The sequence below is a fragment of the Enterobacter hormaechei subsp. xiangfangensis genome (assembly GCF_001729785.1).
GTDB classification, from domain to species: domain Bacteria; phylum Pseudomonadota; class Gammaproteobacteria; order Enterobacterales; family Enterobacteriaceae; genus Enterobacter; species Enterobacter hormaechei_C.
Genome location: NZ_CP017183.1, coordinates 226,577 through 456,577, shown reverse-complemented (window position 1 = coordinate 456,577; position 230,001 = coordinate 226,577). Strand labels below are relative to the sequence as shown.

The 230,001-nt window shown below is 55.7% G+C and carries 205 protein-coding genes, 10 tRNA genes, 6 rRNA genes and 1 riboswitch (1 of these 222 running past the window's edge); of the genes, 94 read left to right on the top strand and 127 right to left on the bottom strand.

What is annotated here, in order from left to right:
- Nucleotides 1-501, top strand: partial view of an OapA family protein gene (locus BFV63_RS02225; protein ID WP_023315270.1) — the 3' portion only. 138 nt of this gene lie to the left of the window's left edge; the window shows 501 of its 639 coding nt (coding positions 139-639); its start codon lies off the left edge, out of view; the stop codon is at nt 499-501.
- A gap of 46 nt (nt 502-547) precedes the next feature.
- On the opposite strand, the gene BFV63_RS02220 is transcribed toward BFV63_RS02225, so the two are convergent.
- From BFV63_RS02220 to rpsF, 5 genes are all read right to left on the bottom strand, one after another.
- Nucleotides 548-1,477 carry a DMT family transporter gene (locus tag BFV63_RS02220; RefSeq protein ID WP_017383942.1) on the bottom strand — a complete coding sequence of 310 codons (930 nt, stop codon included), beginning with the start codon at nt 1,475-1,477 and terminating at the stop codon, nt 548-550.
- A gap of 152 nt (nt 1,478-1,629) precedes the next feature.
- The gene (gene rplI, locus BFV63_RS02215; RefSeq protein WP_003856039.1) at nt 1,630-2,079 is read right to left on the bottom strand and encodes a 50S ribosomal protein L9; all 450 of its coding nucleotides are present in this window, start codon (nt 2,077-2,079) and stop codon (nt 1,630-1,632) included.
- A gap of 41 nt (nt 2,080-2,120) precedes the next feature.
- A complete protein-coding gene (rpsR, locus tag BFV63_RS02210; protein WP_000135199.1) occupies nt 2,121-2,348 on the bottom strand; it encodes a 30S ribosomal protein S18 in 228 nt (75 codons plus the stop codon).
- 4 nt (nt 2,349-2,352) lie between these two features.
- Nucleotides 2,353-2,667 carry a primosomal replication protein N gene (gene priB / locus BFV63_RS02205; RefSeq protein WP_003856035.1) on the bottom strand — a complete coding sequence of 105 codons (315 nt, stop codon included), beginning with the start codon at nt 2,665-2,667 and terminating at the stop codon, nt 2,353-2,355.
- A gap of 6 nt (nt 2,668-2,673) precedes the next feature.
- A complete protein-coding gene (gene rpsF / locus BFV63_RS02200) occupies nt 2,674-3,069 on the bottom strand; it encodes a 30S ribosomal protein S6 (protein WP_003856034.1) in 396 nt (131 codons plus the stop codon).
- A 340-nt stretch (nt 3,070-3,409) separates the two neighbouring features.
- Here rpsF and yjfY point away from each other — a divergent pair, with 340 nt between their 5' ends.
- The gene (yjfY, locus tag BFV63_RS02195; protein ID WP_023324048.1) at nt 3,410-3,685 is read left to right on the top strand and encodes a DUF1471 family protein YjfY; all 276 of its coding nucleotides are present in this window, start codon (nt 3,410-3,412) and stop codon (nt 3,683-3,685) included.
- A gap of 134 nt (nt 3,686-3,819) precedes the next feature.
- On the opposite strand, the gene BFV63_RS02190 is transcribed toward yjfY, so the two are convergent.
- From BFV63_RS02190 to ulaA, 6 genes are read right to left on the bottom strand one after another with little or no spacing between them, the layout of a single operon-like run.
- A complete protein-coding gene (locus BFV63_RS02190) occupies nt 3,820-4,506 on the bottom strand; it encodes an L-ribulose-5-phosphate 4-epimerase (protein WP_048241509.1) in 687 nt (228 codons plus the stop codon).
- Complete coding sequence (locus tag BFV63_RS02185) at nt 4,499-5,359, bottom strand: L-ribulose-5-phosphate 3-epimerase (protein WP_023324046.1); 861 nt, start codon at nt 5,357-5,359, stop codon at nt 4,499-4,501. Before BFV63_RS02185 ends, BFV63_RS02190 begins: the two co-directional genes overlap by 8 nt.
- Before the next feature lie 9 nt (nt 5,360-5,368).
- Nucleotides 5,369-6,019: a 3-keto-L-gulonate-6-phosphate decarboxylase UlaD gene (ulaD, locus tag BFV63_RS02180; RefSeq protein ID WP_003856025.1), complete on the bottom strand. Its 651-nt coding sequence runs from the start codon at nt 6,017-6,019 to the stop codon at nt 5,369-5,371.
- 12 nt (nt 6,020-6,031) lie between these two features.
- On the bottom strand, nt 6,032-6,499 hold the full coding sequence (gene ulaC, locus BFV63_RS02175) for a PTS ascorbate transporter subunit IIA (protein ID WP_003856024.1): 468 nt from the start codon (nt 6,497-6,499) through the stop codon (nt 6,032-6,034).
- Between the two features lie 9 nt (nt 6,500-6,508).
- Nucleotides 6,509-6,814: a PTS ascorbate transporter subunit IIB gene (gene ulaB, locus BFV63_RS02170; protein WP_003856022.1), complete on the bottom strand. Its 306-nt coding sequence runs from the start codon at nt 6,812-6,814 to the stop codon at nt 6,509-6,511.
- A gap of 12 nt (nt 6,815-6,826) precedes the next feature.
- The gene (gene ulaA, locus BFV63_RS02165) at nt 6,827-8,227 is read right to left on the bottom strand and encodes a PTS ascorbate transporter subunit IIC (RefSeq protein ID WP_003856019.1); all 1,401 of its coding nucleotides are present in this window, start codon (nt 8,225-8,227) and stop codon (nt 6,827-6,829) included.
- Nucleotides 8,228-8,586: 359 nt separating this feature from the next.
- Here ulaA and ulaG point away from each other — a divergent pair, with 359 nt between their 5' ends.
- Both ulaG and ulaR read left to right on the top strand, forming a co-directional pair.
- A complete protein-coding gene (gene ulaG / locus BFV63_RS02160) occupies nt 8,587-9,651 on the top strand; it encodes an L-ascorbate 6-phosphate lactonase (RefSeq protein ID WP_006810379.1) in 1,065 nt (354 codons plus the stop codon).
- Between the two features lie 110 nt (nt 9,652-9,761).
- Nucleotides 9,762-10,517, top strand: a complete 756-nt coding sequence (gene ulaR, locus BFV63_RS02155; protein WP_003856014.1) for an HTH-type transcriptional regulator UlaR — start codon at nt 9,762-9,764, stop codon at nt 10,515-10,517.
- Here the strand turns inward: ulaR and yjfP are convergent.
- On the bottom strand, nt 10,514-11,236 hold the full coding sequence (gene yjfP / locus BFV63_RS02150) for an esterase (RefSeq protein ID WP_048241511.1): 723 nt from the start codon (nt 11,234-11,236) through the stop codon (nt 10,514-10,516). The genes ulaR and yjfP overlap by 4 nt on opposite strands.
- A gap of 137 nt (nt 11,237-11,373) precedes the next feature.
- Here yjfP and bsmA point away from each other — a divergent pair, with 137 nt between their 5' ends.
- From bsmA to BFV63_RS02135, 3 genes are all read left to right on the top strand, one after another.
- Nucleotides 11,374-11,703, top strand: a complete 330-nt coding sequence (bsmA, locus tag BFV63_RS02145) for a biofilm peroxide resistance protein BsmA (RefSeq protein WP_003856011.1) — start codon at nt 11,374-11,376, stop codon at nt 11,701-11,703.
- Nucleotides 11,704-11,851: 148 nt separating this feature from the next.
- Nucleotides 11,852-12,127, top strand: a complete 276-nt coding sequence (gene yjfN, locus BFV63_RS02140) for a DUF1471 family protease activator YjfN (RefSeq protein ID WP_003856009.1) — start codon at nt 11,852-11,854, stop codon at nt 12,125-12,127.
- A gap of 170 nt (nt 12,128-12,297) precedes the next feature.
- Nucleotides 12,298-14,229 (top strand): methyl-accepting chemotaxis protein, encoded by a 1,932-nt coding sequence (locus tag BFV63_RS02135; RefSeq protein WP_045336764.1) that lies wholly within the window; start codon nt 12,298-12,300, stop codon nt 14,227-14,229.
- Here the strand turns inward: BFV63_RS02135 and BFV63_RS02130 are convergent.
- Nucleotides 14,226-15,848 (bottom strand): isovaleryl-CoA dehydrogenase, encoded by a 1,623-nt coding sequence (locus BFV63_RS02130; protein ID WP_032661267.1) that lies wholly within the window; start codon nt 15,846-15,848, stop codon nt 14,226-14,228. The two genes, BFV63_RS02135 and BFV63_RS02130, sit on opposite strands and share 4 nt — an antisense overlap.
- Before the next feature lie 195 nt (nt 15,849-16,043).
- Here BFV63_RS02130 and BFV63_RS02125 point away from each other — a divergent pair, with 195 nt between their 5' ends.
- Nucleotides 16,044-17,318: an MFS transporter gene (locus BFV63_RS02125; protein WP_048241513.1), complete on the top strand. Its 1,275-nt coding sequence runs from the start codon at nt 16,044-16,046 to the stop codon at nt 17,316-17,318.
- A gap of 91 nt (nt 17,319-17,409) precedes the next feature.
- Here BFV63_RS02125 and rlmB read toward each other — a convergent pair whose 3' ends face one another.
- The 14 genes from rlmB to nnr all read right to left on the bottom strand — a co-directional run bounded on the left by rlmB (nt 17,410) and on the right by nnr (nt 33,181).
- On the bottom strand, nt 17,410-18,141 hold the full coding sequence (gene rlmB, locus BFV63_RS02120) for a 23S rRNA (guanosine(2251)-2'-O)-methyltransferase RlmB (RefSeq protein ID WP_003856001.1): 732 nt from the start codon (nt 18,139-18,141) through the stop codon (nt 17,410-17,412).
- Between the two features lie 63 nt (nt 18,142-18,204).
- Complete coding sequence (gene rnr / locus BFV63_RS02115; RefSeq protein WP_032104769.1) at nt 18,205-20,646, bottom strand: ribonuclease R; 2,442 nt, start codon at nt 20,644-20,646, stop codon at nt 18,205-18,207.
- Nucleotides 20,647-20,684: 38 nt separating this feature from the next.
- Nucleotides 20,685-21,110: a nitric oxide-sensing transcriptional repressor NsrR gene (gene nsrR / locus BFV63_RS02110; protein ID WP_003855998.1), complete on the bottom strand. Its 426-nt coding sequence runs from the start codon at nt 21,108-21,110 to the stop codon at nt 20,685-20,687.
- Nucleotides 21,111-21,302: 192 nt separating this feature from the next.
- The gene (locus BFV63_RS02105; RefSeq protein WP_003855997.1) at nt 21,303-22,601 is read right to left on the bottom strand and encodes an adenylosuccinate synthase; all 1,299 of its coding nucleotides are present in this window, start codon (nt 22,599-22,601) and stop codon (nt 21,303-21,305) included.
- Nucleotides 22,602-22,705: 104 nt separating this feature from the next.
- Entirely contained in the window at nt 22,706-22,903 is a 198-nt protein-coding gene (locus tag BFV63_RS02100) for a DUF2065 domain-containing protein (RefSeq protein WP_003855996.1), read from the bottom strand.
- 71 nt (nt 22,904-22,974) lie between these two features.
- Nucleotides 22,975-23,979 carry a protease modulator HflC gene (gene hflC, locus BFV63_RS02095; RefSeq protein ID WP_003855994.1) on the bottom strand — a complete coding sequence of 335 codons (1,005 nt, stop codon included), beginning with the start codon at nt 23,977-23,979 and terminating at the stop codon, nt 22,975-22,977.
- 2 nt (nt 23,980-23,981) lie between these two features.
- Entirely contained in the window at nt 23,982-25,241 is a 1,260-nt protein-coding gene (gene hflK / locus BFV63_RS02090) for an FtsH protease activity modulator HflK (protein WP_003855992.1), read from the bottom strand.
- A gap of 56 nt (nt 25,242-25,297) precedes the next feature.
- Nucleotides 25,298-26,578, bottom strand: a complete 1,281-nt coding sequence (gene hflX, locus BFV63_RS02085) for a ribosome rescue GTPase HflX (RefSeq protein ID WP_003855991.1) — start codon at nt 26,576-26,578, stop codon at nt 25,298-25,300.
- A gap of 74 nt (nt 26,579-26,652) precedes the next feature.
- Nucleotides 26,653-26,964 (bottom strand): RNA chaperone Hfq, encoded by a 312-nt coding sequence (gene hfq / locus BFV63_RS02080; protein ID WP_003855990.1) that lies wholly within the window; start codon nt 26,962-26,964, stop codon nt 26,653-26,655.
- Between the two features lie 85 nt (nt 26,965-27,049).
- Nucleotides 27,050-28,000 (bottom strand): tRNA (adenosine(37)-N6)-dimethylallyltransferase MiaA, encoded by a 951-nt coding sequence (miaA, locus tag BFV63_RS02075; RefSeq protein ID WP_048241514.1) that lies wholly within the window; start codon nt 27,998-28,000, stop codon nt 27,050-27,052.
- Nucleotides 27,993-29,837 (bottom strand): DNA mismatch repair endonuclease MutL, encoded by a 1,845-nt coding sequence (gene mutL / locus BFV63_RS02070; RefSeq protein ID WP_048241516.1) that lies wholly within the window; start codon nt 29,835-29,837, stop codon nt 27,993-27,995. The genes miaA and mutL overlap by 8 nt, the downstream gene beginning before the upstream one ends.
- Before the next feature lie 9 nt (nt 29,838-29,846).
- On the bottom strand, nt 29,847-31,187 hold the full coding sequence (gene amiB / locus BFV63_RS02065; RefSeq protein WP_003855985.1) for an N-acetylmuramoyl-L-alanine amidase AmiB: 1,341 nt from the start codon (nt 31,185-31,187) through the stop codon (nt 29,847-29,849).
- A 16-nt stretch (nt 31,188-31,203) separates the two neighbouring features.
- The gene (gene tsaE / locus BFV63_RS02060) at nt 31,204-31,665 is read right to left on the bottom strand and encodes a tRNA (adenosine(37)-N6)-threonylcarbamoyltransferase complex ATPase subunit type 1 TsaE (RefSeq protein WP_003855970.1); all 462 of its coding nucleotides are present in this window, start codon (nt 31,663-31,665) and stop codon (nt 31,204-31,206) included.
- Nucleotides 31,658-33,181, bottom strand: a complete 1,524-nt coding sequence (gene nnr, locus BFV63_RS02055; protein WP_048241518.1) for a bifunctional ADP-dependent NAD(P)H-hydrate dehydratase/NAD(P)H-hydrate epimerase — start codon at nt 33,179-33,181, stop codon at nt 31,658-31,660. Before nnr ends, tsaE begins: the two co-directional genes overlap by 8 nt.
- Here nnr and queG point away from each other — a divergent pair.
- On the top strand, nt 33,180-34,319 hold the full coding sequence (gene queG, locus BFV63_RS02050; protein ID WP_003855966.1) for a tRNA epoxyqueuosine(34) reductase QueG: 1,140 nt from the start codon (nt 33,180-33,182) through the stop codon (nt 34,317-34,319). The genes nnr and queG overlap by 2 nt on opposite strands.
- Nucleotides 34,320-34,589: 270 nt before the next feature.
- Here the strand turns inward: queG and BFV63_RS02045 are convergent.
- From BFV63_RS02045 to orn, 4 genes are all read right to left on the bottom strand, one after another.
- Nucleotides 34,590-34,665 (bottom strand) — tRNA-Gly (locus tag BFV63_RS02045).
- Nucleotides 34,666-34,710: 45 nt separating this feature from the next.
- A tRNA-Gly gene (locus tag BFV63_RS02040) sits at nt 34,711-34,786 on the bottom strand.
- A gap of 45 nt (nt 34,787-34,831) precedes the next feature.
- A tRNA-Gly gene (locus BFV63_RS02035) sits at nt 34,832-34,907 on the bottom strand.
- A 196-nt stretch (nt 34,908-35,103) separates the two neighbouring features.
- The gene (orn, locus tag BFV63_RS02030; protein ID WP_003855965.1) at nt 35,104-35,649 is read right to left on the bottom strand and encodes an oligoribonuclease; all 546 of its coding nucleotides are present in this window, start codon (nt 35,647-35,649) and stop codon (nt 35,104-35,106) included.
- 107 nt (nt 35,650-35,756) lie between these two features.
- On the opposite strand from orn, the gene rsgA reads away from it, so the two are divergent.
- The 3 genes from rsgA to mscM all read left to right on the top strand — a co-directional run bounded on the left by rsgA (nt 35,757) and on the right by mscM (nt 41,218).
- On the top strand, nt 35,757-36,809 hold the full coding sequence (rsgA, locus tag BFV63_RS02025) for a small ribosomal subunit biogenesis GTPase RsgA (RefSeq protein ID WP_003855964.1): 1,053 nt from the start codon (nt 35,757-35,759) through the stop codon (nt 36,807-36,809).
- Nucleotides 36,810-36,906: 97 nt separating this feature from the next.
- Entirely contained in the window at nt 36,907-37,875 is a 969-nt protein-coding gene (gene asd / locus BFV63_RS02020) for an archaetidylserine decarboxylase (RefSeq protein ID WP_032645928.1), read from the top strand.
- A 19-nt stretch (nt 37,876-37,894) separates the two neighbouring features.
- The gene (gene mscM / locus BFV63_RS02015; RefSeq protein WP_045331826.1) at nt 37,895-41,218 is read left to right on the top strand and encodes a miniconductance mechanosensitive channel MscM; all 3,324 of its coding nucleotides are present in this window, start codon (nt 37,895-37,897) and stop codon (nt 41,216-41,218) included.
- A 36-nt stretch (nt 41,219-41,254) separates the two neighbouring features.
- Here mscM and yjeM read toward each other — a convergent pair whose 3' ends face one another.
- Together yjeM and epmA are read right to left on the bottom strand one after the other, a co-directional pair.
- On the bottom strand, nt 41,255-42,754 hold the full coding sequence (yjeM, locus tag BFV63_RS02010; RefSeq protein ID WP_003855961.1) for a glutamate/gamma-aminobutyrate family transporter YjeM: 1,500 nt from the start codon (nt 42,752-42,754) through the stop codon (nt 41,255-41,257).
- Between the two features lie 178 nt (nt 42,755-42,932).
- Complete coding sequence (epmA, locus tag BFV63_RS02005) at nt 42,933-43,910, bottom strand: elongation factor P--(R)-beta-lysine ligase (RefSeq protein WP_003855960.1); 978 nt, start codon at nt 43,908-43,910, stop codon at nt 42,933-42,935.
- Between the two features lie 310 nt (nt 43,911-44,220).
- Between epmA and frdA the strand changes: the two genes are divergently transcribed.
- From frdA to frdD, 4 genes are read left to right on the top strand one after another with little or no spacing between them, the layout of a single operon-like run.
- On the top strand, nt 44,221-46,011 hold the full coding sequence (frdA, locus tag BFV63_RS02000) for a fumarate reductase (quinol) flavoprotein subunit (protein ID WP_023324036.1): 1,791 nt from the start codon (nt 44,221-44,223) through the stop codon (nt 46,009-46,011).
- The gene (locus BFV63_RS01995; RefSeq protein WP_003855955.1) at nt 46,004-46,738 is read left to right on the top strand and encodes a succinate dehydrogenase/fumarate reductase iron-sulfur subunit; all 735 of its coding nucleotides are present in this window, start codon (nt 46,004-46,006) and stop codon (nt 46,736-46,738) included. Before frdA ends, BFV63_RS01995 begins: the two co-directional genes overlap by 8 nt.
- 10 nt (nt 46,739-46,748) lie before the next feature.
- Nucleotides 46,749-47,144, top strand: a complete 396-nt coding sequence (gene frdC / locus BFV63_RS01990; RefSeq protein ID WP_003855953.1) for a fumarate reductase subunit FrdC — start codon at nt 46,749-46,751, stop codon at nt 47,142-47,144.
- 10 nt (nt 47,145-47,154) lie between these two features.
- Nucleotides 47,155-47,514, top strand: coding sequence for a fumarate reductase subunit FrdD (gene frdD, locus BFV63_RS01985; RefSeq protein WP_000609653.1), 360 nt, complete (start codon nt 47,155-47,157; stop codon nt 47,512-47,514).
- Between the two features lie 29 nt (nt 47,515-47,543).
- Here frdD and ampR read toward each other — a convergent pair whose 3' ends face one another.
- Complete coding sequence (ampR, locus tag BFV63_RS01980) at nt 47,544-48,419, bottom strand: LysR family transcriptional regulator AmpR (protein ID WP_003855952.1); 876 nt, start codon at nt 48,417-48,419, stop codon at nt 47,544-47,546.
- A 132-nt stretch (nt 48,420-48,551) separates the two neighbouring features.
- Here ampR and BFV63_RS01975 point away from each other — a divergent pair, with 132 nt between their 5' ends.
- Nucleotides 48,552-49,697 carry a cephalosporin-hydrolyzing class C beta-lactamase ACT-25 gene (locus BFV63_RS01975; protein ID WP_045351092.1) on the top strand — a complete coding sequence of 382 codons (1,146 nt, stop codon included), beginning with the start codon at nt 48,552-48,554 and terminating at the stop codon, nt 49,695-49,697.
- A 158-nt stretch (nt 49,698-49,855) separates the two neighbouring features.
- A complete protein-coding gene (locus BFV63_RS01970) occupies nt 49,856-50,386 on the top strand; it encodes a lipocalin family protein (RefSeq protein WP_032661242.1) in 531 nt (176 codons plus the stop codon).
- On the opposite strand, the gene sugE is transcribed toward BFV63_RS01970, so the two are convergent.
- A complete protein-coding gene (gene sugE / locus BFV63_RS01965; protein ID WP_003855944.1) occupies nt 50,383-50,700 on the bottom strand; it encodes a quaternary ammonium compound efflux SMR transporter SugE in 318 nt (105 codons plus the stop codon). The genes BFV63_RS01970 and sugE overlap by 4 nt on opposite strands.
- A 262-nt stretch (nt 50,701-50,962) precedes the next feature.
- Between sugE and BFV63_RS01960 the strand changes: the two genes are divergently transcribed.
- The gene (locus BFV63_RS01960) at nt 50,963-51,562 is read left to right on the top strand and encodes a helix-turn-helix transcriptional regulator (protein ID WP_022650247.1); all 600 of its coding nucleotides are present in this window, start codon (nt 50,963-50,965) and stop codon (nt 51,560-51,562) included.
- Nucleotides 51,563-51,599: 37 nt separating this feature from the next.
- On the opposite strand, the gene ecnB is transcribed toward BFV63_RS01960, so the two are convergent.
- The 3 genes from ecnB to efp form a co-directional block, all read right to left on the bottom strand.
- Nucleotides 51,600-51,746, bottom strand: a complete 147-nt coding sequence (gene ecnB, locus BFV63_RS01955) for a lipoprotein toxin entericidin B (RefSeq protein WP_003855942.1) — start codon at nt 51,744-51,746, stop codon at nt 51,600-51,602.
- A gap of 108 nt (nt 51,747-51,854) precedes the next feature.
- Nucleotides 51,855-51,986, bottom strand: a complete 132-nt coding sequence (locus tag BFV63_RS01950) for an entericidin A/B family lipoprotein (RefSeq protein WP_003855941.1) — start codon at nt 51,984-51,986, stop codon at nt 51,855-51,857.
- Between the two features lie 57 nt (nt 51,987-52,043).
- Nucleotides 52,044-52,610: an elongation factor P gene (gene efp / locus BFV63_RS01945; RefSeq protein WP_003855940.1), complete on the bottom strand. Its 567-nt coding sequence runs from the start codon at nt 52,608-52,610 to the stop codon at nt 52,044-52,046.
- A 40-nt stretch (nt 52,611-52,650) separates the two neighbouring features.
- Between efp and epmB the strand changes: the two genes are divergently transcribed.
- The gene (gene epmB, locus BFV63_RS01940; RefSeq protein WP_023315249.1) at nt 52,651-53,679 is read left to right on the top strand and encodes an EF-P beta-lysylation protein EpmB; all 1,029 of its coding nucleotides are present in this window, start codon (nt 52,651-52,653) and stop codon (nt 53,677-53,679) included.
- A 65-nt stretch (nt 53,680-53,744) separates the two neighbouring features.
- Here epmB and BFV63_RS01935 read toward each other — a convergent pair whose 3' ends face one another.
- The gene (locus tag BFV63_RS01935; protein ID WP_003855938.1) at nt 53,745-54,098 is read right to left on the bottom strand and encodes a DUF4156 domain-containing protein; all 354 of its coding nucleotides are present in this window, start codon (nt 54,096-54,098) and stop codon (nt 53,745-53,747) included.
- A gap of 233 nt (nt 54,099-54,331) precedes the next feature.
- On the opposite strand from BFV63_RS01935, the gene BFV63_RS01930 reads away from it, so the two are divergent.
- From BFV63_RS01930 to iadA, 3 genes are read left to right on the top strand one after another with little or no spacing between them, the layout of a single operon-like run.
- Nucleotides 54,332-54,979: a nucleoside recognition domain-containing protein gene (locus tag BFV63_RS01930; protein WP_022650246.1), complete on the top strand. Its 648-nt coding sequence runs from the start codon at nt 54,332-54,334 to the stop codon at nt 54,977-54,979.
- Entirely contained in the window at nt 54,976-55,437 is a 462-nt protein-coding gene (locus BFV63_RS01925; protein WP_032661233.1) for a YjiG family protein, read from the top strand. The genes BFV63_RS01930 and BFV63_RS01925 overlap by 4 nt, the downstream gene beginning before the upstream one ends.
- Nucleotides 55,438-55,447: 10 nt before the next feature.
- Nucleotides 55,448-56,611: a beta-aspartyl-peptidase gene (gene iadA / locus BFV63_RS01920; RefSeq protein WP_069597427.1), complete on the top strand. Its 1,164-nt coding sequence runs from the start codon at nt 55,448-55,450 to the stop codon at nt 56,609-56,611.
- A gap of 65 nt (nt 56,612-56,676) precedes the next feature.
- Here the strand turns inward: iadA and groL are convergent, their stop codons facing one another.
- Nucleotides 56,677-58,323 (bottom strand): chaperonin GroEL, encoded by a 1,647-nt coding sequence (gene groL, locus BFV63_RS01915; protein ID WP_003855930.1) that lies wholly within the window; start codon nt 58,321-58,323, stop codon nt 56,677-56,679.
- A 40-nt stretch (nt 58,324-58,363) separates the two neighbouring features.
- On the bottom strand, nt 58,364-58,657 hold the full coding sequence (locus BFV63_RS01910) for a co-chaperone GroES (protein ID WP_003855929.1): 294 nt from the start codon (nt 58,655-58,657) through the stop codon (nt 58,364-58,366).
- A gap of 178 nt (nt 58,658-58,835) precedes the next feature.
- Between BFV63_RS01910 and yjeH the strand changes: the two genes are divergently transcribed.
- Nucleotides 58,836-60,083 carry an L-methionine/branched-chain amino acid transporter gene (gene yjeH / locus BFV63_RS01905; RefSeq protein WP_003855927.1) on the top strand — a complete coding sequence of 416 codons (1,248 nt, stop codon included), beginning with the start codon at nt 58,836-58,838 and terminating at the stop codon, nt 60,081-60,083.
- A 23-nt stretch (nt 60,084-60,106) separates the two neighbouring features.
- Here yjeH and BFV63_RS01900 read toward each other — a convergent pair whose 3' ends face one another.
- Complete coding sequence (locus BFV63_RS01900; protein WP_003855925.1) at nt 60,107-60,571, bottom strand: FxsA family protein; 465 nt, start codon at nt 60,569-60,571, stop codon at nt 60,107-60,109.
- A 335-nt stretch (nt 60,572-60,906) separates the two neighbouring features.
- Here BFV63_RS01900 and aspA point away from each other — a divergent pair, with 335 nt between their 5' ends.
- The 5 genes from aspA (at nt 60,907) to BFV63_RS01875 (ending at nt 66,508) form a co-directional block, all read left to right on the top strand.
- Entirely contained in the window at nt 60,907-62,343 is a 1,437-nt protein-coding gene (aspA, locus tag BFV63_RS01895; protein WP_003855923.1) for an aspartate ammonia-lyase, read from the top strand.
- Nucleotides 62,344-62,459: 116 nt separating this feature from the next.
- Complete coding sequence (locus BFV63_RS01890; RefSeq protein WP_003855921.1) at nt 62,460-63,761, top strand: anaerobic C4-dicarboxylate transporter; 1,302 nt, start codon at nt 62,460-62,462, stop codon at nt 63,759-63,761.
- A 113-nt stretch (nt 63,762-63,874) separates the two neighbouring features.
- Nucleotides 63,875-64,198, top strand: coding sequence for a divalent cation tolerance protein CutA (cutA, locus tag BFV63_RS01885; protein ID WP_003855908.1), 324 nt, complete (start codon nt 63,875-63,877; stop codon nt 64,196-64,198).
- Complete coding sequence (locus tag BFV63_RS01880; RefSeq protein ID WP_048241521.1) at nt 64,174-65,883, top strand: protein-disulfide reductase DsbD; 1,710 nt, start codon at nt 64,174-64,176, stop codon at nt 65,881-65,883. Before cutA ends, BFV63_RS01880 begins: the two co-directional genes overlap by 25 nt.
- A gap of 49 nt (nt 65,884-65,932) precedes the next feature.
- Entirely contained in the window at nt 65,933-66,508 is a 576-nt protein-coding gene (locus BFV63_RS01875; protein ID WP_003855905.1) for a transcriptional regulator, read from the top strand.
- Here the strand turns inward: BFV63_RS01875 and BFV63_RS01870 are convergent.
- A complete protein-coding gene (locus BFV63_RS01870) occupies nt 66,505-66,882 on the bottom strand; it encodes a LysE family translocator (protein ID WP_071957440.1) in 378 nt (125 codons plus the stop codon). The two genes, BFV63_RS01875 and BFV63_RS01870, sit on opposite strands and share 4 nt — an antisense overlap.
- Before the next feature lie 164 nt (nt 66,883-67,046).
- Here BFV63_RS01870 and BFV63_RS01865 point away from each other — a divergent pair.
- Together BFV63_RS01865 and BFV63_RS01860 are read left to right on the top strand one after the other, a co-directional pair.
- Nucleotides 67,047-67,122 (top strand) — tRNA-Phe (locus BFV63_RS01865).
- Between the two features lie 113 nt (nt 67,123-67,235).
- On the top strand, nt 67,236-67,856 hold the full coding sequence (locus BFV63_RS01860; protein ID WP_032608268.1) for a DUF2238 domain-containing protein: 621 nt from the start codon (nt 67,236-67,238) through the stop codon (nt 67,854-67,856).
- A 95-nt stretch (nt 67,857-67,951) separates the two neighbouring features.
- Here the strand turns inward: BFV63_RS01860 and rrf (BFV63_RS01855) are convergent.
- The 3 genes from rrf (BFV63_RS01855) to BFV63_RS01845 form a co-directional block, all read right to left on the bottom strand.
- Nucleotides 67,952-68,067: ribosomal RNA gene (gene rrf / locus BFV63_RS01855) — 5S ribosomal RNA — on the bottom strand.
- Between the two features lie 188 nt (nt 68,068-68,255).
- Nucleotides 68,256-71,159, bottom strand: a 23S ribosomal RNA gene (locus BFV63_RS01850).
- A 200-nt stretch (nt 71,160-71,359) separates the two neighbouring features.
- Nucleotides 71,360-72,901: ribosomal RNA gene (locus BFV63_RS01845) — 16S ribosomal RNA — on the bottom strand.
- Together the 16S, 23S and 5S rRNA genes form the textbook arrangement of a ribosomal RNA operon.
- Before the next feature lie 485 nt (nt 72,902-73,386).
- On the opposite strand from BFV63_RS01845, the gene BFV63_RS01840 reads away from it, so the two are divergent.
- Nucleotides 73,387-74,340 carry a nickel/cobalt transporter gene (locus tag BFV63_RS01840; RefSeq protein WP_032608267.1) on the top strand — a complete coding sequence of 318 codons (954 nt, stop codon included), beginning with the start codon at nt 73,387-73,389 and terminating at the stop codon, nt 74,338-74,340.
- 33 nt (nt 74,341-74,373) lie between these two features.
- On the opposite strand, the gene proP is transcribed toward BFV63_RS01840, so the two are convergent.
- The gene (gene proP / locus BFV63_RS01835) at nt 74,374-75,876 is read right to left on the bottom strand and encodes a glycine betaine/L-proline transporter ProP (protein ID WP_003860199.1); all 1,503 of its coding nucleotides are present in this window, start codon (nt 75,874-75,876) and stop codon (nt 74,374-74,376) included.
- A gap of 645 nt (nt 75,877-76,521) precedes the next feature.
- Between proP and kdgT the strand changes: the two genes are divergently transcribed.
- Nucleotides 76,522-77,514 (top strand): 2-keto-3-deoxygluconate transporter, encoded by a 993-nt coding sequence (gene kdgT / locus BFV63_RS01830; protein ID WP_003860201.1) that lies wholly within the window; start codon nt 76,522-76,524, stop codon nt 77,512-77,514.
- A gap of 35 nt (nt 77,515-77,549) precedes the next feature.
- On the opposite strand, the gene BFV63_RS01825 is transcribed toward kdgT, so the two are convergent.
- On the bottom strand, nt 77,550-78,428 hold the full coding sequence (locus BFV63_RS01825; RefSeq protein WP_048209967.1) for a diguanylate cyclase regulator RdcB family protein: 879 nt from the start codon (nt 78,426-78,428) through the stop codon (nt 77,550-77,552).
- Nucleotides 78,425-80,779, bottom strand: coding sequence for a clamp-binding protein CrfC (gene crfC / locus BFV63_RS01820; protein WP_032608264.1), 2,355 nt, complete (start codon nt 80,777-80,779; stop codon nt 78,425-78,427). The genes BFV63_RS01825 and crfC overlap by 4 nt, the downstream gene beginning before the upstream one ends.
- 591 nt (nt 80,780-81,370) lie before the next feature.
- On the opposite strand from crfC, the gene BFV63_RS01815 reads away from it, so the two are divergent.
- The 16 genes from BFV63_RS01815 (at nt 81,371) to phnP (ending at nt 93,052) form a co-directional block, all read left to right on the top strand.
- Entirely contained in the window at nt 81,371-81,706 is a 336-nt protein-coding gene (locus BFV63_RS01815) for a zinc ribbon domain-containing protein YjdM (RefSeq protein ID WP_003860206.1), read from the top strand.
- Nucleotides 81,707-81,786: 80 nt separating this feature from the next.
- Entirely contained in the window at nt 81,787-82,218 is a 432-nt protein-coding gene (yjdN, locus tag BFV63_RS01810) for a VOC family metalloprotein YjdN (protein ID WP_003860208.1), read from the top strand.
- A gap of 173 nt (nt 82,219-82,391) precedes the next feature.
- Nucleotides 82,392-83,180, top strand: coding sequence for a phosphonate ABC transporter ATP-binding protein (phnC, locus tag BFV63_RS01805; protein WP_032608263.1), 789 nt, complete (start codon nt 82,392-82,394; stop codon nt 83,178-83,180).
- Between the two features lie 22 nt (nt 83,181-83,202).
- Complete coding sequence (phnD, locus tag BFV63_RS01800) at nt 83,203-84,219, top strand: phosphonate ABC transporter substrate-binding protein (protein WP_023324026.1); 1,017 nt, start codon at nt 83,203-83,205, stop codon at nt 84,217-84,219.
- Between the two features lie 53 nt (nt 84,220-84,272).
- Nucleotides 84,273-85,052, top strand: a complete 780-nt coding sequence (phnE, locus tag BFV63_RS01795) for a phosphonate ABC transporter, permease protein PhnE (protein ID WP_048241524.1) — start codon at nt 84,273-84,275, stop codon at nt 85,050-85,052.
- A gap of 20 nt (nt 85,053-85,072) precedes the next feature.
- Nucleotides 85,073-85,798 carry a phosphonate metabolism transcriptional regulator PhnF gene (gene phnF / locus BFV63_RS01790; RefSeq protein ID WP_003860215.1) on the top strand — a complete coding sequence of 242 codons (726 nt, stop codon included), beginning with the start codon at nt 85,073-85,075 and terminating at the stop codon, nt 85,796-85,798.
- Nucleotides 85,799-86,251: a phosphonate C-P lyase system protein PhnG gene (gene phnG, locus BFV63_RS01785; RefSeq protein ID WP_045331407.1), complete on the top strand. Its 453-nt coding sequence runs from the start codon at nt 85,799-85,801 to the stop codon at nt 86,249-86,251.
- On the top strand, nt 86,248-86,832 hold the full coding sequence (phnH, locus tag BFV63_RS01780; protein ID WP_003860219.1) for a phosphonate C-P lyase system protein PhnH: 585 nt from the start codon (nt 86,248-86,250) through the stop codon (nt 86,830-86,832). Before phnG ends, phnH begins: the two co-directional genes overlap by 4 nt.
- Complete coding sequence (locus tag BFV63_RS01775) at nt 86,832-87,896, top strand: carbon-phosphorus lyase complex subunit (protein WP_048241526.1); 1,065 nt, start codon at nt 86,832-86,834, stop codon at nt 87,894-87,896. The genes phnH and BFV63_RS01775 overlap by 1 nt, the downstream gene beginning before the upstream one ends.
- Nucleotides 87,889-88,734, top strand: coding sequence for an alpha-D-ribose 1-methylphosphonate 5-phosphate C-P-lyase PhnJ (gene phnJ, locus BFV63_RS01770; RefSeq protein WP_006810438.1), 846 nt, complete (start codon nt 87,889-87,891; stop codon nt 88,732-88,734). The genes BFV63_RS01775 and phnJ overlap by 8 nt, the downstream gene beginning before the upstream one ends.
- Nucleotides 88,731-89,486: a phosphonate C-P lyase system protein PhnK gene (phnK, locus tag BFV63_RS01765; protein ID WP_003860225.1), complete on the top strand. Its 756-nt coding sequence runs from the start codon at nt 88,731-88,733 to the stop codon at nt 89,484-89,486. The genes phnJ and phnK overlap by 4 nt, the downstream gene beginning before the upstream one ends.
- Nucleotides 89,487-89,495: 9 nt before the next feature.
- Complete coding sequence (phnL, locus tag BFV63_RS01760) at nt 89,496-90,176, top strand: phosphonate C-P lyase system protein PhnL (RefSeq protein ID WP_003860227.1); 681 nt, start codon at nt 89,496-89,498, stop codon at nt 90,174-90,176.
- Nucleotides 90,173-91,309, top strand: coding sequence for an alpha-D-ribose 1-methylphosphonate 5-triphosphate diphosphatase (gene phnM / locus BFV63_RS01755; RefSeq protein ID WP_003860229.1), 1,137 nt, complete (start codon nt 90,173-90,175; stop codon nt 91,307-91,309). The genes phnL and phnM overlap by 4 nt, the downstream gene beginning before the upstream one ends.
- Nucleotides 91,306-91,857: a ribose 1,5-bisphosphokinase gene (gene phnN / locus BFV63_RS01750; RefSeq protein ID WP_086527943.1), complete on the top strand. Its 552-nt coding sequence runs from the start codon at nt 91,306-91,308 to the stop codon at nt 91,855-91,857. The genes phnM and phnN overlap by 4 nt, the downstream gene beginning before the upstream one ends.
- On the top strand, nt 91,850-92,284 hold the full coding sequence (phnO, locus tag BFV63_RS01745; protein ID WP_015570217.1) for an aminoalkylphosphonate N-acetyltransferase: 435 nt from the start codon (nt 91,850-91,852) through the stop codon (nt 92,282-92,284). Before phnN ends, phnO begins: the two co-directional genes overlap by 8 nt.
- Before the next feature lie 9 nt (nt 92,285-92,293).
- Nucleotides 92,294-93,052 (top strand): phosphonate metabolism protein PhnP, encoded by a 759-nt coding sequence (gene phnP / locus BFV63_RS01740; RefSeq protein ID WP_045343506.1) that lies wholly within the window; start codon nt 92,294-92,296, stop codon nt 93,050-93,052.
- Nucleotides 93,053-93,104: 52 nt separating this feature from the next.
- On the opposite strand, the gene yjdP is transcribed toward phnP, so the two are convergent.
- Together yjdP and BFV63_RS01730 are read right to left on the bottom strand one after the other, a co-directional pair.
- Nucleotides 93,105-93,428, bottom strand: a complete 324-nt coding sequence (yjdP, locus tag BFV63_RS01735) for a DDRRRQL repeat protein YjdP (protein WP_045343505.1) — start codon at nt 93,426-93,428, stop codon at nt 93,105-93,107.
- 69 nt (nt 93,429-93,497) lie between these two features.
- On the bottom strand, nt 93,498-95,777 hold the full coding sequence (locus BFV63_RS01730) for a hybrid sensor histidine kinase/response regulator (RefSeq protein ID WP_023315235.1): 2,280 nt from the start codon (nt 95,775-95,777) through the stop codon (nt 93,498-93,500).
- Between the two features lie 182 nt (nt 95,778-95,959).
- Between BFV63_RS01730 and BFV63_RS01725 the strand changes: the two genes are divergently transcribed.
- Genes BFV63_RS01725 through BFV63_RS01700 form a run of 6 tightly spaced genes read left to right on the top strand, consistent with a single transcriptional unit; the run spans nt 95,960 to nt 102,068 of the window.
- On the top strand, nt 95,960-97,474 hold the full coding sequence (locus BFV63_RS01725; RefSeq protein ID WP_003860238.1) for a sugar ABC transporter ATP-binding protein: 1,515 nt from the start codon (nt 95,960-95,962) through the stop codon (nt 97,472-97,474).
- A 2-nt stretch (nt 97,475-97,476) separates the two neighbouring features.
- Nucleotides 97,477-98,472: an ABC transporter permease subunit gene (locus BFV63_RS01720; RefSeq protein WP_003860239.1), complete on the top strand. Its 996-nt coding sequence runs from the start codon at nt 97,477-97,479 to the stop codon at nt 98,470-98,472.
- A gap of 28 nt (nt 98,473-98,500) precedes the next feature.
- Nucleotides 98,501-99,442, top strand: a complete 942-nt coding sequence (locus BFV63_RS01715) for an ABC transporter substrate-binding protein (RefSeq protein WP_003860240.1) — start codon at nt 98,501-98,503, stop codon at nt 99,440-99,442.
- A gap of 49 nt (nt 99,443-99,491) precedes the next feature.
- Entirely contained in the window at nt 99,492-100,178 is a 687-nt protein-coding gene (locus BFV63_RS01710; RefSeq protein ID WP_048209963.1) for a D-lyxose/D-mannose isomerase, read from the top strand.
- A 10-nt stretch (nt 100,179-100,188) separates the two neighbouring features.
- Nucleotides 100,189-101,049 carry a ketose 1,6-bisphosphate aldolase gene (locus tag BFV63_RS01705; protein WP_048241528.1) on the top strand — a complete coding sequence of 287 codons (861 nt, stop codon included), beginning with the start codon at nt 100,189-100,191 and terminating at the stop codon, nt 101,047-101,049.
- Entirely contained in the window at nt 101,049-102,068 is a 1,020-nt protein-coding gene (locus BFV63_RS01700) for a carbohydrate kinase family protein (protein ID WP_023315232.1), read from the top strand. Before BFV63_RS01705 ends, BFV63_RS01700 begins: the two co-directional genes overlap by 1 nt.
- Here the strand turns inward: BFV63_RS01700 and BFV63_RS01695 are convergent.
- Nucleotides 102,050-102,781 (bottom strand): response regulator, encoded by a 732-nt coding sequence (locus tag BFV63_RS01695; protein WP_003860246.1) that lies wholly within the window; start codon nt 102,779-102,781, stop codon nt 102,050-102,052. The genes BFV63_RS01700 and BFV63_RS01695 overlap by 19 nt on opposite strands.
- Before the next feature lie 256 nt (nt 102,782-103,037).
- Between BFV63_RS01695 and fdhF the strand changes: the two genes are divergently transcribed.
- The 3 genes from fdhF (at nt 103,038) to BFV63_RS01675 (ending at nt 106,455) form a co-directional block, all read left to right on the top strand.
- A complete protein-coding gene (fdhF, locus tag BFV63_RS01685) occupies nt 103,038-105,185 on the top strand; it encodes a formate dehydrogenase subunit alpha (RefSeq protein WP_080395889.1) in 2,148 nt (715 codons plus the stop codon).
- Nucleotides 105,186-105,506: 321 nt separating this feature from the next.
- Nucleotides 105,507-105,659 carry a Hok/Gef family protein gene (locus tag BFV63_RS01680; protein ID WP_003860252.1) on the top strand — a complete coding sequence of 51 codons (153 nt, stop codon included), beginning with the start codon at nt 105,507-105,509 and terminating at the stop codon, nt 105,657-105,659.
- A gap of 121 nt (nt 105,660-105,780) precedes the next feature.
- Nucleotides 105,781-106,455 carry a tetratricopeptide repeat protein gene (locus tag BFV63_RS01675; RefSeq protein WP_003860254.1) on the top strand — a complete coding sequence of 225 codons (675 nt, stop codon included), beginning with the start codon at nt 105,781-105,783 and terminating at the stop codon, nt 106,453-106,455.
- Between the two features lie 83 nt (nt 106,456-106,538).
- On the opposite strand, the gene gltP is transcribed toward BFV63_RS01675, so the two are convergent.
- Entirely contained in the window at nt 106,539-107,852 is a 1,314-nt protein-coding gene (gltP, locus tag BFV63_RS01670) for a glutamate/aspartate:proton symporter GltP (RefSeq protein WP_048241532.1), read from the bottom strand.
- 423 nt (nt 107,853-108,275) lie between these two features.
- On the opposite strand from gltP, the gene acs reads away from it, so the two are divergent.
- The 3 genes from acs (at nt 108,276) to actP (ending at nt 112,284) form a co-directional block, all read left to right on the top strand.
- Entirely contained in the window at nt 108,276-110,234 is a 1,959-nt protein-coding gene (gene acs, locus BFV63_RS01665; RefSeq protein ID WP_022650235.1) for an acetate--CoA ligase, read from the top strand.
- A gap of 89 nt (nt 110,235-110,323) precedes the next feature.
- Nucleotides 110,324-110,638 carry a DUF485 domain-containing protein gene (locus BFV63_RS01660; RefSeq protein WP_032608251.1) on the top strand — a complete coding sequence of 105 codons (315 nt, stop codon included), beginning with the start codon at nt 110,324-110,326 and terminating at the stop codon, nt 110,636-110,638.
- On the top strand, nt 110,635-112,284 hold the full coding sequence (gene actP, locus BFV63_RS01655; RefSeq protein ID WP_048241534.1) for a cation/acetate symporter ActP: 1,650 nt from the start codon (nt 110,635-110,637) through the stop codon (nt 112,282-112,284). The genes BFV63_RS01660 and actP overlap by 4 nt, the downstream gene beginning before the upstream one ends.
- A gap of 33 nt (nt 112,285-112,317) precedes the next feature.
- On the opposite strand, the gene BFV63_RS01650 is transcribed toward actP, so the two are convergent.
- The gene (locus tag BFV63_RS01650; protein WP_022650232.1) at nt 112,318-113,007 is read right to left on the bottom strand and encodes an LrgB family protein; all 690 of its coding nucleotides are present in this window, start codon (nt 113,005-113,007) and stop codon (nt 112,318-112,320) included.
- Nucleotides 113,000-113,410 (bottom strand): CidA/LrgA family protein, encoded by a 411-nt coding sequence (locus BFV63_RS01645; protein ID WP_022650231.1) that lies wholly within the window; start codon nt 113,408-113,410, stop codon nt 113,000-113,002. Before BFV63_RS01645 ends, BFV63_RS01650 begins: the two co-directional genes overlap by 8 nt.
- 102 nt (nt 113,411-113,512) lie before the next feature.
- On the opposite strand from BFV63_RS01645, the gene BFV63_RS01640 reads away from it, so the two are divergent.
- On the top strand, nt 113,513-114,394 hold the full coding sequence (locus tag BFV63_RS01640; protein ID WP_023324015.1) for a LysR family transcriptional regulator: 882 nt from the start codon (nt 113,513-113,515) through the stop codon (nt 114,392-114,394).
- Between the two features lie 59 nt (nt 114,395-114,453).
- On the opposite strand, the gene BFV63_RS01635 is transcribed toward BFV63_RS01640, so the two are convergent.
- The 4 genes from BFV63_RS01635 to soxR all read right to left on the bottom strand — a co-directional run bounded on the left by BFV63_RS01635 (nt 114,454) and on the right by soxR (nt 119,337).
- Nucleotides 114,454-116,100: a Na+/H+ antiporter gene (locus tag BFV63_RS01635; RefSeq protein WP_003860270.1), complete on the bottom strand. Its 1,647-nt coding sequence runs from the start codon at nt 116,098-116,100 to the stop codon at nt 114,454-114,456.
- 152 nt (nt 116,101-116,252) lie between these two features.
- On the bottom strand, nt 116,253-117,602 hold the full coding sequence (ghxP, locus tag BFV63_RS01630; protein WP_023315228.1) for a guanine/hypoxanthine transporter GhxP: 1,350 nt from the start codon (nt 117,600-117,602) through the stop codon (nt 116,253-116,255).
- Nucleotides 117,603-117,896: 294 nt separating this feature from the next.
- Nucleotides 117,897-118,568, bottom strand: a complete 672-nt coding sequence (locus BFV63_RS01625; protein ID WP_003860274.1) for a glutathione S-transferase family protein — start codon at nt 118,566-118,568, stop codon at nt 117,897-117,899.
- A gap of 310 nt (nt 118,569-118,878) precedes the next feature.
- Nucleotides 118,879-119,337, bottom strand: a complete 459-nt coding sequence (gene soxR / locus BFV63_RS01620; RefSeq protein ID WP_032661173.1) for a redox-sensitive transcriptional activator SoxR — start codon at nt 119,335-119,337, stop codon at nt 118,879-118,881.
- 98 nt (nt 119,338-119,435) lie between these two features.
- Here soxR and soxS point away from each other — a divergent pair, with 98 nt between their 5' ends.
- Nucleotides 119,436-119,762, top strand: a complete 327-nt coding sequence (gene soxS / locus BFV63_RS01615; RefSeq protein WP_003860277.1) for a superoxide response transcriptional regulator SoxS — start codon at nt 119,436-119,438, stop codon at nt 119,760-119,762.
- A gap of 6 nt (nt 119,763-119,768) precedes the next feature.
- On the opposite strand, the gene BFV63_RS01610 is transcribed toward soxS, so the two are convergent.
- Both BFV63_RS01610 and BFV63_RS01605 read right to left on the bottom strand, forming a co-directional pair.
- Nucleotides 119,769-121,334 carry a cyclic di-3',5'-guanosine monophosphate phosphodiesterase PdeC gene (locus BFV63_RS01610; RefSeq protein ID WP_003860279.1) on the bottom strand — a complete coding sequence of 522 codons (1,566 nt, stop codon included), beginning with the start codon at nt 121,332-121,334 and terminating at the stop codon, nt 119,769-119,771.
- A gap of 265 nt (nt 121,335-121,599) precedes the next feature.
- Entirely contained in the window at nt 121,600-123,000 is a 1,401-nt protein-coding gene (locus BFV63_RS01605; RefSeq protein ID WP_003860281.1) for a sensor domain-containing diguanylate cyclase, read from the bottom strand.
- A gap of 443 nt (nt 123,001-123,443) precedes the next feature.
- Between BFV63_RS01605 and BFV63_RS01600 the strand changes: the two genes are divergently transcribed.
- Nucleotides 123,444-123,725: a YjcB family protein gene (locus BFV63_RS01600; RefSeq protein WP_003860282.1), complete on the top strand. Its 282-nt coding sequence runs from the start codon at nt 123,444-123,446 to the stop codon at nt 123,723-123,725.
- 61 nt (nt 123,726-123,786) lie between these two features.
- On the opposite strand, the gene ssb1 is transcribed toward BFV63_RS01600, so the two are convergent.
- The gene (ssb1, locus tag BFV63_RS01595) at nt 123,787-124,311 is read right to left on the bottom strand and encodes a single-stranded DNA-binding protein SSB1 (RefSeq protein WP_003860284.1); all 525 of its coding nucleotides are present in this window, start codon (nt 124,309-124,311) and stop codon (nt 123,787-123,789) included.
- A 251-nt stretch (nt 124,312-124,562) separates the two neighbouring features.
- On the opposite strand from ssb1, the gene uvrA reads away from it, so the two are divergent.
- The gene (gene uvrA, locus BFV63_RS01590) at nt 124,563-127,385 is read left to right on the top strand and encodes an excinuclease ABC subunit UvrA (RefSeq protein WP_069597426.1); all 2,823 of its coding nucleotides are present in this window, start codon (nt 124,563-124,565) and stop codon (nt 127,383-127,385) included.
- Between the two features lie 3 nt (nt 127,386-127,388).
- Here uvrA and BFV63_RS01585 read toward each other — a convergent pair whose 3' ends face one another.
- From BFV63_RS01585 to dnaB, 6 genes are all read right to left on the bottom strand, one after another.
- Nucleotides 127,389-127,742: an MmcQ/YjbR family DNA-binding protein gene (locus BFV63_RS01585; RefSeq protein WP_003860288.1), complete on the bottom strand. Its 354-nt coding sequence runs from the start codon at nt 127,740-127,742 to the stop codon at nt 127,389-127,391.
- 2 nt (nt 127,743-127,744) lie between these two features.
- On the bottom strand, nt 127,745-128,161 hold the full coding sequence (locus BFV63_RS01580) for a secondary thiamine-phosphate synthase enzyme YjbQ (protein ID WP_032672110.1): 417 nt from the start codon (nt 128,159-128,161) through the stop codon (nt 127,745-127,747).
- 112 nt (nt 128,162-128,273) lie between these two features.
- On the bottom strand, nt 128,274-128,987 hold the full coding sequence (gene aphA, locus BFV63_RS01575) for an acid phosphatase AphA (RefSeq protein ID WP_003860292.1): 714 nt from the start codon (nt 128,985-128,987) through the stop codon (nt 128,274-128,276).
- Nucleotides 128,988-129,246: 259 nt separating this feature from the next.
- The gene (tyrB, locus tag BFV63_RS01570; protein ID WP_023315226.1) at nt 129,247-130,440 is read right to left on the bottom strand and encodes an aromatic amino acid transaminase; all 1,194 of its coding nucleotides are present in this window, start codon (nt 130,438-130,440) and stop codon (nt 129,247-129,249) included.
- Between the two features lie 109 nt (nt 130,441-130,549).
- Nucleotides 130,550-131,629, bottom strand: a complete 1,080-nt coding sequence (gene alr / locus BFV63_RS01565; protein WP_048241541.1) for an alanine racemase — start codon at nt 131,627-131,629, stop codon at nt 130,550-130,552.
- 16 nt (nt 131,630-131,645) lie between these two features.
- Nucleotides 131,646-133,058 (bottom strand): replicative DNA helicase, encoded by a 1,413-nt coding sequence (gene dnaB, locus BFV63_RS01560; RefSeq protein WP_003860298.1) that lies wholly within the window; start codon nt 133,056-133,058, stop codon nt 131,646-131,648.
- Between the two features lie 60 nt (nt 133,059-133,118).
- Here dnaB and BFV63_RS01555 point away from each other — a divergent pair, with 60 nt between their 5' ends.
- Nucleotides 133,119-134,102, top strand: a complete 984-nt coding sequence (locus BFV63_RS01555; RefSeq protein ID WP_003860300.1) for a quinone oxidoreductase — start codon at nt 133,119-133,121, stop codon at nt 134,100-134,102.
- A gap of 184 nt (nt 134,103-134,286) precedes the next feature.
- On the opposite strand, the gene pspG is transcribed toward BFV63_RS01555, so the two are convergent.
- The 4 genes from pspG to BFV63_RS01535 all read right to left on the bottom strand — a co-directional run bounded on the left by pspG (nt 134,287) and on the right by BFV63_RS01535 (nt 137,711).
- A complete protein-coding gene (gene pspG / locus BFV63_RS01550) occupies nt 134,287-134,529 on the bottom strand; it encodes an envelope stress response protein PspG (protein ID WP_003860302.1) in 243 nt (80 codons plus the stop codon).
- 136 nt (nt 134,530-134,665) lie between these two features.
- Nucleotides 134,666-135,661, bottom strand: coding sequence for a tRNA dihydrouridine(20/20a) synthase DusA (dusA, locus tag BFV63_RS01545; RefSeq protein ID WP_003860304.1), 996 nt, complete (start codon nt 135,659-135,661; stop codon nt 134,666-134,668).
- 82 nt (nt 135,662-135,743) lie between these two features.
- Complete coding sequence (locus tag BFV63_RS01540; RefSeq protein ID WP_225535938.1) at nt 135,744-137,030, bottom strand: conjugal transfer protein TraF; 1,287 nt, start codon at nt 137,028-137,030, stop codon at nt 135,744-135,746.
- Between the two features lie 192 nt (nt 137,031-137,222).
- On the bottom strand, nt 137,223-137,711 hold the full coding sequence (locus BFV63_RS01535) for a cupin domain-containing protein (protein WP_003860307.1): 489 nt from the start codon (nt 137,709-137,711) through the stop codon (nt 137,223-137,225).
- Between the two features lie 117 nt (nt 137,712-137,828).
- On the opposite strand from BFV63_RS01535, the gene zur reads away from it, so the two are divergent.
- Nucleotides 137,829-138,341 (top strand): zinc uptake transcriptional repressor Zur, encoded by a 513-nt coding sequence (gene zur, locus BFV63_RS01530; protein WP_003860309.1) that lies wholly within the window; start codon nt 137,829-137,831, stop codon nt 138,339-138,341.
- A gap of 47 nt (nt 138,342-138,388) precedes the next feature.
- Here the strand turns inward: zur and BFV63_RS01525 are convergent, their stop codons facing one another.
- The 4 genes from BFV63_RS01525 to BFV63_RS01510 all read right to left on the bottom strand — a co-directional run bounded on the left by BFV63_RS01525 (nt 138,389) and on the right by BFV63_RS01510 (nt 141,204).
- The gene (locus BFV63_RS01525) at nt 138,389-138,598 is read right to left on the bottom strand and encodes a CsbD family protein (protein WP_003860314.1); all 210 of its coding nucleotides are present in this window, start codon (nt 138,596-138,598) and stop codon (nt 138,389-138,391) included.
- A gap of 119 nt (nt 138,599-138,717) precedes the next feature.
- Nucleotides 138,718-140,055, bottom strand: coding sequence for an MATE family efflux transporter DinF (gene dinF / locus BFV63_RS01520; RefSeq protein WP_032661154.1), 1,338 nt, complete (start codon nt 140,053-140,055; stop codon nt 138,718-138,720).
- A gap of 63 nt (nt 140,056-140,118) precedes the next feature.
- Entirely contained in the window at nt 140,119-140,727 is a 609-nt protein-coding gene (gene lexA, locus BFV63_RS01515; protein WP_003860318.1) for a transcriptional repressor LexA, read from the bottom strand.
- A gap of 108 nt (nt 140,728-140,835) precedes the next feature.
- The gene (locus BFV63_RS01510; RefSeq protein WP_003860321.1) at nt 140,836-141,204 is read right to left on the bottom strand and encodes a diacylglycerol kinase; all 369 of its coding nucleotides are present in this window, start codon (nt 141,202-141,204) and stop codon (nt 140,836-140,838) included.
- 154 nt (nt 141,205-141,358) lie between these two features.
- Here BFV63_RS01510 and plsB point away from each other — a divergent pair, with 154 nt between their 5' ends.
- Nucleotides 141,359-143,779, top strand: coding sequence for a glycerol-3-phosphate 1-O-acyltransferase PlsB (gene plsB, locus BFV63_RS01505; protein WP_003860322.1), 2,421 nt, complete (start codon nt 141,359-141,361; stop codon nt 143,777-143,779).
- Nucleotides 143,780-143,868: 89 nt separating this feature from the next.
- On the opposite strand, the gene ubiA is transcribed toward plsB, so the two are convergent.
- The 5 genes from ubiA to malK form a co-directional block, all read right to left on the bottom strand.
- Entirely contained in the window at nt 143,869-144,738 is an 870-nt protein-coding gene (gene ubiA, locus BFV63_RS01500; RefSeq protein ID WP_023315219.1) for a 4-hydroxybenzoate octaprenyltransferase, read from the bottom strand.
- 12 nt (nt 144,739-144,750) lie between these two features.
- The gene (gene ubiC / locus BFV63_RS01495; protein ID WP_022646736.1) at nt 144,751-145,248 is read right to left on the bottom strand and encodes a chorismate lyase; all 498 of its coding nucleotides are present in this window, start codon (nt 145,246-145,248) and stop codon (nt 144,751-144,753) included.
- Nucleotides 145,249-145,420: 172 nt separating this feature from the next.
- On the bottom strand, nt 145,421-146,359 hold the full coding sequence (gene malM / locus BFV63_RS01490; protein ID WP_069597425.1) for a maltose operon protein MalM: 939 nt from the start codon (nt 146,357-146,359) through the stop codon (nt 145,421-145,423).
- Between the two features lie 114 nt (nt 146,360-146,473).
- A complete protein-coding gene (locus BFV63_RS01485) occupies nt 146,474-147,784 on the bottom strand; it encodes a maltoporin (RefSeq protein WP_048241914.1) in 1,311 nt (436 codons plus the stop codon).
- 42 nt (nt 147,785-147,826) lie between these two features.
- Entirely contained in the window at nt 147,827-148,936 is a 1,110-nt protein-coding gene (gene malK, locus BFV63_RS01480; protein ID WP_003860329.1) for a maltose/maltodextrin ABC transporter ATP-binding protein MalK, read from the bottom strand.
- Nucleotides 148,937-149,307: 371 nt separating this feature from the next.
- Between malK and malE the strand changes: the two genes are divergently transcribed.
- The 3 genes from malE to malG all read left to right on the top strand — a co-directional run bounded on the left by malE (nt 149,308) and on the right by malG (nt 153,069).
- Complete coding sequence (gene malE / locus BFV63_RS01475; protein ID WP_003860330.1) at nt 149,308-150,498, top strand: maltose/maltodextrin ABC transporter substrate-binding protein MalE; 1,191 nt, start codon at nt 149,308-149,310, stop codon at nt 150,496-150,498.
- A 121-nt stretch (nt 150,499-150,619) separates the two neighbouring features.
- A complete protein-coding gene (malF, locus tag BFV63_RS01470; RefSeq protein ID WP_048241547.1) occupies nt 150,620-152,164 on the top strand; it encodes a maltose ABC transporter permease MalF in 1,545 nt (514 codons plus the stop codon).
- Between the two features lie 14 nt (nt 152,165-152,178).
- On the top strand, nt 152,179-153,069 hold the full coding sequence (malG, locus tag BFV63_RS01465; RefSeq protein ID WP_003860332.1) for a maltose ABC transporter permease MalG: 891 nt from the start codon (nt 152,179-152,181) through the stop codon (nt 153,067-153,069).
- A 96-nt stretch (nt 153,070-153,165) separates the two neighbouring features.
- Here the strand turns inward: malG and psiE are convergent, their stop codons facing one another.
- The 6 genes from psiE to pgi form a co-directional block, all read right to left on the bottom strand.
- On the bottom strand, nt 153,166-153,576 hold the full coding sequence (gene psiE, locus BFV63_RS01460; RefSeq protein ID WP_000202963.1) for a phosphate-starvation-inducible protein PsiE: 411 nt from the start codon (nt 153,574-153,576) through the stop codon (nt 153,166-153,168).
- Nucleotides 153,577-153,738: 162 nt separating this feature from the next.
- Nucleotides 153,739-155,835, bottom strand: a complete 2,097-nt coding sequence (locus tag BFV63_RS01455) for a YjbH domain-containing protein (RefSeq protein WP_003860333.1) — start codon at nt 155,833-155,835, stop codon at nt 153,739-153,741.
- On the bottom strand, nt 155,835-156,572 hold the full coding sequence (locus tag BFV63_RS01450; protein ID WP_048241549.1) for a capsule biosynthesis GfcC family protein: 738 nt from the start codon (nt 156,570-156,572) through the stop codon (nt 155,835-155,837). Before BFV63_RS01450 ends, BFV63_RS01455 begins: the two co-directional genes overlap by 1 nt.
- Nucleotides 156,569-157,207, bottom strand: a complete 639-nt coding sequence (locus BFV63_RS01445; protein WP_003860339.1) for a YjbF family lipoprotein — start codon at nt 157,205-157,207, stop codon at nt 156,569-156,571. Before BFV63_RS01445 ends, BFV63_RS01450 begins: the two co-directional genes overlap by 4 nt.
- 63 nt (nt 157,208-157,270) lie before the next feature.
- Entirely contained in the window at nt 157,271-157,513 is a 243-nt protein-coding gene (yjbE, locus tag BFV63_RS01440; protein WP_003860341.1) for an exopolysaccharide production protein YjbE, read from the bottom strand.
- A 366-nt stretch (nt 157,514-157,879) separates the two neighbouring features.
- The gene (gene pgi, locus BFV63_RS01435) at nt 157,880-159,529 is read right to left on the bottom strand and encodes a glucose-6-phosphate isomerase (RefSeq protein ID WP_003860343.1); all 1,650 of its coding nucleotides are present in this window, start codon (nt 159,527-159,529) and stop codon (nt 157,880-157,882) included.
- 374 nt (nt 159,530-159,903) lie between these two features.
- Between pgi and lysC the strand changes: the two genes are divergently transcribed.
- The 3 genes from lysC to BFV63_RS01420 all read left to right on the top strand — a co-directional run bounded on the left by lysC (nt 159,904) and on the right by BFV63_RS01420 (nt 162,614).
- Nucleotides 159,904-161,253 carry a lysine-sensitive aspartokinase 3 gene (gene lysC, locus BFV63_RS01430; protein ID WP_045895713.1) on the top strand — a complete coding sequence of 450 codons (1,350 nt, stop codon included), beginning with the start codon at nt 159,904-159,906 and terminating at the stop codon, nt 161,251-161,253.
- A 93-nt stretch (nt 161,254-161,346) separates the two neighbouring features.
- Nucleotides 161,347-162,291 (top strand): ketopantoate/pantoate/pantothenate transporter PanS, encoded by a 945-nt coding sequence (panS, locus tag BFV63_RS01425; protein WP_022650218.1) that lies wholly within the window; start codon nt 161,347-161,349, stop codon nt 162,289-162,291.
- 50 nt (nt 162,292-162,341) lie between these two features.
- The gene (locus BFV63_RS01420; protein WP_003860346.1) at nt 162,342-162,614 is read left to right on the top strand and encodes a YjbD family protein; all 273 of its coding nucleotides are present in this window, start codon (nt 162,342-162,344) and stop codon (nt 162,612-162,614) included.
- Here the strand turns inward: BFV63_RS01420 and rluF are convergent, their stop codons facing one another.
- Nucleotides 162,615-163,487, bottom strand: a complete 873-nt coding sequence (rluF, locus tag BFV63_RS01415) for a 23S rRNA pseudouridine(2604) synthase RluF (protein WP_045346556.1) — start codon at nt 163,485-163,487, stop codon at nt 162,615-162,617.
- Between the two features lie 197 nt (nt 163,488-163,684).
- Here rluF and BFV63_RS01410 point away from each other — a divergent pair, with 197 nt between their 5' ends.
- Nucleotides 163,685-163,987, top strand: a complete 303-nt coding sequence (locus BFV63_RS01410) for a type II toxin-antitoxin system RelE/ParE family toxin (RefSeq protein WP_023315213.1) — start codon at nt 163,685-163,687, stop codon at nt 163,985-163,987.
- A gap of 6 nt (nt 163,988-163,993) precedes the next feature.
- Nucleotides 163,994-164,281 (top strand): addiction module antidote protein, encoded by a 288-nt coding sequence (locus BFV63_RS01405; RefSeq protein WP_022650216.1) that lies wholly within the window; start codon nt 163,994-163,996, stop codon nt 164,279-164,281.
- Here BFV63_RS01405 and BFV63_RS01400 read toward each other — a convergent pair.
- The gene (locus tag BFV63_RS01400) at nt 164,278-165,909 is read right to left on the bottom strand and encodes a Na/Pi cotransporter family protein (protein ID WP_003860350.1); all 1,632 of its coding nucleotides are present in this window, start codon (nt 165,907-165,909) and stop codon (nt 164,278-164,280) included. The genes BFV63_RS01405 and BFV63_RS01400 overlap by 4 nt on opposite strands.
- A 116-nt stretch (nt 165,910-166,025) precedes the next feature.
- A complete protein-coding gene (metH, locus tag BFV63_RS01395; RefSeq protein WP_048241552.1) occupies nt 166,026-169,709 on the bottom strand; it encodes a methionine synthase in 3,684 nt (1,227 codons plus the stop codon).
- Between the two features lie 193 nt (nt 169,710-169,902).
- Between metH and iclR the strand changes: the two genes are divergently transcribed.
- Nucleotides 169,903-170,730 carry a glyoxylate bypass operon transcriptional repressor IclR gene (iclR, locus tag BFV63_RS01390; protein WP_003860353.1) on the top strand — a complete coding sequence of 276 codons (828 nt, stop codon included), beginning with the start codon at nt 169,903-169,905 and terminating at the stop codon, nt 170,728-170,730.
- A 23-nt stretch (nt 170,731-170,753) separates the two neighbouring features.
- On the opposite strand, the gene aceK is transcribed toward iclR, so the two are convergent.
- From aceK to BFV63_RS01350, 8 genes are all read right to left on the bottom strand, one after another.
- A complete protein-coding gene (gene aceK / locus BFV63_RS01385; protein WP_048241554.1) occupies nt 170,754-172,505 on the bottom strand; it encodes a bifunctional isocitrate dehydrogenase kinase/phosphatase in 1,752 nt (583 codons plus the stop codon).
- A gap of 51 nt (nt 172,506-172,556) precedes the next feature.
- Complete coding sequence (aceA, locus tag BFV63_RS01380; RefSeq protein ID WP_003860356.1) at nt 172,557-173,861, bottom strand: isocitrate lyase; 1,305 nt, start codon at nt 173,859-173,861, stop codon at nt 172,557-172,559.
- A 31-nt stretch (nt 173,862-173,892) separates the two neighbouring features.
- Nucleotides 173,893-175,494, bottom strand: coding sequence for a malate synthase A (gene aceB / locus BFV63_RS01375; protein WP_045331332.1), 1,602 nt, complete (start codon nt 175,492-175,494; stop codon nt 173,893-173,895).
- Nucleotides 175,495-175,764: 270 nt separating this feature from the next.
- Nucleotides 175,765-176,694 carry a homoserine O-acetyltransferase MetA gene (gene metA, locus BFV63_RS01370; protein ID WP_003860360.1) on the bottom strand — a complete coding sequence of 310 codons (930 nt, stop codon included), beginning with the start codon at nt 176,692-176,694 and terminating at the stop codon, nt 175,765-175,767.
- 224 nt (nt 176,695-176,918) lie between these two features.
- A 5S ribosomal RNA gene (gene rrf, locus BFV63_RS01365) occupies nt 176,919-177,034 on the bottom strand.
- 72 nt (nt 177,035-177,106) lie between these two features.
- Nucleotides 177,107-180,011: ribosomal RNA gene (locus tag BFV63_RS01360) — 23S ribosomal RNA — on the bottom strand.
- A gap of 182 nt (nt 180,012-180,193) precedes the next feature.
- A tRNA-Glu gene (locus BFV63_RS01355) sits at nt 180,194-180,269 on the bottom strand.
- An 84-nt stretch (nt 180,270-180,353) separates the two neighbouring features.
- Nucleotides 180,354-181,895, bottom strand: a 16S ribosomal RNA gene (locus tag BFV63_RS01350).
- Between the two features lie 563 nt (nt 181,896-182,458).
- Between BFV63_RS01350 and purH the strand changes: the two genes are divergently transcribed.
- Together purH and purD are read left to right on the top strand one after the other, a co-directional pair.
- Nucleotides 182,459-184,048 carry a bifunctional phosphoribosylaminoimidazolecarboxamide formyltransferase/IMP cyclohydrolase gene (purH, locus tag BFV63_RS01345; protein WP_022650212.1) on the top strand — a complete coding sequence of 530 codons (1,590 nt, stop codon included), beginning with the start codon at nt 182,459-182,461 and terminating at the stop codon, nt 184,046-184,048.
- Nucleotides 184,049-184,063: 15 nt separating this feature from the next.
- A complete protein-coding gene (gene purD / locus BFV63_RS01340; protein WP_045337492.1) occupies nt 184,064-185,356 on the top strand; it encodes a phosphoribosylamine--glycine ligase in 1,293 nt (430 codons plus the stop codon).
- Between the two features lie 46 nt (nt 185,357-185,402).
- Here the strand turns inward: purD and BFV63_RS01335 are convergent, their stop codons facing one another.
- The 6 genes from BFV63_RS01335 to nudC form a co-directional block, all read right to left on the bottom strand.
- Nucleotides 185,403-186,095, bottom strand: coding sequence for a DUF1481 domain-containing protein (locus BFV63_RS01335; RefSeq protein WP_022646713.1), 693 nt, complete (start codon nt 186,093-186,095; stop codon nt 185,403-185,405).
- 11 nt (nt 186,096-186,106) lie between these two features.
- Nucleotides 186,107-186,379, bottom strand: a complete 273-nt coding sequence (gene hupA, locus BFV63_RS01330) for a nucleoid-associated protein HU-alpha (RefSeq protein WP_002445246.1) — start codon at nt 186,377-186,379, stop codon at nt 186,107-186,109.
- Between the two features lie 186 nt (nt 186,380-186,565).
- Nucleotides 186,566-187,156 (bottom strand): YjaG family protein, encoded by a 591-nt coding sequence (locus tag BFV63_RS01325; protein WP_003862310.1) that lies wholly within the window; start codon nt 187,154-187,156, stop codon nt 186,566-186,568.
- A 41-nt stretch (nt 187,157-187,197) separates the two neighbouring features.
- The gene (gene nfi / locus BFV63_RS01320; protein WP_003862312.1) at nt 187,198-187,869 is read right to left on the bottom strand and encodes a deoxyribonuclease V; all 672 of its coding nucleotides are present in this window, start codon (nt 187,867-187,869) and stop codon (nt 187,198-187,200) included.
- A 9-nt stretch (nt 187,870-187,878) separates the two neighbouring features.
- Entirely contained in the window at nt 187,879-188,943 is a 1,065-nt protein-coding gene (gene hemE, locus BFV63_RS01315) for a uroporphyrinogen decarboxylase (RefSeq protein WP_045347370.1), read from the bottom strand.
- Nucleotides 188,944-188,981: 38 nt separating this feature from the next.
- Nucleotides 188,982-189,755 carry an NAD(+) diphosphatase gene (gene nudC / locus BFV63_RS01310; RefSeq protein ID WP_022650208.1) on the bottom strand — a complete coding sequence of 258 codons (774 nt, stop codon included), beginning with the start codon at nt 189,753-189,755 and terminating at the stop codon, nt 188,982-188,984.
- Nucleotides 189,756-189,850: 95 nt separating this feature from the next.
- On the opposite strand from nudC, the gene BFV63_RS01305 reads away from it, so the two are divergent.
- The 10 genes from BFV63_RS01305 (at nt 189,851) to BFV63_RS01260 (ending at nt 198,637) form a co-directional block, all read left to right on the top strand.
- Nucleotides 189,851-190,348, top strand: a complete 498-nt coding sequence (locus BFV63_RS01305) for an Rsd/AlgQ family anti-sigma factor (protein ID WP_022650207.1) — start codon at nt 189,851-189,853, stop codon at nt 190,346-190,348.
- Between the two features lie 54 nt (nt 190,349-190,402).
- A riboswitch (TPP riboswitch) is annotated at nt 190,403-190,512 on the top strand.
- A gap of 79 nt (nt 190,513-190,591) precedes the next feature.
- Entirely contained in the window at nt 190,592-192,487 is a 1,896-nt protein-coding gene (thiC, locus tag BFV63_RS01300) for a phosphomethylpyrimidine synthase ThiC (protein WP_023315206.1), read from the top strand.
- Nucleotides 192,487-193,128, top strand: coding sequence for a thiamine phosphate synthase (thiE, locus tag BFV63_RS01295; protein ID WP_003862319.1), 642 nt, complete (start codon nt 192,487-192,489; stop codon nt 193,126-193,128). Before thiC ends, thiE begins: the two co-directional genes overlap by 1 nt.
- On the top strand, nt 193,115-193,870 hold the full coding sequence (thiF, locus tag BFV63_RS01290) for a thiazole biosynthesis adenylyltransferase ThiF (RefSeq protein ID WP_045347365.1): 756 nt from the start codon (nt 193,115-193,117) through the stop codon (nt 193,868-193,870). The genes thiE and thiF overlap by 14 nt, the downstream gene beginning before the upstream one ends.
- Entirely contained in the window at nt 193,854-194,054 is a 201-nt protein-coding gene (gene thiS, locus BFV63_RS01285; protein ID WP_003862324.1) for a sulfur carrier protein ThiS, read from the top strand. The genes thiF and thiS overlap by 17 nt, the downstream gene beginning before the upstream one ends.
- Before the next feature lies 1 nt (nt 194,055).
- Entirely contained in the window at nt 194,056-194,823 is a 768-nt protein-coding gene (gene thiG / locus BFV63_RS01280; RefSeq protein ID WP_022650203.1) for a thiazole synthase, read from the top strand.
- Nucleotides 194,823-195,950, top strand: coding sequence for a 2-iminoacetate synthase ThiH (gene thiH / locus BFV63_RS01275; RefSeq protein ID WP_022650202.1), 1,128 nt, complete (start codon nt 194,823-194,825; stop codon nt 195,948-195,950). The genes thiG and thiH overlap by 1 nt, the downstream gene beginning before the upstream one ends.
- Before the next feature lie 339 nt (nt 195,951-196,289).
- Complete coding sequence (locus BFV63_RS01270; protein WP_023315203.1) at nt 196,290-197,831, top strand: sensor domain-containing diguanylate cyclase; 1,542 nt, start codon at nt 196,290-196,292, stop codon at nt 197,829-197,831.
- A gap of 180 nt (nt 197,832-198,011) precedes the next feature.
- The gene (locus tag BFV63_RS01265) at nt 198,012-198,320 is read left to right on the top strand and encodes a PTS sugar transporter subunit IIB (protein ID WP_010425948.1); all 309 of its coding nucleotides are present in this window, start codon (nt 198,012-198,014) and stop codon (nt 198,318-198,320) included.
- Nucleotides 198,320-198,637, top strand: coding sequence for a PTS lactose/cellobiose transporter subunit IIA (locus BFV63_RS01260; protein ID WP_003862327.1), 318 nt, complete (start codon nt 198,320-198,322; stop codon nt 198,635-198,637). Before BFV63_RS01265 ends, BFV63_RS01260 begins: the two co-directional genes overlap by 1 nt.
- A gap of 56 nt (nt 198,638-198,693) precedes the next feature.
- On the opposite strand, the gene rpoC is transcribed toward BFV63_RS01260, so the two are convergent.
- The 13 genes from rpoC to BFV63_RS01195 form a co-directional block, all read right to left on the bottom strand.
- The gene (rpoC, locus tag BFV63_RS01255) at nt 198,694-202,917 is read right to left on the bottom strand and encodes a DNA-directed RNA polymerase subunit beta' (RefSeq protein WP_022650200.1); all 4,224 of its coding nucleotides are present in this window, start codon (nt 202,915-202,917) and stop codon (nt 198,694-198,696) included.
- Nucleotides 202,918-202,993: 76 nt separating this feature from the next.
- The gene (gene rpoB / locus BFV63_RS01250; RefSeq protein WP_008503453.1) at nt 202,994-207,022 is read right to left on the bottom strand and encodes a DNA-directed RNA polymerase subunit beta; all 4,029 of its coding nucleotides are present in this window, start codon (nt 207,020-207,022) and stop codon (nt 202,994-202,996) included.
- Nucleotides 207,023-207,341: 319 nt separating this feature from the next.
- Nucleotides 207,342-207,707: a 50S ribosomal protein L7/L12 gene (rplL, locus tag BFV63_RS01245; protein ID WP_002445276.1), complete on the bottom strand. Its 366-nt coding sequence runs from the start codon at nt 207,705-207,707 to the stop codon at nt 207,342-207,344.
- 66 nt (nt 207,708-207,773) lie between these two features.
- On the bottom strand, nt 207,774-208,271 hold the full coding sequence (gene rplJ, locus BFV63_RS01240) for a 50S ribosomal protein L10 (RefSeq protein WP_003862338.1): 498 nt from the start codon (nt 208,269-208,271) through the stop codon (nt 207,774-207,776).
- A 289-nt stretch (nt 208,272-208,560) separates the two neighbouring features.
- Complete coding sequence (gene rplA / locus BFV63_RS01235; RefSeq protein WP_006810530.1) at nt 208,561-209,265, bottom strand: 50S ribosomal protein L1; 705 nt, start codon at nt 209,263-209,265, stop codon at nt 208,561-208,563.
- A gap of 3 nt (nt 209,266-209,268) precedes the next feature.
- A complete protein-coding gene (gene rplK / locus BFV63_RS01230) occupies nt 209,269-209,697 on the bottom strand; it encodes a 50S ribosomal protein L11 (RefSeq protein WP_003862340.1) in 429 nt (142 codons plus the stop codon).
- A 156-nt stretch (nt 209,698-209,853) separates the two neighbouring features.
- Nucleotides 209,854-210,399: a transcription termination/antitermination protein NusG gene (nusG, locus tag BFV63_RS01225; RefSeq protein WP_003862341.1), complete on the bottom strand. Its 546-nt coding sequence runs from the start codon at nt 210,397-210,399 to the stop codon at nt 209,854-209,856.
- A 1-nt stretch (nt 210,400) separates the two neighbouring features.
- Complete coding sequence (secE, locus tag BFV63_RS01220) at nt 210,401-210,784, bottom strand: preprotein translocase subunit SecE (protein ID WP_003862342.1); 384 nt, start codon at nt 210,782-210,784, stop codon at nt 210,401-210,403.
- Nucleotides 210,785-211,011: 227 nt separating this feature from the next.
- Nucleotides 211,012-212,196, bottom strand: coding sequence for an elongation factor Tu (tuf, locus tag BFV63_RS01215; protein ID WP_023323999.1), 1,185 nt, complete (start codon nt 212,194-212,196; stop codon nt 211,012-211,014).
- A 118-nt stretch (nt 212,197-212,314) separates the two neighbouring features.
- Nucleotides 212,315-212,390 (bottom strand) — tRNA-Thr (locus BFV63_RS01210).
- 6 nt (nt 212,391-212,396) lie between these two features.
- A tRNA-Gly gene (locus tag BFV63_RS01205) sits at nt 212,397-212,471 on the bottom strand.
- 116 nt (nt 212,472-212,587) lie between these two features.
- Nucleotides 212,588-212,672, bottom strand: a tRNA-Tyr gene (locus BFV63_RS01200).
- Between the two features lie 8 nt (nt 212,673-212,680).
- A tRNA-Thr gene (locus BFV63_RS01195) sits at nt 212,681-212,756 on the bottom strand.
- Between the two features lie 317 nt (nt 212,757-213,073).
- Here BFV63_RS01195 and coaA point away from each other — a divergent pair.
- Nucleotides 213,074-214,024, top strand: coding sequence for a type I pantothenate kinase (gene coaA / locus BFV63_RS01190; protein WP_015569977.1), 951 nt, complete (start codon nt 213,074-213,076; stop codon nt 214,022-214,024).
- Between the two features lie 43 nt (nt 214,025-214,067).
- Here coaA and dppF read toward each other — a convergent pair whose 3' ends face one another.
- From dppF to BFV63_RS01145, 9 genes are all read right to left on the bottom strand, one after another.
- On the bottom strand, nt 214,068-215,081 hold the full coding sequence (gene dppF / locus BFV63_RS01185) for a dipeptide ABC transporter ATP-binding subunit DppF (protein ID WP_023315202.1): 1,014 nt from the start codon (nt 215,079-215,081) through the stop codon (nt 214,068-214,070).
- Nucleotides 215,078-216,061 carry a dipeptide ABC transporter ATP-binding protein gene (gene dppD / locus BFV63_RS01180; RefSeq protein ID WP_022650197.1) on the bottom strand — a complete coding sequence of 328 codons (984 nt, stop codon included), beginning with the start codon at nt 216,059-216,061 and terminating at the stop codon, nt 215,078-215,080. Before dppD ends, dppF begins: the two co-directional genes overlap by 4 nt.
- A 10-nt stretch (nt 216,062-216,071) precedes the next feature.
- Nucleotides 216,072-216,974, bottom strand: a complete 903-nt coding sequence (dppC, locus tag BFV63_RS01175; protein ID WP_003862349.1) for a dipeptide ABC transporter permease DppC — start codon at nt 216,972-216,974, stop codon at nt 216,072-216,074.
- Nucleotides 216,975-216,983: 9 nt separating this feature from the next.
- Nucleotides 216,984-218,003, bottom strand: a complete 1,020-nt coding sequence (gene dppB, locus BFV63_RS01170; protein ID WP_006810536.1) for a dipeptide ABC transporter permease DppB — start codon at nt 218,001-218,003, stop codon at nt 216,984-216,986.
- Nucleotides 218,004-218,164: 161 nt separating this feature from the next.
- On the bottom strand, nt 218,165-219,772 hold the full coding sequence (gene dppA / locus BFV63_RS01165) for a dipeptide ABC transporter periplasmic-binding protein DppA (protein WP_003860756.1): 1,608 nt from the start codon (nt 219,770-219,772) through the stop codon (nt 218,165-218,167).
- 621 nt (nt 219,773-220,393) lie between these two features.
- Nucleotides 220,394-220,470: transfer RNA gene (locus tag BFV63_RS01160), tRNA-Pro, on the bottom strand.
- A gap of 91 nt (nt 220,471-220,561) precedes the next feature.
- Entirely contained in the window at nt 220,562-222,256 is a 1,695-nt protein-coding gene (gene eptB, locus BFV63_RS01155; RefSeq protein WP_023323998.1) for a kdo(2)-lipid A phosphoethanolamine 7''-transferase, read from the bottom strand.
- A gap of 239 nt (nt 222,257-222,495) precedes the next feature.
- Entirely contained in the window at nt 222,496-223,698 is a 1,203-nt protein-coding gene (locus BFV63_RS01150) for an L-lactate MFS transporter (protein WP_022650195.1), read from the bottom strand.
- A gap of 238 nt (nt 223,699-223,936) precedes the next feature.
- Nucleotides 223,937-224,479, bottom strand: a complete 543-nt coding sequence (locus BFV63_RS01145; RefSeq protein ID WP_023323997.1) for a lipase — start codon at nt 224,477-224,479, stop codon at nt 223,937-223,939.
- Nucleotides 224,480-224,639: 160 nt separating this feature from the next.
- Here BFV63_RS01145 and tag point away from each other — a divergent pair, with 160 nt between their 5' ends.
- Both tag and BFV63_RS01135 read left to right on the top strand, forming a co-directional pair.
- Complete coding sequence (gene tag, locus BFV63_RS01140) at nt 224,640-225,221, top strand: DNA-3-methyladenine glycosylase I (RefSeq protein WP_022650193.1); 582 nt, start codon at nt 224,640-224,642, stop codon at nt 225,219-225,221.
- A complete protein-coding gene (locus BFV63_RS01135) occupies nt 225,199-225,639 on the top strand; it encodes an N-acetyltransferase (RefSeq protein WP_022650192.1) in 441 nt (146 codons plus the stop codon). Before tag ends, BFV63_RS01135 begins: the two co-directional genes overlap by 23 nt.
- Here the strand turns inward: BFV63_RS01135 and BFV63_RS01130 are convergent.
- Nucleotides 225,608-227,977, bottom strand: a complete 2,370-nt coding sequence (locus BFV63_RS01130) for a molybdopterin guanine dinucleotide-containing S/N-oxide reductase (protein WP_071957461.1) — start codon at nt 227,975-227,977, stop codon at nt 225,608-225,610. The two genes, BFV63_RS01135 and BFV63_RS01130, sit on opposite strands and share 32 nt — an antisense overlap.
- A 122-nt stretch (nt 227,978-228,099) precedes the next feature.
- Here BFV63_RS01130 and BFV63_RS01125 point away from each other — a divergent pair, with 122 nt between their 5' ends.
- The gene (locus tag BFV63_RS01125) at nt 228,100-228,762 is read left to right on the top strand and encodes an OmpA family lipoprotein (protein ID WP_022650190.1); all 663 of its coding nucleotides are present in this window, start codon (nt 228,100-228,102) and stop codon (nt 228,760-228,762) included.
- A 157-nt stretch (nt 228,763-228,919) separates the two neighbouring features.
- The gene (locus BFV63_RS01120; RefSeq protein ID WP_023323995.1) at nt 228,920-229,936 is read left to right on the top strand and encodes a LacI family DNA-binding transcriptional regulator; all 1,017 of its coding nucleotides are present in this window, start codon (nt 228,920-228,922) and stop codon (nt 229,934-229,936) included.
- Nucleotides 229,937-230,001 lie beyond the last annotated feature (65 nt).

Below are 230,001 nucleotides of genomic sequence, written 5' to 3'. Positions count from 1 at the left end.
CTGCTTCCTTCCGGCAGTGACAACGTTGATACCGCGCCGGTCAGCCGGAATGCTGAGCTGGATATCCAGTCGCAAAGCCAGCCGCAGCCTGGTTCACAGCCGATGCAGACGCAGCTGGTCACACCGTCTAACGATCCGGGCCAGGTTGCGCCGGTTGAACCTGAACCGGTTCAGGAAGATCAGGAGCAGGCCGCCACCCCTTCAGAGCCACAGGCGCAACAGCCCACCGGCATTGAGCAGCAGTGGCGTTCGTATCGCGTAGAGCCTGGGAAAACTCTTGCCCAGCTGTTCCGCGACCACAATTTGCCAGCAACGGATGTGTATGCCATGGCGCAAGTCGAGGGGGCAGGCAAGCCGCTCAGCAACCTGCAAAATGGTCAGATGGTGCAGATCCGTCAGAATGCCAGCGGCGTGGTGACCGGGTTAACGATCGATACCGGAAACGGGCAGCAGGTACTGTTTACCCGCCAGCCGGACGGCAGTTTCATCAGAGCACGTTAATGGCCCAGGCCGGGTAAGGCGATGCCGCCACCCGGCACTTTTGTTCTCAGGCACGCCGTTTATTCACCCACCAGATCCCCGAGCAGACCAGCACCAGCGCAATCGCGTATTTGATGTCCAGAATGTTTTCGCCGAGGAAGATGGCGGAGAGCACCGTCCCTGCTACAGGTATGACAAAGTTGAACGGGGCAATCATACTCACGCGGTTTACTTTCAGCAGCGCGCTCCACAGGGCGAACGCCACGGATGAGAGCAGCGTCAGATACCCCAGCACGGCGACGGCTTTCATGCTGTGCACCTCCAGCGTCCCGCCCGTGGCATAGCCTCCCGCAACCAGTGCCGCCCCGCCTATCCCCAGCTGCCATCCCGTCATCACCGTCGGGTCAACGGTCTGGGAAATGCGTTTCCCGTAAAGCGTGGCCGCAGAGAGAATAAAGGCGGCCAGCACCACAAATCCGTCACCTTTCCACACAAACTGGAACTCACTTAACCCGCTGTGGAAGTTCACCAGCATCACCCCGGCAAAGCCCAGAACACACCCCAGCGTTTTGTTATAGCTGAGTTTGTCGTTGTGGTAGATAAAGTGCGCCAGCAGCACGCTGAAGAAGGTCCCGGTGGCATTCATGATGGAGCCGTTCACCCCGGTCGTGTAGGCCAGGCCGATATAAAAGAAGGTGTACTGGAGGGAGGTCTGGGTCAGTCCGAGGATCGTGAGCTGGCCAAACTGCGTGGGCGTGAGCCTGCCAATCGGTTTTCGCTGGGCCAGGGCAAAAAGCAGCAGCAACGCGCCGGCAAACAGAAAACGGTATCCGGCAAAGACGACTTTGGAGGGGATATCATCGGTCGCGATCTGAAAGAGTTCGTAGCCACTTTTAATGGCCGGGTACGAGCTTCCCCAAAGCAGACAGCAGAGCGTGGCGCAGGCATAGGCCACATTTCGACGGGCAAAGACGGGCGTGGGCAGAGCAGTATCCATGACAAATCTCATAAATAAAATTGCGTTTCAATTTATTATCAGAGAATGCGTCAGGAATAGCGACCTTACAAGAGCAAAAGATGACGCAGGGTCACGCTAAAAAGCAAAACGCCGGCACAAGGCCGGCGCTTCGACGCGAGCAGAGTAAAAAATTACTCAGCTACTACGTTAACAACCAGTTTAGCGAACACTTCGCTGTGAACCTGGAAGTCAACTTCGTGCTCACCAGTGGTACGCAGAACGCCGTTCGGCAGACGAACTTCGCTCTTAGCCACTTTAACGCCTGCCGCAGTAACTGCATCAGCGATATCGCGGGTACCGATGGAACCGAACAGTTTACCTTCGTCGCCAGCTTTGGACGCGATGGTAACGGTGCCCAGTGCGTTGATTGCTTCAGCGCGAGCGTTAGCAGCCGCCAGAACGTCAGCCAGTTTGGCTTCCAGTTCAGCACGACGTGCTTCGAAAAACTCTACGTTTTTCTTAGTAGCTGGAACAGCTTTACCCTGTGGAACCAGGAAGTTACGAGCGTAACCCGCTTTAACGTTTACCTGATCACCCAGGCTGCCCAGGTTTGCTACTTTATCAAGCAGAATAACTTGCATTACCTTATCCTCTTAAAGTCGTATTAATGGACCGTGCCCGATTACTGATGACGATCAGTGTACGGCAGCAGAGACAGGTAGCGAGCGCGTTTGATAGCGCGAGCCAGCTGACGCTGATATTTTGCACGAGTACCGGTGATACGGCTTGGGACAATCTTACCGCTTTCGGTGATGTAGTTTTTCAGCGTTGCGATATCTTTATAGTCGATCTCTTGAACGCCTTCCGCGGTGAAACGGCAGAACTTGCGACGACGGAAATAACGTGCCATATGGCTAGTCTCCAGAATCTATCAAATCAATCTGCTCGGCATGCAGAACCATTTTGCTCAGGCCGTTCTTTGCCTTGTGGCAAGAAATGAACCCCTGAACGATTACTGCGCTACCGACCGTTAAACTGTGAGTAATGGCCTGGTTTTCGTGTCCGCTAATAATTACGGGCATTTGGCACCACGCCTGCCGGTGAAACCCGGCTTCCTCTTGCACAGAACGATGCTCAAGCACGAACTGGCAATGCGGAATTCCTGATGGGCTGACCTTTCGAAGGGGGGTCCTGCACACGGTGCCGGACAACACCAGACGGTTGGTCATCAGAAATTACTCTTCAGAATCCCCAGCATCAGAATCATCTGCGGTTTCGTTTGCGAAATCATCGCGACGCTCACGGCGCTCGTCTTTCGCTTTAACCATCGGAGATGCTTCGGTCACTGCGTGTTTGGTACGCATAACCATGCTGCGGATAACGGCATCGTTGAAGCGGAAGGTAGTTTCCAGCTCATCGATCACTTCCTGCGGAGCTTCAACGTTCATCAGAACGTAGTGTGCTTTGTGCAGTTTGTTGATCGGGTAAGCCAGCTGACGGCGGCCCCAGTCTTCCAGACGGTGGATCGTGCCTTCTGCACCAGTGATGGCAGCAGAGTAACGCTCGATCATGCCCGGAACCTGTTCGCTCTGGTCAGGGTGGACCATAAAAACGATTTCGTAATGACGCATCGAATTGCTCCTTACGGATTATTCAGCCTCCTGTCTGGGTCAGCCGAGGCCCGGGGAGGCAAGGAACGTGTTAAAGGTCGGCTGAAAAATTGACGCGTCATAATACTTGCGCCCCCCAGGAAACTCAAGCTGATTGCACAAATAATTCGCACAAAGGGTAAAGCTGTTCTAAGTGGGTGATTTAAAATCGCACTCATCAGAAGCGCTGTTTTTTTGAACAACATCATCAGAAATGGTCACCCATCCCAACCCGGGTAGCGATTACACTTTAATCAGAAACCCTGAACAGAGAAGGAGAGCATTCCCCCGTATCACAGCACGCAGTCGTGGAGCGCATATCATGAAAAGAATCGCAATCGCCATTTTGGCTGCGCTTTTGCTCAGTGCAAACGCGATGGCAGCCATCAGAATAGACAGCCAACAGGCCAGAAACATGGATGATGTGCAGAGCTTAGGCGTTATTTACATCAATCATAACTTCGCCACTGAAAGTGAAGCAGATCAGGCGCTTAATGAAGAAACCGATGCGCATGGCGCAAAATACTATCACGTCATGCTGACACGTGAGCCCGGCAGCAACGGTAATATGCACGCCAGTGCAGATATTTACCAGTAACGCTTTATCGCTAGCACCAGGAAAGCCAAAGAAAATCAAAGCCATATATAATTTGCCCCCTGCCCGGGGGCTTTTTTATGAATGGCTCCGGAATACCACCGGTTACAACTGTTTCGGTATTCCAGAGCACTTATTCACTTCTGCCCGTAATAAGCATTCGGGCCGTGCTTACGCATGAAATGCTTGTTCATCAGATAATCATCAATGCCCTGAAGCTGTGGGTTAATGCCGCGCGCAATCCACGCCATTCTGGCCACCTCTTCCATCACCACCGCGTTATGCACGGCGTCATGCGCATCTTTACCCCAGGAGAATGGACCATGCTGGTACACCACAATACCCGGCGTATGCAGTGGTTCCGTCTCACCCAGCGTTTCGATAATGACCCTGCCGGTGTTAAGTTCGTACTCGCCTTCGACCTCAGTCTGCGTTAACGCCCGCGTGCAGGGAATATCACCGAAGAAGTAGTCCGCGTGCGTTGTACCCAAAGTAGGGATCGCCAGCCCGGCCTGTGCCCAGGCGGTGGCGTGCGTGGAATGGGTATGTACAATCCCCCCCAAGGACGGGTAACGCTGGTACAGCGCCAGATGGGTTGCCGTATCAGAAGAGGGACGCCATTTGCCTTCAACGACCTGACCTTCCAGGTCAACCACCACCATATCGTCCGCTTTCATGGCGTCATAGGCCACGCCGCTCGGCTTAATCACCACCAGCCCCTGCTCGCGATCGATGGCGCTTACGTTGCCCCAGGTAAACGTCACCAGTCCATAGCGCGGGAGATCCATATTGGCTTCAAAGACCTGCTGTTTCAGCTTAAGCATGTTCCGCCTCCATCAGTCCTGCCCGCGCCATGCGCTCGCACACCCAGTCCCGGGCTTTCGCCACTTCTGCCGCCGGATCGTCCGCGGTTTCGCTCCACATCTCAATCAGGTAAGGCCCGCAATAACCTGTCTGTTTGAGCGTCTGGAAGCACCGCTCGAAATCCACCACCCCGGTGCCGAACGGTACGTTTTTAAACACGCCGGGACGGGTATCTTTAACGTGCACCGCCACGATATGCCCGATGCCCGCCTGAAGCTCCATCTGTACGTCGTTATCCCATGCCGACAGGTTGCCGATATCCGGATAAAGCTGGAACCACGGGTTATTCAGATAGTGCGCGTAGCCCAGCGCCTTGCTGATGGAGTTCATCAACGGATAATCCATGATCTCCATCGCCAGCGTCACCTGCGCACGGCTGGCCATCTCAACGCTCTCTTTCAGACCATCACGGAAACGACGGCGCGTTTCATCGTTAGCTTCCTGATAGTAAACGTCATAACCCGCCAGCTGGATCACGCGGATACCCACGTCCTGCGCAAAGCGGATGGCTTTACGCATGATCTCCAGCCCCTGCGCGCGCACGGCATCATCTTCGCTGCCGAGCGGAAAACGACGATGAGCGCTCAGGCACATGGACGGCACGCGCACGCCCGTTTCCGCGATGGCGCTTACCAGTGCCAGGCGCTGGTCGCGGCTCCAGTCGAGGCGAGAAAGACGCTCGTCCGTCTCATCCACCGACATTTCGACAAAATCGAAGCCCAGCTGCTTCGCCAGCTGTAACCGCTCCAGCCAGCACTCCCCCGCAGGGAGTGCCTTTTCATAGATGCCAAGCGGGACCTGTTTTGACAACATACCCGCTCCTTAACCCCAAAGCTGAGCGATTGAGCGTTTAAACTGACGCGCAGCTTCCACCGGAGATTCCGCATCGCGAATGCTACGACCGGCAATAAAGACGTGAATTGGAATCCCCTTGAACAGCGGCAGATCTTCCAGCGCCAGGCCACCGGTTACGGTCACTTTGAAGCCCATATCGGCCAGACGTTTGATCGCGCTGATATCGGCTTCACCCCACGCCACGCCTGCGGCCTGCGCATCACGGCTGCGGTGATAAACCACCTGCTGGATACCTGCTTCGCGCCACTCCTGCGCCTGCTCCCAGGTCCAGAAACCGGTCAGTTCAATCTGCACGTCGCCATTGAACTCCTTCGCCACGTCCAGCGCGCCTTTCGCAGTGTTGATATCCGCACAGCAGATCACGGTGACCCAGTCGGCGTTGGCTTCAAAGCACATGCGAGAGAGAATTTTGCCCGCATCGGCGATTTTGGCATCCGCCAGCACGATTTTATGCGGATAGAGCGCCTTCAGGTCACGAACCGCACGAACGCCTTCGCCCACGCACAGAATGGTGCCGACTTCGATGATGTCCACTTCTTCCGCAATCAGACGGGTGGTTTCGTAAGCGTGAGACAGAGTCTGGTTATCCAGCGCGACCTGCAACATTGGTAATGACATTTTAAATTCCTCTTAAACGGCCGCCGCAGTGGCGTTATCAATTAAATCCAGCACGTCCTGCGCGGTACGGCAGGCGCGTAAACGGTCAAAATTAGCTTCATCATCAAACAGATTGACGATCTGCATGATGCCCACCTCCTGGTGGGTATTGGCATCGACAGCCGCCATAGTGATAAGGATGTCGACCGGGTCGTTATCTTCGTGGTTGAACACCAGCGGGGTTTTCAGCGTCACCAGCGCGAAGCCGGTTTTCTTGACGCCCTCTTCCGGGCGGCCATGCGGCATCGCCAGGCCTGGCGCAATCACAAAGTAAGGGCCATGCTGCGCCACGCCATCCAGAATCGCCTGGTAGTAACGCGGCTCGACAACGTCAGCCTTAACCAGCAGATCCACGCTCAGCTTCACCGCTTCCTGCCAGGTGCTTGCTTCGGCCTGTAAAAGGATGGAGTTATTCTCTGCCAGCGAATCACGTAGTTTCATGTGGCATCCTTACTTCACGTCTTGTGGGAAGTGTTCTTTGATCACTTCCAGCAGCTTTGGTCCGAAATCCGCAGGCGACAGCATGTTGCGTACGCCTACCACGTATTTGTTGCCCGACACGCTAATCTCGCCGGCAATGTGCGTTGAGGCGATGATGATGTCCGCGCCGTTCAGTTCACTTTTGTATTCACCCACTGCGCAGCTGTTCACCGTGTGGTCAATGTTTGACTGGGTTAAAAACTGGTCCACTTTCATCTTCATGATCATGGAGCTACCTTGCCCATTGCCACACACAGCCAGGATACGTACGGTCATAATCGAAACTCCTTAATGAGCAGACACTTCTGCTGTTTGTTTTTCCGCATCTTCTTCAGCCCGCAGCGAACGGCCAGCGAAGAACATATAAGCCAGGGCAATCAGGATGATGACGGCCATAAAGACCAGCCCGACGGACGCAAAGCCCTGCATCATCGGCGGCGCCAGAATTGACCAGTCCGCCATGCCCATCCAGGCGCTCATGCCGGTGAGCTTGACCGCCCACACGCACCCGAAGATTTCAACCATGCCCATCACCAGGCAGATCTTGAGCGCTGCGCGCCATCCGCCGAAGTGGTTAGCAAACACGCCGATAGTGGCGTTGGAGAAGAACATCGGGATAAAGCCAGGAATAATCAGGATTGAGGAGCCACAGCCCACCAGGATGCCGACCGCAATCAGCTGGCCGATGGTGCCCCACATAAAGCCCCAGACGACGGCGTTTGGCGCAAAGCTATAGATAGCCGCACAGTCAATCGCCAGCACCGCGCCAGGGATCAGGCGCTGGGAGATGCCGTTAAACGCTTCCGACAGTTCGGCGACGAACATACGCACGCCCTGGGTGATGATGAAAATAGCAACAGCGAAGGAGAAACCGGTTTGCAGGATATAGACCGTCCAGTGGGTTTTACCCGCCATCGCCTGCACCACGTCAATGCCAAAGGAGAGCAGGATGGCGCCGAAGAAGATGGTCATCACAATTGCCGTGGAGACGATGTTGTCGTGGAAGATATTCAGCCAGCCAGGCAATTTGAGATCTTCAACACTCTCCTCTTTTTTGCCCAGGTACGGCGCGACTTTGTAAGCAATCCAGGAGGCGAACTGCTGCTGGTGACCGATGGAGAAACCGCAGCCGTCCGTAACGTCCTGCGTTGGCTTATACATCATGTTGGAGGTGATGCCCCAGTAAAGTGAGACCAGCACTGCCGTGCAGATGACCGTGGTCCACATTGGGTAGCCGAAGATATAGAGAGAAACGGCAATCAGACCCGCCTGCTGGAACATGATGTGCCCGGTGAGCATGATGGTGCGAATACCGGTGATACGGCGCAGGAGCACGTAAATGATGTTCAGCGCCAGCGCGAGCAGTACCGCATACCCAACCCAGCTGTATGCATCTCCCATGCGATCGATGGTGGCCATCATGGACGCGTAAGTGTCAGAGATGGCGCCGTTAATGCCGTACACCTCTGACATTTTGGCAACAACCGGCTTAAACGTGCTGGTCAGAATGCCAGACCCCGCCTGCAACAGCATAAAACCAATGATGGTTTTGATGGTGCCTTTGATAATCACGCTGACGCTTTTGCGCAGCAGGATGTACCCCAGGCACGTCACGATACCCAGCAACAGCGGGGCGTTGGTCATTACCTGATTAAAGAAAACGGTAAAGACGTTGTAGAGGATCTCCATAACTCTCTCCAGAAAATGAGAACACGAGGGGCAATCCCTGTGTGGTTGGTGTCATCACTCTATTAATCACAAATAATCATCACAAGATTGCATTTGATTATTTGTGACGGATCACGCAATTTATTTCCATGGCGTTAGTAATGATTTTCACTACCGAACTAATTCAATAAATAAATTCTTAATTTTCAGTACATTAATCATTTATAGCGGTTATCTTATCAACGTCATGATGTTTTTTCTGTGATGTGTCGAGGGGAATTTTCCGTAAATAAGCCATTGCAAATCGATTTAAACAGTGCCAGCATTAATCACAACAAGTCACAGTATGATTACTTTTGATTAAAACCAGGAGTCAAACGATGAGTAAAGTGAAAACCATCACCCGTGAATCATGGATTCTGAGTACCTTTCCGGAGTGGGGTAGCTGGCTGAACGAAGAGATCGAGCAGGAACAGGTTGCTCCTGGCACATTTGCGATGTGGTGGCTGGGCTGCACCGGGATCTGGCTGAAATCAGAAGGCGGCGCCAACATTTGCGTTGATTTCTGGTGCGGCACCGGCAAACAGAGCCACGGCAATCCACTGATGAAAAAAGGCCACCAGATGCAGCGTATGGCCGGCGTTGAAAAGCTCCAGCCGAACCTGCGCACCACGCCTTTTGTGCTTGATCCTTTTGCCATTCGCCAGATCGACGCCGTTCTCTCTACCCACGATCACAACGATCATATCGACGTGAACGTGGCGGCAGCGGTTATGCAAAACTGCGCGGACGACGTACCGTTTATCGGGCCGCAGACCTGCGTGGATTTGTGGATTGGCTGGGGCGTGCCAAAAGAGCGCTGCATCGTGATGAAGCCGGGCGACGTGGTGAAAATCAAAGATATTGAGATTCACGCGCTGGATGCCTTTGACCGCACCGCGCTGATCACCCTGCCTGCCGATCAGAAAGCCGCAGGCGTACTGCCAGACGGGATGGACGAGCGCGCAGTGAACTATCTGTTCAAAACGCCTGGCGGTTCCCTATATCACAGCGGTGACTCCCACTACTCCAACTACTACGCGAAGCACGGTAACGAGCACCAGATTGACGTGGCGCTTGGCTCTTACGGTGAAAACCCGCGCGGGATCACCGACAAAATGACCAGCGCGGATATGCTGCGTATGGCCGAAGCGCTGAACACCAAAGTGGTGATCCCGTTCCACCATGATATCTGGTCAAACTTCCAGGCCGATCCGCAAGAGATCCGCGTCCTGTGGGAGATGAAAAAAGACCGCCTCAAGTATGGCTTCAAGCCGTTCATCTGGCAGGTTGGCGGCAAGTTCACCTGGCCGCTGGATAAAGACAATCTTGAGTATCACTACCCGCGTGGTTTCGATGATTGCTTTACGATTGAACCCGATCTGCCGTTCAAGTCCTTCCTCTGATACCGAGGCCCAATCGCCAGACCCTGCGTCTGGCGATGTCATTTTTATTTTAGTAATTTCACGCTATTTCAAATATCATCTTTTCAAATCAATTCTTATCGGAATAGCTCATGACGGAAGCGCAACGGCATCAAATTTTACTGGAACTCCTGGCGCAAACAGGGTTTATCACCGTCGAGAAAGTGATCGAACGTTTAGGGATCTCCCCCGCTACCGCGCGACGGGATATCAACAAGCTGGATGAGAGCGGCAAGCTGAAAAAAGTCCGCAATGGCGCAGAGGCCATCAGCCAGCAGCGGCCACGCTGGACGCCGATGAACATCCACCAGGCGCAGAATCACGATGAAAAGGTGCGGATTGCCAGAGCGGCGTCACAGCTGGTGAATCCCGGGGAGAGCGTGGTGATCAACTGCGGTTCGACGGCGTTTCTGCTGGGCCGTGAAATGTGCGGCAAGCCGGTGCAAATCATTACCAACTATCTGCCGCTGGCCAATTATCTCATTGACCAGGAACATGAAAGCGTGGTGATCATGGGCGGCCAGTATAACAAGAGCCAGTCCATCACCCTGAGCCCGCAGGACAGTGAAAACAGCCTCTACGCCGGGCACTGGATGTTTACCAGCGGCAAAGGCCTGACGGCGGATGGACTGTATAAAACCGATATGCTCACCGCAATGGCAGAGCAGAACATGCTTAACGTGGTGGGCAAGCTGGTGGTGCTGGTCGACAGCAGCAAGGTCGGTGAACGTGCCGGCATGCTTTTCAGCCGCGCCGAGCAAATCAGCATGGTGATCACCGGCAAAAACGCCAACCCCGAGATCCTCAGCAAGCTGGAGGATCAGGGTGTCACGGTGCTGCGCGTTTAAAGGTGCTGGCGGAAGAATTCCACGGTTGCTTCCAGCGCGGCCGGGGTAATACGGTGCCGGACACCTGCTCCCCACAGGCAGGTCAGATTGCTGTCCAGCCCTTCACGCTGTAGCGCCTGTTGCAGGCGGAACGTTTCACCGGGCGGTACGACGTCATCGGCGTCCCCATGCCACAGAAGCAGCGGACGATCGGCCAGCTGCGAAAGCGCATGGCTGACGTCCCATTCTGACAACAGGGCCTCAATCTCCTGAGGGGCCTGCGGCGGGAACAGCGTCTTTGCCAGTGACGTAAAGTAGCCCGATCCCATCAGGCAAGCCACGGACGTCACCTCCGGATGCCTGGCCATGATCCCCAGCGCCGTCATTCCGCCCATTGATGCGCCTGCGACCGCCAGCCGTTTCCCCTCCACCAGCCCGGCCTGCAAGAGCGCGTCACGCAGCCCGGCGAACTCGGTCAGATTGCCGTGCAGCGTTTGCCAGAACAGCCCCAGCCGCGCCTGCTCATCGCCCGTAAAGCGTGCCCCATGATTCGGCGCATCAGGCATGACCACCCGGAAACCGGCCTGCGCCAGCGCGACGGCAAAATAGCTGTAGACCAGCTTCGAGGAGAGAAAGCCATGATAGAAAACTACCGTCGGCAGCGGCTGTTCACCTTTACCAGCCGGAAAAGCATGGATGATTTCATGCTCACTCAGCTGGCGAGTTACAATTTCAATCATTGTCGATCCTGTGCTGATGAATGATTCATAATGTTGAGAGCTGGATTACGGTTTCACGATATTTTCATTCGAAATCTACGTCCCAGATAACACTTCGGGAACATTCCCCCAAAACTAAATTCGCAGACAACTACACTATGGCTATCAGGAAAAGAGACAGGTTTATGCGCAGGCTTACCGCTTTATTGCTGGTCTCGCTGCTCAGCGGATGTTCCGTATTGCAGGGTACGCCAGAACCGGCGCCGCCGGTTACCGATCATCCTCAGGAAATTCGTCGTAATCAGACGGAAGGATTACAACGCCTGGGTACCGTATCCGCGATGGTTCGTGGTTCCCCGGATGATGCAGAAGACGCAATTGAAGCGCAGGCCGTTGCCGCAAAAGCAGATTATTACGTCATCACGATGATTGATGAAACCATTATTACGGGACAGTGGTACGCCCAGGGCATTTTGTACCGTAAGTAAGCATCATCATTTGAACGACTTTTACACTGCTTTGCGTCCGTAGACATTTTCCTGTCCACAATAAACTCCATGCCAGCAACAATGGAAATGAGTTTATTCGCGAAGGATTGCCCGGCGGATACCGGAGACACGTGAAAAGGAGCTGACGATGAAACGAACCCTTGCTTTAACGACGCTATTGCTTTCAGCGGGCCTGCTGAGCACCACGGCGCAGTCGGCCGAATTTGCCAGCGCGGATTGCGTCACGGGCCTGAACGAGATTGGTCAGATCTCCGTCAATAATATCACGGGGAGTCCGCAAGACGTTGAACGTGTCGTCGCTCTGAAGGCCGATGAACAGGGCGCATCCTGGTATCGCATCGTTCAGATGCAGGAAGATCACCATGTTAATCACTGGCGCGTGCAGGCCATTCTTTATGCCTAGTCCCTTCCGATAAAAGCCACTTAATTTTAGTGGCTTTTCACTTTTGCAAATTTTTTATCTCTCCCAAAACCTTACGAAAACAAACATGTAACATTAAGTTACATTAAAGAGGTAAACGTTATCTCTGCTCTGCCGTTGAACAGCCATCACTTTTCAATAATGAGCAATTTATGATCACCTTTTTCCGCCTGGCAGGTCTGGGCACGAAGCTATCGCTGCTAACAGGTGCCAGTGTCGCCACGCTTTTTTTGCTGTTCACTTTTCTGTTGAGCCACAACGCCAGCCAGCAGCTTGAAGATCTTGCGGTTGAAGACCTGCATAACCAGTCTACCGGCATGGTGGATATGGTAGAGATGTTCAACACCAGCCTGAGCGAAGAGGTCGAGAGCTATACCCGCCTGTTCACCACCTTTTTGCCACAGCCATTGAACAGCGACAGCAGCCAGAGCCGGACCATTAACGGCCTTACCGTTCCTCTGCTGAAGGGCGGTGAAACGGAGTTGCATGAAAACAATACGCTTTCTGATGACTTCCTGAGCCGAACGGGGGCCATCTCGACGCTGTTTGTCCGCAGCGGTAACGATTTTATCCGCGTGGCCACGTCGCTGCGCAAAGAGAATGGCGACCGCGCCATCGGAACCGTTCTTGATAGCACCAGCCCGGCATTTGCGGCTGTCACCAAAGGGGAGGTCTATCGCGGCCTCGCGCTGCTGTTCGGCAAGCGCTATATCACGCAGTACCAGCCTGTTAAAAATGCGGAAGGCCAGGTTATCGGGATTATCTTTGTTGGCGTCGACATCACCCATTCCTGGAACGTCATGCGCGAGAAAATCCTTAACCGTCGTCTGGGCAAGAGCGGTCACTTCTTTGTACTGGATCGCAGCAGCGGTAAAACGCGCGGACAGTATCTGTTCCATGCCAGCGAAGAGGGCAAACTGCCCAACTGGGACACGGCGACACAGCAGCAGCTTCTGAGTGATAAAGCCGGCACGCTGGAACGCGTGAGCGCGGATGGCCGTACGCTCAAAGTCGCCTACACGCCGCTGCCGGGCTGGAACTGGACCATCGTGGGTGAAGTGGATAAAGCCGTACTGCTTTCAAGCGTCACCACGCTGCGCGATCGCTTCCTGATGGCGGGCGTGGTGCTATCCGCGCTCTTCGCGGGCCTGTTCGTTATCCTCATTCGCCGGATGCTAACCCGCCCACTGCGCGCAGTGATCGCGCTTGCCCGGCAGTATGCCGCAGGCGATCTTCGCGCCAGCCTGCCGGTAACCCGCCAGGATGAAGTCGGCCAGCTGATTGATGCCATCAACGGGATCGGGGGCGGCCTGCAAAAAATTGTGTTGCAGGTCCGCGAGGCCGCAAGCGAAATCCATCTGGGGACTAACGCGCTGGCTTCAGATACCGGCGAGATCTCTGAACAAATCAACAAACAGGCCAGCAGCGTTGAGGAGACCTCCGCCAGCATGGAGCAATTAGCCGCCACCGTGCAGCAAAATGCCGCCAACATGGAGCAAACTCAGCAGCTGGTGGGGGAAACCTCGCGCGCGGTGCATCAGGGTGGAGAGACGGTGACCCACGCAGTTTCCACCATGGATGATATTCGTGATGCATCGAAACGCATTGAAGACATCACCCGCGTGATTGAGTCCATCGCTTTCCAGACCAATATCCTGGCGCTCAATGCGGCGGTTGAAGCGGCGCGGGCGGGCGAGCACGGGAAAGGTTTCGCAGTGGTGGCGCAAGAGGTGCGCGCCCTGGCCGCACGCAGCGCCAACGCGGTAAAAGAGATTGAGCAGCTGATTGGCGACACGCTGAACAAGGTGAGCGAAGGCCATGCGCTTTCTGAGCAGACGCGTCTGGCGATGGATGCCATCATTGTTCATATCGATAACATCAGCCAGCTTGTTACCGAGATCAACCACGCCTCCCGCGAGCAGTCTGCGGGGATTGGTCAGGTGAATCTGGCGATGACGCACATCGGTGAGGCATCGCACATCAATGCCGATCGTATCTCACGCAGCGAGCAGACGGCGCAGACGCTGCGCGAGAAGGGTTCACATCTCACCCGGCTGGTGAGCCTGTTCCAGCTTAAAGCTTAACCGACCCGGCCCGTGGCGCGCAGCAGCAGGTCGTTTTGCACCTGTTCGCTCATCAGCGTGCCGCCCCGGGTATCCAGCATCATGCGGCACCACGCCTGCGCCACGGGCGGCGTTGCGTGCCGCAGCATCTGGCTTCCGGCCCCGAGTAAAAAGAGCTGCCGCGCGATCTCCCTGCCCTGCGCTTCCTGCGGTTTACGCAGCTTCTGCTGTAGCTGCCGCCAGCTGCGATCGAAGTGCCTGTCCTGGCCTTTTACCTGCGCGAAATCATCGGCGAGCAGGTCGAGAATGCCCGACTGCTTCGCCAGTACGCGCAGTACATCCAGGCACATAATATTGCCAGAGCCTTCCCAGATGCTGTTGACGGGCATTTCACGGTACAACCGCGGAAGCTCACTCTCTTCGCAATAGCCTGCGCCGCCCAGCACCTCCATTGCCTCTGCCACAAACGGTATGCCCGCTTTGCAGACGCTGTATTTTGCCGCCGGAGTGAATAGCCGCGCCCATGCGGCTTCCTGCGGGTCGGTGCGGTTATCCCACGCCCGGGCGAGTCGGAACAGCAGTGCCGTGTGTCCCTCCAGCACCAGCGCCATACGGCTTAGCACGTCGCGCATTAACGGCTGGTCGATAAGATTTTTGCCGAAGGTCTGCCGCTGATGGGCATGATAAAGCGCCACCGAGAGCGCACGGCGCATCAGTCCGTGGCTACCAAGCGCGCAGTCAAAGCGCGTCAGCCCGCCCATCTTCAGAATTTGCCGGACACCTTCACCCTCTTCGCCCAGCAGCCAGCCGTAAGCATCAAGGAACTCAGCCTCACTGCTGGCATTTGAACGGTTACCGAGCTTGTCCTTCAGACGCTCAAGGCGCACGGCATTGCGTTGCCCGTCGGGTAAGAAACGCGGGACAAAAAAGCAGGACAACCCGCCCTTCGCCTGCGCGAGCACCAGATGCGCATCGCTCTGCGGCACGGAGAAAAACCATTTGTGCCCCACCAGCCGGTAACTGCCATCACTGCATTTCTCTGCTTTGGTGGTATTACTGAGTACGTCCGAACCGCCCTGCTTTTCCGTCATCCCCATGCCGATCAGCAGGCCGCGCTTTTGCGCCCCCGGTGCGAGATGGGGATCGTAGCGATCGCTCATCAGCGGCGTTAACCAGTCGTGAAACGGTTTGGGTAGCGACTGTAGCAACAGCGGCGTGGCCGCAAAGGTCATGGTCACCGGGCATAGCGTTCCCGCCTCCACCTGAGCATGCAGCACAAAACGCGCGGCCCTGGCGACGAACGATCCTTTCCGCGCCTCCTCCTCCCACGCCAGGTTGTGCACCCGGTTGGCGCAAAGCCCCTGCATCAGAAGATGCCATGCCGGATGAAAGCGGACGTCGTCCAGCCGCACTCCCGTGGCGTCATAACGCAGCAGCTCCGGCGGATTAACGTTCGCCAGCCTGCCCAGCTCCAGCGACTCCGCCGTACCCAACTGCTGTCCGATGCTGGCAAGAAGATCCACATCCCACTCAGCCCCTTCGCGCGCTACCGCATCGCGCAGGGCGCAATCAGAGAGAAAAAGGTTGCTGTTCGATAGCGGTGCAGGTTGATTAAAAACGGTATGTGTCTGCCAGTGCATGCTGTCTCCCTCCTTTCATTGGCAATAAAGGTAAGTATGGACAGAGGGCATGCACGCTGCATGGGAGGGGGGTCACACGATGACGATCGTGTTGATATCATTCGTGAAATAGCTCACAGAACATAAGAATAAACTATTTCATTACTTCACTAATGCTGAATAATTTATTCTTACCCCGTTTTTGTGAGGATCGTTATGCAACAGGATGCGCACAAGCGTGCATTAATTGCAGGCTCCATCGGTAATTTCATCGAGTGGTATGAATTTGCGGTCTACGGTTTTCTGGCAACGGTGATTGCCAGAAACTTCTTCCAGCTTGAGGGGGAAGCGGAGCTCACCAGCCTGATCCTTACCTGGGCCTCGTTCGCCATCGCTTTCTTCTTCCGTCCGCTGGGTGCGGTGGTCTTTGGCCGCATTGGCGACAGGATTGGCCGCAAACCGACGCTGATTATCGTGCTGGTATTGATGACGCTCGCCACCGCTGCCATCGGTATTGTGCCGGTCTACGCCAGTATCGGGATTGCCGCGCCGCTGATCGTTACACTCCTGCGTATTCTGCAAGGACTGTTCGCGGGCGGTGAGTATGGCGGTGCGGTCTCATTGATGACGGAGTTCGCCCCGCGCGACAAGCGCGGTCTTTACGGGGCATGGCAGTCCTTCACCGTGGCGCTCGGGCTGTTAGCGGGCGCAGGCATTGTCGCGTTGCTCTCTGCCCTGCTCTCCCCTGAAGCCTTGCACGACTGGGGCTGGCGCATTCCGTTCTTCCTGGCGTTGCCGATGGGTGCGGTCGCGCTATGGCTGCGGGTGAGCATGGAAGAGACGCCGAGCTTTGTGCAGCAACGGGAAAAATCGGTTGTTACTCAGGCCACCACCGCCGCCACGTTCAAAACCATCCTGATGGGCATTGGCCGCGTGATGGTCTGGTCTGCGGCGGGATATACCTATCTGGTGATTATGCCGACCTATCTGCAATCTGCGCTGCACACCGGTTTTAACCAGGCGCTGCTGATTGCGGTGATTTCTAACATTGGGTTTGCGCTCACGATCATTCCGTCGGGCATGCTGAGCGACAGGATCGGGCGGCGGACGGTGATGATTATCTCCACCGTGCTCCTGCTGATCCTCGCCCTGCCGCTGCTGAAAATTTTGCAGGCGGAAACCAGTACGCTGGCGATCAAAGCGGTTGTGGTGCTGATTGCGGGGGGTCTGGTTGGGATGCTGGCAGGGCCGGGGCCGGCAATGCTGTCTGAGATGTTCCCGACGCGCGTGCGTTATACCGGGCTGGGGCTGGCCTATTCTCTGTCGAATGCGATCTTCTCGGGCTGTGCGGGGCTGATCATTACCGGGCTGATTAAAGAGACGGGCAATCTGGATATTCCGGCGTACTACGTGATGGCAACGGCGGTGGTGAGTATTTTCGCGCTGATGACGCTGAGGAAGGATGACCATTTACGGTCGTTAGAGGAGTGAGATTGTTGCCCGGTGGCGCTGCGCTTAGCGGGCCTACGTTACCATGCTTTTGTAGGCCGGGTGAGGCGAAGCCGCCACCCGGCACAACAGGCTACCCGCGCTGACGCACCGCTTCGAACAGGCAGATACCCGTCGCAACAGAAACGTTCAGGGACGACACGCTGCCTGCCATCGGGATGCTGATCAGCTCGTCGCAGTGCTCGCGCGTCAGACGACGCATGCCTTCACCTTCTGCCCCCATCACCAGCGCCATGCGGCCGGTCATTTTGCTCTGATACAGGGTGTGATCCGCTTCACCGGCTGTGCCGACGATCCAGATATTCTCTTCCTGCAACAGACGCATGGTGCGCGCCAGGTTAGTCACGCGGATCAGCGGAACGTTTTCCGCCGCGCCGCAGGCAACTTTTTTAGCGGTAGCGTTAAGCTGCGCGGAACGATCTCTTGGCACAATCACCGCATGCACGCCTGCTGCATCGGCGCTACGCAGGCACGCGCCCAGGTTATGCGGGTCGGTTACGCCATCAAGGATCAGGAAGAACGGGTTATCCAGCTCAGCGATCAGATCCGGCAGATCGTTCTCCTGATACTGACGGCCTGGCTTCACGCGCGCGATAATGCCCTGGTGTACAGCTCCTTCGCTTTTCTCATCCAGATACTGGCGGTTCGCCAGTTGGATCACTACGCCCTGCGCTTCCAGCGCGTGGATCAGCGGCATCAGACGTTTATCTTCTCGCCCTTTCAGAATAAAAACTTCCTGAAAACGCTCCGGCGCGCGCTCCAGCAGGGCCTGCACCGCGTGGATGCCGTAAATCATTTCACTCATTGATGGTTCTCGTAATAAATATTTTCCCTCTCCCGTTGGGGAGAGGGTCAGGGTGAGGGGAAATTACTCCGCCTGCTGTTTCTTCGCCGCGCGCTTCGCTTTGGTCGCGGCCGCTATTTTTTGGGTCTTGGTCGACGGTTTTTTCGCTTTACGAGCGTCTTTTTTCGCCGCCTTGGGCTTCTGTTTCTTCTCGCCACGGAAAGCGCTGTCTGGCTCAAAGTTTACTCTTTTACCTGCCTGACGTCGCTTGCCGCCCGCTTTACCGTTGCCACCTTTTTTCGCTTTCTCACGCTCGGTTTTCCCGACGTTACGCGGCGCGCGCTCGCTGGAGATCAGGCTGAAGTCGATTTTACGGTCGTCCATATTCACGGCTTCAACCTTCACTTCCACCCGATCTCCCAGACGGTAGGTCTGGCCGCCGGATTCGCCGATCAGACGTTGTCCGACCTGGTCGAAGCGGTAGTAATCGTTATCGAGGCTGGAAACGTGCACCAGACCGTCGATAAACAGCTCATCCAGACGCACGAAGAAGCCAAAGCCGGTGACGCTGGCAATCACGCCTTTAAAGACGTTACCCACCTGATCCAGCATAAAGTCACACTTCAGCCAGTCCGCCACGTCACGCGTTGCTTCATCCGCACGACGCTCGGTCATGGAACAGTGCTGGCCCAGTTGCAGCATCTCTTCCATAGAGTAGTGATACCCTCCGGTTTCGGTCGTGTTGCCTTTATGACCCTGCTCGTGCGCCAGCAGATACTTGATCGCACGGTGCAGGGACAGATCCGGATAACGGCGGATCGGCGAGGTGAAGTGCGCGTACGACTGTAAGGCCAGGCCAAAGTGGCCCCGGTTTTCCGGATCGTAAATCGCCTGCTTCATGGAGCGCAGCAGCATGGTTTGCAGCATTTCCGCGTCAGGACGATCGCTGATGGATTCCAGCAGCTCGGCGTAATCTCGCGGCTCAGGCTTATTACCGCCAGGCAGCTCCAGGCCGAGTTCAGCCAGCACGGAGCGGAACGAGGTTACGGCTTCCGTGGTTGGCTTATCGTGAATACGGAACAGCGCAGGCTCTTTGGCTTTCTCAACGAAACGTGCCGCCGAGATGTTTGCCAGGATCATACACTCTTCAATCAGCTTGTGCGCATCGTTACGCTGGGTCTGTTCGATACGCTCAATGCGGCGCTCGGCGTTGAAGATAAACTTCGCTTCTTCGCTCTCAAAGGAGATCCCGCCGCGCTCTTCGCGCGCCTGATCCAGCGTTTTGTAGAGGTTGTGCAGCTCTTCGATGTGTTTGACCAGCGGCGCGTACTGTTCGCGCAGATCCTGATCGCCCTGCAACATATGCCAGACCTTGGTATAGGTCAGGCGCGCATGGGAACTCATCACTGCTTCGTAGAACTTATAGCCCGTCAGACGTCCCTTGCTGGAGATGGTCATTTCGCAGACCATACACAGGCGGTCCACCTGCGGGTTGAGGGAACACAGGCCGTTGGAGAGCACTTCTGGCAGCATCGGTACAACCTGCGACGGGAAGTAGACCGATGTACCGCGGCTGCGCGCTTCGTTATCCAGCGGCGTGTGTGGACGTACGTAGTAGCTCACATCCGCGATAGCCACCCACAGACGCCAGCCACCACCACGTTTTTTCTCACAGTACACGGCATCATCGAAGTCACGGGCGTCTTCACCATCAATGGTGACCAGCGGCAGATCGCGCAGATCCACGCGGCCTGCTTTGGACTCTTCCGGCACTTCTTCACGCAGGTTTTCGATCTGGTCTTCAACCGCTTTCGGCCAGACGTACGGAATTTCATGGGTGCGCAGCGCCATATCAACGGCCATGCCGGTGCCCATGTTATCGCCCAGCACTTCGACGATTTTACCTACCGCTTTTGTGCGACGAGTTGGGCGCTGGGTGAGTTCAACCACCACCACAAAGCCCATGCGTGCGCCCATCACCTCTTCAGGCGGGATGAGAATGTCGAAGCTCAGACGGCTGTCGTCCGGCACCACAAAACCTACGCCCGCATCGGTAAAGTAACGGCCAACGATCTGGCTGGTTTTCGGCACCAGCACGCGGACCACGCGCGCTTCGCGGCGGCCTTTACGGTCTGCACCCAGCGGCTGCGCCAGGATCTGGTCGCCGTGAATACACATCTTCATCTGTTCGGATGAGAGGTACAGATCGTCTTTACGGCCTTCCACGCGCAGGAAGCCGAAGCCATCGCGGTGACCAATAACGGTGCCTTTCAGCAGGTCGAGGCGTTCTGGCAGCGCGTAGCACTGGCGACGAGTAAAGACCAGCTGCCCGTCACGCTCCATGGCGCGCAGGCGGCGGCGAAGGGCTTCAATTTGCTCTTCACCTTCAATGTTTAATTCAACGGCAAGTTCTTCACGATTGGCGGGTTTTTCGCGTTTTGTTAAGTGTTCAATGATGAACTCGCGGCTGGGGATAGGATTCGCGTATTTTTCGGCTTCGCGTTCCTGGAAAGGATCTTGTGACATGTCGGTTCCTCCGTTGTCAGCTCCGGTGGAAATTTTCTTCATTCCACCAGCAATAATTTATAAAGCGGTTGATTCTCTTCAACCAAATCGGCCAGCGTGTAGTTATCCAGTTCCTTGAGAAAACTTTGCACGGCCTTTGAAAGCGCCTGTTTCAGGCGGCAAGCGGGCGTAATGTGGCAGAACGCGCTGCTACAGTTCACCAGAGAGAGCGGCTCCAGTTCACGTACCACATCGCCAATACGGATACTCTGTGCCGGTTTACCGAGACGGATCCCTCCATTCTTCCCGCGGACGGCAGCAACGTATCCGGCACGACTAAGTTGATTGATTATTTTGACCATATGATTACGGGACACACCGTACACCTCTGTGACTTCAGAGATGCTGGTCATCTTCCCATCGGGTAACGACGCCATGTAAATCAGCGCGCGTAAGCCGTAATCGGTGAAACTTGTTAACTGCACATCAACCTCAGGAAAAAGGGAAAACGCGGTTAAACCGCAGAGATATTCATTAATGATGATAAACCAGCCAGATAGTTAGCGGCTAATTTATTTGACAGACGGGGCGAAAAAGCGGAGATCCAGGAGCGGTCGCCGGATGGCGCTGCGCTTATCCGGCCTACGGGTTTCCCCGCAGGCCAGCAGTCACGAAGATTATGCGTCGAACGGGTCGCGCAGGATCATCGTTTCAGTACGATCCGGGCCGGTAGAAATAATATCGATCGGCACTTCGGTCAGTTCTTCAATGCGCTTGATGTAGTCCAGCGCGGCTTTTGGCAGGCCACTACGCTCTTTCACACCGAAGGTGGTCTCAGACCAGCCCGGCATGGTTTCGTAGATTGGCTCAATGCCTTCCCAGTCGTCAGCAGCCAGCGGAGTGGTGGTCACTTCGCGGCCATCTGGCATGCGGTAGCCAACGCAGATTTTCACTTCTTTCAGGCCGTCCAGTACGTCCAGCTTGGTCAGGCAGAAGCCAGACAGGGAGTTGATCTGCACTGCGCGACGTACGGCAACGGCGTCCAGCCAGCCGGTACGACGACGACGACCGGTGGTCGCGCCAAACTCGTTACCCTGCTTGCAGAGGAACTCGCCGGTCTCATCAAACAGTTCGGTCGGGAATGGACCTGCACCCACGCGAGTGGAGTACGCTTTGATGATGCCCAGAACGTAATCCACATAACGTGGACCCAGGCCAGAGCCGGTCGCCACGCCACCCGCGGTGGTGTTAGAGGACGTAACGTACGGATAGGTTCCGTGGTCGATGTCCAGCAGGGTACCCTGCGCACCTTCGAACATGACGAAATCGCCACGCTTGCGCGCCTGGTCCAGCAGATCGGACACATCAACAACCATACCGGTCAGAATGTCTGCAATCGCCATGACGTCATCCAGCACTTTCTGGTAGTCAACGGCTTCGGCTTTATAGAAGTTCACCAGCTGGAAGTTGTGATATTCCATCACTTCTTTCAGTTTTTCAGCGAAGGTTGCTTTGTCGAAGAGGTCACCGACGCGCAGACCGCGACGAGCCACTTTATCTTCGTATGCCGGGCCGATGCCACGACCGGTAGTGCCGATCGCTTTCGCGCCACGCGCTTTTTCACGCGCCACGTCCAGCGCCACGTGATAGTCCAGGATCAGCGGGCAGGCTTCGGAGAGCAGCAGACGCTCACGAACAGGGATACCACGGTCTTCCAGACCTTTCATCTCTTTCATCAGCGCAGCAGGAGACAGCACAACGCCGTTACCGATGATGCTGGTGACGTTTTCGCGAAGAATGCCTGATGGAATAAGATGGAGGACGGTTTTTTCACCGTTGATTACGAGAGTATGGCCTGCGTTGTGACCGCCCTGGTAGCGTACAACATATTTAGCCCGTTCAGTCAGAAGATCAACAATCTTCCCTTTACCTTCGTCACCCCATTGGGTGCCCAGTACGACGACGTTGTTACCCATTTTTTTCAAAATCACCGTTTGCTTAAAAATGGATTCTACCATCGCTTTTTCAGATATACAGCACTTTTTGACCCTAAAATATGCCAATTGCGGTTAGTTTTTGATCAGCCAATCGTTTTCCTCAACATGTAGTAGATAACGATACCAGCAACCACAAGACCACCGCCAAAACGACGCAAAATATTATCCGGCAGTTGGCTCATGGTGGCGATCATCCGGCGCCATGCGCGCGGATAAAGCATCGGGCCGAGGCCTTCCAGCACCAAAACCAGGGCCAGCGCGAGCCAGATCGTTGAATTCATTTTTCATCCTTATAAAAGAAAACCACCGCTCCGTGAAGAGCGGTGGTTTGAATACTCAAACGAGCCTGAGTTTATCGCGTTGCGTTGGTCGGCGTCTTCATATAACGGAAGAAATCGCTGTCCGGGCTGAGCACCATCACATCCTGGTTGCTCTTGAAGCTATTCTCGTAAGCGCGCAGGCTACGAATGAAGGCATAGAAGTCCGGATCCTGGCTGAATGCATCAGCAAACAGTTTCGCGGCTTCCGCATCACCTTCACCGCGCAGGATACGACCCTGGCGCTCAGATTCCGCCAGCGTCTTGGTGACTTCATAGTCCGCTGCCGCGCGCAGTTTTTCCGCTTCTTCCTGACCCTGTGAACGGTGACGACGGGCTACCGCTTCACGCTCGGCGCGCATACGGTTGTAGATCGCCTCGGACACTTCCGCTGGCAGGTTGATCTGCTTGATGCGCACATCAACCACTTCGATGCCCAGCGCCGCCATACTGTTCGGGTTGATCACCGGCACTTTACCGTTGGTTTCAGCCTGAACACGTTCAGCCGCTTTGGCAATCGCATCGTCTGCCGCCGGGGTTTCAACTTCATCCTCGGTGCCCGCAGAGCCGGAGTTCAGCGCATCACGCACTTCCAGCGTCAGACGACCACGGGAGTCGGTCACAATGTCTTTCACATCCAGACGACCAATTTCAGAACGCAGACGGTCAGAGAACTTACGTTTCAGCAGCACTTCTGCCTGAGAAACGTCGCCACCCCCGGTTGCCAGGAAGTAGCGGCTGAAATCGCTGATGCGCCATTTGATATAGGAATCAACGATCAGGTCTTTCTTCTCTTTGGTCACGAAACGATCGGCCTGGTTATCCATGGTCTGGATACGCGCATCGAGCGTTTTCACTGACTGAATGAACGGGATCTTAAAGTGCAGACCCGGCTCATAAATCACCGGACGCTTGTCGCCGTCACGCACGACGCTGCTGAACTGGAACTTGATCCCACGCTCGCCCTCTTTCACCACAAAGATGGAGGTGTAGAGCACGACCAGTACAATGATGATGATCGCAATAACTGACTTACGCATCCTTATTCCCCCTGACGCTGGTAGTCGTTACGCTGCGCGTTGGCACGGCGTTGGTCCATAATGTCACCATCGTTCGAAGAAGGCGTTGTGTTCGCGCTGGCGCTGCCAGACGAGGCCGGTGGCAGACGCAGCAGGTTGTTCGCACCGCTGTTGTCTTTTGCTGCCGGTGCAGAACCGCCTTTCAGCATCTGATCCAGCGGCAGGACCATCAGGTTTCCGCCTTTGTTGTCGTTAACCAGCACTTTACGCGTATGGCTCAGCACTTTTTCCATGGTCTCGATATAGAGACGCTCACGGGTAATTTCCGGCGCGGCTTTATATTCCGGCAGGATCTTCGCGAAGCGAGCCACTTCACCCTGTGCTTCCAGGATGGTCTGGGTCTTATACGCACGCGCTTCTTCCAGAATACGCTGCGCCTGACCGTTTGCACGCGGCTGAACTTCGTTGGTGTACGCTTCCGCTTCACGGATGTACTGCTGTTCGTTTTCACGCGCGGCAATCGCATCGTCAAAGGCGGCTTTCACCTCTTCCGGCGGACGTGCAGCCTGGAAGTTGACGTCCAGCAGGGTGATACCCATGTTGTACGGACGGATGGTCTCTTCCAGCTCACGCTGGGTATCGCTACGAATAACGGTACGACCTTCGGTCAGGATACGGTCCATGGTGTATTTACCGATCACGCCACGCAGGGCGCTGTCGGTCGCCTGACGCAGGCTGTCATCGGCGCTGGTCACGCTAAACAGATAACGTTCCGGATCGGTCACGCGGTACTGTACGTTCATCTCAACGCGCACCACGTTCTCGTCAGAGGTCAACATCACGCCAGAGGCGGCCAGTTCACGGACGGACTCCACGTTAACCGCGGTCACGTCATCAATGAAGGTCGGCTTCCAGTTCAGGCCCGGTTCAACCAGATGGCTGAACTTACCGAAACGGGTGACCACGCCGCGTTCTGCTTCTTTAATGGTGTAGAACCCGCTGGCTGCCCAGATGATTACTACCGCAGCGGCGACAATGCCCACCACGCGGCCACCCATTGGCGGGCGCGGACTCTGAGTGGAATTGCCACCCGAGCCAGAACCTTTTCCTCCGCCAAGGCCACCAAGCTTTTTGCTCAGTTTGCGGAAGATATCATCCAGATCCGGCGGCCCCTGCTCGCGACCACCTTTGTTGCCATTTCCCCCAGAGTTGCCGCCTTGATTATTGCTGCTTCCCCACGGGTCGCGGTCTTGTCCGTTATTACCGGGCTGATTCCACGCCATGTATATGCTCCATATTTGTTATGCAAGGGCGAATTTTTCAGGCTTCCCCTTTCTGATCAGACGATATAGTCCGCCAGCGCAGGTTCTTGTTTACAGAGGCGACGCCAGTCAACGATCGGCATACGCACCTGCATCCCCACGCTGCCGTCATCCTCCATCCACTCTTTTTCTATCGCCTGAAGCTGATAAAACCGGCTGCGCAGCCTGCCTTCCTGTGGCGGCAGTCGCAGCGTGTGCTGAGCTACCTCACCGGAAAGACGTTCTGTCAAAGCCTGGAAAAGCAGTGGCACACCAATCCCGGCCTGAGCAGACAGCCAGACCCGAATCGGTTTGTTCTCTTCGTCTCGGTCAATACGCGGTTCAAAATCGTCCAGCATATCGATCTTGTTCATCACCAACAGGGTGGGAATTTCGTGGGCGTCGATCTCTTCGAGCACCACGTTCACCGCGTCGATGTTCTCCTGCACGCGTACGTCAGCCGCATCAATCACATGCAGTAGCAGGGTCGCCTGACGCGTCTCCTGCAAGGTCGCTTTAAACGCCGCGACCAGATCGTGCGGCAGATGGCGAATAAACCCTACGGTATCCGCCAGCACAGTTTCACCCACGTCTGCGACGTCAATACGGCGCAGGGTTGGGTCCAGGGTCGCAAACAGCTGGTCTGCGGCATACACCTGGGCCTCGGTTATCTGGTTAAACAGGGTGGATTTACCGGCGTTGGTATAGCCCACCAGCGACACCGTTGGGATGTCAGCTTTCGTTCGCGCCCGACGCCCCTGTTCGCGCTGTTTCTCTACACGTTCCAGACGTGAAAGGATCTGGGTTATACGCCCACGCAGCAAACGGCGGTCGGTTTCGAGCTGGGTTTCACCCGGGCCGCGCAAACCAATCCCGCCTTTTTGTCTTTCAAGGTGTGTCCAGCCACGCACCAGACGCGTCGCCAGATGGCGCAACTGCGCCAGCTCAACCTGCAACTTACCCTCGTGGGTACGCGCACGCTGAGCAAAAATATCTAAGATCAACCCCGTGCGATCGATAACACGGCATTCGCAGAGAGCTTCCAGGTTACGTTCCTGAGCCGGAGACAGCGCATGATCAAACAGCACAACAGATGCGCCGGTTGCTTTTACGGCATCCGCAATTTCTACTGCTTTACCTTCACCTACAAAATACTTCGGGTGCGGCGCTTTACGGCTACCGGTAATCACCTGCATTGCTTCGACACCGGCGGAAGAGACCAGAGATTCAAACTCCTGGAGGTCTTCCATATCTTTGTCTTGCGAAAAATAGATGTGTACCAGCACCGCCTGCTCACCGGCGTCATAACGGTCAAACAAGCGTAAACCTCTCTAAAAAGATCAGCGGGGAACGCAGGATCCCTGGCTCCCCGTGTGGAAAACAGCCCAAAACCTTATTCGGTTTCTTCGCTGTCCTGCGCTGGTGTTGAAGAACCCTGCGCGTTGCTGCCGTGATGGTAGTTACTGCCAGTGCCGCCGCCAGCGTTATTGCTGTGATGAGATACCGGACGGGACGGAACAACAGTAGAAATCGCGTGCTTATAGACCATCTGGCTGACCGTGTTTTTCAACAGGATCACGAACTGATCGAAAGACTCAATCTGACCTTGCAGCTTAATACCATTCACCAAATAAATAGAAACTGGAACACGCTCCCGACGCAATGCGTTCAGGAACGGATCTTGTAAAGATTGCCCCTTAGCCATTCTATCTTTTCCTTATATGCTTGTTTTGTACTTAGAACCTTGCGATTCTGAAAAATTGCGCACGATACGGCTTAATTGTACACATTCAGTCAGCGATATCACCAATAACCTCAATCACTTCGTTTAACGCCTGTTGTGGTTTTTCACTGTCTAACCAGTGAACCCCCTCCCAACCGCGTAACCAGGTGATCTGGCGCTTCGCTAACTGTCTCGTGGCGCAAACACCTCGATAAACCATTTCATCGTATGAAATCTCGCCTTCAAGATACGACCACATCTGGCGGTACCCCACACAACGAATGGAAGGCATGTCCGTATGCAAATCTCCACGGGCAAAAAGCGCCCGCACTTCTGCTTCAAAATCTGAAGCCAACATCTGATGAAAACGCTGCTCAATTCGTTGATGGAGCAGTTCACGGCTCGCCGGGGCGATGGCGAACTGATGCACCTGATACGGCAGAGCGTCTCCTGACGTTTGCGTCAGTTCCGTTAAAGTTTTACCCGAAATGAAAAAAACTTCCAGTGCCCGGGAAAGCCTTTGCGGATCGTTTGGGTGGATCCGCGCTGCGGCAACCGGGTCAATCTCTTCCAGTTGCCTGTGCAAAACGTCCCACCCCTGCTCTGCCGCCTGCCGCTCAATCTTCGCTCTCACTTCCGGATCGGCCGATGGCAGAGGCGATAACCCCTCCAGCAGCGCCTTAAAGTAGAGCATCGTGCCGCCAACTAACAGCGGTATGCGTCCCGCGGCGGTAATCTCGGCCATCTCGGCTAAGGCGTCGCGGCAAAAATCTGCCGCGGAGTAAGCCTGTGCCGGGTCGAGAATATCCAGTAAACGGTGCGGTGCCGCACGCAGTTCGTCTGCGTTGGGCTTCGCCGTGCCGATGTCCATCCCTCGGTAGATGAGGGCTGAATCAACGCTAATCAACTCTACTGGCAAAACTTTACGTAACTCAATGGCTAACGCCGTTTTGCCGGAGGCCGTTGGCCCCATTAGAAAAATCGCCTTTGGCAGGCTCGCCTTAATTACATCAGTCATGTTTCAGGGCGGTCATCGCCGTTTGTAAATCAACAGGTTGTAACAAACCACCTGGAGGCGCTTTCACCAGCTGTGGACAGAGGCGCTCCACCTCCGCCAGAACGGTAATCGCCTGCGCCATACTCCACGGTGCATGCTCGCTGGCCAGATGGCGGGCGATCCACTGCGCGGTATCGGCGGCATCAAACGTCGTTTGCTGCGCCAGGTAGCCTATCAGTTCAGGAATCAAGTTTTGTAAATTTTGTTGGCGTAAGGGTAAAGGCACTGCGCGAATTGTCACATGCTGCGCGTCCAGTACGATTTCAATCCCCATTTCGGCCAGTTGCGTCTGCACGCGCCGCAAAACCCCTGTTTCTTCAGGGGATATTTTCAGGCGAACGGGGATCAACAGCGGCTGCGCGCAGGCGGCATTCACCCCCGGGGTTAACTGCGCCTGTTTGAGCCAGCGCTCCGCCACGGAAAGCGCCAGCAACAGCAGTTTACCTTCGCGTTCAAGCAACGCCATGTCGGGAGCAATAATGGTCAATACCCGACCAAAACTCTGGCTATGCCCATCCAGAGAGGGGGTTGAAACCGTGATGTGCTCTTTATGCTCCACCGCCGGCGTATCCAGCAGTTTGCGGTACAGCGCCCCCTGCTGTTTGTGGTAGCCCGGCTGAGCGTTGGGATAGTTGGCACCGGTTGGTCGCGGCGCGTTGCCCGCCGGGGATAAACGTGGAGCAGCCGGCTCGCGCGCGACCGCCGGTTCGGCAAAATGGTTACGCCCGGCCGCCACGCGGTTTTCCGGCAGTGGGCGCGGCGCGGGCTCTTCTTTTGCCAGCGGCAACTCTGGCTCTGCCTGCTGCTGCAATACAGCGGCAACGCCCTGGTAGATGAAATCATGCACCAGGCGCGACTGGTGGAAACGCACCTCGTGCTTGGCGGGGTGCACGTTAACGTCAACCTGGTGCGGGTCGATCTCCAGATAAAGCACAAAGGCGGGCTGTTGATCGGCGCCGAGCTTATCTTCGCAGGCCTGTCGAATAGCGTGGTTAATCAGGCGGTCGCGCATCATGCGGCCGTTGACGTAGCAATACTGAATTTCTGCGAACGCGGCGCTGCTGGCGTACGGATCGGCAACCCAGCCACGCAGGGCCAGATCGCCATGCTGCCACTCAATGGCCAGCGCCTTTTCCAGAAACGGTGTGCCGCAGATGGCGCCCAACCGACGCTCTTTTTGCCCGCCTTCCGCCACTGCGCGATACTGGCGCATCACTTTGCCGTTATGGCTAAGGTTGATCGTGACATCAAAGCGCGCCAGCGCGATGCGGCGGATGATCTCGTCGATATGTCCGAATTCGGTCTTCTCGGTTCGCATAAACTTGCGCCGGGCGGGCGTGTTATAGAAGAGATCCAGCACTTCAAGCGTGGTGCCTACCGGGTGCGCCGCAGGTTTAACCGTGACGTCCATATCACGCCCTTCGGCGTAGGCCTGCCAGGCTTCCTGCTGGTCGGCCGTGCGGGAGGTCAACGTTAAGCGGGAAACGGAGCTGATACTGGCCAGCGCTTCGCCGCGAAAACCCAGGCTTATAATCGCTTCCAGATCGTCAAGTGAGGCAATTTTACTGGTGGCATGACGCGCCAGCGCCAGCGCCAGTTCGTCCTTTTTGATGCCACAGCCGTTATCACGAATGCGGATAAGCTTTGCGCCCCCGCGTTCGATATCGATATCAATGCGGGTCGCCCCTGCATCGAGGCTGTTTTCCACCAGTTCCTTCACCACCGACGCAGGGCGTTCCACCACCTCACCGGCGGCGATTTGGTTCGCGAGCTGCGGCGGTAGAACCTGAATCGGCATGAACTCTCCTTAATTAGTCGCGGTCATTTCACCCGGCAGCGCGGCGCTTGCCGTCTGGGCTGCCCCGCCCTGCGGCGCAGACTGAAGCGGATGCGCGTCAAAGTATTTACGCAGACCGTTATAAATCGCTTCGGCAATTTGCTGCTGATAGCTGTCGCTTCCCAGTAAACGCTCTTCACCATGGTTACTGATAAAGCCCGTCTCTACCAGAATCGACGGGATATCCGGCGAACGCAGGACACCAAGGCTTGCATGCTCCGGGCGACGCTTATGCAGCGATCCAATGCTTTGCAGCTGGCTCAGTACGTTAGTGGCGACATCATACCCGACGCGCTGAGAATGACCGAACTGTAAATCCAGTACCGCCTGGCTGAGATACGGATCGGCCTGGCTGTTTGCCAGCACATCGCCTGCCCCGCCTAACAGTTCAGATTGCTTCTCGTGCTCTTCAAGCCAGTTCGCCATTTCACTGTTGGCTCGACGGTTCGACAGCACCCATACCGACGCGCCGGTGGCGTTACGGTTCGGCGCAGCATCCGCGTGAATCGACACCAGGAAGTTGGCGTTTTGCTTACGCGCCACATCCGAGCGTCCCATCACTGAAATAAAGTAATCTCCGTCGCGGGTCATGACCCCTTTAAACATCGGATCGTCATTCAGAAGCGCACGCAGCTTACGGGCAATGGCGATAGTGACGTTTTTCTCCCGCGTGCCGCCCGGGCCAATCGCGCCAGGATCTTGCCCGCCGTGTCCGGCGTCGATGGCGATAATCACTTTGTCGCCACTGACCGGTGTTCGCCGCGCGCTGACCGCCGGACGCGTCACCGTGTTGCTGCTGGTCACGGCGGTAAGTCGGTCATTTTGTGATTTAAACGGATTACGGGCTGGCTCAGACGGCCTTGGGGTATAAACCGGCGCTTCCACGCGTTTTGCTACAACAGGTGCAGGCGGTGGAGGCGGCGGAACATCAGCATTAATGGTAAAGACCACCGTATAATTGGCGCCGTTTTGCTGCTTAACCGCCTTCGTTTTGCCCTTTTCGGTGAGATCGACCACCAGACGCAGAGACTGCGTATCCTTCGGCGTTCCCGAACGGATGCTTTTCACCAGATTGTTGCCGCTGAACTGGAGCGGCAGCCCCTGGATCACCCCGGTCTGTTTAATATCGAGCGCCACGCTGCGGCTGTCGATTTGTGAGAAAGCATATTCAGGATCGCCCATAAAGCTGAACGTAATGCGGGCCTGGCTATCGCCATTCGACACCTGAATATCCGAGAGGCTGGCCGCCCCGACCTGCGCGCACAGCAGGACCGTGGCAGCCAGCACCCAACCTTTAACGCGATTAATCATCCCGTTATCCCTACGCTCAACCGGCTAAACGCGCCAGTAAGGAACAGCCTGATGAGGAAACCGCACTGATGCGTGCCTCACGCCCTTGTGCCTGGTAATCTAAGTGAATTTCGACATCCGGGTCAGGCAGCACACCCGCACCTTGTTGCGGCCACTCCACCAGGCAGATGGCGTCGTTGGCAAAGTAATCGCGGATCCCCATAAATTCCAGCTCCTCCGGGTCCGCAAGACGATATAAATCAAAGTGGTACACCATGATATTTTCAAGCGTGTACGGTTCCACCAGCGTGTAGGTCGGGCTTTTTACGTTCCCGTTATGGCCTAACGCCTGCAAAAAGCCACGGCTGAAGGTTGTTTTACCCGCGCCTAAATCACCATACAGATAAATGACGGTCGCCCCCTGACAGGCCTGCGCCACGCGCTTGCCGAGATCTAAAGTGGCTTGTTCATCAGGTAAAGGAATCGCTCGATTAGTCATTTTCTACGTCAATCACATCCGGGTTAACAACACGCCGCAGCGTGCAAAAAAGATCGGTGGCCAGCATACCGCGCGTTCCGTAACGAGCAGCCAGCCTGTCAGCCGCCGCACCGTGGGCCACGCAGCCCGCACAGGCTGCATCATAAGGGGGAAGTTTCTGTCCGAGCAATGCGCCAATGATGCCGGAGAGCACATCGCCCATGCCGCCGCTCGCCATGCCTGCATTACCGGCATCAACGATGCCCATCGCATCATCGCTGGCGATAACGGTTCCCGCCCCTTTCAAAACGGCAACACCTCCGTAACGTTTTACCAGACGTTGGGCTGAAAGTAAGCGATCGCTTTCAATTTCTGCCACGCTACAGTTAAGCAGCCGTGCGGCTTCGCCGGGGTGCGGCGTCAGAATGCGATTGTGACGCTTATCCGGGTTTATTGCCAGAAGGTTAAGCGCGTCGGCATCCCAGAGCATCGGTTTACGAAAATTCTCGGCCTTTTGCAGGGCCTGTTTACCCCACTCCTGCTGACCCAGGCCCGGACCAATGACCACCACGTCCGCCCACTCAAGACCCTCTTCAATCGCCTGCGGGGTAAGCTCGTGGACCATCAGCTCCGGCCGCGCGGTAATAATGGGCGGAATGTTTTCGCTGCGGGTCAGCACGCGTATTAATCCGCCGCCGCTGCGCAACGCGGCCTCTCCGGTCATTCGAATCGCACCTGCCGTGCCATGATCGCCACCAATAATCAGCAGTCGGCCATGGTCACCCTTATGGGAGGTGGGACGACGCGGCGGTAGCCACTGTGCAAGCTGGGAGGCATCAAAGCGGGTGATGTGGGTATCCTGTCCGATCAGCCAGTTTTCCAGCCCCAGGGCGTTGTGGTGTAACGTGCCCACGACATCCCGCGCTTTCCCGGTAAGCAGCCCCGGCTTCAGGGCGATAAAGGTCACGGTGTGCGCCGCCTCAATCGACACGCCCGGCGTCGCGCCGGTTTGTGCCATCAGGCCGGAGGGAATATCCAGCGCTACCACCGGGGCGGGGTGCGCATTAGCGCGCGTAATCAGCGCGGCGACGTCATCGCGAGGCGCGCGCATCAGTCCCGTCCCCAGCAGACCATCAACAATCACGTCGACATCCTCGGGCCAGATAATATCAGGCGCATGAATAATGCCCCCCGCATTCAGCCAGGCCTCTCTCGCCATGCCAGCCTCTTCCGGTAGCGGCTTGTCGCTCTCCAGCGCCATCAGGGTGACGCGCAGCCCCGCCGCCACCGCAAGACGAGCCACCACATAGCCATCGCCACCGTTATTGCCGTGCCCGCACAGGATCAGATAGTGCGAGGCATCAGGATAAGCCGTGCGCGCCACGTTAAACGCCGCCTCGCCCGCGCGCTGCATCAGTTCGTAAAGGGTAATGCCGAGGCTATCTGCGGCCTCTTTCTCGGCCCGAAGGAGGTCATCCGCATGCCAGATGGAATGTGGTATACTTGCGGGGTTTTTCTTCACAGTATGGTCCGTCATGTCACAGCCCCTCGATCTCAATGAATTAGCGCAAAAAATAAAACAGTGGGGTGCTGAACTGGGCTTCCAGAAGGTCGGTATTACTGACACCGACCTCTCTGCCAGTGAGCCTAAGCTCCAGGCATGGCTGGATAAACAATACCACGGCGAGATGGAGTGGATGGCGCGTCACGGTATGATGCGTGCCCGCCCCCACGAGCTGTTGCCGGGTACGCTGCGCGTTATTAGCGTACGCATGAACTATCTGCCCGCTAACGCGGCCTTTGCGCGCACGCTAAAAAATCCCTCTCTGGGTTACGTCAGCCGATACGCGCTGGGGCGTGATTACCACAAACTTCTGCGCAACCGTCTAAAAAAGCTCGGGGAAACCATTCAGCAGCACTGTGTTTCGCTGAATTTTAGACCCTTTGTCGATTCTGCGCCTATTCTTGAGCGCCCGATCGCCGAAAAAGCCGGGCTCGGCTGGACAGGTAAGCACTCACTTATCTTAAGCCGCGACGCGGGCTCATTCTTTTTCCTGGGTGAACTACTGATTGATTTACCTCTTCCGGTAGACAGTCCGGTGGAAGAAGGTTGTGGCCGCTGTGTGGCCTGTATGACCATCTGCCCGACGGGCGCGATTGTCGAACCGTATACCGTTGATGCGCGCCGCTGTATCTCTTATCTCACTATCGAGCTGGAAGGCGCTATTCCAGAGGAGTTTCGTCCGCTTATTGGCAACCGCATCTACGGCTGTGATGACTGTCAGCTGATTTGTCCGTGGAACCGTTATTCACAGTTGACGGACGAAGAAGACTTCAGTCCGCGCAAGGCGTTACATGCCCCGCAGTTGATCGAACTGTTCGCCTGGAGCGAAGCCTGGTTCCTGAAGGTGACGGAGGGTTCCGCCATACGTCGTATCGGCCACCTGCGCTGGCTGCGTAATGTGGCCGTTGCGCTGGGGAATGCCCCGTGGGATGAGGCAAATCTTCAGGCGCTCGAAAGCCGTAGAGGTGAGCACCCACTTCTTGATGAGCACATAGAATGGGCGATTGCGCAGCAAATTGAGAAGCGAAATGCCGGCGTGGTTGAAGTGCAGTTACCGAAGAAACAGCGCCTGGTCAGGGTGATTGAAAAAGGACTGCCGCGGGATGTGTGATATATTCACAGGCTGTGAATAAAAATAAGAATTCAGGCGCCATCAGCTCTGGCAAACAGGTCAAGTGATCTCAATAACATTTTGAAATCAAATTTTCTTCATAAATTACAGGTAATTACGAAGATATTATTCACCCTGCTAACATTTCGTAGAGACTGGTTTTATCACGGTTTCTGTGGATAACTCTGTTCACAAGAGTATTTCAGACATAATAGAAAAGGTCCCCAACGAAGCACTTCGCTGTGGATAATCTGGAGATGAAGAAGAATTTGGAGCGGGAAACGAGACTCGAACTCGCGACCCCGACCTTGGCAAGGTCGTGCTCTACCAACTGAGCTATTCCCGCTTGGGTGTTCTGGTGCTATGCGTATCTTGCGATACTTTCAAATTTTGGAGCGGGAAACGAGACTCGAACTCGCGACCCCGACCTTGGCAAGGTCGTGCTCTACCAACTGAGCTATTCCCGCTTGGGTGTTCTGGTGCTGGCGTATCTTGCGATACTTTTCAAATTTTGGAGCGGGAAACGAGACTCGAACTCGCGACCCCGACCTTGGCAAGGTCGTGCTCTACCAACTGAGCTATTCCCGCAAATCTGTACTGCTTTTGTTGCTGTCGTAACGTGTAATTCTCTGTCGTTACGGGAGGCGCATTATACGAGAAATCCGTTTAGCTGCAACCCCCCTCAAAGCGATTTTTTTGAAATTCAGTTCAAGTGCTTATTTAATCGGCAAGCTGAACAATTTAGCGACAAAAACCCGGCCACGCAAGGCGCCGGATCGCAAAATCAGAGCTTAATAAAGTTTTCGCGATAGTACGCCAGCTCCGCAACAGACTCACGGATGTCATCCATCGCCTGGTGCGTCCCCTGCTTTGTGAAGCCGTCGAGAATTTCCGGTTTCCAGCGGCGGGCCAGCTCTTTCAGGGTGCTCACATCCAGATAGCGGTAGTGGAAGTAGGACTCCAGCTCCGGCATGTACTTAAACAGGAAACGACGATCCTGACCAATGCTGTTGCCACAGATAGGCGATTTTCCTGCCGGCACCCACTGCTTCAGAAATTCAAGCGTCGCCAGCTCCGCTTCGCGGTCGCCCAGGGTGCTGGCCTTCACGCGTTCCACCAGCCCGCTGCCGGTATGGGTACGCACGTTCCACTCATCCATCAGCGCAAGCTGGTCATCGGACTGGTGCACGGCAATCGTTGGGCCTTCCGCCAGAATATTGAGGTTGGCATCGGTGACCAGTGTGGCGATCTCAATAATGCGATCGCGCTCGGGATCAAGGCCGGTCATCTCCAGATCGATCCAAATCAGGTTGTTTTCGTCCGCGCTCATGTTATTTTCCACCCTTCTCGCATAACCGGCAGTAGCAGGTTAACTAGTATTAATTAGAGTGTATCATAGAGGTTTTGCCCGCTACGGGCGACCAGGAGCCAGCGCGATTGAGTAAAAATAAACTCTCCAAAGGGCAGCAGCGCCGCGTGAATGCAAATCACCAGCGCCGTCTTAAAACCACTACGGAGAAGCCCGATTACGACGACAACCTGTTTGGCGAAGCGACAGAAGGCGTTGTGATTAGCCGCTTCGGCATGCACGCCGATGTCGAATCTGCCGACGGGGATATCCACCGTTGCAATATCCGTCGCACCATCCGTTCCCTGGTGACCGGTGACCGCGTGGTCTGGCGTCCAGGCAAAGAGGCGGCAGAAGGGGTAACGGTTAAAGGTATCGTTGAAGCCGTGCATGAACGCACGTCGGTTCTGACCCGTCCGGATTTCTACGACGGCGTGAAGCCCATTGCCGCCAACATTAACCAGATCGTGATCGTTTCGGCGATTTTGCCTGAGCTTTCACTCAACATTATTGACCGTTATCTGGTGGCCTGCGAAACGCTACAGGTTGAGCCGCTTATCGTGCTGAATAAAATCGATCTGCTGGATGACGAGGCCATGGCCTTTGTCAATGAGCAGATGGATATTTACCGCAACATTGGCTATCGCGTGTTGATGGTTTCCAGCCGCACCAAAGACGGCCTGAAGCCGCTGGAAGATGCGCTAACCGACCGCATCAGCATCTTTGCAGGGCAGTCCGGCGTGGGTAAATCCAGCCTGCTTAACAATCTGCTCGGCCTTCAGCAGGAGATCCTGACCAACGATGTGTCGGACGTCTCCGGGCTGGGCCAGCACACCACCACCGCCTCACGTCTCTATCACTTCCCGCACGGCGGCGATGTGATTGACTCCCCGGGCGTGCGTGAATTTGGTCTCTGGCATCTCGAGCCGGAACAAATCTTTAACGGATTTGTCGAATTCCATGACTATTTAGGCGCTTGCAAATACCGCGACTGTAAACATGACAACGATCCGGGCTGCGCCATCCGCGAAGCGGTAGAGAACGGAGAAATTGCGGAAACCCGTTTCGAAAATTACCACCGTATTCTCGAAAGCATGGACCAGGTAAAAACGCGTAAAAACTTTTCTGATTCTGATAACTGACAACTAAGCTAAGCGTCGCTAAAATCGTCCCCTTTTTTCAGGTTCCGGCAGCGTAATGCCGGATCAGGAACGACAAAACAATGGCCTGGAGGCTACCTTGTTAAACTCATTTAAACTTTCGCTTCAATACATTCTGCCGAAACTGTGGCTCACTCGCCTGGCGGGCTGGGGCGCGAGCAAACGAGCGGGCTGGCTGACCAAACTGGTCATCGACCTGTTCGTGAAATACTACAAGGTCGACATGAAAGAAGCGCAGAAGCCGGATACGGCAAGCTATCGTACCTTCAACGAATTTTTTGTGCGTCCGCTGCGCGATGAAGTGCGCCCGCTGAATACCGACCCGAACGTGCTGGTGATGCCAGCGGACGGCGTGATCAGCCAGCTGGGTAAAATTGAAGACGACAAAATTTTGCAGGCGAAAGGCCATAACTACAGCCTGGAAGCGCTGCTGGCCGGTAACTACATAATGGCCGATCTGTTCCGTAACGGGACTTTCGCGACCACCTATCTCTCCCCGCGCGATTACCACCGCGTGCATATGCCGTGTAACGGTATTCTGCGCGAGATGATCTACGTGCCGGGGGATCTGTTCTCCGTCAATCACCTGACGGCGCAAAACGTTCCTAACCTGTTTGCCCGTAACGAGCGCGTCATCTGCCTGTTTGATACTGAATTTGGCCCAATGGCGCAGATTCTGGTGGGTGCTACCATTGTAGGCAGCATCGAAACCGTCTGGGCGGGCACCATTACTCCGCCACGCGAAGGCGTGATCAAGCGCTGGACCTGGCCTGCCGGCGAAGAAGAAGGTTCTGTGGCCCTGCTGAAAGGTCAGGAAATGGGCCGCTTCAAGCTGGGCTCAACGGTCATCAACCTGTTCGCTCCGGGCAAAGTTAACCTGGTCGACGAGCTGGAAAGCCTGTCCGTGACCAAACTCGGCCAGCCTCTGGCAGTATCGACGGAGGTCTTTGCAACACCAGACGTTGCGCCAGCCCCGTTGCCGGAAGATGAGATCAAAGCCGAGCACGACGCCAGCCCGCTGGTTGACGACAAAAAAGACGAAGGCTAACAACAGAAGGATCGCTGACGTGCGCCCGATTATCTTATTACTGATGGCCTGGTGCCTCAGCATGGGGGCGTACGCAGCGACGGCCCCCGACGCCAAACAGATAACCCAGGAGCTGGAGCAGGCAAAAGCGGCAAAACCCGCTCAGCCGGAGACCGTTGAGTCACTCCAGTCTGCACTGAACGCGCTTGAGGAACGAAAGGGTTCCCTTGAGCGCGCGCAGCAGTATCAACAGGTTATCGACAATTTCCCCAAACTCTCTCAGACCCTGCGCTCGCAGCTAAACAACCTGCGCGATGAACCACGCCAGGTCCCCGCGGGGATGACGTCCGAGGCGCTGAATCAGGAGATCCTGCAAGTCAGCAGCCAGCTGCTGGAAAAAAGCCGTCTGGCGCAGCAGGAGCAGGAACGGGCGCGTGAAATTGCCGATTCCCTCAGTCAGCTTCCACAGCAGCAAACCGATGCCCGCCGTCAGTTAAATGAGGTGGAACGCCGCATCGGGACGCAGACAGGCAGCACACCGCAGAATCAGGCGCAAAATCTTGGGTTGCAGGCGGAATCCGCCAGACTAAAAGCCCTGGTTGATGAACTGGAGCTGGCGCAGCTTTCCGCTAACAACCGCCAGGAGCTGTCGCGGATGCGTTCCGAGCTGGCGCAGAAGCAGAGCCAGCAGCTGGATGCGTATCTCCAGGCGCTGAGAAATCAACTCAACAGCCAGCGTCAGCGTGAAGCTGAACGTGCTCTGGAAAGCACAGAGTTACTGGCCGAAAACAGCGCTAACCTGCCCGACAGCATCGTCGCCCAGTTTAAGGTTAACCGCGAGCTTTCTGCTGCGCTGAATCAGCAGGCGCAGCGCATGGATTTGGTGGCCTCGCAGCAGCGTCAGGCTACCAATCAAACCCTTCAGGTTCGTCAGGCACTCAACACGCTGCGTGAACAGTCCCAGTGGCTTGGCTCGTCTAACCTGTTGGGCGAAGCGTTACGCGCGCAGGTGGCCCGTCTGCCAGAGATGCCAAAACCACAGCAGCTTGATACGGAGATGGCGCAGCTGCGTGTTCAGCGTCTTCATTATGAAGATCTCCTCAACAAGCAGCCGCAAATCCGCCAGATCCGTCAGGCTGACGGACAGCCGCTCACCGGCGAGCAAAGTCGTATTCTGGAAGCACAGCTGCGCACCCAACGCGAACTGCTCAATTCCCTGTTGCAGGGGGGCGATACGCTGATCCTTGAGCTGACCAAGCTGAAAGTCTCGAATAGCCAGCTGGAGGATGCGCTGAAAGAGGTCAACGAAGCCACGCACCGTTACCTTTTCTGGACGTCCGACGTGCGGCCGATGACCTTCGCCTGGCCGATTGAGATCGTGCAGGATCTGCGCCGCCTCATTTCGCTGGACACCTTTAGCCAGCTGGGCCTCGCCAGCGTAATGATGATAACCAGTAAGGAGACTATCTTCCCGTTGCTGGGGGCGCTGATTCTGGTGGGCTTCAGTATTTATTCCCGTCGTCACTTTACCCGTTTCCTTGAGCGCTCCAGCGCCCGAGTGGGAAAAGTAACCCAGGATCACTTCTGGCTGACGTTGCGTACGGTGTTCTGGTCAATTCTGGTCGCGTCTCCGCTGCCGGTGCTGTGGATGACGCTCGGATACGGACTGCGTGAAGCCTGGCCCTACCCGCTTGCCGTCGCGATTGGCGATGGCGTGACCGCCACCGTCCCGCTGCTGTGGGTGGTGATGATTTGCGCCACGTTTGCGCGGCCAAATGGTCTGTTCATCGCTCACTTTGGCTGGCCGCGTAATCGCGTTGCGCGGGCGATGCGTTACTACCTGATGAGTATCGGGCTGATTGTGCCGCTGATTATGGCGTTGATCATGTTCGATAATCTCAATGACCGGGAGTTCTCCGGCTCGTTGGGACGGCTGTGCTTTATGCTGATCTGCGGGGCGTTAGCGGTAGTGACGCTCAGCCTGAAACGCGCCGGGATCCCGCTCTATCTCGACAAGACCGGCAGCGGCGATAACATGTTAAACCGTCTGCTGTGGAACCTGCTGCTCAGCGCGCCGCTGGCGGCGATGCTGGCGGCAGCGGTCGGTTATCTCGCCACGTCGCAGGCGCTGCTCGCCCGACTGGAAACGTCGGTGGCCATCTGGTTCCTGCTGCTGGTGGTCTACCATGTTATCCGCCGCGGCATGCTGATCCAGCGTCGTCGTCTGGCGTTTGACCGTGCTAAACATCGTCGCGCAGAAATTCTGGCCCAGCGCGCGCGGGGTGAGGAAGAGCCAAACCACGTCAACAGCACCGAAGGGACTACAGACGCTGATGACGTCGAACTGGATCTGGATGCGATAAGTACTCAGTCCCTGCGGCTGGTACGCTCAATTCTGATGCTGGTTGCCCTGCTGTCGGTGATCTACCTGTGGTCAGAAATCCACTCCGCGTTTGGCTTCCTGGAGAACATCTCTTTATGGGATGTGACGTCCACGGTGCAGGGAGTCGAAAGCCTGGAGCCCATCACCTTAGGGGCCGTGCTGATTGCGATTCTGGTGCTGATCATCACCACCCAGCTGATCCGTAACTTCCCTGCCCTGCTGGAGCTGGCGCTGTTGCAGCATCTGGATTTAACCCCAGGCACGGGCTATGCGATCACCACCATCACCAAGTATTTAATCATGCTGTTTGGTGGGCTGGTTGGCTTCTCGATGATTGGTATCGAATGGTCAAAACTGCAATGGCTGGTTGCCGCCCTGACCGTAGGCCTGGGCTTTGGTTTACAGGAGATTTTTGCCAACTTCGTTTCTGGTCTGATCATTCTGTTTGAAAAGCCGATTCGAATTGGCGATACGGTGACCATCCGCGATCTCACCGGCAGCGTCACCAGGATCAACACCCGCGCCACCACCATCAGCGACTGGGACCGTAAAGAGATCATCGTCCCGAACAAGGCATTTATCACCGAGCAGTTTATCAACTGGTCGCTGTCCGACTCCGTCACGCGTGTGGTGCTGACCGTACCCGCTCCGTCGGATGCCAACAGCGAAGAGGTGACGCAGATCCTGTATACGGCTGCTGAACGCTGTTCGCTGGTAATCGACAACCCACCGCCGGAAGTCTTCCTGGTTGATTTGCAGCAGGGGATCCAGATTTTCGAGCTGCGTATCTACGCCGCCGAGATGGGACACCGTATGCCGCTGCGCCATGAGATCCACCAGCTGATTCTGGCTGGCTTCCGCGAGCACGGAATTGATATGCCGTTCCCACCGTTCCAGATGCGTCTGGAAACGCTGGACGGACGTAAGACGGGAAGAACGTTGACGTCAGCGGCGCGTACGCGCCCGGCGGGAAGTTTGTAATCCTTTCCCCCTCCCCATCGGGAGGGGGTCAATCCTTTATGCCACTTCTGCTACACAGGCCGTCGAGCGACGACGGTAATGCTCATAAATCCCCATTGCCAGCAGCGAGAAGAAGATCGGTCCGCCAACCATCCACAGCGTGCTGTTCCAGTCATTTGCCTCAACAACGGGCTGAATGACGGTAAAAATGTTGGCGAACGCGACGACCAGCACCACAACAGTGGTCGCCAGCAGCGTCGCCGCACGGGTTTTGAAGATCACAAACGGTCGTTCCAGATCCTGCTTCGCCTTAAAGAACGGGAACGCCAGGGTCAGGAACAGATACGGAAGCGTCATCGATACGTTTGCCATCAGGGTCAGCTTGTTATAGAACGCCGACGCGGTATCACCGCCGAAGGACACCAGCAGAATGAACACGCACACCAGCATGCACTGCATCCACATCGCGTTGGCAGGCATACCGGCAGCGTTCAGCTGAGTCATACGTGCAGGCCACAGCGCCTTTGGCGTCCCCTGAATAATCGCTTTCAGCGGCGAGTAGATCAGCGTGAAGAACGCGCCAGTATAGGCGAGGAACATCGACAAACCGGTAATCCGCGCAAACCAGATCCCCAGGGTGGCCGACGTTTCCGGCGCGAGATCCATGGCGTTGCCCAGCGTCACCCCCAGGCTTTTCATCAACACGTAGGTAATGTTGCCGAGGTTGGTAGTGTTATTGCTCAGTACCTGCTGCCAGTTGGTGCTGACGCCCCAGAGGAAAATCGCCAGTGAGTAGCCAATGGATATGACGATGGCGGCAAAGATAATGCCTTTGGCGAAGTTCTTTTCCGGATTTTCGGTTTTGTCGACCAGGCCGCCCACGGCTTCAATTCCACCGTAAGCAAAGATGGCAAACACCACGAAGGAGAGCATGGCCAGTCCGGACTGGTAACCCGGATTAGGCGATGAAACGAAGTTGACTTCCTGTGCGAAATGCCCGCCGTTCAGGCACAGAATGGCGATGCTGACCAGCAGCAGCACCAGGTTCAGGCACATCACGGAAATACCGCCAACGGCAGTGATACGGGCAATTTTGTTGATGCCTTTCGAGGCCACCAGCGTGACCACCACCATCCAGCACACCGCCAGAATACCGACCACCTGCGTGGAGCTCAGCCCCGCCAGAGACCAGACCTGCGTTTTATCCGCACCGAAGAGAAACGTTGAGAACGGCACCCAGACCTTGGCCGCCGTGCTGACCATCCAGACGACGTAGGATGAAAACCACATGAACGTACCGATAAACGCGTAACGGGGGCCGACGCTGTTGTTCATCCACGAATAGATGCCACCCTCTTCTTTCCGGTACGCCGAGCCCATCTCCGCCATCATCAGCGCAAACGGGATAAAGAAGAACAGAGCGGAAACGATATAAAACGGCGTCGCACTGTAGCCCATCAGATAAAACGCGGACGGGCTATTGGCAAAGCCAAAGACTGACGTAAAAATCATCAGAATGAGCCCGGTAAGGGTCATTTTTTTGAGTGAGTGAGACATATAACCATCCGAAACGGAATTAAACTGCGCGGATGGTAGCAGATGACCAGACAAATATTGTGGCTATCCGAGTCAATTTAAGAAAAAGACCCGTGCATAGCGAAAAGAGCAGTTTTTAATGTGGCAGAGTTAAATGACCGAGTAGGCCGGGTAAGCGACAGCGCCACCCGGCATTTTTTCAGGCGCGATCGACCGTAAAGGCAATCACATCGCCCAGTTGCTCGGCACCCAGCGCCAGCATGACCAGACGATCCACACCCAGCGCCACGCCGGAGCAGTCCGGTAAACCGGCCTTAAGCGCTTCCAGCAGGTTGGTGTCAATCGGCTGCTGCGGCAGACCGCGCGCGTTGCGCTTGCGGTTATCCTGCTCGAAACGCTGCTGCTGTTCGCGCGCGTCGGTCAGCTCGTGGAAACCGTTCGCCAGCTCAATGCCTTTGAAGTACACCTCAAACCGTTCCGCCACGCGGTGATCTTCGGTGCTGATCTGCGCCAGCGAGGCCTGGCTGGCCGGGAAGTGATAGACAAACGTCGGGCGATCTTTACCAATTTGCGGTTCAACGCCAAAGGTGAACAGCAGTTGCAACAGCGTGTCGCGGTCCTCTTCGTTATCCGCCACATTGCTCAGATCCAGTTTTGCCGCCACTTCACGCAGCTGTGTTTTATCAGCCGACAGCGGATCGATTTCCAGATGGCGCTGGAAGGCCTGCTGATAGGAGAGCGTTTCAGCTTCCGCGCAATCCAGCACCTGTTGCAGCAGATCGTCGACTTCGTTCATCAGACGATACATGTCGTAGTGCGGGCGGTACCACTCCAGCATGGTGAATTCCGGATTATGGTGTCGGCCCATCTCTTCATTACGGAAGCTACGGCACAGCTGATAGACCGGACCACACCCGGCCGCCAGCAGACGCTTCATATGGTATTCCGGGCTGGTCATCAGATACAGATTCATGCCCTGAGAGTGGCCTGGGCCAACAAAACGGGTTTCAAACGGGACCAGATGAATATCCGTGACCGTCGCCTGACTCATGCACGGCGTTTCCACCTCCAGGACGCCGCGGTCGGCAAAGAAACGGCGGATCTCCGCCATAATTGCTGCGCGCTTTAGCAGGTTTGGAATGGATGCGCTCGGCTGCCAGGTGGCCGTTTCGCTCATGAGTTATTTCTCCGTTTTCAGACAAGGGCACGAAGTCTACTCGTAAGCCGGGGCAGAGACAAATTTTGCACAGTAAAAGTCCCTTTTCATTGCACAGAGAAATACTGTGACGCCATTCATTAATCACAATGATAAATCACCGCACAGAACAGCAAAAAAATCGAACACGTCAAATTTCCCTCCCTTCTACGCGGTTATACTGTTTTACCCATAAAGGAGCAGTGGAATCGCTTCCGCAATCGCCCGTTCGGGCAGGTGAACGTCCTTTAGCTCATCGCGTTGCGGGAAAACAAAAATCTGGAGGAATGTCGTGCAAACTTTTCAAGCCGATCTTGCCGTAATAGGCGCTGGCGGGGCTGGATTACGCGCTGCAATTGCTGCGGCACAAGCCAATCCGAACGCTAAAATCGCATTGATTTCAAAAGTCTATCCGATGCGCAGCCACACGGTAGCCGCAGAAGGAGGATCCGCTGCCGTCGCGCAGGATCATGACAGCTTCGAATACCATTTCCACGACACGGTTGCAGGGGGCGACTGGCTTTGCGAACAGGATGTCGTTGATTACTTCGTGCACCATTGCCCAACGGAGATGACCCAGCTGGAACAGTGGGGATGCCCGTGGAGCCGCCGTCCGGACGGGAGCGTCAACGTCCGCCGCTTCGGTGGCATGAAGATCGAACGCACCTGGTTTGCCGCCGATAAGACCGGCTTCCACATGCTGCACACCCTGTTCCAGACCTCCCTCCAGTTCCCACAAATCCAGCGCTTTGACGAACATTTCGTTCTCGACATTCTGGTCGACGACGGTCATGCGCGCGGACTGGTGGCGATGAACATGATGGAAGGCACGCTTGTCCAGATCCGCGCTAATGCGGTGGTGATGGCAACGGGCGGCGCTGGCCGCGTATACCGCTACAACACCAACGGCGGCATCGTCACCGGTGACGGTATGGGCATGGCGCTCAGCCACGGCGTCCCGCTGCGTGATATGGAGTTCGTCCAGTATCACCCAACCGGCCTACCGGGCTCCGGCATACTGATGACGGAAGGCTGCCGCGGCGAAGGCGGAATTCTGGTCAACAAAAACGGCTATCGCTATTTGCAGGATTACGGCATGGGTCCGGAAACCCCACTTGGCGAGCCGAAAAACAAATACATGGAACTCGGCCCTCGCGACAAAGTCTCTCAGGCTTTCTGGCACGAGTGGCGCAAAGGCAACACCATCTCAACGCCGCGCGGCGACGTGGTGCATCTCGACCTGCGTCATCTCGGCGAGAAGAAACTGCTGGAGCGTCTGCCGTTTATCTGCGAGCTGGCGAAAGCGTATGTGGGCGTCGATCCGGTGAAAGAACCGATCCCGGTGCGTCCAACCGCGCACTACACCATGGGCGGCATCGAAACCGATCAGCAGTGCGAAACCCGCATCAAAGGGCTGTTTGCGGTGGGCGAGTGTTCCTCCGTCGGTCTGCACGGCGCAAACCGTCTGGGCTCGAACTCGCTGGCTGAGCTGGTGGTCTTTGGTCGCATGGCGGGCGAACGTGCGGTGGAGCGTGCCGCAACGGCAGGTGAAGCTAACAGCGCGGCGCTGGATGCGCAGGTTGTAGACGTCGAAAAACGCCTGAAAGACCTGGTGAACCAGGAAGGTAACGAAAACTGGTCGAAGATCCGCGACGAAATGGGGCTGTCGATGGAAGAAGGCTGCGGGATCTACCGTACGCCAGAGCTGATGCAGAAAACCGTCGATAAGCTGGCGGAGTTGCAGGAGCGCTTCAAGCGCGTGCGTATCACCGACACTTCCAGCGTATTCAATACCGAACTGCTTTATACCATTGAACTGGGCCACGGCCTGAACGTCGCAGAATGTATGGCCCATTCCGCCCTGGCGCGTAAAGAGTCCCGCGGCGCGCACCAGCGTCTGGATGAGGGCTGCACTGAACGTGACGACGTCAATTTCCTTAAACACACTCTCGCCTGGCGCGATGCGGATGGCACCACCCGTCTGGACTACAGCGACGTGAAAATCACCACGCTGCCACCGGCGAAACGCGTGTACGGTGCAGAAGCAGAAGCCGCCGATAAGAAGGAGAAGGCGAATGGCTGAGATGCAAAAACTGAAAGTTGAAGTGGTGCGCTACAATCCGGAAGTGGACGCCGCGCCGCATAGCGCTTTCTATGAAGTCCCTTACGACGAGCAAACCTCCCTGCTGGATGCGCTCGGCTATATCAAAGATAACCTGGCCCCAGACCTGAGCTACCGCTGGTCCTGCCGCATGGCAATTTGCGGCTCCTGCGGCATGATGGTCAACAAGGTGCCAAAGCTGGCGTGTAAAACCTTCCTGCGTGATTACACCAAAGGCATCAAGGTTGAAGCGCTGGGCAATTTCCCGATTGAGCGCGATCTGGTGGTCGACATGACCCACTTTATCGAAAGCCTCGAAGCGATTAAGCCGTACATCATCGGCAACCCGCGCACACCGGATCAGGGGCCAAACACTCAGACGCCCGCGCAGATGGCGAAATACCATCAGTTCTCCGGCTGCATCAACTGCGGCCTGTGCTACGCCGCCTGTCCACAGTTTGGCCTGAACCCTGAGTTTATCGGCCCGGCCGCCATTACCCTGGCGCACCGCTATAACGAAGACAGCCGCGACCACGGCAAAAAAGAACGTATGGCCCAGTTGAACAGCCAGAACGGGGTCTGGACCTGCACGTTTGTCGGTTACTGCTCCGAAGTCTGTCCGAAGCATGTCGACCCGGCCGCCGCCATTCAGCAGGGTAAGGTGGAAAGCTCGAAAGACTTTCTTATCGCTACCCTGAAACCACGCTAAGGAGTGCATGATGACGACTAAACGCAAAGCCTACGTGCGACCAATGCCGTCCACCTGGTGGAAAAAACTGCCGTTTTATCGCTTCTATATGCTGCGTGAAGGCACGGCAGTTCCCGCGGTCTGGTTCAGCCTCGAACTGATGTACGGGGTGTATGCCCTCAAGCACGGCCCGGAAGCCTGGGCCAGTTTTGTGGGCTTCCTGCAAAACCCAATCATCGTAGTACTGAACCTGATTGTGCTCGCCGCCGCGCTGCTTCATACCAAAACCTGGTTTGAACTGGCGCCAAAAGCAGCGAACATCATTGTAAAAGGCGAAAAAATGGGGCCAGAGCCGGTCATTAAAGGGCTCTGGGCAGTGACAGCAGTTGTCTCTGTGGTCATTCTGTTTGTCGCACTGTTTTGGTAAGGAGACTACTGTGATCAATCCAAATCCTAAACGTTCAGACGAGCCGGTTTTCTGGGGGCTGTTTGGCGCAGGCGGCATGTGGAGCGCCATTATTGCCCCGGTCATTATCCTGCTGGTCGGGATCATGCTGCCGCTGGGGTTGTTCCCGGGCGATGCGCTGAGCTATGAGCGCGTACTGGCCTTTGCGAGCAGCTTTATTGGCCGCGTGTTCATCTTCCTGATGATCGTCCTGCCGCTGTGGTGTGGTCTGCACCGTATCCACCATGCGATGCACGATCTGAAAATCCATGTGCCAAGCGGTAAATGGGTCTTCTACGGTCTGGCGACCATTCTGACGGTCGTCACGTTGATTGCCGTGGTCACCATCTGACTGAACAGGCCCGCCATCCGGCGGGCTTTTTACTTTTTCATCTTCTCCACCAGCCACCGGGAAAATTCGCGCATGGCTGGCGTTTCTGCCCGGGACTGCAATCGGGTCAGCCAGTAACTGCCGAGCTCAATCTGCGTCGCAAAGGGCTGTACAATGCGCTCGCTGGCTAACAGATGGGTAAACATATCGACAGGCGCAATGGCAATGCCCACCCCTGCCTGAGCGGCCTCCAGCATGGTCACGGACGAATCAAATACCATCACGCGGTGCGTTGGCGAAGGGGGATGCTCGCCGGCCGCCTGCATCCACGCGGTCCATTCATCGCGTCGGTAAGAGCGCAGCAGCGTAAACCTGAGGATGTCGGCCGGACTGTGCAGACTGGCGGCGATATCGGGCGTACACAGCGGCGCGAGCGGCGCATGACAAAGGAATTCAGCCTCGGTGCCGTGCCACGCCCCGCCACCGTAGCGGATCGTATAGTCAAGCCCTTCGGCAGCCGGATCAACGCGGTTGTTATGGGTGGAAAGCTGAAGATCGATGTGCGGATAGCCACGGCGAAAATCCTCCAGCTGCGAGAATAAAACCCCGGTGGCAAATGTACCCACCACGCCGATTTTCAGCTTCTCCTGCGCACGATGGTTAGCGAAGCGATCCAGCATTCCGGCTATACGATCGAAAGAATCATTCAACACCGGCAGTAAATTTTCACCCTCGGTAGTCAACATCAGCCCGCGCGACACGCGAACGAACAGCTGACAGTTCAGGTGCTGCTCCAGCGTTTTCACATGCTGGCTAATGGCTGAATGGGTCACGTTCAGCTCAATGGCCGCATGCGTAAAGCTGAGATGTCTCGCGGCGGCTTCAAAAGCTCGAAGCGAATTGAGGGGGAGATAGCTTCGCGTCATGGTCTCTTCCGTTAGAAAAATTAACAGCTAATGCTAAATTTAACCGTTTGTCAGGCACAGTCAAATCCAACAGACTACGCCTGTCTGATGGGCCCGGACATCCCCTTGACTCGCTATTACGGAAGATTACTGATGATGAAAAAATCCCTTTGCTGCGCCCTGCTGCTGGGCCTCTCTTGCTCTGCTCTCGCCGCGCCAGTATCAGAAAAACAGCTGGCGGAGGTGGTCGCGAATACGGTTACCCCGCTGATGAAAGCCCAGTCTGTTCCAGGCATGGCGGTGGCCGTTATTTATCAGGGAAAATCGCACTATTACACGTTTGGCAAGGCCGATATCGCGGCGAATAAACCCGTTACGCCTCAGACCCTGTTCGAGCTGGGTTCTATAAGTAAAACCTTCACCGGCGTTTTAGGTGGGGATGCCATTGCTCGCGGTGAAATTTCGCTGGACGATCCGGTGACCAGATACTGGCCACAGCTGACAGGCAAGCAGTGGCAGGGTATTCGTATGCTGGATCTCGCCACCTACACCGCTGGCGGCCTGCCGCTACAGGTACCGGATGAGGTCACGGATAACGCCTCCCTGCTGCGCTTTTATCAAAACTGGCAGCCGCAGTGGAAGCCTGGCACAACGCGTCTTTACGCCAACGCCAGCATCGGTCTTTTTGGCGCGCTGGCGGTCAAACCTTCTGGCATGCCCTATGAGCAGGCCATGACGACGCGGGTCCTTAAGCCGCTCAAGCTGGACCATACCTGGATTAACGTTCCGAAAGCGGAAGAGGCGCATTACGCCTGGGGCTATCGTGACGGTAAAGCGGTTCGCGTTTCGCCGGGAATGCTGGATGCACAAGCCTATGGCGTGAAAACCAACGTGCAGGATATGGCGAACTGGGTCATGGCAAACATGGCGCCGGAGAAGGTTGCCGATGCCTCACTTAAGCAGGGCATCGCGCTGGCGCAGTCGCGCTACTGGCGTATCGGGTCAATGTATCAGGGTCTGGGCTGGGAGATGCTCAACTGGCCCGTGGAGGCCAACACGGTGGTCGAAGGCAGCGACAGTAAGGTAGCGCTGGCGCCGTTACCCGTGGCAGAAGTGAATCCACCGGCTCCCCCGGTCAAAGCGTCCTGGGTCCATAAAACGGGTTCTACTGGCGGGTTTGGCAGCTACGTGGCCTTTATTCCTGAAAAGCAGATCGGTATTGTGATGCTCGCGAATAAAAGCTATCCGAACCCGGCACGCGTTGAGGCGGCATACCATATCCTCAAGGCGCTTCAGTAAAACATTGCCGGGTGGCGCTGCGCTTACCCGGCCTACACAACGCGTGAACTTTGTAGGCCGGGTAAGGCGAAGCCGCCACCCGGCAAAACACCCTACACAATCTCCCGCATTTTCCCTGCTGTCATCTACACTTAACAAAAAACAGTAAGGAAACTCCTATGCGCATTCTGCCTGTTATTGCCGCAGTAACAGCCGCGTTTTTAGTGGTTGCTTGCAGTTCCCCTACTCCTCCGCCTGGCGTCACGGTAGTCAGTAATTTCGACGCACAGCGCTTCCTCGGCACCTGGTATGAAATCGCCCGAATGGACCATCAGTTCGAACGGGGCTTAGAAAAAGTCACGGTCAACTACAGCGCGATGGATGACGGCGGGATCCGGGTCATTAACCGCGGCTATAACCCGGATCGCCAGATGTGGCAGCAGTCAGTTGGTCAGGCCTATTTCACCGGCGCGTCTAACCGCGCGGCCATGAAAGTCTCTTTCATCGGCCCATTCTACGGCGGGTATAACGTCATTGCGCTGGACAGAGAGTACCGCCATGCGCTGGTGTGTGGGCCGGATCGCAACTATCTGTGGATCCTCTCCCGCACGCCAACGATCCCGGCGGAAATGAAACAGCAGATGCTGGACATAGCGACCCGGCAAGGGTTTGACGTGACGAAATTAATCTGGGTAAAACAGCCGCATTAGTGGGTACTGAGTTTTAACCCGATGATACCCGCGACGATTAACGCGAGGCTGGCGATGCGCGCCAGGCTCGCAGACTCCCCCAGCAGCAGAATACCGGTAATGGCAGCCCCTACCGCGCCAATTCCCGTCCAGACAGCGTAAGCCGTTCCGACTGGCAAGCTTCGCATCGCCCATGACAACATGACGATACTGACAATCATTGCGGCGATAGTGATGACGCTGGGCGTCAGGCGGGTAAAACCATGGGTATATTTCAGGCCAATTGCCCATACCACTTCGAGCAAACCGGCAATAACAAGAACGATCCAGGACATATCAGGCTCCTTAACTTAACGACAAGTTGGGGCCGTCCCCGATGAATGAAGCGCTTACGGGTCGTCCCGCAAGGCTGAGGTTGCGCCTTATATTTTGGTTAGCATGGAATTTTTTTTCAAACTTTTTCTGCTGAACATGTTAAGGCAAGAAATAGCCTCTGTAAGACACGGAGTTCAGGCATTTATGACTCATCCGACTTCTCTATGATGATAGGCTTTCTGATGGCAGGAAGCCAAACCACTAGCCGACTGCGAAAATTTTATGTTTAAAATTCTTTTGATTGACCGTTGTCACTTCACCCGCACGGGATTTGAAGCCTGGGTCAATCATTCAGACCTGTTTTCGGGTCATTTCGTCGTAACCGGGGTAAATAATCTTTTCCTCGCCAGAGAGCATATCCTGCAATGGAAACCTGCGCTGGTCATCGCTGATTTATCTGGCTTCCGGCAGGATTTACACCATTTTCAGCAGCTATCCTCCCTGCTGATTGCCAGCGAAACATTGCCTTTTATTATGCTGCAATCAGGCCAGGAGCAAGAGATGACAGATTATCTGGCGCAGTTCCCGATATGGTCTTCTCTTTCCAAAAATACCGATCTGGAAAAACTAGCGGCGGTGATAAATGACGCGCTAACGTCATGCGCAAGCGCGGAGCTTCCGGAGATGGCGGCACCGTTACTGACGCGTCAGGAAGAGAGAGTTCTTAGCCTGTGGATGGATGGCGCGAGCAACCAGAAAATTGCCAGCAATCTGCGCATTAACGGAAAAACGGTGTACACGTACAAACGCAATATCCGCATGAAGCTACATATGGATACGCGCTACTCCCCGTTTTTATCGCTACAGGAAGTGGAGAATTGACGGTACGGTGAAATGACCTGCCGTACCGTCGCTTTCATTAGTTCTGAGCTTTGGTTGCTGCGCCAGAAATCGCGTTACCACCGTCGGAGATATCTTCCCCTACGCCACGGGTGGTGTTACATGCAGTCAGTACCGAAGAAAGCACCAGAACAGAAAAGATCGCTGCAATTGTTTTCTTAACCATAATATCTTCCTTTTATAGCCAAAGTTATTTTGTGTATAGCAACTTAAGAATAGACAAGATCTTGTCGTTTGACGGAAAAGGAAGAATTTTTAGGAAAATTAGACGGAATTAGCTGGCCGCATGGGAAATGATATGGCCGAGATCCTGGATATCTTCACCCATGCCACGCGCGGTGTTGCAACCGGAGAGAATTGCGCTGGAGAGCGCTAACAGAAGCAGAATTTTAACGGTACGTTTCATCTTCCCTGCCTGCAAAATCAGGCGCAGCGGGCGCTGCGCCTTACATCATGACGTAAATTACTTCACGCGGGATACGTATTCGCCGGAGCGGGTATCCACTTTGATCACTTCACCGATCTGTACGAACAGTGGCACTTTCACCACAGCGCCGGTAGACAGAGTGGCAGGCTTGCCGCCAGTACCTGCGGTATCACCTTTCAGACCTGGATCGGTTTCAACGATTTCCAGCTCAACGAAGTTCGGAGGCGTAACCGCGATAGGCTGACCGTTCCACAGGGTCACGATGCACTCAGCCTGATCCAGCAGCCACTTGGCGTTGTCACCAATCGCTTTTGCGTCCGCAGACAGCTGCTCGAAGGTTTCGTTGTTCATGAAGTGCCAGAACTCACCGTCGTTGTACAGGTAAGTCAGGTTCATATCGACAACATCAGCGCCTTCAGCGGAGTCAGTAGATTTGAAGGTTTTCTCAACACGGGTACCGGTCAGCAGGCGACGCAGCTTTACGCGTGCGAATGCCTGGCCTTTACCTGGTTTAACGAATTCGCTGGCTTCAACCGCGTACGGTTCGCCGTCCATCATGATTTTAAGACCAGCACGAAAATCGTTGCTATAGTACGTTGCCATAAGGCCCTCTAAATTTGTTAACTGGTAGCTAAGCCACAAAATGGCGCATATTGTAACCCTAAACACCCCGTCCAGAGAAGATTGGTTATCGCAACTTGCCGATGTAATCACCAGTCCTGATGAATTGCTGCGTCTTTTAGACCTCGAACAGCACGAAGCGTTGCGTGCAGGTCGTGAGGCGAAACGCCTTTTCGCCCTGCGCGTTCCCCGCGCGTTTGTTGCCCGAATGGAAAAGGGCAATCCTGATGATCCGTTATTAAAACAAACGCTTACCTCTCAGGATGAGTTTATTACCGCCCCCGGCTACAGCACCGATCCGCTGCAAGAGCAGAACAGTGTCGTACCGGGTTTGCTGCATAAATACCGCAATCGTGCCCTGCTGCTGGTTAAGGGCGGTTGCGCGGTAAATTGCCGCTATTGCTTCCGTCGCCACTTCCCGTACGCCGAAAACCAGGGCAATAAGCGCAACTGGCAGGTGGCGCTGGACTACATCACGGCGCACCCGGAACTGGATGAAATCATCTTTTCCGGCGGCGACCCGCTGATGGCAAAAGATCATGAGCTGGACTGGCTGCTGACTCAGCTTGAGACCATCCCGCACATTAAGCGTCTGCGCATTCACAGCCGTTTACCGATCGTCATCCCGGCGCGTATCACCGACGCCCTGGTCACGCGCCTGGAGCAGTCCCGTTTGCAGGTGCTGCTGGTAAACCATATCAACCACGCGAATGAAATTGACGCGGACTTTCGTGAGGCAATGGCGCGTATGCGAAAGGCAGGCGTGACGCTGCTCAACCAGAGCGTATTACTGCGCGGCGTGAACGACAGCGCCCGCGTGCTGGCCGATCTCAGCAATGCCTTATTTGATGCGGGCGTTATGCCCTATTACCTGCATGTTCTGGATCGCGTCCAGGGCGCGGCGCACTTCATGGTGACAGATGAAGAGGCCCGGAAGATTATGCGCGAGCTGTTAACGCTGGTTTCAGGTTATATGGTGCCGAAGCTGGCACGTGAGATTGGCGGAGAGCCGAGTAAGACGCCGCTGGATTTGCAGCTGCGTCAGCAGTAAAAAGGCAGGTGGCGCTACGCTTACCTGCCCTGGAGATAAAGCGGCAGCGCCATCAAACGGTTATATCAGTTCGGGCACTTATAGACCTGGCCGTTCATCTGGCTGGCGGTTGGCACAAAGCTGGACAGCATCCCCTGCGTCGGGCTGCTCACCCCGTAAATCACGTTGCCGCCCATTGCCGCAGCCTGATTACGCAGGGCATTGGCCGCACCGCGCATAGAGCCGCCCTCTTCGCCGTGCTGCCCCGACATCCAGTTGCTTTGCTCGCCAGTGGCGGTGCCTAACAGCTGGCATTCGCTGCCCGGCTTATCTTCCACAAAGCGAACGCTCTGGCCCGCTGCCGTCAGCTCATTGCTGGTGCTACAACCCGCCAGCAGCAATGCTGCACCTACAATCCCTGCACAGACTTTTATGCGCATGTTATTCCTCGTTTTCAATAAGCTGGACAGTAGTTGTCCGCGTGTAAACCTTATACTAAAAAGATGACCAAAAGAAAAATGCTGAGCATTTCTGCGAGCCAGATTCCGCTGGCACTCCTCCGACATCTTAAATGAATTCTGATAATAACCTTTGGGATATCGTGTTTTAGCCCCCGATCGTTTTTAGTGATGCGACGTACAACTTTTGTACGCGACTCAAAAAAGGGGGTTTCATGAGTGCATCATCCTCAGGAGAGGAAAAAGTAACCTGGGTGGGCTATCTGGCGTTCGTGCTCACCATCGTATTTTTCTCAGGTTTTTTCGCCAAAAGTACCGAATGGTGGCGCGTGCTGGATTTTACCGTCCTGAACGGCAGCTTTGGACCGGTGAACGGTGCGCTGACGTTTCGCGGCGAGGGCGGCACGGGAGCGAAAGATGGGTTTTTGTTTGCCCTTGAACTGGCGCCCTCGGTCATTTTATCGCTCGGGATCATTGCCGTTACCGAGGGGCTGGGCGGGCTGCGCGCCGCACAACAGCTTATGACGCCCATTCTGCGCCCGCTGCTCGGCGTGCCGGGCATTTGCTCTCTGGCGCTTATCGCCAACCTGCAAAATACTGATGCTGCCGCAGGGATGACCAAAGAGTTGACCAACGAAGGGGCGATTACTGACCATGAGCGCGCCATTTTCGCCACCTTCCAGACCAGCGGTAGCGCCATTATTACCAACTATTTTTCTTCCGGCGCTGCACTCTTTACCTTTATTACCGTCCCGGTAATCACGCCGCTTGCCGTCATTCTGGTGTTCAAATTTGTTGGCGCGAACTTTCTGCGACTGTGGATCGCCCACATGGAAGTTCGCTGCGCTCAGGAGGAAAAATGATCGCCCAGTCGCGTAAAAATATCATGGACTTGTTTATCGATGGCGCCCGCCGCGGCTTTACCATCGCCACCACCAGCCTGCTGCCGAACGTGGTCATGGCGTTTGTTATCATTCAGGCGCTCAAGGTAACCGGCCTGCTGGATATTGTCGGCAGGGTATGCGAGCCCATCATGGCTCTGTGGGGACTTCCGGGTGCGGCGGCAACGGTTCTTCTGGCCTCGGTGATGAGCATGGGGGGCGGTGTGGGGGTCTGCGCCAGTCTGGTCGCTGCCGGCACGCTCAACGGTCACGATGCCACCATCCTGCTGCCCGCCATCTATCTGATGGGTAATCCGGTGCAAAACACGGGCCGTTGCCTTGGCACCGCAGGCGTCAACCCGAAGTATTATCCGCACATCATCGCTGTCTGCGTCATTAACGCCCTGCTCTCAATGTGGGTGATGCAACTACTCTTCTGAGGAGATAAAAATGGATTTTTCAGTGCTGGAACCGCACCTTTTCCGCAATGCGCAGCTTTACGCTCCCGAGGATCTTGGGCATTGCGATCTGCTGATTGCCGGAGGAAAAATCGTCGCAGTCGAAAAAGCTGGCCACGCCACAATGAGGCCAGACTGCCCTGAAAGCGATCTCGCCGGAGCGGTGGTTTGCCCGGGGTTTATCGATCAGCATGTACACCTGATTGGCGGCGGCGGTGAAGCCGGTCCCCACACCCGGACGCCAGAGGTACGATTGTCTGCGCTGGTGGCGGCTGGCATCACCTCCGTTGTAGGCCTGCTGGGCACCGACGGCGTGACCCGCCATCCCGAGTCGCTGCTGGCGAAAACGCGGGCACTTGAGCATGAAGGGATCAGCGCATGGATGCTGACAGGCGCGTATGGCCTGCCTTCTCCGACGATCACTGGCAGTATCGAAAAGGATGTGGCGCTAATTGATAAAATCATTGGCGTGAAATGCGCGATTTCTGACCATCGCTCTTCCGCACCGGCAGATGACCAGCTCGCGAATATGGCCGCCCAGTCACGCGTCGGCGGGCTGCTGGGCGCCAAAGCGGGGATATCCGTATTTCACCTCGGCAACAGCCCTAAACTGCTGGAGCCACTGCTTAACATCCTGAATAACGCCGACGTGCCTCGCACGAAGCTGCTGCCAACCCACGTCAACCGCGCCCAGGCACTGTTCCACGCCGCACTGGACTATGCCCGCGAAGGGGGGTACATCGACATCACCACCAGCATCAGTGAGCCCATTGATGCCGCTACCGCCATCGCGACGGCCCGTGACGCGCAGGTGCCGTTTAACCGGCTCACGCTCAGCTCGGATGGCAACGGCAGCCAGCCGAATTTTGACGCAAACGGTAATCTTGTTGGCATTGGCGTGGCGGGTTTTGAGTCCCTGCTTGATACGCTACAGCAGCTGGTCGGCCGGTATCACCTGCCTCTGGAGGAGGCACTTCTGCCATTTACGCGTAACGTGGCGGAGTTTCTCGGTCTGGAGCATAAAGGGCGGATCGCGCCCGGATGCGATGCCGATTTCCTGGTGCTGACGGATGACCTGAAGCTCCGTGAGGTCTGGGCGAAAGGCCGCCATATGGTGCGTGAAGGCGTGGTGTGCGTGAAAGGCACGTTTGAGTAGAAGATAATAAAAAACCCCGGGCATTGCTGCCCGGGGCTCGTTCTGAGAGGTTCAGAACAGCATGATTACATCATGCCGCCCATGCCACCCATGCCGCCCATACCACCAGCAGCACCTAAGTCAGGCGCGTCGCCTTTAGGCAGGTCGGTCACCATGCACTCGGTCGTGATCATCAGGCCAGCTACAGATGCCGCGTATTGCAGAGCAGAACGGGTCACTTTAGTTGGATCCAGGATACCGAAGTCGATCATGTTGCCGTATTCTTCAGTTGCCGCGTTGTAACCGTAGTTACCTTCACCCGCTTTCACCTTGTTCGCAACCACAGACGGCTCTTCACCGGCGTTGGACACGATCTGACGCAGCGGAGCTTCCATTGCGCGCAGCGCAACTTTGATACCCACGTTCTGGTCTTCGTTCTGAGCAGTCAGGCCAGCCAGTTTAGCGGCTACACGCACCAGCGCGACACCACCACCAGCAACCACGCCTTCTTCTACCGCAGCACGGGTCGCGTGCAGGGCGTCGTCAACGCGTGCTTTCTTCTCTTTCATTTCAACTTCGGTAGCCGCACCGACTTTGATTACCGCTACGCCACCTGCCAGTTTCGCTACGCGCTCCTGGAGTTTTTCACGGTCGTAATCGGAAGTTGCTTCTTCGATCTGCTTACGGATCTGACCAACACGGCCCTGAATAGCGGCTTCTTCACCCACACCGTCGATGATGGTGGTGGTGTCTTTGTTGATCACAACGCGTTTCGCCTGGCCCAGGTCTTCCAGAGTCGCTTTTTCCAGCTCCATACCGATCTCTTCGGAGATCACGGTACCGCCGGTCAGGGTAGCGATATCCTGGAGCATCGCCTTACGACGATCGCCGAAGCCAGGTGCTTTAACCGCTGCCACTTTCACGATGCCACGCATGGTGTTAACCACCAGGGTCGCCAGCGCTTCGCCTTCAACGTCTTCAGCAATGATTACCAGCGGCTTGCCTGCTTTCGCAACGGCTTCCAGCACTGGCAGCATTTCGCGGATGTTGGAGATTTTCTTGTCAGCCAGCAGGATGAACGGGCTTTCCAGCTCAACAGCGCCAGTTTCTGGCTTGTTGATGAAGTATGGGGACAGGTAACCGCGGTCGAACTGCATACCTTCAACCACGTCCAGTTCGTCTTCCAGACCAGTACCGTCTTCAACGGTGATCACGCCTTCTTTACCGACTTTATCCATCGCTTCAGCGATCAGTTTACCTACGGTTTCGTCGGAGTTAGCGGAGATAGTACCAACCTGAGCAATGGCTTTAGAGTCAGAGCACGGTACGGACAGCGCTTTCAGTTCTTCAACAGCGGAAGCGACGGCTTTGTCGATACCACGTTTCAGATCCATTGGGTTCATGCCCGCAGCAACGGCTTTCAGGCCTTCGGTGATGATCGCCTGCGCCAGTACGGTCGCGGTGGTGGTACCGTCACCGGCAGCGTCGTTCGCTTTAGAGGCAACTTCTTTCACCATCTGTGCGCCCATGTTTTCGAACTTGTCTTCCAGCTCGATTTCACGTGCAACAGAAACACCATCTTTGGTGATGGTTGGCGCGCCGAAGGATTTGTCCAGCACTACGTTACGGCCTTTCGGGCCGAGAGTGACTTTCACTGCGTCTGCCAGTACGTTTACGCCGCGGAGCATTTTTACACGAGCGTCGTTACCGAATTTTACGTCTTTAGCTGCCATGTTCTTATTTCCTCAAATTCGTACAGTTTTCGTGCGTTAATTACGCTTCAACAATTGCCAGAATGTCGCTCTCGGACATGATCAACACTTCTTCATTGTCGATCTTCTCGGATTTCACGCCGTAGCCATCGTTGAAAATGACGATGTCACCAACTTTAACGTCCAGTGGCTGCACAGTTCCGTTTTCCAGGATGCGGCCCTTACCGACAGCGATGATTTCGCCACGCGTTGATTTTGCTGCTGCTGAACCGGTCAGAACGATGCCGCCAGCAGACTTGGTTTCAACTTCTTTACGTTTGACGATCACACGATCATGTAACGGACGAATACTCATTGATAGCTCTCCTTTGAGAAAGTCATTATCAGTTATGGATGACGCCGGCCCGCATGCGGTTTTCCGGCTAGTGCCCTGAGAGATGGGGATAGCTTTTTACCCCTTCAAGGGGTAATCGAAAAAAAATTTGCGAAAGTGTTACCATCCACTCTCTTTTGATGGTGGCGGGACGAGGTAAATGAGTGGACTCAGGCAGGAGTTGGGGCTGGCGCAGGGCATTGGCTTACTCTCAACGTCTTTGTTAGGCACGGGGGTATTTGCGGTTCCCGCGCTGGCGGCGTTGGTTGCCGGCAATAACAGTCTTTGGGCATGGCCGGTGCTGATCGTGCTGGTGTTTCCGGTGGCGATTGTCTTTGCCATACTCGGGCGGCACTTCCCGAGCGCAGGCGGCGTAGCGCATTTTGTCGGCATGGCGTTTGGGCCGCGGATGGAGCGTGTCACCGGCTGGCTATTTTTGTCGGTGATACCCGTTGGCCTTCCGGCAGCCCTGCATATCGCAACCGGCTTCGGACAGGCGCTGTTTGGCTGGCACGATGAACAACTGCTGCTGGCTGAAATCGGTACGCTGGCGATTGTCTGGTGGGTTGGCTCGCGAGGGGCCAGTTCCAGCGCCAATCTGCAAACGCTGGTCGCCGTGTTAATTGTCGCGCTGATCGTCGCCATCTGGTTTGCGGGTGACATTACGGTGGCGGATATCCCTTTCCCCGCGATTAACGACATCGACCACGCACAGCTTTTCGCTGCACTATCCGTCATGTTCTGGTGTTTCGTCGGTCTGGAGGCGTTCGCTCATCTGGCATCCGAGTTTAAACAGCCCGAGCGTGACTTTCCCCGCGCTCTGATGATTGGCCTGCTGCTGGCGGGCACCGTGTACTGGGCCTGTACCGTACTGGTGCTGCACTTCAACGCGTTCAGTGAAGAGAAAGCCGCCGCCGCGTCGCTGCCGGGCATCGTGGTGCAGCTGTTTGGTGTTAAAGCCCTGTGGGTAGCCTGCGTGATTGGCTATCTCGCCTGCTTTGCCAGCCTCAACATTTATATTCAGAGCTTCGCCCGGCTGGTGTGGTCTCAGGCACTTTATAAACCGGATAGCCCCCTCTCACGCCTGTCAAAGCGTCAGCTTCCGGTGAATGCGCTGAATACCGTACTGGGCTGCTGCGTGGTGAGTTCCCTGGCCATTTATCTCCTCGACATCAACCTTGACGCGCTGATTGTCTACGCCAACGGTATTTTCATCATGATCTACCTGCTGTGCATGCTGGCGGGCTGTCGGCTACTGAAAGGACGCTTTAAGGCGCTGGCGGCTGTCGGGTGTGTCCTGTGCCTGATGCTGCTGGCGATGGTGGGATGGAAGAGTGTGTACGCCATCGTCATGCTGGCGGGGCTGTGGGTGTTTTTACCGAAGCGACAAGCTCCGCAGGCCCGGTGAGCGAGCGCCACCGGGCCAGAAACTCACCGATCGTCTTTATGATCTAACCGGTCGCGCTGCTCATCCTTACGCTGGTATTCCCCTTCAAAGGTATCCCCCGGGCCGGTGCTGAAACCACCGCCTGGCATACGGCTGAAACGCAGATGCGGCAGCAGCTTCATGGTCAGGTGCTTCTGCACCGGCGGCAACAGCAACAGCAGGCCGAGGAAGTCTGTAAAGAAGCCCGGCAGGATCAGCAGCAAACCAGCAATAATCAGCGACACGCTTTTGATCATCTCGGCGGCCGGGCTTTCGCCTGCGGCCATCTTCTGCTGCATTAACAGGAAATTTTTGAAACCCTGATTGCGCACCAGCGACATGCCGATGACGGAGGTGAAGATCACCAGAATCAGAGTCAGCAGGACGCCCAGCACATGGGCAACCTGGATGAAAATCGAAATTTCAATGTAAACATAAAGAAAGAAAGCAATAAATGGTATCCAGCGCACTGGCATCTCCTGTATGGCAGGTGCCTTCTGGCCCCTGACTGAATGTGTTCGCGAAGCGCGTAGATAAGAGATGGCGACGGTTAGCCAAATTTCAATCGGTTTGCACGGATATTTTTTCTGGAAATATTAAAGCGGTGACATATTTCACAGATTAATAATTATCATGAAATCGGGTCGATAATAAGTGATCCAGCTTACGGCAATTCGCTATCATCAGCATATGATCTCGAACATCTGGCCGATTGAGGGAATAATCGTCGGTCATAAAATATTCAAAACCACATATATACTGTGTGTTTAGTACAATCCATCGGCAGCTTGAAAAGAAGGTTCACATGTTAAACAACATTCGTATCGAAGAAGATTTGTTGGGTACCAGGGAAGTTCCAGCGGATGCCTACTATGGTGTTCACACTCTGAGAGCGATTGAAAACTTCTACATCAGCAACAGCAAAATCAGCGACATCCCTGAATTTGTGCGTGGCATGGTGATGGTAAAAAAAGCCGCGGCTCTGGCGAACAAAGAGCTGCAAACCATTCCTAAAAGCGCTGCAAATGCGATTATCGCCGCGTGCGATGAAGTGCTGAACAACGGCAAATGCATGGATCAGTTCCCGGTCGACGTCTATCAGGGCGGCGCGGGCACCTCTGTCAACATGAACACCAACGAAGTGCTGGCAAACATCGGCCTGGAGCTGATGGGTCATCAGAAAGGTGAATACCAGTACCTGAACCCGAACGACCACGTTAACAAATGTCAATCCACCAACGACGCCTACCCAACCGGCTTTCGCATCGCGGTGTATGCCTCTGTCGTCAAACTGGTCGACGCGATTAATCAGCTGGGCGATGGCTTCCAGCGTAAAGCCGTTGAGTTCCAGGACATCCTGAAAATGGGCCGTACCCAGTTGCAGGACGCGGTGCCAATGACCCTCGGACAGGAATTCCACGCGTTTAACGTGCTGCTGAACGAAGAGACGAAAAACCTGCTGCGTACGTCCGAACTGCTGCTGGAAGTGAACCTGGGCGCAACCGCCATCGGTACACGCCTGAACACGCCAGATGGCTATCAGCAACTGGCGGTACAGAAGCTGGCTGAAGTGTCCAACCTGCCGGTTGTGCCTGCGGAAGACCTGATTGAAGCTACCTCAGACTGCGGCGCCTATGTGATGGTGCACAGCGCCCTGAAACGTCTGGCGGTGAAACTGTCCAAAATCTGTAACGACCTACGCCTGCTCTCCTCCGGTCCGCGCGCTGGCCTGAATGAAATCAACCTGCCAGAGTTGCAGGCGGGTTCATCCATCATGCCAGCTAAAGTGAACCCGGTGGTGCCAGAAGTGGTGAACCAGGTTTGCTTCAAGGTGATTGGTAACGATACGACCGTCACCATGGCCTCCGAAGCCGGTCAGCTCCAGCTGAACGTGATGGAGCCAGTGATTGGCCAGGCGATGTTTGAATCTATCCATATTCTGACCAACGCCTGCTACAACCTGCTGGAAAAATGCATTAACGGCATCACCGCGAATAAAGAAGTGTGTGAAGGCTACGTCTATAACTCCATCGGCATCGTCACCTACCTCAACCCCTTCATCGGCCACCACAACGGCGATATCGTCGGGAAGATTTGTGCCGAAACCGGTAAGAGCGTACGTGAGGTGGTTCTCGAGCGAGGATTGTTGACCGAAGCCGAACTGGACGATATCTTCTCCGCCCAGAACCTGATGCACCCGGCATATAAAGCGAAACGATATACCGATGAAAGCGAACAGTAACCGTTCAGGCTAAGCTTCCGAAAGGCACGTCACTTGTGACGTGCCTTTTTTCTTTATGGGCGTTACCAAAACACAACAATTCAATATCAACTTGTTAATGAGCAAGGCAGGTCTTTATGTTTGGAGCAGAACTCGTCATCGTCCTGTTGGCGATTTATTTGGGCGCACGACTCGGGGGAATCGGCATCGGTTTTGCTGGCGGTCTCGGAGTGCTTGTACTTACCCTGATCTTTCAGATTAAACCCGGCGCAATCCCTTTTGACGTTATCGAAATCATCATGGCGGTTATTGCTGCTATCGCGGCCATGCAGGTCGCTGGCGGTATGGACTACCTGGTGAGCCTGGCGGAGCGTATGCTGCGTCGCCATCCGAAATACATCACCTTCCTTGCCCCGCTGGTGACCTGGTTTATGACCATTCTCGCCGGTACTGGCCATACTGCCTTCTCCACGCTGCCGGTCATCACCGAAGTGGCGAAAGAGCAGGGTATTCGCCCGTCTCGCCCTCTTTCTATTGCCGTGGTCGCCTCCCAGATTGCGATTACCGCCTCGCCTATTTCCGCGGCGGTGGTCTTCTTCGCGGGCATCCTTGAGCCAATGGGCGTAAGTTACCTGACGCTGCTGGCAATCTGTATTCCGGTCACGCTGATTGCGGTAATGATCACTGCCGTGCTGTGTAACTTCCTCGGTGCCGAGCTGAAAGACGATCCGGTTTACCAGGAGCGTCTGGCAAAAGGTGAAGTGAGCCTGCGCGGTAGCCAGGTCTTCGAGCTGAAGCCGCATGCAAAACGCTCCGTGCTGCTGTTTCTGATTGGTATCGTCGCCGTGATGTTCTACGCGACCGCCATCAGCGACACGGTAGGTCTGATCCAGAACCCGGTTCTGCCGCGTAACGAAGCCATTGTGGTGTTTATGCTGACCATCGCGACGCTGATCAGCATCACCTGTAAAATCGACACCAGCGAAGTGCTGAACGCCAGCACCTTCAAATCCGGTATGAGCGCCTGCGTGTGCGTGCTGGGCGTGGCGTGGCTCGGTGATACCTTTGTGAAAGCGCACATCAGCGATATCCAGACCGTTGCAGGCGACCTGCTGCACAACTATCCGTGGCTGCTGGCAGTAGTGCTGTTCTTTGCCGCGACGCTGCTGTACTCCCAGGCTGCGACCACCAAAGCGCTGATGCCTGCGGCACTGATGCTGGGCGTGACGCCGCTGACGGCGATTGCCTCTTTTGCAGCGGTTTCCGCCCTGTTCGTGCTGCCAACCTACCCAACCCTGCTGGCCGCAGTTGAGATGGATGACACCGGCTCAACCCGTATTGGTAAGTACGTGTTTAACCACGCGTTCCTCATCCCGGGCGTGGTGGCGATTACGCTCTGCGTGATCCTCGGCTTTATCATCGGCGGCATTGTGCTGTAAACGATTAGCCGTTGTAAAAATAGTTAAAAACGGGCCGCTCTGCGGCCCGTTTCATTAATGACCAACCGCCTTGCGTGATATAGTGAAGACTTTCGTGATGAGGAGGTCGACTTGTGAACACGCCTGATGCTGTTGTTGTACTGTGCACCGCCCCTGATGAAGCTTCTGCCCAGGATCTGGCCGCCAAAGTGCTGGCCGAAAAACTGGCTGCCTGTGTCACGCTTCTTCCCGGCGCCACCTCCCTTTATTACTGGGAAGGCAAGCTGGAGCAAGAGTACGAAGTCCAGATGTTGCTCAAAACCAACCTGACAAACCAGCAGGCTCTCCTCGACTGCCTCAAGTCTCATCATCCATACCAAACCCCGGAGCTGCTGGTGCTGCCAGTGGTCCACGGCGATAACGATTATCTCTCATGGCTCAACGCTTCATTACGCTGATCCTGCTGCTGTGCAGCACGTCAGTTTTTGCCGGGTTGTTTGACGCACCCGGCCGTTCGAACTTTATTCCTGCCGACCAGGCATTCGTTTTCGACTTTCAGCAAAACCAGCACGATCTCAGTCTCACCTGGCAGGTGAAAGAGGGTTACTACCTCTATCGCAAGCAGGTCAGCATCACGCCGACAAAGGCGAACGTCGGCGCATTGCAGATGCCCGCTGGCGTGTGGCACGAGGACGAGTTCTACGGTAAGAGTGAAATTTATCGCCAGCGCTTAAGCGTGCCCGTCACGGTGAACCATGCCGATAAAGGTGCCACATTAACGGTCACCTATCAGGGCTGCGCAGACGCCGGATTCTGTTACCCACCTGAAACAAAGGTCGTTCCGCTTAGCGAAGTGAAAGGCGCTGCCTCCCCTCTCCCATCAGGGAAGAGGGCCAGGATGAAGGGTGAAGGCGCAGGCGAAGCCACTTCAGACCTTCCGTTCTCAGCACTTTGGGCGTTATTGATTGGTATCGGCATCGCCTTTACGCCCTGCGTACTGCCTATGTACCCGCTTATCTCTGGCATCGTGCTGGGCGGTAAACAACGCCTTTCCACCGCCCGTGCGCTGTTGCTGGCCTTTATCTATGTACAGGGCATGGCGTTAACCTATACGGCGCTCGGCCTAGTGGTCGCCGCTGCCGGGTTGCAGTTCCAGGCCGCCCTTCAGCATCCTTATGTGCTTATCGGACTGTCAGCGGTGTTTATTCTGCTGGCGCTGTCGATGTTTGGCCTGTTCACCCTGCAACTGCCCTCTTCCCTGCAAACCCGTCTGACGCTGATGAGCAACCGTCAGCAGGGTGGCTCTGCGGGCGGCGTGTTCGCCATGGGTGCCATCGCCGGGCTGATTTGCTCCCCCTGCACCACTGCGCCGCTGAGCGCCATTCTGTTATACATTGCTCAGAGCGGCAACCTGTGGCTCGGCGGCGGCACGCTGTACCTCTACGCGCTCGGCATGGGCCTGCCGCTGATCCTGGTGACGGTGTTTGGCAATCGTCTGCTGCCGAAAAGCGGCCCGTGGATGGAGACGGTGAAAACCGCGTTTGGTTTTGTCATTCTGGCGCTGCCGGTATTTCTGCTGGAGCGCATCATCGGTGATGTGTGGGGTACACGTCTTTGGGCGATGCTCGGCGTGGCCTTCTTCAGCTGGGCGTTTATCGTGAGTCTGGGGGCGAAGAAACCGTGGATGCGCCTGCTACAGATCCTTCTGCTGGCGGCCGCGCTGGTGAGCGTCCGTCCGCTACAGGACTGGGCGTTTGGCACCCCGGCAGGTCAAACGCAGGCTCATCTGAATTTTATACAGATTAAAAACGTAGATGACCTTAACCACGCCCTGGCGCAGGCGAAAGGCAAACCGGTCATGCTCGATCTCTATGCCGACTGGTGCGTGGCCTGCAAAGAGTTTGAAAAATACACCTTCAGCGATCCGCAGGTACAACATGCGCTGAGCGATACCGTTCTGCTCCAGGCGAACGTTACCGTCAACAGCACGCAGGATAAGGCTCTGCTGAAGCAACTTAACGTGCTCGGGTTGCCTACCATCCTGTTCTTCAATGAACAGGGGGAAGAACAGCCGACGCAGCGTGTAACCGGGTTTATGGACGCGACGGCATTCAACGCGCATTTGCGCAATCGCCAACCGTAAACAACACTTTAGACGGGACAAACCGTTGGGAATAGCGGAGGAGATAACCGTGCAACGCGAAGACGTACTGGGACAAGCCCTGCAATTGCTTGAGATTCAAGGGATCGCCAGCACCACGCTTGAGATGGTCGCCGACCGTATCGATTACCCTCTGGATGAACTTAGGCGCTTCTGGCCGGATAAAGAGGCGCTGCTGTACGATGCCCTGCGCTATCTCAGCCAGCAGGTGGATATCTGGCGCAGGCAGCTGATGCTGAATGAAGAACTGACCACCGAGCAAAAGCTGCTGGCGCGCTATACCGCACTGACGGAGTGTGTTACCAACAACCGTTACCCAGGTTGTCTGTTTATCGCCGCCTGCACCTACTATCCGGATCCTGGGCACCCCATCCATCAACTGGCAGATCAGCAAAAACGAGCCGCGCACGAGTTCACACATGAGCTGCTGACCACACTTGAAGTGGATGATCCGGCAATGGTCGCGAAGCAGATGGAGCTGGTGCTGGAAGGTTGCCTGAGCCGCATGCTGGTGAACCGTAGCCAGGCGGATGTGGATACGGCGCACCGTCTGGCGGAAGATATTTTGCGGTTCGCGCAGTGTCGTATGGGTGGTGCACTGACCTAAGCCAGCATTCCCATCCAGGCGGAAATAAACAAACACAGCGCCATCGCGCGCTGAAATCGCACCATCGCCACGGTGGTGCGGAAAATCCGGTTCACCGCCTTCCCCAGCCACGCCCAGCACAACAAACAGACCACGGAGATCGCCAGAAACCATAGCGCCATCAGCGTAATATCCCGTAATGCATGGTCGCTTGCCGGAGCAAACAGGCTGACAACTGCCAGCGCCATCATCCATGTTTTTGGGTTTACAACCTGTAGTAACGCCGCCGCCCGCGCGGTAAATCGGACGTGACTTCTGGAGGAGAGATTCGCGGCCGGGGCGCTAAACAGCTGCCAGCTCATCCAGGAAAGCCACAGCACACCCGCCCAGCTCATTACCTGACGTATCAATGGATTGTCACATCTTGCCTGAACTGTCTGGAAGATTAGTGCAATTCCAGGGCACAAACGGACAGATTGCCGCAAACTTAAGCAGTTGAACAGCTTTTCCCGAAATAATGTTGACGATCGCGCGCGATTGCGGTTTAATGCGCTCCGTTGCCCGGATAGCTCAGTCGGTAGAGCAGGGGATTGAAAATCCCCGTGTCCTTGGTTCGATTCCGAGTCCGGGCACCACTATTTAAAGAACCCAGCCTATGGCTGGGTTTTTGCTTTTCTGTCCCCGCTACGCATTGAATTTTCCCTTCTGTCAGGTAATAGTGATTTTTTTTCCTGACAATGAAAATGATATGACCTTATCTGCTTTAAAAGCCGGGTCACTGCTCCTGCTGATGATCCTGTTTTATACCGGCCTGTTCACGAGCGATCGCGTCACCTGGTTGATGGAGGTGACGCCCGTCATTATCATCATCCCACTTCTGCTTGCCACACACCGGCGATACCCTTTGACTCCCCTTCTCTATACTCTGGTTTTCTTCCACGCCATCATTCTGATGGTTGGTGGAATGTACACCTACGCAAAGGTTCCGGTTGGTTTTGAGGTTCAGGAGATGCTCGGGCTTAGCCGAAATCCGTATGACAAGCTCGGTCACTTCTTCCAGGGGCTGGTTCCCGCACTGGCAGCGCGAGAAATTCTGCTGCGCGGTGGGTATGTTCGTGGACATAAGATGACGGGGTTTCTGGTGTGCTGTGTTGCTCTGGCCATTAGCGCCACCTATGAACTCATTGAGTGGTGGGCTGCTTTGGCGATGGGACAGGGTGCGGATGATTTTCTGGGGACGCAGGGCGATCCATGGGATACCCAGTCTGATATGTTTTGCGCGCTGCTTGGTGCGTTAACGACGGTGCTGATCCTTGGGCGTTTCCATCAGCGGCAATTGCGTCGTTTGAATGTGGATAGTGCGCTCTGAGTTGCCGGATGGCGGCTTCGCCTTACGGCCTGCCGTTTTTCTGCAAACAAACGCAAAAAAGCCATCCTTGCGGATGGCCTCTTCACTTGTTTGATGCCTGGCAGTTCCCTACTCTCACATGGGGAGACCCCACACTACCATCGGCGCTACGGCGTTTCACTTCTGAGTTCGGCATGGGGTCAGGTGGGACCACCGCGCTACAGCCGCCAGGCAAATTCTTGTGCTCTGTCCTGTGTCTTTCGCACTGATACTGCGTTGGCTGCTCTCGTAAAGTCAGTCACATACCTCAGTATGCTCCTTCCTTTCCTTCGTTTGCCGCCTTGTCTCAGCGCAAAATCCTTCGGACTCTGAATCTAAGCTGAAAATTCTGTCTCTTCGCCAAAACACCTTCGGCGTTGTAAGGTTAAGCCTCACGGTTCATTAGTATCGGTTAGCTCAACGCATCGCTGCGCTTACACACCCGACCTATCAACGTCGTCGTCTTCAACGTTCCTTCAGGAGACTCAAGGTCTCAGGGAGAACTCATCTCGGGGCAAGTTTCGTGCTTAGATGCTTTCAGCACTTATCTCTTCCGCATTTAGCTACCGGGCAGTGCCATTGGCATGACAACCCGAACACCAGTGATGCGTCCACTCCGGTCCTCTCGTACTAGGAGCAGCCCCCCTCAATTCTCCAGCGCCCACGGCAGATAGGGACCGAACTGTCTCACGACGTTCTAAACCCAGCTCGCGTACCACTTTAAATGGCGAACAGCCATACCCTTGGGACCTACTTCAGCCCCAGGATGTGATGAGCCGACATCGAGGTGCCAAACACCGCCGTCGATATGAACTCTTGGGCGGTATCAGCCTGTTATCCCCGGAGTACCTTTTATCCGTTGAGCGATGGCCCTTCCATTCAGAACCACCGGATCACTATGACCTGCTTTCGCACCTGCTCGCGCCGTCACGCTCGCAGTCAAGCTGGCTTATGCCATTGCACTAACCTCCTGATGTCCGACCAGGATTAGCCAACCTTCGTGCTCCTCCGTTACTCTTTGGGAGGAGACCGCCCCAGTCAAACTACCCACCAGACACTGTCCGCAACCCGGATCACGGGTCTACGTTAGAACACCAGCCATTAAAGGGTGGTATTTCAAGGATGGCTCCACGCAGACTGGCGTCCACGCTTCAAAGCCTCCCACCTATCCTACACATCAAGGACCAGTGTTCAGTGTCAAGCTATAGTAAAGGTTCACGGGGTCTTTCCGTCTTGCCGCGGGTACACTGCATCTTCACAGCGAGTTCAATTTCACTGAGTCTCGGGTGGAGACAGCCTGGCCATCATTACGCCATTCGTGCAGGTCGGAACTTACCCGACAAGGAATTTCGCTACCTTAGGACCGTTATAGTTACGGCCGCCGTTTACCGGGGCTTCGATCAAGAGCTTCGCGTTGCCGCTAACCCCATCAATTAACCTTCCGGCACCGGGCAGGCGTCACACCGTATACGTCCACTTTCGTGTTTGCACAGTGCTGTGTTTTTAATAAACAGTTGCAGCCAGCTGGTATCTTCGACTGATTTCAGCTCCGTCCGCAGGGACTTCACCTACATATCAGCGTGCCTTCTCCCGAAGTTACGGCACCATTTTGCCTAGTTCCTTCACCCGAGTTCTCTCAAGCGCCTTGGTATTCTCTACCTGACCACCTGTGTCGGTTTGGGGTACGATTTCGTGTTACCTGATGCTTAGAGGCTTTTCCTGGAAGCAGGGCATTTATCACTTCAGCACCGTAGTGCCTCGTCATCACACCTCAGCGTTAACAAGGTACCGGATTTACCTGGAACCTCCGCCTACATGCTTAAACCGGGACAACCGTCGCCCGGCTGACATAGCCTTCTCCGTCCCCCCTTCGCAGTAACACCAAGTACAGGAATATTAACCTGTTTCCCATCGACTACGCCTTTCGGCCTCGCCTTAGGGGTCGACTCACCCTGCCCCGATTAACGTTGGACAGGAACCCTTGGTCTTCCGGCGAGCGGGCTTTTCACCCGCTTTATCGTTACTTATGTCAGCATTCGCACTTCTGATACCTCCAGCATGCCTCACAGCACACCTTCAACGGCTTACAGAACGCTCCCCTACCCAACAACACATAGTGTCGCTGCCGCAGCTTCGGTGCATGGTTTAGCCCCGTTACATCTTCCGCGCAGGCCGACTCGACCAGTGAGCTATTACGCTTTCTTTAAATGATGGCTGCTTCTAAGCCAACATCCTGGCTGTCTGTGCCTTCCCACATCGTTTCCCACTTAACCATGACTTTGGGACCTTAGCTGGCGGTCTGGGTTGTTTCCCTCTTCACGACGGACGTTAGCACCCGCCGTGTGTCTCCCGTGATAACATTCTTCGGTATTCGTAGTTTGCATCGGGTTGGTAAGCCGGGATGGCCCCCTAGCCGAAACAGTGCTCTACCCCCGAAGATGAGTTCACGAGGCGCTACCTAAATAGCTTTCGGGGAGAACCAGCTATCTCCCGGTTTGATTGGCCTTTCACCCCCAGCCACAGGTCATCCGCTAATTTTTCAACATTAGTCGGTTCGGTCCTCCAGTTAGTGTTACCCAACCTTCAACCTGCCCATGGCTAGATCACCGGGTTTCGGGTCTATACCCTGCAACTTAACGCCCAGTTAAGACTCGGTTTCCCTTCGGCTCCCCTATACGGTTAACCTTGCTACAGAATATAAGTCGCTGACCCATTATACAAAAGGTACGCAGTCACACCCGAAGGTGCTCCCACTGCTTGTACGTACACGGTTTCAGGTTCTTTTTCACTCCCCTCGCCGGGGTTCTTTTCGCCTTTCCCTCACGGTACTGGTTCACTATCGGTCAGTCAGGAGTATTTAGCCTTGGAGGATGGTCCCCCCATATTCAGACAGGATACCACGTGTCCCGCCCTACTCTTCGAGTTCACAGCAAGTGTGTTTTCGTGTACGGGACTATCACCCTGTACCGTCGGACTTTCCAGACCGTTCCACTAACACACAAGCTGATTCAGACTCCGGGCTGCTCCCCGTTCGCTCGCCGCTACTGGGGGAATCTCGGTTGATTTCTTTTCCTCGGGGTACTTAGATGTTTCAGTTCCCCCGGTTCGCCTCGTTAACCTATGTATTCAGTTAACGATAGTGTGTCGGAACACACTGGGTTTCCCCATTCGGACATCGCCGGGTCAAGGGTTCATATCACCTCGCCGGCGCTTTTCGCAGATTAGCACGTCCTTCATCGCCTCTGACTGCCAGGGCATCCACCGTGTACGCTTAGTCGCTTAACCTCACAACCCGAAGATGTTTCACTTCATGGTTGCGAAAATTTGAGAGACTCGAACACACATGAGCTATGTGTCGTTTCAATTTTCAGCTTGATCCAGATTTTTAAAGAGCAAAACTTCTTAATGCACTCAAAAAGTACATTCAGAAGTTCATCATTCATCAGACAATCTGTGTGAGCACTACAAAGGCAGGTTCTTTAAGGTAAGGAGGTGATCCAACCGCAGGTTCCCCTACGGTTACCTTGTTACGACTTCACCCCAGTCATGAATCACAAAGTGGTAAGCGCCCTCCCGAAGGTTAAGCTACCTACTTCTTTTGCAACCCACTCCCATGGTGTGACGGGCGGTGTGTACAAGGCCCGGGAACGTATTCACCGTGGCATTCTGATCCACGATTACTAGCGATTCCGACTTCATGGAGTCGAGTTGCAGACTCCAATCCGGACTACGACGCACTTTATGAGGTCCGCTTGCTCTCGCGAGGTCGCTTCTCTTTGTATGCGCCATTGTAGCACGTGTGTAGCCCTACTCGTAAGGGCCATGATGACTTGACGTCATCCCCACCTTCCTCCAGTTTATCACTGGCAGTCTCCTTTGAGTTCCCGGCCTAACCGCTGGCAACAAAGGATAAGGGTTGCGCTCGTTGCGGGACTTAACCCAACATTTCACAACACGAGCTGACGACAGCCATGCAGCACCTGTCTCAGAGTTCCCGAAGGCACCAATCCATCTCTGGAAAGTTCTCTGGATGTCAAGAGTAGGTAAGGTTCTTCGCGTTGCATCGAATTAAACCACATGCTCCACCGCTTGTGCGGGCCCCCGTCAATTCATTTGAGTTTTAACCTTGCGGCCGTACTCCCCAGGCGGTCGACTTAACGCGTTAGCTCCGGAAGCCACGCCTCAAGGGCACAACCTCCAAGTCGACATCGTTTACGGCGTGGACTACCAGGGTATCTAATCCTGTTTGCTCCCCACGCTTTCGCACCTGAGCGTCAGTCTTTGTCCAGGGGGCCGCCTTCGCCACCGGTATTCCTCCAGATCTCTACGCATTTCACCGCTACACCTGGAATTCTACCCCCCTCTACAAGACTCTAGCCTGCCAGTTTCGAATGCAGTTCCCAGGTTGAGCCCGGGGATTTCACATCCGACTTGACAGACCGCCTGCGTGCGCTTTACGCCCAGTAATTCCGATTAACGCTTGCACCCTCCGTATTACCGCGGCTGCTGGCACGGAGTTAGCCGGTGCTTCTTCTGCGGGTAACGTCAATCGACAAGGTTATTAACCTTATCGCCTTCCTCCCCGCTGAAAGTACTTTACAACCCGAAGGCCTTCTTCATACACGCGGCATGGCTGCATCAGGCTTGCGCCCATTGTGCAATATTCCCCACTGCTGCCTCCCGTAGGAGTCTGGACCGTGTCTCAGTTCCAGTGTGGCTGGTCATCCTCTCAGACCAGCTAGGGATCGTCGCCTAGGTGAGCCGTTACCCCACCTACTAGCTAATCCCATCTGGGCACATCCGATGGCAAGAGGCCCGAAGGTCCCCCTCTTTGGTCTTGCGACGTTATGCGGTATTAGCTACCGTTTCCAGTAGTTATCCCCCTCCATCAGGCAGTTTCCCAGACATTACTCACCCGTCCGCCACTCGTCAGCGAAGCAGCAAGCTGCTTCCTGTTACCGTTCGACTTGCATGTGTTAGGCCTGCCGCCAGCGTTCAATCTGAGCCATGATCAAACTCTTCAATTTAAAAGTTTGATGCTCAATGAATTAAACTTCGTAATGAATTACGTGTTCACTCGTTGAGACTTGGTATTCATTTATCGTCCGAGGACGTTAAGAATCCATGTCACTTTGAGTGCCCACACAGATTGTCTGATAAATTGTTAAAGAGCAGTGCAACGCGGCTTCCGCTCACCGTTGCGAGGTGGCGTATATTACGCTTTCCTCTTTCAGAGTCAACCCTGATTTTCAGGATTTTTTCTCTTTAGCCGACCGGGTTGTTTGTGAAGTGATTCACATCCGCCGTGTCGATGGAGGCGCATTATAGGGAGTTCCCGAGCGACCGCAACAGAAAAGTTGCAAAAAAATGACTGACTGCTGTATTCCCCAGCAAAACCCCGCCTTATACCTTTTTACGCACAGACTTATCCACAATCTATTGACGATCCCGGTGTGATCCAGCGATTTGAACACTATACTAGCGGCAAATATTTCTCTCGCGGGTCAACCTCATGACGACACAACGACTTCAACGTGACTGGCGTCTCCCAACCGCCGGGCTCGCCGTGCTGGTGTTACTTATGGCAGGTTTTGCACTGCATGAGCACTGGAATGCTTTTATTCAGTGGTGCCTCGCCACCCAGATCACCCTGCACCGTTATCTGGTGATGTATTTGCTGCAACTTAATAATCATCAGTACAGCGGTGGGCTGTGGTTGTTAACCGGTGCGTTTCTTTATGGTGTCCTCCATGCCGTTGGACCGGGACACGGCAAATTCATCGTCACCACGTATCTCACCACCAATAAAGAGAGCCAGCTCGCGGCGCGCGTCGTACCGTTTATCGGTAGCCTGATGCAGGGCGTCAGCGCAATCGCCTTTGTCTTTATCCTGGCGGTTGGATTGAACCTCGCGTCAGGGGATATCAGCACCAGCCGTTGGTACGTCGAGAAAATCAGCGCCCTACTGATTGCCGCCTTCGGTGCATTTATCATTTATCAGGCGCTCAGCAGCCTGCGTCCGCGCAAAATGGCGATTAGCGCCATCAAGCCGCTTCACCAGCATAATGAACATTGTGGCTGCGGCCATCACGGCGTAGGGGTGGATCTGGCTAAAAGCGACTGGAAAACCCGTCTGGGCGTGGTGCTGGCCATAGGCGCACGCCCGTGCAGCGGGGCAATTATGATCCTGATGTTCTCGAATGCGCTCGGCATTATTAGCTGGGGGATTGCTGCTGTGATGACAATGTCGCTGGGCACGGCGCTGTCGATTATGGGGCTGTCGCTGGCAGTACGTTACGCACGTGAACGCACAGTAGCCTGGTTTGGTGGCGGCACGTCCCTGAACTGGATAATGCCGATGGTCAAAATTGCCGGAGGGGTTGTTCTGATACTGTTCGCGACGGTCCTGTTCCTGACGGTGATCCCCGTCAGCGCTGGCGGCGACTACATCGCCGCAGGATGCTAATAAAAGAAAACCCGCCAGCGGCGGGTTTTTTTATCACTCGTTAATTCTCGGATGCTGGTCAACCAGGCGAGAACGTTTTTTCTGGAGCGCCTCGATCTCTGCGTCAATATCTTCAATCTTCTGCTCTACATTATCGTAGTGCTCACGCAGGATCTCTTTCGCTTCCTGAATATCAGACGCCGCAGGCGTTGCCCCTTTCAGGGGACGATTCGCCGTCTCCTTCATGGTAATACCGGTAATCAGGCCGACCACCGCAATGACCATCAGATAGTAAGCAGGCATCATCAGGTTTTGCGTGCTCTCCACCAGTGAAGCAGCAAGTGTCGGCGTCAGGCCCGCAATCAGAACGGAGATATTAAAGGCTGCCGCCAGCGCACTGTAGCGAATATGCGTCGGGAACATTGCCGGCAGCGTAGAAGCCATCACCCCGATGAAGCAGTTGAGGATCACCGCCAGCATCAGCAGACCGGCGAAAATCAGCCCCAGCACATTGCTGTTAATCAGAATAAAGGCCGGAATTGCCAGTGCGAACAAGGCGACGCTGCCGAGAATAATGAATGGCTTACGGCCAAAGCGGTCGCTCAACAGACCCATAATCGGCTGCACAAACAGCATACCTACCATGATGGCGATAATAATCAGCACACCGTGGTCTTCCGAGTAGTGCAGGTTATGCGACAGGTAGCTCGGCATGTAGGTCAGCAGCATGTAATAGGTGACGTTGGTGGAAATCACCAGACCAATACAGGTCAGCAGGCTGCGCCAGTGTTTGGTCGCAATCTCCTTGAACGACACTTTCGGGCCATCCTGTAACCCTTCACGGTCACCCTGCTCCAGCTTTTCAACGTGCTGCTGGAACGCAGGCGTCTCTTCCAGGGCGTGACGCAGGTAAAGCCCAATGATGCCCAGCGGCAGCGCCAGGAAGAACGGAATACGCCAGCCCCAGTCAAGGAAGTTCTCTTCACCCACTACGGTTGAGATCAGAACGACAACCCCCGCGCCCATGACGAATCCGGCAATCGAACCAAAGTCCAGCCAGCTGCCCATAAAGCCGCGTTTACGGTCCGGAGAATATTCGGCGACAAAAATCGATGCACCGGTATATTCGCCGCCAACGGAGAAGCCCTGCGCCATCTTACAGATCAACAGCAGAATCGGCGCCCATATACCAATAGTCGCATACGACGGAATAAGGCCGATACAGAATGTACTTATCGACATGATGACAATGGTAATAGCCAGGATTTTCTGGCGACCATATTTATCACCCAGCATGCCGAAGAAAAGACCACCAAGAGGGCGAATCAGGAAGGGAACGGAGAACGTACCCAGCGCGGCAATCATCTGCAAGCTGGGATCGGCACCGGGGAAGAACACTTTACCAAGTGCATAGGCCACAAAGCCGTAAACACCAAAATCGAACCACTCCATCGCATTACCGAGCGAGGCCGCTGTAATCGCTTTGCGCAGTTTCGCGTCATCAATAATGGTGACATCGCGCAGCGTGATGGGTTTTACTTTTTTCCTTCTAAGCATAGCTTTCCTCGTAGACTCAGCCCCGTCCGTTTCACAGCGCATTTTGCAAGCTGTGAACCAGAGATCCGCTCCATGCGAATCTCCTTATTCAAGCGTAGCAGGTTTACTTACATTGACGTTTTAACTCAATACAACCGAACCTGTTGACGCCTGTCTGGGCAGTTAAAGACCTTTTTACCCTACCAGCGTTTATATATGTGATCAACTTCACATATATTTTTCCTGTTCGTAAGATGCCTTCAGCTTTTGTCAATTCACGATAAGTAAGGTCATTCTCAACCCCCTTATCAAACAGATCTTAACGCCCGTTATTATTCATTCCCAAACAAAATACAATCACATTTCTTCACAGCGAATTTACACAAAATTTAATTATTAATCGTGGGCAATCCTGTTTCCATTCAATATGTGACGGAGATAACTAAAACAGTGTTTCGTTTTGATTGAATCACAATTCCAAAGATCGCATGATAAATCCGAACACGATATCTCAGCGGCTTTCAAATGAAGGAATACTGAACGCCTTAATTTCACTTTACAGCATAAGTAACGAATCGATTGGCCTCCAAAAAGGCAATCATCTGAATTTGTTGATCTATTTTTGAGATTTCCGCCAGCCACGCGGGCGAGATGTGAGGGTTAATGATGAAGATTAAAGCAACTATAGAACGCATCCCGGGCGGGATGATGCTGGTCCCGCTGGTACTTGGCGCGATATTAAATACGCTGGCCCCGAATACCGGTGCTTATTTTGGCGGTTTTACAAAAGGTATGATCACCGGAACGGTACCGATTCTGGCAGTCTGGTTCTTTTGCATCGGCGCATCTATTAACTTGCGTGCAACAGGTACGGTATTACGTAAATCAGGGACGTTGGTCATTACTAAAATTGCGGTCGCCTGGGTTGTTGCCATGATCTGTGCGATGTTCATTCCGGAGAATGGAATTCAGACTGGCTTCTTCGCCGGATTATCCGTTCTGGCCATTGTCTCAGCAATGGATATGACCAACGGCGGTCTCTATGCCAGCCTGATGAATCAATATGGCACCAAAGAAGAATCGGGCGCGTTCGTGCTGATGTCCCTGGAGTCGGGTCCACTGATGACGATGTTGATTCTGGGTTCTGCTGGCCTTGCCTCCTTTGAACTACACCATTTTGTCGGGGCGATCCTGCCGTTCCTGATTGGTTTTGCGCTGGGTAACCTCGATCACGATCTGCGCGATTTCTTCAGCAAAGCCACCCCGGTACTGATCCCGTTCTTCGGCTTCGCGTTGGGCAATACCATCAACCTGAACGTAATTCTGGAAACCGGCCTGCTGGGTATTGTGCTGGGTGTTGCCGTCATCGTCATCACGGGTATTCCGCTGATTATTGCAGACCGCGTCATCGGGGGCGGCAACGGAACCGCGGGTGTGGCCGCCTCTTCGGCCGCAGGCGCTGCGGTAGCCAACCCGGTGATTATCGCCCAGATTAACCCGGCCTTTGAACCCGTAGCCGCTTCCGCCACGGCTCTGGTTGCCGCCAGCGTGATTGTGACGGCAATTCTGGTCCCTATCATCACGGCACTGTACGCCAGACGCTTTGGGCATGTGCCTGAGTCCCGGACAGAACATGAAGCGGTAGAAATGCACCACTAACCCTTTCGCCCCCCTCTTTAAAAAGAGGGGGGCAATCACGTACCAAATATCTCTTCCACCATGCCATCCACCAGCCGTTTTGCCGAACAGAGTCTTGGCATTCCCAGCGCGACCGTTTGCCAGCTCTGCGTCACTGACCAGCTCACCGGATGTTTATCCGCCTGACACCAGTCCCCCAGCCAGCCCAGCATATCTTTATAATCAATCAGACCGGGAGAAGCGGGCGTCGTCAGCCACTGATGGTAAAAATGCCGGGTGGTGGGAGAAGCATTAATCTCCTGTGCCAGATAATTTGCGGCCATGCTGCGCAGGTTATCTTTCAGCATGGCCGCCACATCACTATTCGCCAGACGACAGGCATCGCCAAACGCCCCCCAGCGCAACTCTTCCAGCACGATAAAGCAGCGGCCAGCCAGCGACCAGCCGTCATACTGCCCGGCTCGCCAGCGGGTAAAAATTTGCTCGCTGTGCTCACCCGCCTGAACCGTAAGGCCGCGCTGCGCGAGCGCTTTCTCTTTATAGGCGGCACGCTGGTTGAAATGTGCGGAGAGCTCCTCGTACTGTTGCAACAATCCGGGAGGTTGAGGGAGGCGTGGATTCACCTGCTGGCGCAGGGCTACCAGCCTGTCGGACATACGGGTCAGCGCAAGGTGTCCGGGGTCGAGCATACCGGCAAGTTTCTCCGCCAGACCCAGCCGCAGTGCTGCATTTTCGTTGAGCATTCCCGCCATTGCCCACGGCCGCAGCCGGGTCTGCGTAATGATCTCCTGCGTCAAACGCTCACGAAATTGTAGTTGCTGTGGCCCCAGGAGAGCGTGACGTGCAGCATCCGCCCCCTGGACCAAATCGACCATAAATTTTGGATGAATACACTCCAGCGTCCGCCCGGGACCGTCCAGTAGCTGTGTTGTCATGGTTGCTCTGCCGCGAATAAGGTTTGAATATCATCGCGTAACAGTCGGGTATCTTCCTGAATCCACGCCGCAGTGGTCATACTTTGCTTCAACAACTGGCTAAGCGCCCGGGTTGAATGCTCATTCTGCTGCCGAACGGCAAGGCTATCACGCAAGCTTTCCTGTAACCCGGTCAGGCACAACGAAAACTCTGCAAAGAACGTTGCCATACCTGCCGTAACAGAGACATCGACCTGCGCGGCCAAAGCTTTACGAATTTGATCGCAAAACTGATCGGTATGTTGCGTAAATTTGCCATGAAGCTGAGCGATGTCGATGACATAGCGTGTGCGCGTCACGACATACTCCTCCCAGCCCCAGCCGGGATTATTGAGCCAGCGCGAGACGGTATTACGTACGCTGCCTGCCCCTGCTGGCTGACTGGCGGGAGGGGTGTCCTGCACAATGGCATCATTAAATAACCCGCGCGTATTGAAATTAAGCTGGTTTGCCTGAAACGCCGGGAAGCTAATCCGCGCCCGAAATCCGGCATGACTGAGCTGTTCCTTAATTCGCGTCTCGATGGGTCGCATCGCCTCATTCAACGATCGGGCGAGCGTAGACTCCAGCTGATCGAAGCGTAACGCCAGCTCCCGGCCAATTCTGCTCTGCGCATTCAGCATAATCTGCTCGCATGACGATCGGATCTTGCTCAGGACAATCTGCGCCTGCCCTTCATCGTCAAGCACCAGCTGCTGGATCGCATCCGCGTCGTCTTCACGCAAACTGGATGGCTCGCGGCCTGCTAAGTCAAGAATAGACGGGCGGCTAAAAATGTCGCCCAGCGCCTGGTGAAGTTCATCTTTCTGGCGAAGCAGAAAAGCATCCGTTGCGTTGAGCGCCTCTTCAACTTCATGCTGGACCTCATCGCTCACCACGCTCTGCCGCTGACGCAGCATCGTCATATCCTCTTCCAGGCGCGCAATATTCAGCTCCAGCTCATCAAAAGCGACCGTCAGTCCCTGATGGCGAAAGTCCAGGTATTCTCTGGCATTTTGCGCATAGTTCAGCAGCTTATGCGATGCCGACCGTAAAGCGAACAGTGAGGCGTTGGCGTAAGCCGCGTAAATCAGTTTGCGGATGGGCTGTTCGAACAGCGAATCCTCCCACAGCAGATCCGCCGCATGGCGAATATGGTCAATATCGTCCAGGTCGGCCGTTCGCCAGCGGCGGCCCAGCGCGGCCTCGGCAAAATCCTGTACCCAACGCTGATCCTGATGATCGGGAAGGCGCCCATGGACGTTCATCTCATAGCGGGCGCGGTTTGCCAGATAGGCCCACATGGAAGAGACCGGATAAATTTGCCCCGGAGAAATATTCCCTTTCATCAGCGTGCCGGAAATCATCGCCCGCACCTGCTCTTCATCGTCGCTATTACGATCTTTCTGATCGAATTTGTTGACCAGGGCGTAAAGCGGCACGGATTTCCCGGCAGCCGAAATTGCCTGACGAACCTCAGCATCAGAAATGGATTTAAGCTGGGTGTAGTCCATCACCGCCAGAACGGCGGAGGCGCGCGCCAACTGCTCATTGAGCATTTTTTGCAGGTGCGGCTGACCGGCCTCGTTCGGCCCCGGCGTGTCGAGCAGCGTCAGTTGCCCCAGGTGCGCATCCAGACCGGCGAGATGCACAAACTCCACCTCAATCACCGGAATATGTTCAATCGCGGCATACTCAGAGAACGGAAACTCCACGCCCAGCGCCTGAGAAAGCCGCACCAGATCGTTCAGGCTTTTCAGACAATGAAAGATGGGCTCCGCGCCCAGGTGATGTTTTTCAAACGCCTCACCTCTTTCTATGCGCTCCAGCAGCGTATTCATGTCCTTGTCGATTTCCAGACGCCGCGCCAGCTTGCCGCGATCTTTATCGCACAGTTTTTTCTGCAACTGGGTAATCAGGGTATCGATGGGCGAAACGTGCAAAAAATGCAGCACCGGCTCCTTCTGGCCCGGCGTATGGCGGATCAGCGTGGGAAGCGCCGTCATCGGACGATTGCGGTTCGGCAGCACTTCCGTGCCCACAATCGCATTAATGGTGGTCGATTTTCCCGCTTTCATGGTACCCACAATCGCCAGTACCATTTCGAGGCGGGTTATTTTGCGTAATTCATTATTCAGCATCGCCTGCTGAGCGTCGACACCTCGTGCGCTAAAATGCAATGGCAAAACGTTGTTATTAACGCCGCTCATGGCAGCGGTTGTGCTATCCAGCTTTGCAATCGGCATAGATTTTAATGAATCAAGATTGTTCAGAGCGAGCTGTAACAAACGTTCAGCTTCCTGGCTTAATTCAAATATGGTCTGTGTGTGCATGATAAAAGCCTTCCCTTAACGCAAATTTATTACTTTTATTAAGCCACGATGTTTTAATTATACTTTTCAGGCTTATATGATCACGTATGGAAAACATGTTCATTTAATACAACTAACTGAAGATAATGAGAATTTAAAACCCACCCTCGTAATACGTGTAAAACACCCCCTGGCCAGAAAGCCAAAAGTGAATAGACAAAACGCATTTTCAGGAAACATCAGGATATATCATCGTTATTTACCCACCAAAAAAGAGAGGTATTCCCTGACGCCAAAAGATGTATGTCGTCAGAGGAGGGTAGATAAATAACGGCTTGTTCCTTCACCTTATCCGAAATGGCACAGCGTAGCAATTTGCTGTAATAAAATATTCGATACATTTAGCATGATTACGATCTCTGCCGTTCAGGGCATACGCTTCCCTTAATTCACTGACAGTTCGTGTCATCGCTTGCGCATTTATGCGCTATTTTTATAAAACAATATCACCGACAAAAGTGGGGATTTGCGTTATACTCGCTGCCTTTTTCGGCACACTGCCGTCATTTAGCTGGCGTTTTCCAGCGTGTTAACACTTTTGAGGATACCCACATGCAACTTCCACACTGCCCGAAATGCAATTCTGAATACACCTATGAAGACAATGGCATGTTCGTTTGCCCGGAATGCGCCCATGAATGGAACGATGCGGAGCCTGCGCAGGACAGCGATGCGCTGATCGTGAAAGACGCGAATGGCAACCTGCTGGCAGACGGCGACAGCGTTACCGTTGTGAAAGATCTTAAGGTAAAAGGCAGCTCCTCCATGCTGAAGATCGGCACTAAAGTTAAAAATATCCGTCTGGTTGAAGGCGATCATAATATCGACTGCAAAATTGACGGCTTCGGTCCGATGAAACTGAAATCTGAGTTCGTGAAAAAGAACTGATTGTCCCGCCCGGTGACGCTTCGCTTACCGGGCGTTCGGGAACTACACTTAACGGGCTTTTCTTACGTGAGGTAAAGATTATGCCGTTAAGTCCCTACATCTCTTTCGCCGGCAACTGTGCGGAGGCGACGGCCTTCTATCAGCAGGCCGTCGGCGCAGAACTCCTCTACAAAATCACCTTCGGCGAAATGCCCAAAGACGAAAACAGCGAAGAAGGCTGTCCGTCAGGCATGAACTTCCCGGATACCGCCATCGCCCACTCTAATGTCCGCATTGCCGGCAGCGATATCATGATGAGCGATGGTCTGCCACCCGGTAGCAGCACGCAGTACGCCGGATTTACGCTGGTGCTCGACACGCAGGACGTGGATGAAGGCAAACGCTGGTTCGACAACCTCTCTGATGGCGGCAATGTCGAAATGGCCTGGCAGGAGACTTTCTGGGCGCACGGATTCGGGAAAGTCACCGATAAATACGGCGTGCCGTGGATGATTAACGTCGTTAAATCGTAGGCCGCATAAGCGCAGCGCATCCGGCAACAGCGCCCGGTGGCGCTGCGCTGGCCGGGCCTAGGGTGATTGTCATCAAACTCCCCTCAACTCTTCAAACTCCCGCAACCAACACTTAACCTGAATGTCATATTGATGCGCCAGCATGAGGCCACATTTATCGTGAGGCCGGGCACATGCAAACTGTCATTCGCGTCGAGAAACTGAGCAAAACCTTCCATCACAACAAGGCGCTGCATGCCGTTGATCTGACCGTCCAGCAGGGCGAAATGGTGGCGCTGTTGGGGCCGTCTGGTTCAGGTAAATCCACCCTTCTTCGTCACTTGAGCGGCCTGATTACCTGTGACAAAACGCCGGAAAGCCGCGTCGAACTGCTGGGGAACACCGTGCAACATGCGGGGCGTCTGGCGAGCGATATTCGCAAAAGCCGCGCTCAGACGGGCTATATCTTTCAGCAGTTCAACCTGGTGAACCGCCTGACCGTGCTCGAGAACGTGCTGATTGGCGCGCTCGGCAGCACCCCGTTCTGGCGCACCTGCCTGCGCTGGTTCTCCCTATCCCAGAAGCAAGAAGCCTTACAGGCGCTGACCCGCGTCGGCATGGCGCATTTCGCCCACCAGCGCGTCTCCACGCTCTCCGGCGGACAGCAGCAGCGCGTCGCCATTGCCCGCGCCCTGATGCAGAAAGCCAAAATTATCCTGGCCGATGAACCTATCGCCTCGCTGGATCCGGAGTCCGCCCGCATCGTGATGGAAACCCTGCGCGACATCAATCAGAACGACGGCATCACCGTGGTGGTGACGCTGCATCAGGTGGATTACGCCCTGCGCTACTGCGAGCGCATCGTCGCCCTGCGTCAGGGACATGTGTTCTTTGATGGCGCAAGCCACCAGTTTGATAACGAACGTTTTGACCATCTCTACCGCAGCGTAAACCGCGTCGAAGAGCGCGCGCAGGCTGCATAACGACCCATAACGAGGAATGGAAATGAGCTATAAAACGGTTGCCGCGCTGGCCTTCACCAGCATGTTCAGCATCAGCACCCTGTTAAGCCCGGCCCACGCCGAGGAGCAGGAAAAAGCACTGAACTTTGGCATCATTTCGACAGAATCACAGCAGAACCTGAAACCCCAGTGGGAACCGTTCCTGAAAGATATGGAAACCAAACTGGGGATCAAAGTGAACGCGTTCTTCGCCCCGGATTACGCGGGCATCATTCAGGGAATGCGCTTCAACAAAGTCGACATCGCCTGGTATGGCAACCTCTCTGCTATGGAAGCGGTAGATCGCGCGAACGGCCAGGTGTTCGCCCAGACCGTTGCGGCAGACGGCTCTCCGGGCTACTGGAGCGTGCTGATCGTTAACAAAGACAGCCCGATCAACAACCTCAACGACATGCTCGCCAAACGCAAAGAGCTGACCTTTGGTAACGGCGACCCGAACTCTACCTCCGGCTTCCTCGTCCCTGGCTACTACGTCTTCGCGAAAAACAACGTCTCCGCCAGCGACTTTAAGCGCACGGTTAACGCCAGCCACGAAACCAATGCCCTGGCCGTGGCGAATAAGCAGGTTGACGTTGCTACCAACAACACTGAAAACCTCGACAAGCTGAAGACCTCCGCGCCGGAAAAGCTGAAGGAAATCAAGGTTATCTGGAAATCACCGCTGATCCCGGGCGACCCGATCGTGTGGCGCAAAAACCTCTCCGAGAACACCAAGGACAAGGTCTACGACTTCTTTATGAACTACGGCAAAACGCCGGAAGAGAAAGCGGTTCTGGCACGTCTGGGCTGGGCACCGTTCCGCGCGTCCAGCGATTTGCAACTGGTGCCGATTCGCCAGCTGGCGCTGTTCAAGCAGATGCAGGGCGTGAAGGACAACAAAGGCCTGAAGGACGAAGAGAAGAACAGCAAAGTGTCGGAAATTCAGGCGCAGCTGGACGATCTTGACCGCCTGACCGCCGCGCTCGGCGCCATGACCAGCGTGAATAAAGCGGTGCAGTAACGCCTTTCTCCCTCTCCCTCAAGGGAGAGGGGACTAAACCCAAAGGAGCCAACATGCAAACCATCACCCTCCCGCCGCCAAAACGCAGCTGGTTCTCGCTCATAAGCTGGGCTGTTCTGCTGGCGGTGCTCGTTATCTCCTGGAAGGGCGCGGAGATGGATCCGCTGCTGCTCTTCAGGGACTCAGGCAACATGGCGACCTTCGCCGCCGACTTCTTCCCACCGGACTTCAGCCAGTGGCAGGACTACCTCGGTGAAATGGCGATCACCCTGCAAATTGCCGTCTGGGGCACCGCCCTCGCCGTGATCCTCTCCATTCCGTTTGGCCTGATGAGCGCCGAAAACATCGTGCCATGGTGGGTTTACCAGCCGATGCGCCGCCTGATGGACGCCTGTCGCGCCATCAACGAAATGGTCTTTGCGATGCTATTCGTGGTCGCCGTCGGCCTGGGTCCGTTCGCGGGCGTGATGGCGCTGTTCATCCACACCACCGGCGTGCTCTCCAAGCTGCTCTCCGAAGCGGTTGAAGCCATCGAGCCCGGCCCGGTGGAAGGCATCCGGGCAACCGGAGCGAACAAAATCGAAGAGATCCTGTACGGCGTCCTGCCGCAGGTGATGCCGTTGCTCATCTCCTATTCCCTGTACCGCTTCGAGTCCAACGTTCGCTCCGCCACCGTGGTCGGCATGGTGGGCGCAGGCGGCATTGGCGTCACCCTGTGGGAAGCGATTCGTGGTTTCCAGTTCCAGCAAACCTGCGCCCTGATGGCGCTCATCATCGTCACCGTCAGCCTGCTGGATTTCCTCTCTCAACGTTTGCGTAAGCACTTCATCTGAGAAGCGAGGCTTTGATTGGTATGCACTTATCCAGACATCCGACCAGTTACCCCACCCGCTGGCAAGAGATTGCGGCAAAGCTCGAAGTGGAGCTGCGCACGCACTATCGCTGCGGAGACTACCTGCCTGCCGAGCAGCAGCTTGCCGACCGCTACGAAGTGAATCGTCACACCCTGCGTCGTGCCATCGATCAACTGGTGGAGCGCGGCTGGGTCCAGCGTCGTCAGGGCGTCGGCGTGCTGGTGCTGATGCGTCCGTTTGACTACCCGCTTAATGCCCAGGCGCGTTTTAGCCAGAACCTTCTCGATCAGGGCAGCCACCCCACCAGCGAAAAGCTGCTGTCTGTCCTGCGCCCGGCCTCCCGCCACGTGGCGGACGCGCTGGGGATTCAGGAGGGCGACAACGTCGTTCACCTGCGCACGTTGCGCCGGGTGAACGGCGTGGCGGTCTGTCAGATCGACCACTACTTCGCGGACCTCACCCTCTGGCCCGTTCTGCAACATTTCGCCAGCGGTTCCCTGCATGATTTTCTTCAGGACGCGACGGGTATCGTGCTCAAACGCACCCAGACGCGCATCAGCGCCCGCCGCGCGCAGGCGAAAGAGAGCAAGGTGCTGGAGATCCCCAACATGGCCCCGCTGCTCTGCGTGCGCACCCTCAACCACCGTGACGGCGACGTCAACGCAACGGAATACTCCGTCAGCCTGACCCGCGCCGACATGATTGAATTTACCATGGAGCACTGAATGCACTTCGACACCTCCACTCGTCAGCGCTGGATGCGCGTGCTGGCCCACAGCCAGCCTGCTGCGCTGGCTGCCCGCATGAACGCGCTCGGCCTGACGCCGGATTACGACACGATCCGCGCGCCGGAGATCGGCCTGGTGCAGATCCAGGCACGCATGGGCGGCACCGGCGAGCGCTTCTTCGCCGGCGATGCCACCCTCACCCGCGCGGTGATCCGCCTGAAAAGCGGCACGCTGGGCTACGGCTACGTACTTGGGCGCGACAAAACGCACGCCGAGCGCTGCGCAGCGATCGACGCGCTTTTACAGGAACAGCCGCATTTTCAGACGTTAATGGAAACCCTTATTGCCCCACTGGAAGCTGACCGCGCCGCACGCTTTGCCGCGCGTCAGGCCGAAGTAAATACCAGCCGGGTCGACTTCTTTACGCTCGTTCGCGGAGACAACGCATGACGCTTCAACCTGCTTTTACCCTGGCCGTCCAGGATGCCCAACAGAGTTTCCGTCGCCTGCTGAAAGCCATGAGCGAGCCGGGCGTCATTGTCTCGCTGCACCAGCTCTCCCAGGGCTGGCTGCCGCTGAACCTCGCCTCTACCAGCGTGCTGCTGACGCTGGCGGACAACGACACCCCGGTATGGCTGTCAGGGGCATTGCTGAACGATATCGCCAGCCAGAACCTGCGCTTTCACACCAACGCGCCGCTGGTCGAGCAGCCCCAGCAGGCGGTCTTCGCCGTGGCCGACGAGCAAATCAGCCATGAACAACTTAATGCCCTGAGCGAAGGCAGCGCCGTCGCACCGGAAACCAGCGCTACGCTGATTTTGCAGGTCTCCAGCCTGAGCGGTGGCCGCATGCTACGCCTGACGGGGGCAGGGATCGCCGACGAGCGGATGGTCGCCCCCCAGCTGCCGGAGTGCATCATTCATGAGCTGACCGAGCGCCCGCATCCGTTCCCGCTCGGTATCGACCTGATCCTGACCTGCGGCGAGCGCCTGCTGGCGATCCCGAGAACCACTCACGTGGAGGTGTGCTGATGTACGTTGCCGTCAAAGGGGGCGAGAAGGCGATCGCCGCCGCCCATGCCTTGCAGGCGCACAGACGCCGGGGGGATGACGCCTTACCCGAGCTGAGCGTCGCCCAGATTGAACAGCAGTTAAACCTGGCCGTCGACCGCGTGATGACCGAAGGCGGCATCGCAGACCGCGAGCTGGCGGCGCTGGCGCTGAAACAGGCCAGCGGCGATAACGTGGAAGCCATTTTCCTGCTGCGCGCTTACCGCACTACGCTTGCGAAGCTGGCGGTAAGCGAGCCGGTGAAAACGGCGGAAATGCGTTTAGAGCGCCGTATTTCTGCGGTGTACAAAGATATTCCTGGCGGCCAGCTGCTTGGTCCGACCTACGACTACACCCATCGCCTGCTGGACTTCAGTCTACTGGCGAACGGTGAAACACCGCAGCTCAGCGTCTCTGACGCTGAACAAGACGCCTCCCCGCACGTCTTTAGCCTGCTGGCAAACCAGGGGCTGGCGAAGGCGGAAGAAAACACCGGCAGCACACCGGATGACATCACTCGCACGCCGCCGGTCTATCCCTGTTCGCGCTCGTCCCGCCTGCAACAGCTGATGCGCGGCGATGAAGGGTATCTGCTGGCGCTGGCCTACTCCACGCAGCGCGGCTACGGGCGCAACCACCCGTTCGCGGCAGAGATCCGCAGCGGTTATCTCGATGTCGAAATTGTGCCGGAAGAGCTGGGTTTTGCGGTGAACATCGGCGAACTGCTGATGACCGAGTGCGAAATGGTCAACGGTTTTGTCGCGCCAGAGAATGAAGATCCGCATTTTACCCGCGGCTACGGGCTGGTGTATGGCCTGAGCGAGCGCAAGGCGATGGCGATGGCGCTGGTTGACCGTGCGCTCCAGGCGCCGGACTACGGCGAGCATATTGCCGGCCCGGCACAGGACGAAGAGTTCGTGCTGGCCCACGCGGATAACGTTGAGGCCGCCGGCTTTGTCTCGCACCTCAAGCTGCCGCACTACGTCGATTTCCAGGCCGAACTGGAACTGCTGAAACGCCTGCAACGGGAGCGCGCCAATGGCTAACTTAAGCGGCTACAACTTTGCCTATCTGGACGAGCAAACTAAACGCATGATCCGCCGCGCCATCCTTAAGGCTGTGGCGATCCCCGGCTACCAGGTGCCGTTCGGCGGCCGCGAAATGCCGATGCCCTACGGCTGGGGCACCGGCGGTATTCAGATCACCGCCAGCGTGATCGGCGAAGCGGACGTGCTGAAGGTCATCGACCAGGGGGCAGACGACACCACCAACGCCGTGTCGATCCGCAACTTCTTTAAGCGCGTAACGGGCGTCAACACCACTGAAAAAACCGAAGACGCGACGCTGATCCAGACCCGTCACCGCATTCCGGAGACCCCGCTGACTGAAGATCAGATTTTGATTTTCCAGGTGCCGATCCCGGAGCCGCTGCGTTTTATCGAGCCGCGGGAAACCGAAACCCGCACCATGCACGCCCTGGAAGAGTACGGGATCATGCAGGTCAAACTGTATGAGGACATCGCCCGCTTCGGCCATATCGCCACCACCTACGCCTATCCGGTGAAGGTGAACGGCCGCTACGTGATGGACCCGTCGCCGATCCCGAAATTCGATAACCCGAAGATGGACATGATGCCCGCCCTGCAACTTTTTGGTGCCGGACGGGAAAAACGCATCTACGCCGTACCGCCGTACACCCGTGTGGAGAGCCTGGATTTTGACGATCACCCGTTTACGGTGCAGGAGTGGGACGAGCCGTGCGCCATCTGCGGCTCGAAGCATAGCTATCTGGATGAAGTGGTGCTGGACGACACGGGCAAACGGATGTTTGTCTGCTCCGACACCGATTACTGCCGCCAACAGAGCGAGGCGAACAGCCAATGAAACCGCTGCTTTCGGTTAATAACCTGACTCACCTTTATGCACCGGGCAAAGGCTTTAGCGACGTGTCGTTTGAGCTGTGGCCGGGCGAAGTGCTGGGCATTGTCGGCGAGTCCGGCTCCGGTAAAACCACCCTGCTGAAGTCCATCTCCGCGCGCCTGACGCCGCAGAATGGCGACATTTTGTATGAGGGCGTGTCGCTGTATGGCATGAGCGAAGCCGAGCGCCGCCGCCTGCTGCGCACCGAGTGGGGCGTGGTGCACCAGCACCCGATGGATGGCCTGCGCCGCCAGGTCTCGGCGGGGGGCAACATCGGCGAACGGCTGATGGCCACCGGCGCGCGCCACTACGGCAACATCCGCGCCACGGCGCAGCACTGGCTGGAAGAGGTTGAAATTCCCGCCTCGCGCATCGACGACCTGCCGACCACCTTCTCCGGCGGCATGCAGCAGCGTTTACAGATTGCCCGCAATCTCGTCACCCATCCGAAGCTGGTGTTTATGGATGAACCGACCGGTGGGCTGGACGTCTCCGTGCAGGCGCGCCTGCTGGATCTGCTGCGCGGCCTGGTGGTGGAGCTGAACCTGGCGGTAGTGATTGTCACCCACGATTTAGGCGTTGCGCGCCTGCTGGCGGACCGCTTGCTGGTGATGAAGCAGGGTCAGGTGGTGGAAAGTGGGCTGACCGACCGCGTGCTCGACGATCCCCATCATCCGTACACCCAACTGCTGGTGTCCTCGGTATTACAGAATTAAGAGGCCAACATGATCCACGTTGAAAATGTCAGTAAAACCTTTGTGCTCCACCAGCAAAACGGTGTCCGCCTGCCGGTACTGCAAAATGCCTCATTAGAGGTCAGCAACGGCGAATGCGTGGTGCTGCATGGCCATTCCGGCAGCGGAAAATCCACCCTGCTGCGCTCCCTGTACGCCAATTATCTGCCGGACGAAGGCCATATCCATATCCGCCATAACAATGAATGGGTTGATCTGGTCCAGGCTCCCGCGCGCAAAGTGCTGGAAGTACGCCGCTCGACGATCGGCTGGGTCAGCCAGTTCCTGCGAGTGATCCCGCGGATCTCCGCCCTGGACGTGGTCATGCAGCCTCTGCTGGATCTCGGCGTGCCGCGCGAAACCTGCGCCGCTAAAGCCGCCAGCCTGCTGACGCGTCTCAACGTACCGGAGCGTCTGTGGCACCTCGCCCCGTCGACCTTTTCCGGCGGCGAGCAGCAGCGCGTCAACATCGCCCGCGGCTTTATCGTCGATTACCCGATTTTACTCCTGGATGAACCCACCGCCTCGCTCGACAGTAAAAACAGCGCAGCGGTGATAGAACTGATCGAACAGGCCAAAGCGCGCGGCGCGGCGATCGTCGGGATCTTCCACGACGACGCCGTACGCCATCGCGTGGCGGACAGACTGCACCCGATGGGGACAAACGTATGATTATCAATAATGTCAGGCTGGTGCTGGAAAATGAGGTCGTGAACGGCTCGGTTGAGGTGCGGGACGGTGTCATCCGCGCCTTTGCCGAAACCCAGAGCCGCTCACCGGACGCGATGGACGGCGAAGGCGGCTGGCTGCTACCGGGGCTGATTGAGCTGCATACCGATAATCTCGATAAATTCTTCACCCCGCGCCCGAAGGTGGACTGGCCTGCGCATTCAGCGATGAGCAGCCACGACGCGCTGATGGTCGCCAGCGGCATCACCACGGTGCTGGACGCGGTGGCGATCGGCGACGTGCGCGACGGCGGCGATCGCCTGGAGAACCTGGAGAAGATGATCAACGCCGTGGAGGAGACGCAAAAGCGCGGCCTCAACCGCGCCGAGCACCGCCTGCACCTGCGCTGCGAGCTGCCGCACCACACCACCCTGCCGCTGTTTGAGAAGCTGGTGGGCCGCGAGCCGGTCTCGCTGGTTTCCCTGATGGATCACTCGCCGGGACAGCGCCAGTTCGCCAACATTGAAAAGTATCGCGAATACTATCAGGGCAAATATTCTCTCAGCGACGCGGAGATGGCCCGTTACGAAGAAGAGCAGCTGGCGCTGGCGGCCCAGTGGTCGCAGCCGAATCGCCTCTCCATTGCCGCTATGTGCCGGGACCGTAATATTGCCCTGGCCAGCCATGATGACGCCACGCACGATCACGTGCGCGAATCCCACCAGCTTGGGAGCGTGATCGCCGAATTTCCCACCACGTTCGAGGCGGCAGAAGCATCGCGTAAGCATGGCATGAACGTCCTGATGGGCGCGCCGAACATCGTACGCGGCGGGTCGCACTCCGGCAACGTGGCGGCAAGCAAGCTCGCCTCGCTCGGCCTGCTGGATATCCTCTCCTCTGACTATTACCCCGCCAGCCTGCTGGACGCGGCGTTCCGGGTGGCGGACGATGAGGGCAACAGCTTCACGCTGCCACAGGCGATTCGCCTGGTGACAAAAAACCCGGCCAGCGCGCTCAACCTTCACGATCGCGGTGAGATTGCCGAAGGCAAACGGGCAGACCTGGTGCTGGCGCACCGCAAGGGCGAGCACGTTCATATCGACCACGTCTGGCGTCAGGGAAAAAGGGTGTTCTGATGGGAAGACTCATCTGGTTAATGGGCCCGTCCGGCTCCGGGAAGGACAGCCTGCTGTCGGCGTTACGGCAGCGGGAACATTCACAGCTGCTGGTAGCGCACCGCTACATTACCCGCGCGGCAAACGCCGGGAGTGAAAACCATATCGCCCTGAGCGAGCAGGAGTTTTTTACCCGCGCCGGGCAAAACCTGCTGGCGCTGAGCTGGCATGCCAACGGTTACTACTATGGCGTCGGCATCGAGATCGACCTCTGGCTGCACGCGGGCTTTGACGTGCTGGTCAACGGCTCGCGGGCGCATCTCCCGCAGGCTCGCGCCCGGTACGAAGCGGCGCTGCTCCCGGTCTGTTTGCAGGTTTCCCCGGACGTTCTGCGTAGCCGGCTGCAAAAGCGGGGGCGCGAAAACGCGCGCGAGATCGACCAGCGGCTGGAACGGGCGGCGCGTTACACCCCGTCGGGTTGCCATCTCCTCAATAACGACGGAAGTTTGCTACAGTCAGTCGAGACCTTTCTATCGCTCATTCGCCAGAAGGTGAAACAACATGCCTGACTGCCAGCTTCGCCCCGCCACCGCCGACGATGCGCCGATCGTTTACGCGCTGATCTGCGAACTTAAGCAGGCCGAGTTCGATCATCAGGCGTTTCACGCCGGGTATCTGGCCAACTTGCAGGATCACAATATGCGCTACCAGCTGGCCGAGCTGGACGGGCAGATCATCGGGATGATCGGCCTGCATATGCAGTTTCACCTGCATCACGCCCGCTGGATCGGCGAGATCCAGGAACTGGTGGTGATGCCGCAGGCGCGTGGATTAAAAGTGGGCAGCCAGCTGCTGGCCTGGGCAGAGGACGTCGCACGGCAGGCAGGCGCCGAGCTGACCGAGCTTTCCACCAGCGTGAAGCGCGTGGACGCGCACCGTTTTTATGTTCGTGAAGGGTATACGCAAAGCCATTTCCGCTTCACCAAACCGCTGTAGAGGTGCGTTATGAGTCTGACGATCACGCTGACAGGAACCGGAGGGGCGCAGCTGGTGCCGGTGTTTGGCTGCGACTGCGCGGCGTGCCGACGGGCGCGTTTACAGGAAAATTATCGCCGTCGCCCCTGTAGCGCGGCGGTGAAATTCAACGATGCGGTCACCTTGCTGGACGCGGGTATTCCACACCTGATGGACGACTGGCCTGCGGGCAGCTTCCAGCAGTTTTTGCTTACCCATTATCATATGGATCACGTTCAGGGGCTTTTCCCTCTGCGCTGGGGCGTAGGCGCCACCATTCCCGTCTACGGTCCGCCAGACGAGGCAGGCTGTGACGATCTGTTCAAACATCCGGGCATCCTGGATTTCAGCCACACGGTGGAGCCATTTGTGACGTTTGAACTTCAGGGCTTGCGGGTCACGCCGCTGCCGCTCAACCATTCAAAACTCACGTTTGGCTATCTGCTGGAGTCCGCCCACAGCCGCGTGGCGTGGCTTTCTGATACCGCCGGACTGCCGGATAAAACGGTGACGTTTCTGCTAAACAATCAGCCGCAGGCGATGATTATCGACTGTAGCCATGAACCGCGCCCGGAGACGCCGCGCAACCATTGTGATTTGAATACGGTGATTGCGCTGAACGAGGTGATTGGCTGTCCGCAGGTGATCCTGACGCATATCAGCCATCAGTTTGACGTGTGGATGATGGATAACCCGCTGCCGTCCGGCATTGAAGCGGGGTATGACGGGCTGGTGATGGTGCTGGATTAGGTTTTCTCCCTCTCCCGTGGGAGAGGGTTGGGGTGAGGGCAACAGGCCGCACTTAGCCGCGATCGTAATCGTCTTCCAACCTGCGCTCGTCCTCTTCTAACCGACGCCTGTCGTCGTCCAACTGACGCTGACGCTCGTCTAAACGGCGGCGTCTGTCTTCGAGCTGCCGACGACGATCGTCGTACTGTCGGCTGTCGATTTGACGGCTGCGGTCGTAACGATCGTCGTCATCGTCATTACGGCTGCTGCTGGGGTTGTAGGCATCGTTGATCGCCTGCTGAATGTTGCCAATGGCGTCATCAATCACATCGGCATGCGCCAGCTGGCTGGTTAAAGTCAGCAAGCCAAATAACAGGGCGGTAGAGTAACGTTTCATAAGGCCAGACTCGCAGGTGAACTGGCCTTAAAGTAATGACTGGCTGTTAACGGGAGTAGCGGAGGAATCTCAAATTACCATCACCTTCCGCAGTGCCTGCGCCAGCTGCTGGCGGGTAAACGGCTTACGCAGTAATGGAACGTCCGGCAGCTGCGGGTTATGCGCCGGGCGCAAATCCTGCCCGCTGATCAGCAGCACCGGCAACTGCGGATAGTGGCTGCGTACATGGCCGATCACCTCCGCACCGCTCAGGCCGCCCGGCAGCATCAGGTCGCTGATAAACATGCCGATATCCGGTGATGCGTCCAGCATGTTCAGCGCCTGCTCGCCGTTTTCGGCTTCGAGCGTCAGGTAGCCAAGCTGGTGCAGTTGCTCACACAGGGTATGCCGCACGCCCGCCTCATCTTCCAGGACCAGCACAAGCAGCTCACTTTCTGTCGGGGCCGTGGTCGCCAGCGCGGCATCATTGGAGAACGCGGGCAGCGTCGAGCGCGGCAGCTGGAGCCGCACGGTGGTTCCCTGCCCCGGCGCGCTTTCGATCTCAACGCGCCCCCCGGACTGACGCACAAAGCCGTACACCATCGACAGCCCTAATCCGCTGCCGCTGCCGGTCTGTTTGGTGGTGAAGAACGGTTCAAAGACCTGCGATTTCACCTCCTGCGACATCCCACAGCCGTGGTCAATCACCTCCAGCGCGACCATATCCTGCCTGCGCCCGTCGCTGCGGGTCACACGCTGGTTCCAGGTGCGGATTTTAATCACACCGTTTTGCCCCTCCATTGCATCACGGGCGTTCATCACCAGGTTGATAATGGCGTTTTCCAGCTGGCTGACGTCAATCCATGCGGGCCAGGCCGGGGTTTGCGCTTCAATATCCAGCGTCAGCGTGGCGGGAAGGGAGTGCCGCATCAGCTCGCTCAGGTTCTCCAGCAGCGGCTTCATCTCTACCGCATGGGGTTGCAGGGATTGCTTGCGCGAGAAGGCCAGCAGACGCTGGGTGAGCATGGCCCCGCGTTCCGCGGCTTTGAGCGCACGAGTGATGCGCGGCGCGTCCGGTGACGCTGAATCGGTCAGCTCCAGACTGCCGATAATCACCGCCAGCAGGTTATTAAAATCATGCGCCAGACCGCCCGTCAGTTGCCCGACCGCCTTCATTTTCTGGCTGTGCAGCAGCGCCTCCTCCAGCCCCTGACGTTCGATGCGGTCGACCTCCATCTGCGAGGTCTTCTCCTTAAGCAGCCGCGTGGTGTGCTCCAGCGAAGCGGTATTGCGTGCAAAAACGTTAAACGCGCGCGCCAGTTCCCCCAGCTCATCACGCCGCTGTAGTGCGGGCACCGACACATTCTGCTCTCCGTGAGCGAGACGCGACATTGCCCTTGAGATAGCCGTCAGGTTGGAGCCCAGATTGCGATAAATATACCAGCAGGCGCAGCCGGTGATGATCAGCGCCAGCACCGCGAAAACGCTGATAAACACGCTGATGGAGCGCAGCTCCTGGTGACTTTGGGCGGTACGCAGCCGGGAGGCCTGTGCCACCTGTTCAACGTACTGATTGATGTCGCGGTTTAATATCGCTACCAGCGCCTTGATGTGGAACATGTACCAGCTGATGGACAGATCGCTCTCTTCCAGCTGCTTCGACAGTGGCGCGAGCTTGCGCAGCTCATCATTAAAATCCGGGAGCACCAGGTTGACCACCGGTTGCAGGGCGCTCGCGGGTAACATCGCGGTTACTGCATCCAACTGCTGCACCGTGGCGCGCGGTGAAGGGGTATCAATGGCGGCAACGATCAGCCTGTCCATCTCAGCAAGCTGCCGGGGGTCTGGCACATTGCTCGCGTAACGACGGTTGATATCCTGCAAATGACGCAGGTAGCTTTGGCTTTGATACAGCGCGCTGAGCAGCGCGTTACGCTCCAGATGCCGTTTTTGCCCGCGCTCCAGCATTCCCGTCACGCTCTGCTGTAACTCATTGCTCCTGCGAATAATACGCGTCACCAGCGCCGGCTCCTGCTGCGCCAGCGGCGCATCGGCAAGCTGCTCCAGCGAGTGGCGCAGCGCCATCTGCGTCTGTTTAAGCCGCTCAGCTTCGCCTTTGTACTCCAGCGCACCGACCACCTGCGACAGCCGCACCGCCGCCGTTGCCACGTTGGCCGTGTCGCGCGCGAGGTTCATGCTGCCGGTCATGTCATCCAGCGTTTGCTGCTGCACCTGCTCCTGGATCTGGCTGGCATGACGAAAGCCGAGCACCGCCACGCCGCTGACCATCAGCGTTACCGCCACCACCAGCAGGTTAAATATCAGCAGGCGACCGCGGGCGCTGGTGAAGAACGGGGGGCGTGATGGCATGGGTTTGGGCTCCTCTGCGGTTTGGTGCCCTCACCCTGGCCCTCTTCCCACAGGGAGAGGGAAAAGGAAAATGTGATGGCGATTAGCTATTCATAACTATGACAAATATGAACAGCTTCTGACATTTTGCATTTACGCGCCTGTGATGAAGTGCAGATATCGACATTCACAGGAGATCCGCCATGAGCAGAACCCCGGTTTTAGAGATGCGCCACATTGCCAAAACCTTTGGCAATTTCCACGCGCTCAAGGGCGTGGATTTGACGGTTTTCCCCGGTGAGATCCACGCGCTGATGGGGGAAAACGGCGCCGGAAAGAGCACGCTGATGAAGATCCTCGCAGGCGCCTATACCGCCAGCAGCGGCGACATCCTCATCGACGGTCAGCCGTTTCACATCAAAGGGCCGAAGGATGCGCTGGCCGCAGGCATTACCCTGATTTATCAGGAGATGCAGCTTGCTCCTAACCTGACCGTGGCGGAAAACATTTTTCTCGGTAGCGAGCTGTCGCGCGGCGGGCTGGTCCAGCGCAAAGAGATGGCTGCCCAGGCCCAGGCGGTCATTGACCGTCTGGGCGCGCAGTTCAGCGCCACCGACCTGGTCATGAAACTGACCATCGCCGAGCAACAGCAGGTGGAGATCGCCCGCGCGCTGCACCGCAACAGCCGCATTCTGGTGATGGACGAACCTACCGCCGCCCTCTCCTCACGCGAAACCCACCGTCTGTTCGAACTGATTTTGCGCCTGCGCGATGAAGGGATGGCGATTATCTACATCAGCCACCGCATGGCGGAAGTGTATGAACTCTCTGACCGCGTCAGCGTGCTACGCGACGGGCAATACGTCGGCAGCCTGACGCGCGACAAGCTCAACGCCTCCGAGCTGGTGCGCATGATGGTGGGTCGTCCGTTAAGCGACCTGTTCAACAAAGAGCGCGATATTCCGCTCGGCAGCCCGCGTCTGAACGTGCATCACCTCACGGATGGCAAAAAAGTGCAGCCGTGCAGTTTGCAGGTTCGCTCCGGTGAAATCGTCGGGCTGGCAGGGCTGGTCGGCGCCGGGCGTTCTGAGCTGGCGCAGCTGATCTTCGGCGTGCGCAAAGCCACCGGCGGCATGATTGAGGTGGACGGCGAACCGGTGGTGATCCACTCCCCGCGCGCGGCCATTGAGAACGGCATCGGTTTTCTCACCGAGAACCGCAAGGAGCAGGGGCTATTTCTGGAGCTGGCGGCGCAGGAGAACATCACCATGGCGACGCTGGAGCGCGACGCCACCTTCGGCTGGCTGAACCGCAAAAAAGCGCAGTCGATTTCCGATGACGCCATCGCCCTGCTCAATATCCGCGTGCCGCATTCTCAGGTGCGCGCAGGCGGGCTCTCCGGCGGCAACCAGCAAAAACTGCTGATCTCCCGCTGGGTGGCGATAGGCCCGCGCATTCTGATTCTGGACGAACCCACGCGCGGCGTGGACGTCGGGGCAAAAAGCGAGATCTACCGCATCATGAACCAGATGGCGCGCAAAGGGGTGGCGATCCTGATGATCTCCAGCGAGCTGCCGGAAGTAGTAGGAATGAGCGACCGGGTGTACGTGATGCGGGAAGGCAGCATTGCGGGTGAACTGCACGGGCGCGACATCTCTCAGGAAAACATCATGACGCTGGCAACCGGCGTGAACGACACACATCATCAGGCGGTGTAATTATGACAACTCCAACCCATCCGCAGCAGGTGGCGAAATCCGCCTCTGCCAAAAAAATGCTGATGAGCGATCTGATGCAAACGATCGGCATTTTGCCGATTTTAATCCTGATTGTGGCTGTATTTGGCTTTATCGCTCCGAACTTTTTCACAGAAAGTAACCTGCTCAATATTACCCGGCAGGCGTCGATCAACATTGTTCTGGCGGCCGGGATGACCTTCATCATCCTGACCGGCGGGATTGACCTCTCCGTGGGCTCGATTCTGGGCACCACGGCGGTGGCGGCGATGGTGGTCTCGCTTATCCCTGAATTTGCGATGCTCTCCATTCCGGCGGCGCTAATGCTCGGTATGGTACTGGGGCTGTTCAACGGCGCGCTGGTGGCCTTCGCCGGACTTCCGCCATTTATCGTCACGCTCGGCACCTACACGGCGCTGCGCGGCGCGGCCTACCTGCTGGCGGACGGCACGACGGTCATTAACTCCAACATCAACTTCGAGTGGATCGGCAATAACTACCTCGGCCCGATCCCCTGGCTGGTTGTGATCGCCCTGGCGGTGATTGTGGTGTGCTGGTTTATTCTGCGTCGCACAACCCTCGGCGTTCACATCTATGCGGTCGGCGGCAATATGCAGGCGGCGCGCTTAACGGGCATTAAGGTCTGGCTGGTGCTGCTGTTTGTCTACGGCATGAGCGGCCTGCTCTCCGGTCTCGGCGGCGTCATGAGCGCTTCACGTCTCTACAGCGCCAATGGCAACCTCGGCACGGGGTATGAGCTGGATGCAATTGCGGCGGTGATCCTCGGCGGCACCAGCTTCGTCGGCGGGATCGGCACGATCACCGGCACGCTGGTCGGTGCCTTGATCATCGCCACCCTCAACAACGGCATGACGCTGATGGGCGTCTCCTACTTCTGGCAGCTGGTGATCAAAGGGGCGGTGATCATCATTGCGGTGCTGATCGACAAATACCGTACCCGACACCATCAAAGTGCATAACAACAATACCCTACGTGAGGAATACAGCATGAGATTGAAGCCCTTAGTGACCGCGCTCTGTGCTGGCGCGCTGCTGGCCGCAACCCCGTTTGCGCAGGCAAAAGATCTGAAATCCATCGGCGTGACGGTGGGCGACCTGGCTAACCCGTTCTTCGTGCAGATCACCAAAGGTGCCGAGCTGGAAGCGCGCAAGCTGGCGGGGGACAACGTCAAGGTGACGCTGGTCTCCAGCGGGTACGATCTGGGCCAGCAGGTGTCGCAGATTGATAACTTCATTGCGGCGAAAGTGGACATGATCATCCTCAACGCCGCGGATTCCAAAGGGATCGGCCCGGCGGTAAAACGCGCCAAAGAGGCGGGGATCGTGGTCGTGGCGGTTGACGTGGCGGCGGAAGGAGCCGATGCGACCATCACCTCCGATAACACCCAGGCGGGTGAGATGGCCTGTAAGTACATTACCGACCGCCTGAAAGGTAAAGGCAACGTGGTGATCATCAACGGGCCGCCGGTTTCTGCGGTACAAAACCGCGTGGAGGGCTGCCAGACCGAGTTCAGGCGCCACCCGGATATCAAAGTGCTCTCGGATAACCAGAACGCCAAAGGCAGCCGTGAAGGCGGGCTGGAGGTCATGACCTCCCTGCTGGCGGCTAATCCGAAGATAGACGGCGTATTCGCGATTAACGATCCTACCGCGATCGGCGCCGATCTGGCCGCGAAGCAGGCGCAGCGCAACGAGTTCTTTATCGTTGGTGTGGATGGCAGCCCGGACGGTGAAGAAGCCCTGAAGCGCGAAAACTCCCTGTTTGTGGCGACGCCAGCGCAGGATCCGCAGGTGATGGCGGCGAAGGCGGTGGAGATCGGCTATGACATTCTTCAGGGCAAACCTGCGCCGAAAGAGCCCGTGCTGATCCCGGTGACGATGATCGATAAAAAGAACGTCGGCACGTATAAGGGGTGGACGGTTAAATGATCCTTTTCCCTCTCCCGCAGGGAGAGGGAACTGTTTTAAAGGAGTCACCATGAAACGCTCCGACATCAATGAAATCCTCGGCCATACTCGGCAGTTCTTCTCCATGCACGACGTGCATCTCCCGCCTTTTGCCAGCTTTCCGCCGACAAAATGGCAGCAGCTTGACCAGGCTGCATGGCAGGAGGTGTTTGACCTCAGGCTCGGCTGGGACGTGACGGCATTTGGTGGCAACAACTTCGCTGCACAGGGGTTAACGCTGTTCACCCTGCGCAACGGCTCCCCCAACGGCGTGCCCTATGAAAAGTGCTATGCCGAAAAAATCCTGCACGTCCGCGACGGCCAGGTGACGCCGATGCATTTTCACTGGCGCAAGCGGGAGGACATCATTAACCGCGGCGGCGGGAATCTGATTATTGAGTTATGGAATGCGGGCGCGCATGAAGAGACCGAAAACACCGACGTGACCGTTACCGTCGACGGCTGTCGGCAGACGCACGCGCCCGGCAGCCAGCTGCGCCTCACACCAGGGGAGAGCATCTGCCTGACGCCCGGCCTGTACCACAGTTTCTGGGGTGAACGCGGCTTTGGCGACGTGCTGGTGGGCGAAGTGTCGTCGGTCAATGACGATGAACACGACAACCACTTTTTACAGCCCATCGATCGCTACAACACCATCGAAGAAGACGAACCGGCGGTGCTGGTGCTGTGCAACGAGTACAACCTGTTTCGGATATAAGGAGTGAATGATGCCATTGATTTCTCTTGCCGATGGTCTGGCCCACGCCAGGGAACACCGCTACGCCCTGGGCGCGTTCAACGTGCTCGACTCCCACTTCCTGCGCGCGCTGTTTGCCGCCGCGAAACAGGAACGCTCGCCGTTCATCATCAACATCGCCGAAGTGCATTTTAAGTACGTGTCTCTGGAGTCGCTTGTCGAAGCAGTGAAGTTCGAAGCCGCCCGTCACGATATTCCCGTGGTGCTTAACCTCGACCACGGGCTGCATTTTGAGGCCGTCGTGCGCGCCCTGCGCTTAGGGTTCAGCTCGGTGATGTTCGACGGCTCGACGCTGAGCTATGAGGAAAATATCCGCCAGACGCGGGAAGTGGTGAAGATGTGCCATGCGGTGGGCGTCTCGGTAGAGGCGGAGCTGGGCGCGGTCGGGGGTGATGAAGGGGGTGCGCTTTACGGGCATGCGGATGAAGCCTTCTTCACCGATCCGCAGCTGGCGCGCGAGTTTGTCGATTTAACCGGTATCGACGCGCTGGCGGTCGCCATTGGCAACGCGCACGGCAAATACAAGGGCGAGCCGAAGCTTGATTTCCCGCGTCTGGACGCCATTCGACAGCAGACGGGCCTGCCGCTGGTTTTACACGGCGGCTCTGGCATAAGCGATACTGATTTCCGCCGCGCCATCGAGCTGGGCATTCATAAAATCAACTTTTATACCGGCATGTCGCAGGCCGCGCTCGCCGCCGCTGAGCAGCGCATGGCAAACCGCCAGCCGCTGTACGATGAGTTTGCCGAACTGCTGCTGGGCATTGAAGAGGCCATTACCGATACGGTTGCGGAACAGATGCGCATCTTCGGCAGCGCGGGGCAGGCATAATGGAACGCAAAGGGATTATCGCCGCAGGCAACATGCTGGTGGATCACGTCCACCAGATCGTACAGTGGCCGGAGCGCGGCTGGCTGGCGGAAATCACCCACAGTGAGCGCTCAACCGGCGGTGCGCCGCTCAACGTTCTGCTGACGCTGGCGAAAATGCACGTCGGCCTGCCGTTACAGGCGGTGGGGCTGATTGGGGAAGACAGCGACGGAGACTATATTCTGGCGATGCTCGACCAGTATCACGTCAATCGCCAGCGCGTGCAGCGTACAACGTTCGCCCCAACGTCGATGTCGCAGGTGATGACCGACCCCAGCGGACAGCGCACTTTTTTCCACTCGCCGGGCGCCAACCGCCTGCTGGATCTTCCCGCCTTCGATCGTTTAGACGGATCGCTGAAGATCTTCCATCTCGGCTACCTGCTGCTGCTCGACAGCCTGGACATGCCGGACGAGGAATTTGGCACCCGCAGCGCGCGGTTACTGGCACAGATGCGCGATCAGGGGTATGAAACCTCGCTCGATCTGGTGTCCCGCAAGGGCGATCCGCGCTATCAGCCGCTGGTGCTCCCTGCCCTGCGCCATCTTGATTATCTGGTGATTAACGAGCTGGAAGCCGGTGAGTTTAGCGGGCTTGAGATCCGTGACGGCCATGATGCGCTGAACATGGCCCATATCGCCGACGCTGCCACACAACTGCTGGCGGCAGGCGTGCGACAGCGGGTGGTGATCCACTGTCCGGAAGGGGCATGGGGTGAAGCGCCGGGTGAAAAAGGGCAATGGGTTCCGTCGTGGAAGCTGACGCAGGACGAGATTATCGGCAGCGTCGGCGCGGGCGACGCGTTTTGCGCGGGCTTTTTATACGGCTGCCATGAATCCCTGCCGCTGACGGAGAGTATTTATCTGGCGCACGCCTGCGCGCGGGCCAGCCTGCTGGCGGCTAATGCAATTGACGGCGCGAAAACACTGGCCGAGCTTCAGACGTTTATTCAGGAGAACGGTCAGGCGGCTTTCTCATGATGGGAAACGTCCGTGGCAAAAACATAGCCCAGACCGCGAATGGTTTTGATCAGCAGAGGCTGGTGCGGATTGACCTCAATTTTTCGCCGTAGCCGCATGATCAACACGTCGATAGTGCGGTCAAAGACCTCGGCGCTTTCGCTGTGGGTCAGCTTCAGCAGCTGTTCACGACTCAGTACCCGGCGGGCGTTTTGCGTTAATGCCAGCAGCAGGCCATATTCGCCTTGTGTTAACGGCACGGTATTACGCTGCGGATCGCTCAGCTCGCAGCGGGTGGTGTCCAGCGTCCAGCCGTTAAAGGCAATACCTTCAACGCGCGGCGCGGCAGGCTCCGCGTCCAGCGCGCCGGTACGCCGCAGCACCGCCTTAACGCGGGCGACCACCACGCGCGGATTGAACGGTTTTCCGATGTAATCATCAGCGCCCATTTCCAGCCCGACGACCACATCTGATTCACTTCCCAGCCCCGTCAGCATTACCACCGGTAGCGATGGTCGCTGCTTTTGCAGTTGCAGTAAAACCTGTAATCCGTTGATATCCGGCAGCATCATGTCCAGCAGAACCAGCGCAATGCCGGAGTCCTGCTGGACACGGTTCACCGCGTCCTGCCCAGAGTGACACGTCAGTACGGTAAAGACGTGCTCGCTGAGCACATCCTGTAGCAGTTCGCAGACTGCGACATCATCGTCAACCACCAGAATCGCCGGTTTCATCGCATGCTTCCGTCAGGGAATTATGTTAAGTCTGAACCATTCTGCCGCCGGCTCCAGCCGAATTGTTTTTTACGTGACGGAAATTCAATCCATGTCACATCCCCTGCCCTTTCGACACGTCAATTTTGACGATTGGCTGTTTTTCGTCAGGGTTTTGCCCCGCAAAGGGTCGTAAAGTCAGGAAATACCCATAATAAAAACATGGCATAGAAGCTGCATATTGGGCAGGTAAGAACTGTTTAACTGGAGCAAAGTGATGAAAAAAGTCGTCACGGTTTGCCCTTATTGTGCCTCAGGTTGCAAGATCCACCTGGTGGTCGATAACGGCAAAATCGTCCGGGCGGAAGCGGCGCAGGGTAAAACCAATCAGGGCACGCTGTGCCTGAAAGGATATTACGGCTGGGATTTTATTAACGATACCCAAATCCTCACCCCGCGCCTGAAAACCCCTATGATCCGCCGCGAGCGCGGCGGCAAGCTGGAAGCCGTCTCCTGGAATGAAGCGCTGGATTACGTCGCCACGCGCCTCAGCGCCATCAAGGCCAAGTATGGCCCGGATGCGATTCAGACCACCGGCTCCTCACGCGGAACCGGGAATGAAACCAACTATGTGATGCAAAAATTCGCGCGCGCCGTTATTGGTACCAATAACGTCGACTGCTGCGCTCGCGTCTGACACGGCCCATCGGTTGCAGGTCTGCACCAGTCGGTCGGTAACGGCGCAATGAGTAATGCCATCAATGAGATAGATAACACCGATCTGGTGTTCATCTTCGGCTATAACCCGGCGGATTCTCACCCTATCGTCGCGAATCACGTTATTCGCGCCAAACAGAACGGGGCGAAAATCATCGTCTGCGATCCGCGTAAAATTGAAACCGCGCGCATTGCGGATATGCATATCGCACTGAAAAACGGCTCGAACATCGCGCTGTTGAATGCGATGGGGCACGTCATTATTGAGGAGAATCTCTACGACCAGGCGTTTGTCGCGAGCCGTACGGAAGGGTTTGAAGAGTATCGCAAGATTGTCGAAGGCTATACGCCGGAGTCAGTAGAGGCGATAACCGGCGTCAGCGCACAGGAGATCCGCCAGGCGGCGCGGATGTACGCCGGGGCGAAAACCGCCGCTATTCTGTGGGGCATGGGTGTGACCCAGTTCTACCAGGGCGTGGAAACCGTGCGCTCGCTCACCAGCCTCGCCATGCTGACCGGCAATCTGGGTAAAGCGCATGTGGGCGTGAACCCGGTGCGTGGTCAGAATAACGTGCAGGGTGCGTGTGATATGGGCGCGCTACCGGATACCTATCCGGGCTACCAGTACGTCAAATTCCCGGAAAACCGCGAGAAGTTTGCGAAGGCCTGGGGCGTGGAAAGGCTGCCGGCACACACCGGATACCGCATCAGCGAGCTGCCGCACCGCGCGGCGCACGGTGAAGTGCGTGCGGCCTACATCATGGGTGAAGATCCGCTCCAGACCGACGCCGAACTGTCCGCAGTGCGCAAAGGCTTTGAGGATCTGGAGCTGGTGATTGTTCAGGATATCTTTATGACCAAAACCGCGGCAGCGGCGGATGTGATTTTGCCGTCGACCTCCTGGGGCGAGCATGAAGGTGTCTATACGGCGGCAGACCGCGGTTTCCAGCGCTTCTTCAAGGCCGTCGAGCCGAAATGGGATCTGAAAACGGACTGGCAGATCATCAGCGAAATCGCCACCCGCATGGGCTACCCGATGCACTACAACAACACCCAGGAGATCTGGGACGAGTTGCGGCATCTGTGCCCGGACTTTTATGGGGCAACCTATGAAAAAATGGGTGAGCTGGGCTACATCCAGTGGCCGTGCCGGGATGAGTCAGAATCCGATCAGGGGACGTCATTCCTCTTTAAAGAGAAGTTCGACACCCCGAACGGGCTGGCGCAGTTCTTCACCTGCGACTGGGTCGCGCCGATCGATAAGCTCACCGACGAGTATCCGATGGTGCTCTCCACCGTGCGTGAAGTGGGCCACTACTCCTGCCGTTCCATGACCGGCAACTGCGCCGCGCTGGCGGCGCTGGCGGATGAACCGGGTTACGCGCAGATCAACACCGCCGATGCCGAACGGCTCGGTATTGAAGATGAAGCGCTGGTGTGGGTGAATTCGCGTAAAGGCCGCATCATTACCCGCGCGCAGGTCAGCGACCGTCCGAACAAAGGGGCAGTCTATATGACCTACCAGTGGTGGATTGGCGCCTGCAACGAGCTGGTGACCGAGAACTTAAGCCCGATAACCAAAACGCCGGAGTATAAATACTGCGCCGTAAACGTGGAGCCCATTGCGGATCAACACGCTGCGGAACAGTATGTGATCGACGAATATAACAAGCTGAAAGCCCGACTGCGCGAAAGCGCAATGGGTTGAAGCCGTTAATTTATCGTTGAATAAAGGGAGTGATATATTCACTCCCTTTTTATTTCCGATTAATTCATAAGAAATAGAAATTATTATTCTGGAAAGCGGCTCGCAGAAATAATGTAATTTACGCAGAATAGAATTACATCTTTGCATTTTAATTCAGAGGGATAAGATGTGCGGCGGGTGCTTAAGACTTTCTGTCTTGAGCATTGTTGAGGGACAGAAAGTAGAAAGCCCCGGGAAATTTTCATTTACCCGAGGCTACTCCCTCAACTCCAACAAGTTGAGAGTAGCCTCTTATTCTTTTTTTGACAAGGAGTAAAAGGCATGACGCCTTTAAAAACTGCGTTAGGCATCGTCTTTATTGTTTGCCTGACGATAGTGATCTTTACCTTTATTACTCGCGGCAGGCTCTGCGAGTTTTCAATAAAGAGTGAACATCAGGAGGTGGCGGCGAAATTAGCCTGTAACGCAGGCTAACCTCTTCGGGCGGAACGCGTGTTCCGCCCGGCTTGTGGGATGCTGAGGTCTTAACGCACCCGTTTTTTTCTTCTGTCGCCGCGATTATACTGCGCGGCGTGTACCCAGATGATAAGAATCCATGAAAATCCTTTTTCTGATGTTGTTATTTTTAACCGCGTTTGCCCATGCCGATGAGATAGGCAGCCAGTATAAAAAGCAGGCTGAAGCGGGCGATGCGCGCGCGCAGTATTATCTCGCCGATACCTGGTTCAGTTCCGGCGACAGCGCGCAGGCGGCGCTGTGGGCGGAAAAAGCGGCAAAAGGCGGTGATGTCGACGCCATGGCGCTGCTGTCGCAAATCCACTTTTCGCAGGGTGACTATGCGCAGGCTAAAGCCCTGGCCCAACAGGCAAACATTGCGGGCAGCAAACGCGGCGCGATCATGCTGGCGCGTGTGCTGGTGAACACGCAGGCGGGCAAAACCGACTACCCGCAGGCCATCGCACTGCTGCAATCGGCGACCGAAGACATCGATAGCGACTCGGCGGTAGACGCGCAACAGCTGCTGGGGCTGATCTATGCCAACGGCGTTGAAGTTCCTCAGGATGACGTGCAGGCCGCATCGTGGTTCAAGCGGAGTTCGGCTCTGTCCCGGACGGGCTATGCGGAGTACTGGGCAGGAATGCTGTTCAGGCAGGGTGAGAAAGGCTTTATCACACCGAATAAGCAGAAAGCGCTTTACTGGTTAAACCTGAGCTGTACCGAAGGGTTTGATACCGGGTGTGAAGAGTTTGATGCATTGAGCGGGGAGTAAATTGTTGCCCGGTGGCGCTGCGCTTACCGGGCCTACGGCTTATGTAGGCCGGGTAAGACGAAGCCGCCACCCGGCTTTTTACATCACTGGTCAGCCGTTTTATCAAAACGACCCAGTACCTCGCGTTCATACGCCAGCGCTTTTTTACGGTCGAACTTGTGTTCCCACTTAGCGATTACCAGCACCGCCAGCGCATTACCCACCACGTTCAGCGCGGTACGCGCCATGTCGAGGATACGGTCCACACCGGCAATAAACGCCAGGCCTTCCAGCGGAATACCGACGCTGCCCAGCGTCGCCAGCAGCACCACGAAGGAGACGCCCGGCACGCCTGCGATCCCTTTTGAAGTCACCATCAGCGTCAGAACCAGCACGATTTCCTGCCACAGCGACAGGTCAATGCCGTACAGCTGCGCGATAAAGATCGCTGCAATACTCTGATACAGCGTTGAACCATCCAGATTGAAGGAGTAACCGGTCGGTACAACGAAGCTGGTAATGGACGCCGGCGCACCGTAGGCCTCCATCTTCTCAATGATACGCGGCAGTACGCTCTCGGAGCTTGCCGTGGAGTACGCCAGAATCAGCTCATCCTTCAGGATGCGGATCAGGATCCAGATGCTGAGCCCGCACAGGCGCGCCACAATGCCCAGCACCACCAGCGCGAAGAACAGAATCGCGAAGTGCACCAGAATCACCAGCTTCGCCAGCGGCCACAGGGAGGCAAAGCCGAAGTTCGCTACGGTCACCGCAATCAGCGCGAACACCCCGACCGGCGCATAACGCATCACCATGTGGGTGACTTTGAACATGGTTTCGGAGATAGAGCGGAACACGGTCACCAGCGGTTCACGGTGCATCGCGGGCAGGGAAGAAAGCCCCAGGCCAAAGAGTACCGAGAAGAAGATGATCGGCAGCATCTCGCCCTTCGCCATGGACGCGATAATGTTGGTCGGTACCAGCGAGAGAATAGTCCCCATCAACCCATGCGAATGGCTCTGCACATCGGCGGTTGTGCTTTGGTATTTCGAAATATCCACCGTCGCCAGCTGCGACATATCGATCCCGGCACCAGGCTGGAACACGTTCGCCAGGGTGATGCCAAGTACGATGGCAACCGTGGTGATCACTTCGAAATAGAGAATGGTTTTAACGCCGATGCGGCCTAACTGTTTCGCATCACCAACACCCGCGATACCGACTACCAGCGTCGAGATCACAATCGGCACAACAATCATCTTGATCAGATGAATAAAGATATCGCCCGCAGGGGAGAGAAGGTTCGCAATCAGCCACTCGCGGCTGTCGCTATGATAATGGAGGTAACTGCCCAGCAAGATGCCCAGCACAAGGGCCAGCAGGATCTGCCAGGCCAGGCTGACTTTCAAATTTTTCATAGAAACTGACTTCCTCAATGAAATCTCCGCACCATCAAAACTGCATGAATATGGAGACATACTGAAAGGGTATGAATTGTGTTGCGTTGGTTTATGGGATTTTTTAACGCGCCGTATGAGTATCATTTGCACGGCATGCTGCGCAAGCCTTAAAGAACAAGGCATTTCACTGCAAAAAGTGTCATTGACGGTAATTTATAGCAATTCGCATAAATAACCGTTTGTTATACAAAATATTTTCACTTCAAAAAAGTGAATAATTCTTCAGATGAATTATTTCCCTTCAAAGTTTCATTCGCTCAATTTTCATACTCTTCAGACATTGCGTGATCTGTCGCCCAAATACTAAACAAAGCTTGTAAAGCCCCTACTATTAACGTTTTTGCGACATATTATTAACATCTTACAAGGAGAAAAAAAGCCATGAGCCAAATACACAAACACGACATTCCCGCAAACATTGCGGACCGTTGCCTGATAAGTCCGGAGCAGTACCAGGAGAAATACCAGCAGTCCGTTTCCAGCCCTGACGCGTTCTGGGGTGAGCAGGGTCACATCCTCGACTGGATCAAACCTTATCAGAAGGTAAAGAACACCTCTTTCGCGCCGGGCAACGTCTCCATTAAATGGTATGAAGACGGCACGCTGAACCTGGCGGCGAACTGCCTGGACCGCCATCTTGCCGAACGCGGCAACGAAACGGCCATCATCTGGGAAGGCGACGATGCCTCTCAGAGTAAACACATCTCGTATAAAGAACTGCATCGCGACGTGTGCCGCTTTGCCAACGTGCTGCTGGCCCAGGGCATTAAAAAAGGCGATGTAGTGGCGATCTATATGCCAATGGTGCCGGAAGCGGCGGTGGCTATGCTGGCCTGCGCGCGCATCGGCGCGATCCACTCCGTTATCTTCGGCGGCTTCTCGCCGGAGGCGGTTGCCGGGCGTATTGTCGACTCGAATTCGAAGCTGGTGATCACCGCTGACGAGGGCGTGCGCGCCGGGCGCGGTATTCCGCTGAAGAAAAACGTTGATGAAGCGCTGAAAAACCCGAACGTGAAATCCATCAGTAACGTCATTGTCTTCAAACGCACGGGCGGCAAAATCGACTGGCACGAGGGGCGTGACCTGTGGTGGAGCGATCTGATTGAAAAAGCGAGCGACCAGCATCAGCCGGAAGAGATGAACGCGGAAGATCCGCTGTTTATTCTTTATACCTCCGGCTCCACCGGTAAGCCGAAAGGCGTGCTGCATACCACCGGCGGCTATCTGGTTTACGCGGCCACCACCTTTAAATACGTTTTCGACTACCATCCGGGCGACATCTACTGGTGTACCGCCGACGTGGGCTGGGTCACCGGCCACAGCTACCTGCTGTACGGCCCGCTGGCCTGCGGCGCAACGACGCTGATGTTTGAAGGCGTACCGAACTGGCCAACGCCGGCGCGTATGTGCCAGGTGGTTGATAAGCATCAGGTCAACATTCTCTACACCGCGCCAACGGCGATCCGCGCATTAATGGCGGAAGGCGATAAAGCCATCGAAGGCACGGACCGCTCTTCCCTGCGCATCCTCGGCTCCGTGGGCGAGCCGATCAACCCGGAAGCCTGGGAGTGGTACTGGAAGAAGATCGGCAACGAGAAGTGCCCGGTGATGGACACCTGGTGGCAGACCGAAACCGGCGGCTTTATGATCACCCCGATGCCGGGCGCCACGCAGCTGAAAGCCGGTTCGGCCACCCGTCCGTTCTTCGGGGTACAGCCTGCACTAGTGGATAACGAAGGCAATCCGCAGGAAGGCGCCACCGAGGGCAATCTGGTGATCGTCGATTCCTGGCCTGGCCAGGCGCGTACCCTGTTCGGCGACCACGAGCGGTTCGAGCAGACCTACTTCTCGACCTTCAAAAACATGTACTTCAGCGGCGACGGCGCGCGCCGGGATGAAGACGGTTATTACTGGATCACCGGACGCGTGGACGACGTGCTGAACGTCTCTGGCCACCGTCTGGGCACGGCGGAGATTGAGTCTGCGCTGGTGTCGCATCCGAAGATTGCCGAAGCGGCGGTTGTCGGCATTCCGCACAACATCAAGGGCCAGGCGATCTACGCCTACGTCACCCTGAACCACGGCGAAGAGCCGTCGCCAGAGCTGTATACCGAGGTGCGCAACTGGGTGCGTAAAGAGATCGGCCCGCTTGCCACGCCGGACGTGCTGCACTGGACCGACTCGCTGCCGAAAACCCGTTCCGGCAAGATTATGCGCCGTATCCTGCGCAAAATCGCGGCAGGCGACACCAGTAACCTCGGTGATACCTCAACGCTCGCGGATCCTGGCGTGGTGGACAAACTGCTCGAAGAGAAGCAGGCCATCGCAATGCCTTCATAATTTTTTTCTCCCTCTCCCCTCACCCTAACCCTCTCCCCATAGGGGAGAGGGGATAAAACAAACCAACCTTACTTCTGGAGATTTCTGTGATGAATAACGATATTTGTCAGCAGATAGAGAATAGTGCGCACTACAGGGAGCTGGTCGAAAAACGGCAACGGTTTGCCTTCTTGCTTTCCATCATCATGCTAATTATCTACGTCGGCTTTATTCTGCTGATCGCCTTTGCGCCGCACTGGCTGGGCACCCCGCTGCATGAGGGTACCAGCGTCACGCGCGGTATTCCGATTGGGATTGGCGTTATCATCATTTCGTTTGTGCTCACGGGTGTGTACGTCTGGCGTGCGAACGGTGAATTCGATCGTCTTAACAGAGAAGTTCTGCGCGAGGTAAAAGCATCATGAAGAGAATTCTGACGGCGCTCGCCGCCACACTTCCCTTTGCTGCCCATGCAGCAGATGCCATTACCGGCGAGGTCCAGCGCCAGCCAACCAACTGGCAGGCGATTATCATGTTCCTGATTTTCGTGGTGCTGACGCTGTATATCACCTACTGGGCGTCGAAACGCGTGCGCTCCCGTAACGATTACTACACCGCGGGCGGCAACATCACCGGCTTCCAGAACGGTCTGGCGATTGCGGGAGACTTTATGTCTGCCGCCTCGTTCCTTGGGATCTCCGCGCTGGTGTATACCTCAGGGTATGACGGCCTGATCTACTCCCTCGGCTTCCTTGTCGGCTGGCCGATCATTCTGTTCCTGATTGCCGAGCGCCTGCGTAACCTGGGGCGCTATACCTTTGCTGACGTCGCCTCCTATCGCCTGAAGCAGGGGCCGATTCGTACCCTCTCCGCCTGCGGTTCGCTGGTGGTGGTGGCGCTGTACCTGATTGCGCAGATGGTGGGTGCGGGTAAGCTGATCGAGCTGCTGTTCGGCCTGAACTACCACATCGCGGTGGTGCTGGTGGGCGTGCTGATGGTGATGTATGTCCTGTTCGGCGGCATGCTGGCCACCACCTGGGTACAGATCATCAAAGCGGTACTGCTGCTGTTCGGCGCCAGCTTTATGGCCTTTATGGTGATGAAGCACGTTGGGTTCAGCTTCAATAATCTGTTTACCGAAGCCATGTCAGTGCATCCGAAAGGGGAAGCGATCATGAGCCCGGGTGGGCTGGTGAAAGATCCGATATCCGCGCTCTCGCTCGGTCTCGGCCTGATGTTCGGTACCGCAGGTCTGCCGCATATCCTGATGCGCTTCTTCACGGTGTCAGATGCGCGTGAAGCGCGTAAGAGCGTGTTCTACGCCACCGGGTTTATGGGTTACTTCTATATCCTGACCTTTATTATCGGCTTTGGCGCGATCATGCTTGTGGGGGCGAACCCGGCGTTTAAAGACGCGGCGGGCGCGCTTATCGGCGGTAACAACATGGCGGCGGTGCATCTGGCCGACGCGGTGGGCGGCAACCTGTTCCTTGGCTTTATCTCTGCCGTGGCCTTCGCCACCATCCTCGCGGTGGTTGCAGGGCTGACGCTGGCCGGCGCGTCGGCGGTCTCGCATGACCTCTACGCCAACGTTTTCCGTAAAGGCGCGAGCGAGCGCGATGAGCTAAAAGTCTCCAAAATCACCGTGCTGGTGCTGGGCGTTGTCGCCATCCTGCTGGGGATTTTGTTCGAGAAACAGAATATCGCCTTTATGGTCGGGCTGGCCTTCTCGATTGCGGCAAGCTGTAACTTCCCGATCATTCTGCTCTCCATGTACTGGTCAAAACTGACCACCCGTGGGGCGATGATCGGCGGCTGGCTGGGCCTGCTGACGGCGGTGATTCTGATGATCCTCGGCCCGACCATCTGGGTGCAGATCCTCGGTCACGAAAGCGCTATCTTCCCGTATGAATACCCGGCGCTGTTCTCCATTGCCGTGGCGTTTATCGGGATCTGGATCTTCTCTGCCACCGATAATTCACCGGAGGGTAACCTGGAGCGTGAAAAATTCCGCGCCCAGTTTATCCGCTCGCAAACCGGCCTGGGCGTTGAGCAGGGCCGCGCGCACTAAGCCTTTTCTCCCCGGTCGCTCTGGCCGGGGAGCTTAAAACATCACCCACGCCACCAGCGGTGCGATCAGCACCATCGTGACGCCCGAAAGCATCATCACCAGGCTCGCGACAACGCCCTCCTGCTGTCCCAGCTCATAGGAACGTGCCGTGCCCGCGCCGTGCGACGCCGCGCCAAATCCCGCGCCTTTGGCCATTCCTTCCCGAATAGAAAGCCGCAGAAACAGCATATCGCCCACCGCCATCCCAAAGACGCCCGTCACCACCACAAACAGCGCCACCAGATCCGGCTGGCCACCGAGCGGTTTGGCGGCTGCCAGCGCAAACGGCGTGGTCACCGAACGCACCGCCAGGCTGCGCTGGATTTCATCCGACAGGGTAAACAGGCGCGCCAGCCAGACCGAGCTGCACACCGCCACCACCGTCGCGGTGACGACGCCCGCGCTGAGCGACATCCAGTGGCGTCTGATAATAGCGAGGTTGTCATAAACGGGTACGGCGAAGGCGATGGTCGCCGGGCCGAGCAGCCACAGCAGCCAGTGGGATTCGCCAATGTAGTTCTGCCAGGAGATATGGCCGAAGACCAGCATCAGCACCAGCAGGATCGGCGTAAAGACCAACGGCATCAGCGGCAGCGCGCGAAAGCGGCGATACAGGCGCTTGTTGGCAAAGTAGATGACAACTGTCGCAATCAGGCACAGCAGGCTTATCTGAAAGTTAGTCATGCTTCTGCCTGCTGATTTCAAAGCGATACACCTTATCCACCACCCAGGCGGTGGCGCCCAGCACCATCAGCGTGCTCAGGGCGATAACCGCAAAGATGCGCCAGCCGTCGACCATCAGCAGTTGTGCATAATTCACCACCGCCACCACGGCCGGCACAAAGAACAATAGCATCTCCGCCAGCAGCCAGCGCGCCCCGGCGCGCACCCAGTTAAGGGGCAACGCGCGACAGAGGATCAGCGTCAGCATCAGCACCATCCCCACCAGGTTGGCGGGTAAAGGCAGATGCAGCCAGTCGACAAGATATTCCGCGAAAACAAACAGTCCCGCGTAGAGCAGTACCTGAACCGGTACCTGAAGTCGTTGCACAACGGCAGGCGTAACACGGCTTAACGCCACGGCCATGGGGGTTTTCCTCAGAAATGAGACGAGGCGCCAGTATAGTGAGCGTACGGTATCGACTGAAATGAATTAAAATCATCGAAGGTATAGTTTCGAGGAATAATCATGGACATAAGAACGCTGCGCTATTTTGTCGAGGTGGTTCGCCAGCAAAGTTTTACTCGCGCAGCGGAGAAGTTATTCGTAACCCAGCCGACCATCAGCAAGATGCTGAAAAACCTCGAAGATGAGCTGAACTGTACGCTGCTGATCCGCGACGGGCGCAAGCTACTGCTGACCGATACCGGTCGCGTAGTGTTCGAGCGCGGGCTGGCCATTCTGGCAGAGTTCCGCCAGCTGGAGGCCGAGCTTGGGGACATCAACCACCTGACAAAAGGGCTGCTGCGGCTCGGTATTCCGCCGATGGTCGGCATGATGATGGCCGGGCCGATAAGCTTGTTTCGCCAGCGCTACCCCGGCGTTGAGCTAAAAATTTCTGAATTTGGCGGCCTGACCGTGCAGCAGGCGGTGATGAACGGTGAACTGGACGTGGCCATGACGGCCCTTCCCGTAGAGGAGGAAAGCGGCCTGGCGACGCTGCCGCTGTTCAGCCACCCGCTGTGCGTGCTGGTGCCGCGCTCCGGCGACTGGCTGAAGATAGACGCAGTAAAACCCGAGCTGCTCGGCGAACACCCGCTGCTGATTTACAACGAAGATTTTGCCTTAAGCCGCCAGCTGATGGCACTGTTTAACCAGCACAACGTAAAGCCGCGCATTGCGGTGCGCAGCGGCCAGTGGGATTTTCTGGCGGCGATGGTACAGGCGGGCGTGGGGATTGCCATTCTGCCGCAGCCGATCTGCGAGCGGCTGGATAAAAACACGCTGCGCTGGATCCCGCTGGAGAGCGACCTGCACTGGCAGCTGGGGATGATCTGGCGTGAAGGGGTCTATCTGTCGCACAGCGCGCAGGCGTGGTTGCAATGCTGTGAGGGGTTTTGGGTGCCCTGACCCCTCACCCCAACCCCTCTCCCCATAGGGCGAGGGCTAGGGTGAGGGGGCAAAGCGCGCTACTGATTCTCTATCAACAACGCTTCCAGCAGGTCCAGATCGTGCAGCAGCTTTTGCAGCGTCTCGTTACTGATCTGCCGCGTCGCGCGCAGGTGATACAGCTCGGCACGCTCGGAGCGCAGCGCCGCCAGGCGGAAACGGCGTTCGAGGTTCTCTTCCTGCAACGAACTTTCCACGTCGTTACGTCCGTCAGCACGGCGACGCAAATTACCAATCACGCGTGAACTGACTTCCTTCAGCAGCTGGTTATCAATGTTCTCTTCGGCATCGGCGGCCAGACGCTCCTCCATTTTCTCGATGGCGACAATCGCCACTTCCGCCGTCGCCGCACGGGCAATCCGCTCTTCTTTGTGCTGTTGCGAGGAGTCACCCGCGTCAATATGTTGCAGCAGAATCGGCAGCATAATCACGCCGACAAACAGCGAGAAGAGGATCACGCCTGCCGCCAGGAACACCAGCTCGTAGCGCGCCGGGAAGACGTCGCCCGTCGGCAGAAGCAGAGGAATGGAGAGCACACCAGCAAGGGTGATCGCCCCGCGAACGCCCGCGAAAGAGGCAATCAGCAGCTCGCGCGTGGTCCACGAGCCAAACTCCATCGGCTTTTTGGTCAGGAAGCGAACGCTGAATTTCTTCATCGTCCACAGCCAGCCGAAACGTACCAGCATCAGCGCAAGGTAGATGAGCACGATATCGGTAAATAGCATCCAGACTTCAACGTTTGGATCCGCTTCGGCCGCAATCAGCGAGGATTCCATAATGCCCGGCAGTTGCAGGCCCAACAGCAGGAACACCATGCCGTTAAAGACAAACTCGAGCATCGCCCAGGTACTGTTTGCACGCAGGCGCATCGCCAGCGGTGCGCGGCGCATCACGCCGGAGCGGGTGATGGTCATCCCCGCAGCTACCGCCGCCAGAATGCCCGACACGCCGATATGTTCGGCAATCAGGTAAGAGGCGAACGGCAGCAGGAACAGCAGGACGATCTGCGTCGCCGGTTCATCACCACCCCAGCGGCTAAGGAAGCGCAGCGAGCGTCCGTACAGCCAGCTCACTACGAAGCCCGCGAGGATACCGCCAATCGCCACCTTGAAGAATTCCAGGGTCGCGCCGCCTACGGTAAAGACCATGGTGCCCATGGCAACCGCCACGGCAAACTTCAGGGCGACCAGGCCAGAGGCGTCGTTCATCAGCGCCTCGCCCTGCAAAATGCCCATGATTTTCTTTGGAATGCGCCCTTCACCCACAATGCCGGACAGCGCCACGGCGTCGGTAGGCGACAGCACGGCAGCCAGCGCAAAGGCGGGGATGAGCGGGATCCCCGGTACGGCCCAGTAGATCAGGAAACCAATCCCGACCACGGTGACGACCACCAGCGCCAGCGCCAGGCCGAAGATCTCTCGCCCGTGCTCCAGAAATTCGCGCGTCGGCGTTTTCCAGCCATCGGCAAACAGCAGCGGCGGGATAAACAGCACGAGAAACAGTTCCGGATCGAACTCCACGTGCAGACCGAACGTCGGCCACGCCAGCAGCGCGCCGATAGCTATTTGCATTAAGGGCAGGGGGACCTGGAAGGGCAGTACGCGTGTAACCACCCCGGATAATGAGACCACAAGGGTCATGATGAGTATTGTGAAGAAAATTTCCATGCGTTCCCTGTTTGCTGTGTTTCTTATAAGCCAAACCTGAGGCGTCGTGCCTCTTATTCTATCCTCTCCAGAGTAACGTAAAAGGCAACAGGATGAGTCCTGAAAATAAAAACGGGCGGCCTGAGCCACCCGTTTTCGCATAAAAAGTCAATTCAGATGGCCCAGCCGCCCGCGTAGAACGCCACCAGCGCAACGGCGATGACCACGGTCCCAATGTTCAGCTTGCGCCACTCACCGGAGACCAGACGCCCAATCACCAGCGAGGCGAAGCCGATCATAATGCCGGTCACGATGTTACAGGTCAGCACGATGAATACCGCAGTGATCAGGCCGGACATGGCATCAACAAAATCCGCGAAGTCGATTTTCGCCACGTTGCTCAGCATCAGCAGGCCAACGTACATCAGCGCAGGTGCGGTCGCGTAAGCTGGCACCAGATAAGAGAGCGGAGAGAGGAACAGGATCAGCAGAAACAGTACGCCAACGGTGATGGCCGTCAGGCCGGTTTTACCGCCCGCCGCCGTACCCGCTGCGGACTCGATGTACACCGCCGCAGGCGCCGCACCCACCAGACCAGAGAAAACGCTGCTCAGGGAGTCGGTGGTCAGCGCTTTGCCGCCGTCAATAATCTGTCCGTCTTTATCCAGCAGGTTCGCCTGACCGGCCACCGCGCGGATGGTGCCGGTGGCGTCAAACACCGCGGTCATTACCAGCGCCAGCACGCTTGGCAGGATCACTGGGTTCAGCGCGCCCACAATATCCAGGCTGCCAATCAGGGAGTTGCCTTTGTCATCGCTCAGCGACGGCATGGCGAAAATCCCGGAGAAATGAACGGTCGGGTCGAAGATCAGGCCGACGATAGACACGCCGATAATGGTCAGCAGAATGCCGCCCGGCACTTTCAGTTTTTCCAGGCCAATGATCACCGCCAGACCCACCAGCGACATGATCACCGGGAAGCTCGCGAAGTTACCCAGCGCAACCGGCAGGCCGTCCAGCGGGTTCTTGATGACCAGGCCGACGCCGTTGGCAGCGATCAGCAGCAGGAACAGACCAATACCGATGCCGGTGCCGTGCGCCACGCCCTGCGGCAGGTTGCGCAAAATCCAGCTACGAATGCCGGTTGCTGAAATTACGGTGAACAGCACGCCCATCAGGAACACGGCGCCGAGCGCTACCGGGACGCTGATCTGCTGGCCCAGCACCAGGCTGAAGGCGGTAAACGCGGTCAGGGAGATGGCGCACCCGATCGCCAGAGGCAGGTTCGCCCACAGGCCCATCACAATCGAACCCACACCCGCAACCAGGCAGGTGGCAACGAAGACCGCCGCTGGCGGGAAGCCCGCTTTGCCGAGCATGCCCGGCACCACGATGACGGAGTACACCATCGCCAGAAACGTGGTCAGACCGGCAACAACTTCCTGGCGCACGGTGCTGCCGCGAGCAGAAATCTTAAACATGGCGTCAAGTGAACCGCCGGTACGCGCAGATGGCGTAGACATAGAAAACATCCCCTGAGAGTTTTTTAGGAAGTCCGTAAGCGAGGTGGAGACGCCACTGCCAGCTAAACGTCAAATCCTTGTGTTGCGTTTGCGACGAAAGGGCGTCACAGAAAAAGCAAACGTTTAGCTCCGCGCTTACAAACGGGTGGTCAAATTAAGGCAAACGATTATCTAGCCTAATACCCGCCCTTTTCAACTGAACTTTCTCGTTTTTCGCTAAAATTGCCTCATGACGATGAAGAATTAAGCAGAGGATGCGCAAACGTTATCGTCCATGCGCAATTTCGTTAAATTTCATCCCTCGCCGGGGATCGTCAGTGGGCCGCCTTTCGCAAGCGTTGTCTGCCAGCCCGGACGTGCCTCCACTCTCTGTTTCCACGCCGCTATGTGGTCGAGATTGTCGATGCCGCCTCTCGCCAGCAGGGCGAAGAGGGGAAAACTCATCTGGATATCAGCCATGGTCAGCGTGTCGCCGGCAAACCAGCTGTTTTCGGCAAGATGATCGTTAATAAAGCGCGCATGCGTTTCCAGCTGGCGGTTGAGATACGCTTTTTGCACCCCCTGCCCCAGCGCCTTACCCAGCGTGCGCAGGCCAAACGGGACGGGTGGTTTGCCGAGGCTGTTAAACACCAGCTTCATTAACAGTAGCGGCATCAAAGACCCTTCGGCGTAATGCAGCCAGAAGCGATACTGCACTTTATGGGCGGGATCTAACGGTTTGAATCGTGACGCCGAATCGTACGTTTCCTGAAGATATTCCAGAATCGCACCTGATTCGGCCAGAACCAGTCCGTTATCTTCGAGTACCGGGGATTTTCCCAGCGGATGCACTTTTTTGAGCGAGTCTGGCGCGAGCATGGTTTTTTCACGCTGGTAGCGCACGATGTCGTACGTCAGACCCAGCTCTTCCAGCGCCCAGAGGACACGATGTGAACGAGACTGATTAAGGTGGTGGACCGTTAGCATGATGTTCTCCGATGATTCATACTTTTTAACTATAGAAAACTGAACAACTTCACGAAAAAAATTCGGCTAAAATCTCACCGTCTCCGGTGGCAAAAACGGCGGCCGGGCATAAAATTAAAGTGTCAGTACAAACCGGAACCTCCTTCACAAGCTCGACACGAGGGGTACTGATGTCGGGGGAAACCCTCCCGTGAGCCAGCGGGATAGAGAGAAAGACAAAGACCGGAAAAAACTAAAGCGCCCTTAGTGGCGCTTTAGTTCTTTATGTTTGTTGCCGGGTGGCGGCTGCACCTTACCCGGCAAACACCTCTCAATCCTCCTCCAGCAACCGTGCCCCTGTTCCCTGCTCGCCCAGCCTGTCACCCGGGTTACGCAGCGGGCAATCGCTACGTGATAAACACCCGCAACCAATGCAGCCATCCAGTTCATCGCGCAGGGCCACCAGCGTGTGAATACGACGATCCAGTTCTTCTCGCCACTGGGACGACAGCTGCTTCCACTCTTTCGCGCTCAGCGAGTGTCCTTCCGGCAATACGCCGAACGCGTCACCAATGGTGGCCAGAGGAATGCCGATACGTTGCGCAATTTTGATAATCGCCACGTAGCGGAGCACGTCGCGCGTGTAGCGCCGCTGGTTTCCGGCGTTGCGGGTACTTTTTATTAACCCTTTGCTTTCATAGAAGTGGAGCGCCGACACCGCCACACCGCTTCGCTTCGCCACTTCACCGGGGGTTAACAGTGCTTTGATGCGCGGTAATCTCTTTTCCATAAAACCTCTTTACCTCAAGTTAACTTGAGGAATTATACTCCCCCGCAGAGAAAATGACGAATCAACCAGGACAGATGTCTCCACAGAGGGGTAACCTTATGTCGCATCAGCAAATTATTCAGACACTTATTGAATGGATTGATGAACATATCGACCAGCCGTTGAACATTGATGTGGTCGCTAAAAAGTCGGGCTATTCGAAATGGTATTTACAGAGAATGTTCCGCACCGTAATGCATCAAACGCTGGGTGATTACATTCGCCAGCGCAGGCTCCTGCTGGCGGCGCAGGCGTTACGCTCAACGCAGCGGCCCATTTTTGATATCGCAATGGATCTGGGCTATGTGTCGCAGCAGACCTTTTCCCGCGTCTTCCGCCGCGAGTTTGACCGTACGCCGAGCGACTACCGCCATCAGCTCAATTAATGCGTGTTAACGCAAGGGTTGCTGCTGCCAGGCCATAAATGCCTGGGGCGGCATCGCTTTCGCGAAGTGCCATCCCTGGCAATACTGTACGCCACGCTTCAGCAGCCAGCTCACCTGCTCCCCCGTCTCGACCCCTTCCGCAATGGTTTTCAGCCGCAGGCTTTGCGCCATCTCAATGATGTGCTCGGCAATCAGGTGGCTGGTGCTGTTGGTGGTTAAGGTATCGATAAAGGATTTGTCGATTTTCAGGATATCGACGTTCAGCGAATAGAGGTTATGCAGGTTAGAGTAGCCGGTTCCGAAATCATCAATCGCCACTTCATACCCCGCCTGACGAAACGCCTGAATGACCGGCGTGGTTTTCGGCACGTCAATAAACCCCCGCTCCGTCACCTCAATTTTGATCTGCTGCGCGCGAACCGAGTAAAAGCGGGCTTTGTCGGAGATCAGGGCGATAAGACGCGAAGAGTGGAAATCTGACGCCGACAGGTTAATCGAGACATACAGATCGGGATGAGCGGCAAGAAAATGGCCCAGATCGCTGAACACCTCCTCAACGACGTAATCCGTAATGCGCTCAATCATCCCCTCTTTTTCTGCCAGGGGAATAAATTCCGCCGGGCTCATAACCTGACCGTTGAATCCAGGCCAGCGCAACAACGCCTCTGCCCCCACGCACTGGTTATTTTTAATATCAATAATGGGCTGATAATGGACGCACAGCTGGCGTTTATTCAGCGCCCGGTGCAGAAGTCGGCCAGGCGAATTGAATTCACGGTGTGTACGCGACCACACCAGCAGAATAATAATGCTGCAAATTATCCCTAGCGGTAGCGTCAGGGTAGCCTGATGATAAAGCGTTTTATAAAAACGGGCACTGGAGGTTGAAACGATGGCCGCAATGGGCCGCTGCTCTGATTTTACGATCGTATAAAAACGGTCATCTTTCTGAAAAGTCGTTTCCTGATGTCGAAGCATCGAATGCAATAAAGAAATATTGGCTTTCTGGCTCACAGAAAAGAATGCATTGCTGACGGTGTCATACACTCCCCACGACAGGGAACGATCGTCTGACATCACCTCACTGTACGAAAGCGGGTTGACCACTGCGACATAATTTCCGCGCTGCATATATATCATTTTATAACCATTAAAAAATGGTGTATCGCGAAAATAATAGATAGCAACGTCGGGTTTACGTGTGTAATTGGCAGCGGGGATGATGTAAGGGTGTTCCGGCGTAAAAAGGGTCGAGCAGAGAAAGTCCTGGCCATCAGCATAAATTAAATCGGCAACAAAAAGGCGACCGCGGGAAACGTTCAACATATATTGACGATGCTCCGGCGTACACACTTTGCCCTGATATTTTTCCGCGTCTTTCCGGGCCAGGTCAACCTGTTGAATAACCCGTTCAGTTTTATTTAAAGCAAGTTCAGCAAACGTGCGCAGCTGGGCGCTGATTTCCGACACTGCACTAAGCTGGGCAAACCATAGCGCAAGCATCACCGGCAGCATAACTACCATGATAATCCCGACCACTTTGAGCATTTTGCGCCGCGCGCTACGATTCATTTCCCGCTCTGTATCCCTGCATGTTGTACGCCTGTAGCAATGAAGACCGGCTGCTTTGATAAACAGGTGATTACGTTGCATGAATCATAGGAAGTTAGCAACTGACTTTTGGTATTAAAAATCCTAAAATTCGTGATGCCGATAATATTTTCCCGTAAGCCAAACTAAAAGTATTCATTTCGTTTCTGATAAGGAAAATAATTACCCGCGACAGGTGTGGAAAATTCGCTGGCTGAAATAGCCTGCTCTTTGTTCTTATGCTGATTTATAAATAATCAGACGCCAGGACCGTTTTTCCTCTTCCCGTACGCTTGGCGTCATATAATGCCTTATCGGCACGCATCAGTATGGCAGAAGTATCTCGTTGCCCCTGACAGACTTCAACCACCCCGGCGCTGAAGGAGAGTACCAGCGTTTTATCGCCCACACGCAGCGGTTTTGAGATCAGCGCGGCACGCAGGCGAGAAGAGAGCAACGTAGCGGCCATACCATCCGTACGCGCCAGCAGAAGAACAAACTCTTCGCCCCCCACCCGTCCCAGCGCTGACCCGGCCGGGCTCACCTCGCGAATACGGTCGCAAAAGTGAATCAATGCTGCATCGCCAACCTGATGTCCCCACCGATCGTTAATCTGCTTGAAATAATCGAGATCGAACATCAGGAGACAGAAGTGGCTACTGACATCCTGCGGCGAACTGGCTGCCAGCGCCATTTTGAGCTGCTGTAAGATTGTCGAGCGATTCAGACAGCCCGTCAGATCGTCCGTGGTGGCTTTGACGGTCAGCTGCTGTTCTGCTTTTTTACGTTCGGTGATATCCAGGCCAATATTGAGAATGGAGTTATCCGGCAAAAGGATGTTTGACCAGAGAATCGTTAACTGCGTCCCGTCTTTACGCACCGGGTGCCATTCGTACATATCCTTAAGTGGTGCGAAACGAACCGACTCCTGCACGCGCTGTCGCTCCTCGGGATCCGGATAAAACAGGGCCAGCGGATCGGGGTGCTCGTCGATTTCAGTCATACTCCAGCCAAAGACTTTTTCGCATTCGGCATTCCACAATACACACCGGTTATGCCTGTCAAAGGCGTTCATTAATACCGGCGCACGCTCAAATAAGGTTTTATATTGCGTGACGACGCGCTGCATTTCTTGCGCCGTTTTTTCCCGCACGATGATGTCATCAAAATAATCTTTAAGCTTCTCAACCAATACCACCACGATATTTTTCAGTATCGGCAACGAGGTAAGTTTTCCATTAAAAGCCAAAAAGAAATAACCACTGCACTGTCTGCCATGCGCTGAGAGTTTACACAGGACGCCGCTTTGCAGCCGCGCATAGCCCGGGTGCTGAGGGGAAAATACCGCCCGGCCAATATGCGCTTTCCAGTAGATAACCCGCCAGGCGCGGTGATGCCGCTGCAACAGGGTGCTGGCAAGAAAATCCGCCACGTTGAAGGCGTGACACGTCACGTCGCCGGCACAAACCACGCGCGGCCCGTCTGCGGATTCGACACTGACCCACGAGAGATTTGCCCCCAGAGCGCTGTTGATGGTTTCCAGCATTTCAACCGGCGAACACTGCGCGTTGAGTTGCGGCATCAGCTTCGCCAGGGCGTGCAGCGCCTGCATGCTGTCGTTAATAATCTCGCGTCTTTGTTCTTTCATTATCTTTTCGCAGGTCATTAATCGAGAGAGCAACCGCAATAACTCATATCTGAATAAAAGAATAAGACCACGAAATCAAAGAGCATGCTGAGTGTAAAACAAAGAATATAAAATCCAAAAAAGGCAATTAATTCAATGCGATGAATTATTTCTGCGGGTACATTTATTGTTCCACACAAGCATAATCCATAGACATACTGCTGTAAACGCTATACAGCCGAAGGTGTTTTGCAAAGGTTTTGCTATCTGAATGAATTAAAAATAAAAATTCCGACCAGACGCGGATACGAGCGACGACGATATATTTTCCCTGGTAATAAACCCACTTTTACCTCACGCGGATACTGGCTAATAAAACAGCAAATGTGATATAGTTCACACATCTTATGTAACGAGAAACATTGTTTCATTCCAGTTCGTCTGTTTTGTCGAGGATGAGTTTTATGGCAACCATTACCACCAGCATGGTGCTCCTGCGCTGGCCGTTGTTGAGCGCGGTTTTGATGTTCCTGGCCAGCACGTTAAACATTCAGTTCCGAAAGTCCGACTACGCAGGTCTTGCTGTGATTAGCACCCTGTTAGGGTTAGGCGCCGCATGCTGGTTCGCAACAGGTTTGCTCGGTATTACGCTGGTGGATATAGCCGCCGTCTGGGAAAACATTAAAGTGGTAATGGTTGAAGCCATGAGCCACACCCCACCAGACTGGCCGATGGTGATTACCTGATAGCCTGTTATAAAAAAACCCAGACATTATCTGGGTTTTTTGTGTTTCACGCGTCTGGATATCAGAACGGGATATCGTCGTCGAAATCCATTGGCGGTTCGTTAGACGGTGCCGGAGCAGACTGCTGCTGCGGACGGGACTGCGCGCCGCCGCTAAACTGATTGCCGCCCTGCGGCTGCTGAGGCTGGCCCCAACCGCCCTGCTGCTGGCCGCCACCTGCCGGTGCGCCGCCGCCCTGACGGCCACCCAGCATCTGCATGGTGCCGCCAACATTCACCACCACTTCCGTGGTGTATTTTTCCTGACCGGATTGATCGGTCCATTTGCGGGTACGCAGTTGGCCTTCAATGTAAACCTGAGAGCCTTTACGCAGATACTCACCGGCCACTTCAGCCAGTTTGCCAAACAGCACAACACGGTGCCATTCGGTCTGCTCTTTCATTTCACCGGTCGCTTTATCACGCCAGGATTCGGAAGTAGCCAGCGTAATGTTGGCAACTGCGCCACCACTCGGCATGTAGCGTACTTCCGGGTCCTGGCCCAGATTACCGACGAGAATCACCTTGTTTACGCCTCTGCTGGCCATGTTCGTGTCTCCTGAATACGTTTCTTAATAGTGTAAACGCGCGAGTGTATCATTTCCATGCGACACTTTGATAGTTGCGTAGCATGTTCCAGAGTTCTCTCGCGGACTCGACATTGTTACACAGTGAATCAGAAAATGCATTCCAATACTGTATATTCAAACAGGTCATTTTGTGTCATAATTAGCCGTTTCTGACAGCCGTTTGTCCTTCAAACAAATCAGGCAATCCGTGTTCCAACCGGGAAAGGTGAATGGATAAGATCGAAGTTCGGGGCGCCCGCACCCACAATCTCAAGAATATCAACCTCATAATCCCTCGCGACAAACTCATCGTCGTGACCGGGCTTTCGGGGTCTGGCAAATCCTCACTGGCTTTCGACACTTTGTATGCCGAAGGACAGCGTCGTTACGTTGAATCGCTCTCGGCGTACGCGCGTCAGTTCCTGTCGCTGATGGAAAAACCGGATGTCGACCACATTGAAGGGTTATCTCCTGCTATCTCCATTGAGCAGAAATCCACGTCGCATAACCCGCGATCCACGGTCGGTACCATTACCGAAATCCATGACTACCTGCGTCTGCTGTATGCGCGCGTGGGCGAGCCGCGCTGCCCGGATCACGACGTTCCGCTGGCGGCCCAGACCGTCAGCCAGATGGTGGATAACGTGCTGTCGCAGCCGGAAGGCAAACGCCTGATGCTGCTGGCGCCAATCATTAAAGAGCGTAAGGGCGAACACACTAAAACGCTGGAAAATCTGGCAAGCCAGGGCTATATCCGCGCCCGTATCGACGGCGAAGTGTGTGACTTGTCCGATCCGCCAAAGCTGGAGCTGCAAAAGAAACACACCATCGAAGTGGTGATTGACCGGTTTAAGGTCCGTGAAGATCTGGCGACGCGTCTGGCGGAATCCTTTGAAACGGCGCTGGAACTGTCGGGCGGCACGGCGGTGGTGTCAGACATGGACGATGCAAAAGCGGAAGAGCTGCTCTTCTCCGCCAACTTTGCCTGCCCGATTTGCGGCTACAGCATGCGCGAGCTGGAACCGCGCCTGTTCTCGTTCAACAACCCGGCGGGCGCGTGCCCGACCTGTGACGGCTTGGGCGTTCAGCAGTATTTCGACCCTGATCGCGTGATCCAGAATCCGGAGCTGTCGCTGGCGGGTGGCGCCATTCGCGGCTGGGACAAGCGTAACTTCTATTACTTCCAGATGCTGAAGTCGCTGGCGGAGCACTACAAGTTCGACGTTGAAGCCCCGTGGGCCAGCCTGAGCGCGAACGTACATAAAGTGATCCTGTTCGGTTCCGGCAAAGAGAACATTGAGTTCAAGTACATGAACGATCGCGGTGACACTTCCGTGCGTCGCCACCCGTTCGAAGGGGTGCTGCACAACATGGAGCGCCGCTACAAAGAGACCGAATCCAGCGCGGTGCGTGAGGAGCTGGCGAAGTTCATCAGCAACCGCTCCTGCGCCACCTGCGAGGGCACGCGCCTGCGCCGCGAAGCGCGTCACGTGTTTGTCGAAAACACGGCGCTGCCGACCATCTCAGACATGAGCATCGGCCACGCGATGGACTTCTTCAACAACCTGAAGCTCTCCGGCCAGCGCGCGAAAATCGCTGAAAAAGTGCTGAAAGAGATCGGCGATCGCCTCAAGTTCCTCGTGAACGTTGGCCTGAACTACCTGACGCTTTCCCGCTCGGCTGAAACGCTCTCCGGCGGTGAAGCCCAGCGTATCCGTCTGGCGAGCCAGATTGGCGCAGGCTTAGTCGGCGTGATGTACGTGCTGGATGAGCCGTCTATCGGCCTACACCAGCGGGACAACGAACGCCTGCTCGGCACGCTGGTTCACCTGCGTAACCTTGGCAACACTGTGATTGTGGTTGAGCACGACGAAGACGCCATTCGCGCCGCTGACCACGTGATCGACATCGGCCCGGGCGCTGGCGTGCACGGCGGACAGGTGGTGGCAGAAGGGACGCTGAAAGACATTATGGCGGTGCCCGAGTCGCTGACCGGCCAGTACATGAGCGGCAAGCGCAAAATTGAAGTGCCAAAACAGCGCGTGGCGGCGAACCCGGAAAAAGTGCTGAAGCTGACCGGCGCGCGCGGCAACAACCTGAAGGACGTGACCCTGACGCTGCCTGTCGGGCTGTTCACCTGCATCACCGGCGTGTCCGGTTCCGGTAAATCGACGCTGATCAACGATACGCTGTTCCCGATTGCGCAGACGGCGCTGAACGGCGCGACGCTGGCTGAACCTGCACCGTACCGCGACATTCAGGGGCTGGAGCATTTCGACAAGGTTATCGATATCGATCAGAGCCCGATTGGCCGCACCCCGCGTTCCAACCCGGCGACCTATACTGGCGTCTTTACGCCCGTTCGTGAACTCTTCGCGGGTGTACCGGAAGCGCGTTCGCGCGGCTACACGCCAGGCCGTTTCAGCTTTAACGTGCGCGGCGGCCGCTGTGAAGCGTGCCAGGGCGACGGCGTAATCAAGGTTGAGATGCACTTCCTGCCGGATATCTACGTGCCGTGCGACCAGTGCAAAGGCAAGCGCTATAACCGCGAAACGCTGGAGATTAAGTACAAAGGCAAGACCATCCACGAAGTGCTGGATATGACCATCGAAGAGGCGCGCGAGTTCTTTGACGCCGTCCCTGCGCTGGCGCGTAAGCTGCAAACCCTGATGGATGTGGGTCTGACCTATATCCGTCTGGGGCAGTCAGCGACAACGCTGTCCGGCGGTGAAGCGCAGCGCGTGAAGCTGGCGCGTGAGCTGTCCAAACGCGGTACCGGTCAGACGCTGTACATTCTGGACGAGCCGACCACCGGCCTGCATTTTGCGGATATCCAGCAGCTGCTGGACGTGCTGCACCAGCTGCGCGATCAGGGCAACACCATCGTGGTGATTGAGCACAACCTGGACGTGATTAAAACCGCGGACTGGATTGTCGATCTCGGCCCGGAAGGCGGCAGCGGCGGCGGTGAAATCCTCGTCTCCGGTACGCCAGAGACCGTTGCAGAGTGCGAAGCCTCGCACACCGCGCGCTTCCTCAAACCGATGCTGTAATCGTTACACGGAGAGCTGCTGTCGGATCGTTTCCGGCAGCAGTTCAACCGCCTGTTGATACGACGCATCCACCAGGTAGTAAATTTGCGAATCTGGCAGCGAGCCGTCGAGAAACACCGTACTCCAGTGTGCTTTATTCAGATGCTTGCTAGGCCTGACATCATCGTGCTGCTGGCGCAGTAAGTCGGCCAGTTCAGGACTGGTTTTCAGTGATGCCGCTGGCCGCGCATCCACCTCTTTCACCATCGCGAACAACACATCCCCCACTTTGATCTGCGTGGCTTTCCAGTCGCTGTGTACGCTTTGTTCCGCCCCCGGCTTGCTCATGCAGTACTGAAGTATCTCCGAAATTGTCATCTTTATTCCCCTTGTAGCGTTGCGATAATTTTACGCGAACCACCGTGAATGCGATGTTCTCCCAGCCAGATCCCCTGCCACGTTCCCAGCTGTAGCCGTCCGTTGTGGACCGGCAGCATCAACGAGACGCCCAGCAAAGAGGATTTGATGTGTGAGGGCATATCATCCGCCCCCTCGTAATCATGCTCATACGGGGCGTTATCCGGGACGGTTTTCAGAAAATGCCGCTCCATATCAGACCGGACGGTGGGATCGCAATTTTCATTGAGCGTGAGAGAAGCAGACGTGTGCTGAAGCAGCAGATGCAGCAAACCCGTTTTGACGCGCGACAGGTCGCGGATTTGCCCGATGACTTCGTCCGTCACAAGGTGAAATCCGCGTGGTTTTGCGCTTAAGGTCAGGGTCTGTTGATACCACATGTGCTGCTCCATTATGAAAGGTGAATCTTTCTAAGTGTGCAGCAAGAAAGCGAAAGGTAAAACCCGCGCAGCGAGATTTGCTTAAAAAAGCATTCACCCCGCCGTTAATGCATCAGTATTCAGAGTTAACGATCACCTCTTCACCAAATTTTCCGGCCATCGGCAGCGGTCGGTAGGTGGAGTTCGAGGCGCGTAACACCCTGATGCCTCTGGCTCCCACGTCGTGCGCCGCGGTGATGTCGTTATCTGAATCCCCGTAGAACACTTTGATATTTTTCTTTTCCAGCCACTGGGTTTTGGTGTTTTGCCCTTCCTGGTCCCCGGCAAAAATGACCGGATTCATGCTGGCCGCCGGGATCAGAAAATCATCCTGTAGCGTTTTCGAGACGGTTTCGGTTTTGGTCTGGCTACGTCCGGTCACGAAGTAAATGCTGTCGCCGCGCTTTACGTGCATGGCGATCAGCGCGCGGGCAACCTCTTTCGGGATACTGAACTCATCCCAGCCGTTGTTCATCTTTTCCCAGAATTCCGGGTTTTTCAGATAGGCTTCGCTGTCCGGGGAGTACGTTTTTTTGCCGCGCCAGAAACCGGGGCTGGAGAAGAGAACGGTATCGTCAATATCGAAGCCCACGGCCATCGGCGGGCGACCCGTCAGGCTGTTTTCAATTTGTGCCACTGAAACCCAGTGAATGGGGGCCTGTTCGGCAAGAATGGCGGCGGTGGTGCCGGTGTAAAGCGGCGTGGGTGCAGAAGCCCGCGCAACAACGGTACTATTAAGCGAGAACAATAAGCAGGCGGCGCTGAGCGCCAGTGTGATCTTGCGCATATTTTCCCCTGAATATTCAGTTTGTTATCTTTTTATTTTGAGCGGATGGTCAAAAAACTATCCGACCATAACCCCAGCGGGAGGGGAAGGAAAGGAGTTTTTACTTATGAAGCGGAATAAAAAGAAGACGATCACAAAGTGTGGATAAGTAATGTAGGCCCGGTAAGGCGCAGCCGCCACCGGGCAAGATTTTCTGCGGCCTGATGCCCTCACCCCAGCCCTCTCCCACAGGGAGAGGGAGATAATAAGTAGTGAGTACTTACATCACAGCTGCAAACGCCTGCGCCACGCGCTGGACGTTGCTGGCATTCAGACCCGCCACGCACATACGGCCGCTGGCGATCAGGTAGACACCGAACTCTTCACGCAGGCGATCGACCTGCGCTGCGCTCAGTCCGGTGTAGCTGAACATCCCGCGCTGCTTGAGAAGATAATCAAAGTTATGCCCAGGCACGGCCTCTTTCAGGACGTTAACCAGCTCCTGACGCATCGACAGGATGCGCTTACGCATCGCTTCTACTTCGGCAAGCCAGGACGATTTCAGTGTTTCGTCACCGAGAACTGTCGCCACCACCTGCGCACCAAAGTTCGGCGGGCTGGAGTAGATCCGGCGGACCGTCGCTTTCAGCTGGCCGAGTACGCGTCCCGCGGCTTCAGCGTCTTCACACACCACGGACAGACCGCCAACGCGCTCGCCGTACAGGGAGAAGATTTTTGAGAAGGAGTTGCTGACCAGAGCGGGAAGCCCCGCGCTGGCAATCGCGCGAATGGCGTAGGCGTCTTCCTCCATGCCCGCGCCAAAGCCCTGATAGGCGATGTCGAGGAACGGGATCAGGTTACGCGCCTTCAGTATCTCGATCACCGCATCCCACTGGGCATTGGTGAGGTCCGCACCCGTCGGGTTATGGCAGCACGGATGCAGCAATACGATACTGCGCTCCGGCAGGGTGTTCAGTTTTTCCAGCAGCGCATCAACGCGCACGCCGTTGGTTTCGCTGTCGAACCACGGATAGGTTTCAACCTTAAAGCCCGCGCCCTCGAAGATCGCAACGTGGTTTTCCCACGTCGGGTCGCTGACCCACACGCCGGAATCCGGGAAGTACTTTTTCAGGAAATCTGCGCCTACCTTCAGCGCACCCGAGCCACCCAGCGTCTGGATAGTCGCTACGCGCTTTTGCGCGAGCACCGCGTGGTCCGCACCAAACAGCAGCGGCGCGATAGTGTTGCGGTAGGTGTTTAATCCTTCCATCGGCAGATAAAGCGAAGCACCGTGCGGGGTTGCGTTAAGACGCGCTTCAGCTTCAGCAACGGCTTTCAACTGAGGAATGATGCCGTCTTCGTTGTAGTAAAGACCAATGCTGAGGTTCACTTTGTCGCTGCGAGGATCTTCTTTGAAACGCTCCATCAAGGAGAGGATAGGGTCGCCGGCGTAGGCGTCTACTTTCTGAAACACGCGATGTTCTCCGGATTATTATGAGGCAGGGAATTCAACAATAAACCGGAAGCGGAAGAAGATCGAGGGGATGTTAACAGCAGCGGGATGCACCGCATCCCGCTCATGCTTAGTCGACGTATTTCATCGCGACCCTTGAGGTAAGACGCGTGATAAGTTCGTAAGCACTCACTTTTGTTATTTCAGCAATACGTTCTACCGGCAGGCCTTCGCCCCACATCACCGCATCGTCCCCCGCTTTATCCTGCGCGTCGGGCCCCAGATCAACACAAATCATGTCCATCGCCACGCGGCCGACAATCTTCACTTCACGACCGTTGACCAGCACCGGCGTGCCCGTTGGTGCGGCGCGGGGATAGCCGTCACCGTAGCCCATCGCCACCACGCCAAGACGGGTTTCGCGCTCGCTGATCCAGGTGCCGCCGTAACCTACCGGCTCTCCCGCTTTGTGCTCACGCACGGCAATCAGCTTTGAAACCAGCGACATCACCGGCTTAAAGCCAAAGTCCGGCCCCCAGGGTTTGTTCTCCAGTGGCGATACGCCGTAAAGAATGATGCCCGGACGCGCCCAGTCGAAGTGCGACTGCGGCCACAGCAGAATACCGCCGGATGCCGCGATCGAGCGCATCCCCGGTTTGCCTTCGCAGAAGGTGTTGAAGATATCAAGCTGCTGTTCCGTTGCGCCGCATTCAGGCTCATCGGCGCGGGCAAAGTGGCTGACGATGTTCACCGGCTGACGCACATTTTTGCACTGACACAGACGCTGATAAAACGCCTCCGCGCTTTCCGGCCGCACGCCCAGACGGTGCATGCCCGTGTCGAGCTTCATCCAGACGGTGACCGGCTCGCTCAGTTCGGCCGTTTCCAGCGCGGCCAGCTGTTCTTCGTTATGCACCGCCGTGTGCAGGTGCTGATCGGCAATGGTCGGCAGGTCCGAGGCTTCAAAAAAGCCTTCGAGGAGCAGAATCGGTTGCGTAATTCCACCTGCGCGCAGGCGGAGAGCTTCTTCGAGACGGGCGACGCCAAAAGCGTCGGCATCGGGGAGCGTTCGCGCGGTCTCAAGAAGACCGTGTCCGTAAGCGTTCGCTTTCACGACTGCAACGAGCTTACTGGCGGGCGCCAGTTCTCGCAGACGTTGCAGGTTGTGTCGCAGAGCGCGGCGGTTAATAACAACAGTTGCCGCTTGCATTTGAATTCCTTAGAAATTACTCATCATCATATTGAGGACCGGCATAGTTGTCGAAACGCGACCACTGGCCGTTAAAGGTCAGACGTACCGTACCGATGGGGCCGTTACGTTGCTTACCAATAATAATTTCGGCGATCCCTTTCAGGTCGCTGTTCTCGTGATAAACCTCATCACGGTAGATGAACATGATTAAGTCGGCATCCTGCTCGATGGAGCCGGATTCACGCAGGTCGGAGTTGACCGGGCGCTTGTCTGCACGTTGTTCCAGAGAGCGGTTAAGCTGCGACAGCGCCACCACCGGCACGTGCAGCTCTTTGGCTAACGCCTTGAGCGAGCGCGAAATCTCGGCAATCTCCAGCGTACGGTTGTCGGAAAGCGACGGAACGCGCATCAGCTGAAGGTAGTCGATCATGATGAGACCGATGCCACCGTGTTCACGGGCGATACGGCGCGCGCGGGAGCGCACTTCCGTCGGCGTCAGGCCGGAGGAGTCATCAATATAGATGTTCCGTTTTTCCAGCAAAATCCCCATGGTGCCGGAGATCCGCGCCCAGTCCTCATCGTCCAGCTGACCGGTACGGATGCGGGTCTGATCCACGCGCGACAGGGACGCCAGAGAACGCATCATGATCTGTTCAGAGGGCATCTCCAGACTGAAGATAAGCACCGGCTTATCCTGCAACATCGCCGCGTTTTCGACGAGGTTCATTGCAAATGTCGTTTTACCCATCGACGGACGTGCGGCCACGATAATCAAATCCGACGGCTGAAGACCTGCCGTTTTCTTGTTGAGATCGTCATAACCGGTGTTCACCCCCGTCACGCCATCGTGCGGCTGCTGGAAAAGCTGCTCAATACGTGCAACGGTGGCGTCGAGCACATCGGCGATGTTTTTCGGGCCTTCGTCTTTATTCGCACGGCTTTCGGCGATTTTAAAGACGCGGGATTCCGCCAGGTCGAGCAGATCTTCGCTGGTGCGCCCCTGGGGATCGAAACCGGCCTCGGCGATCTCATTCGCCACCGAGATCATCTCGCGGACAACGGCACGTTCACGAACGATATCAGCGTAAGCGCTGATGTTCGCGGCACTTGGCGTGTTTTTTGACAGTTCTGCCAGATAGGCAAATCCGCCGACGCTGTCGAGCTGTCCCAGACGCTCCAGCGATTCTGCGAGCGTAATCAGGTCGATCGGGCTGCCCGACTCCTGCAAACGCGCCATTTCCGTAAAGATGTGGCGGTGCGGGCGGGTATAGAAGTCTTCCGCGACAACGCGCTCGGCGACGTCGTCCCAGCGTTCGTTATCCAGCATTAAACCGCCCAACACCGACTGTTCCGCTTCAATCGAGTGCGGCGGGACTTTTAACCCGGCGACCTGATAATCACGCTCACGAGGTTCAGTCTGTTTGTTGAAGGGTTTGTTTCCTGCCATAGTGAATGGAGTTACCGAGATAAAGAGTGGGTCGAAAGATTACCACATTCTGGAGGAAGCATGGCAACACGTATTGAATTTCACAAGCATGGTGGCCCTGACGTACTCAAAGCGGTGGAATTTACCCCCGCTGCGCCTGGCGAGAACGAAATCCAGGTGGAAAACAAAGCTATCGGCATTAACTACATCGATACCTATATTCGCGGCGGCCTCTATCCGCCTCCGTCGATGCCGAGCGGGCTGGGCACCGAGGCGGCCGGCATCGTCAGCAAAGTGGGCAGCGCGGTTAAGCACATTAAGGAAGGCGATCGCGTGGTGTACGCGCAATCGGCGCTGGGCGCTTACAGCTCCATCCATAACGTTCCGGCCGAGAAAGCGGCGCTTCTGCCAAATGCGATCGGCTTCGAGCAGGCTGCCGCCTCATTCCTGAAAGGGCTGACGGTCTATTATCTGCTGCGTAAAACCTACGAAATTAAGCCTGACGAGCAATTCCTGTTTCACGCAGCCGCAGGTGGCGTGGGGCTGATTGCCTGCCAGTGGGCGAAAGCCCTGGGCGCGAAGCTGATCGGCACCACAGGCAGCGCGCAAAAAGCGCAGCGTGCGCTGGACGCGGGCGCATGGCAGGTGATCAACTACCGGGAAGAGAGCATCGTTGAGCGGCTAAAAGAGATCACTGGCGGCAAAAAGGTCCGCGTGGTGTATGACTCGGTGGGGAAAGACACCTGGGAATCTTCGCTGGACTGCCTGCAACGTCGCGGGCTGATGGTGAGCTTCGGTAACGCCTCCGGGGCTGTCACCGGGGTGAACCTGGGCATTCTGAATCAGAAAGGATCACTGTACGTCACTCGCCCTTCCCTGCAAGGTTACATCACCAACCGGGAAGAACTCGAGGAAGCCAGCAACGAGCTGTTCTCGCTGATCGCCAGCGGGGTGATTAAAGTGGATGTGGCAGAGGCGCAGAAATATCCGCTGACCGATGCGCAACGTGCGCATGAGGTGCTGGAGAGCCGGGCAACGCAGGGGTCGAGTCTGTTAATTCCCTGAGCCATAAAAAGAAATTGGGCTTCCCGTGGGAAGCCCTTTCTTTTTTTAGTTCGGCTGTATGTAGGGTACAGCTCGATGAATTCTTTAGCGGCAGCCATAGTGACAGATTCGATAAGTAAATCCTATTCTGTTCTAAGGATTGCTGCCGGAAAAGTTGCAGGTATGTGACGTACCCCTCAATACCTTAGTAACGGAAGCGGTTATTACGCTGATAACTGGGCAGTTTTGGCGATTTAATCGCCCGTATCGCCCATACCACCGCAATCGCCAGAAGTAACCACGGCAAGAGTTTAATCGTCAGGGCAAATAAACCGCCGACAAACATCACCACCGTGGCCACAACGAGCGCGGCCAGGATACCGAGCAGCGACACGCCCGTGACCATCAGCATGATAAAGAAACCAATCACAAAAAGTAGTTCAAGCATGGTGCTCTCCCACGAGTTCCCGAATGATGCTGCGATCGTTACAAGAATCATGCCAAAAATAAGTTGTTGTTCTGAAAGCAAAACGCCCCGCAATGTGTTGCAGGGCGTGGCGTATTTGACCATCTTTTAGCGAAATTTAACGTTTATCCGCAACCAGACGCAGCGCGTGTTCCAGTACCTCAATATCCGCACCGGCTTTATGCGCGTTCTCGCTGAGATAACGACGCCACTGGCGCGCACCAGGAATGCCCTGGAACAGGCCAAGCATATGGCGGGTAATGTGGCCCAGATACGTACCATGACTCAGCTCGCGCTCAATGTACGGATACATGGCGCGCACTACGGCCACGGGATCGGTGTCAGCACCCTCAACGCCAAAGATTTCCCGGTCAACCGTCGCCAGAATGCCCGGATTCTGATACGCCTCGCGTCCGACCATCACGCCATCCATATGTTCGAGGTGCGCTTTGGCCTCGTCCAGCGACTTAATACCGCCATTGATCGACATGGTCAGGTGTGGGAAGTCGCGTTTCAGCTGGTACACGCGCGGGTAGTCCAGCGGCGGGATCTCGCGGTTTTCTTTCGGGCTGAGGCCAGAGAGCCAGGCTTTACGGGCGTGGATGATAAACATCTCGCATTCACCCTTCCCTGATACGGTGTTGATGAAATCACACAGAAACTCATAGCTGTCCTGGTCGTCTATGCCGATACGGGTTTTGACCGTGACCGGGATAGAGACGACGTCGCGCATCGCTTTGATGCAGTCCGCCACCAGGTGTGCATTACCCATCAGACACGCGCCGAACATACCGTTTTGCACACGGTCGGACGGGCAACCGACGTTGAGGTTAATCTCGTCATAGCCGCGTTCTTCAGCCAGCTTCGCGCACTGCGCCAGCGCAGCCGGATCGCTGCCACCCAGTTGCAGCGCAACCGGATGCTCCTCTTCGCTGTACGCCAGATAATCGCCCTTGCCATGAATAATTGCGCCGGTAGTGACCATTTCGGTGTACAGCAGCGTATGGCGGGAGAGCTGGCGCAGGAAATAGCGGCAGTGTCTGTCCGTCCAGTCGAGCATTGGCGCAATGGAGAAACGGTGTGCAGGGAAAGCGGTCTGGAATTCTGACGACATGGCGAAGTTTTAAGCATCTGGTGGAAAAGGGGCGCTACTATAGCATAAAGAAAAGCCGGAGGCGCAGCGCCTCCGGTGGACTTTAGAACGTCATGCTCAACTGTGCCCCTGCGCCCCAGGTCTCGTCTTCGCCATAAAGCCCCATCAGGTCAACGTGGACGGCGTTGAACGGCGCGAAACCGACACCGCCGGTAAAGACGTTGCTGTCGTTCCCTTTCATATCCGCACGATAACCGGCGCGTACTGCCAGCCAGCTCAGCGGCGTGACTTCGGCACCGACGCCAACGTACTGGGAGGTGTCTTCGCTTTTAAAGCCCTTGGTTTCGGTCAGATCGCCGTCTGCGGTAAGCGTGACCAGATCGTTATGCCAGGCGGCCCCGGCAGTGACCAGCGGACGGATCTGATAGGTGTCTTTATAACTCACTACCTCTCCCGTGCGTCCGTTGCGAATGTGGATATCTTTGGTATCGATATCGCGCGACATCAGGTTTTGTCCGCTCACACCGACCGTCCAGTTTTCACCAAAATCAGCCGCAATACCGGCATCGACGTTGAAGCCAGTGTCGTCGGTACGGTAGCGGCTGTCGTTCCACTTATTACTGTCGTAATCGTAGATTGAGGTGGTGTAGTTATAGAGCCAGGTTTTTTGCAACTTCGGCGTGACGCCAACGGAAACCGGAACGCCGCCAAGATCGAACTGACGGGCCACCGCAATACCGTAGTCGGACACAATCGCCGCCCGACCAGACGCCGTAGAGTTAAGGTTTTTGGTGATCTGATCGGTACCGTTTAGCGCGGCATCCAGCGCCACACCGGCAGCCACCGCATCGCTTCGTTGTATACCGCGCAGATAATCAATGTCCTGCTGATCGATTGAAGAGCTGACCCGGCCATGGGCATAGCCTTTTGCCATAAAGGCCACGGAAAGAACATCGTTAGGGATACTGACGGCAATCCCCGCCCCTGCGGTGGCGTGTGCGGTCTTGCCTTTCAGGTAGTCCAGTTCATCAGCGAGATCTTTCGCTGCGCCCTGGAACTGATTGATCGAACCTAATGGATTGGTGATAACTTCAATGGGGGTCAGACTATCAACCACATCCTTGTAATGATTGATTTTGTCGTTAATGGTATCAATCTCGTCCTGAAGATTGTCTTCATCGGTCACCTGCACGCCAACGGACGGCAAAATAACCGTCACATCATCCTCGGGCTTAGATTTTGCCAGCAACGCGGGGTTGATTAACGCCCCGCTGCCATAGCTCCCTGCCGCGACACCCGTTCCGCCCATTGCGTCGCTACGCGCTTCCGTCCAGGTATTGGCTGCTCCCGCCTGATTTGCCATAAAAAAGGAGACAGCGATGCTAACCATCGAAAATTTAAAATGTTTTTTCACAGTGTGCTCGTAAATAGTTTGTTATTAGTTAACCCTGTCTGTTATCACCCAAACAGGAACGAACTATTGCTGTGAATAAGTGCAAAAAGACCCGCTATTTCCTTAAGTTAAATTCCATCCCGGCCTGTTGTAATATGTGACGACCATCAATATTTATAGAAGAGGAAATTATTTTCGCCCAGGTTTTCCATCGTGCGGCCCAAAAAACTGAGGCGGATGGTCGACCCAGCGGTCTTCGCGCGTCGCGGCATACACCGGATTGAGCGGATAGTAGATACGGTTATGTTTTTTATTGGCCTCACCCACCACCAGTAAGCGCACCTCTTCATCGGTATTGTTGATAAAGGTGTGACACACGCCCGTCCCGGCTGGAAATCCCACGCTGTCTCCGGGTTCGAGCTTCCATAAATAGCCATTGATCCAGGCCTCAGGGTAACCCTCCAGAACGTAAACAAACTCCTCTTCGTCGCTTTCCGCATGCGGATAAGATGTGCGGCGTCCGGGCGGCAGCCGTTCATGGTGAATACCAATGCGGCCGAGACCCAGTTTGCGGGCCAGCGGCGCGCCAATAGAAAAACGTTCGTTGCTGTCAGGATACGTTGCGTCATCAGCGCCTTCCACGTCCCGCCAGTGCCGAATACAGTCAGGTCTTTTCATTTTGCGATCTCTTGATTTGCGATGCGTCAGGTATAGCACAGCCTGGCGGATCTCGGTGTTTTTAGCAGAACATGATAAAGTGAGAGTTTTCACCCCTTACCACATCCGAGGTGCCCGATGGACAAGTCCACAAAAGAGCTGTTAGCGCAAGCTGAAAAGCTGTGCGCGCAACGCAATGTGCGCCTGACCCCGCAGCGCCTTGAGGTACTGCGTCTGATGAGCCTGCAACAGGGCGCCATCAGCGCCTACGATCTGCTCGATCTGCTGCGTGAAAGCGAGCCGCAGGCAAAACCGCCGACCGTTTATCGGGCGCTGGATTTTCTGCTGGAGCAAGGGTTTGTGCATAAAGTGGAATCAACAAACAGCTATGTGCTGTGCCATCTTTTTGACCAGCCAACTCACACGTCCGCCATGTTTATCTGCGATCGCTGTGGTGTGGTGAAGGAAGAGTGTGCGGAAGGTGTGGAAGATATTATGCATACGCTGGCAGCCAGAATGGGCTTTGCGCTGCGCCATAATGTGATTGAAGCCCACGGCTTATGTTCTGCCTGCGTGGAGGTGGAGTCATGCCGTCATCAGGATGACTGTCAGCACGATCACTCTATCCTGGTGAAGAAAAAGCCGCGTTAAAGCCAAAGAAAAAGGCGGCTCAGGGCCGCCCTTGGGGATAGTACCGGTTACCAGCGGTAGTCGTTACGGGTTTCCCAGTCTTTGACTTCGTTTTCCGCCTGATCTTTTTCGTAACCGTAGCGCTCCTGGATTTTACCTACCAGCTGATCGCGCTTACCTTCAATGACGGTCATATCGTCATCTGTCAGCTTACCCCACTGTTCTTTCGCTTTACCTTTGAATTGCTTCCAGTTGCCGCCGATTTCGTCTTTATTCATAATCGTGTCCTCGTGTTAAGCGTCTATGAGTATCGCCCGCTACGTTCTTTTCTGCTGGACGTGATTATTATTGTAGTTAAGGATTCGGTAGTTGTTTTTATATTCGGAATCTTTAACCGTTACGATATATCGTGCGGGGCTGGAAACCAGGTATTGTTTCGCCAGTGACGATGCCAGATAACGGCCAGCGAAAGGCCACGCAGTGAGAGAAACACCGCCAGCGCCAGCCACAGACCATGATTGCCGAGATACGGCAGGGTCAGCAGCGTCAGGCCAAACCCCGCCGCCGCGACGGCCATGCTGTTGCGCATCTCCGCCCCTCGCGTCGCACCAATAAACATGCCGTCCAGCAAATAGCACCACACACCCACCACCGGTAATACTACCTGCCAGAGGATGTAGCGATCGGCCAGCTCACGTAGCGCGGGCAACGAGGTGAGTAGCGCGACAATATGCTCACCAAAACAGGCGTATACCAGAGCAAAGGCCAGCGCCACCAGGCCCGCCTGACGACAGGCAGCACGCCAGACCTCACGTAACTGGCCGCTTTCACGCGCGCCATAGGCCTGCCCTGAATGCGCCTCGACGGCGTAAGCAAAACCATCCAGCGCGTAAGCGGTAAAGGTCAGTAACGTCATGAGCACTGCGTTGACTGCGACGATTTCAGGCCCAAGACGCGCACCAAAAACGGTTAAGGCGCCAAAGCAGAGTTGCAGCAGGAGCGAACGGAGCATGATGTCGCGATTAAGCGCCAGCAGCTTACGAATGTTGCCGCGCCAGGCCGATTTCAGCAGATCCAGGGTGATACCGCGCATCGCCAGTACGCGCCAGACCATTCCCAAACCAATTAGCAGCGTACCGTACTCGGCAATCGCCGTGGCCAGCGCCGCGCCCCGGACGTTCATGTGCAGCCCCATCACCAGCCACAGATCGAGCATAATGTTAAGCAGGTTGCCTACCACCAGCAGGATCACCGGCGCGCGGGCGTACTGCACGCCCAACAGCCAGCCCAGCAGGACCAGGTTTGCCAGTGAAGCGGGCGCGCTGAGCCAGCGAATTTCGAGGAACCGCCGGGCCTGTTCCAGTACGGCATCGCTGCCGCCCACAATATGGAGCGCAAAATCAATCAGCGGCGTACGCAACAGAACGATTAACGCGCCAGCACCGAACGCCAGAATGAGCGGCTGAACCAGCGCACGCGCCAGACGCAGGGGATCTTTTGCACCATACGCCTGGGCCGTCAGGCCCGTCGTACTCATGCGCAGAAAAAGCAGCAGCATAAAGAGAAAGCTGGTCGCCGTTGCGCCGATCGCGACGCCGCCGAGATAAATCGGCGAATCGAGATGCCCGATAACCGCCGTATCCACCAGCCCAAGCAGAGGAACGGTAATATTGGAAAAAATCATCGGTAGCGCAAGACGCCACAACGCCTTATCGGCAGAAGTTAGCAATGCCATGGAAATTACCGGAATCAGAAAACAGGCCAGGCTGTAGAGGAACTACAGCCTGTCAGGAAGAGATTACAGCCATTCACCGTTGCGGATAACGCCGACCGCCAGTCCTTCAATAGAGAAGCTCTGCTCGCGGAGATCCACCACAATCGGGGAGAATTCATTGTTTTCAGGCAGAAGCTGCACGGTATTGCCTTGTTTCTTCAGGCGCTTAACCGTCACTTCATCATCAATGCGCGCCACCACGACTTGCCCGTTACGCACGTCCTGCGTTTTGTGTACCGCCAGCAGATCGCCATCCAGAATACCGATATCTTTCATGGACATTCCGCTAACGCGCAGCAGGAAATCGGCGCTCGGCTTGAACATGCCTGGATCAACCTGATAGTGCCCTTCGATGTGCTGCTGCGCCAGCAGAGGTTCACCTGCCGCTACGCGACCCACCAGCGGAATACCGCTCTCTTCTTCCACCAGCAGACGAATACCGCGTGAGGCGCCGGAAACAATCTCAATCACGCCCTTACGCGCCAGCGCTTTAAGGTGCTCTTCGGCAGCATTAGGAGAACGGAAGCCCAGACGCTGCGCAATTTCTGCACGCGTGGGTGGCATACCCGTCTGGCCGATATGATCCCGAATGAGATCAAACACCTCTTGCTGCCTGGTCGTTAACGCTTTCATACCGCCCCCTGGGTGTATATACAGTTATGCTGTGAGTATATACAGTCAAAGGCGATTTTGGAACCAAAAACTGCACAAAAAACCAGGGACTTAATTATTCCTCGAGGCTCATCGGAAATGCGACCAAAGCAGCGTGACCCAGGTGATCGCCGCAGTGATAATCGCCAGCAGTACGGCAGCGGAACCCATGTCTTTCGCCCGGCCAGACAATTCATGGAATTCCGACCCGATTCGGTCAACAACGGCCTCAATAGCGCTATTAAGAATTTCCACTATCATCACCAGAAAGACAGATCCGATGAGCAGTACGCGGGTGATAGCATCAACATCAAGGAAGCAGGCGATGACAACGGCAACGATTGCAGCAACCGCCTCCTGGCGGAAAGCGGCTTCATTAACCCATGCAGCGCGGAAACCTTTCCATGAATAACCGGCAGCTTTAATGATTCGAGTTAACCCAGTGGTATTATTGGCCATTAAAAGAACCTTTTATGATAAATAGCGTCTGTAACTAAAGCCGCAGCGCGTTTTGCTGCAACCTGAAGTATGACGGGTAACAACAGAAATTTTGCGCGCTTTCTGTTATCCTTGCGCCGCAATTGCATTATTAACCAGAGGCTTTACATCGTTTATGTCCGGCTGGCCACGAATTTACTACAAATTACTTAATTTACCATTAAGCGTCCTGGTAAAAAGTAAGTCTATCCCAGCAGAACCTGCGCTGGAATTAGGGCTCGATACGTCGCGCCCTATTATGTACGTTTTGCCTTATAACTCGAAGGCAGACCTGCTGACGCTTCGCGCTCAATGTCTGGCGCACGATTTACCTGACCCACTTGAACCGCTGGAAGTCGACGGTACGCTGCTGCCACGCTACGTGTTCATCCATGGCGGGCCGCGCGTGTTCACCTATTACACGCCGAAAGAAGAGTCCATTAAGCTGTTCCATGATTACCTCGATCTGCACCGCAGCAACCCCGATCTGGACGTGCAGATGGTGCCGGTGTCGGTGATGTTTGGCCGTCGTCCGGGGCGCGAAAAAGGGGAAGAGAACCCGCCGCTGCGTATGCTCAACGGCATTCAGAAGTTTTTCGCCGTCTCCTGGCTGGGACGCGACAGTTTTGTCCGCTTCTCACCTTCCGTTTCACTGCGCCGCATGGCGGATGAACACGGCACTGACAAAATCATTGCGCAAAAGCTGGCGCGCGTTGCGCGTATGCACTTTGCACGTCAGCGTCTGGCGGCCGTTGGACCACGTCTCCCGGCACGTCAGGATCTGTTCAACAAGCTGCTGGCTTCCAAAGCGATTGCCCGTGCCGTAGAAGACGAAGCGCGCAGCAAGAAAATTTCGCACGAGAAAGCGCAGCAGAACGCAATCGCGCTGATGGAAGAGATCGCCGCGAACTTCTCCTACGAGATGATTCGCCTCTCTGACCGTATCCTCGGCTTCACGTGGAACCGCCTCTATCAGGGGATTAACGTCCACAACGCCGAACGCGTGCGTCAGTTAGCGCACGACGGCCACGAGATTGTCTATGTGCCCTGCCACCGCAGCCACATGGACTACTTGTTGCTCTCTTACGTGCTCTATCACCAGGGGTTGGTGCCACCGCATATTGCTGCCGGTATCAACCTGAACTTCTGGCCAGCAGGCCCGATTTTCCGCCGTCTGGGTGCGTTCTTCATTCGTCGTACCTTTAAAGGTAACAAGCTTTACTCCACCGTCTTCAGGGAGTATCTGGGCGAGCTGTTCAGCCGCGGTTATTCTGTGGAGTACTTTGTTGAAGGCGGTCGCTCGCGTACCGGTCGTCTGCTCGATCCAAAGACCGGCACGCTGTCGATGACCATTCAGGCCATGCTGCGTGGCGGTACCCGTCCTATCACGCTGGTGCCGATTTACATCGGTTATGAACACGTGATGGAAGTGGGCACCTACGCGAAAGAGCTGCGCGGTGCGACTAAAGAGAAAGAGAGTCTGCCGCAGATGCTGCGTGGGCTGAGTAAATTGCGCAACCTCGGCCAGGGATACGTGAACTTTGGCGAGCCCCTGCCGCTGATGACATATCTGAACCATCATGTTCCGGAGTGGCGCGAGTCTATCGATCCTATCGAAGCGGTACGTCCGGCCTGGCTGACGCCAACGGTCAACGGCATTGCATCCGAGCTGATGGTACGCATCAACAATGCTGGTGCGGCAAACGCCATGAACCTGTGTTGTACTGCGCTTCTGGCCTCTCGCCAGCGTTCACTGACCCGCGAACAGCTGACCGAGCAGATTGACTGCTACCTGGATATCATGCGCAACGTGCCGTATTCCGTGGATTCGACCGTGCCGTCTGCCACCGCCAGCGAGCTGATCGATCACGCGTTGCAGATGAACAAGTTCGAAGTCGAGAAAGATACGATTGGTGACATCATCATTCTGCCGCGCGAGCAGGCCGTGCTGATGACCTACTACCGTAATAACATCACGCACATGCTGATGCTGCCGTCGCTGATGGCGGCCATTATTACCCAGCACCGCCGTATTTCGCGTCAGGAGCTGCTGCGCCATATTCAGGCCATCTACCCGATGCTGAAAGCGGAGCTGTTCCTGCGCTGGAGTAAGGATGAACTGGCGGCAGAGCTCGATAAAATGACGGCAGAGATGCATCGTCAGGGGCTGATTACCATCAGTGATGATGAACTGCATATCAATCCGTCACGTTCACGTACCTTGCAGCTCCTGGCTTCCGGTGCGCGTGAGACGTTGCAGCGCTACGCCATTACCTTCTGGTTGCTGAGTGCAAATCCGTCCATCAACCGCGGTACGCTGGAAAAAGAGAGCCGGACGCTGGCCCAGCGCCTCTCCGTTCTGCATGGCATTAACGCCCCGGAATTCTTCGACAAAGCGGTATTCAGCTCCCTGGTGCTGACGCTGCGCGACGAAGGGTACATTAGCGATACGGGCGATGCCGAGCCGGAAGAGACGATGAAGGTTTACCAGATGCTGGCAGAGCTGATTACCGCGGATGTGCGTTTAACGATTGAGAGTTCGACGCAGGGCGAATGATGCTAAAGCCGGGTGACGCTAACGCTTACCCGGCCTACATGTTCCGCTAAATCGTAGGCCGGGTAAGGCGAAGCCGCCACCCGGCTTTTTTATGACCAGTAACTCATCGCCAGGCCCAGAAACAGCACCAGCCCGACGTAGTTATTATTCAGAAACGCTTTAAAGCAGGCTTCACGCTCGCGCTTCGCGATCAGCTTCTGCTGATACGCAAACAGCAGCCCCGCCACCAGTACGGACCAGTAAAACTCCCAGTTCAGCCCGTTCAGGCGACCAATCGCCACCATCAGCGCCAGCACCGCCACCTGTAATATGCCGATGATCAGCTTGTCGTGACGACCAAACAGGATCGCCGTCGATTTGATGCCAATCTTGAGATCGTCATCGCGATCGACCATCGCGTATTGGGTATCGTACGCAACGGCCCAGAGAATATTCGCCAGGAACATCAGCCAGCAGCTGAGCGGAACGGACTCGCTGACCGCGGCAAACGCCATGGGAATCGACCAGCCAAATGCCGCACCCAATACCACCTGCGGCAGATGGGTGTATCGCTTCATGAACGGGTAAACCCAGGCCAGCGCCAGAGCCGCAACGGACAGTAGAATGGTCATGGTGTTAAGGGTTAACACCAGCATGAAAGAGAGAAGCACCAGCACCACAAACAGAATGCGCGCCTCTTTCCCGGTCACCTGACCGCTCGGCAGAGGACGATTCGCGGTGCGCTTAACATGTCCATCAAATTTCCGGTCAGCATAGTCGTTGACCACACAGCCCGCAGCGCGCATCAGCCAGACGCCCGCCACAAATACCGCCAGGATCCACAGCGGCGGCACGCCCGGCGTGGCAACCCACAGCGCCCATAAGGTCGGCCACAGCAGCAGCAGCGCGCCAATGGGTTTATCAGTACGCATCAGGCGGTGATAGGCCAGCAGCTTATTCTGCGTCAGACTCCACTCCATTTTCTCTCCCTCTTAGTACAACGGCGATGCAGGCAAAAAGAGTTCCGTCAGTATTAACGGCTTGCCACTCAAACGAAGGCGGGAACGGCGCCCCCACAAATCGGCATCGCAACCAATTTCAATAAAATCACGGGTCAGTTCAGACGAGGTGAACAGATAGCGCCCCAGGGGCGTTTTGCCGAGGCGTTGCAATGCCAGCTCCGGCCCGGAAAGTGTAGACTCAGGAACCACCGTCCGCCCGGCAAGCCACGGCTCGCCATCTGCACAGAGTAAAATTTCACGCAGCCAGTAGCGTTCTTCCTGCGGCAGCAGCGGCAGCTCGCTGGCAATCTCCGCAGGCGAGACAAACCCTTCCTGAATCATCGTCACCGTGACCGTTTTACCCTGTTGCTCAAAACGTTTTGTCATGGAATCTTCCAGCAGCAGCCAGTCCAGCTGTTCCGGGTCAAGCGCAGGGATGTGGTCGAAATAGCGTAGCGCACGCAGCTGCGTGAGCGCGGGGTGTGACATGCCAGACTCTCCGATACATAACGTAAAAGCATTGTATCGCAGATTGGCAAAATGAGGACGGACAAACAGAATTTAACGATCACTATCGCAACAATGGTGCAACTTAGCCAAAAAAAGTGCGCCCGTGAAGGCGCACCAAACGACTAACAAAATCAGCACTGTGGGGAGACGGTTACCCCTTGCCTTTTACACTGCTGATAAAGGTGGAACGGGCAGTGGTTGAACCTAAACGCTCGGCTTCATCAAGCAGTTTCAGCGCTTTATCGACATCGCCGTTTTTAACTGCCTGCTTGATGGCGTTGTTAAAGTACGTTTCAGTATCGTTAAGCACCGGCTCGGCTTTTTTCGCCGGGGCCGGAGCCGCGGCCGGTGTTGCGGCTGGCGCGGCATACACAGGCGCGGCAGTATTACCCACCGTTACCGGCCCCGGGCCAGATGAGCCAAACAGCGGGCCTACGAGTACGCTGGAGGCGCTGTTGGTGGAGACTTTCAGCTTGATCAGGCCGTCGGTAGTATGGCGAGCATGCGGATCCGGGATATCCGGGACAGCGTTACCGGTGCCTTTTGCGTAGGCTTTCGCCGGATCAACCAGCTTCGTTGTCTGTTGCAGATCTTTTTCAGTCGTGAACACCAGGACATAAATCTTCTGCTGACCCAGGGCTGGCGTCAGGCGCATAACGCCTTCCAGCCGATCGGCACTCATGACGCCAGGCTCCTGATAGCTGAAATAGTCGCTTGGGAAGAATGCGGATGGCGTCATGCTCTGATCGAGGATCAGCACGTTAGGCGCGAAGACGCTGGTCTGTTTATTGACTTCACTGGTTAACGTCAGGGTCAGCTCGCCGATATTCGCCGGCACGCTGAAAGCCGCAACCGGACCGCTGATACCCGGCACGTTCAGCGACTGACCGCCAGCGGCAAGCTGCGTGGTTTGAGTTTTCGACTGATCAACTGGCGTCCACACCAGTTGCTGAAGAGCCGCAGCCGGAATAGCTGGCGCAGCACTGGTATTTTGAGGAACAAAATTCACATCTGCATAGGTGAGCGCAGGCGCACAGGCCAACAGCCCCGCAGAGAGGCACAGCGCGATGAGACTTTTCTTCATTTTCATTGTTATTACCTCTGATAGCGTGAGCACTGCGGTGGCCAGGCAATAGCGCGCAGCACCCTAAGGAGAGAGGGGCTTACGCCCCTCTTTTCAGGTCATTACGTCAGGCTCGACGAATTACCACCAGATTTCCATCTGGGCGCCGAAGGTCCACTCATCGTTGTCGCCACGGCTGAAGGTTTTCGCGGAGGTGTCGCTATACGCTACGCCAGAGGTGTAACCTGCACCTGAGTCGTTGTTTGCATAGCCCCATTTCTCATCCCACTTCGCGTAGGTTGCGAAGACACGGATAGCCGGACGGGACCAGATGCTGTCGCCTGCCTGCCATTGCTGTGCCAGGGTGATTTTGTACTGGCTGTTTTTGTCGTCAGTTTTCTGAGACTTAACGTTGTCGTAGCCCACTTCCAGCAAGGTGCTCATGATCGGCGTCCATTTGAACATTGGACGAACACCCACGGTCCACCACTCGGTACCGTTGTTGTTGTCACGATCGATGTTCTGGTACATACCGACGTACATCAGGTCCCAACGGTCTGCCAGGGTGATTGCACCGTGGTCCAGCACGCGCCACATAGAGCCGTCGTTATCGATGCTGCCGCCCTGTGGAATACCTTTACCGTTAGAGGTCATGGAATCCGTACCGTATTGCAGTACGAACTTGTTGAATCCTTTCATCATGCTCTGGGTGTGTTCAGCGGTGAACAGCCAGCCATCTTTAGAGGCGCCAGGTTGCAGATAGTAGTCGTCAGGAATGTTGGTATGACCGTAGTCAACGCCCAGCTCCAGCGTACCGCCCGGGTTGGTTTCCAGACCGGCTAAACGGACGTCGAAGACATCGTTTGGTACCACGTTGTCATAAATACGGTCGCCGTTCGCATCACGCTCGGCGAAGGTTGCAGAACCGCCGGACTCAGAAGAACGGGTCGCTGCCAGAGAGAGTTTGCCAAAGCCCAGATCGATGTTTTCAATACCGGCACCAGGACCAGAGATATCCCAGTAGTAGAAGTCGATCATGTGTACGTCATGACGCTGATAGAAGCGCTTACCGGCCCAGATGGTAGAGCCTGGCAGCCATTCAATCAGGTTTTTACCCTGCACGTTAGCTTCACGGAAGGCCGGGCTGGTGGATTCCCAGTCATTCTGTTGAGAAACGGAGTACGCTACGTTGGTGTCGAAATAGAAGCTCTTGTCGCCTTCTTTCCACACTTCCTGGCCCAGTTTCAGTTCGGCGTAGGTTTCACATTCGTTACCGAGACGGTATTTACTTTGTGCGCCTGTTGCCTGGAAACATTGTTGTTCACCGCCACTTCCGGTCCAGCCAATGCCGGAACGAGCATAACCTTTAAAGTCTACGGCGCCCGCCTGGGCAGACAGGATGCCTGCCGCAATGGCGACAGCCAGAGGGACTTTGCGCAGAGTAATCATTATTCTATCTCCTGAGATCATTGCTTTTCTTTGTAATTGGAATGCTTAAACGCCTGGCTCTTTGTGCAACCGACGACATGCAGTGCCATCCTCACGGAACAGATGGCAACGCTCTGGCGGCAAACCGATAGCGAATGTGGCACCCTCTTCTACCAACACCACGTCATTCTGGCGGTAGACCAGGTTCTGACGGATGGCGGGGATCTGGATATGAATCTGTGTTTCGTGACCAAGCTGTTCGACGACCTGAACTTCACCTTCCAGCGTCACATCCGCAATGTGGCTTGGCAGTAGATGCTCAGGACGGATACCGAGGGACATATTGGCCCCCACCTGTACGTTGGCGCTGTCGACCGGCAGCCAGACTTGCTGACGGTTTGGCAGCTCCACCTGTACCTGTTCGATTGCCGTCGCGGTCACTTTTACGGGCAGGAAGTTCATCTTTGGCGAGCCAATAAAGCCCGCAACAAAGCGGTCTGCCGGGTAGTGATACAGCTCCAGCGGTTTGCCCACCTGCGCCACGCGACCGGCATCCAGCACCACGATTTTGTCGGCCAGCGTCATCGCTTCGACCTGATCGTGGGTGACGTAAATCATCGTGCGTCCAAGGCGTTTGTGCAGACGGGAGATTTCGATACGCATCTGGACGCGCAGGGCGGCATCCAGGTTAGAGAGAGGTTCATCGAGCAGGAACACGCGCGGCTCGGCCACCAGCGTACGGCCGATCGCCACACGCTGACGCTGACCACCGGAGAGCGCCTTCGGTTTACGCTCCAGCAGATGTGCCAGCTGAAGCACTTCCGCCACCTGGGTGACGCGCTGGTTAATGGTCTCTTTTTTCGCGCCGGCCAGCTTCAGGCCAAAGGACATGTTCTCGGCAACGGAAAGATGCGGATAAAGCGCATAAGACTGGAACACCATGCCCACGCCGCGTTCAGCTGGCGGGATGTCGTTCATTCGGGTATCACCAATAAATAAATCGCCACTGGTGATGGTTTCAAGACCGGCAATCATACGCAGCAGAGTCGATTTACCACAGCCTGATGGACCCACGAACACCACAAATTCACCTTCGTGGATGTCCAGATTGATGTCTTTTGACACCACTACGTCGCCCCAGGCTTTCGTTACATTACGCAGCTGTACGCTCGCCATGCCCTTCTCCCTTCGTTACAACCTGTCACCGACAGAAACATTCAAGATAAGTTCACTATGCGTGTTCCATTACTTTCGTGAATCCTCCACCCCCCGGCTTTTTTATGGGGGAGGAGGCGGGAGGATGAGAGAGCAGGCTCTGCGACCGCAGCTGAGGGGCCGAGGCGAAAATCGTGAAGCGGCCTGCAAAATTCAGTGGGTTTTTATGTGCGCCAGCACTCATAACTTAAATTTATGTTACAGGGATCACACAAACAGGGGGTGGGGCGTAGGGACTGGGAGGATGGAAAGAGGATGTCAAATAAGGAGACTGAGTCACGTTGAACCACCTTATGTATCCACGAGCACATCACCAATAAAGGATGGCAGATATGAAGATCAAGACTGGCGCACGCGTTTTCGCATTGTCCGCCCTCGCAGCAATGATGATTTCCGCACCGGCTCTCGCCAAAATTGAAGAAGGTAAGCTGGTTATCTGGATTAACGGCGACAAGGGCTATAACGGTCTGGCCGAAGTGGGCAAAAAATTCGAGAAAGACACCGGTATCAAAGTCACCGTAGAGCACCCGGACAAACTGGAAGAGAAGTTCCCGCAGGTTGCGGCAACGGGCGATGGTCCGGACATTATCTTCTGGGCGCATGACCGTTTCGGGGGCTACGCGCAGTCTGGCCTGCTGGCAGAAGTTACGCCAGACAAAGCCTTCCAGGACAAACTGTTCCCGTTCACCTGGGACGCCGTTCGCTATAACGGCAAGCTGATCGCTTACCCAATCGCGGTTGAAGCCCTGTCACTGATTTACAACAAAGACCTGGTGCCAAACCCACCGAAAACCTGGGAAGAGATCCCTGCTCTGGATAAAGAGCTGAAGGCGAAGGGTAAATCCGCTCTGATGTTCAACCTGCAAGAACCGTATTTCACCTGGCCGCTGATTGCTGCCGACGGCGGCTACGCGTTCAAGTTTGAAAACGGCAAATATGACGTGAAAGACGTGGGCGTGGACAGTGCGGGCGCGAAAAAAGGTCTGACCTTCCTGGTTGACCTGATTAAGAACAAACACATGAACGCGGATACTGACTACTCCATCGCGGAAGCGGCGTTCAACAAAGGCGAAACCGCGATGACCATCAATGGTCCGTGGGCCTGGACCAACATCGACAAGAGCAAAATCAACTACGGCGTGACCCTGCTGCCAACCTTCAACGGCAAACCGTCTAAACCGTTCGTGGGTGTGCTGAGCGCAGGCATCAACGCCGCCAGCCCGAACAAAGAGCTGGCGAAAGAGTTCCTCGAAAACTACCTGCTGACCGATCAGGGTCTGGATGAAGTGAACAAGGACAAACCGCTGGGCGCCGTTGCGCTGAAATCCTTCCAGGATCAGCTGGCGAAAGATCCACGTATTGCGGCCACCATGGATAACGCCCAGAAAGGCGAAATCATGCCGAACATCCCTCAGATGGCTGCATTCTGGTACGCCACCCGTACCGCCGTCATCAACGCTGCAAGCGGTCGCCAGACTGTCGATGCCGCGCTGAAAGATGCTCAGGGTCGTATTACTAAGTAAGTCTGAAAAACGGCGGGTGGCGCATGCGCTTACCCGCCCTACGACTACGGCACGATCCGTAGGTCAGGTAAGCGCAGCGCCACCTGACGATAAGTTTCCACCGTTGTAGAGGAAGAACCCCATGGATGTCATTAAAAAGAAACACTGGTGGCAAAGCGACGCACTGAAGTGGTCAGTGATAGGTCTGCTGTGTCTGCTGGTGGGTTACCTTGTTGTTTTAATGTACGTGCAAGGGGAATACCTATTCGCCATCATGACGCTGATTTTAAGCTCGGTTGGCCTGTATATTTTCGCCAACCGTAAAGCGTATGCCTGGCGCTATGTTTACCCGGGCGTTGCCGGGATGGGGCTGTTTGTCCTCTTTCCGCTGATCTGCACCATCGCGATTGCCTTTACCAACTACAGCAGCACCAACCAGCTCGCGCAGGAGCGTGCCACCCAGGTGCTTCTGGACCGTTCTTATCAGGCGGGTAAAACCTTTAACTTCGGCCTGTATCCTGCGGGTGATGAGTGGAAGTTAGCGCTCACTGACGGTGAGAGCGGCAAAACCTATCTTTCCGACGCGTTCAAATTTGGCGGTGAGCAGAAGCTGGCCTTAAAAGAGGCTGCGGCCCTGCCGGAAGGTGAACGTGCCAACCTGCGTATCATCACCCAGAATCGCCAGGCACTGACCCAGCTCACCGCCGTACTGCCAGACGAAAGCAAAGTGATCATGAGCTCGCTGCGCCAGTTCTCCGGCACCCAACCGCTCTATACCCTGGCGGATGACGGCACGCTGACCAACAACCAGAGCGGCGTGAAGTACCGCCCGAACAACGATATCGGTTTCTATCAGTCTGTGAATGCCGACGGCAGCTGGGGCGACGACAAACTCAGCCCGGGCTATACCGTCACCATCGGCTGGGACAACTTCACCCGCGTATTTACCGACGAAGGCATCCAGAAACCGTTCTTCGCCATCTTCGTCTGGACGGTGGTCTTCTCGGTGCTGACCGTGATCCTGACCGTGGCCGTGGGCATGGTGCTGGCCTGCCTCGTGCAGTGGGAGTCCCTGAAAGGCAAAGCGATTTACCGCGTGCTGCTGATTCTGCCGTACGCCGTGCCGTCGTTTATCTCGATTCTGATTTTCAAAGGGCTGTTTAACCAGAGCTTCGGTGAAATCAACATGATGCTGAGCGCGCTGTTCGGTATCAAACCGGCCTGGTTCAGCGACCCGACCACCGCTCGCTCGATGATTATCATCGTGAACACCTGGCTGGGCTATCCGTACATGATGATCCTGTGCATGGGGCTGCTGAAGGCCATCCCGGACGACCTTTACGAAGCCTCGGCGATGGACGGCGCGGGTCCGTTCCAGAACTTCTTCAAAATTACCCTGCCGCTGCTCATTAAGCCGCTGACGCCGCTGATGATCGCCAGCTTCGCCTTTAACTTTAACAACTTCGTGCTGATTCAGCTGTTGACCAACGGTGGTCCGGACCGTCTCGGTACGACTACGCCAGCAGGCTATACCGACCTGCTCGTGAGCTACACCTACCGCATCGCCTTCGAGGGCGGCGGCGGTCAGGACTTCGGCCTGGCGGCGGCGATTGCCACCCTGATCTTCCTGCTGGTTGGCGCCCTGGCGATTGTGAACCTGAAAGCCACACGTATGAAATTTGACTAAGGAGGGCACTGAACATGGCAATGGTACAACCCAAATCTCAGAAACTGCGCCTCCTCGCGACGCACTTAGGCCTGCTGATTTTCATCGCGGCGATCATGTTCCCGCTGCTGATGGTTATCGCCATATCCCTGCGTTCGGGGAACTTCGCCACCGGGAGCCTGATCCCGGACGAAATCTCCTGGGAGCACTGGAAGCTCGCGCTGGGCTTCAGCGTGGAACACGCGGATGGCCGCGTCACGCCGCCGCCGTTCCCGGTGCTGCTGTGGCTGTGGAACTCGGTGAAGGTGGCAACCATCACAGCCATCGGCATCGTGACGCTCTCCACCACCTGTGCTTACGCCTTCGCCCGTATGCGTTTTCCGGGCAAAGCGACCCTGCTGAAAGGGATGCTGATTTTCCAGATGTTCCCGGCCGTACTGTCGCTGGTGGCGTTATATGCCTTGTTTGACCGTCTGGGCCAGTACGTGCCGTTCATTGGCCTGAACACTCACGGCGGCGTGATCTTCGCCTATCTCGGCGGTATCGCCCTGCACGTGTGGACCATTAAAGGCTATTTCGAAACCATCGACGGCTCGCTGGAAGAAGCGGCGGCACTGGATGGCGCGACACCGTGGCAGGCGTTCCGCCTGGTGCTGCTGCCGTTGTCGGTGCCGATTCTGGCGGTGGTGTTTATTCTGTCGTTTATCGCGGCGATCACCGAAGTACCGGTCGCCTCTCTGTTACTGCGCGATGTAAACAGCTACACCCTGGCCGTCGGTATGCAGCAGTATCTCAACCCGCAAAACTACCTGTGGGGCGACTTTGCCGCGGCGGCCGTCCTCTCTGCCATCCCGATTACCGTGGTGTTCCTGCTGGCCCAGCGCTGGCTGGTCAACGGCCTGACGGCGGGCGGTGTGAAAGGTTAAGTTTCATTTGTTATGCCACTGCAACCCTCAACTTTAGACGTATTGTATTGAACCAACTTGTGACTGTTGTTAGGCGCTCTTCGGAGCGCCCTTTTTTTATTCGCGTTTTAGCCGCTTTGAGTTGCACAGCCAGAGGGTGATCACCAGCAGCAGGATCGCCGCCGAGTAGATCAGCACGTCGAGCGGGGATTTATGATCGACGATGATCAGCCGCACAATGGCGGTGATGCCAATGTAGACAAAATAGCGCAGCGGGAAGTGAAAGCCGGACTGAAAGTACTTCACAATCAGGGCGATAAATTCAAAGTAGAGAAAGTAGACCACCAGGCCTTCCACCAGTGCGTATTTGCTGGTTTGCTCAGGAGCAAAGAGCACATCCGCCAGATGCACCGTCTCTTTACCCAGAAAAACGACCAGGATCAGGCCAAGGCTCAGCAGACCGAGGTTCAGTACGGTCTGGAGTATCGTTGAGATAAACTCAACGCGCGGACGAGTCAGGGATGTCATACAGCACCTCATTCTCCAGGGCGAGGTTCCTGTATAACGCAAAAATGTGACGGGGATCTATATTTTTTGTTTATGTTTGGCGCATTCGCCCGGTGGCGCTGCGCTTACCGGGCCTACAAAAACCGTAGGCCGGGCAAACGCAGTGCCGCCCGGCGTGAAGCATCAGCGGAAGTTAATGTTCTTATCGCTGGTCATATCATACAGCTGGAATTTACGTCCAAGCTGCTGACCGCCGTCGCGCGTCAGCGGCGTCCAGCCCACTGCCGCACGGCTGCGGGTTGGGCCTGATGAGAACAGATCCAGCGGAATCGACACGTACACCCCTTTGGTGAAGTCCCCTTCCCCGTACTCGTCTGGCGAAACGTTGGTGATGGTGGCATAGCCGCCCACCACAACGCCGCTGTCAAAGTGTTTGGAGATATCCAGCGTGCCGCCCTTATCGCCCGCCAGATACTGGCCGACGCTGGCTTTTACCAGCACGTCCTGCGCGAACGACGGCGTCCAGTAGGCGGTCAGGTGGCCGGTTTTGACGCTGTAGTCGGTGAACTTCATCATGTCCTGCGCGCTGCGCCAGTCACGCTGTTTCACGTAGTTGGCATCAACCCCAAACGCCCAGTTGCTGTCGACAGGACGATAAAGCACTTCTGCCCCGGCGCCGCCGAACATGGTTTCCAGATAGCCACCGTAAACCTGGCCGTAGAAGCCGTTGCCGAAATACTGGAAGTAGTTGGCCTGGAGGTTATTCACGTAGATATCGTTCTGCACATATTCACGAACGCGGGTACGCACGCGCGGCAGTTTTGAATCGTTCGGCGGGTTGGTGTAGTTAAATTTGTCGTAGTTGTTGGCAATGTTGCCGAACAGACTACCGGTGGTCAACAGGTGGTCGGTCACCCACAGATCCGCCGTCGCCATCGCGCCCAGCTGATACATATAGAAGTTTTCCGGCCCACCCACGGACTGGTTCAGCACCGGATCGATATGGAAATCGAAGCGCGATTTATCGATATACCAGCCCTGCTCGGTGGTTTCCGGCACCACCGGCTCAACGCGTTTTTGCACCAGCTCGGTTTCATGCCCGAGCGGTTCGCCTTCAAGATGACGCTTAAGGCTGGCAACATCGGTTTCGGTGGTGACCTGCGGCAGATTCAGGCGGTTCTCCGTCACGCGGATCGTGCGGATCCCCTCCGGCAGATCGTTCATGACGATCCGGTTGGCGCGCTCGATCCCTTCGCGGGAGTCGCGGTATTTCACCTGCTCGCCGGTAACATACAGCGTATCGCCTTTGGTCTGGATCTTCGGATCCGCCAGGCCCGCGTTATATTTCAGCAGCGTCAGCTGGTTCGCTACCACGGAGTGCTGAATGATCGCATCCTGCGGCTCCGGCTGATATTTTGGCCGCGGGTTGTCATTATAGTGCGGCCGCATGTCGTTAAAGTTAGTGCGCAGGGTAAAGCCAAACATCAGGGTATTACCGCGCTCATAGCTGAGGTTAACGTCGGCCCAGTCGGTGACGCGGTAAATGGCGCCGACGTTAAACTTGCTCTTCTGCTCAATTTTGCCGGCAAAATCTTCGCTGTAGTTATTACCTTCGTACTCCAGCTTCAGGCGCAGCGGCTGCCATGGCGTTTGATACTCTACACCACCAAACAGCGAGGCCGGGCCGTGGAACATCTGGTCGCCGTTGATGGAGCCCGCTTTCTGGTAGCTGTTATCACGGTAGCAGTATTTATCACTGTAGGAGCAGAACGGATTTTTGACGTTGCCGCTGGTACCCAGATAGCCCCATCCCAGACCGAGTGAGAAATCAAACGGTCCCCAGGCTTTGCTGGCCACGATGTATTCCGCGTCAAACAGGCCGGTCCCGCCAATGTCTTTCGCACCAACGGAGACCTGCGGCATCCAGTAACTCTCTTCCCACAGACGCAGCTTCACGTCGAAGGCTTTGTCTTTGTAGGTCTGATCGCCGGAGAAAGCGTCTACGCTGCTGTACTGTTTTGTACGCACGTCGGTGTAGCGCAGCGTGGTCTCCAGCCAGGGGAACAGCTGTACGGACGCAGAGTAGTAACGGTACTGATCGTTATCGCGATAGTTAAGGCTGATTTCCCCCTCGCGGGCCATACGCGCGGTTGGGGTTTGCAGTAAGCCCACGCCGCCAAAATCGGACTGCGACGGGCCGATGGGTGCCGGATACGTTTCTGCATGACAGGCGGCACTCACGCACAGTGCAAGCATGCTGTAGAGATAGGTTTTTTTCATTATTCCGGTATCCGCTGTATCAGGGAGCGAAGGATATCGGCATTAAGCCCGTCATACGCTTTCGTCCAGAAATGGTCGGCAAAACCGACAAAAATGATGCTGCCCGGCATAGGTTCGATATGGCGTTTATTCCAGTAAGCCACCGGCGCTTTCTGCGTATGCCCGTCCGGATAGACCACCCAGGCATAGCTTTTATCCGCTCCGCTGAGCAGACTTTGCTCGTCGAGATAGCTCGCCACGTCCCGGCCCGGCGTAAACGGCTTTTTGCCAGGGCTGCTGAGAAGCCCCATCACGGTGACGGTGGAAGGCTGAGCCGGAAGCCACAGGGTATAGTCCCCTTCCAGCGACGGATTGCCGTTTTCCGCGACACGCACTTCGTCGGGATCGAGATTCACCTTCTGGCGCCCCGTCACCTTAACCGCCTGAAGCTGCTGACGCAGGCTAGTAATAGCCGCGGCATCGTCGGCATCTTCCTGTTGTGCCAGCCCGCTCAGTCGGGCGAGCAGCGCCTGATGTTTTTGTTCCGCTACAATCGTCGCCTGACGCTCGCTGATAACCGCCCCGGCCCACCAGCTTTTCGCCAGCCTCGGCTGCCCCACCAGATCGAGCAGATGCCCGGCATTGGTTAAGGTTTTAGGTTTTTCGCTGTCCGGGGTGTAGACCTGTACCGTTCCCGCAGACCACGCCAGCGGCGAGGCCAGGCTGGCGAGAAGCGCAATGTGGATGAACATTTTCATGATTTCGCCGCCTTGATCAGGGTGGTCTTCACCGGGAAGAAACCGGCACCGAGATACTGCAAGGACTGGCGGATTTGCCCCTCTTCGTCCACCCAGAAGCGGTTATGCCAGGTGGCCTGATCGGTTGTCACCTCTTCATCCAGCACGCGCACCTGCGTTTCGTCGCTGCCCACTTTGACACTGTCCGTACCGTCCCAGCGGAAGGTGGAGCGGGCCGTGGCGTAGCGCACCTGTTTGTGCTCGGTCCAGCCCATCGTGCGCGTCCAGCTTGCGCCATCGACAATCTGATTCGGCTTGATGAGCGGATCTTCAGCCAGGTTGTTCACCTCAAGCAGGTTGTCGCCGCCGAGCAACGTTTTCACGATGCGGGAATGCTGCGTCACGATGGTGGCCTGATCCTGCGTCACCCATTTCTGCTGCCCGTTTTCATCGAAAGCGAGCACCACAAACAGTTGCGGACCATCGTTTAGCTGCATGTACTGGCTGGCATACGGCATGTTCTGAAGTTCGTCATCGGTCAGATGCACGCCCGGCGTGCCGAACATGCTGTCCCACAGTGAGTGGCCCAGCCCTTTGGTGGTAGCTGAGCACGCCTGCAACAGCAGGCAAATCAGGATGATTGCAGGTCGCTTCACGACTCTTCTCCGAAGGGGCGAAATAACCACACCGAAGTGTGGTTATGATTAAAACACCCGGTATTACTGGGTGCTGGTCGTCGTAGTGGTCGTGGTTCCGGTATTGGAGCCATCACCGCCACCGGTTGCCGCCAGCGCGACACCCACGGCTGAACTTACGGCGCTGGTGCTGGCTGCGGTAGAACTCCCCGCAGACGCAGACGTCGCTGCCGACCCTGCTGCTTCCCCGACCTGGACCGGAGCTGCATAGACAGACGTCGCCGCAAGCGCAGATATGGCAAAAATGCCATACAGTACTTTCTTCATAACAATTTCCCTTCAATGAATGAATGGAGATTTGCCCGAAAAGAAATTCAGGCGGATTCGAGTATACACAACTAAAGCAGTGGGTTTACCGTGGGGGTAAATAGGGATGAGGTTTTCAGACTAATGGTTAAAAATGGAAGGAAAAAAGAATCAAGGAAATATATAATCACTATAAATCAAACATTTATAATATAAGAACATTAAAGCACCACTCCGTATTTTCTTAAAATAAACCTCAGCAATTAACGGGGTTACCGTCTTTTTCGGATTAAACTCAGATTCAGAATTTGAGATAACTAACAGACATCAGGAATTATCCGATAAAAAAATGCCGGCATATCGCCGGCATTGTTCATGACATATTTATTACGCACGCCAGGCTTTATAACGGTTAATCAGACCATTGGTGGAGCTGTCGTGGCTGTCGATCGCTTTATCGTCACCCAGCTCTGGCAGAATGCGGTTTGCCAGCTGTTTGCCCAGCTCTACGCCCCACTGGTCAAAGGTGAAGATGTTCAGAATAGCGCCCTGAGTGAAGATTTTGTGCTCGTAGAGGGCAATCAGCGCCCCCAGGCTGAACGGCGTGATTTCGCGCAGCAGGATGGAGTTAGTTGGACGGTTGCCTTCGAACACTTTAAACGGCACCACGTGCTCCAGCGTTGCCGGATCTTTACCCTGATCACGGTACTCCTGCTCAACCACCTCGCGGGATTTACCGAACGCCAGCGCTTCGGTCTGGGCGAAGAAGTTAGACAGCAGCTTCGGATGGTGGTCGGACAGCGGGTTGTGCGTAATCGCCGGGGCGATGAAATCGCACGGTACCATTTTGGTGCCCTGGTGGATCAGCTGGTAGAACGCGTGCTGACCGTTGGTGCCCGGCTCGCCCCAGATGATTGGGCCAGTCTGGTAATCCACCGCGTTGCCGTTACGGTCAACGTACTTGCCGTTGGATTCCATGTTGCCCTGCTGGAAGTAGGCCGCAAAGCGGTGCATGTACTGGTCGTACGGCAGAATCGCTTCGGTTTCAGCGCCGAAGAAGTTGTTGTACCAGATCCCGATCAGCGCCAGCAGTACCGGCAGGTTTTTCTCAGGCGCGGTGGTGGAGAAGTGTTTGTCCATCGCGTGCGCACCGGAGAGCAGCTCAACGAAATTGTCGAAGCCGACGGACAGAATGATGGACAGGCCGATTGCAGACCACAGAGAGTAGCGGCCGCCAACCCAGTCCCAGAACTCGAACATGTTCGCCGTATCAATGCCGAACTCACCCACCGCTTTACCGTTGGTGGACAGCGCCGCGAAGTGTTTCGCCACGTGCTTTTCGTCACCCGCGGTTTTCAGGAACCAGTCGCGCGCGCTGTGGGCGTTGGTCATGGTTTCCTGAGTGGTGAAGGTTTTAGACGCCACCAGGAACAGCGTGGTTTCCGGGTTCACCTTTTTCAGCACTTCAGCGATGTGGGTCCCATCGACGTTGGACACGAAGTGCATGTTGAGGTGGTTTTTGTACGGGCGCAGCGCCTCGGTCACCATGAACGGGCCGAGGTCAGAGCCGCCGATACCGATGTTTACGACGTCGGTGATCGCTTTGCCGGTGTAGCCTTTCCAGCTACCTGAGATGATCGCTTCGGAGAAGGTTTTCATCTTTTCCAGCACCGCGTTCACTTCCGGCATCACATCTTTGCCGTCAACGATAATTGGAGTATTGCTACGGTTGCGCAGCGCCACGTGCAGCACGGCACGGTCTTCGGTGCGGTTGATCTTCTCACCGGAGAACATGGATTTGATGGCATCTGCCAGCTCAGTCTCCTTCGCCAGATCTTGCAGCTTCGCCAGCGTCTCTTCGGTGATACGGTTCTTGGAGAAATCCACCAGCATCAGGTCATCGAAGGTGGCGGAAAACTTGCTGAAACGATCGGCATCTTTCGCGAACAGATCCGCGATGGTGACGTCTTTCATTTCATCAAAATGTTTCTGTAGTGCCTGCCATGCAGCGGTCTGCGTTGGGTTGATGTTTTTCATAGCAATACTCTTCTGATTTGAGAATTGTGACTGCGGTCGATTGTAGCGCCTGCAAATAAAAATTGTGATGGTTTTTATGCCATTGCCCTGGTCTGCATCAAACGCAGGTGAAAAGACCCGAAAAGTATAGCTGCTGTCGCGCCCTTCCGGCGTGGCGAAATGTTGGTCAAAAAGGGGTAAAAAGGAGCATAAAATATGGGCCTGTTATAAGTCCTGTTTCTGAGGGGTACCCCCCCATGAAAAATCCGCATAATCCCAGCATTGACAGGACCTCCCCCGCATTTTATTTATAGGGCCGTATTTTGCGCCTGCACCTGTTCTCGCTTCATTCTTGTGCCAAGGTCGCTCTATTCATTCCCTGACACGAGGTTGTTATGACGAGTTTTGTGGTCGCCAAGTTTGGCGGCACCAGTGTGGCAGACTACGATGCCATGAACCGCAGCGCCGATGTGGTGCTGGCCGATCCGAATACCCGCCTGGTGGTACTTTCCGCCTCAGCCGGCGTGACGAACCTGCTGGTTTCTCTGTCTGAAGGACTGGAAGCGACCGAGCGTTTCGTGAAGCTGGATGCACTGCGCAAAATTCAGTTCGACATTCTCGAGCGTCTGCAAAACCCGAACGTCATTCGTGAGGAAGTGGAACGCCTGCTGGAAAATATCACCACTCTGGCCGAAGCCGCGTCGCTGGCAACCTCTACCGCCCTGACCGATGAGCTGGTCAGCCACGGTGAACTAATGTCTACCCTGCTGTTCGTTGAGATCATGCGCGAGCGCAATATTCAGGCGCAGTGGTTCGACGTGCGTAAAGTGATGCGCACCAGCGACCGCTTTGGCCGCGCCGAGCCGGACGTGGAAGCGTTGGCTGAGCTGACTAACCAGCAGCTTGCCCCGCGCCTGAATGAAGGCATAGTGATCACCCAGGGCTTTATCGGCAGCGAAGCCAAAGGGCGCACAACCACGCTGGGCCGTGGCGGTAGCGACTACACCGCCGCGCTGCTGGGCGAAGCCCTGCACGCCACCCGCGTGGATATCTGGACGGACGTGCCGGGAATCTACACCACCGACCCGCGCGTGGTCTCTGCGGCAAAACGTATTGACGTGATCGCCTTTGAAGAAGCGGCTGAAATGGCGACTTTCGGCGCGAAAGTGCTGCACCCGGCCACGCTGCTGCCCGCCGTGCGCAGCGACATTCCGGTCTTCGTTGGCTCAAGTAAAGATCCAAAGGCGGGCGGGACGCTGGTCTGCAAGAAAACCGAGAACCCGCCGCTGTTCCGCGCGCTGGCCCTGCGTCGTAAGCAGACGCTGGTTACCCTGCACAGCCATAATATGCTGCATTCCCGCGGCTTCCTGGCAGAAGTGTTTGGCATCCTGGCGCGCCACAATATCTCTGTAGATTTGATTACCACTTCCGAAGTGAGTATTGCGCTGACGCTGGACACCACCGGTTCAACCTCAACGGGTGATACCCTGCTGACGCAGTCGCTGCTGATTGAGCTTTCCGAGTTGTGCCGTGTGGAAGTAGAAGAAGACCTGGCGCTGGTGGCCATCATCGGCAACAAGCTGTCGCGCGCCTGTGGCGTGGGTAAAGAGGTGTTCGGCGTGCTCGACCCGTTCAATATCCGCATGATCTGCTACGGTGCATCCAGCTACAACCTCTGCTTCCTGGTCCCTGCCGATCAGGCCGAGCAGGTCGTGCAGAAACTTCATCAGAATTTGTTTGAATAAAATTCGTTAGCACGTTAAACAATATCGATAAGCCGGGCACAGACCCGGCTTTTTTATAACAAAACAACACGACAATACTGCAAGGAATTCACTATGCTCTCCGCTATCACCCGGCTGTTCCCGTTATGGGCGCTGCTGCTCTCTGTACTCGCGTATTACACTCCTGCCACGTTCACGGGCATTGGTCCGTGGGTCACCACGCTGCTGATGCTGATTATGTTCGGCATGGGCGTGCATCTGAAAATTGACGATTTCAAACGCGTGCTGTCTCGCCCGGCGCCGGTTGCCGCAGGGATTTTCCTGCACTACCTGGTGATGCCGCTCGCGGCCTGGCTGCTGGCGATGGCCTTTAAGATGCCGCCCGACCTTTCCGCCGGGATGGTGCTGGTGGGGAGCGTTGCCAGCGGCACGGCATCTAACGTCATGATCTATCTGGCGAAAGGCGACGTGGCGCTTTCCGTCACCATCTCGTCCGTTTCCACGCTGGTGGGCGTGATTGCCACGCCTCTGTTAACCCGCCTGTATGTCGACGCGCATATCCAGGTGGACGTGATGGGCATGCTGCTCAGCATCCTGCAAATCGTGGTGATCCCGATTGCGCTGGGGCTGGTGATCCACCATCTCTTCCCGCGGGTGGTGAAAGCGGTTGAGCCGTATCTGCCCGCGTTTTCGATGATCTGCATACTGGCCATTATCAGCGCCGTGGTAGCCGGTTCCGCATCGCACATTGCTTCGGTGGGCTTTGTGGTGATCGTCGCGGTTGTGCTGCATAACACTATTGGTCTGCTGGGCGGTTACTGGGGCGGGAAGCTGTTTGGCTTTGACGAATCCACCTGCCGCACGCTGGCGATCGAAGTGGGGATGCAGAACTCCGGCCTGGCGGCGGCGCTGGGTAAAATTTACTTCTCACCGCTGGCAGCGCTACCGGGGGCGCTGTTCTCCGTCTGGCATAACCTGTCCGGTTCGCTGTTAGCAGGGTACTGGTCCGGTAAGCCGATTGATGACCAACCGAAAAAAGATGCGGTGAAACAGGGTTAATTGTCCCGGCTTGCTTTACACTGAAGCCTCCCCATCAGGAGGCTTCAGCAATGGCTACACCACGTTTGACCCAGAAAGACATGACCGAAGCCGAGCAGCGCGAACTTAAAACGCTTCTCGACCGCGCCCGCATCGCGCATGGCCGCACGCTGACGAACGCCGAAACCAATCAGGTTAAAAAAGAGTACATCGACAAGCTGATGGCGCAACGTGAGGCTGCGGCGAAAAAAGCCCGCAAGCTGAAAAAAGAGCAGGCTTATAAGCCGGATGCAGAGGCGACCTTTTCCTGGTCCGCCAATACATCAACCCGTGGAAGGCGCTAATTAGCGCCCTTTCTTTTTGCGCCCCGGCTGGGTAAAGCGTTTTCCGTTGCCCGGCTTGCCCCGCCCTTTCTCTTCCGCCTGCGGTGCCTTCACCACCGGACGCTTAATCGTCTGCGTTTTCGGTTTGGCTTTAGCTTTCGGCTTCGCCTCGGACGAGGAGTTTTCGATAAGTTTGAACAGCTCGATCAGCTCGTCGTCCGTTAAGTCACGCCACTCGCCCAGCGGGATCCCGGACAGGCTGACGTTCATGATGCGCGTGCGTTCCAGCTTCGTCACTTCATAACCAAAATACTCGCACATGCGGCGGATCTGGCGGTTTAAGCCCTGCACCAGGGTAATGCGGAAGGCAAACGGCGCCTCTTTTCTGACTTTACACTTCTTCGTCACGGTGCCCAGAATCGGCACGCCTGCGCCCATCCCGCGAATGAACTCGTCCGTCACCGGCTTGTTCACCGTCACGATGTACTCTTTCTCGTGGTCGTTACCGGCACGCAGAATTTTGTTGACCAGATCGCCGTGGTTGGTGAGGAAAATCAGCCCCTGAGAGTCTTTATCCAGACGGCCAATCGGGAAAATGCGGCTGCTGTGGTTCACGAAATCAACAATGTTGTCCCGCTCGCCATCTTCCGTGGTGCTGACAATCCCAACCGGTTTGTTCAACGCGATAAACACCAGGTCTTCGGCATCACGCGGTTCGATGACCTGACCATTCACTTTCACCACATCGCCAGGTACCACCTGATCACCAATGGTGGCGCGTTTGCCGTTAAGAAACACGTTACCCTGTTCAATGTAACGGTCAGCCTCGCGACGTGAGCAGATCCCGCTCTCGCTAATGTATTTGTTTAATCGGGTTGATTGAGTTGGCAGCATAGTTTCTCCTGTGAAGGGCGAAATATACCTTAGGTTTGGGCTGGAAAAAAAGATTAGCCGACGGTTACTGAGACGGGTTTTTTAGTTTGCGAGACGCTTTCAGGATTTAGCGTCAGGCTATTTATCCTTGAGCTAACTCCTTTTAGCTTTACTCTCCAGAGACAATTGCTTGTAGTTTATAAATCACAGGGAGTAATATGAAGGAGATCGTTCAGACAGAATCCTTCCGACGCTGGGAGCAAAATTTAAAGGACAGGCGGGCAAAGACGATTATCGCTTCCCGCCTCTTTAGGCTGGCAAATGGCTTAGCGGGCGACATTAGACCCGTGGGGGAAGGTATCAGTGAACTGAGGATCCACTTTGGCCCGGGCTACAGAGTCTATTTTAAGGACCAGGGCAATTGCATCATCGTGCTGTTATGTGGTGGTGACAAAAGCAGCCAGGCCAGAGACATACTTATGGCAAAAATGCTGAGCAATGTATCCCAATGGCAGGAGTGAATGAGCATGCATAAATTAACACCCTACGATCCAGCCAACGCACTGGTGGATGACGAGGAAATCGCTGTGTTTATGGCTGATGCATTAGAGACGGGTGACTCAGCGTACATTGCTAAAGCGCTGGGCGTCATCGCCCGAGCGAAAGGGATGTCGACCATTTCCCAGCAAACGGGCCTGTCACGAGAACAACTGTATCGATCATTCAGTGATAAGGGGAACCCAACGCTCAAAACCACGCTGGCGGTCATGAAAGCATTGGGCCTTGGGTTAACAATCAAACCCTCTGGGGATTAATACTCATCCCGCTCGTCGTCTTCATCCGGTTGCTCCATCACGCTGTACGCCACCGCGCAGAACAACGAGTTGAGACGTTTCATATCGCCCAGCAGCCCCAGGTGGAGCGAGCTGGTTTCGATACTCTGCACGTTCTGCTGATGCAGACGCTCAACGTGGGCGTGCGAGTAGCGGCGATTAAGGATGCGGAAACGATGCTTGTTGCGGCGCAGGCGGCGCGCGCTCGGCACGTCGCTGGAGAAGAAGACCGACATCGCCAGCTTCAGGTTGCTGACCAGCTGTTCGTGCAGCGCTTCCAGCTCCTTCAGCCCTTCCACAGAAAACGCCCGACGTGCTGCCAGGGATTTGTCCGCGATTTCACTGCCCATACGCTCGACAATATCCGAAGCCTGCTCCAGGTTAAGCGACATCTCAATGATTTCCGCCCAGCGGCGGGATTCCTCTTCCGCCAGCTCGTCCTGGGGGATCCGCGCCAGATAGAGCTTGATGGCGGTATACAGCACGTTGATATCGTCCGCCAGCCTGCGCAACTCTTTTTCTTCGCGCGGCTCGCCGTGCATCACCTTTTGCAACCCTTCCAGCATGGTTTCCATCGCGTCACCCATGCGCAGCGTTTCGCGGGCGGCATTGGCGATGGCCAGCGCGGGCGTGTCCAGCACAGAGGTGTCCAGATGCTTCGGTTTAAGGCGCGCGTCCAGCTCCGGTTCATCACGAATTAGCCGCTCGCAGAAGCGGGCCATCGGCGCGGCAAACGGCACCATCGCCAGACAGCGCACCAGGTTGTAGAAGACGTGGAAGTAGATCACCAGCTCCGCTTTCGGCAGAGAGAGATTGTCCATCAGGTTCGCCAGCGGGTGCACAAACGGCAGAATAATCAGGCTGCCCACCAGCTTAAAGAGCAAACTCCCCAGTGCCACCCGGCGGGCGGCAGCGTTGGCGGCGCTGTTGTTGAGCATCGCCAGCAGGCCAGAGCCGAGGTTGGCTCCGATCACCAGGCACAGCGCCACCGGGAAGGAAATGACCCCTGCGGCGGTTAAGGTCGCCGTCAGCAGGACCGCTGCCAGGCTGGAGTAGCTGACGATGGCAAATACCGCGCCGATCAGCGCATCCAGCATAATATCGCCGGTTAACGAGGCGAAGATGACCTGTACACCGTTGGCCTGGGTGATCGGCGTGACAGCCTGCACAATCAACTCCAGCGCCAGCAGGATCAGCCCGAGGCCAATACCGACGCGGCCAAGCTGCCCGGCACGGCTTTGCTTACGGCCGAGGAAGAAAATGACGCCGATAAAAATCAGCAGCGGCGACAGCCAGGAGAGATCGAACGTCAGGATACGCGCCATCAGCGCGGTACCGACGTCGGCGCCCAGGACAATCACCAGCGCCGGGGCGAGCGCCACCAGATCCTGCGCCACGAACGAGGTGACGAGCATGGTGGTGGCGTTGCTGCTTTGCACCAGCGCCGTGACGCCAATACCCGCGCAGAAGGCGAGCGGCTTCTTCTCAACGCTGCCGCTGAGAACGGTACGTAAACGTGCGCCAAACACACGCATCACGCCGGTACGAACGATATGGGTGCCCCATACCAGCAGTGCGACTGCGGAGAGCAGGTGTAACAACGTCAACACGGTAGGCATTCCTCCTTATCGTTATTCGTTTTCCTGAGGTTCAGTATAAGGGTTTAAACGTAAGAAAGAGACAAGGCACCATAGCGGTGCCCTGTTTGTTGTAAGGAAAAGTGACGTTAGTCTGCGTCGTAGCCTAAATTAGGCGCCAGCCAGCGTTCCACCTCTGACACGCTCATGCCTTTACGCAGAGCGTAATCCTCAATCTGATCGCGCTGAAGCTGTGCCACGGCGAAGTACTTGCTGTCCGGGTGGCTGAAATACCAGCCGGAAACGGACGCGCCCGGCCACATGGCGAACGACTCGGTAAGTTTCATGCCCGTATGCGCTTCCACGTCGAGCAGTTTCCAGATAGTGCCCTTCTCGGTATGTTCCGGACACGCCGGATACCCCGGTGCCGGACGAATGCCCTGGTAGTTTTCGCGGATCAGCTCCTCGTTGCTGAGGTTCTCATTCGCCGCGTAGCCCCAGTGCACCTTACGTACGCGCTCGTGCAGATACTCGGCAAAGGCTTCCGCCAGGCGATCGGCAATCGCTTTCACCATGATTTTGTTGTAATCATCGTGCTGCCCGTCGTACGCATCCGCCAGCGCGTCTTCTTCCAGACCGCCGGTTACGGCAAAGGCGCCGATATAGTCGGCTTTACCGGAGAGTTTCGGTGCGACGAAATCCGCCAGGCAGTAGTTGGCAAAGCCCACTTTCTCGGTTTGCTGGCGCAGATGGTGGCTCACGGCCAGCACATGGGTGCGGGTTTCATCGCGGTAGATTTCCACGTCGTCGCCCACGCGGTTCGCCGGGAACAGCCCCACCACGCCGCGCGGGTTGAGGGCTTTCTCTGCGCTCAGCCTGTCGAGCATATCGTTAGCATCTTTAAACAGGCGCTTCGCCTCTTCGCCCACCACCTCATCTTCAAGAATGCGCGGGTATTTGCCGGCCAGCGACCAGGTCATGAAGAACGGCGTCCAGTCGATGTAGTTACGCAGCGTTTCGATGCTGGCCGTCACGTCCTGCACGCCCAGACGGTGTGCGACCGGCGGCGTATAGCTGGACCAGTCGAACGCCAGATCGTTTTCGCGCGCCGCCTGAAGCGAAACCGGCGGCGTGCGCGGTTTCTTACGTCCATGCTGAATGCGGACGGTTTCATACTCTTTGCGGGTGCGGGCGACAAAGTCATCGCGCTGGGTGTCGGACAGCAGCGCGGAGACCACGCCCACGGTGCGCGAGGCGTTTTGGACATACACCGTCGGCCCGCTGTAGTTCTGCTCGATTTTCACCGCCGTGTGGGCTTTCGAGGTGGTTGCCCCGCCAATCAGCAGTGGAATGGTGAAGCCCTGGCGCTCCATCTCTTTTGCCACGTTGACCATTTCGTCCAGCGACGGCGTAATCAGCCCGGAAAGACCAATCAAATCCGCATTCACTTCGCGCGCGGTCCTGAGGATTTTATCCGCCGGGACCATCACGCCAAGATCGATAATTTCGTAGTTATTACACTGCAACACCACGCCAACGATGTTTTTGCCGATGTCGTGTACGTCGCCCTTCACGGTGGCGATGACCATTTTACCGTTACTGGAGCCCTTCTCTTTGCTGGCTTCGATAAAGGGTTCCAGATACGCCACCGCCTGTTTCATGACGCGGGCGGATTTCACCACCTGCGGCAGGAACATTTTGCCCTCGCCAAACAGATCGCCGACCACGTTCATGCCGTCCATCAGCGGCCCTTCGATCACTTCAATCGGACGGGCGGCCTGCTGACGCGCTTCCTCAGTATCCTGCTCGATAAACTCGGTAATGCCTTTTACCAGCGAGTATTCCAGACGCTTATTCACATCCCAGGAGCGCCATTCGGCCTGTTGAACGTTGGCTGATTCGTCAGATTTACTGCCGCGGTATTTTTCCGCCAGATCCAGCATGCGTTCGGTGGCGTCGTCACGACGATTGAGGATCACGTCTTCTACGGCGTCGCGCAGCTCGGCTGGCAGATCGTCGTAAATTGCCAGCTGGCCGGCGTTGACGATCCCCATGTCCATCCCGTTGCGGATGGCATAATAGAGGAACACGGCGTGGATCACCTCACGAACCGGGTCGTTGCCGCGGAACGAGAACGAGACGTTTGACACGCCGCCGGAGATCAGCGCATGCGGCAGTTCGCGTTTAATGTCTTCACACGCGCCGATGAAGTCCTGGGCGTAGTTGTTGTGCTCTTCGATGCCGGTCGCGACGGCGAAGATGTTCGGGTCGAAGATGATGTCTTCCGGCGGGAAGCCCACCTCTTCGGTCAAAATTTTGTACGCGCGGCGGCAAATCTCAATCTTGCGCTCGCGGGTATCGGCCTGACCCACTTCATCGAAGGCCATCACCACCACGGCGGCCCCGTAGCGACGCACCAGCTTCGCGTGGTGGATAAAGGTATCGACCCCCTCTTTCATTGAGATAGAGTTAACGATGCCTTTGCCCTGAATGCACTTCAGCCCTTTTTCGATGACGTCCCATTTGGAGGAGTCAATCATGATCGGCACGCGGGCGATATCCGGCTCACCGGCAATCAGGTTGAGGAAACGCACCATCGCCGCTTCGGCGTCGAGCATCCCCTCGTCCATGTTGATATCGATAATCTGCGCGCCGCTTTCCACCTGCTGGCGAGCAACATCCAGCGCTTCGCTGTACTTCTCTTCTTTGATCAGGCGCTTGAACTTCGCGGAGCCGGTGACGTTTGTACGCTCACCCACGTTCACAAACAGGCTGTCGTCGCCGATGGTCAACGGCTCCAGGCCGGACAGACGACAGGCTACCGGAAGCTCGGGTAGCTTGCGCGGTGGAAGCCCGGCGACGGCGCGGCTCATGGCGGCGATATGCTCCGGCGTGGTGCCGCAGCAGCCGCCGACGATGTTGAGGAAGCCAGATTCGGCCCACTCGCGGATTTGCGCCGCCATGGTGTCGGCATCCAGATCATACTCACCGAACGCGTTCGGCAGACCGGCGTTCGGGTGGGCGGTGACGTAGCACTCTGCGATGCGCGAAAGCTCCTGCACGTACTGGCGCAGCTCGTCCGGCCCCAGCGCGCAGTTCAGGCCGAAGCAGAGCGCTTCGGCATGGCGCAGAGAGTTATAAAACGCTTCGGTTGTCTGGCCGGAAAGCGTGCGCCCCGAGGCATCGGTGATGGTACCGGAAATCATGATCGGCAGGTCGACGCCCAGCGCCTCGAACTCCTCTTTCACCGCGTAAACCGCGGCCTTGGCGTTGAGAGTGTCGAATACCGTTTCAATCAGGATCAGATCGGAACCGCCTTCCACCAGCGCTCTGGTCGATTCACGGTAGGCAACAACCAGCTGGTCAAAGGTGATATTACGAAACGCCGGGTCGTTGACGTCCGGTGAAATCGACGCGGTGCGGTTGGTTGGGCCAAGCACCCCGGCAACGTAGCGCGGCTTGTCCGGCGTGCGGGCCGTCCACTCGTCGGCGCAGGCGCGCGCAAGCTTTGCGGCTTCAAAGTTGATCTCCGCCGACAGGGATTCCATCTGGTAATCCGCCATGGCGATGGTTGTCGAGTTAAAGGTGTTGGTTTCAACGATATCCGCACCCGCTTCGAAGTAGGCGTTGTGGATATCCTTGATCACGGACGGCTTGCTGAGCACCAGCAGGTCGTTGTTCCCTTTCAGGTCACAAGGCCAGTCGGCAAAGCGCTCGCCGCGGAAATCGTCTTCGCTCAGGCGATAACCCTGGATCATGGTGCCCATGCCGCCGTCCAGCACCAGAATTCGTTCATTTAACTGCGCACGCAGTTGCTCTACTTTGCTGCTCACACTTGCTCCCGACAACGCTCAACAAGGCCAAAAGGCTGCGTTCCATACTGGCACAATCTCGCAGGGTGGAAAAGTCGCTCAGCGGTAACATGAGACATGTTCACTATCACTCCTCCGATCAGTCAGGAAAGCGGTTGCAAAACCACCAAATAAAACGAAAATGATTTCCACGATACAGAAAAAGGAGTTCGTCATGGTTACGACCGTTCCCGCTAAACGCGGCAGAAAACCTGCTGCAACCACCGCTGCACAACCTGGCGGACAGGTTCAATCCCTGACGCGCGGCCTGAAGCTGCTGGAATGGATAGCCGAATCGCACGGCAGCGTGGCCCTGACGGAGCTGGCGCAGCAGGCTGGCCTGCCGAACTCCACCACGCACCGTCTGCTGACCACCATGCAGCAGCTCGGCTTCGTGCGTCAGGTGGGCGAGCTGGGACACTGGGCGGTGGGGGCGCATGCGTTTATTGTCGGCAGCAGCTTCCTGCAAAGCCGCAACCTGCTGGCGATTGTCCACCCGATTCTGCGCAAGCTGATGGAGGAGTCCGGCGAGACGGTAAACCTGGCCGTACTGGATCAGAGCGATCACCAGGCGATTATTATCGACCAGGTGCAGTGTACGCAGCTGATGCGCATGTCCGCACCGATTGGCGGCAAGCTGCCAATGCACGCCTCTGGCGCAGGGAAAGCGTTTCTCTCGCAGCTGAGCGAAGAGCAGGTAACGGGGCTGCTGCACCGTAAAGGGCTGCACGCCTATACCCACGCCACGCTGGTGTCGCCCGTGCATCTGAAAGAAGATCTGGCTCTAACCCGCAAGCGCGGCTATTCGTTTGATGACGAAGAACATGCCCTCGGGCTGCGCTGCCTCGCGTCCTGCATTTTTGACGAGCACCGCGAGCCGTTTGCCGCCATCTCCATCTCCGGGCCGATTTCACGCATGACCGACGACCGCGTCACCGAGCTGGGCGCGATGGTGATTAAGGCCGCGAAAGAGGTGACGCTGGCGTATGGTGGGATTCGTTAAACGTGCATTGCCGCCTGATGCCCTCACCCCGGCCCTCTCCCACAGGGAGAGGGAGAAAAGCGGATGCAAAACCGCTGCTTGCGGCGGTAAGCGTAGACATCTTCCACGTGTCCGTTTTTGATCCGCGTTTGCAGCCCGCGCCAGTAGCTGGCGCGGAACAGATCGGCATGCATCTCTTCAAATAACGGCCCGATGCGCGGGTCGGCACACAGCCAGTGGCGAAACTCCTCCGGAAACACATCGCCCGGCGATACGCTGTACCACGGCTCGCTGGAAAGCTCATCTTCCGGGTAGCGGGGCGGTGGGATATCGCGGAAGTTCACCTCGGTCATGTAGCAAATTTCATCGTAATCGTAGAACACCACCCGCCCGTGACGGGTGACGCCGAAGTTTTTAAACAGCATGTCGCCGGGGAAAATATTGGCGGCGGCGAGCTGGCGAATCGCATTGCCGTACTCTTCAATGGCGTCTCGTAAAGCCTGGCCTTCGGACTGCTCCAGCCAGATATTTAACGGCACCATCCGGCGTTCGATATAGAGATGGCTAATCGCAATCTTATCGCCAAGATCGGTAATTTTCGTCGGCGCTTCCTGCATTAGCAGCGACATCAGCGACGGATCGATCTGCTGCTTATCCAGCACAAAGTTTTCAAACTCCTGGGTATCGGCCATTCGCCCGACACGATCGTGCTCTTTAACCAGCTGATAGCAGGCGCGAACGTGCGCGGCGCTCATCTCCTTCTGCGGGGCGAATTTATCCTTAATCACCTTAAACACGCGGTCGAAGCCCGGCAGTGTGAAAACCAGCATCACCATGCCGCGGATCCCCGGCGCTTCGATAAACTGCTCATCAGCCGTGGTGACATAACGCAGGTATTCCCGATAACTTTCCGTTTTGGCATGCTTCTGACAGCCAATCGCCATGTACAGCTCGGCGGTGGTTTTGCCCGGCAGGATCTCGCGCAGCCACTCCACCAGGGCGGCAGGCAGTGGGGCATAGACCATGAAATAGGAACGGGCGAAGCCAAATACGATACTGGCCTCAGCGCTGGTAGTCAGGCAGGTATCGACAAACAGTTCGCCGTCGTCGGTACGGTGAATGGGCAGCAGAAACGGCACGATGGCTGTCGGCGTAACCAGTTTGCCCACCAGCCAGGCGGCCTTATTCCGGTAGAAAAGCTCGTTGGCAACCTGCAAATGGCTGCGGCTGAGCACCTCCTCGCCGAAGGTTTCACTGAGATACGCGTGGATATAGCCGATATCCCGGGGTTTATTCTCCCACGGCAGGCGCAGCGGCAAATCCGTTAAGACGCGGTGCAGGAGCTTTTCCCAGCCGCGATCGGGAAAGAAATCTTTCGCCAGCGGACGCGGAATGGTACGGAAGCGGCGCTCCGGCTGGGAGCTGAAGATAAATAACCGCTCAGGAGATAATGAGCGGTGGTCAAATAACCGGCAATAGACGGAGTTGAAAAAGCTCTCCGCAATCTCGAAGCGCGGGTAGTCGGGTAACAGATGGGTGTAATGCTCTTTCACGCGCAGTAAAAAATCCGCATCCGGGCTTTTACCGTCGGTGATACAGCGCAGTTGCTCCACCACCAGACCTACATGGTGATCATAAAGATGGATACGCTGCTTCATGGCCTGCTGAACCGCATGCCAGTCGGCGTGCTCAAAACGCTGTTGCGCGCCGGAGGTGACTTCCAGAAAGCGGCCATACTGGGCATCGAAGCCCTGCAAAATAGTTTGGGCAATCAGTAATTCCAGACCACGCGACATATATTCCCCCTCACCCCAACCCTCTCCCCGAGGGGGGAGAGGGGGAAAAGATTAGAACTGTGCTTCTTCCGTTGAGCCCGTTAATGCCGTGACGGAGGAGGCCCCGCCCTGAATAATCGTGGTCACATTATCGAAGTAGCCGGTTCCCACTTCCTGCTGGTGCGAAACGAAGGTATATCCCTCTTTGCCTGCCGCAAATTCTGGCTGCTGCACCTTCTCAACATAGTGCTTCATGCCTTCGCCCTGCGCGTAGGCGTGCGCCAGGTCGAACATGTTGAACCACATGCTGTGGATACCCGCCAGGGTGATGAACTGGTACTTGTAGCCCATATCCGACAGCTGCTGCTGGAAGCTGGCGATGGTGGTATCGTCCAGATTCTTTTGCCAGTTGAAGGACGGCGAACAGTTATAGGCCAGCAGCTTGCCCGGATACTTCGCATGAATCGCATCGGCAAAACGCTTCGCCAGCGCCAGATCCGGCGTGGAGGTTTCACACCAGACTAGGTCAGCGTAAGGGGCATAGGCCAGACCGCGGCTGATGGCCTGTTCGATACCGGCATGCGTGCGATAGAACCCCTCGCTGGTGCGCTCGCCGGTAATAAATTCGCTGTCGTACGGATCGCAGTCAGAGGTGATCAGGTCCGCCGCATCAGCATCGGTACGGGCAATCACCAGCGTCGGCACGCCGAGCACGTCAGCAGCCAGACGCGCGGCAACCAGCTTTTGGATCGCTTCCTGGGTTGGTACCAGCACTTTCCCGCCCATATGCCCGCACTTCTTGACCGACGCCAGTTGATCTTCAAAGTGAACGGCCGCTGCACCGGCCTCAATCATGGATTTCATCAGCTCAAAGGCGTTCAGCACGCCGCCGAAACCGGCTTCCGCATCGGCGACGATCGGCAGGAAATAGTCTATAAAACGCGGATCGTGGGGTTCGATACCCGCGGCCCACTGGATCTGATCCGCACGGCGGAAGGTATTGTTGATCCGATCCACCACTGACGGCACCGAGTTCGCCGGATAAAGAGATTGATCCGGATACATGCTGGAGGCAAGGTTAGCATCCGCCGCGACCTGCCAGCCGGAAAGATAGATAGCTTCAATGCCGGCCTTCGCCTGCTGCAATGCCTGACCGCCAGTCAGTGCGCCGAGGCTGTTGATATAGCCTTTTTTAGCTCCCCCATGCAGCAGATCCCACATTTTCGCCGCGCCGTTCTGCGCCAGCGTACATTCCGGATTAACCGAGCCGCGTAACTTCACCACTTCTTCTGCGCTGTACGGACGGCGAATGCCTTCCCAGCGCGGTTGGGTCCACTCTTTTTGTAACTCTTCGATCTGTTGGGTACGGGTTTTCATGTGCAGATGCTCCATATTGTTATGTGGTGAATTACGCCAGGAAGCGGTAGCCCGGCAGGGTCAGGAAGTCGATTAAGTCATCAGAGGTGGTGATTTGCTCCATCAGACGTGCAGCATCGTCAAAACGCCCACTGCTGAAGCGGTGCTCGCCCAGTTCGTCCTGGATGACCCGCATCTCTTCGGCCAGCATCTGACGGAACAGGGCTTTGGTTACCGGTTTGCCGTTGCTGAGCGTTTTTTGATGGTGGATCCACTGCCAGATGGAGGTACGTGAAATTTCCGCCGTGGCGGCATCTTCCATCAGGCCGTAGATCGGCACGCAGCCGTTGCCTGAGATCCATGCCTCGATGTACTGCACGGCGACGCGAATGTTGGCGCGCATCCCCTCTTCCGTGCGTTCGCCCGCACACGGCGCCAGCAACTGTTCTTCTGCGATTGGCGCATCGTCTTCACGGGTGACAAACAGCTGGTTTTTGTTGTCGCCGAGTACGCGGTTAAAGACTTCCATCGCCGTATCGGCCAGACCAGGATGGGCAATCCACGTCCCGTCGTGGCCATTACGGGCTTCCAGCTCTTTATCGGCTTTCACCTTGTTGAGCACCTGATTGTTACGCTCTGCGTCTTTGCTCGGGATAAACGCCGCCATACCGCCCATCGCAAAGGCGCCGCGTTTGTGGCAGGTCTTAATCAGCAGGCGCGAGTAGGCGCTGAGGAACGGTTTATCCATGGTGACAACCTGACGATCCGGCAATACCCGGTCGGCATGGTTTTTCAGGGTTTTGATGTAGCTGAAGATGTAATCCCAACGGCCGCAGTTCAGGCCCACAATATGGTCACGCAGCGCATGGAGGATCTCATGCATCTGGAATACGGCAGGCAGGGTTTCAATCAGCAGCGTGGCCTTAATGGTGCCGCGCGGCAGGCTGAAGCGGTCTTCTGCGTAGCTGAAAACTTCACTCCACCACGCCGCTTCCTGCCAGGACTGGGTTTTCGGCAGATAGAAATAGGGGCCGCTGCCTTTCGCCAGCAGGTTCTTATGGTTGTGGAAGAAGTACAGCGCAAAGTCGAACAGGCTGCCCGGAATCGCTTCTCCGCGCCAGGTGACGTGTTTTTCTGGCAAATGCAGACCGCGTACGCGACAGATCAGCACCGCCGGATTCGGTTTGAGCTGGTAAATTTTACCGGCTTCGTTGGTATAGCTGATGGTGCCATTGACGGCGTCGCGCAGGTTGATCTGCCCGTCGATAACTTTCTGCCAGTCCGGTGCCAGCGAGTCTTCAAAATCGGCCATAAAGACTTTGACGTTGGCATTCATGGCGTTGATCACCATTTTGCGCTCTACCGGGCCGGTGATCTCCACACGACGATCCTGTAAATCTTCAGGGATTCCGCGGATTTTCCAATCACCATGACGAATGGAAGCAGTTTCCGAAATAAATCCTGGCAACTTGCCGTTATCGATCCCCTGCTGTTGGTGAATGCGCGCCGCCAGCAGTTTATTACGCTGTGGCGTAAAGCGAGTCACCAGTTCAGTCAGAAACTCTACCGCTTCTGCCGTCAAAACTTGCTGTTCTTGCTCACCATTCGGCTGGGTAAAGGTCAGTTCATCGACCGTTGTTGCCTGTTGAGTCATCGTTCTGCTCCTCATCAAAGATCCAAAATCACGCCCCCGATGTGAGCGAAAGATCGTTGTGTAGTTTTCGCTCAGCAGAATTAAGACTATCTATAAATTTTCCAAAATCAAAAACAATTTCCATTTTAATTTTAATTGCAACGCAACTTAATGATTAATATAGAGTTAAAGTTTCCTGGTATGTTGAACAGGATTTCGGAAATAAAAAAGGCACCCGAAGGTGCCTGATCTGAATAGCTGAAACGCTTTAGGATCGTTTAATGCAGACGATTACTCCAGCGTCGGATTCATGTGGCGAAGATCGTACGGCGTAATCTGGTAGACGTAATAGTTGAGCCAGTTGGTAAACAGCAAATTTCCATGACTACGCCATGTTGCCCGAGGCGTGTTTTGTGGATCGTTTTTCGGGAAATAGTTGTACGGGACGTCCGGATTCAGACCTGCTTCAACGTCACGAAAATACTCTGCCGCGAGGGTATGCGGATCGTACTCAGGATGGCCGGTAACGAACGCGATGCGTTTGTCTTTACTGGCGAACAGGTAGGCATCGCCGTCTTCCGTTTCGGCCAGGATTTCCAGGTCGGTATAATCGCGGATCAGCTGTGCCGGAAAATCGGCGTAGCGAGAATGCGGGGCCAGGAAAGTGTCATCGAAACCACGCGTCAGCAGCGCATGCGGGTGAAGAATGTGGTGTTCGTATACGCCAGAAAGTTTGTCGCTGCGGGTTTGCTTGGGAATGCCATAGAGGATATTCAGTGCGGCCTGTACCGCCCAACAGACAAATAAGGTGGACGTGACGTGATCTTTTGCCCACTCCAGCACCTGCCTGATCTGTGGCCAGTAGGCAACGTCATTAAATTCCACCAGACCCAGCGGTGCGCCGGTGACGATCAGCCCATCGAAATTCTCATCGCGAATATCTTCAAAATTACAGTAGAAGTTATTCAGATGCTCAGCAGGCGTGTTGCGTGACTCACGCGCGTCAATGCGCAGCAGCTGGATATCAACCTGAAGCGGAGAGTTGGAGAGCAAACGCAGGAACTGGTTCTCTGTTTCGATCTTCTTTGGCATCAAATTAAGGATCAGCACCTTCAGCGGGCGAATTTCCTGACCAGAAGCACGCGAAGTTGTCATTACGAAGACATTCTCTTCACGCAAGAAATTGACGGCTGGTAGCTCGTCCTGCACCCGAATCGGCATAACCTTAAATCCTCACAGCATACGTATAAACGTTTAGACATCCAGACAGCTAACGATACCCAGAAACGGGGTTAATGTCGAGCCTGCAAGCGTAAGGTGAGAAAGTTTCAAGGAGGGGACGGTGCGGTTTGATGCCCTCACCCCGGCCCTCTCCCACAGGGAGAGGGAGAAAAACAAAAGCAAAAAACCCCGCACCTTACGGTACGGGGTTCTTCTTGTTTGATGCCTGGCAGTTCCCTACTCTCACATGGGGAGACCCCACACTACCATCGGCGCTACGGCGTTTCACTTCTGAGTTCGGCATGGGGTCAGGTGGGACCACCGCGCTAAAGCCGCCAGGCAAATTCTGTTAATCTGTATCAGGCTGAAAATCGTGTCTGTCTCTCGTTCGCCAAAACACCTTCGGCGTTGTAAGGTTAAGCCTCACGGTTCATTAGTATCGGTTAGCTCAACGCATCGCTGCGCTTACACACCCGACCTATCAACGTCGTCGTCTTCAACGTTCCTTCAGGAGACTTAAAGTCTCAGGGAGAACTCATCTCGGGGCAAGTTTCGTGCTTAGATGCTTTCAGCACTTATCTCTTCCGCATTTAGCTACCGGGCAGTGCCATTGGCATGACAACCCGAACACCAGTGATGCGTCCACTCCGGTCCTCTCGTACTAGGAGCAGCCCCCCTCAATTCTCCAGCGCCCACGGCAGATAGGGACCGAACTGTCTCACGACGTTCTAAACCCAGCTCGCGTACCACTTTAAATGGCGAACAGCCATACCCTTGGGACCTACTTCAGCCCCAGGATGTGATGAGCCGACATCGAGGTGCCAAACACCGCCGTCGATATGAACTCTTGGGCGGTATCAGCCTGTTATCCCCGGAGTACCTTTTATCCGTTGAGCGATGGCCCTTCCATTCAGAACCACCGGATCACTATGACCTGCTTTCGCACCTGCTCGCGCCGTCACGCTCGCAGTCAAGCTGGCTTATGCCATTGCACTAACCTCCTGATGTCCGACCAGGATTAGCCAACCTTCGTGCTCCTCCGTTACTCTTTGGGAGGAGACCGCCCCAGTCAAACTACCCACCAGACACTGTCCGCAACCCGGATCACGGGTCTACGTTAGAACACCAGCCATTAAAGGGTGGTATTTCAAGGACGGCTCCACGCAGACTGGCGTCCACGCTTCAAAGCCTCCCACCTATCCTACACATCAAGGACCAGTGTTCAGTGTCAAGCTATAGTAAAGGTTCACGGGGTCTTTCCGTCTTGCCGCGGGTACACTGCATCTTCACAGCGAGTTCAATTTCACTGAGTCTCGGGTGGAGACAGCCTGGCCATCATTACGCCATTCGTGCAGGTCGGAACTTACCCGACAAGGAATTTCGCTACCTTAGGACCGTTATAGTTACGGCCGCCGTTTACCGGGGCTTCGATCAAGAGCTTCGCGTTGCCGCTAACCCCATCAATTAACCTTCCGGCACCGGGCAGGCGTCACACCGTATACGTCCACTTTCGTGTTTGCACAGTGCTGTGTTTTTAATAAACAGTTGCAGCCAGCTGGTATCTTCGACTGATTTCAGCTCCGTCCGCAGGGACTTCACCTACATATCAGCGTGCCTTCTCCCGAAGTTACGGCACCATTTTGCCTAGTTCCTTCACCCGAGTTCTCTCAAGCGCCTTGGTATTCTCTACCTGACCACCTGTGTCGGTTTGGGGTACGATTTCGTGTTACCTGATGCTTAGAGGCTTTTCCTGGAAGCAGGGCATTTATCACTTCAGCACCGTAGTGCCTCGTCATCACACCTCAGCGTTAACAAGGTACCGGATTTACCTGGAACCTCCGCCTACATGCTTAAACCGGGACAACCGTCGCCCGGCTGACATAGCCTTCTCCGTCCCCCCTTCGCAGTAACACCAAGTACAGGAATATTAACCTGTTTCCCATCGACTACGCCTTTCGGCCTCGCCTTAGGGGTCGACTCACCCTGCCCCGATTAACGTTGGACAGGAACCCTTGGTCTTCCGGCGAGCGGGCTTTTCACCCGCTTTATCGTTACTTATGTCAGCATTCGCACTTCTGATACCTCCAGCATGCCTCACAGCACACCTTCAACGGCTTACAGAACGCTCCCCTACCCAACAACGCATAAGCGTCGCTGCCGCAGCTTCGGTGCATGGTTTAGCCCCGTTACATCTTCCGCGCAGGCCGACTCGACCAGTGAGCTATTACGCTTTCTTTAAATGATGGCTGCTTCTAAGCCAACATCCTGGCTGTCTGTGCCTTCCCACATCGTTTCCCACTTAACCATGACTTTGGGACCTTAGCTGGCGGTCTGGGTTGTTTCCCTCTTCACGACGGACGTTAGCACCCGCCGTGTGTCTCCCGTGATAACATTCTTCGGTATTCGTAGTTTGCATCGGGTTGGTAAGCCGGGATGGCCCCCTAGCCGAAACAGTGCTCTACCCCCGAAGATGAGTTCACGAGGCGCTACCTAAATAGCTTTCGGGGAGAACCAGCTATCTCCCGGTTTGATTGGCCTTTCACCCCCAGCCACAGGTCATCCGCTAATTTTTCAACATTAGTCGGTTCGGTCCTCCAGTTAGTGTTACCCAACCTTCAACCTGCCCATGGCTAGATCACCGGGTTTCGGGTCTATACCCTGCAACTTAACGCCCAGTTAAGACTCGGTTTCCCTTCGGCTCCCCTATACGGTTAACCTTGCTACAGAATATAAGTCGCTGACCCATTATACAAAAGGTACGCAGTCACACCCGAAGGTGCTCCCACTGCTTGTACGTACACGGTTTCAGGTTCTTTTTCACTCCCCTCGCCGGGGTTCTTTTCGCCTTTCCCTCACGGTACTGGTTCACTATCGGTCAGTCAGGAGTATTTAGCCTTGGAGGATGGTCCCCCCATATTCAGACAGGATACCACGTGTCCCGCCCTACTCTTCGAGTTCACAGCAAGTGTGTTTTTGTGTACGGGACTATCACCCTGTACCGTCGGACTTTCCAGACCGTTCCACTAACACACAAGCTGATTCAGACTCCGGGCTGCTCCCCGTTCGCTCGCCGCTACTGGGGGAATCTCGGTTGATTTCTTTTCCTCGGGGTACTTAGATGTTTCAGTTCCCCCGGTTCGCCTCGTTAACCTATGTATTCAGTTAACGATAGTGTGTCGGAACACACTGGGTTTCCCCATTCGGACATCGCCGGGTCAAGGGTTCATATCACCTCGCCGGCGCTTTTCGCAGATTAGCACGTCCTTCATCGCCTCTGACTGCCAGGGCATCCACCGTGTACGCTTAGTCGCTTAACCTCACAACCCGAAGATGTTTCACTTCTGATTGCGAAAATTTGAGAGACTCGAACACACATGAGCTGTGTGTCGTTTCAATTTTCAGCTTGATCCAGATTTTTAAAGAGCAAATATCTCAAACGTGACTCGCAAGTCAGTTTTGAGATATGACGGCAGGTGACTTTCACTCACGAACCAGCAAGTGGCGTCCCCTAGGGGATTCGAACCCCTGTTACCGCCGTGAAAGGGCGGTGTCCTGGGCCTCTAGACGAAGGGGACGTACAGTCTCAATCGCAAGACGCCTTGCTATTTACTTTTCATCAGACAATCTGTGTGGACACTACAAAGGCAGGTTCTTTAAGGTAAGGAGGTGATCCAACCGCAGGTTCCCCTACGGTTACCTTGTTACGACTTCACCCCAGTCATGAATCACAAAGTGGTAAGCGCCCTCCCGAAGGTTAAGCTACCTACTTCTTTTGCAACCCACTCCCATGGTGTGACGGGCGGTGTGTACAAGGCCCGGGAACGTATTCACCGTGGCATTCTGATCCACGATTACTAGCGATTCCGACTTCATGGAGTCGAGTTGCAGACTCCAATCCGGACTACGACGCACTTTATGAGGTCCGCTTGCTCTCGCGAGGTCGCTTCTCTTTGTATGCGCCATTGTAGCACGTGTGTAGCCCTACTCGTAAGGGCCATGATGACTTGACGTCATCCCCACCTTCCTCCAGTTTATCACTGGCAGTCTCCTTTGAGTTCCCGGCCTAACCGCTGGCAACAAAGGATAAGGGTTGCGCTCGTTGCGGGACTTAACCCAACATTTCACAACACGAGCTGACGACAGCCATGCAGCACCTGTCTCAGAGTTCCCGAAGGCACCAATCCATCTCTGGAAAGTTCTCTGGATGTCAAGAGTAGGTAAGGTTCTTCGCGTTGCATCGAATTAAACCACATGCTCCACCGCTTGTGCGGGCCCCCGTCAATTCATTTGAGTTTTAACCTTGCGGCCGTACTCCCCAGGCGGTCGACTTAACGCGTTAGCTCCGGAAGCCACGCCTCAAGGGCACAACCTCCAAGTCGACATCGTTTACGGCGTGGACTACCAGGGTATCTAATCCTGTTTGCTCCCCACGCTTTCGCACCTGAGCGTCAGTCTTTGTCCAGGGGGCCGCCTTCGCCACCGGTATTCCTCCAGATCTCTACGCATTTCACCGCTACACCTGGAATTCTACCCCCCTCTACAAGACTCTAGCCTGCCAGTTTCGAATGCAGTTCCCAGGTTGAGCCCGGGGATTTCACATCCGACTTGACAGACCGCCTGCGTGCGCTTTACGCCCAGTAATTCCGATTAACGCTTGCACCCTCCGTATTACCGCGGCTGCTGGCACGGAGTTAGCCGGTGCTTCTTCTGCGGGTAACGTCAATCGACAAGGTTATTAACCTTATCGCCTTCCTCCCCGCTGAAAGTACTTTACAACCCGAAGGCCTTCTTCATACACGCGGCATGGCTGCATCAGGCTTGCGCCCATTGTGCAATATTCCCCACTGCTGCCTCCCGTAGGAGTCTGGACCGTGTCTCAGTTCCAGTGTGGCTGGTCATCCTCTCAGACCAGCTAGGGATCGTCGCCTAGGTGAGCCGTTACCCCACCTACTAGCTAATCCCATCTGGGCACATCCGATGGCAAGAGGCCCGAAGGTCCCCCTCTTTGGTCTTGCGACGTTATGCGGTATTAGCTACCGTTTCCAGTAGTTATCCCCCTCCATCAGGCAGTTTCCCAGACATTACTCACCCGTCCGCCACTCGTCAGCGAAGCAGCAAGCTGCTTCCTGTTACCGTTCGACTTGCATGTGTTAGGCCTGCCGCCAGCGTTCAATCTGAGCCATGATCAAACTCTTCAATTTAAAAGTTTGATGCTCAATGAATTAAACTTCGTAATGAATTACGTGTTCACTCGTTGAGACTTGGTATTCATTTTTCGTCCGAGGACGTTAAGAATCCATGTCACTTTGAGTGCCCACACAGATTGTCTGATAAATTGTTAAAGAGCAGTTGCGACGCGCCTCAGCGCTCTGTCGCGAGGTGGCGTATTTTACGCTTTCCTCTTTCAGAGTCAACCCTGATTTTCAGGATTTTTTCTCTTCAGCCGACCGGGTTGTTTGTGAAGTGATTCACATCCGCCGTGTCGATGGAGGCGCATTATAGGGAGTTCTCCGCTGGCCGCAACCGCTAAATGACAGAAAAATGACTGACTGCTGCATTCCACAGCAAAACCCCGCCTTATACCTTTTTACACACAGACTTATCCACAATGATACGAAAAAGTGAAAATGTGCGAGCGTTGCGCAAACGTTTTCGTTAAAATGCTCGCGCTTTACAAGGATGCCTCGTCAGGTGTGTTAGATGAGTTTTTCACAGGAAAATTCATCTAACGCTCTCTGTAATCGTGAAATCCAGGGGATTTACCATGCAACAACGTCGTCCAGTCCGCCGCGCTCTGCTCAGTGTTTCTGATAAAGCCGGTATCGTCGAATTCGCCCAGGCACTTTCCGCACGCGGTGTGGAGCTGCTTTCTACAGGTGGCACCGCGCGCCTGTTAGCAGAGAAAGGTCTGCCGGTAACCGAAGTGTCCGATTACACCGGTTTCCCGGAAATGATGGATGGACGCGTCAAAACCCTGCATCCGAAAGTCCACGGCGGTATTCTTGGCCGTCGCGGTCAGGACGACGCCATTATGGAACAGCACGATATCGCGCCTATCGATATGGTCGTTGTTAACCTCTACCCGTTCGCCCAGACCGTCGCCCGCGAAGGCTGCTCTCTGGAAGATGCGGTTGAAAATATTGATATCGGCGGCCCAACCATGGTGCGCTCCGCGGCCAAGAACCATAAAGATGTCGCCATCGTGGTGAAGAGCAGCGACTACAACGCCATTATTAATGAGATGGATGCCAACGAAGGGTCCCTGACACTTGAAACGCGTTTCGATCTCGCCATCAAAGCCTTCGAGCATACCGCCGCCTACGACAGCATGATCGCCAACTACTTCGGTAGCCTGGTACCGGCTTACCATGGTGAAAGCAAAGATCCCTCTGGCCGCTTCCCGCGCACCCTGAACCTGAACTTCATTAAGAAGCAGGATATGCGTTACGGTGAGAACAGCCACCAGCAGGCGGCCTTCTATATAGAAGAAGAGGTAAAGGAAGCCTCTGTTGCGACCGCCCAGCAGGTTCAGGGCAAAGCCCTTTCCTATAACAACATTGCCGACACCGACGCCGCGCTGGAATGCGTGAAAGAATTCAGCGAGCCGGCCTGCGTTATCGTCAAGCACGCCAACCCATGCGGCGTTGCGGTAAGCACTTCTATTCTGGATGCCTACGATCGCGCCTACAAAACCGACCCGACCTCCGCGTTCGGCGGCATTATCGCCTTTAACCGCGAGCTGGATGCGGAAACCGCGCAGGCCATCATCTCCCGCCAGTTTGTCGAAGTGATCATCGCGCCGTCCGCATCAGAAGAAGCGCTGAAAATCACTGCGGCAAAACAGAATGTGCGCGTGCTGGTTTGCGGTCAGTGGGCGGAACGCGTGCCGGGCCTGGACTTCAAGCGCGTGAACGGCGGTCTGCTGGTTCAGGACCGCGATCTGGGGATGGTGAGCGAAGCCGATCTGCGTGTCGTCACCAAACGTCAGCCAACCGAGCAGGAACTGCGTGACGCGCTGTTCTGCTGGAAAGTGGCTAAGTTCGTGAAATCCAACGCCATCGTCTACGCCAAAGAGAACATGACCATCGGGATAGGCGCAGGCCAGATGAGCCGCGTTTACTCTGCAAAAATTGCCGGTATCAAAGCAGGCGACGAAGGCCTGGAAGTGAAAGGCTCCGCCATGGCCTCTGATGCCTTCTTCCCGTTCCGCGACGGAATCGATGCGGCCGCTGCTGTGGGTATCACCTGTGTGATCCAGCCTGGCGGTTCAATCCGTGATGACGAAGTGATTGCCGCTGCCGACGAACACGGCATCGCAATGATCTTCACCGACATGCGCCACTTCCGCCATTAATTCCCGGAGCAGAAAATGAAAGTATTAGTGATTGGTAACGGCGGGCGCGAGCACGCCCTGGCGTGGAAAGCAGCGCAGTCTCCGCAGGTTGAAACCGTCTTTGTGGCACCGGGTAATGCCGGTACGGCGCTGGAACCCGCGCTGCAAAACGTCGCCATCGGCGTGACCGATATCCCGGCACTGCTGAGCTTTGCCCAGACCGAGAACATCGATCTGACCATCGTTGGCCCGGAAGCGCCGCTGGTGATTGGCGTCGTAGACGCCTTCCGCGCAGCTGGCCTGAAAATCTTTGGCCCAACGGAGGGTGCCGCACAGCTGGAAGGCTCAAAAGCCTTCACCAAAGATTTTCTCGCGCGTCATAACATCCCGACGGCGGAATATCAGAATTTCACTGAAGTGGAGCCTGCTCTGGCCTACTTACGTGAGAAGGGCGCGCCGATTGTTATCAAGGCCGACGGTCTGGCCGCGGGTAAAGGCGTGATCGTCGCGATGACCCTCGAAGAAGCCGAAGCCGCGGTTCAGGATATGCTGGCAGGTAACGCCTTTGGCGATGCGGGCCACCGCATCGTGATTGAAGAGTTCCTCGACGGCGAAGAGGCGAGCTTTATCGTGATGGTCGATGGCGAGCACGTTCTGCCGATGGCCACCAGCCAGGATCACAAGCGTGTGGGCAATGGCGATACCGGCCCCAACACTGGGGGAATGGGCGCTTACTCTCCTGCTCCCGTTGTTACCGATGAGGTGCATCAGCGCACCATGGACCGCATCATCTGGCCAACCGTGAAAGGGATGGCGGCGGAAGGCAATACCTACACCGGTTTCCTTTATGCAGGCCTGATGATCGACAAGCAGGGTAACCCGAAGGTGATCGAATTCAACTGCCGCTTTGGCGATCCGGAAACCCAGCCGATCATGCTGCGCATGAAATCCGACCTGGTGGATCTGTGTCTGGCGGCGTGCGAAGGCAAGCTGAATGAGAAAACTTCCGAGTGGGACGAGCGTGCCTCTTTAGGTGTGGTGATTGCTGCGGGTGGGTATCCGGGTAGCTACAACACTGGAGATGAGATCCACGGCCTGCCGCTGGAAGAGATTGACGGCGCGAAGGTGTTCCACGCCGGTACGAAGCTGGCTGACGATGACCGCGTGCTCACCAACGGCGGCCGCGTGCTGTGTGCGACCGCGCTGGGCCAGACCGTGGCAGAAGCGCAGAAACGCGCCTATGCGCTGATGGCGGATATTCACTGGAACGGCAGCTTCAGCCGTCAGGATATCGGTTATCGTGCTATTGCGCGGGAGCAGGGAGAGTAATTTCCCCTCACCCTAACCCTCTCCCTCAAGGGAGAGGGGACTTAAATCAAAAACTCTTTTCTGTCGGCTGCCAGGTGCAGAAATCTTCATTCGCCACCAGCAACAGCTGAGAGCCTTCCGGCGCTTCCAGCCATGCCACACTCACCTCCACAGATGAATGCCGCTGACGACGCTGAATGTGTTCGGTTGCCCAGGATTCAAGCTCAGGCTTCACCGTCTGCCCTTCGCAGGTGGTCACCGTGCCGTCGGCATGCCAGCGCCCCTGACGCAGCACCACGCGGCCCTGACGCAGTGCATCGCTGGTCTGGCGAAGTTGTTCAGCACGGTAGCGGTAGAGGGCGACCTGATCGCTGGAAAGCTGCTGTTTCAGTCCACTGACCTCATGCTGCATAAAGCTCAGCTCGCCGTGGTCGTCGAAACGCACCTTCACGTGTTCGGGAGTCTTACTGTAGATATTCAGTTCAATGAGCGACAGGGCATCGCCCTGCCAGCGGTATTCTGCGGTCGAGGTATTGCCGTTATGCCATGGGCTGAACGCGGTGAGCATATGGACTTCATCGCTGGAATCTTTGCGCCAGATCCTGACCGCACCCTGGTTGTCAGCGTAGCCGCTGGCGGTAAACGGGGGGAGTGAGGAATCATGGCTACAGGCAGAGAGCAACAGTACGCCTGCCAGCGCGAGCGGTCCACGCCAGAATGACAAAAGGGGCGTTGCCGCCCCTTCGTTAAAACTGTTCACTGCCACGCGTCTTACTTAACTGCGTCTTTCAGTGCTTTACCAGAAACAAATGCCGGCACGTTAGCTGCGGCGATTTTGATTTCTTTACCGGTCTGCGGGTTGCGGCCAGTACGCTCAGCGCGGTGGTTCACTTTGAAGGTACCGAAACCAACCAGTTGTACAGCATCGCCTTCTTTCAGAGACTCAGTAATAGCAGCCAGGGTAGATTCCAGAGCAGCTTTAGCCTGCACTTTAGACAGATCAGCCTTGTCCGCAATTACATCAATCAGTTGAGTCTTGTTCATAAGTTATCCTTTCAATGTGTTTATCGCTTGCTAAGCATCGAGTGCGACGAAAATGCCAAAAAAGCACTCTCCTGCATACACGCACCGATAGCCACTTTTTTTCGCCCCCCAAATGTAGACCAGACGGGGGGCGAAAGGGAAGAGTCGAGGAGCGACAAAACAGGCGTTAAATCACGTTTTGTTGTCTCATTGGTTAAAAATTATACCAATATTGCTCTCGCCGGCCTCGCGCAGGTCCGCGCGCAGCCCTTTGATCAGCTCAATATCACGCTCTTCACACTCTGCCAGCAGGCGGAAAATCTCCCACTGAATGTCCCATTCCTGTTCTACCGCCGGGTTAGCACGCAGCTCTTCGTCGGTCATTTCACGGCCTTCCTGGGTCATTTCCAGCATCGCAACGGTGGTAATGGATGCCTTACTGACTTCAATGGCGTGTTCCAGGGTTTCACCGCTCAGACGGGAGTGGATCAGCTCGCTCAACGCCACACAGGCATCAATGGCCGGGTAGACGCCATACAGGTCGAAATCATCCGCAGCCGGAATAGCCTCTTCCAGCTTTTCGAGCTGAGAGTCAAAATTCACCTTCGCGTCTTTGACCGTCAGCGTCTCCCAGATTAAATCCAGAATACGACGATAAATCTGGCCTTCGCCAAACGCTGTCTGCTTGCAGAACGCGGCATAGTTGGGATACATGCGCTCGCACAGGCAAGCCATAAACGTCACGTGCTGCCAGCTTTCCAGCTTTTCAAGGCGCAGATGAATCGGGTTTTGTAACATGATGATGTCTCGAATCGAAAATTAGCCGCAGTTTACCTGAATCACGGCTGAATTTCCTGCCAACGAATGAATGCCGGACGTGAAGAGGCCACGGCGTCAGCCCAGCGGGTTGGCTCCGGTAAACGGTAGCCCTTCATACAGCGTTGCACCCACGCCAGGGCGCTGTCCATGCTCACCCGATGCCCGGTTGCGATAAACAGCGGGTTGCAGCGCGCTTTACTGCGCCAGACCCACGCCAGCTGCTCGCCTTTATGAATAAGCGGCGCCAGCGCGCCCGGTTCGGCAGAGAGCGGCTCAAACGCGCCGCACAGGCGTTTTTTCGCCACGCCGATGGTCGGCACGTCCACCAGCAGACCAAAGTGGCTGGCGACGCCTAAGCGACGCGGATGGGAGATACCATGCCCATCAACAAACAGCAGGTCAGGTTTTTGCGAGAGTTGTTCCCAAGCGGCCAGCAGCGCGGGATATTCGCGGAAGGAGAGAAAGCCGGGGATATAGGGCATGGTGGTGGCGATACGCGCCACCTTGTACTCCACCAGCTCCAGCGACGGGTATTTCAGCACCACCATCGCCGCTCGCGTCACTTCACCGCCCTGCTCAAACCCGACGTCCGCCCCGCCAATGTACCGCGGAGGGTCCGTATCCAGACGATCCTCACGGATCACCGATGAAGCCAGTTCGATTTGCTGAGCGCGTAGCGACGCGAGATCCATAACCACTCCTTACTTATGATACTGGGCAGAAAGCCGATGCACCGCCTCCACAAATACGCCTGCGTGTTCAGGCGGCACATCCTGATGAATGCCGTGGCCGAGGTTAAAGACGTGGCCTTCACCCTGGCCGAAACCAGACAGTATAGTCGACACTTCCTCTTCGATACGGGCAGGCTGTGCATAGAGCATGGACGGGTCCATGTTGCCCTGAAGCGCCACTTTGTCCCCCACGCGACGGCGCGCATCGGCAATATCGGTGGTCCAGTCGAGGCCCAGCGCGTCGCAGCCGGTGGCCGCCATCGCTTCCAGCCACTGGCCGCCGCCTTTGGTAAACAGCGTCACCGGCACGCGACGGCCTTCGTTTTCACGCAGCAGGCCATCGACAATTTTGTGCATGTAGTACAGGGAGAACTGCTGATAATCACGTCCGGTCAGCACGCCGCCCCAGGTGTCGAAAATCATCACCGACTGCGCACCTGCTTTAATCTGCGCGTTGAGGTAGAGCGTGACGCTCTTCGCGAGCTTGTCGAGCAGCGCATGCAGGGCCAGCGGCTCGGCGTACATCATCTTTTTGATGACGGTAAAGGCTTTGCTGCTGCCGCCTTCCACCATGTAGGTGGCCAGCGTCCACGGACTACCGGAGAAGCCAATCAGCGGCACATCGCCTTTGAGCTCGCGGCGAATGGTGCGCACGGCGTTCATCACATAGCTCAGCTCGCCTTCCGGATCGGGGATCGGCAACTTATCAACGTCGGCTTTGCTTTTGATCGGAGAGGTAAAGCGCGGGCCCTCGCCGGTTTCGAAATAGAGCCCAAGGCCCATCGCATCCGGAATGGTGAGAATGTCCGAAAAAAGAATGGCGGCATCGAGCGGGAAGCGGCGCAGCGGCTGGAGCGTCACCTCACAGGCCAGCTCGGCGTTTTTGCACAGCGACATAAAATCGCCCGCCTGCGCACGCGTGGCTTTGTACTCTGGCAGATAGCGTCCCGCCTGGCGCATCATCCACACCGGGGTGACATCAACGGGCTGGCGCAGCAGCGCACGCAGATAACGATCGTTCTTCAGTTCGGTCATTTTGCAGTTCCTTATTGCGTCAGTCCGTCAGTGTAACACTACTCATACTCGGCCCGACACATTGCCACGGTATCTTCTATCAGGCGACGCGCCACCGTTCCCGGCGGGGGCAGCAGCGGTAAATCGTCGTAGCGATACCAGTTCGCCTCCAGCAGCTCTTTCTTATCGATAACAATCTCGCCGCTGTCGTATTCCGCCATAAACGCGGTCATCAGGGACATCGGGAACGGCCACGGCTGCGACGTCACATAGCGCAGGTTTTTCACCTTAATGCCGCTCTCCTCCATCACCTCGCGCGCCACCGCCTGTTCCAGCGTTTCGCCGACTTCCACGAACCCGGCGAGGACAGTATGAATGCCGTTGCGATGACGGGTATGCTGCGCCAGCAGGATGGAATCATCACGGCGGATGGCGACAATGATGCACGGTGCGATTTGCGGATAGTAGCGTTCACGGCAGTGGCCGCAAAGCATTGCCCACTCGGTTTTGCTCGGGTGCATGGTGTGGCCGCAGTAGCCGCAGTATTTGTGCGAGCGGTAAAACTCCGCCAGCTGCACGCCGCGCCCCGCCAGCTGGAACAGGCCGACATCCCGATCCAACACCTGACGAACGGATCCCATATCCTGACGACGAGCCTGTAGGATCAACCATACCGGATCGCCCTGCCACTCGCCGATCCGCAGCGCAGGTTGGCCGACGAGATCGAAGATTTCTGCCGCACCGTAGGGTATCTCCCCACCGGGCAGCCACAACTTTTGCTCGTGACTGACGATCCACCAACCCAGATCTGATTTTTCAATAATACGATCCATATCTATTGCACTACCTTCGCTTCACTGACATGTTGTTAGCATTGTGGTTACATTTTGGATAAGCAGATCCCATTCTAAACCTTATGGAGTCGACCATGTTAAACCAGCTGGAAAGCCTGACTGAGCGCGTTGGAGGAAGTAACACCCTGGTGGATCGCTGGCTACATGTGCGCAAGCATCTCCTTGTGGCGTATTACAATCTGGTCGGTCTTAAGCCTGGCAAAGAATCCTTTATGCGGCTGAACGAAAAAGCGCTGGATGATTTTTGTCAGAGCCTTGTCGACTACCTCTCCGACGGCCATTTCAACCTTTATGAACGCATTATCCGCGAAATGGAAGGGACAACGCCGTATTTAGCGGCCAGTAAACTCTGTCCGCTGCTGGAAGCCAACACCCAGCGGATCATGGACTACTACGATTCCGCGCTGGAGAACGCTATCGATCACGATAACTATCTTGAGTTTCAGCAGGCGCTTTCCGACCTTGGCGAAGCGCTGGAAGAGCGATTCACGCTGGAAGACAAGCTCATCGCCCTCGTGCTGGACAACAACCTGAATATCAGCACCAGCGATAACGTTGCGCGCCCTGCTTGAGTTCTTAATCGTTAACGAGTAATTTACAACCATTCGCCCCTCTGCGGAGGGGGATTTTTCTTGTCGGAGTGCCCAGTGTGAAAGCACGGGCTGAGACCGTTAATTCGGGATCCGCGGAACCTGATCAGGTTAATACCTGCGAAGGGAACAAGAGTCACACTGCTGTTGTATCGCCCCTGAGGCGATCTTCTCTTGCTTCATCCGTCGTCTGACAAGCCATGTCCTTCACTTTTGGAATGAGCTATGTCTACTGCAAAACTGACCCGCCGCGAACAGCGCGAACACGCACAACGCTTCATCGACACCCTGGAAGGCACCGCTTTCCCGAACTCGAAACGCATCTACATTTCCGGCTCACAGGCTGATATCCGCGTCCCGATGCGCGAAATCCAGCTCAGCCCGACGCTTATCGGCGGCAGCAAAGACAACCCGCAGTTTGAAGACAACGAAGCCGTGCCGGTGTATGACACCTCGGGCCCGTACGGCGATCCTGATGTTGCTATCAACGTCCAGCAGGGTCTGGCAAAGCTGCGCCAGCCGTGGATAGAGGCGCGTAACGACTGCGAAGAACTGAGCGTGCGCAGCTCTGCGTACACCAAAGAACGCCTGGCCGACGACGGTCTGGACGCGCTGCGCTTTACCGGCCTGCTGACGCCGAAACGCGCTAAAGCGGGCAAATGCGTAACCCAGCTGCACTACGCGCGCCAGGGTATCGTCACGCCGGAGATGGAGTTCATCGCCATCCGCGAAAACATGGGCCGCGAGCGCATCCGCAGCGAAGTGCTGCGCCACCAGCATCCGGGTGAAGGGTTTGGCGCTCGCCTGCCGGAGAACATCACGCCGGAATTTGTGCGTGATGAAGTGGCCGCCGGGCGCGCCATTATCCCCGCCAACATCAACCACCCGGAATCCGAGCCGATGATTATCGGCCGCAACTTCCTGGTGAAGGTCAACGCCAACATCGGCAACTCAGCGGTGACGTCATCCATCGAAGAAGAGGTGGAAAAGCTGGTCTGGTCGACGCGCTGGGGCGCGGATACGGTGATGGACCTTTCCACCGGCCGCTATATTCACGAAACCCGCGAATGGATCCTGCGTAACAGCCCGGTGCCGATTGGCACCGTCCCGATTTATCAGGCGCTGGAGAAGGTCAACGGCATCGCCGAAAACCTCACCTGGGAAGCGTTCCGCGACACGCTGCTGGAGCAGGCGGAACAGGGCGTGGACTACTTCACCATCCACGCGGGCGTGCTGCTGCGCTACGTGCCGATGACGGCGAAACGTCTGACCGGTATCGTCTCACGCGGCGGTTCGATTATGGCGAAATGGTGCCTTTCCCATCATCAGGAAAACTTCCTCTACGAACACTTCCGCGAAATCTGCGAAATTTGCGCCGCGTACGACGTCTCCCTGTCGCTGGGCGACGGCCTGCGTCCTGGCTCCATCCGCGATGCTAACGACGAGGCGCAGTTTGCCGAGCTGCACACGCTGGGCGAGCTGACCAAAATCGCCTGGGAGTACGACGTGCAGGTGATGATTGAAGGCCCGGGCCATGTGCCGATGCAGATGATCCGTCGCAACATGACCGAAGAGCTGGAGCACTGCCACGAAGCACCGTTCTACACGCTGGGGCCACTGACAACTGACATCGCGCCGGGCTATGACCACTTCACGTCAGGCATTGGGGCGGCGATGATCGGCTGGTTCGGCTGCGCCATGCTCTGCTACGTGACACCGAAAGAGCACCTCGGCCTGCCAAACAAAGAGGACGTGAAGCAGGGACTGATTACCTACAAGATTGCCGCCCACGCGGCGGATCTGGCGAAAGGCCATCCGGGCGCGCAAATTCGCGACAACGCCATGTCCAAAGCGCGCTTTGAATTCCGCTGGGAAGACCAGTTTAACCTGGCCCTCGATCCGTTCACCGCCCGCGCCTACCACGACGAAACCCTGCCGCAGGAATCGGGCAAAGTCGCGCACTTCTGCTCCATGTGCGGACCAAAATTCTGCTCGATGAAAATCAGCCAGGAAGTACGCGATTACGCCGCCGCGCAGACCATTGAAGTCGGCATGGCGGACATGTCGGAAACCTTCCGCGCGAAAGGCGGCGAAATCTACCTCAAAAAAGAGGAGGCATAATGTACCAGCCTGATTTCCCCCCTGTCCCCTTCCGCTTAGGGCTTTACCCGGTGGTGGACAGCGTGGCGTGGATAGCGCGCCTGCTGGAGGCAGGCGTTCGCACGATCCAGCTACGCATTAAGGATAAACGCGATGAAGAGGTGGAGGCCGACGTGATCGCCGCTATCGCGCTGGGACGTCGCTACCACGCCCGCCTGTTTATCAACGACTACTGGCGGCTGGCGGTTAAACACCAGGCGTACGGCGTGCATCTGGGACAGGAAGATCTGGAAACGACCGATCTCAACGCGATCCGTGACGTCGGTCTGCGGCTGGGCGTTTCTACCCATGACGATATGGAGATCGACGTGGCGCTGGCAGCCCGCCCCTCTTACATCGCGCTCGGTCACGTTTTCCCGACGCAAACCAAACAGATGCCGTCCGCTCCACAGGGCTTGACGCAGCTGGCGGCCCACGTTAAGCGCCTTGCCGATTACCCCACCGTTGCCATCGGCGGGATCAGCCTTGAACGCGCGCCCGCCGTGCTGGAAACCGGCGTCGGCAGTATCGCCGTCGTCAGCGCTATCACCCAGGCCGCAGACTGGCAGGCCGCCACCGCACGGCTTTTACAACTGGCAGGAGCAGGCGATGAAAGATCGTGATTTTATGCGCTACAGCCGCCAGATCCTGCTGGAGGATATCGCCATTGACGGGCAGCAAAAGCTGCTCGCCAGCCGGGTACTGATTGTCGGTCTGGGTGGATTAGGCGCCCCCGCCGCGCTGTATCTGGCTGGCGCGGGCGTGGGCACGCTGGTGCTGGCCGATGACGATGAGGTACATCTCAGCAATCTGCAACGGCAAATCCTCTTCACGACAGAAGATATCAACCAGCCTAAAGCGCACGTTACGCGCCAGCGGCTGAACCAGCTTAACCCCGATATCGAACTGGTCGCGCTCCAGACGCGGCTGAGCGGGGAAGATCTGCAACGCGAAGTGGCCCTTGCCGACGTGGTGCTGGACTGTACGGACAATATGGCGACGCGTCAGGCCATCAACGCGGTCTGTGTTGCGCAGAACACGCCGCTGATCACCGCCAGCGCGGTCGGTTTCGGCGGGCAAATAATGGTGCTTACGCCGCCGTGGGCACAGGGCTGCTACCGCTGCCTGTGGCCTGACGAGGCTGAACCGGAGCGTAACTGCCGCACGGCAGGCATTCTGGGCCCGGTGGTGGGCGTGATGGGTACTCTTCAGGCGCTGGAGGCCATCAAGTTGCTCAGCGGCATGGAGACAGAACGCAACACGCTGCGGCTGTTCGACGCCCGCTCCAGCGGATGGCGTCATCTGGTGTTAAACCGCGCCAGCCACTGCCCGGTATGCGGAGGCCGCAATGCGCATTCTGTTTAACGATGAGCCGATGACGTGCGACGACGATCTTACCGTTGCCGCCCTGCTCGACACGCTGCGCCAGCTGAAGCCGGGAACGGCGCTGGCGCTCAATCAACAGATCCTGCCGCGCGAACGGTGGGAACATCAGCAGGTCAATGAAGGCGACCAGATCCTGCTGTTTCAGGTTATCGCAGGGGGCTGAGATGTTACGTATTGCCGACAAAGTCTTTGATTCACATCTGTTTACCGGAACCGGAAAATTCGCCTCTCCGCAGCTGATGGTGGATGCCATTCGTGAGAGCGGCAGCCAGCTGGTGACACTGGCGATGAAGCGCGTGGATTTGCGTCAGCACAACGATGCCATACTTGCGCCATTACTGGAGGCAGGCGTGACGCTCTTACCGAATACCTCCGGTGCGAAAACGGCCGAGGAAGCAATTTTCGCTGCGCAACTGGCGCGGGAAGCGCTCGGCACCCGCTGGCTGAAGCTGGAAATTCATCCGGACGCCCGCTGGCTGTTGCCCGATCCGATCGAAACCCTGAAAGCGGCAGAGAAGCTGGTGCAGCAGGGATTTACCGTCCTGCCCTACTGCGGTGCCGACCCCGTGCTGTGCAAGCGTCTGGAAGAGGTCGGCTGCGCGGCCGTAATGCCGTTAGGGGCACCCATTGGCTCCAACCAGGGACTGGAGACCCGCGCGATGCTGGAGATCATCATCGAGCAGGCGACCGTGCCCGTGGTGGTGGATGCGGGCATCGGCGTACCCAGTCACGCCGCGCAGGCGCTGGAGATGGGGGCCGATGCGGTGCTGGTCAATACCGCGATTGCGGTGGCCGACGACCCGGTGATGATGGCGCGTGCGTTCCGCCTTGCCGTGGAGTCCGGTCTGCTGGCACGCCAGTCCGGCCCTGGCTCGCGCTGCGTTCAGGCGCAGGCCACCAGCCCGCTGACCGATTTTCTGGAGGCGCTCTGATGGCTACCTTTACCGATCGCTGGCGTCAGCTGAACTGGGACGATATTGCCTTACGCATCAACAGTAAAACCTCTGCGGACGTAGAGCGGGCATTAACAGCCAAACATTTGACCCGCGAGGATTTGATGGCGCTGCTTTCTCCGGCAGCCGGCGCGTACCTTGAACCGATGGCGCAGCGCGCGCAACGCCTCACCCGCCAGCGTTTTGGCAACACGGTGAGCTTTTACGTGCCGCTCTATCTTTCTAACCTGTGCGCCAACGACTGCACCTACTGTGGTTTCTCCATGAGCAACCGTATTAAGCGTAAAACGCTGGATGAGCATGAGATCGCCCGCGAGTGTGCGGCTATTCGTGAGATGGGTTTTGAACATCTCCTGCTGGTGACGGGTGAACATCAGGGCAAAGTGGGGATGGACTATTTTCGCCAGCATCTTCCGGCCATCCGCCGCGAATTTGCCTCGTTGCAAATGGAAGTGCAGCCTTTGTCGCAGGAGGAATATGCGGAGCTGAAAACGCTCGGGCTGGACGGCGTCATGGTCTATCAGGAAACCTACCACGAGGCGACCTATGCCCGGCATCACCTGAAAGGGAAGAAGCAGGATTTCATCTTCCGGCTGGAAACGCCGGACAGGCTGGGGCGCGCCGGTATCGATAAAATTGGGCTGGGCGCGCTTATCGGTCTGTCCGACAGCTGGCGGGTGGACTGCTATATGGTGGCGGAGCATCTGCTGTGGCTACAGCAGCGCTACTGGCAAAGCCGCTATTCCATCTCTTTCCCGCGGCTGCGTCCGTGTACGGGAGGCGTTGAACCCGCTTCGCTGATGGATGAGCGCCAGCTGGTGCAAACCCTGTGTGCATTTCGCCTGTTCGCGCCGGAAGTGGAATTGTCGCTCTCCACGCGTGAATCACCCGCGTTTCGCGACCGCGCGATCCCGCTGGCGATCAATAACGTTAGCGCCTTTTCCAAAACGCAGCCGGGCGGTTACGCGGACGATCACCCGGAACTGGAACAGTTTGCACCGCACGACGGACGACGGCCCGAAGCGGTGGCGGAAGCCCTGACTGCCCAGGGGCTACAGCCCGTGTGGAAAGACTGGGATAGCTGGCTGGGAAGAGCCTCGCATTAGCGCTGAAACCGACTGCAAAAACGCGAAAAGGTTACGAGGCGGCTCGTAAGATCAAAACCGGGCGATTGAGGCGATCTGCCTGGTTTTCTTATGCTTTACCACGTCAGCAACGGACGCTGACCAGGGTGAAAATGCTTCTTCCTCGTTTCGCCCTGCCCTCCGCCTCTTAAACAAAATTTTAATCGATACAATAAATACGTCGTTTCTTATCTACGCTTAAGATAAATCATCTCGTCGGTAATCGCCTTCTGTATAATTTACTACCAGCAACCGGACAGCGACTATGCTGAGGGTATCGACAGACGCAACGCGTCTACCATCTGGATTGATGTACAACTCATGGCACTCCACAGTAAAAAGCTCTCTTTTACGCGGCCAATTATGGTCAGCTTCGCGGGGATCCTGCTCAGTTTTGCGCTGATCGCCATCCTGGTTATCCTTTCACAGAGAAAGGATTTTCTTGAGGATTATCATAAGATTAATGGTAACTTCACCCATAATCTGGCGGTAAACTATACCGAATCCATCCTGCGAGAAAATGACTATATTCTTGGTCGTGCTGCGATGTACTTCGCCCGTAACGACAGAGTAAATCAGACAATTAATATCGACCCGACACACGGTTTGCAGATGTTGATGCATTTGCAGAACCTGATGCCGACGGTGTCGTCTATCTCTCTGGCGGACACAGTAGGGCGCCATCTGCGCGCGCCGGAAGTGCTGCCAACGGAGAAGGGTAAGTCGTTCGACGCCCGGACCCGTCCATGGTTTATCGGACAAGCGGAAGCCAGCAACTTTCCTCACTACACCCGCCCCTATCTGGACTATTTTACCCAACATCCTACGGTCACTCTCTATAAGCCGGTCATTTCACCGGAAGGCCGCCTGAAGGGCACGCTCGCTTTCCATCTTGATTTAACGTCCATGGGGTATACCCTGCGCCAGATGGTGGCGCCGGTTCAGGGTGAGTTTTTTGTTGTGGAGCGTGACGGCGCTGTTGTGCTGCATCCGGACACGGGGGCGCTCTTTAAGCAGTACGTAAGCGAAGCGCTGATGGACCAAATGACCAGCGGCGAGGGCCATCTTTTCGACCCCAAAAGTAAAACCTGGTATTACTACTACTCTTTCACCAATCCGGACTGGTTTGTGATTTATCGGGTCTCCGATGCCACGCTTACCGTCATCACCCGGCATGAGACCACCGTCGTCGGCTGGGGATTTGCGCTGGCGGCAATCATCATCATTCTGTTTGGGCTTTACCTTCGTCATGCCTCGCGTTCTGTGCTGATGAACATTATCAATGCCATCAAAACCGGCGACGTCAACCAGGCGCCACGCCTTGAAGCGATGCTCAGCCATACCATTCGAACCAATAAAGAACGCGAGCTGGCCTATGTCCGTCAAGCCACCCATGATGCGCTGACAGGCTGCAAAAACCGCCGTGCGTTCGACAACGATGTGGATGAGCTGCTGACCGCCCATCAACCCTTCGTTCTGGCGCTGATCGACATCGATAACTTCAAGTCCATTAACGACACCTGGGGCCACCTGAGCGGGGATATTGTGCTGCGCAACGTGGCACGCGAAGGTATTCAGATCATGCAGCCGCACCACGTTCCCGTTTACCGCTACGGTGGAGAAGAGTTCGGCGTGATCTTCCCGGCCGAGCTGATGAACTCCGCGCACGCGCTACTGGAAGCCTGGCGCACCGCCGTTGAAAAGCGGACCTGGCGGGAAGAGAACCTGCGAGTGACCTTCAGCGCCGGGACGGGAGAGTGGCACTTCGAACCGCTGGAACAATTTATCGGTAGCGTAGATGAAGCGCTGTATACCGCTAAACAACAGGGTAAAAACCGCATCGTAAGCACGGCCAGCCGATAATACCCTTACTCAAATTCTGCCCGATCTGACGGGCAGAATGCTCTCCGCGGTAAAATTGTAACCGGTTTCAGAAAAATGCCGATTTCTTTGTGATGCCTGACACACAATCGCGGTAAAGCGGTTGTTGAAGCAGTCTGCACGGGATAATTATCAATAAACACATGTAGATCGAGGCTGACTATGAAGAACATCGTTTTATGCTGTGCAGCGGGAATGTCAACCAGCATGCTGGTTCAACGTATGAAAGATGCCGCGCAGAAAAAAGGAGTCGAAGTAACCATTAAAGCCGTTCCGGTCGCGGAGTTCAAAGATAACATCGCGACGGCTGATATCGTATTACTGGGGCCACAGGTCAAATACGAACAGGCAAAACTCCAGGCGCAGGCCGATCCGCTCGGAAAAAAGGTCGCGGTCATCGACATGATGGATTACGGCATGATGAAAGGTGATGCCGTACTGGAAAAAGCGCTCAAACTTCTGGAGTCATAATGGAAGACTTAGAAACCACGATCATGGAACTGCTGGTCAACGCAGGCGCGGCGCGCAGTGCGGCCCTGACGGCGTTGCAGATGGCGCGAAAAGGCGACTTTGACGAAGCCGAGAAAGCGATGGAAGAGTCGCGTGAATATGTGAAACATGCGCATACGATCCAGACGCAGCTTATCGGTCTTGACGAAGGGACAGGAAAACTGCCGGTTAACCTGATCACCGTTCATTCTCAGGACCACCTGATGAACGCGATGGTAATTCAGGATCTGGCGGGCGACATGATTGAGCTTTATCGACGCATCCCGCTGGTAAACTGAAAATGCAGATATAAAAAAACCCGCCGAGGCGGGTTTTTTATTTACGGCATCAACGATTACTCGTTGTCGGAACCGCCCAGACCTGCGTTCAGCAGTTCTGCCAGGCTCGCGGATGCATCTTCGGCAGTCACCTGCGGTGCAGCTGGCAGTTCGCCCGCTGCGCGACGACGCATACGATCCTGGTGGTACGCATAACCGGTACCGGCCGGGATCAGACGACCCACGATAACGTTCTCTTTCAGACCGCGCAGTTCATCACGTTTACCTGCAACAGCCGCTTCGGTCAGGACACGCGTGGTTTCCTGGAACGATGCAGCAGAGATGAAGGACTCGGTTGCCAGAGACGCTTTGGTGATACCCAGCAGATCGCGCGAGAAGGTCGCGCCAATTTTGCCGTTCGCTTCCAGATCGCGGTTAGCGATCTTAACGCGTGAGTATTCAACCTGCTCGCCTTCCAGGAAGTCGGAGCTGCCTGCGTTTTCGATGGTCGCTTTACGCAGCATCTGACGAACGATAACTTCAATGTGTTTATCGTTAATCTTAACGCCTTGCAGACGGTATACGTCCTGTACTTCGTTAACAATGTAACGGGTAACAGCATGCACACCACGCAGACGCAGGATGTCGTGCGGCGCTTCTGGACCGTCGGAAACCACGTCACCACGTTCTACGCGTTCACCTTCGAACACGTTGAGCTGACGCCACTTAGGAATCATCTCTTCGTACGGCTCGCTGCCATCTACAGGCGTAATAACCAGACGGCGCTTACCTTTGGTCTCTTTACCGAAGGAGATGATACCGCTGATTTCAGCCAGGATTGCCGGCTCTTTCGGACGACGTGCTTCGAACAGGTCCGCAACGCGTGGCAGACCACCGGTGATGTCCTTGGTACCGCCGGATTCCTGAGGAATACGCGCCAGGGTATCACCAGAGCTGATCTGTACGCCATCTTCCAGCTGTACAATCGCTTTACCCGGCAGGAAGTACTGCGCAGGCATATCGGTACCAGGAATCAGAACGTCGTTACCCTGCGCATCAACGATTTTCAGTGCAGGACGCAGATCTTTACCACCGGTAGTACGTTCAGCAGAATCCAGAACCACCAGAGAAGACAGACCGGTCAGCTCGTCGGTCTGACGAGTAATGGTCTGGCCGTCGATCATGTCAGTAAAGCGGATGAAACCACTTACTTCGGTGATTACCGGCATGGTGTGTGGATCCCAGTTTGCAACGGTTTCACCGCCAGCAACCTGCTCGCCATCACCTTTCGCCATAACCGCACCGTAAGGCACTTTATAGCTCTCTTTGGTACGACCAAATTCGTCGATCAGCTTCAGCTCGGTGTTACGGGAAGTGATAACCAGTTTACCGCTGGAGTTCACAACCGACTTCGCGTTGCTGAGCTTGATGCTACCTTTGTTTTTCACCTGGATGCTGGATTCAGCAGCCGCACGAGATGCCGCACCACCGATGTGGAACGTACGCATCGTCAGCTGTGTACCCGGCTCACCGATGGACTGTGCCGCGATAACGCCGATAGCCTCACCTTTGTTGATGATGTGGCCACGCGCCAGGTCACGACCGTAGCAGTGCGCACACACACCAAAGTCGGTGTCACAGGATACAACGGAACGCACTTTCACGGAGTCAACAGAGTTCGCTTCCAGCAGGTCACACCACTGTTCGTGCAGCAGGGTGTTGCGTGGAACCAGAATGTCTGCGGTGCCCGGCTTCAGAATGTCTTCCGCGGTCACACGACCCAGTACGCGATCGCGCAGCGGCTCTTTAACATCACCACCCTCGATAACAGGGGTCATGGTGATACCTTCGAGGGTGCCACAATCGTCTTCGGTGACGACAAGATCCTGCGCAACGTCAACCAGACGACGCGTCAGATAACCGGAGTTCGCCGTTTTAAGTGCGGTATCCGCCAGACCTTTACGCGCACCGTGCGTGGAGATGAAGTACTGGAGTACGTTCAGACCTTCACGGAAGTTCGCGGTGATTGGCGTTTCGATGATGGAGCCATCTGGCTTCGCCATCAGACCACGCATACCTGCCAGCTGACGAATCTGTGCCGCAGAACCACGCGCACCGGAGTCGGCCATCATGTAGATGCTGTTGAAGGAGACCTGCTGCTCTTCTACGCCGTCACGGTTAATCACGGTTTCGGTTTGCAGGTTGTCCATCATCGCTTTGGATACACGATCGTTCGCCGCTGCCCAGATATCGATAACTTTGTTATAGCGTTCGCCTGCGGTTACCAGACCAGACTGGAACTGCTCCTGGATTTCAGCAACTTCAGCTTCCGCTTCAGAGATGATCTCGTGTTTCTTCTCTGGGATGACCATGTCATCGATACCAACAGATGCACCTGAACGCGCTGCATAAGCAAAGCCGGTGTACATTGTCTGGTCAGCGAAGATAACGGTCGGCTTCAGACCCAGAATGCGGTAACAGGTGTTCAGCATTTTGGAGATCGCTTTCTTGCCCAGCGCCTGGTTGACGATGGAGAAAGGCAGACCTTTCGGTACGATCATCCACAGAATGGCACGGCCAACGGTCGTGTCTTTCAGGCTGGTGTGCGCAACGAATTCGCCGTTTTCATCTTTTTCGTATTCGGTGATACGCACTTTAACGCGCGCATGCAGAGAGGCCAGGCCAGCGCGATAAATACGCTCAGCTTCTTTAGGGCCAGTCAGCACCATGCCTTCGCCTTTGGCGTTAACACAGTCACGGGTCATGTAGTACAGACCCAGTACAACGTCCTGAGAAGGAACGATGATAGGTTCACCGTTCGCTGGAGACAGGATGTTGTTGGTAGACATCATCAGCGCACGCGCTTCGAGCTGGGCTTCCAGCGTCAGCGGTACGTGAACAGCCATCTGGTCACCATCGAAGTCGGCGTTATAGGCCGCACAAACCAGCGGGTGCAGCTGGATAGCTTTACCTTCGATCAGTACCGGCTCAAAGGCCTGGATACCCAGACGGTGCAGAGTTGGTGCACGGTTCAGCAGTACCGGGTGTTCGCGGATCACTTCGTCCAGGATATCCCAAACGACAGCTTCTTCACGCTCAACCATTTTCTTCGCGGCTTTGATGGTGGTGGCCAGGCCACGCAGTTCCAGCTTGCCGTAGATGAACGGTTTGAACAGCTCCAGTGCCATTTTCTTCGGCAGACCGCACTGATGCAGACGCAGGTATGGACCTACAGTGATTACAGAACGACCGGAGTAGTCAACACGCTTACCGAGCAGGTTCTGACGGAAACGACCCTGTTTACCTTTGATCATGTCGGCCAAAGATTTCAGAGGACGTTTGTTAGAACCGGTGATCGCACGACCGCGACGACCGTTATCCAGCAGGGCATCTACCGCTTCCTGCAGCATACGTTTTTCGTTGCGTACGATGATGTCCGGCGCAGCCAGATCCAGCAGACGTTTCAGACGGTTGTTACGGTTGATCACGCGACGATACAGATCGTTCAGATCTGACGTTGCGAAACGACCACCATCCAGCGGAACCAGCGGACGCAGATCTGGCGGCAGAACCGGCAGAACGGTCAGGATCATCCACTCTGGTTTGTTACCAGACTGAACGAACGCTTCCAGCAGTTTGATACGCTTGGTCAGCTTTTTACGCTTGGTCTCGGAGTTGGTTTCGTTCAGCTCTTCGCGCAGAGTTTCACACTCTTGCTCCAGATCCATGCTCTTCAGCAGGGCCTGGATAGCTTCCGCACCCATCTTCGCGTCGAATTCGTCACCGAACTCTTCCAGCGCGTCCAGATACTGTTCTTCGGTCAGGATCTGGTTACGTTCCAGATTGGTCATCCCGCCTTCGATAACCACATAAGATTCGAAGTACAGAACACGTTCGATATCGCGCAGCGGCATATCCAGCAGCAGGCCGATACGGGACGGCAGAGATTTCAGGAACCAGATGTGAGCGGTTGGAGACGCCAGCTCGATGTGGCCCATACGCTCACGGCGTACTTTGGTCTGGGTCACTTCAACGCCACACTTCTCACAGATCACACCACGGTGTTTCAGGCGCTTGTACTTACCGCACAGGCACTCGTAATCTTTTACTGGCCCGAAAATACGCGCACAGAAAAGGCCGTCACGCTCAGGTTTGAACGTACGGTAGTTAATGGTTTCCGGCTTTTTAACTTCACCGAAAGACCATGAACGGATCATGTCTGGCGAAGCCAGAGCAATTTTGATCGCATCAAACTCTTCGGTTTTAGTTTGCGCTTTCAGAAACTTTAATAAGTCTTTCACGGATTTGCTCCCGTCGGAGTTAGCACACTCTGCTGTCGGGCGTTAACCCGACAGCAGTGACCTGTTTGAGCGAGAATTACTCGTCTTCCAGTTCGATGTTGATACCCAGCGAACGAATCTCTTTCAACAGTACGTTGAAGGATTCTGGCATGCCCGGCTCCATCTGATGGTTGCCGTCTACGATGTTTTTATACATCTTAGTACGACCGTTCACGTCATCAGACTTAACGGTGAGCATTTCCTGCAAGGTGTATGCTGCGCCGTATGCTTCCAGCGCCCACACTTCCATCTCCCCGAAGCGCTGACCACCGAACTGAGCCTTACCACCCAGCGGCTGCTGAGTAACCAGGCTGTAAGAACCGGTAGAACGAGCGTGCATCTTGTCGTCGACCAGGTGGTTCAGTTTCAGCATGTACATGTAACCTACGGTTACCGGACGCTCGAACTGTTCACCGGTACGGCCGTCAAACAGCGTAATCTGACCAGACGTTGGCAGACCACCCAGTTGCAGCAGCTCTTTAATTTCAGCTTCTTTTGCACCGTCGAATACCGGCGTTGCAATTGGCATACCTTTGCGCAGGTTCTCTGCCAGACGCAGCACTTCTTCATCGCTGAAGGTGTTCAGGTCGACTTTCTGACGAACGTCAGTACCCAGATCATAGGCACGCTGGATGAACTCGCGCAGTTTCGCGACTTCCTGCTGCTGTTTCAGCATGGCGTTGATCTTATCGCCGATACCTTTCGCAGCCATACCCAGGTGGGTTTCCAGAATCTGACCGATGTTCATACGAGACGGTACGCCCAGTGGGTTCAGTACGATATCTACCGGCGTACCGTTAGCATCGTGCGGCATATCTTCGATCGGGTTGATCTTAGAGATAACACCCTTGTTACCGTGACGACCTGCCATCTTATCACCAGGCTGGATCTGACGTTTAACAGCCAGATACACCTTAACAATCTTCAGCACGCCTGGTGCCAGATCGTCGCCCTGAGTGATTTTACGGCGTTTCGCTTCGAGTTTTTTCTCGAACTCGTGTTTCAGTTCGTCATACTGCTCAGCCAGTTGTTCCAGCTGATTCTGTTTCTCTTCGTCGGTCAGGCCCAGTTCCAGCCAGCGATCGCGTGGCAGTTTGTCGAGCTTCTCAGCTTCAACGCCACCGGCAACCAGCACCGCATAGATACGGCTGAACAGACCTGCTTCGAGGATTTGCAGTTCTTCAGACAGGTCTTTCTTAGCCTGTTTGAGCTGCATCTCTTCGATTTCCAGCGCACGCTTATCTTTCTCAACGCCATCACGAGTGAAGACCTGAACGTCGATAACCGTACCGGAAACACCGTTTGGTACGCGCAGAGAAGAGTCTTTAACGTCAGACGCTTTCTCACCGAAGATAGCACGCAGCAGTTTCTCTTCTGGCGTCAGCTGGGTTTCACCTTTCGGCGTCACCTTACCTACCAGAATATCACCGCCGGTGACTTCCGCACCGATGTAAACAATACCGGATTCATCCAGTTTGGAGAGCGCAGCTTCACCCACGTTAGGGATGTCGGCAGTGATCTCTTCTGGCCCCAGCTTGGTGTCACGGGACACACATGCCAGTTCCTGAATGTGGATGGTGGTGAAACGATCTTCCTGAACCACACGCTCTGAGACGAGGATGGAGTCTTCGAAGTTGTAACCGTTCCACGGCATGAACGCTACGCGCATGTTCTGACCGAGCGCCAGTTCACCGAGGTCGGTGGACGGACCATCTGCCAGCACGTCGCCGCGCTCAACTGGCTCACCCAGAGACACACATGGCATCTGGTTGATACAGGTGTTCTGGTTAGAGCGGGTGTATTTGGTCAGGTTGTAGATGTCGATACCCGCTTCGCCCGGATACATCTCGTCTTCGTTAACTTTGATAACGATACGGGATGCGTCAACGTACTGAACGGTACCGCCACGCTTAGCAACTGCTGTAACACCGGAGTCAACGGCAACAGCACGTTCCATACCGGTACCAACCAGCGGCTTGTCAGCACGCAGAGTTGGAACGGCCTGACGTTGCATGTTCGCACCCATCAATGCACGGTTGGCGTCATCGTGTTCCAGGAACGGGATCAGGGACGCACCGACGGATACCACCTGCTGAGTGGATACGTCCATGTAGTCAACCTGGTCGCGGCTGAACAAGCTGGATTCGCCTTTGCTACGGCAGGTAACCAGATCTTCTACAAAGTGGCCTTCGTCATCCAGGTTGGAGTTCGCCTGAGCGATAACGTAGTTGCCTTCTTCGATAGCAGACAGGTAATGAATTTCGTCAGTAACAACACCGTCGGTCACTTTACGATACGGGGTCTCGAGGAAACCGTATTCGTTCGTCTGTGCGTACACGGACAGGGAGTTGATCAGACCGATGTTTGGACCTTCAGGCGTTTCGATTGGACATACGCGACCGTAGTGAGTCGGGTGTACGTCTCGAACTTCAAAGCCTGCGCGTTCACGGGTCAGACCGCCTGGGCCGAGTGCGGAGATACGACGCTTGTGCGTGATCTCAGACAGCGGGTTGTTCTGGTCCATGAACTGAGACAGCTGGCTGGAACCGAAGAACTCTTTCACTGCCGCAGAAATCGGCTTGGCGTTGATCATATCCTGAGGCATCAGGGTATCCAGATCGCCCAGAGACAGACGCTCTTTCACCGCACGCTCTACACGTACCAGGCCAACGCGGAACTGGTTTTCCGCCATTTCGCCTACGGAACGGATACGACGGTTGCCGAGGTGGTCGATATCGTCCACTTCGCCTTTACCGTTACGGATATCGATGAGCTTCTTCATCACTTCAATGATGTCGTCTTTGCTCAGGATACCGGAACCTTCGATTTCGTCGCGCAGCAGAGAACGGTTGAACTTCATACGACCAACCGCGGACAGATCGTAGCGGTCTTCGGAGAAGAACAGGTTCTCGAACAGGCTTTCAGCCGCTTCGCGAGTTGGTGGCTCACCAGGACGCATCATGCGGTAGATTTCGACCAGCGCGCTCAGACGATCGTTGGTTGGGTCGACGCGTACAGTCTCAGAGATGTACGGACCGTGGTCCAGATCGTTGGTGAACAGCGTTTCGATACGTTTGTGGCCAGCCTGGCTCAGCTTAGCCAGCAGATCCAGGCTCAGCTCCATGTTCGCCGGGCAGATCAGCTCGCCAGTTGATTCATCAACGTAATCTTTCGCGGCTACTTTTCCTGCAATGTATTCAACCGGAACTTCGATGTGTTTGATATCATCTTTTTCCAGCTGGCGGATGTGGCGCGCGGTGATACGGCGACCTTTTTCCACATACACTTTGCCGTCGGCTTCGATGTCGAACGACGCGGTCTCACCACGCAGACGTTCCGGCACCAACTCCATCTGCAACTTGTTGTCGCGGATTTCAAAGATCACTTTCTCAAAGAACAGGTCCAGGATCTGCTCAGTGGTATAGTTCAGTGCACGCAGAATGATGGTTGCAGGAAGCTTACGACGACGGTCGATACGGACAAACAGGTTGTCTTTTGGATCGAATTCGAAGTCCAGCCATGAACCACGGTAAGGAATGATGCGTGCGTTATACAGTACTTTACCGGAAGAGTGCGTTTTACCTTTATCGCTGTCGAAGAAGACGCCCGGGCTACGGTGCAGCTGGGAAACGATAACACGCTCAGTACCGTTGATAACGAAAGTACCGTTGTCCGTCATGAGTGGAATTTCACCCATGTAGACTTCTTGTTCTTTAATATCTTTTACGGTGCCTTCCGGCGCTTCGCGCTCGTAGATCACCAGACGCAGTTTTACGCGCAGCGGTGCGGAATAGGTCACGCCACGGATCTGACATTCCTGAACGTCAAACACCGGTTCGCCAAGGCGGTAGCTGACGTACTGCAGCTCGGAATTACCGCTGTAGCTCTGAATCGGGAACACGGAACGGAAGGCTGCTTCCAGGCCGTACTGCCCTTCAGGATCTTGCTCGATAAACTTCTGGAACGAGTCAAGCTGGATAGAAAGGAGATATGGAATGTCCAGAACTTGTGGACGTTTACCAAAATCCTTACGAATACGTTTTTTCTCGGTATAGGAGTAAACCATAGGGTTCCTCAGCTCGCTGACAAGTCGACCCATCTGTCCGACGAAGGGACAGTTTGTGCAACACCATTTTGTGGACCGGAAAATTGAATACTTTCCGCAATACCTGTTGCTATCACGCTTAAACCATTTCATTGCGATTTACACAGAGCGAGCACCCTGTCGCAGTATATTAAGTCGTCGATAGAAACAAGCATTGTCAGGACAACCAGCAGTCAAACAGTGTGAAATGCTGCTGATGCCTTACAGCGCAAAAAGGCTGGTGACTAAAAAGTCACCAGCCATCAGCCTAATTGCTTAGGCTGCAACCAGAAAAGTTGGCTTATTTAACTTCAACTTCAGCGCCAGCTTCTTCCAGAGATTTTTTCAGTGCTTCTGCGTCGTCTTTGCTCACGCCTTCTTTCAGCGCAGCTGGAGCAGATTCTACCAGGTCTTTAGCTTCTTTCAGACCCAGGCCAGTTGCGCCACGTACTGCTTTGATTACAGCAACTTTGTTCGCGCCAGCAGCTTTCAGAATTACGTCGAATTCAGTTTTTTCTTCAGCAGCTTCAGCCGGGCCCGCAGCTACAGCTACAGCAGCAGCAGCAGAAACACCGAATTTTTCTTCCATTGCAGAAACCAGCTCTACAACGTCCATTACGGACATAGCTGCTACTGCTTCAATGATTTGATCTTTAGTGATAGACATTTAAATTGTTCCTGAAAATCAGAATAAGTTTATACGTAAGCAAATGCTTTATAAAGATAACTGCGATTAAGCAGCTTCTTTCGCATCGCGTACAGCAGCCAGAGTGCGAACCAGTTTGCCAGCCGCAGCTTCTTTCATGGTTGCCATCAGGCGTGCAATTGCTTCTTCGTAGGTCGGCAGGGTTGCCAGGCGATCGATTTGCGATGCCGGGATCAACTCACCTTCAAAGGCTGCAGCTTTGACCTCAAATTTTGCATTCGCTTTCGCGAACTCTTTGAACAGACGAGCAGCAGCGCCCGGGTGTTCCATAGAGTATGCAATCAGGGTCGGACCAACAAACGTGTCTTTCAGGCACTCGAACTGAGTACCTTCAACTACGCGACGCAGCAGGGTGTTACGAACAACACGCATGTATACGCCAGCTTCACGACCTGCTTTACGCAGTTCAGTCATTTTGTCTACAGTAACGCCACGGGAATCCGCAACTACTGCAGACAGCGCGCCTTTGGCTACTTCGCTGACTTCAGCAACAATCGCTTGTTTGTCTTGAAGATTTAAAGCCATTAGCTTTGCTCCTGGATGTTTGCCGGAACTCATGTTCCGGAACTCACTTCACTCGACCCAACGGGAAGAGCGTCTTAATACGGTGAGCAGAAACAAGCCAGAGTATTTAAAATAATCTTAGCGTTCTGTCACCGTCTACGCAGGGGATTAAGTTTCTTGCGAAACACCTGCGGTCTTCGACGGAGGCCTGGATAGGCCAGGCTCCAACGAACAATTCTTTTAGCCGCTAACTTTTGTTAGCAAACGTGGGGGTAAGATTGTAGACAAAATCACCGCCCACGTAAAGGCATTAGTTTGCAGCAGCGCTCAGGCCAGCCTGGTCAACTGCAACACCTGCACCCATGGTGGTGGAGATGCTAACTTTCTTGATGTACACGCCTTTCGCCTGAGTTGGTTTTGCTTTTTTCAGCGCAACCAGCAGAGCTTCCAGGTTTTCTTTCAGTTTGTCAGCGTCAAAGTCCACTTTACCGATGGTGGTGTGGATGATGCCGTTTTTGTCGTTACGATAACGAACCTGACCTGCTTTAGCGTTCTTAACCGCTTCAGCAACGTTAGGGGTTACAGTACCCACTTTCGGGTTTGGCATCAGGCCGCGTGGACCCAGAACCTGGCCCAGCTGGCCAACAACGCGCATTGCATCTGGAGAAGCAATAACAACGTCAAAGTTCATTTCGCCTTTCTTGATCTGATCAGCCAGATCTTCCATACCTACCAGTTCAGCGCCGGCAGCTTTAGCAGCTTCAGCGTTTGCACCCTGAGCAAATACAGCTACGCGTACGGAACGGCCAGTACCGTGTGGCAGTACAGTTGCGCCACGAACGTTCTGATCGGATTTACGAGCGTCGATGCCCAGGTTAACGGCAACGTCAACGCTTTCAACGAACTTAGCGGTAGCCAGTTCTTTCAGCAGAGCGATAGCTTCGTTGATGTCGTACTGTTTGGTCGCATCAACTTTGTCACGGATCACGGACATGCGCTTGGTCAGTTTAGCCATTTCTTAGTCCTCCACTACCAGGCCCATGGAACGTGCAGTACCTTCGATGGAGCGAGTCATCGCTTCAATGTCGGAACCAGTCATGTCGGCAGCTTTGGTCTGCGCGATTTCCTGCAACTGAGCGCGGGAAATTTTACCCACTTTGTCTTTGTTCGGCTTACCGGAACCAGACTTGATGCCCGCTGCTTTCTTCAGCAGAACTGCTGCTGGAGGGGTTTTGGTAACGAAAGTGAAAGAACGGTCAGCGTAAACAGTGATTACAACTGGGATTGGCAGACCTTTCTCCATGGATTCAGTTTTGGCGTTGAACGCTTTACAGAATTCCATGATGTTCACACCCTGCTGACCCAGAGCTGGACCAACTGGTGGACTTGGGTTCGCCATACCTGCTGCAACCTGCAGCTTGACGTAGGCTTGTACTTTCTTAGCCATTCTAAAATCCTCTGATTGGGTAATAACGCCTCGGAGAGGCTCCCCGTGAATAAAATTCGTTTTACGGGTCGGAACCCATAAAAACAAAAGGCGCGAAATTGTATTCCAATCTCGCGCCCTGTGCAACGATTAAATCGTCGCTTTTTTGATCGCTGCTTAGGCTTTTTCTACCTGAGCAAAGTCCAGCTCTACCGGGGTCGCACGACCAAAGATAGAAACGGAAACTTTCAGGCGGGACTTCTCGTAGTCCACTTCTTCGACGACGCCATTAAAGTCAGCAAACGGACCGTCGTTAACACGAACCATCTCACCCGGTTCAAACAGCGTTTTCGGACGCGGTTTGTCACCCACCTGCTGGAGGCGGTTCATAATCGCATCAACTTCTTTGTCGCTGATTGGCGCCGGACGGTCAGATGTGCCGCCGATAAAGCCCATCACGCGTGGTACGCTGCGCACCAGGTGCCAGCTCGCGTCGTTCATCACCATCTGAACCAGCACGTAACCCGGGAAGAATTTACGTTCGCTTTTGCGACGTTGGCCGCCACGGATCTCAACCACTTCTTCGGTCGGAACCATAACTTCGCCAAATAACTCTTCCATATTGTGTAATTTGATATGCTCACGCAGCGACGTAGCTACGCGGCCTTCAAAACCGGAAAACGCCTGAACGACGTACCAGCGCTTTTTAGGGGCTTCAGACATCTCAGAACCTCAGGCCAGTGATAAAGGATACCAGGCGAACCAGAATACCATCCAGTCCCCACAGGATCAGTGACATTACAGCGGTTACCGCCGCTACAATCAGCGTGGTGTGCAATGTTTCCTGGCGAGTCGGCCAAATGACCTTGCGGACTTCGGTACGCGCTTCGCGGGCAAACGCAACGGTCGCTTTGCCTTTCGTCGTCAACAGCGCGACACCACCCGCCGCAGCAATCAGAATTACCACTGCAAGCGCGCGTAGCGGCAGCATCATGTCACGATAAAGATAGTTGCCGACAATCGCCACAATCAGCAGCACGGCTACAACTACCCATTTCATCGCTTCCAGGCCGCGCCCGCTCCCTTGAGCTTCGGTATTCGCACTCATAAACCAACCTGTCAGAAGTATTCTACAAACATTTTCACCCCGCGAGTGCGAGGCAAACCAATCGAAATGCTATTCGCTTTTCGTATTATACGCTCTCCGCAGAGCCTGTCTCAGCAATGATTATGACAAAATTAATCACTGATGAGCCAGGTTCTGATGTGAAAGCGTGCAAAAAGGGCATCAAATGATGCCCTTTTATTGCGCATTGCGTCAAATGTTATCAGCGATTAGCCGAGAACTTTAGCAACAACGCCCGCGCCAACGGTACGGCCGCCTTCACGGATTGCGAAACGCAGACCGTCGTCCATCGCGATTGGGTGGATCAGAGTCACAACCATCTTGATGTTGTCGCCTGGCATTACCATCTCTACGCCTTCTGGCAGTTCGATGGTACCGGTCACGTCAGTTGTACGGAAGTAGAACTGTGGACGGTAGCCTTTGAAGAACGGAGTATGACGGCCGCCTTCGTCTTTGGACAGAATGTACACTTCAGATTCGAACTTGGTGTGTGGCTTGATTGAGCCTGGCTTCGCCAGAACCTGACCACGTTCGATTTCTTCACGTTTGATACCACGCAGCAGAACACCAACGTTCTCACCAGCACGGCCTTCGTCCAGCAGTTTGCGGAACATTTCAACGCCAGTACAGGTAGACTTCGCAGTCTCTTTGATACCAACGATTTCAACTTCTTCACCAACTTTGATGATACCGCGCTCTACACGACCGGTAACAACGGTACCACGACCGGAGATGGAGAATACGTCTTCGATTGGCAGCAGGAATGGCTTGTCAATCGCACGCTCTGGTTCTGGGATGTAAGAATCCAGGAAGCCAGCCAGTTCGATGATTTTCGCTTCCCACTCTGCATCGCCTTCCAGCGCTTTCAGCGCGGAACCACGAACGATTGGAGTGTCGTCGCCTGGGAAATCGTACTGAGACAGCAGTTCACGAACTTCCATCTCTACCAGTTCCAGCAGCTCTTCGTCATCAACCATGTCGCACTTGTTCAGGAACACGATGATGTAAGGAACGCCTACCTGACGACCCAGCAGGATGTGCTCACGAGTCTGAGGCATAGGGCCATCAGTCGCAGCAACAACCAGGATCGCGCCGTCCATCTGCGCAGCACCGGTGATCATGTTTTTAACATAGTCGGCGTGGCCTGGGCAGTCTACGTGTGCGTAGTGGCGAGTCGGGGTGTCATACTCAACGTGAGAAGTGTTGATGGTGATACCACGAGCTTTTTCTTCTGGTGCGTTATCGATCTGGTCGAAAGCACGAGCAGCACCGCCGTAGGTTTTAGCCAGTACGGTAGTGATTGCAGCGGTCAGCGTTGTTTTACCATGGTCAACGTGGCCGATAGTACCGACGTTAACGTGCGGTTTTGTACGTTCAAACTTTTCTTTAGACATCGATTGTCCCTCTAAGACACGGATAAATCGGTGATATCACCACATCAACCAGGCGAAAATGCCTGAACTGTTGAATACATTTACATTGAAACAGAGAGAAAGGGAGGGAGAAGTGAAGTGGTGCTGATACCCAGAGTCGAACTGGGGACCTCACCCTTACCAAGGGTGCGCTCTACCAACTGAGCCATATCAGCACGTATTGGAGCGGGCAGCGGGAATCGAACCCGCATCATCAGCTTGGAAGGCTGAGGTAATAGCCATTATACGATGCCCGCATCCTGAAACTCGGCTACCCAGTTCTTTCTGTAACAAAAAAAGAGATTTCTCTCTTTTCTGTTCGAGCTGGTCAATTTTTCCAACCAGCTCCGGCGGCGTTGACGCTGCCAGAAAGTGGTGGTGGGGGAAGGATTCGAACCTTCGAAGTCTGTGACGGCAGATTTACAGTCTGCTCCCTTTGGCCGCTCGGGAACCCCACCGGACTTGATGGTGCCGACTACCGGAATCGAACTGGTGACCTACTGATTACAAGTCAGTTGCTCTACCTACTGAGCTAAGTCGGCATCAAGTAGCGCGCATTCTATGGAGACCTGCGCAGTCATGCAACTAAAAAATTGCATAAAACGTTCTTTCGCTCACATTTTATTCGAAACCAGGGCTAACCGCTGTAAATTCATCCGCTCACGGTTAAAAATTCAACATGAACGCCTGATTTCGGCACGCTATAGCCCCACGTGATACCTGCCCGGTTAAGCATCGCTTTCCCATATTTTTTCTTATTATTCCTCTCATCTGGTGTTAACCTCCTGCCCATTGTCCAAAATTAACTATGTGATGAGCCCGCACCCGCCGTTTCGTGATGGTTCACAGAAGCATGCTTATGAGCAAAAAAGAGCAAACGTTAATGACGCCCTATCTTCAGTTTAACCGTAGCCAGTGGGCAGCCCTGCGTGACTCCGTCCCTATGACACTGACGGAAGGTGAAATCGCACGGCTAAAAGGGATAAACGAAGATCTCTCCCTGGAAGAGGTGGCAGAAATCTATCTCCCCCTCTCTCGCTTGCTTAACTTCTATATCAGCTCCAATTTGCGTCGTCAGGCCGTCCTGGAACAGTTCCTCGGCACGAACGGTCAACGTATTCCTTATATCATCAGTATTGCGGGCAGCGTGGCAGTGGGTAAAAGTACCACCGCGCGCGTGCTTCAGGCGCTGCTGAGCCGCTGGCCGGAACACCGCAGCGTGGAGCTGATCACCACCGACGGCTTCCTGCATCCCAACGAGGTGTTGAAAGAACGCGGCCTGATGAAAAAGAAGGGCTTCCCGCTCTCTTATGATATGCACCGCCTGGTAAAGTTTGTTTCAGATCTAAAATCGGGCGTACCTCACGTTACCGCGCCGGTTTACTCACATCTGATCTACGACCGCATCCCGGATGGCGACAAAACGGTTGTGCAGCCCGACATCCTGATTCTGGAAGGCTTAAACGTCCTGCAAAGCGGGATGGATTACCCTCACGATCCGCATCATGTGTTTGTCTCTGACTTTGTCGATTTCTCAATCTATGTCGATGCGCCGGAAGATTTGCTGCAACGCTGGTATATCAACCGCTTCCTGAAGTTCCGCGAAGGGGCGTTCACCGACCCGGATTCCTACTTCCACAACTACGCCCAGCTCTCTGAAGAAGAGGCTATCAGCGTGGCGACCGGGCTGTGGAATGAGATCAACTACGTCAACCTCAAAGAGAACATCCTGCCGACGCGCGAACGCGCAAGCCTGATCCTCACCAAGAGTGAGAAACACGCCGTCGACCAGATTCGTTTACGGAAGTAGACCTCAGACGTAAAAAAAAACCGGCTTATCGCCGGTTTTTTATTTATGCATGCGGCTTTTCGCCGTTTTCATCCTGATCGACCGCGAAGCAGGCCACCAGCTGTCCACCATAATCCTTTAGCTGTGGCTGCAACTGCGTACACGGACCGAAGCGGCGACGGCAGCGGGCGTTAAACGCACATCCCGGCGGCGGGTTAAGCGGGCTTGGCAACTCACCGGTCAGCTTAATGCGCTCACGGCGGTCATCCGGGTTCAGCCGCGGCGTCGCAGACAGCAGTGCCTGGGTATACGGATGACGCGGGTTAGTAAAGATCTGATCTTTCGTCCCCTTCTCCACGCAGCGTCCCAGATACATCACCATCACCTCATCGGCAATGTGCTCGACCACGGACAGGTCATGGGAGATGAAGACGTACGACAGTCCCAGATCCTGCTGTAAATCCATCATCAGGTTAAGCACCTGCGCGCGAACGGACACGTCAAGCGCTGAGACCGGCTCATCGGCAATCACCACATCCGGGTCAAGCATCAGCCCACGAGCGATGGCAATACGCTGACGCTGACCACCAGAGAACATATGCGGGTAGCGATCGTAATGCTCGGTTTTAAGCCCCACCTTCGCCATCATCGCCAGCGCTTTTTCACGACGCTGCTCTTTGCTCAGATTGCTGTTAATCAGCAGCGGTTCTTCCAGAATCTGCCCCACTTTTTTACGCGGGTTTAAAGAACCGTACGGGTTCTGGAACACAATCTGGATTTTCTGGCGACGCAGCTTCTGCGCCTGCGGATCGTGCTTGAGCAGATCCTGGCCCTGATAGTAAAGCTCGCCGCCGGTTGGCGTTTCAATCATCGTCAGCAGACGGCCCAGCGTGGATTTCCCACAGCCCGACTCCCCGACGACCGCCAGCGTTTTACCGCGTTCAAGGCTGAAGGAGACGCCGTCCAGCGCTTTTACCAGGCGCTCAGGAGCAAAAATCCCCTTCTTCACCGGGTAATGTTTTTTCAGGTCGATAGCCTGCAACAGCGGCTGTTGCGTGGTGGCCTCGTGCGTACTCATAGTGTTGGCCTCCCGGCATCATCGAGTGGGTAGTGGCATTTTGACTGCCGACCATCGGCCAGCAGATTCAGCTCTGGCTCCTCGGCGCGGCATTTATCCGTCGCATACGGGCAGCGCGGATTCAGCAGGCAGCCCTGCGGACGGTCATATTTACCCGGAACCACACCCGGCAGTGACGCCAGACGCGCTTTGTCCTGGGCAAACTCCGGCAGCGCACGCAGCAACGCCTGCGTATACGGATGACGCGGCGCGCGGAAGATATCGTGCGAACTTCCGGTCTCCACCACCTGACCCGCGTACATCACGATGATTTTGTGCGCCGCTTCCGCCACCAGCGCCAGATCGTGCGTAATCAGCACCAGCGCCATGTTCTCTTTCTGCTGCAGCTCCAGCAGCAGCTCGATGATCTGTGCCTGGATGGTCACGTCAAGCGCCGTCGTCGGTTCATCCGCAATCAGCAGCTTTGGCCGACAGGCAATCGCCATGGCGATCATCACGCGCTGGCTCATCCCGCCTGAAAGCTGGTGCGGGTAAACGTCCAGACGCGATGCTGGGTCAGGTATCCCCACCTGGTTCAGCAGATCGATAGCACGCTGGCGACGGGTTTTCTTATTCCCACCCTGATGCACCTTAATCGCTTCCATAATCTGGAAACCCACGGTGTAGCATGGGTTCAGGCTGGTCATGGGGTCCTGGAAGATCATCGCCACTTCCGCGCCCACCAGCTGGCGGCGCTGTTTTTCGGAAATACGCTTCAGATCCTGACCGTTGAACTCCAGATTTTCCGCCATCACGCGGCCGGGGTAGTCAATCAGCCCCATAATCGCCAGCGAACTCACTGACTTACCGGAGCCCGACTCACCTACAATCCCGACCACTTCGCCCTGATTAACGCTGTAGCTGATACGGTCCACGGCGCGAAACGGTGTGCCTTCGTCGCCAAAGTGCACGGATAATTTATTTACATTTAATAACGCCATCTCGTGCCTCTTACTGCTTCAGTTTGGGATCAAGTGCATCACGCAGACCATCACCCATCAGGTTAAATGCCAGCACCGTCAGCAGAATCGCCAGACCCGGGAAGGTGACGACCCACCAGGCGCTTTGCGCGAACTGCAACACGTCGGAGAGCATGGTGCCCCACTCCGGTGTTGGCGGCTGCGCACCCATGCCAAGGAAGCCAAGAGCGGCCATATCAAGAATGGCGTTAGAGAAACCGAGCGACGCCTGAACAATCAGCGGCGCAAGGCAGTTTGGGAAGATATTGATAAACATCTGACGCATCGCACCGGCACCCGCCACGCGAGAGGCGGTAACGTAGTCGCGGTTCACTTCCACAAGCACCGCCGCACGGGTCAGACGCACATAGTGCGGTAGCGCAACAAACGTCAGCGCAAGCGCGGCGTTACCAATCGACGGACCGAAGATCGCCACCAGCACCAGCGCCAGCAGCAGGCTTGGCAATGCCAGCATAATGTCGACGACGCGCATGATGATGTTATCAACAATGCCGCCGAAGTAGCCTGCAACCAGGCCGAGTACGATCCCCATGATCAGCGACAGTACGACAACGAGGCAGCCAACCAGCAGCGACAGGCGTGCGCCGTACATCAGGCGCGAAAGCACATCGCGACCCACGTCGTCGGTGCCCAGCAGGTGCGCCAGGCTTCCGCCGTCCTGCCATGCAGGAGGTGCCAGCAGCGCATCGCGGAACTGATCAGCCGGGTTATACGGCGCAAGGACGTTCGCAAACACCGCAATCAGGATCATGATGGAAACATACACCAGCCCGACGACCGCGCCTTTGTTGCGCTTGAAGTAGTGCCAGAATTCCTGCATCGGCGTCATTGGCACCGGTGCGGTGACCACTTTATTTTGAGTAACTTGTGACATGATGGCCCCTTACTTCTTATGACGAATACGCGGGTTCACCACGCCGTACAGCAAATCGACCAGCAGGTTGACGAGAATAATCATCGTCGCGACCAGCAGTACACCGCCCTGCACAACCGGATAGTCACGGCGTTGCAGCGCATCAATCAGCCAGCGTCCAAGACCCGGCCAGGAGAAGATGGTTTCGGTCAGGATCGCCCCCGCCAGCAGCGTACCGACCTGCAAACCGATAACGGTTACCACCGGCAGCATAGCGTTTCGCAGGGCATGAATGATGATGACGCGCATACGGGTCAGGCCTTTAGCGCGGGCAGTACGAATATAATCCTCGCCCAACACTTCCAGCATGGAGGAACGGGTCATACGCACGATCACCGCCAGAGGGATGGTGCCCAACACCATTGCAGGCAGGATCATGTGCGCAACCGCATCAATGAAGTTGCCCTCTTCGCCCCAGATCGCCGTATCAATCAGCATAAAGCCGGTTAACGGATTGGTGTCGTCAAGGAAAACCATATCGCTGACGCGTCCGGAGACCGGCGTCAGGTTCCACTGCACCGAGACCAGCATGATCAGCATCATGCCCCACCAGAAGATAGGCATGGAGTAGCCGGTCAGTGCCAGGCCAACAGCGGTGTGGTCAAAAATAGAGCCACGTTTAACGGCAGCCAGTACGCCAACGGGGATCCCTACCGCGGTCGCGAAGATCATGGCGCAGATACCGAGTTCCAGCGTCGCTTTAAAGCGAGGTACGAACTCGTCCCACACCGGAAGACGGCTTTTCAGTGAAATCCCTAAATCGCCGTGCAACACGCCCCAGATATAGTGGAGATACTGCTGCCACATCGGCTTATCGAGGCCGAGTTCAGCCAGCAGCTGTGCATGGCGCTCAGGGGAAATACCACGCTCGCCCGCCATAATCATTACCGGGTCGCCGGGGATCATATGGACGAAGGCAAAAGTGAGAAGGGTGATACCGATAAACGTCGGGATAACCAGTCCCAGACGTCGGAGGATGAACTGCAACATAACCCGGATTCTCTCTGATGACGCACGACCAGTGGCGTGACGTCTGTATTGCTCACAAATGTAAATTCCCTCTCCCTGTGGGAGAGGGTTAGGGTGAGGGGGTGCATGCACGCCCCTCACCCCTGCCCTCTCCAGGAGGGAGAGGGAGAACACCCTACTTATTATTCAACAGACACGTTTTCGAAGTGGTGTTTGCCCAGTGGATCGACCACGTAGCCCTTCACTTCTTTACGCACTGGTTCGTACACGGTGGAGTGAGCAACAATCAGCGCCGGAGCCTGATCGTGCATGACAACCTGCGCTTGCTTGTACAGTTCGATACGTTTGTTGTGATCGTCGGTCGCACGCGCCGGCTGGATCAGATCTTCAAACGGCTTGTAGCACCAGCGAGAATAGTTAGAACCGTCTTTCGCTGCCGCACAGCTGAACAGAGTCGCGAAGAAGTTGTCCGGATCCCCGTTGTCGCCGGTCCAGCCCATCATGACCGCCTGGTGTTCACCCGCTTTGGCGCGCTTCAGGTACTCGCCCCACTCGTAGGTCACAATCTTGGCCTGCACGCCAATCTTCGCCCAGTCAGCCTGAACCATTTCCGCCATACGGCGTGCGTTCGGGTTGTAAGGACGCTGTACCGGCATCGCCCACAGCTCGACGGTAAAGCCTTTGTCCTGGCCCGCTTCTTTCAGCAGCGCTTTCGCTTTCTCAGGATCGTAGGTGTAGTCCTTTATGTCGTCGTTATAGCCCCACATGGTTGGTGGGATCAGGTTCTTGGCCGCAACGCCAGCGCCCTGGTAAACGGCTTTGATGATCGCTTCTTTGTTCACCGCGTAGGTCAGCGCCTGACGCACTTTCACGTCATCGAACGGTTTCTTCTCGGTGTTGAAGGAGAGATAACCCACGTTCAGGCCCGCCTGCTCCAGCAGGTTGATATTTTTGTCCTGCTTCATGCGCGCGATGTCAGCCGGGTTTGGATACGGCATCACCTGACATTCGTTTTTCTGCAATTTTGCGTAACGCACGGATGCGTCAGGCGTGATGGAGAAGACCAGACGGTCGATCTGCGGCTTGGTGCCCCAGTAGCCCGGGAAGGCTTTATACAGAATACGGGAATCTTTCTGGTACTGAAGCAGCTGGAACGGGCCGGTACCGATTGGGTTCAGGTCCACTTTTTCCGGAGTGCCGGCTTTCAGCATGTTGTCCGCATACTCTTTAGAGAGAATAGAGGCGAAGTCCATCGCCAGGTCAGCCAGGAATGGCGCTTCCGGACGCGTCAGCACAAACTGGACGGTTTTATCGTCCACTTTTTTCACTTCAGCGATCAGGTCTGGCAGACCCATCCCTTCGAAGTATTCATAGCTGCCGCCAGACACTTTATGGTACGGGTTCTGGGCATTTTTCTGACGGTCGAAGGAGAACACAACGTCGTCGGCGTTAAAGTCGCGCGTAGGTTTAAATTCTTTGCTGTCCTGCCACTTCACGCCCTGACGCAGGTGGAAGGTATAGGTTTTACCGTCTTCGCTGATATCCCACTTTTCAGCCAGGCCAGGAATCACTTCCGTGGTGCCGGTTTTAAATTCAACCAGACGGTTATAGATCGGTACAGAGCTTGCGTCGTAAGTCGTACCAGAGGTAAAGAGCTGTGGGTTAAAGCCTTCCGGAGAGCCTTCAGAACAGTAAACCAGGGTTTTTGCCTGTACGCTTGCTGCAACGGTCATGGCCACCAGGCTCAGACCAAGCTTCAGCATCCCTGACTTCTTCAAGGAAATACTCATTATTGTGCTCCAATGTGATGTTTTGCTTTGTTGTGTTACGCCGCCTGACCTTTATTTATTTTTTACCCGGTCCGGTCGGTGATGCCCGAAGGCGTTAAAAGGGATAGAGAATCCTTTCAGAAGAGCGTTTGAGTTGCAGCGCAGATCCTCCCTGAAATGCCCCTCGTGCCCTACAATCTGTCAACAGAATGTGAAAACGTCAATACAGGTGGCGGGGATTTACGTGGAGTGTGAGAAACCGCAAACAAAGATTAAAAAAACCCTGACCGTGAGTTTTCAGCAGAGAAATTTATGCTACTCGCCATGATGCAGCACAATTATCTTCATATTTCGCAACACTCAGTGATTAAGTTTTATTCAGAATGGGTAAATTTTCTTACAGGATGGTGATTATCTGAGCACTAAATACCGCGAACGTTAAAACGCACAGCGAAAAATGCTGAGGTTATCCATAAGCAACGCGAAAAAAGATCAAACTATATATAAAAAAATACAATGGATTATGTCACAAAACCGCAAGCAGGCAGGGGGAAGCAGGGCTAAGGGGTATTTTGAGGACTCGTGCGGGGTAATGCGTTAATGCAAAAAGGGCTAACCTTGCGGTTAGCCCTTTTTAGAATGTGGTCGGCGAGAGAGGATTCGAACCTCCGACCCACTGGTCCCAAACCAGTTGCGCTACCAAGCTGCGCTACTCGCCGAATGCGGAGCGCATCTTACTGCTGAGGTGCGCCCCCGTCAATCCCTTATTTTCAAAAAGCCATTCAACTGGCGATATTCTCGCCAGACCAGCTACTGCGCGGCTTTTGTGGTGTTATCAGGGAGTTTACACCAGTTGTTGTTTTCGTTAATCCCACCGTTCGGTGAGGTATAGCCGAGACAGCCCATAATGGTGTCGTACAGCTCAACGTGACGGCGCGGTACCTTGATCTCTGCCTGCTGTTTCAGATGGGCAAACATTTTGGCTTTGTCCGGATTTTCCAGGTACTTATCCGACATCCACATGATCATCGGCACGCGGAACTGCTCAGGCGGGGCCAGCTTACGCGGCGTACCGTGTAAATGCTCTTTCTCGTTGATGGACTCGCCGTGGTCGGCCGCGTAGATCACAATCGCTTTCTTATCGCGAAGCTGGTCGATCACCCGACTGAGGAAGGTATCCACATACAGAATCGAGTTATCATAGGCATTGATCAGCTCCTGCTTGCTACAGTTCTTGTTAATGCCGACGCACTCAGGCGTCCATTTGGCGAAATCGCGCGTGTAACGCTGATAGTAGCTGTAGTGTGACCCTTTGGTATGCAGAACAATAAGATGCTTACCCTGCGGATGGTTTTTCAGTGACTGTTCCATCTCAGAGAGCAGCAGCATGTCATCAACGTTCTTTCCGCGGTTACGCGGCTCGGCGCCAATCTGCTCGCGGTAGGCGATGTTATCCGCCATGGTGTTGGTGTAGAACCACATCTCACTTTGCATGGCGAACAGATCGGAGCTAAATCCAAGCTGCTTCAGAACAGCAAACACGTTTTGCTCTTTGAGAGTGCGCTGAGGATTATCACTCGCACCGCCCTCACGAACAAACATACAGCGCAACGAGAGCTTCGTGGCGGTATCGCAGGAGTAGCCGCGGTAAGCTACAAGATTCTTTTCCTGCGCCAGTTTGGGGGTGGTATCGCGGTCATAACCGAGGATACCCATATGATCCCAGCGCGTTGTTTCGCCGATAACGAAGACCACGTAAGTATCATCCAGCCCGTCAGCCGGGGCCTGGTAGGTGAACTTTTTGGTTGGGTTAATCAGCGATTTCACATCGCTGGATTCGTCCGCCTGAGCCCAGGCATAAAGACCTAACGCCGACAGCCAGTTAGACGGCAGATACGAGTTAGCCACCACGCCGCCGTAGCTTGGCATATCCACGCCTGTCGCTTTTTCGATCCGCTTTTGCTGTTTTTCCATCAGGCGAATAGGCGCCCATACCAGCAGACCCGCCAGAAGAACGACGGCGACGTTGCGGATGCGCTGTCCCCGGGTACGCAGCTGGCGTAACAGGGTGTAGCGGCAGGTGTTACTCCAGATAAAGAAGAGCGGGATCAGGCAGGTCAGAATCGTCCACAGGATGAACCCTTGACCCACCACCTCTTTCGAGAGGTCGATGTCCGTGGTCATCACCGAGGCCACAATACCGTAGCCAATGACCACATTCATGAATGTCATGTAATAGCTTGCGGCGGCGGAGATAATCACCACCAGCGAGGCCAGAACCTGCCATGTACGTCTGCCAAAAAGCGAGAGCAGACGTAGCAGGAAGAAGGTCGCCAGAATTGAGCCAAACACTTCAATCGCGGCAAAAATTCCATTTCTTACAGTGAGGTGTTCGAAATAACCTTCCACTCGTCTGAACAGCACCGCGCCATTCAGAAACAAACCGATATAGACAGCCAGCATCAGACACAATCTTTGCTGGGTAAGAGACCTAATATATTTCATGCAAACAACCCTGGGGGAAGGGGTATAAAGACCCGCCGAATCTCAGTGAGAAAGCTGACAGAGTAAGTAGATGCGAGAGAAACCGTTATCAGAAACGTCTACAAGCGCGATAAGTAGACCACAGCAGGAAAGAAAAGTGGCAGCAGAGAATGTGAATCGATGAAGATTTTTACAAAATAGCAAGTCCGGAAGCGATTTAGAAATAAATAAAAGAGGCCCTGCGGCCCCTTTTTATCGAATCATGCATGCGCTTCTTTATATACCTCGCGCTGCGGCTGACGAATCGTGGTGGACAGCGCCAGCGAAATAATCAGCAAGGCAAATATCACGCAGAATGTCACGTAGAAGCCACCAAACAGCGAGGCAATCAGTGAACCGCAAATACTGCCGATACCGAAGCCGAGATAAATCACGCCGTAGTTTTTCGCCAGGTTGTTCAGGCCGAAGAACTCGCTCACCAGCGACGGGAAGACGGTAATAGTGCCGCCAAAGTTAAAGGCTACGCAGGCTATCGCCGCAAAGAATGTCGCCTCGTTCAGCGGAGCGAACAGCAGTGCTGCCATACCCACCAGGGAGATCACCTGCCCCAGCGTAATCACGCGGATCCGGGCGATTTTGTCAGACAAGATACCCAGTACCAGACGACCCGAGAGGTTAGCGATGGAGATGACCGTTACGGCGTTCGCCGCCGTCGCCGCGTCCAGTTTTACCATTCCCTGCGCGATATCTTTCGCCACACCGATGACATACAGACCGCTCATGCAGGCCGTCAGGAACATCACCGCCAGCATCCAGTACTGCGGCTTACGCATGGACTGAGCGAGGGTGAAATCGTTCTCCACCACGCCGTTAACGGTTTTCACTTCCTGCTGCGGCGCATCTTTCATCAGCGTGGCGCCGAAGAGGATCATTACCAGCACAATCACGCCCCAGATCATAAAGGTTTTCTCAAGCCCAACCGAGGCCAGCAGATGCGCATCGATGAATTTGAAGCCGAGGCTGCCCAGGCCATATGAACCAATGGCAAATGCGGAGATAAGCCCTTTACGCTCCGGGAACCACTTCACGCAGTTAGACAGCGTCAGCAGATAACCTGCGCCGTCCGCCAGCCCCACCAGCACCCCGGCGCTCAGCCACAGCATCATCAGGTTGTTAGAATATGCCGTCAGGAAGAATCCCAAGCCCAGCAAGATCCCGGATGCCATGGTTACACGCTTCACGCCGAAACGTTCCTGAAGTTTGCCCGCCACGGAAGAGGAAATTGCTAACCCAAGACTCAGCAAGCCGAAGGAGAATGCCACCTGGCTTATCGGCGCGCCGAGCTTATCGGACAGGGCGCTGTTAAACAGGCTCCAGGTATAGACCGATCCCAGTGCGAACTGGGTAACGATGGTGCCGAATAGCGTCAGCCAACGCGTGCGGTTATAAGTTGATGTGTTCATGGCAGTGTCCTGCAAGATAAATTAAGGAATTTCGCTGAGGACAACGATAAACAAAACCTTTATAGCGTTGGGGAAAAACGGAATGAAATGCAGGAGAGAAGGAATGAAATGCCTGGGATCTGGAATGAATGACCTTGCCGGGGAATGAAGCGCTGTTCTGTTAGTGGGCACTATCGCTCCAGACCCCGTCATAATTGTATTAAATATGTTATCGTATCGTTTAAAAAAATAACAACCCTTAAAATTTGGCGCTCAATCCCAGCGTATATAAATATTCTTCTTCAGTTTGCTGGTTATAGCTGATCTTCGCCCAGGGGTGTAAATCACCATACTGCGTATCAACACGCCAACCCAATGAGTTCACGCTGGCATGCCAGAGGGGATCGGTAAGCGACTGCGTGGTGGTTGTATCCTCAAACGCATTCACCGTTACAGGGGGAGCGCCATCAGTGCGCCACGCCATGACGGGCCCGGTGGTGAAATGTCCCGCCACGGGAAAATTCCAGCCAACGCTCAGAACGGTTTCCGCATCCGAACCGGAGGGATCGTTCAGGGTAAACCCCGCAGCATTCTGCGTGCGGTTAATACGCTCCGCGAGAATATCTTCATAACGAGGTTGGTGATCGGCGTCCCATGTATAACGTTCCGTCGTATTACTTTGTGCATCTGAAACGATATATTCCTGTTGCCACGCAAAAGCGGTGTGACAAAAAAGCAGGCAGACTGAAACACCCACCAGGCCAGAAGCAGCATGGCGACCACTGATTTTTTTTATCATCATCAAAGCGACTCCAGAAAGAGCCGAGTTCGGCGATATATGTCATTGTTCGAAGAGGTATTAGGGCGTATAGCCCTGTATTAACTATTGTCTCTTTAGCAGACACGTCAAGCCGGGCAGATTGAAATTTTTGCGTTTACCGTATCAGGAAGGGAGATGACCTATGCAACGTTGCGGCTGGGTAAGCCAGGATCAGCTTTATATCGATTATCACGACAAGGAATGGGGCGTACCGGAAACCGACGGTAAAAAACTGTTTGAAATGATTTGCCTTGAAGGCCAGCAGGCCGGGCTGTCGTGGATCACCGTTCTGAAAAAGCGTGAGAACTATCGCAAAGCCTTCCACCAGTTCGATCCGGCTGCGGTTGCCGCCATGACCGACGACGACGTACAAAAGCTGGTTCTGGATACCGGTATCATCCGCCATCGCGGTAAAATTCAGGCCATTATTGGTAACGCGCGTGCTTATCTGGCGATGGAGCAAAATGGCGAACCCTTTTCAGCATTTGTCTGGTCGTTTGTGGATAACGAGCCGAAGGTGACGCAGGCCGCCACGCTTGCAGAGATCCCAACGTCGACCCCCGCCTCAGATGCCCTGTCGAAAGCGCTGAAAAAACGCGGCTTTAAGTTTGTGGGCACCACCATCTGTTACTCCTTTATGCAGGCCTGCGGGCTGGTCAATGACCACATTACGGGCTGCTTCTGCCATCCGGAGGGCCACCATGATCCGCAAATGGCAAAGTGAGAACACCGCGCCGCTTTTGAGTCTGTGGCTGGAGAGCACCACCGAGGCGCATCCGTTTATCGACGCAAGTTACTGGCAAGCGAATGAAGCGGTAGTGCGGGATGAATACCTTCCCGCCGCCGAGACCTGGGTCTGGGAAGAAAACGGTACCCTGTGCGGTTTTATCAGCGTCATGCAGTTCCAGTTCGTGGGGGCGCTGTTTGTCGCCCCGGCGTTCATCGGAAAGGGGATTGGGCGTGCGCTGCTGAACCACGTTCAGCAGCACTACCCGTATTTAACCCTGGAGGTGTACCAGAAAAACGTGCGGGCGGTGAATTTCTATCATGCTCAGGGTTTTCGCATCGAAGACAGCGCCTGGCAGGATGATACCCAACACCCGACGTGGATCATGAGCTGGCAGGCGGATCAAACGCCGTAAGGGTAAGCGCCGGCCCCTCATATTTCTCCACCCATGCCAGCGCCGTATTCCCCGCGCAGCCATTCCCCAGCTTCGAGCTGGGGAGATCTTTGGTCAGCACGTTTACGGCGCCGTTCTTACAAATACCGCCCTCGTCCAGCGCCAGATCCGGCCATGCGCCCTGATGAATGCAGAAAACGCCAGGGCGGATCCCGTCACTCACCACGGCGCCTGCCAGCACCTGCCCGCGCGCGTTCCAGACCCGAACGAGATCGCCGTCGTTAATCCCCCGCGCCTTTGCGTCATCGCTGTTCAGCGCGATCGGCTCACGACCCGCCACCGCATACTGCTCGCGCAGAGCCGAATAGTTGAGCTGGCTGTGCAGACGATGGGCAGGATGGGCAGACAGCAGCTGAAGCTGCCCCGGCTGCGCATTGCCATGCCATTCGTCCGGCTCCAGCCACGCCGGATGCGGCGGACAGTCCGCGTAGCCAAAGCTGGCGATGCGTTCGCTGTAGATCACAATCTTCCCGCTTTCGGTTTGTAACGGGTGATTCTCCGGATCGCGACGGAAGTCAGCAAAGCGCACAAACCGCGCGTTCTGCTCGCTTTCTGGCATTTCGAAGAGTTGATTCGCCTCCCAGAACTCAGCAAATGGCGGCAGGGACACGCCCTGCGCAGCCCCGCGCTGGCTGGCAATCTGGTAAAATGTTTCCAGCCATTGCAGATCCGTTTTGCCCTCGGTGAAACGCTCCCGCCCGCCCGCTTCCCACATTTCACTCAGGTCGGCAAAGACGTCGAAATCATCCCGCGCTTCATTCCGGGGAGCCACGACGCGCTTCATCGGCACCATATGCTGGTTGCTGTAATCCCCCGTCATGGTGAGATCGTTACGCTCGAACGAGGTCGTGGCAGGCAAAACGATATCGGCATGTTTCGCTGACGCAGTCCAGAAGCACTCCGAGATCACCACCAGCTCCGGTTTCTGCCAGGCGCGGATTAGGCGGTTGGTATCCTGGTGATGGGTGAAGTTGGCCCCACCCGCCCACCAGATAAACTTAATATCCGGGAAATGGCGATCCTGACCGTTGTGCTGATAAAACCCGCCGGGGTTCTCCAGGGCTTCAACAATGCGTGCCACCGGAATTTTATCCACAGCGTCCACGCCACCCTGCACCGAGCCCTGCATGGACGCCAGCACCGCGGCTTTACGCGTCGGGTTGCCGCCGTTGGCAAAGTGATAGGAAAGGCCAAAACCGCCGCCGGGTGTGCCAATCTGCCCAAGCATCGCGGCGAGCGTCACCAACATCCAGTGCTTTTGCTCGCCAAACTGCTGGCGCTGCATCCCCCAGCCGGACATGAGCATCGTGACATGGCTATGGAATAACGCCGCCAGTTCGCGGATTTTAACGGCATTAACGCCGCAAATCGCCGCGGCCCACTCTGCGGTTTTGGCAATACCGTCGCTTTGTCCCGTCAGATAGTCGGCAAATTTATCGAACCCCGTGGTACAACGCGCCAGAAATTCCGTGTCGTGCCAGCCGTTCTCCACCAGGGTGTGGGCGATGCCCAGCATCATCGCCACGTCGGTGCCCATATGCGGCGCGATCCACTCGGCGCTGTCGCCGAAGAAATCCAGGGTTTCAGAGCGCATCGGATCGATACAGATGATGCGCTTGCCGCTTTTGCGCAGCGCATCGAAGTAGGAAACGCCTTGCTCGTCAGACGCATTCCAGGCAATTTTCAGGGTATTGAGCGGGTTGGCGCTCCACAGCACCACCACCTCTGTATGCTCCAGCACCAGCGGCCAGCTGGTCTGCTGTTGATAAACCTCATTCCCGCCCACGACATACGGCATGATCGCCTGCGCCGCGCCGGTCGAGTAATCACCCAGATGGCCGGTATATCCTCCGGCCAGGCTCATATAGCGTTGCAGCAGGGTTGCAGCCTTATGCAGCACGCCGTTTGAGCGCCAGCCATAGGAGCCGGCAAAAATGGACGACGGGCCATAGCTGTCGCGGATGCGTTTATGCTGCGTATGGATCAGCGCCAGCGCATCGTCCCAGCTCACGCGCACGAACTCATCCTGCCCGCGAATACCCTGCGGTTTATCCGGTGACGCCAGAAAGCCTTTACGCACCATCGGCCAGCGGACGCGGGTCTTGCTGTGTACCTGATCGCGAACGACGGTCTGTAAAGAGTTGAGATGGCGCGAAGGCAAAGCCCCGCGAGACGACAGCACAGTGTCGCCATCGGTTTCGACCAGCATCGGCCCCCAGTGGGCGGCGGTCAGAATGGTTTTTGTTGAGGTGCTCAAAGCGTGCGCTCCTGGTTGCGTGCAGGTGTTTCGGCCTTTCATTGAGGCAATTTATCGTTTGTGACAAATTTCAGAGTTATACACTGAATTTTCTCCGTATCCGGACGTCATAATCCACTGCCACGTCCGTCGTGGCAAAGAATAAAAAGGATTAAGGAAATAAGATGAAAAAACGCGTACTCGTTATTGCCGCTCTGGTGAGCGGCGCACTGGCTGTTTCAGGCTGCACAACCAACCCTTACACCGGTGAACGCGAAGCGGGCAAATCCGGCATTGGCGCGGGTATTGGTTCCCTGGTAGGCGCTGGCGTTGGCGTACTCTCCTCCTCCAAGAAAGACCGCGGCAAAGGCGCGCTGATTGGCGCAGCGGCAGGCGCAGCCCTGGGCGGCGGCGTGGGTTATTACATGGATGTGCAGGAAGCAAAACTGCGTGACAAAATGAAAGGTACGGGCGTGAGCGTGACGCGCAGCGGTGACAACATCATCCTGAACATGCCAAACAACGTGACCTTTGACAGCAGCAGCGCGACGCTGAAACCCGCAGGCGCGAACACCCTGACCGGCGTGGCCGCAGTGCTGAAAGAGTACAATAAAACTGCCGTGAACGTGATTGGTTACACCGACAGCACCGGCAGCCAGGATCTGAACATGCGTCTGTCGCAGCAGCGCGCCGATTCCGTGGCCAGCTCGCTGATCACCCAGGGCGTAGAAGCGAACCGCATCCGCACCAGCGGCATGGGTCCGGCTAACCCGATCGCCAGCAACAGCACGGCGGAAGGCAAAGCGCAGAACCGCCGCGTTGAAATTACGTTGAGTCCTGTGCAGTAGGTAAAAGCAAAACGGCAACCCCGTTGCCGTTTTAGTATTTGCGCCCTCTCCTGTAGGAGAGGGTTGGGGTGAGGGCATCAGACCGCCACCCGGCAAATTGCTTGATTCGCCAGATTTTCCCGCTAAGGTATTCTCACTAAATTCAGGGAAATCAGCGATGATCAAACCAACCCGGGCCACCATCAGCGACGTGGCGAAAGCCGCCAAAACCGGTAAAACCAGCATTTCACGCTACCTCAACGGCGAGAAACACCTGCTGTCCGATGCGCTGCTGGCGCGGATCGAACAAGCCATTGCCGATCTCGACTACCGTCCCAGCCTGATGGCGCGCGGCCTCAAGCGGGGTCGCACCCGCCTGATTGGGCTTATCATCGCCGATATCACTAACCCCTACTCCGTTAACGTACTCAGCGGCATCGAAGCGGCGTGCCGGGAAAAAGGCTTTACCCCGCTGGTCTGTAACACCAATAACGAAGTTGATCAGGAGTTGCATTACCTCGATCTGCTGCGCAGCTATCAGGTGGAAGGGATCGTGGTCAATGCCGTCGGGATGCGCGAAGAGGGGCTAAATCGTCTGCAACAATCGTCTCTCCCGATGGTGCTTATTGACCGCAAAATCCCGGAATTTGCCTGCGATGTGGTCGGGCTGGATAACACCCAGGCGGCCACCACTGCCACCGAGCACCTGATTGAACAGGGTTTCGAAGCCATTCTGTTCCTGAGCGAACCGCTGGGTATGGTTAACACCCGCCGCGACCGCCTGGCTGCATTTCGCGCCACGCTGGCGCGTTATCCCGGTGTGATCGCCGAAAATGCTGAAATCCCCCTCCATGAAGCCGAACAGCTGGATAATACCCTGCGCCAGTTCCATACCCGCCATCGGGGAATGCGTAAGGCGGTGATCTCCGCTAACGGGGCGCTGACGCTTCAGGTTGCCCGCTCGCTTAAACGCATTGGCCTGCACTGGGGCAGCGACATCGGCTTGCTCGGCTTTGATGAACTGGAGTGGGCAGAACTTGCTGGCGTAGGCATTACCACCCTCAAACAACCCACCTGGCAGATCGGCTATGCCGCGGTTGAACAAGTGGTTCGCCGCATTGAAGGCACCCGCGACGCCGTACGCGAGCAGGTTTTTTCTGGCGAGCTGATCGTTCGCGGCTCTACTGCCCGTTAATTTCCCCTTCGTGACAGCGATCATAAATTCAGCATCCCGATCTTTTCTTTGGAACCGGTTCCATC

Bases quoted from the DNA above. Each gene is read 5' to 3' on its own strand.
- BFV63_RS02220 (WP_017383942.1), bottom strand. From the start codon at position 1,477: ATGGATACTGCTCTGCCCACGCCCGTCTTTGCCCGTCGAAATGTGGCC.
- rplI (WP_003856039.1), bottom strand. From the start codon at position 2,079: ATGCAAGTTATTCTGCTTGATAAAGTAGCAAACCTGGGCAGCCTGGGT.
- rpsR (WP_000135199.1), bottom strand. From the start codon at position 2,348: ATGGCACGTTATTTCCGTCGTCGCAAGTTCTGCCGTTTCACCGCGGAA.
- priB (WP_003856035.1), bottom strand. From the start codon at position 2,667: ATGACCAACCGTCTGGTGTTGTCCGGCACCGTGTGCAGGACCCCCCTT.
- rpsF (WP_003856034.1), bottom strand. From the start codon at position 3,069: ATGCGTCATTACGAAATCGTTTTTATGGTCCACCCTGACCAGAGCGAA.
- yjfY (WP_023324048.1), top strand. From the start codon at position 3,410: ATGAAAAGAATCGCAATCGCCATTTTGGCTGCGCTTTTGCTCAGTGCA.
- BFV63_RS02190 (WP_048241509.1), bottom strand. From the start codon at position 4,506: ATGCTTAAGCTGAAACAGCAGGTCTTTGAAGCCAATATGGATCTCCCG.
- BFV63_RS02185 (WP_023324046.1), bottom strand. From the start codon at position 5,359: ATGTTGTCAAAACAGGTCCCGCTTGGCATCTATGAAAAGGCACTCCCT.
- ulaD (WP_003856025.1), bottom strand. From the start codon at position 6,019: ATGTCATTACCAATGTTGCAGGTCGCGCTGGATAACCAGACTCTGTCT.
- ulaC (WP_003856024.1), bottom strand. From the start codon at position 6,499: ATGAAACTACGTGATTCGCTGGCAGAGAATAACTCCATCCTTTTACAG.
- ulaB (WP_003856022.1), bottom strand. From the start codon at position 6,814: ATGACCGTACGTATCCTGGCTGTGTGTGGCAATGGGCAAGGTAGCTCC.
- ulaA (WP_003856019.1), bottom strand. From the start codon at position 8,227: ATGGAGATCCTCTACAACGTCTTTACCGTTTTCTTTAATCAGGTAATG.
- ulaG (WP_006810379.1), top strand. From the start codon at position 8,587: ATGAGTAAAGTGAAAACCATCACCCGTGAATCATGGATTCTGAGTACC.
- ulaR (WP_003856014.1), top strand. From the start codon at position 9,762: ATGACGGAAGCGCAACGGCATCAAATTTTACTGGAACTCCTGGCGCAA.
- yjfP (WP_048241511.1), bottom strand. From the start codon at position 11,236: ATGATTGAAATTGTAACTCGCCAGCTGAGTGAGCATGAAATCATCCAT.
- bsmA (WP_003856011.1), top strand. From the start codon at position 11,374: ATGGCTATCAGGAAAAGAGACAGGTTTATGCGCAGGCTTACCGCTTTA.
- yjfN (WP_003856009.1), top strand. From the start codon at position 11,852: ATGAAACGAACCCTTGCTTTAACGACGCTATTGCTTTCAGCGGGCCTG.
- BFV63_RS02135 (WP_045336764.1), top strand. From the start codon at position 12,298: ATGATCACCTTTTTCCGCCTGGCAGGTCTGGGCACGAAGCTATCGCTG.
- BFV63_RS02130 (WP_032661267.1), bottom strand. From the start codon at position 15,848: ATGCACTGGCAGACACATACCGTTTTTAATCAACCTGCACCGCTATCG.
- BFV63_RS02125 (WP_048241513.1), top strand. From the start codon at position 16,044: ATGCAACAGGATGCGCACAAGCGTGCATTAATTGCAGGCTCCATCGGT.
- rlmB (WP_003856001.1), bottom strand. From the start codon at position 18,141: ATGAGTGAAATGATTTACGGCATCCACGCGGTGCAGGCCCTGCTGGAG.
- rnr (WP_032104769.1), bottom strand. From the start codon at position 20,646: ATGTCACAAGATCCTTTCCAGGAACGCGAAGCCGAAAAATACGCGAAT.
- BFV63_RS02105 (WP_003855997.1), bottom strand. From the start codon at position 22,601: ATGGGTAACAACGTCGTCGTACTGGGCACCCAATGGGGTGACGAAGGT.
- BFV63_RS02100 (WP_003855996.1), bottom strand. From the start codon at position 22,903: ATGAATTCAACGATCTGGCTCGCGCTGGCCCTGGTTTTGGTGCTGGAA.
- hflC (WP_003855994.1), bottom strand. From the start codon at position 23,979: ATGCGTAAGTCAGTTATTGCGATCATCATCATTGTACTGGTCGTGCTC.
- hflK (WP_003855992.1), bottom strand. From the start codon at position 25,241: ATGGCGTGGAATCAGCCCGGTAATAACGGACAAGACCGCGACCCGTGG.
- hfq (WP_003855990.1), bottom strand. From the start codon at position 26,964: ATGGCTAAGGGGCAATCTTTACAAGATCCGTTCCTGAACGCATTGCGT.
- miaA (WP_048241514.1), bottom strand. From the start codon at position 28,000: ATGACTGATGTAATTAAGGCGAGCCTGCCAAAGGCGATTTTTCTAATG.
- mutL (WP_048241516.1), bottom strand. From the start codon at position 29,837: ATGCCGATTCAGGTTCTACCGCCGCAGCTCGCGAACCAAATCGCCGCC.
- amiB (WP_003855985.1), bottom strand. From the start codon at position 31,187: ATGATTAATCGCGTTAAAGGTTGGGTGCTGGCTGCCACGGTCCTGCTG.
- tsaE (WP_003855970.1), bottom strand. From the start codon at position 31,665: ATGACTAATCGAGCGATTCCTTTACCTGATGAACAAGCCACTTTAGAT.
- queG (WP_003855966.1), top strand. From the start codon at position 33,180: ATGTCACAGCCCCTCGATCTCAATGAATTAGCGCAAAAAATAAAACAG.
- nnr (WP_048241518.1), bottom strand. From the start codon at position 33,181: ATGACGGACCATACTGTGAAGAAAAACCCCGCAAGTATACCACATTCC.
- orn (WP_003855965.1), bottom strand. From the start codon at position 35,649: ATGAGCGCGGACGAAAACAACCTGATTTGGATCGATCTGGAGATGACC.
- yjeM (WP_003855961.1), bottom strand. From the start codon at position 42,754: ATGTCTCACTCACTCAAAAAAATGACCCTTACCGGGCTCATTCTGATG.
- epmA (WP_003855960.1), bottom strand. From the start codon at position 43,910: ATGAGCGAAACGGCCACCTGGCAGCCGAGCGCATCCATTCCAAACCTG.
- BFV63_RS01995 (WP_003855955.1), top strand. From the start codon at position 46,004: ATGGCTGAGATGCAAAAACTGAAAGTTGAAGTGGTGCGCTACAATCCG.
- frdC (WP_003855953.1), top strand. From the start codon at position 46,749: ATGACGACTAAACGCAAAGCCTACGTGCGACCAATGCCGTCCACCTGG.
- ampR (WP_003855952.1), bottom strand. From the start codon at position 48,419: ATGACGCGAAGCTATCTCCCCCTCAATTCGCTTCGAGCTTTTGAAGCC.
- BFV63_RS01975 (WP_045351092.1), top strand. From the start codon at position 48,552: ATGATGAAAAAATCCCTTTGCTGCGCCCTGCTGCTGGGCCTCTCTTGC.
- BFV63_RS01970 (WP_032661242.1), top strand. From the start codon at position 49,856: ATGCGCATTCTGCCTGTTATTGCCGCAGTAACAGCCGCGTTTTTAGTG.
- sugE (WP_003855944.1), bottom strand. From the start codon at position 50,700: ATGTCCTGGATCGTTCTTGTTATTGCCGGTTTGCTCGAAGTGGTATGG.
- BFV63_RS01960 (WP_022650247.1), top strand. From the start codon at position 50,963: ATGTTTAAAATTCTTTTGATTGACCGTTGTCACTTCACCCGCACGGGA.
- ecnB (WP_003855942.1), bottom strand. From the start codon at position 51,746: ATGGTTAAGAAAACAATTGCAGCGATCTTTTCTGTTCTGGTGCTTTCT.
- BFV63_RS01950 (WP_003855941.1), bottom strand. From the start codon at position 51,986: ATGAAACGTACCGTTAAAATTCTGCTTCTGTTAGCGCTCTCCAGCGCA.
- efp (WP_003855940.1), bottom strand. From the start codon at position 52,610: ATGGCAACGTACTATAGCAACGATTTTCGTGCTGGTCTTAAAATCATG.
- epmB (WP_023315249.1), top strand. From the start codon at position 52,651: ATGGCGCATATTGTAACCCTAAACACCCCGTCCAGAGAAGATTGGTTA.
- BFV63_RS01935 (WP_003855938.1), bottom strand. From the start codon at position 54,098: ATGCGCATAAAAGTCTGTGCAGGGATTGTAGGTGCAGCATTGCTGCTG.
- BFV63_RS01930 (WP_022650246.1), top strand. From the start codon at position 54,332: ATGAGTGCATCATCCTCAGGAGAGGAAAAAGTAACCTGGGTGGGCTAT.
- BFV63_RS01925 (WP_032661233.1), top strand. From the start codon at position 54,976: ATGATCGCCCAGTCGCGTAAAAATATCATGGACTTGTTTATCGATGGC.
- iadA (WP_069597427.1), top strand. From the start codon at position 55,448: ATGGATTTTTCAGTGCTGGAACCGCACCTTTTCCGCAATGCGCAGCTT.
- groL (WP_003855930.1), bottom strand. From the start codon at position 58,323: ATGGCAGCTAAAGACGTAAAATTCGGTAACGACGCTCGTGTAAAAATG.
- BFV63_RS01910 (WP_003855929.1), bottom strand. From the start codon at position 58,657: ATGAGTATTCGTCCGTTACATGATCGTGTGATCGTCAAACGTAAAGAA.
- yjeH (WP_003855927.1), top strand. From the start codon at position 58,836: ATGAGTGGACTCAGGCAGGAGTTGGGGCTGGCGCAGGGCATTGGCTTA.
- aspA (WP_003855923.1), top strand. From the start codon at position 60,907: ATGTTAAACAACATTCGTATCGAAGAAGATTTGTTGGGTACCAGGGAA.
- BFV63_RS01890 (WP_003855921.1), top strand. From the start codon at position 62,460: ATGTTTGGAGCAGAACTCGTCATCGTCCTGTTGGCGATTTATTTGGGC.
- BFV63_RS01880 (WP_048241521.1), top strand. From the start codon at position 64,174: ATGGCTCAACGCTTCATTACGCTGATCCTGCTGCTGTGCAGCACGTCA.
- BFV63_RS01870 (WP_071957440.1), bottom strand. From the start codon at position 66,882: ATGAGCTGGGCGGGTGTGCTGTGGCTTTCCTGGATGAGCTGGCAGCTG.
- BFV63_RS01860 (WP_032608268.1), top strand. From the start codon at position 67,236: ATGACCTTATCTGCTTTAAAAGCCGGGTCACTGCTCCTGCTGATGATC.
- BFV63_RS01840 (WP_032608267.1), top strand. From the start codon at position 73,387: ATGACGACACAACGACTTCAACGTGACTGGCGTCTCCCAACCGCCGGG.
- proP (WP_003860199.1), bottom strand. From the start codon at position 75,876: ATGCTTAGAAGGAAAAAAGTAAAACCCATCACGCTGCGCGATGTCACC.
- kdgT (WP_003860201.1), top strand. From the start codon at position 76,522: ATGAAGATTAAAGCAACTATAGAACGCATCCCGGGCGGGATGATGCTG.
- BFV63_RS01825 (WP_048209967.1), bottom strand. From the start codon at position 78,428: ATGACAACACAGCTACTGGACGGTCCCGGGCGGACGCTGGAGTGTATT.
- crfC (WP_032608264.1), bottom strand. From the start codon at position 80,779: ATGCACACACAGACCATATTTGAATTAAGCCAGGAAGCTGAACGTTTG.
- BFV63_RS01815 (WP_003860206.1), top strand. From the start codon at position 81,371: ATGCAACTTCCACACTGCCCGAAATGCAATTCTGAATACACCTATGAA.
- yjdN (WP_003860208.1), top strand. From the start codon at position 81,787: ATGCCGTTAAGTCCCTACATCTCTTTCGCCGGCAACTGTGCGGAGGCG.
- phnC (WP_032608263.1), top strand. From the start codon at position 82,392: ATGCAAACTGTCATTCGCGTCGAGAAACTGAGCAAAACCTTCCATCAC.
- phnD (WP_023324026.1), top strand. From the start codon at position 83,203: ATGAGCTATAAAACGGTTGCCGCGCTGGCCTTCACCAGCATGTTCAGC.
- phnE (WP_048241524.1), top strand. From the start codon at position 84,273: ATGCAAACCATCACCCTCCCGCCGCCAAAACGCAGCTGGTTCTCGCTC.
- phnF (WP_003860215.1), top strand. From the start codon at position 85,073: ATGCACTTATCCAGACATCCGACCAGTTACCCCACCCGCTGGCAAGAG.
- phnG (WP_045331407.1), top strand. From the start codon at position 85,799: ATGCACTTCGACACCTCCACTCGTCAGCGCTGGATGCGCGTGCTGGCC.
- phnH (WP_003860219.1), top strand. From the start codon at position 86,248: ATGACGCTTCAACCTGCTTTTACCCTGGCCGTCCAGGATGCCCAACAG.
- BFV63_RS01775 (WP_048241526.1), top strand. From the start codon at position 86,832: ATGTACGTTGCCGTCAAAGGGGGCGAGAAGGCGATCGCCGCCGCCCAT.
- phnJ (WP_006810438.1), top strand. From the start codon at position 87,889: ATGGCTAACTTAAGCGGCTACAACTTTGCCTATCTGGACGAGCAAACT.
- phnK (WP_003860225.1), top strand. From the start codon at position 88,731: ATGAAACCGCTGCTTTCGGTTAATAACCTGACTCACCTTTATGCACCG.
- phnL (WP_003860227.1), top strand. From the start codon at position 89,496: ATGATCCACGTTGAAAATGTCAGTAAAACCTTTGTGCTCCACCAGCAA.
- phnM (WP_003860229.1), top strand. From the start codon at position 90,173: ATGATTATCAATAATGTCAGGCTGGTGCTGGAAAATGAGGTCGTGAAC.
- phnO (WP_015570217.1), top strand. From the start codon at position 91,850: ATGCCTGACTGCCAGCTTCGCCCCGCCACCGCCGACGATGCGCCGATC.
- phnP (WP_045343506.1), top strand. From the start codon at position 92,294: ATGAGTCTGACGATCACGCTGACAGGAACCGGAGGGGCGCAGCTGGTG.
- yjdP (WP_045343505.1), bottom strand. From the start codon at position 93,428: ATGAAACGTTACTCTACCGCCCTGTTATTTGGCTTGCTGACTTTAACC.
- BFV63_RS01730 (WP_023315235.1), bottom strand. From the start codon at position 95,777: ATGCCATCACGCCCCCCGTTCTTCACCAGCGCCCGCGGTCGCCTGCTG.
- BFV63_RS01725 (WP_003860238.1), top strand. From the start codon at position 95,960: ATGAGCAGAACCCCGGTTTTAGAGATGCGCCACATTGCCAAAACCTTT.
- BFV63_RS01720 (WP_003860239.1), top strand. From the start codon at position 97,477: ATGACAACTCCAACCCATCCGCAGCAGGTGGCGAAATCCGCCTCTGCC.
- BFV63_RS01715 (WP_003860240.1), top strand. From the start codon at position 98,501: ATGAGATTGAAGCCCTTAGTGACCGCGCTCTGTGCTGGCGCGCTGCTG.
- BFV63_RS01710 (WP_048209963.1), top strand. From the start codon at position 99,492: ATGAAACGCTCCGACATCAATGAAATCCTCGGCCATACTCGGCAGTTC.
- BFV63_RS01705 (WP_048241528.1), top strand. From the start codon at position 100,189: ATGCCATTGATTTCTCTTGCCGATGGTCTGGCCCACGCCAGGGAACAC.
- BFV63_RS01700 (WP_023315232.1), top strand. From the start codon at position 101,049: ATGGAACGCAAAGGGATTATCGCCGCAGGCAACATGCTGGTGGATCAC.
- BFV63_RS01695 (WP_003860246.1), bottom strand. From the start codon at position 102,781: ATGAAACCGGCGATTCTGGTGGTTGACGATGATGTCGCAGTCTGCGAA.
- BFV63_RS01680 (WP_003860252.1), top strand. From the start codon at position 105,507: ATGACGCCTTTAAAAACTGCGTTAGGCATCGTCTTTATTGTTTGCCTG.
- BFV63_RS01675 (WP_003860254.1), top strand. From the start codon at position 105,781: ATGAAAATCCTTTTTCTGATGTTGTTATTTTTAACCGCGTTTGCCCAT.
- gltP (WP_048241532.1), bottom strand. From the start codon at position 107,852: ATGAAAAATTTGAAAGTCAGCCTGGCCTGGCAGATCCTGCTGGCCCTT.
- acs (WP_022650235.1), top strand. From the start codon at position 108,276: ATGAGCCAAATACACAAACACGACATTCCCGCAAACATTGCGGACCGT.
- BFV63_RS01660 (WP_032608251.1), top strand. From the start codon at position 110,324: ATGAATAACGATATTTGTCAGCAGATAGAGAATAGTGCGCACTACAGG.
- actP (WP_048241534.1), top strand. From the start codon at position 110,635: ATGAAGAGAATTCTGACGGCGCTCGCCGCCACACTTCCCTTTGCTGCC.
- BFV63_RS01650 (WP_022650232.1), bottom strand. From the start codon at position 113,007: ATGACTAACTTTCAGATAAGCCTGCTGTGCCTGATTGCGACAGTTGTC.
- BFV63_RS01645 (WP_022650231.1), bottom strand. From the start codon at position 113,410: ATGGCCGTGGCGTTAAGCCGTGTTACGCCTGCCGTTGTGCAACGACTT.
- BFV63_RS01640 (WP_023324015.1), top strand. From the start codon at position 113,513: ATGGACATAAGAACGCTGCGCTATTTTGTCGAGGTGGTTCGCCAGCAA.
- BFV63_RS01635 (WP_003860270.1), bottom strand. From the start codon at position 116,100: ATGGAAATTTTCTTCACAATACTCATCATGACCCTTGTGGTCTCATTA.
- ghxP (WP_023315228.1), bottom strand. From the start codon at position 117,602: ATGTCTACGCCATCTGCGCGTACCGGCGGTTCACTTGACGCCATGTTT.
- BFV63_RS01625 (WP_003860274.1), bottom strand. From the start codon at position 118,568: ATGCTAACGGTCCACCACCTTAATCAGTCTCGTTCACATCGTGTCCTC.
- soxR (WP_032661173.1), bottom strand. From the start codon at position 119,337: ATGGAAAAGAGATTACCGCGCATCAAAGCACTGTTAACCCCCGGTGAA.
- soxS (WP_003860277.1), top strand. From the start codon at position 119,436: ATGTCGCATCAGCAAATTATTCAGACACTTATTGAATGGATTGATGAA.
- BFV63_RS01610 (WP_003860279.1), bottom strand. From the start codon at position 121,334: ATGAATCGTAGCGCGCGGCGCAAAATGCTCAAAGTGGTCGGGATTATC.
- BFV63_RS01605 (WP_003860281.1), bottom strand. From the start codon at position 123,000: ATGAAAGAACAAAGACGCGAGATTATTAACGACAGCATGCAGGCGCTG.
- BFV63_RS01600 (WP_003860282.1), top strand. From the start codon at position 123,444: ATGGCAACCATTACCACCAGCATGGTGCTCCTGCGCTGGCCGTTGTTG.
- ssb1 (WP_003860284.1), bottom strand. From the start codon at position 124,311: ATGGCCAGCAGAGGCGTAAACAAGGTGATTCTCGTCGGTAATCTGGGC.
- uvrA (WP_069597426.1), top strand. From the start codon at position 124,563: ATGGATAAGATCGAAGTTCGGGGCGCCCGCACCCACAATCTCAAGAAT.
- BFV63_RS01585 (WP_003860288.1), bottom strand. From the start codon at position 127,742: ATGACAATTTCGGAGATACTTCAGTACTGCATGAGCAAGCCGGGGGCG.
- BFV63_RS01580 (WP_032672110.1), bottom strand. From the start codon at position 128,161: ATGTGGTATCAACAGACCCTGACCTTAAGCGCAAAACCACGCGGATTT.
- aphA (WP_003860292.1), bottom strand. From the start codon at position 128,987: ATGCGCAAGATCACACTGGCGCTCAGCGCCGCCTGCTTATTGTTCTCG.
- alr (WP_048241541.1), bottom strand. From the start codon at position 131,629: ATGCAAGCGGCAACTGTTGTTATTAACCGCCGCGCTCTGCGACACAAC.
- dnaB (WP_003860298.1), bottom strand. From the start codon at position 133,058: ATGGCAGGAAACAAACCCTTCAACAAACAGACTGAACCTCGTGAGCGT.
- BFV63_RS01555 (WP_003860300.1), top strand. From the start codon at position 133,119: ATGGCAACACGTATTGAATTTCACAAGCATGGTGGCCCTGACGTACTC.
- pspG (WP_003860302.1), bottom strand. From the start codon at position 134,529: ATGCTTGAACTACTTTTTGTGATTGGTTTCTTTATCATGCTGATGGTC.
- dusA (WP_003860304.1), bottom strand. From the start codon at position 135,661: ATGTCGTCAGAATTCCAGACCGCTTTCCCTGCACACCGTTTCTCCATT.
- BFV63_RS01540 (WP_225535938.1), bottom strand. From the start codon at position 137,030: ATGGTTAGCATCGCTGTCTCCTTTTTTATGGCAAATCAGGCGGGAGCA.
- BFV63_RS01535 (WP_003860307.1), bottom strand. From the start codon at position 137,711: ATGAAAAGACCTGACTGTATTCGGCACTGGCGGGACGTGGAAGGCGCT.
- zur (WP_003860309.1), top strand. From the start codon at position 137,829: ATGGACAAGTCCACAAAAGAGCTGTTAGCGCAAGCTGAAAAGCTGTGC.
- BFV63_RS01525 (WP_003860314.1), bottom strand. From the start codon at position 138,598: ATGAATAAAGACGAAATCGGCGGCAACTGGAAGCAATTCAAAGGTAAA.
- dinF (WP_032661154.1), bottom strand. From the start codon at position 140,055: ATGGCATTGCTAACTTCTGCCGATAAGGCGTTGTGGCGTCTTGCGCTA.
- lexA (WP_003860318.1), bottom strand. From the start codon at position 140,727: ATGAAAGCGTTAACGACCAGGCAGCAAGAGGTGTTTGATCTCATTCGG.
- BFV63_RS01510 (WP_003860321.1), bottom strand. From the start codon at position 141,204: ATGGCCAATAATACCACTGGGTTAACTCGAATCATTAAAGCTGCCGGT.
- plsB (WP_003860322.1), top strand. From the start codon at position 141,359: ATGTCCGGCTGGCCACGAATTTACTACAAATTACTTAATTTACCATTA.
- ubiA (WP_023315219.1), bottom strand. From the start codon at position 144,738: ATGGAGTGGAGTCTGACGCAGAATAAGCTGCTGGCCTATCACCGCCTG.
- ubiC (WP_022646736.1), bottom strand. From the start codon at position 145,248: ATGTCACACCCCGCGCTCACGCAGCTGCGTGCGCTACGCTATTTCGAC.
- malM (WP_069597425.1), bottom strand. From the start codon at position 146,359: ATGAAAATGAAGAAAAGTCTCATCGCGCTGTGCCTCTCTGCGGGGCTG.
- malK (WP_003860329.1), bottom strand. From the start codon at position 148,936: ATGGCGAGCGTACAGCTGCGTAATGTAACGAAAGCCTGGGGCGACGTA.
- malE (WP_003860330.1), top strand. From the start codon at position 149,308: ATGAAGATCAAGACTGGCGCACGCGTTTTCGCATTGTCCGCCCTCGCA.
- malF (WP_048241547.1), top strand. From the start codon at position 150,620: ATGGATGTCATTAAAAAGAAACACTGGTGGCAAAGCGACGCACTGAAG.
- malG (WP_003860332.1), top strand. From the start codon at position 152,179: ATGGCAATGGTACAACCCAAATCTCAGAAACTGCGCCTCCTCGCGACG.
- psiE (WP_000202963.1), bottom strand. From the start codon at position 153,576: ATGACATCCCTGACTCGTCCGCGCGTTGAGTTTATCTCAACGATACTC.
- BFV63_RS01455 (WP_003860333.1), bottom strand. From the start codon at position 155,835: ATGAAAAAAACCTATCTCTACAGCATGCTTGCACTGTGCGTGAGTGCC.
- BFV63_RS01450 (WP_048241549.1), bottom strand. From the start codon at position 156,572: ATGAAAATGTTCATCCACATTGCGCTTCTCGCCAGCCTGGCCTCGCCG.
- yjbE (WP_003860341.1), bottom strand. From the start codon at position 157,513: ATGAAGAAAGTACTGTATGGCATTTTTGCCATATCTGCGCTTGCGGCG.
- pgi (WP_003860343.1), bottom strand. From the start codon at position 159,529: ATGAAAAACATCAACCCAACGCAGACCGCTGCATGGCAGGCACTACAG.
- lysC (WP_045895713.1), top strand. From the start codon at position 159,904: ATGACGAGTTTTGTGGTCGCCAAGTTTGGCGGCACCAGTGTGGCAGAC.
- panS (WP_022650218.1), top strand. From the start codon at position 161,347: ATGCTCTCCGCTATCACCCGGCTGTTCCCGTTATGGGCGCTGCTGCTC.
- BFV63_RS01420 (WP_003860346.1), top strand. From the start codon at position 162,342: ATGGCTACACCACGTTTGACCCAGAAAGACATGACCGAAGCCGAGCAG.
- rluF (WP_045346556.1), bottom strand. From the start codon at position 163,487: ATGCTGCCAACTCAATCAACCCGATTAAACAAATACATTAGCGAGAGC.
- BFV63_RS01410 (WP_023315213.1), top strand. From the start codon at position 163,685: ATGAAGGAGATCGTTCAGACAGAATCCTTCCGACGCTGGGAGCAAAAT.
- BFV63_RS01405 (WP_022650216.1), top strand. From the start codon at position 163,994: ATGCATAAATTAACACCCTACGATCCAGCCAACGCACTGGTGGATGAC.
- iclR (WP_003860353.1), top strand. From the start codon at position 169,903: ATGGTTACGACCGTTCCCGCTAAACGCGGCAGAAAACCTGCTGCAACC.
- aceK (WP_048241554.1), bottom strand. From the start codon at position 172,505: ATGTCGCGTGGTCTGGAATTACTGATTGCCCAAACTATTTTGCAGGGC.
- aceA (WP_003860356.1), bottom strand. From the start codon at position 173,861: ATGAAAACCCGTACCCAACAGATCGAAGAGTTACAAAAAGAGTGGACC.
- aceB (WP_045331332.1), bottom strand. From the start codon at position 175,494: ATGACTCAACAGGCAACAACGGTCGATGAACTGACCTTTACCCAGCCG.
- metA (WP_003860360.1), bottom strand. From the start codon at position 176,694: ATGCCGATTCGGGTGCAGGACGAGCTACCAGCCGTCAATTTCTTGCGT.
- purH (WP_022650212.1), top strand. From the start codon at position 182,459: ATGCAACAACGTCGTCCAGTCCGCCGCGCTCTGCTCAGTGTTTCTGAT.
- purD (WP_045337492.1), top strand. From the start codon at position 184,064: ATGAAAGTATTAGTGATTGGTAACGGCGGGCGCGAGCACGCCCTGGCG.
- hupA (WP_002445246.1), bottom strand. From the start codon at position 186,379: ATGAACAAGACTCAACTGATTGATGTAATTGCGGACAAGGCTGATCTG.
- BFV63_RS01325 (WP_003862310.1), bottom strand. From the start codon at position 187,156: ATGTTACAAAACCCGATTCATCTGCGCCTTGAAAAGCTGGAAAGCTGG.
- nfi (WP_003862312.1), bottom strand. From the start codon at position 187,869: ATGGATCTCGCGTCGCTACGCGCTCAGCAAATCGAACTGGCTTCATCG.
- hemE (WP_045347370.1), bottom strand. From the start codon at position 188,943: ATGACCGAACTGAAGAACGATCGTTATCTGCGTGCGCTGCTGCGCCAG.
- nudC (WP_022650208.1), bottom strand. From the start codon at position 189,755: ATGGATCGTATTATTGAAAAATCAGATCTGGGTTGGTGGATCGTCAGT.
- BFV63_RS01305 (WP_022650207.1), top strand. From the start codon at position 189,851: ATGTTAAACCAGCTGGAAAGCCTGACTGAGCGCGTTGGAGGAAGTAAC.
- thiC (WP_023315206.1), top strand. From the start codon at position 190,592: ATGTCTACTGCAAAACTGACCCGCCGCGAACAGCGCGAACACGCACAA.
- thiE (WP_003862319.1), top strand. From the start codon at position 192,487: ATGTACCAGCCTGATTTCCCCCCTGTCCCCTTCCGCTTAGGGCTTTAC.
- thiF (WP_045347365.1), top strand. From the start codon at position 193,115: ATGAAAGATCGTGATTTTATGCGCTACAGCCGCCAGATCCTGCTGGAG.
- thiS (WP_003862324.1), top strand. From the start codon at position 193,854: ATGCGCATTCTGTTTAACGATGAGCCGATGACGTGCGACGACGATCTT.
- thiG (WP_022650203.1), top strand. From the start codon at position 194,056: ATGTTACGTATTGCCGACAAAGTCTTTGATTCACATCTGTTTACCGGA.
- thiH (WP_022650202.1), top strand. From the start codon at position 194,823: ATGGCTACCTTTACCGATCGCTGGCGTCAGCTGAACTGGGACGATATT.
- BFV63_RS01270 (WP_023315203.1), top strand. From the start codon at position 196,290: ATGGCACTCCACAGTAAAAAGCTCTCTTTTACGCGGCCAATTATGGTC.
- BFV63_RS01265 (WP_010425948.1), top strand. From the start codon at position 198,012: ATGAAGAACATCGTTTTATGCTGTGCAGCGGGAATGTCAACCAGCATG.
- BFV63_RS01260 (WP_003862327.1), top strand. From the start codon at position 198,320: ATGGAAGACTTAGAAACCACGATCATGGAACTGCTGGTCAACGCAGGC.
- rpoB (WP_008503453.1), bottom strand. From the start codon at position 207,022: ATGGTTTACTCCTATACCGAGAAAAAACGTATTCGTAAGGATTTTGGT.
- rplL (WP_002445276.1), bottom strand. From the start codon at position 207,707: ATGTCTATCACTAAAGATCAAATCATTGAAGCAGTAGCAGCTATGTCC.
- rplJ (WP_003862338.1), bottom strand. From the start codon at position 208,271: ATGGCTTTAAATCTTCAAGACAAACAAGCGATTGTTGCTGAAGTCAGC.
- rplA (WP_006810530.1), bottom strand. From the start codon at position 209,265: ATGGCTAAACTGACCAAGCGCATGTCCGTGATCCGTGACAAAGTTGAT.
- rplK (WP_003862340.1), bottom strand. From the start codon at position 209,697: ATGGCTAAGAAAGTACAAGCCTACGTCAAGCTGCAGGTTGCAGCAGGT.
- nusG (WP_003862341.1), bottom strand. From the start codon at position 210,399: ATGTCTGAAGCCCCTAAAAAGCGCTGGTACGTCGTTCAGGCGTTTTCC.
- secE (WP_003862342.1), bottom strand. From the start codon at position 210,784: ATGAGTGCGAATACCGAAGCTCAAGGGAGCGGGCGCGGCCTGGAAGCG.
- tuf (WP_023323999.1), bottom strand. From the start codon at position 212,196: ATGTCTAAAGAAAAGTTTGAACGTACAAAACCGCACGTTAACGTCGGT.
- coaA (WP_015569977.1), top strand. From the start codon at position 213,074: ATGAGCAAAAAAGAGCAAACGTTAATGACGCCCTATCTTCAGTTTAAC.
- dppF (WP_023315202.1), bottom strand. From the start codon at position 215,081: ATGAGTACGCACGAGGCCACCACGCAACAGCCGCTGTTGCAGGCTATC.
- dppD (WP_022650197.1), bottom strand. From the start codon at position 216,061: ATGGCGTTATTAAATGTAAATAAATTATCCGTGCACTTTGGCGACGAA.
- dppC (WP_003862349.1), bottom strand. From the start codon at position 216,974: ATGTCACAAGTTACTCAAAATAAAGTGGTCACCGCACCGGTGCCAATG.
- dppB (WP_006810536.1), bottom strand. From the start codon at position 218,003: ATGTTGCAGTTCATCCTCCGACGTCTGGGACTGGTTATCCCGACGTTT.
- dppA (WP_003860756.1), bottom strand. From the start codon at position 219,772: ATGAGTATTTCCTTGAAGAAGTCAGGGATGCTGAAGCTTGGTCTGAGC.
- eptB (WP_023323998.1), bottom strand. From the start codon at position 222,256: ATGAAATATATTAGGTCTCTTACCCAGCAAAGATTGTGTCTGATGCTG.
- BFV63_RS01150 (WP_022650195.1), bottom strand. From the start codon at position 223,698: ATGAACACATCAACTTATAACCGCACGCGTTGGCTGACGCTATTCGGC.
- BFV63_RS01145 (WP_023323997.1), bottom strand. From the start codon at position 224,479: ATGATGATAAAAAAAATCAGTGGTCGCCATGCTGCTTCTGGCCTGGTG.
- tag (WP_022650193.1), top strand. From the start codon at position 224,640: ATGCAACGTTGCGGCTGGGTAAGCCAGGATCAGCTTTATATCGATTAT.
- BFV63_RS01135 (WP_022650192.1), top strand. From the start codon at position 225,199: ATGATCCGCAAATGGCAAAGTGAGAACACCGCGCCGCTTTTGAGTCTG.
- BFV63_RS01130 (WP_071957461.1), bottom strand. From the start codon at position 227,977: ATGAAAGGCCGAAACACCTGCACGCAACCAGGAGCGCACGCTTTGAGC.
- BFV63_RS01125 (WP_022650190.1), top strand. From the start codon at position 228,100: ATGAAAAAACGCGTACTCGTTATTGCCGCTCTGGTGAGCGGCGCACTG.
- BFV63_RS01120 (WP_023323995.1), top strand. From the start codon at position 228,920: ATGATCAAACCAACCCGGGCCACCATCAGCGACGTGGCGAAAGCCGCC.